Annotated in this window: 222 protein-coding genes, 2 tRNA genes and 5 pseudogenes (2 of these 229 cut by a window edge); 122 read left to right on the top strand and 107 right to left on the bottom strand. The window is 66.6% G+C overall.

Features of this window, described 5'->3' with window-relative positions; genetic code table 11:
* Positions 1-203, bottom strand: partial view of an FHA domain-containing protein gene (locus PU630_RS06180; RefSeq protein WP_275279459.1) — the 5' portion only. 292 nt of this gene lie to the left of the window's left edge; only the first 203 of its 495 coding nucleotides appear in the window; its start codon is at positions 201-203; its stop codon lies off the left edge, out of view.
* Positions 204-310: 107 nt separating this feature from the next.
* Between PU630_RS06180 and PU630_RS06175 the strand changes: the two genes are divergently transcribed.
* The 4 genes from PU630_RS06175 to PU630_RS06160 all read left to right on the top strand — a co-directional run bounded on the left by PU630_RS06175 (position 311) and on the right by PU630_RS06160 (position 3205).
* Complete coding sequence (locus PU630_RS06175; RefSeq protein ID WP_275279458.1) at positions 311-859, top strand: copper resistance CopC family protein; 549 nt, start codon at positions 311-313, stop codon at positions 857-859.
* Positions 860-868: 9 nt separating this feature from the next.
* On the top strand, positions 869-2266 hold the full coding sequence (gene lpdA, locus PU630_RS06170; RefSeq protein ID WP_275279457.1) for a dihydrolipoyl dehydrogenase: 1398 nt from the start codon (positions 869-871) through the stop codon (positions 2264-2266).
* 85 nt (positions 2267-2351) lie between these two features.
* A complete protein-coding gene (locus PU630_RS06165) occupies positions 2352-2579 on the top strand; it encodes a response regulator (RefSeq protein WP_275279456.1) in 228 nt (75 codons plus the stop codon).
* Positions 2576-3205, top strand: a complete 630-nt coding sequence (locus PU630_RS06160; RefSeq protein ID WP_275279455.1) for a CYTH domain-containing protein — start codon at positions 2576-2578, stop codon at positions 3203-3205. The genes PU630_RS06165 and PU630_RS06160 overlap by 4 nt, the downstream gene beginning before the upstream one ends.
* Here PU630_RS06160 and PU630_RS06155 read toward each other — a convergent pair.
* Complete coding sequence (locus PU630_RS06155; RefSeq protein ID WP_275279454.1) at positions 3180-4688, bottom strand: CoA-acylating methylmalonate-semialdehyde dehydrogenase; 1509 nt, start codon at positions 4686-4688, stop codon at positions 3180-3182. The genes PU630_RS06160 and PU630_RS06155 overlap by 26 nt on opposite strands.
* Positions 4689-4726: 38 nt before the next feature.
* Complete coding sequence (locus PU630_RS06150) at positions 4727-5653, bottom strand: NAD(P)-dependent oxidoreductase (protein ID WP_275279453.1); 927 nt, start codon at positions 5651-5653, stop codon at positions 4727-4729.
* Positions 5654-5792: 139 nt separating this feature from the next.
* On the opposite strand from PU630_RS06150, the gene PU630_RS06145 reads away from it, so the two are divergent.
* Positions 5793-6674, top strand: coding sequence for a LysR family transcriptional regulator (locus tag PU630_RS06145; RefSeq protein WP_275279452.1), 882 nt, complete (start codon positions 5793-5795; stop codon positions 6672-6674).
* On the opposite strand, the gene PU630_RS06140 is transcribed toward PU630_RS06145, so the two are convergent.
* Positions 6657-7700, bottom strand: coding sequence for a YihY/virulence factor BrkB family protein (locus PU630_RS06140; RefSeq protein WP_275279451.1), 1044 nt, complete (start codon positions 7698-7700; stop codon positions 6657-6659). The two genes, PU630_RS06145 and PU630_RS06140, sit on opposite strands and share 18 nt — an antisense overlap.
* 652 nt (positions 7701-8352) lie before the next feature.
* Between PU630_RS06140 and PU630_RS06135 the strand changes: the two genes are divergently transcribed.
* The 11 genes from PU630_RS06135 (at position 8353) to PU630_RS06085 (ending at position 20992) form a co-directional block, all read left to right on the top strand.
* A complete protein-coding gene (locus PU630_RS06135) occupies positions 8353-10245 on the top strand; it encodes a GspE/PulE family protein (protein ID WP_275279450.1) in 1893 nt (630 codons plus the stop codon).
* Positions 10246-10301: 56 nt separating this feature from the next.
* Positions 10302-11753, top strand: a complete 1452-nt coding sequence (locus PU630_RS06130) for a type IV pilus twitching motility protein PilT (RefSeq protein ID WP_275279449.1) — start codon at positions 10302-10304, stop codon at positions 11751-11753.
* Between the two features lie 2 nt (positions 11754-11755).
* A complete protein-coding gene (locus tag PU630_RS06125; protein WP_275279448.1) occupies positions 11756-13000 on the top strand; it encodes a type II secretion system F family protein in 1245 nt (414 codons plus the stop codon).
* Positions 13001-13152: 152 nt separating this feature from the next.
* Positions 13153-13635 (top strand): type IV pilin protein, encoded by a 483-nt coding sequence (locus tag PU630_RS06120; protein ID WP_275279447.1) that lies wholly within the window; start codon positions 13153-13155, stop codon positions 13633-13635.
* 136 nt (positions 13636-13771) lie between these two features.
* Entirely contained in the window at positions 13772-15082 is a 1311-nt protein-coding gene (locus tag PU630_RS06115; protein WP_275279446.1) for a carboxypeptidase-like regulatory domain-containing protein, read from the top strand.
* Between the two features lie 44 nt (positions 15083-15126).
* The gene (locus PU630_RS06110) at positions 15127-15777 is read left to right on the top strand and encodes a PilW family protein (RefSeq protein WP_275279445.1); all 651 of its coding nucleotides are present in this window, start codon (positions 15127-15129) and stop codon (positions 15775-15777) included.
* Between the two features lies 1 nt (position 15778).
* Positions 15779-17566: a hypothetical protein gene (locus tag PU630_RS06105; RefSeq protein WP_275279444.1), complete on the top strand. Its 1788-nt coding sequence runs from the start codon at positions 15779-15781 to the stop codon at positions 17564-17566.
* Entirely contained in the window at positions 17563-18372 is an 810-nt protein-coding gene (locus PU630_RS06100; RefSeq protein ID WP_275279443.1) for a prepilin peptidase, read from the top strand. The genes PU630_RS06105 and PU630_RS06100 overlap by 4 nt, the downstream gene beginning before the upstream one ends.
* A gap of 16 nt (positions 18373-18388) precedes the next feature.
* The gene (pilM, locus tag PU630_RS06095) at positions 18389-19522 is read left to right on the top strand and encodes a pilus assembly protein PilM (protein WP_275279441.1); all 1134 of its coding nucleotides are present in this window, start codon (positions 18389-18391) and stop codon (positions 19520-19522) included.
* Positions 19519-20421: a hypothetical protein gene (locus PU630_RS06090; protein WP_275279439.1), complete on the top strand. Its 903-nt coding sequence runs from the start codon at positions 19519-19521 to the stop codon at positions 20419-20421. Before pilM ends, PU630_RS06090 begins: the two co-directional genes overlap by 4 nt.
* A 4-nt stretch (positions 20422-20425) precedes the next feature.
* Complete coding sequence (locus tag PU630_RS06085; RefSeq protein WP_275279438.1) at positions 20426-20992, top strand: type 4a pilus biogenesis protein PilO; 567 nt, start codon at positions 20426-20428, stop codon at positions 20990-20992.
* 196 nt (positions 20993-21188) lie between these two features.
* On the opposite strand, the gene PU630_RS06080 is transcribed toward PU630_RS06085, so the two are convergent.
* The gene (locus tag PU630_RS06080; protein ID WP_275279437.1) at positions 21189-21935 is read right to left on the bottom strand and encodes a prepilin peptidase; all 747 of its coding nucleotides are present in this window, start codon (positions 21933-21935) and stop codon (positions 21189-21191) included.
* Between the two features lie 174 nt (positions 21936-22109).
* On the opposite strand from PU630_RS06080, the gene PU630_RS06075 reads away from it, so the two are divergent.
* Complete coding sequence (locus PU630_RS06075) at positions 22110-23237, top strand: serine hydrolase domain-containing protein (RefSeq protein WP_275279436.1); 1128 nt, start codon at positions 22110-22112, stop codon at positions 23235-23237.
* Positions 23238-23283: 46 nt separating this feature from the next.
* On the opposite strand, the gene PU630_RS06070 is transcribed toward PU630_RS06075, so the two are convergent.
* Entirely contained in the window at positions 23284-24243 is a 960-nt protein-coding gene (locus PU630_RS06070) for a quinone oxidoreductase family protein (RefSeq protein ID WP_275279435.1), read from the bottom strand.
* A 79-nt stretch (positions 24244-24322) separates the two neighbouring features.
* On the opposite strand from PU630_RS06070, the gene PU630_RS06065 reads away from it, so the two are divergent.
* Positions 24323-24928 carry a TetR family transcriptional regulator gene (locus PU630_RS06065; protein ID WP_275279434.1) on the top strand — a complete coding sequence of 202 codons (606 nt, stop codon included), beginning with the start codon at positions 24323-24325 and terminating at the stop codon, positions 24926-24928.
* Between the two features lie 61 nt (positions 24929-24989).
* Here the strand turns inward: PU630_RS06065 and PU630_RS06060 are convergent, their stop codons facing one another.
* Both PU630_RS06060 and PU630_RS17385 read right to left on the bottom strand, forming a co-directional pair.
* The gene (locus tag PU630_RS06060; protein WP_275279433.1) at positions 24990-25982 is read right to left on the bottom strand and encodes an aldo/keto reductase; all 993 of its coding nucleotides are present in this window, start codon (positions 25980-25982) and stop codon (positions 24990-24992) included.
* Between the two features lie 50 nt (positions 25983-26032).
* Positions 26033-27334, bottom strand: a complete 1302-nt coding sequence (locus PU630_RS17385) for a DUF2809 domain-containing protein (RefSeq protein ID WP_343075856.1) — start codon at positions 27332-27334, stop codon at positions 26033-26035.
* Positions 27335-27534: 200 nt separating this feature from the next.
* On the opposite strand from PU630_RS17385, the gene PU630_RS06045 reads away from it, so the two are divergent.
* Complete coding sequence (locus tag PU630_RS06045; protein ID WP_275279432.1) at positions 27535-28014, top strand: OsmC family peroxiredoxin; 480 nt, start codon at positions 27535-27537, stop codon at positions 28012-28014.
* A 7-nt stretch (positions 28015-28021) separates the two neighbouring features.
* Positions 28022-28489 (top strand): hemerythrin domain-containing protein, encoded by a 468-nt coding sequence (locus PU630_RS06040; RefSeq protein ID WP_275279431.1) that lies wholly within the window; start codon positions 28022-28024, stop codon positions 28487-28489.
* Here PU630_RS06040 and PU630_RS06035 read toward each other — a convergent pair.
* A complete protein-coding gene (locus tag PU630_RS06035; protein ID WP_275279430.1) occupies positions 28426-29700 on the bottom strand; it encodes an MFS transporter in 1275 nt (424 codons plus the stop codon). The two genes, PU630_RS06040 and PU630_RS06035, sit on opposite strands and share 64 nt — an antisense overlap.
* The gene (locus PU630_RS06030; protein ID WP_275279429.1) at positions 29697-30326 is read right to left on the bottom strand and encodes a helix-turn-helix transcriptional regulator; all 630 of its coding nucleotides are present in this window, start codon (positions 30324-30326) and stop codon (positions 29697-29699) included. Before PU630_RS06030 ends, PU630_RS06035 begins: the two co-directional genes overlap by 4 nt.
* A gap of 60 nt (positions 30327-30386) precedes the next feature.
* Between PU630_RS06030 and PU630_RS06025 the strand changes: the two genes are divergently transcribed.
* The 5 genes from PU630_RS06025 (at position 30387) to PU630_RS06005 (ending at position 33597) form a co-directional block, all read left to right on the top strand.
* Positions 30387-30926 (top strand): DUF488 domain-containing protein, encoded by a 540-nt coding sequence (locus tag PU630_RS06025; protein WP_275279428.1) that lies wholly within the window; start codon positions 30387-30389, stop codon positions 30924-30926.
* Entirely contained in the window at positions 30919-31413 is a 495-nt protein-coding gene (locus PU630_RS06020) for an O-acetyl-ADP-ribose deacetylase (protein ID WP_275279427.1), read from the top strand. Before PU630_RS06025 ends, PU630_RS06020 begins: the two co-directional genes overlap by 8 nt.
* A gap of 192 nt (positions 31414-31605) precedes the next feature.
* Positions 31606-32142, top strand: a complete 537-nt coding sequence (locus tag PU630_RS06015; RefSeq protein ID WP_275279426.1) for a hypothetical protein — start codon at positions 31606-31608, stop codon at positions 32140-32142.
* Between the two features lie 28 nt (positions 32143-32170).
* On the top strand, positions 32171-32740 hold the full coding sequence (locus PU630_RS06010) for a signal peptidase I (protein ID WP_275279425.1): 570 nt from the start codon (positions 32171-32173) through the stop codon (positions 32738-32740).
* Positions 32737-33597 (top strand): hypothetical protein, encoded by an 861-nt coding sequence (locus PU630_RS06005; RefSeq protein ID WP_275279424.1) that lies wholly within the window; start codon positions 32737-32739, stop codon positions 33595-33597. The genes PU630_RS06010 and PU630_RS06005 overlap by 4 nt, the downstream gene beginning before the upstream one ends.
* A 6-nt stretch (positions 33598-33603) precedes the next feature.
* Here PU630_RS06005 and PU630_RS06000 read toward each other — a convergent pair whose 3' ends face one another.
* From PU630_RS06000 to PU630_RS05975, 6 genes are read right to left on the bottom strand one after another with little or no spacing between them, the layout of a single operon-like run.
* Entirely contained in the window at positions 33604-34290 is a 687-nt protein-coding gene (locus PU630_RS06000; RefSeq protein WP_275279423.1) for a lipoate--protein ligase family protein, read from the bottom strand.
* On the bottom strand, positions 34287-35741 hold the full coding sequence (locus PU630_RS05995; RefSeq protein ID WP_275279422.1) for an MFS transporter: 1455 nt from the start codon (positions 35739-35741) through the stop codon (positions 34287-34289). The genes PU630_RS06000 and PU630_RS05995 overlap by 4 nt, the downstream gene beginning before the upstream one ends.
* Before the next feature lie 20 nt (positions 35742-35761).
* Positions 35762-36652, bottom strand: a complete 891-nt coding sequence (locus PU630_RS05990; RefSeq protein WP_275279421.1) for a L,D-transpeptidase — start codon at positions 36650-36652, stop codon at positions 35762-35764.
* A 37-nt stretch (positions 36653-36689) separates the two neighbouring features.
* Positions 36690-37670 carry an NAD-dependent epimerase/dehydratase family protein gene (locus tag PU630_RS05985; protein WP_275279420.1) on the bottom strand — a complete coding sequence of 327 codons (981 nt, stop codon included), beginning with the start codon at positions 37668-37670 and terminating at the stop codon, positions 36690-36692.
* Positions 37671-37696: 26 nt separating this feature from the next.
* Positions 37697-38761 (bottom strand): FUSC family protein, encoded by a 1065-nt coding sequence (locus tag PU630_RS05980; RefSeq protein ID WP_275279419.1) that lies wholly within the window; start codon positions 38759-38761, stop codon positions 37697-37699.
* On the bottom strand, positions 38758-39855 hold the full coding sequence (locus PU630_RS05975; RefSeq protein WP_275279418.1) for a glutamate--cysteine ligase: 1098 nt from the start codon (positions 39853-39855) through the stop codon (positions 38758-38760). The genes PU630_RS05980 and PU630_RS05975 overlap by 4 nt, the downstream gene beginning before the upstream one ends.
* 88 nt (positions 39856-39943) lie before the next feature.
* On the opposite strand from PU630_RS05975, the gene PU630_RS05970 reads away from it, so the two are divergent.
* On the top strand, positions 39944-40750 hold the full coding sequence (locus PU630_RS05970) for a class II glutamine amidotransferase (protein ID WP_275279417.1): 807 nt from the start codon (positions 39944-39946) through the stop codon (positions 40748-40750).
* Between the two features lie 54 nt (positions 40751-40804).
* Here PU630_RS05970 and PU630_RS05965 read toward each other — a convergent pair whose 3' ends face one another.
* The 4 genes from PU630_RS05965 to PU630_RS05950 all read right to left on the bottom strand — a co-directional run bounded on the left by PU630_RS05965 (position 40805) and on the right by PU630_RS05950 (position 44572).
* Positions 40805-41617: a Cof-type HAD-IIB family hydrolase gene (locus PU630_RS05965; RefSeq protein WP_275279416.1), complete on the bottom strand. Its 813-nt coding sequence runs from the start codon at positions 41615-41617 to the stop codon at positions 40805-40807.
* Positions 41614-42204 (bottom strand): cysteine hydrolase family protein, encoded by a 591-nt coding sequence (locus PU630_RS05960; RefSeq protein ID WP_275279415.1) that lies wholly within the window; start codon positions 42202-42204, stop codon positions 41614-41616. The genes PU630_RS05965 and PU630_RS05960 overlap by 4 nt, the downstream gene beginning before the upstream one ends.
* A gap of 284 nt (positions 42205-42488) precedes the next feature.
* Positions 42489-43268, bottom strand: coding sequence for an IclR family transcriptional regulator (locus PU630_RS05955; protein WP_275279414.1), 780 nt, complete (start codon positions 43266-43268; stop codon positions 42489-42491).
* A 110-nt stretch (positions 43269-43378) separates the two neighbouring features.
* Positions 43379-44572 (bottom strand): MFS transporter, encoded by a 1194-nt coding sequence (locus tag PU630_RS05950; protein WP_275279413.1) that lies wholly within the window; start codon positions 44570-44572, stop codon positions 43379-43381.
* A gap of 73 nt (positions 44573-44645) precedes the next feature.
* Here PU630_RS05950 and PU630_RS05945 point away from each other — a divergent pair, with 73 nt between their 5' ends.
* The 7 genes from PU630_RS05945 (at position 44646) to PU630_RS05915 (ending at position 50779) form a co-directional block, all read left to right on the top strand.
* On the top strand, positions 44646-45599 hold the full coding sequence (locus PU630_RS05945; RefSeq protein WP_275279412.1) for a beta-ketoacyl-ACP synthase 3: 954 nt from the start codon (positions 44646-44648) through the stop codon (positions 45597-45599).
* A gap of 64 nt (positions 45600-45663) precedes the next feature.
* Positions 45664-45939, top strand: a complete 276-nt coding sequence (locus PU630_RS05940; RefSeq protein WP_275279410.1) for a hypothetical protein — start codon at positions 45664-45666, stop codon at positions 45937-45939.
* Positions 45940-46120: 181 nt separating this feature from the next.
* Positions 46121-46327 carry a hypothetical protein gene (locus PU630_RS05935; protein ID WP_275279409.1) on the top strand — a complete coding sequence of 69 codons (207 nt, stop codon included), beginning with the start codon at positions 46121-46123 and terminating at the stop codon, positions 46325-46327.
* Between the two features lie 342 nt (positions 46328-46669).
* Complete coding sequence (locus PU630_RS05930) at positions 46670-47869, top strand: hypothetical protein (RefSeq protein WP_275279407.1); 1200 nt, start codon at positions 46670-46672, stop codon at positions 47867-47869.
* Between the two features lie 86 nt (positions 47870-47955).
* On the top strand, positions 47956-48591 hold the full coding sequence (locus tag PU630_RS05925) for a GNAT family N-acetyltransferase (RefSeq protein ID WP_275279406.1): 636 nt from the start codon (positions 47956-47958) through the stop codon (positions 48589-48591).
* Positions 48592-48689: 98 nt separating this feature from the next.
* Positions 48690-49523: a hypothetical protein gene (locus PU630_RS05920; protein ID WP_275279405.1), complete on the top strand. Its 834-nt coding sequence runs from the start codon at positions 48690-48692 to the stop codon at positions 49521-49523.
* An 89-nt stretch (positions 49524-49612) separates the two neighbouring features.
* Positions 49613-50779, top strand: a complete 1167-nt coding sequence (locus PU630_RS05915; RefSeq protein WP_275279404.1) for a tyrosine-type recombinase/integrase — start codon at positions 49613-49615, stop codon at positions 50777-50779.
* Between the two features lie 431 nt (positions 50780-51210).
* On the opposite strand, the gene PU630_RS05910 is transcribed toward PU630_RS05915, so the two are convergent.
* From PU630_RS05910 to PU630_RS05895, 4 genes are all read right to left on the bottom strand, one after another.
* Complete coding sequence (locus PU630_RS05910; protein WP_275279403.1) at positions 51211-51690, bottom strand: TIR domain-containing protein; 480 nt, start codon at positions 51688-51690, stop codon at positions 51211-51213.
* Between the two features lie 165 nt (positions 51691-51855).
* A complete protein-coding gene (locus PU630_RS05905) occupies positions 51856-53865 on the bottom strand; it encodes a tetratricopeptide repeat-containing protein (protein ID WP_275279402.1) in 2010 nt (669 codons plus the stop codon).
* On the bottom strand, positions 53855-54316 hold the full coding sequence (locus tag PU630_RS05900) for a TIR domain-containing protein (protein WP_275279401.1): 462 nt from the start codon (positions 54314-54316) through the stop codon (positions 53855-53857). The genes PU630_RS05905 and PU630_RS05900 overlap by 11 nt, the downstream gene beginning before the upstream one ends.
* Complete coding sequence (locus tag PU630_RS05895; protein ID WP_275279400.1) at positions 54313-55119, bottom strand: rubredoxin-like domain-containing protein; 807 nt, start codon at positions 55117-55119, stop codon at positions 54313-54315. The genes PU630_RS05900 and PU630_RS05895 overlap by 4 nt, the downstream gene beginning before the upstream one ends.
* A 68-nt stretch (positions 55120-55187) precedes the next feature.
* Between PU630_RS05895 and PU630_RS05890 the strand changes: the two genes are divergently transcribed.
* Positions 55188-55811, top strand: a complete 624-nt coding sequence (locus PU630_RS05890; protein WP_275279399.1) for a dTMP kinase — start codon at positions 55188-55190, stop codon at positions 55809-55811.
* An 8-nt stretch (positions 55812-55819) separates the two neighbouring features.
* Complete coding sequence (locus tag PU630_RS05885; protein ID WP_275279398.1) at positions 55820-56812, top strand: thymidylate synthase; 993 nt, start codon at positions 55820-55822, stop codon at positions 56810-56812.
* On the opposite strand, the gene PU630_RS05880 is transcribed toward PU630_RS05885, so the two are convergent.
* Both PU630_RS05880 and PU630_RS05875 read right to left on the bottom strand, forming a co-directional pair.
* Positions 56693-57796 carry a nucleotide kinase domain-containing protein gene (locus PU630_RS05880; protein ID WP_275279397.1) on the bottom strand — a complete coding sequence of 368 codons (1104 nt, stop codon included), beginning with the start codon at positions 57794-57796 and terminating at the stop codon, positions 56693-56695. The genes PU630_RS05885 and PU630_RS05880 overlap by 120 nt on opposite strands.
* Positions 57797-57959: 163 nt before the next feature.
* Positions 57960-58307: a sulfate permease gene (locus PU630_RS05875; RefSeq protein ID WP_275279396.1), complete on the bottom strand. Its 348-nt coding sequence runs from the start codon at positions 58305-58307 to the stop codon at positions 57960-57962.
* Between the two features lie 187 nt (positions 58308-58494).
* On the opposite strand from PU630_RS05875, the gene PU630_RS05870 reads away from it, so the two are divergent.
* Positions 58495-59502, top strand: coding sequence for a DNA-processing protein DprA (locus PU630_RS05870; protein ID WP_275279395.1), 1008 nt, complete (start codon positions 58495-58497; stop codon positions 59500-59502).
* 65 nt (positions 59503-59567) lie between these two features.
* Here PU630_RS05870 and mobF read toward each other — a convergent pair whose 3' ends face one another.
* The 11 genes from mobF to PU630_RS05815 form a co-directional block, all read right to left on the bottom strand.
* Positions 59568-63113, bottom strand: a complete 3546-nt coding sequence (gene mobF, locus PU630_RS05865) for a MobF family relaxase (RefSeq protein ID WP_487345451.1) — start codon at positions 63111-63113, stop codon at positions 59568-59570.
* Between the two features lie 135 nt (positions 63114-63248).
* Positions 63249-64517 (bottom strand): hypothetical protein, encoded by a 1269-nt coding sequence (locus tag PU630_RS05860; RefSeq protein WP_275279392.1) that lies wholly within the window; start codon positions 64515-64517, stop codon positions 63249-63251.
* Between the two features lie 8 nt (positions 64518-64525).
* Positions 64526-67606, bottom strand: a complete 3081-nt coding sequence (locus PU630_RS05855) for a type III restriction-modification system endonuclease (RefSeq protein ID WP_275279391.1) — start codon at positions 67604-67606, stop codon at positions 64526-64528.
* 5 nt (positions 67607-67611) lie between these two features.
* Positions 67612-69456, bottom strand: coding sequence for a site-specific DNA-methyltransferase (locus PU630_RS05850; RefSeq protein ID WP_275279390.1), 1845 nt, complete (start codon positions 69454-69456; stop codon positions 67612-67614).
* A gap of 33 nt (positions 69457-69489) precedes the next feature.
* Positions 69490-70155: a DUF4391 domain-containing protein gene (locus PU630_RS05845; protein ID WP_275279389.1), complete on the bottom strand. Its 666-nt coding sequence runs from the start codon at positions 70153-70155 to the stop codon at positions 69490-69492.
* Positions 70148-73441, bottom strand: a complete 3294-nt coding sequence (locus PU630_RS05840; RefSeq protein ID WP_275279388.1) for a helicase-related protein — start codon at positions 73439-73441, stop codon at positions 70148-70150. Before PU630_RS05840 ends, PU630_RS05845 begins: the two co-directional genes overlap by 8 nt.
* A gap of 3 nt (positions 73442-73444) precedes the next feature.
* Positions 73445-73645 carry a helix-turn-helix domain-containing protein gene (locus PU630_RS05835; RefSeq protein WP_275279387.1) on the bottom strand — a complete coding sequence of 67 codons (201 nt, stop codon included), beginning with the start codon at positions 73643-73645 and terminating at the stop codon, positions 73445-73447.
* 134 nt (positions 73646-73779) lie between these two features.
* Complete coding sequence (locus PU630_RS05830) at positions 73780-74922, bottom strand: alpha/beta hydrolase (protein WP_275279386.1); 1143 nt, start codon at positions 74920-74922, stop codon at positions 73780-73782.
* Complete coding sequence (locus PU630_RS05825; RefSeq protein ID WP_275279385.1) at positions 74919-75935, bottom strand: DUF6545 domain-containing protein; 1017 nt, start codon at positions 75933-75935, stop codon at positions 74919-74921. Before PU630_RS05825 ends, PU630_RS05830 begins: the two co-directional genes overlap by 4 nt.
* The gene (locus tag PU630_RS05820) at positions 75932-76396 is read right to left on the bottom strand and encodes a hypothetical protein (protein ID WP_275279384.1); all 465 of its coding nucleotides are present in this window, start codon (positions 76394-76396) and stop codon (positions 75932-75934) included. The genes PU630_RS05825 and PU630_RS05820 overlap by 4 nt, the downstream gene beginning before the upstream one ends.
* A 58-nt stretch (positions 76397-76454) precedes the next feature.
* Positions 76455-76886 (bottom strand): hypothetical protein, encoded by a 432-nt coding sequence (locus PU630_RS05815; protein WP_275279383.1) that lies wholly within the window; start codon positions 76884-76886, stop codon positions 76455-76457.
* Positions 76887-77273: 387 nt separating this feature from the next.
* Here PU630_RS05815 and PU630_RS05810 point away from each other — a divergent pair, with 387 nt between their 5' ends.
* The 14 genes and pseudogenes from PU630_RS05810 (at position 77274) to PU630_RS05750 (ending at position 90873) form a co-directional block, all read left to right on the top strand.
* Positions 77274-78365 (top strand): ArdC-like ssDNA-binding domain-containing protein, encoded by a 1092-nt coding sequence (locus PU630_RS05810; RefSeq protein ID WP_275279382.1) that lies wholly within the window; start codon positions 77274-77276, stop codon positions 78363-78365.
* The gene (locus PU630_RS05805) at positions 78362-79285 is read left to right on the top strand and encodes a bifunctional DNA primase/polymerase (protein ID WP_275279381.1); all 924 of its coding nucleotides are present in this window, start codon (positions 78362-78364) and stop codon (positions 79283-79285) included. The genes PU630_RS05810 and PU630_RS05805 overlap by 4 nt, the downstream gene beginning before the upstream one ends.
* Positions 79282-79896, top strand: a complete 615-nt coding sequence (locus PU630_RS05800) for a DUF2637 domain-containing protein (RefSeq protein ID WP_275279380.1) — start codon at positions 79282-79284, stop codon at positions 79894-79896. Before PU630_RS05805 ends, PU630_RS05800 begins: the two co-directional genes overlap by 4 nt.
* 461 nt (positions 79897-80357) lie before the next feature.
* On the top strand, positions 80358-81215 hold the full coding sequence (locus PU630_RS05795; protein ID WP_275279379.1) for a hypothetical protein: 858 nt from the start codon (positions 80358-80360) through the stop codon (positions 81213-81215).
* Positions 81212-81385, top strand: a pseudogene (locus PU630_RS17380) (ParB N-terminal domain-containing protein); the annotation flags it as partial. The gene PU630_RS05795 and the pseudogene PU630_RS17380, both read left to right, overlap by 4 nt.
* Before the next feature lie 51 nt (positions 81386-81436).
* Entirely contained in the window at positions 81437-82228 is a 792-nt protein-coding gene (locus PU630_RS05790; protein ID WP_343075865.1) for a chromosome partitioning protein ParB, read from the top strand.
* A gap of 33 nt (positions 82229-82261) precedes the next feature.
* On the top strand, positions 82262-82945 hold the full coding sequence (locus PU630_RS05785; protein WP_275279377.1) for a hypothetical protein: 684 nt from the start codon (positions 82262-82264) through the stop codon (positions 82943-82945).
* 12 nt (positions 82946-82957) lie between these two features.
* Positions 82958-84115, top strand: a pseudogene (locus tag PU630_RS05780) (M23 family metallopeptidase); the annotation flags it as partial.
* 23 nt (positions 84116-84138) lie between these two features.
* Entirely contained in the window at positions 84139-84405 is a 267-nt protein-coding gene (locus tag PU630_RS05775; protein WP_275279376.1) for a DUF6112 family protein, read from the top strand.
* A gap of 137 nt (positions 84406-84542) precedes the next feature.
* Positions 84543-84815: a DUF6112 family protein gene (locus PU630_RS05770; protein WP_129073445.1), complete on the top strand. Its 273-nt coding sequence runs from the start codon at positions 84543-84545 to the stop codon at positions 84813-84815.
* A 34-nt stretch (positions 84816-84849) separates the two neighbouring features.
* Positions 84850-86193 (top strand): type IV secretion system protein, encoded by a 1344-nt coding sequence (locus tag PU630_RS05765; protein WP_141880413.1) that lies wholly within the window; start codon positions 84850-84852, stop codon positions 86191-86193.
* A 6-nt stretch (positions 86194-86199) separates the two neighbouring features.
* Positions 86200-87666 carry an SCO6880 family protein gene (locus PU630_RS05760; protein WP_141880414.1) on the top strand — a complete coding sequence of 489 codons (1467 nt, stop codon included), beginning with the start codon at positions 86200-86202 and terminating at the stop codon, positions 87664-87666.
* A gap of 913 nt (positions 87667-88579) precedes the next feature.
* Entirely contained in the window at positions 88580-89362 is a 783-nt protein-coding gene (locus PU630_RS05755) for a hypothetical protein (protein ID WP_275279375.1), read from the top strand.
* Positions 89359-90873: an ATP-binding protein gene (locus PU630_RS05750; RefSeq protein WP_275279374.1), complete on the top strand. Its 1515-nt coding sequence runs from the start codon at positions 89359-89361 to the stop codon at positions 90871-90873. Before PU630_RS05755 ends, PU630_RS05750 begins: the two co-directional genes overlap by 4 nt.
* Before the next feature lie 113 nt (positions 90874-90986).
* Here the strand turns inward: PU630_RS05750 and PU630_RS05745 are convergent, their stop codons facing one another.
* Positions 90987-91352, bottom strand: a complete 366-nt coding sequence (locus tag PU630_RS05745) for a helix-turn-helix domain-containing protein (RefSeq protein ID WP_054687050.1) — start codon at positions 91350-91352, stop codon at positions 90987-90989.
* A 118-nt stretch (positions 91353-91470) separates the two neighbouring features.
* Between PU630_RS05745 and PU630_RS05740 the strand changes: the two genes are divergently transcribed.
* Entirely contained in the window at positions 91471-92976 is a 1506-nt protein-coding gene (locus PU630_RS05740; RefSeq protein ID WP_026937616.1) for a SulP family inorganic anion transporter, read from the top strand.
* A gap of 92 nt (positions 92977-93068) precedes the next feature.
* On the opposite strand, the gene PU630_RS05735 is transcribed toward PU630_RS05740, so the two are convergent.
* The 14 genes and pseudogenes from PU630_RS05735 to PU630_RS05670 all read right to left on the bottom strand — a co-directional run bounded on the left by PU630_RS05735 (position 93069) and on the right by PU630_RS05670 (position 104782).
* On the bottom strand, positions 93069-93488 hold the full coding sequence (locus PU630_RS05735; RefSeq protein ID WP_026937615.1) for an arsenate-mycothiol transferase ArsC: 420 nt from the start codon (positions 93486-93488) through the stop codon (positions 93069-93071).
* Positions 93485-93907, bottom strand: coding sequence for an arsenate reductase ArsC (locus PU630_RS05730; RefSeq protein WP_054683684.1), 423 nt, complete (start codon positions 93905-93907; stop codon positions 93485-93487). Before PU630_RS05730 ends, PU630_RS05735 begins: the two co-directional genes overlap by 4 nt.
* Positions 93908-93934: 27 nt before the next feature.
* The gene (gene chrA / locus PU630_RS05725; protein ID WP_054683686.1) at positions 93935-95149 is read right to left on the bottom strand and encodes a chromate efflux transporter; all 1215 of its coding nucleotides are present in this window, start codon (positions 95147-95149) and stop codon (positions 93935-93937) included.
* A complete protein-coding gene (locus tag PU630_RS05720; protein ID WP_054683691.1) occupies positions 95146-96150 on the bottom strand; it encodes a metalloregulator ArsR/SmtB family transcription factor in 1005 nt (334 codons plus the stop codon). Before PU630_RS05720 ends, chrA begins: the two co-directional genes overlap by 4 nt.
* Positions 96147-97250 (bottom strand): ACR3 family arsenite efflux transporter, encoded by a 1104-nt coding sequence (gene arsB / locus PU630_RS05715; RefSeq protein WP_082406260.1) that lies wholly within the window; start codon positions 97248-97250, stop codon positions 96147-96149. Before arsB ends, PU630_RS05720 begins: the two co-directional genes overlap by 4 nt.
* Positions 97247-97573 carry a thioredoxin gene (gene trxA, locus PU630_RS05710; protein WP_054683694.1) on the bottom strand — a complete coding sequence of 109 codons (327 nt, stop codon included), beginning with the start codon at positions 97571-97573 and terminating at the stop codon, positions 97247-97249. The genes arsB and trxA overlap by 4 nt, the downstream gene beginning before the upstream one ends.
* Positions 97570-98538: a thioredoxin-disulfide reductase gene (gene trxB / locus PU630_RS05705; protein WP_054683697.1), complete on the bottom strand. Its 969-nt coding sequence runs from the start codon at positions 98536-98538 to the stop codon at positions 97570-97572. The genes trxA and trxB overlap by 4 nt, the downstream gene beginning before the upstream one ends.
* Before the next feature lie 73 nt (positions 98539-98611).
* A complete protein-coding gene (locus PU630_RS05700; protein WP_054683699.1) occupies positions 98612-99982 on the bottom strand; it encodes a hypothetical protein in 1371 nt (456 codons plus the stop codon).
* A gap of 389 nt (positions 99983-100371) precedes the next feature.
* Positions 100372-100701: a helix-turn-helix domain-containing protein gene (locus tag PU630_RS05695; RefSeq protein WP_054683702.1), complete on the bottom strand. Its 330-nt coding sequence runs from the start codon at positions 100699-100701 to the stop codon at positions 100372-100374.
* 3 nt (positions 100702-100704) lie between these two features.
* On the bottom strand, positions 100705-101784 hold the full coding sequence (locus PU630_RS05690) for a tyrosine-type recombinase/integrase (protein WP_102209907.1): 1080 nt from the start codon (positions 101782-101784) through the stop codon (positions 100705-100707).
* Between the two features lie 311 nt (positions 101785-102095).
* Positions 102096-102398, bottom strand: a pseudogene (locus tag PU630_RS05685) (hypothetical protein); the annotation flags it as partial.
* A 259-nt stretch (positions 102399-102657) separates the two neighbouring features.
* Positions 102658-103497 (bottom strand): F510_1955 family glycosylhydrolase, encoded by an 840-nt coding sequence (locus tag PU630_RS05680; RefSeq protein ID WP_275279371.1) that lies wholly within the window; start codon positions 103495-103497, stop codon positions 102658-102660.
* Positions 103498-103626: 129 nt separating this feature from the next.
* Positions 103627-104232, bottom strand: a complete 606-nt coding sequence (locus PU630_RS05675; protein WP_036296875.1) for a DUF305 domain-containing protein — start codon at positions 104230-104232, stop codon at positions 103627-103629.
* Between the two features lie 97 nt (positions 104233-104329).
* A complete protein-coding gene (locus tag PU630_RS05670; RefSeq protein WP_036296872.1) occupies positions 104330-104782 on the bottom strand; it encodes a DUF6153 family protein in 453 nt (150 codons plus the stop codon).
* 356 nt (positions 104783-105138) lie between these two features.
* Here PU630_RS05670 and PU630_RS17375 point away from each other — a divergent pair, with 356 nt between their 5' ends.
* The 3 genes from PU630_RS17375 to PU630_RS05655 all read left to right on the top strand — a co-directional run bounded on the left by PU630_RS17375 (position 105139) and on the right by PU630_RS05655 (position 107626).
* Entirely contained in the window at positions 105139-105282 is a 144-nt protein-coding gene (locus PU630_RS17375) for a YHS domain-containing protein (RefSeq protein ID WP_306342084.1), read from the top strand.
* A 62-nt stretch (positions 105283-105344) separates the two neighbouring features.
* The gene (locus PU630_RS05660) at positions 105345-107477 is read left to right on the top strand and encodes a heavy metal translocating P-type ATPase (protein ID WP_373457221.1); all 2133 of its coding nucleotides are present in this window, start codon (positions 105345-105347) and stop codon (positions 107475-107477) included.
* Complete coding sequence (locus PU630_RS05655; RefSeq protein WP_158497520.1) at positions 107474-107626, top strand: hypothetical protein; 153 nt, start codon at positions 107474-107476, stop codon at positions 107624-107626. Before PU630_RS05660 ends, PU630_RS05655 begins: the two co-directional genes overlap by 4 nt.
* 44 nt (positions 107627-107670) lie before the next feature.
* On the opposite strand, the gene PU630_RS05650 is transcribed toward PU630_RS05655, so the two are convergent.
* Positions 107671-107832: a hypothetical protein gene (locus tag PU630_RS05650; protein ID WP_185740470.1), complete on the bottom strand. Its 162-nt coding sequence runs from the start codon at positions 107830-107832 to the stop codon at positions 107671-107673.
* 464 nt (positions 107833-108296) lie between these two features.
* Between PU630_RS05650 and PU630_RS05645 the strand changes: the two genes are divergently transcribed.
* The 8 genes from PU630_RS05645 (at position 108297) to PU630_RS05610 (ending at position 115002) form a co-directional block, all read left to right on the top strand.
* On the top strand, positions 108297-109034 hold the full coding sequence (locus tag PU630_RS05645) for an ABC transporter ATP-binding protein (RefSeq protein WP_036296862.1): 738 nt from the start codon (positions 108297-108299) through the stop codon (positions 109032-109034).
* A complete protein-coding gene (locus PU630_RS05640) occupies positions 109031-109930 on the top strand; it encodes an ABC transporter permease (RefSeq protein ID WP_036296859.1) in 900 nt (299 codons plus the stop codon). The genes PU630_RS05645 and PU630_RS05640 overlap by 4 nt, the downstream gene beginning before the upstream one ends.
* Positions 109923-110894, top strand: a complete 972-nt coding sequence (locus PU630_RS05635) for an ABC transporter permease (RefSeq protein WP_141880422.1) — start codon at positions 109923-109925, stop codon at positions 110892-110894. The genes PU630_RS05640 and PU630_RS05635 overlap by 8 nt, the downstream gene beginning before the upstream one ends.
* Entirely contained in the window at positions 110891-111466 is a 576-nt protein-coding gene (locus PU630_RS05630) for a hypothetical protein (protein WP_141880423.1), read from the top strand. The genes PU630_RS05635 and PU630_RS05630 overlap by 4 nt, the downstream gene beginning before the upstream one ends.
* A 33-nt stretch (positions 111467-111499) precedes the next feature.
* The gene (locus PU630_RS05625; protein WP_036294218.1) at positions 111500-112180 is read left to right on the top strand and encodes a response regulator transcription factor; all 681 of its coding nucleotides are present in this window, start codon (positions 111500-111502) and stop codon (positions 112178-112180) included.
* Positions 112177-113130 (top strand): sensor histidine kinase, encoded by a 954-nt coding sequence (locus PU630_RS05620; protein WP_036294215.1) that lies wholly within the window; start codon positions 112177-112179, stop codon positions 113128-113130. The genes PU630_RS05625 and PU630_RS05620 overlap by 4 nt, the downstream gene beginning before the upstream one ends.
* A gap of 159 nt (positions 113131-113289) precedes the next feature.
* Entirely contained in the window at positions 113290-113832 is a 543-nt protein-coding gene (locus PU630_RS05615) for a PepSY domain-containing protein (RefSeq protein ID WP_275279370.1), read from the top strand.
* Positions 113833-114240: 408 nt separating this feature from the next.
* Positions 114241-115002, top strand: coding sequence for a phosphatase PAP2 family protein (locus tag PU630_RS05610; RefSeq protein WP_246081368.1), 762 nt, complete (start codon positions 114241-114243; stop codon positions 115000-115002).
* Positions 115003-115204: 202 nt separating this feature from the next.
* Here the strand turns inward: PU630_RS05610 and PU630_RS05605 are convergent, their stop codons facing one another.
* Positions 115205-115405, bottom strand: coding sequence for a hypothetical protein (locus PU630_RS05605; protein ID WP_036299925.1), 201 nt, complete (start codon positions 115403-115405; stop codon positions 115205-115207).
* 47 nt (positions 115406-115452) lie between these two features.
* Here PU630_RS05605 and PU630_RS05600 point away from each other — a divergent pair, with 47 nt between their 5' ends.
* The 3 genes from PU630_RS05600 to PU630_RS05590 are packed head-to-tail and all read left to right on the top strand — an operon-like array spanning position 115453 to position 118254.
* Entirely contained in the window at positions 115453-115860 is a 408-nt protein-coding gene (locus tag PU630_RS05600) for an ArsR/SmtB family transcription factor (RefSeq protein WP_051513712.1), read from the top strand.
* Positions 115857-117755, top strand: coding sequence for a heavy metal translocating P-type ATPase (locus PU630_RS05595; RefSeq protein ID WP_051513710.1), 1899 nt, complete (start codon positions 115857-115859; stop codon positions 117753-117755). Before PU630_RS05600 ends, PU630_RS05595 begins: the two co-directional genes overlap by 4 nt.
* A gap of 40 nt (positions 117756-117795) precedes the next feature.
* Positions 117796-118254 carry a hypothetical protein gene (locus PU630_RS05590; RefSeq protein ID WP_051513709.1) on the top strand — a complete coding sequence of 153 codons (459 nt, stop codon included), beginning with the start codon at positions 117796-117798 and terminating at the stop codon, positions 118252-118254.
* An 89-nt stretch (positions 118255-118343) separates the two neighbouring features.
* On the opposite strand, the gene PU630_RS05585 is transcribed toward PU630_RS05590, so the two are convergent.
* The 4 genes and pseudogenes from PU630_RS05585 to lgt all read right to left on the bottom strand — a co-directional run bounded on the left by PU630_RS05585 (position 118344) and on the right by lgt (position 120975).
* On the bottom strand, positions 118344-118934 hold the full coding sequence (locus PU630_RS05585; protein ID WP_221625365.1) for a DUF305 domain-containing protein: 591 nt from the start codon (positions 118932-118934) through the stop codon (positions 118344-118346).
* A gap of 61 nt (positions 118935-118995) precedes the next feature.
* Complete coding sequence (locus PU630_RS05580; RefSeq protein ID WP_141880425.1) at positions 118996-119400, bottom strand: four-helix bundle copper-binding protein; 405 nt, start codon at positions 119398-119400, stop codon at positions 118996-118998.
* A 229-nt stretch (positions 119401-119629) separates the two neighbouring features.
* Positions 119630-119728 (bottom strand): annotated as a pseudogene (locus PU630_RS05575) (YkvA family protein); the annotation flags it as partial.
* A 236-nt stretch (positions 119729-119964) separates the two neighbouring features.
* On the bottom strand, positions 119965-120975 hold the full coding sequence (lgt, locus tag PU630_RS05570; RefSeq protein WP_246081369.1) for a prolipoprotein diacylglyceryl transferase: 1011 nt from the start codon (positions 120973-120975) through the stop codon (positions 119965-119967).
* Positions 120976-121113: 138 nt separating this feature from the next.
* Here lgt and PU630_RS05565 point away from each other — a divergent pair, with 138 nt between their 5' ends.
* Both PU630_RS05565 and PU630_RS05560 read left to right on the top strand, forming a co-directional pair.
* The gene (locus PU630_RS05565; RefSeq protein WP_275279369.1) at positions 121114-121458 is read left to right on the top strand and encodes an ArsR/SmtB family transcription factor; all 345 of its coding nucleotides are present in this window, start codon (positions 121114-121116) and stop codon (positions 121456-121458) included.
* Complete coding sequence (locus tag PU630_RS05560; RefSeq protein ID WP_051514050.1) at positions 121455-122696, top strand: MFS transporter; 1242 nt, start codon at positions 121455-121457, stop codon at positions 122694-122696. The genes PU630_RS05565 and PU630_RS05560 overlap by 4 nt, the downstream gene beginning before the upstream one ends.
* Before the next feature lie 283 nt (positions 122697-122979).
* Here the strand turns inward: PU630_RS05560 and PU630_RS05555 are convergent, their stop codons facing one another.
* The 3 genes from PU630_RS05555 to cmtR are packed head-to-tail and all read right to left on the bottom strand — an operon-like array spanning position 122980 to position 124315.
* Complete coding sequence (locus PU630_RS05555; RefSeq protein ID WP_036301234.1) at positions 122980-123297, bottom strand: hypothetical protein; 318 nt, start codon at positions 123295-123297, stop codon at positions 122980-122982.
* Positions 123294-123959, bottom strand: a complete 666-nt coding sequence (locus PU630_RS05550) for a cation efflux transmembrane domain-containing protein (RefSeq protein WP_036301243.1) — start codon at positions 123957-123959, stop codon at positions 123294-123296. The genes PU630_RS05555 and PU630_RS05550 overlap by 4 nt, the downstream gene beginning before the upstream one ends.
* A complete protein-coding gene (cmtR, locus tag PU630_RS05545; protein ID WP_081766446.1) occupies positions 123956-124315 on the bottom strand; it encodes a Cd(II)/Pb(II)-sensing metalloregulatory transcriptional regulator CmtR in 360 nt (119 codons plus the stop codon). Before cmtR ends, PU630_RS05550 begins: the two co-directional genes overlap by 4 nt.
* A gap of 53 nt (positions 124316-124368) precedes the next feature.
* On the opposite strand from cmtR, the gene PU630_RS05540 reads away from it, so the two are divergent.
* Positions 124369-125352, top strand: coding sequence for an arsenic resistance protein (locus tag PU630_RS05540; RefSeq protein WP_036301240.1), 984 nt, complete (start codon positions 124369-124371; stop codon positions 125350-125352).
* 298 nt (positions 125353-125650) lie between these two features.
* Here the strand turns inward: PU630_RS05540 and PU630_RS05535 are convergent.
* A pseudogene (locus tag PU630_RS05535) lies at positions 125651-125806 on the bottom strand (ATP-binding protein); the annotation flags it as partial.
* A 497-nt stretch (positions 125807-126303) separates the two neighbouring features.
* Between PU630_RS05535 and PU630_RS05530 the strand changes: the two are divergent.
* The 6 genes from PU630_RS05530 (at position 126304) to PU630_RS05505 (ending at position 130938) form a co-directional block, all read left to right on the top strand.
* Complete coding sequence (locus PU630_RS05530) at positions 126304-126603, top strand: hypothetical protein (RefSeq protein ID WP_243419913.1); 300 nt, start codon at positions 126304-126306, stop codon at positions 126601-126603.
* A 53-nt stretch (positions 126604-126656) separates the two neighbouring features.
* Positions 126657-128381 (top strand): type IV secretory system conjugative DNA transfer family protein, encoded by a 1725-nt coding sequence (locus PU630_RS05525; protein ID WP_425459824.1) that lies wholly within the window; start codon positions 126657-126659, stop codon positions 128379-128381.
* An 82-nt stretch (positions 128382-128463) separates the two neighbouring features.
* Positions 128464-128928, top strand: coding sequence for a single-stranded DNA-binding protein (locus tag PU630_RS05520; protein WP_036297570.1), 465 nt, complete (start codon positions 128464-128466; stop codon positions 128926-128928).
* 15 nt (positions 128929-128943) lie between these two features.
* The gene (locus tag PU630_RS05515; RefSeq protein ID WP_036297572.1) at positions 128944-129507 is read left to right on the top strand and encodes a hypothetical protein; all 564 of its coding nucleotides are present in this window, start codon (positions 128944-128946) and stop codon (positions 129505-129507) included.
* A complete protein-coding gene (locus tag PU630_RS05510) occupies positions 129504-129722 on the top strand; it encodes a helix-turn-helix transcriptional regulator (protein WP_036297574.1) in 219 nt (72 codons plus the stop codon). The genes PU630_RS05515 and PU630_RS05510 overlap by 4 nt, the downstream gene beginning before the upstream one ends.
* A 61-nt stretch (positions 129723-129783) precedes the next feature.
* Positions 129784-130938 (top strand): tyrosine-type recombinase/integrase, encoded by a 1155-nt coding sequence (locus PU630_RS05505; protein ID WP_246081370.1) that lies wholly within the window; start codon positions 129784-129786, stop codon positions 130936-130938.
* Positions 130939-131134: 196 nt separating this feature from the next.
* Here the strand turns inward: PU630_RS05505 and PU630_RS05500 are convergent.
* Positions 131135-131208, bottom strand: a tRNA-Pro gene (locus tag PU630_RS05500).
* A gap of 196 nt (positions 131209-131404) precedes the next feature.
* Between PU630_RS05500 and PU630_RS05495 the strand changes: the two genes are divergently transcribed.
* A complete protein-coding gene (locus PU630_RS05495; RefSeq protein WP_275279366.1) occupies positions 131405-131992 on the top strand; it encodes a GNAT family N-acetyltransferase in 588 nt (195 codons plus the stop codon).
* Here the strand turns inward: PU630_RS05495 and PU630_RS05490 are convergent.
* Positions 131983-133140, bottom strand: coding sequence for a low temperature requirement protein A (locus PU630_RS05490; RefSeq protein ID WP_275279365.1), 1158 nt, complete (start codon positions 133138-133140; stop codon positions 131983-131985). The genes PU630_RS05495 and PU630_RS05490 overlap by 10 nt on opposite strands.
* A 94-nt stretch (positions 133141-133234) precedes the next feature.
* Here PU630_RS05490 and PU630_RS05485 point away from each other — a divergent pair, with 94 nt between their 5' ends.
* Genes PU630_RS05485 through PU630_RS05470 form a run of 4 tightly spaced genes read left to right on the top strand, consistent with a single transcriptional unit; the run spans position 133235 to position 135109 of the window.
* The gene (locus PU630_RS05485) at positions 133235-133828 is read left to right on the top strand and encodes a lysoplasmalogenase (RefSeq protein WP_275279364.1); all 594 of its coding nucleotides are present in this window, start codon (positions 133235-133237) and stop codon (positions 133826-133828) included.
* Positions 133821-134177, top strand: a complete 357-nt coding sequence (locus PU630_RS05480) for an RNA-binding S4 domain-containing protein (RefSeq protein WP_275279363.1) — start codon at positions 133821-133823, stop codon at positions 134175-134177. The genes PU630_RS05485 and PU630_RS05480 overlap by 8 nt, the downstream gene beginning before the upstream one ends.
* A gap of 12 nt (positions 134178-134189) precedes the next feature.
* Positions 134190-134546: a DUF6176 family protein gene (locus PU630_RS05475; RefSeq protein WP_275279362.1), complete on the top strand. Its 357-nt coding sequence runs from the start codon at positions 134190-134192 to the stop codon at positions 134544-134546.
* 2 nt (positions 134547-134548) lie between these two features.
* Positions 134549-135109 carry a hypothetical protein gene (locus PU630_RS05470; protein ID WP_275279361.1) on the top strand — a complete coding sequence of 187 codons (561 nt, stop codon included), beginning with the start codon at positions 134549-134551 and terminating at the stop codon, positions 135107-135109.
* A gap of 101 nt (positions 135110-135210) precedes the next feature.
* Here the strand turns inward: PU630_RS05470 and PU630_RS05465 are convergent, their stop codons facing one another.
* Together PU630_RS05465 and metG are read right to left on the bottom strand one after the other, a co-directional pair.
* Positions 135211-136098 (bottom strand): TatD family hydrolase, encoded by an 888-nt coding sequence (locus tag PU630_RS05465; protein WP_275279360.1) that lies wholly within the window; start codon positions 136096-136098, stop codon positions 135211-135213.
* On the bottom strand, positions 136098-137672 hold the full coding sequence (gene metG, locus PU630_RS05460) for a methionine--tRNA ligase (RefSeq protein WP_275279359.1): 1575 nt from the start codon (positions 137670-137672) through the stop codon (positions 136098-136100). The genes PU630_RS05465 and metG overlap by 1 nt, the downstream gene beginning before the upstream one ends.
* A 120-nt stretch (positions 137673-137792) precedes the next feature.
* Here metG and PU630_RS05455 point away from each other — a divergent pair, with 120 nt between their 5' ends.
* From PU630_RS05455 to PU630_RS05445, 3 genes are read left to right on the top strand one after another with little or no spacing between them, the layout of a single operon-like run.
* A complete protein-coding gene (locus PU630_RS05455; protein ID WP_275279358.1) occupies positions 137793-138479 on the top strand; it encodes a FadR/GntR family transcriptional regulator in 687 nt (228 codons plus the stop codon).
* A complete protein-coding gene (locus PU630_RS05450) occupies positions 138476-138805 on the top strand; it encodes an L-rhamnose mutarotase (RefSeq protein ID WP_275279357.1) in 330 nt (109 codons plus the stop codon). Before PU630_RS05455 ends, PU630_RS05450 begins: the two co-directional genes overlap by 4 nt.
* Positions 138802-139872, top strand: coding sequence for an aldo/keto reductase (locus PU630_RS05445; protein WP_275279356.1), 1071 nt, complete (start codon positions 138802-138804; stop codon positions 139870-139872). The genes PU630_RS05450 and PU630_RS05445 overlap by 4 nt, the downstream gene beginning before the upstream one ends.
* On the opposite strand, the gene PU630_RS05440 is transcribed toward PU630_RS05445, so the two are convergent.
* The gene (locus tag PU630_RS05440; protein ID WP_343075855.1) at positions 139860-140582 is read right to left on the bottom strand and encodes an aldo/keto reductase; all 723 of its coding nucleotides are present in this window, start codon (positions 140580-140582) and stop codon (positions 139860-139862) included. The two genes, PU630_RS05445 and PU630_RS05440, sit on opposite strands and share 13 nt — an antisense overlap.
* Positions 140579-141868 (bottom strand): L-fuconate dehydratase, encoded by a 1290-nt coding sequence (locus tag PU630_RS05435; RefSeq protein ID WP_275279355.1) that lies wholly within the window; start codon positions 141866-141868, stop codon positions 140579-140581. The genes PU630_RS05440 and PU630_RS05435 overlap by 4 nt, the downstream gene beginning before the upstream one ends.
* A gap of 133 nt (positions 141869-142001) precedes the next feature.
* Here PU630_RS05435 and PU630_RS05430 point away from each other — a divergent pair, with 133 nt between their 5' ends.
* Positions 142002-142865 (top strand): fumarylacetoacetate hydrolase family protein, encoded by an 864-nt coding sequence (locus PU630_RS05430; protein WP_275279354.1) that lies wholly within the window; start codon positions 142002-142004, stop codon positions 142863-142865.
* Position 142866: 1 nt separating this feature from the next.
* A complete protein-coding gene (locus PU630_RS05425) occupies positions 142867-143625 on the top strand; it encodes an SDR family NAD(P)-dependent oxidoreductase (RefSeq protein ID WP_275279353.1) in 759 nt (252 codons plus the stop codon).
* Positions 143626-143688: 63 nt separating this feature from the next.
* Here the strand turns inward: PU630_RS05425 and PU630_RS05420 are convergent, their stop codons facing one another.
* Positions 143689-145074 (bottom strand): MFS transporter, encoded by a 1386-nt coding sequence (locus PU630_RS05420; protein ID WP_275279352.1) that lies wholly within the window; start codon positions 145072-145074, stop codon positions 143689-143691.
* A gap of 152 nt (positions 145075-145226) precedes the next feature.
* Entirely contained in the window at positions 145227-146048 is an 822-nt protein-coding gene (rsmI, locus tag PU630_RS05415; protein WP_275279350.1) for a 16S rRNA (cytidine(1402)-2'-O)-methyltransferase, read from the bottom strand.
* A 22-nt stretch (positions 146049-146070) separates the two neighbouring features.
* On the opposite strand from rsmI, the gene PU630_RS05410 reads away from it, so the two are divergent.
* The 3 genes from PU630_RS05410 to PU630_RS05400 are packed head-to-tail and all read left to right on the top strand — an operon-like array spanning position 146071 to position 149318.
* Positions 146071-147615, top strand: coding sequence for a dolichyl-phosphate-mannose--protein mannosyltransferase (locus PU630_RS05410; protein WP_275279349.1), 1545 nt, complete (start codon positions 146071-146073; stop codon positions 147613-147615).
* Between the two features lie 16 nt (positions 147616-147631).
* A complete protein-coding gene (locus PU630_RS05405) occupies positions 147632-148126 on the top strand; it encodes a cation:proton antiporter regulatory subunit (protein ID WP_275279348.1) in 495 nt (164 codons plus the stop codon).
* A gap of 16 nt (positions 148127-148142) precedes the next feature.
* On the top strand, positions 148143-149318 hold the full coding sequence (locus PU630_RS05400; RefSeq protein WP_275279347.1) for a cation:proton antiporter: 1176 nt from the start codon (positions 148143-148145) through the stop codon (positions 149316-149318).
* A gap of 48 nt (positions 149319-149366) precedes the next feature.
* On the opposite strand, the gene PU630_RS05395 is transcribed toward PU630_RS05400, so the two are convergent.
* From PU630_RS05395 to PU630_RS05385, 3 genes are read right to left on the bottom strand one after another with little or no spacing between them, the layout of a single operon-like run.
* The gene (locus PU630_RS05395; protein WP_275279346.1) at positions 149367-151241 is read right to left on the bottom strand and encodes a thioredoxin domain-containing protein; all 1875 of its coding nucleotides are present in this window, start codon (positions 151239-151241) and stop codon (positions 149367-149369) included.
* Position 151242: 1 nt separating this feature from the next.
* Positions 151243-152079 (bottom strand): aldo/keto reductase, encoded by an 837-nt coding sequence (locus PU630_RS05390; RefSeq protein WP_275279345.1) that lies wholly within the window; start codon positions 152077-152079, stop codon positions 151243-151245.
* 20 nt (positions 152080-152099) lie between these two features.
* Positions 152100-152546 (bottom strand): carboxymuconolactone decarboxylase family protein, encoded by a 447-nt coding sequence (locus PU630_RS05385; RefSeq protein WP_275279344.1) that lies wholly within the window; start codon positions 152544-152546, stop codon positions 152100-152102.
* A 282-nt stretch (positions 152547-152828) separates the two neighbouring features.
* On the opposite strand from PU630_RS05385, the gene hrpA reads away from it, so the two are divergent.
* The 6 genes from hrpA to PU630_RS05355 all read left to right on the top strand — a co-directional run bounded on the left by hrpA (position 152829) and on the right by PU630_RS05355 (position 162553).
* On the top strand, positions 152829-156890 hold the full coding sequence (hrpA, locus tag PU630_RS05380; protein WP_275279343.1) for an ATP-dependent RNA helicase HrpA: 4062 nt from the start codon (positions 152829-152831) through the stop codon (positions 156888-156890).
* Between the two features lie 125 nt (positions 156891-157015).
* Positions 157016-157285, top strand: a complete 270-nt coding sequence (locus PU630_RS05375; RefSeq protein WP_275279342.1) for a DUF3311 domain-containing protein — start codon at positions 157016-157018, stop codon at positions 157283-157285.
* The gene (gene mctP, locus PU630_RS05370) at positions 157285-158979 is read left to right on the top strand and encodes a monocarboxylate uptake permease MctP (protein ID WP_275279341.1); all 1695 of its coding nucleotides are present in this window, start codon (positions 157285-157287) and stop codon (positions 158977-158979) included. Before PU630_RS05375 ends, mctP begins: the two co-directional genes overlap by 1 nt.
* A gap of 13 nt (positions 158980-158992) precedes the next feature.
* The gene (locus tag PU630_RS05365) at positions 158993-159934 is read left to right on the top strand and encodes a quinone oxidoreductase family protein (protein WP_275279339.1); all 942 of its coding nucleotides are present in this window, start codon (positions 158993-158995) and stop codon (positions 159932-159934) included.
* Between the two features lie 57 nt (positions 159935-159991).
* Positions 159992-161314 carry an O-acetylhomoserine aminocarboxypropyltransferase/cysteine synthase family protein gene (locus PU630_RS05360; protein ID WP_275279338.1) on the top strand — a complete coding sequence of 441 codons (1323 nt, stop codon included), beginning with the start codon at positions 159992-159994 and terminating at the stop codon, positions 161312-161314.
* A 258-nt stretch (positions 161315-161572) separates the two neighbouring features.
* Positions 161573-162553 carry a Gfo/Idh/MocA family protein gene (locus PU630_RS05355; RefSeq protein ID WP_275279337.1) on the top strand — a complete coding sequence of 327 codons (981 nt, stop codon included), beginning with the start codon at positions 161573-161575 and terminating at the stop codon, positions 162551-162553.
* A 9-nt stretch (positions 162554-162562) separates the two neighbouring features.
* Here the strand turns inward: PU630_RS05355 and PU630_RS05350 are convergent, their stop codons facing one another.
* On the bottom strand, positions 162563-162949 hold the full coding sequence (locus tag PU630_RS05350; protein ID WP_275279336.1) for a PLD nuclease N-terminal domain-containing protein: 387 nt from the start codon (positions 162947-162949) through the stop codon (positions 162563-162565).
* 35 nt (positions 162950-162984) lie between these two features.
* Here PU630_RS05350 and PU630_RS05345 point away from each other — a divergent pair, with 35 nt between their 5' ends.
* From PU630_RS05345 to PU630_RS05330, 4 genes are read left to right on the top strand one after another with little or no spacing between them, the layout of a single operon-like run.
* Positions 162985-163863 (top strand): NYN domain-containing protein, encoded by an 879-nt coding sequence (locus PU630_RS05345; RefSeq protein ID WP_275279335.1) that lies wholly within the window; start codon positions 162985-162987, stop codon positions 163861-163863.
* 57 nt (positions 163864-163920) lie between these two features.
* Positions 163921-164937, top strand: coding sequence for a glutaminase A (gene glsA / locus PU630_RS05340; protein ID WP_275279334.1), 1017 nt, complete (start codon positions 163921-163923; stop codon positions 164935-164937).
* Positions 164934-166601 carry an MFS transporter gene (locus PU630_RS05335; protein ID WP_275279333.1) on the top strand — a complete coding sequence of 556 codons (1668 nt, stop codon included), beginning with the start codon at positions 164934-164936 and terminating at the stop codon, positions 166599-166601. Before glsA ends, PU630_RS05335 begins: the two co-directional genes overlap by 4 nt.
* Positions 166598-167875, top strand: coding sequence for a DUF4921 family protein (locus tag PU630_RS05330; protein ID WP_275279332.1), 1278 nt, complete (start codon positions 166598-166600; stop codon positions 167873-167875). The genes PU630_RS05335 and PU630_RS05330 overlap by 4 nt, the downstream gene beginning before the upstream one ends.
* A 62-nt stretch (positions 167876-167937) precedes the next feature.
* On the opposite strand, the gene PU630_RS05325 is transcribed toward PU630_RS05330, so the two are convergent.
* On the bottom strand, positions 167938-169464 hold the full coding sequence (locus PU630_RS05325) for an ATP-dependent DNA ligase (protein WP_275279331.1): 1527 nt from the start codon (positions 169462-169464) through the stop codon (positions 167938-167940).
* Positions 169465-169532: 68 nt separating this feature from the next.
* On the opposite strand from PU630_RS05325, the gene PU630_RS05320 reads away from it, so the two are divergent.
* Positions 169533-170942: an MFS transporter gene (locus PU630_RS05320; RefSeq protein ID WP_275279330.1), complete on the top strand. Its 1410-nt coding sequence runs from the start codon at positions 169533-169535 to the stop codon at positions 170940-170942.
* A 14-nt stretch (positions 170943-170956) separates the two neighbouring features.
* Here PU630_RS05320 and PU630_RS05315 read toward each other — a convergent pair whose 3' ends face one another.
* A complete protein-coding gene (locus tag PU630_RS05315; protein WP_275279329.1) occupies positions 170957-171811 on the bottom strand; it encodes an LLM class flavin-dependent oxidoreductase in 855 nt (284 codons plus the stop codon).
* 21 nt (positions 171812-171832) lie between these two features.
* Positions 171833-172597: an LLM class flavin-dependent oxidoreductase gene (locus PU630_RS05310; protein WP_275279327.1), complete on the bottom strand. Its 765-nt coding sequence runs from the start codon at positions 172595-172597 to the stop codon at positions 171833-171835.
* Between the two features lie 106 nt (positions 172598-172703).
* Between PU630_RS05310 and PU630_RS05305 the strand changes: the two genes are divergently transcribed.
* Positions 172704-174515 (top strand): SLC13 family permease, encoded by a 1812-nt coding sequence (locus PU630_RS05305; protein ID WP_275279326.1) that lies wholly within the window; start codon positions 172704-172706, stop codon positions 174513-174515.
* Between the two features lie 226 nt (positions 174516-174741).
* On the opposite strand, the gene PU630_RS05300 is transcribed toward PU630_RS05305, so the two are convergent.
* Entirely contained in the window at positions 174742-177297 is a 2556-nt protein-coding gene (locus PU630_RS05300; protein WP_275279325.1) for an ATP-dependent Clp protease ATP-binding subunit, read from the bottom strand.
* Positions 177298-177452: 155 nt separating this feature from the next.
* Here PU630_RS05300 and PU630_RS05295 point away from each other — a divergent pair, with 155 nt between their 5' ends.
* Positions 177453-177839 (top strand): VOC family protein, encoded by a 387-nt coding sequence (locus PU630_RS05295; RefSeq protein ID WP_275279324.1) that lies wholly within the window; start codon positions 177453-177455, stop codon positions 177837-177839.
* On the opposite strand, the gene PU630_RS05290 is transcribed toward PU630_RS05295, so the two are convergent.
* Positions 177822-178667: a hypothetical protein gene (locus tag PU630_RS05290; protein ID WP_275279323.1), complete on the bottom strand. Its 846-nt coding sequence runs from the start codon at positions 178665-178667 to the stop codon at positions 177822-177824. The two genes, PU630_RS05295 and PU630_RS05290, sit on opposite strands and share 18 nt — an antisense overlap.
* 52 nt (positions 178668-178719) lie before the next feature.
* Here PU630_RS05290 and PU630_RS05285 point away from each other — a divergent pair, with 52 nt between their 5' ends.
* A complete protein-coding gene (locus PU630_RS05285; RefSeq protein ID WP_275279321.1) occupies positions 178720-179802 on the top strand; it encodes a tellurite resistance/C4-dicarboxylate transporter family protein in 1083 nt (360 codons plus the stop codon).
* Here the strand turns inward: PU630_RS05285 and PU630_RS05280 are convergent.
* Positions 179795-180220, bottom strand: a complete 426-nt coding sequence (locus tag PU630_RS05280; protein WP_275279320.1) for a MarR family winged helix-turn-helix transcriptional regulator — start codon at positions 180218-180220, stop codon at positions 179795-179797. The two genes, PU630_RS05285 and PU630_RS05280, sit on opposite strands and share 8 nt — an antisense overlap.
* 155 nt (positions 180221-180375) lie before the next feature.
* Between PU630_RS05280 and PU630_RS05275 the strand changes: the two genes are divergently transcribed.
* A complete protein-coding gene (locus tag PU630_RS05275) occupies positions 180376-181491 on the top strand; it encodes a magnesium and cobalt transport protein CorA (RefSeq protein ID WP_275279319.1) in 1116 nt (371 codons plus the stop codon).
* A 15-nt stretch (positions 181492-181506) separates the two neighbouring features.
* Here PU630_RS05275 and PU630_RS05270 read toward each other — a convergent pair whose 3' ends face one another.
* Entirely contained in the window at positions 181507-183246 is a 1740-nt protein-coding gene (locus PU630_RS05270; protein ID WP_275279318.1) for a CocE/NonD family hydrolase, read from the bottom strand.
* A 133-nt stretch (positions 183247-183379) separates the two neighbouring features.
* Here PU630_RS05270 and PU630_RS05265 point away from each other — a divergent pair, with 133 nt between their 5' ends.
* Positions 183380-183991, top strand: a complete 612-nt coding sequence (locus tag PU630_RS05265; protein WP_275279317.1) for a TetR/AcrR family transcriptional regulator — start codon at positions 183380-183382, stop codon at positions 183989-183991.
* Between the two features lie 41 nt (positions 183992-184032).
* Here PU630_RS05265 and PU630_RS05260 read toward each other — a convergent pair whose 3' ends face one another.
* From PU630_RS05260 to PU630_RS05230, 7 genes are all read right to left on the bottom strand, one after another.
* Positions 184033-184761, bottom strand: coding sequence for a DsbA family protein (locus PU630_RS05260; protein WP_275279316.1), 729 nt, complete (start codon positions 184759-184761; stop codon positions 184033-184035).
* Positions 184762-184891: 130 nt separating this feature from the next.
* Positions 184892-185314: an NUDIX hydrolase gene (locus PU630_RS05255; protein WP_275279315.1), complete on the bottom strand. Its 423-nt coding sequence runs from the start codon at positions 185312-185314 to the stop codon at positions 184892-184894.
* 145 nt (positions 185315-185459) lie between these two features.
* On the bottom strand, positions 185460-186437 hold the full coding sequence (gene nrdF / locus PU630_RS05250) for a class 1b ribonucleoside-diphosphate reductase subunit beta (protein WP_275279314.1): 978 nt from the start codon (positions 186435-186437) through the stop codon (positions 185460-185462).
* A 76-nt stretch (positions 186438-186513) separates the two neighbouring features.
* Positions 186514-188673, bottom strand: a complete 2160-nt coding sequence (nrdE, locus tag PU630_RS05245; RefSeq protein ID WP_275279313.1) for a class 1b ribonucleoside-diphosphate reductase subunit alpha — start codon at positions 188671-188673, stop codon at positions 186514-186516.
* On the bottom strand, positions 188655-189098 hold the full coding sequence (gene nrdI, locus PU630_RS05240) for a class Ib ribonucleoside-diphosphate reductase assembly flavoprotein NrdI (RefSeq protein WP_275279312.1): 444 nt from the start codon (positions 189096-189098) through the stop codon (positions 188655-188657). Before nrdI ends, nrdE begins: the two co-directional genes overlap by 19 nt.
* Positions 189099-189100: 2 nt before the next feature.
* Complete coding sequence (nrdH, locus tag PU630_RS05235; protein WP_275280035.1) at positions 189101-189334, bottom strand: glutaredoxin-like protein NrdH; 234 nt, start codon at positions 189332-189334, stop codon at positions 189101-189103.
* Positions 189335-189598: 264 nt separating this feature from the next.
* Positions 189599-190288 carry a hypothetical protein gene (locus tag PU630_RS05230; protein ID WP_275279311.1) on the bottom strand — a complete coding sequence of 230 codons (690 nt, stop codon included), beginning with the start codon at positions 190286-190288 and terminating at the stop codon, positions 189599-189601.
* Positions 190289-190449: 161 nt separating this feature from the next.
* Between PU630_RS05230 and PU630_RS05225 the strand changes: the two genes are divergently transcribed.
* From PU630_RS05225 to PU630_RS05215, 3 genes are read left to right on the top strand one after another with little or no spacing between them, the layout of a single operon-like run.
* The gene (locus PU630_RS05225; protein WP_275279310.1) at positions 190450-191604 is read left to right on the top strand and encodes a sensor histidine kinase; all 1155 of its coding nucleotides are present in this window, start codon (positions 190450-190452) and stop codon (positions 191602-191604) included.
* Positions 191601-192257, top strand: a complete 657-nt coding sequence (locus PU630_RS05220) for a response regulator (protein WP_275279309.1) — start codon at positions 191601-191603, stop codon at positions 192255-192257. Before PU630_RS05225 ends, PU630_RS05220 begins: the two co-directional genes overlap by 4 nt.
* A 22-nt stretch (positions 192258-192279) precedes the next feature.
* Positions 192280-193488, top strand: a complete 1209-nt coding sequence (locus PU630_RS05215; protein WP_275279308.1) for an MFS transporter — start codon at positions 192280-192282, stop codon at positions 193486-193488.
* Between the two features lie 7 nt (positions 193489-193495).
* Here PU630_RS05215 and PU630_RS05210 read toward each other — a convergent pair whose 3' ends face one another.
* Positions 193496-193903 carry a pilus assembly protein CpaE gene (locus PU630_RS05210; RefSeq protein ID WP_275279307.1) on the bottom strand — a complete coding sequence of 136 codons (408 nt, stop codon included), beginning with the start codon at positions 193901-193903 and terminating at the stop codon, positions 193496-193498.
* On the bottom strand, positions 193903-194175 hold the full coding sequence (locus tag PU630_RS05205) for a metal-sensitive transcriptional regulator (protein ID WP_275279306.1): 273 nt from the start codon (positions 194173-194175) through the stop codon (positions 193903-193905). The genes PU630_RS05210 and PU630_RS05205 overlap by 1 nt, the downstream gene beginning before the upstream one ends.
* A 50-nt stretch (positions 194176-194225) precedes the next feature.
* Here PU630_RS05205 and PU630_RS05200 point away from each other — a divergent pair, with 50 nt between their 5' ends.
* From PU630_RS05200 to PU630_RS05190, 3 genes are read left to right on the top strand one after another with little or no spacing between them, the layout of a single operon-like run.
* On the top strand, positions 194226-195500 hold the full coding sequence (locus PU630_RS05200; protein WP_275279304.1) for a DUF445 domain-containing protein: 1275 nt from the start codon (positions 194226-194228) through the stop codon (positions 195498-195500).
* A gap of 19 nt (positions 195501-195519) precedes the next feature.
* Complete coding sequence (locus PU630_RS05195) at positions 195520-195864, top strand: gamma-glutamylcyclotransferase family protein (protein ID WP_275279303.1); 345 nt, start codon at positions 195520-195522, stop codon at positions 195862-195864.
* Positions 195861-196481, top strand: a complete 621-nt coding sequence (locus PU630_RS05190) for a hypothetical protein (protein ID WP_275279302.1) — start codon at positions 195861-195863, stop codon at positions 196479-196481. Before PU630_RS05195 ends, PU630_RS05190 begins: the two co-directional genes overlap by 4 nt.
* A gap of 80 nt (positions 196482-196561) precedes the next feature.
* Here the strand turns inward: PU630_RS05190 and hutI are convergent, their stop codons facing one another.
* The 7 genes from hutI to PU630_RS05155 form a co-directional block, all read right to left on the bottom strand.
* A complete protein-coding gene (gene hutI, locus PU630_RS05185; RefSeq protein ID WP_275279301.1) occupies positions 196562-197851 on the bottom strand; it encodes an imidazolonepropionase in 1290 nt (429 codons plus the stop codon).
* A gap of 13 nt (positions 197852-197864) precedes the next feature.
* Entirely contained in the window at positions 197865-199178 is a 1314-nt protein-coding gene (locus PU630_RS05180) for a formimidoylglutamate deiminase (RefSeq protein ID WP_275279300.1), read from the bottom strand.
* Positions 199175-200392 (bottom strand): allantoate amidohydrolase, encoded by a 1218-nt coding sequence (locus PU630_RS05175; protein ID WP_275279299.1) that lies wholly within the window; start codon positions 200390-200392, stop codon positions 199175-199177. Before PU630_RS05175 ends, PU630_RS05180 begins: the two co-directional genes overlap by 4 nt.
* Before the next feature lie 3 nt (positions 200393-200395).
* Entirely contained in the window at positions 200396-202054 is a 1659-nt protein-coding gene (gene hutU / locus PU630_RS05170; protein WP_275279298.1) for a urocanate hydratase, read from the bottom strand.
* A complete protein-coding gene (hutH, locus tag PU630_RS05165; RefSeq protein WP_275279297.1) occupies positions 202054-203589 on the bottom strand; it encodes a histidine ammonia-lyase in 1536 nt (511 codons plus the stop codon). Before hutH ends, hutU begins: the two co-directional genes overlap by 1 nt.
* Before the next feature lie 165 nt (positions 203590-203754).
* A complete protein-coding gene (locus PU630_RS05160; RefSeq protein WP_275279296.1) occupies positions 203755-204231 on the bottom strand; it encodes a YbaK/EbsC family protein in 477 nt (158 codons plus the stop codon).
* 119 nt (positions 204232-204350) lie between these two features.
* Complete coding sequence (locus tag PU630_RS05155; protein WP_275279295.1) at positions 204351-205193, bottom strand: type IV toxin-antitoxin system AbiEi family antitoxin domain-containing protein; 843 nt, start codon at positions 205191-205193, stop codon at positions 204351-204353.
* A gap of 284 nt (positions 205194-205477) precedes the next feature.
* Here PU630_RS05155 and PU630_RS05150 point away from each other — a divergent pair, with 284 nt between their 5' ends.
* A complete protein-coding gene (locus PU630_RS05150; RefSeq protein WP_275279294.1) occupies positions 205478-206545 on the top strand; it encodes a Glu/Leu/Phe/Val dehydrogenase family protein in 1068 nt (355 codons plus the stop codon).
* 130 nt (positions 206546-206675) lie between these two features.
* Entirely contained in the window at positions 206676-208268 is a 1593-nt protein-coding gene (locus PU630_RS05145; RefSeq protein WP_275280034.1) for an AMP-binding protein, read from the top strand.
* Between the two features lies 1 nt (position 208269).
* Here PU630_RS05145 and PU630_RS05140 read toward each other — a convergent pair whose 3' ends face one another.
* Positions 208270-209643 carry an APC family permease gene (locus PU630_RS05140; protein WP_275279293.1) on the bottom strand — a complete coding sequence of 458 codons (1374 nt, stop codon included), beginning with the start codon at positions 209641-209643 and terminating at the stop codon, positions 208270-208272.
* Positions 209644-210197: 554 nt separating this feature from the next.
* Here PU630_RS05140 and ectA point away from each other — a divergent pair.
* The 5 genes from ectA (at position 210198) to PU630_RS05115 (ending at position 214458) form a co-directional block, all read left to right on the top strand.
* Complete coding sequence (ectA, locus tag PU630_RS05135) at positions 210198-210746, top strand: diaminobutyrate acetyltransferase (RefSeq protein WP_275279292.1); 549 nt, start codon at positions 210198-210200, stop codon at positions 210744-210746.
* A 106-nt stretch (positions 210747-210852) separates the two neighbouring features.
* Positions 210853-212127, top strand: coding sequence for a diaminobutyrate--2-oxoglutarate transaminase (ectB, locus tag PU630_RS05130; RefSeq protein ID WP_275279291.1), 1275 nt, complete (start codon positions 210853-210855; stop codon positions 212125-212127).
* 20 nt (positions 212128-212147) lie between these two features.
* Positions 212148-212546: an ectoine synthase gene (locus tag PU630_RS05125; protein ID WP_275279290.1), complete on the top strand. Its 399-nt coding sequence runs from the start codon at positions 212148-212150 to the stop codon at positions 212544-212546.
* A gap of 42 nt (positions 212547-212588) precedes the next feature.
* Positions 212589-213485, top strand: coding sequence for an ectoine hydroxylase (thpD, locus tag PU630_RS05120; RefSeq protein ID WP_275279288.1), 897 nt, complete (start codon positions 212589-212591; stop codon positions 213483-213485).
* Positions 213486-213636: 151 nt separating this feature from the next.
* The gene (locus PU630_RS05115) at positions 213637-214458 is read left to right on the top strand and encodes a hydrolase (protein ID WP_275279287.1); all 822 of its coding nucleotides are present in this window, start codon (positions 213637-213639) and stop codon (positions 214456-214458) included.
* A gap of 156 nt (positions 214459-214614) precedes the next feature.
* Here PU630_RS05115 and PU630_RS05110 read toward each other — a convergent pair whose 3' ends face one another.
* Positions 214615-215010, bottom strand: a complete 396-nt coding sequence (locus PU630_RS05110; RefSeq protein WP_275279286.1) for a type II toxin-antitoxin system VapC family toxin — start codon at positions 215008-215010, stop codon at positions 214615-214617.
* Positions 215007-215282, bottom strand: coding sequence for a type II toxin-antitoxin system Phd/YefM family antitoxin (locus PU630_RS05105; RefSeq protein ID WP_275279285.1), 276 nt, complete (start codon positions 215280-215282; stop codon positions 215007-215009). The genes PU630_RS05110 and PU630_RS05105 overlap by 4 nt, the downstream gene beginning before the upstream one ends.
* Between PU630_RS05105 and PU630_RS05100 the strand changes: the two genes are divergently transcribed.
* Positions 215281-215586 (top strand): hypothetical protein, encoded by a 306-nt coding sequence (locus PU630_RS05100; RefSeq protein WP_275279284.1) that lies wholly within the window; start codon positions 215281-215283, stop codon positions 215584-215586. The genes PU630_RS05105 and PU630_RS05100 overlap by 2 nt on opposite strands.
* A gap of 12 nt (positions 215587-215598) precedes the next feature.
* Here PU630_RS05100 and PU630_RS05095 read toward each other — a convergent pair whose 3' ends face one another.
* From PU630_RS05095 to PU630_RS05085, 3 genes are all read right to left on the bottom strand, one after another.
* Complete coding sequence (locus PU630_RS05095; protein ID WP_275279283.1) at positions 215599-217044, bottom strand: MFS transporter; 1446 nt, start codon at positions 217042-217044, stop codon at positions 215599-215601.
* 161 nt (positions 217045-217205) lie between these two features.
* Positions 217206-217281, bottom strand: a tRNA-Ala gene (locus tag PU630_RS05090).
* A 59-nt stretch (positions 217282-217340) separates the two neighbouring features.
* Positions 217341-218189 (bottom strand): alanyl-tRNA editing protein, encoded by an 849-nt coding sequence (locus tag PU630_RS05085; protein ID WP_275279281.1) that lies wholly within the window; start codon positions 218187-218189, stop codon positions 217341-217343.
* 89 nt (positions 218190-218278) lie between these two features.
* Between PU630_RS05085 and PU630_RS05080 the strand changes: the two genes are divergently transcribed.
* Positions 218279-218707, top strand: coding sequence for a VOC family protein (locus tag PU630_RS05080; RefSeq protein ID WP_275279280.1), 429 nt, complete (start codon positions 218279-218281; stop codon positions 218705-218707).
* A 116-nt stretch (positions 218708-218823) separates the two neighbouring features.
* Here PU630_RS05080 and ispG read toward each other — a convergent pair whose 3' ends face one another.
* Positions 218824-219954, bottom strand: a complete 1131-nt coding sequence (gene ispG, locus PU630_RS05075) for a flavodoxin-dependent (E)-4-hydroxy-3-methylbut-2-enyl-diphosphate synthase (RefSeq protein WP_275280033.1) — start codon at positions 219952-219954, stop codon at positions 218824-218826.
* A 224-nt stretch (positions 219955-220178) separates the two neighbouring features.
* Here ispG and PU630_RS05070 point away from each other — a divergent pair, with 224 nt between their 5' ends.
* A complete protein-coding gene (locus PU630_RS05070; protein WP_275279278.1) occupies positions 220179-222077 on the top strand; it encodes an anthranilate synthase family protein in 1899 nt (632 codons plus the stop codon).
* 3 nt (positions 222078-222080) lie between these two features.
* On the opposite strand, the gene PU630_RS05065 is transcribed toward PU630_RS05070, so the two are convergent.
* Entirely contained in the window at positions 222081-223358 is a 1278-nt protein-coding gene (locus tag PU630_RS05065; RefSeq protein ID WP_275279277.1) for a M50 family metallopeptidase, read from the bottom strand.
* 57 nt (positions 223359-223415) lie between these two features.
* On the opposite strand from PU630_RS05065, the gene PU630_RS05060 reads away from it, so the two are divergent.
* From PU630_RS05060 to PU630_RS05050, 3 genes are all read left to right on the top strand, one after another.
* Positions 223416-223997: a hypothetical protein gene (locus PU630_RS05060; protein WP_275279276.1), complete on the top strand. Its 582-nt coding sequence runs from the start codon at positions 223416-223418 to the stop codon at positions 223995-223997.
* A gap of 100 nt (positions 223998-224097) precedes the next feature.
* Positions 224098-224766 carry a YcnI family copper-binding membrane protein gene (locus tag PU630_RS05055; protein ID WP_275279275.1) on the top strand — a complete coding sequence of 223 codons (669 nt, stop codon included), beginning with the start codon at positions 224098-224100 and terminating at the stop codon, positions 224764-224766.
* A 98-nt stretch (positions 224767-224864) separates the two neighbouring features.
* Positions 224865-226517 (top strand): Mur ligase family protein, encoded by a 1653-nt coding sequence (locus PU630_RS05050; protein WP_275279274.1) that lies wholly within the window; start codon positions 224865-224867, stop codon positions 226515-226517.
* Positions 226518-226690: 173 nt separating this feature from the next.
* Here PU630_RS05050 and PU630_RS05045 read toward each other — a convergent pair whose 3' ends face one another.
* Both PU630_RS05045 and dxr read right to left on the bottom strand, forming a co-directional pair.
* Entirely contained in the window at positions 226691-228007 is a 1317-nt protein-coding gene (locus PU630_RS05045) for an integrase core domain-containing protein (protein WP_428981970.1), read from the bottom strand.
* 270 nt (positions 228008-228277) lie between these two features.
* A protein-coding gene (gene dxr / locus PU630_RS05040; RefSeq protein ID WP_275279272.1) for a 1-deoxy-D-xylulose-5-phosphate reductoisomerase crosses the window boundary here: on the bottom strand, positions 228278-229230 show its 3' portion. Its footprint extends 136 nt past the window's final position; the window shows 953 of its 1089 coding nt (coding positions 137-1089); its start codon lies off the right edge, out of view; its stop codon occupies positions 228278-228280.

Raw genomic sequence — 229230 nt, 5'->3', positions numbered from 1 at the left:
CCGGAGCGCACGATGAGAAGCGCCGCTCCCGCGGGCAGTGCGTCGATGGCGTTCAGCTCTGCATCCGAGAGGTCGGCACCGAACGGGACGAACGACAGGTCGGAGTCATGACCGAACGTCTGCGTCGTGTCTGCCGACGCGCGTGCGGGCGTGCTCTGACCGCGGTGGATGTCACCGATGTCGTGACGGCGGTTCTCTTCCACGGCGTCCTCCCTTCCCCCAAGACTAACCGATTCGACCCTATTGAAGAGAGCCGACCGATGTCCACTTCTCCAGCCCCCTCCTCACCACGGCGGGTAGGCTCCGGCCCGTGAGAGTCTCCACCGCCATCGCCTCCGCCCTCCTGGCCGCCATCGCCGTGCTCGGCATCGCAGCCCCCGCCTCCGCCCACGACCAGCTGCTGTCGACGGACCCCGAGAACGGGTCCACGGTGGCGACCCTGCCCGACAAGGTGACGCTCACCTTCAACGACGTCGTGCAAGACGCCGGTGCCGAGGCGAATCAGGTGAAGGTGATGGATGCCTCGTGCACCGTCATCGACGACGGCGCCGTCGAGATCGCCGACAACGTGGTCACCCAGAAGATCTCGGGCACGGCCACCGGCCCGATCACGGTGCTGTGGCGGGTCGTCTCGCGCGACGGGCACCCCGTCTCGGGCGAGTTCTCGTTCACCGTCGGCGACGCGGCGGCCACGGCATCCCCCTCCCCCTGCGCGACCGGCGACATCACGTCGTCGACGTCGGCGACGGCACAGAGCTCGCCGGTGCCGTGGATCATCGGCGGCATCGTGCTCGTCGTCATCGTCGCGGGGGTCATCCTGCTCCTGGTGACCCGTTCACGCCGTCCCGACGACCAGTAGGCTGGAGACATGCCACACTATGACGTCGTCATCCTCGGCGCCGGTCCCGGCGGATACGTCGCGGCCGTTCGCAGCGCCCAGCTCGGCCTTAACACGGCCATCATCGAAGAGAAGTACTGGGGCGGTGTGTGCCTCAACGTCGGCTGCATCCCCTCCAAGGCGCTCCTGAAGAACGCCGATCTCGCCCACCAGGTGCTCCACAAGGCCGACCTGTTCGGGATCTCCGGCGATGTTCACTTCGACTTCGGAGTGGCCTGGGACCGCAGCCGCAAGGTTTCGGAGACCCATGTCAAGGGCATCCACTTCCTGATGAAGAAGAACAAGGTGACGGAGTACGAGGGTCGCGGCTCGTTCACCGGCCCGAACGCCATCACTGTGACGAAGTCCGATGGCTCGACCGAAGAGGTCACGTTCGACAACGCGATCATCTCGACCGGTTCCACCGTGCGCAGCCTGCCGGGCGTGACCATCGGCGGCAACATCGTGACGTACGAGGAGCAGATCCTCTCCCGCGAGCTGCCGAAGTCGATCGTCATCGTCGGTGCCGGCGCCATCGGCATGGAGTTCGCCTACGTGCTGCGCAACTACGGCGTGGACGTCACGATCGTCGAGTTCCTCGACCGTGCGCTGCCCAACGAAGACGTCGAGGTCTCGAAGGAGATCACCAAGCAGTACAAGGGCTACGGCATCGACATCCTCACCTCGACCAAGGTCGAGAAGGTCGAGGACTCGGGCGACAAGGTCACCGTCACCTACACCGGCAAAGACGGCGAGGCGGGCTCACTCGAGGCCGAGAAGGTGCTCATGTCGGTCGGCTTCGCACCGAACGTCGAGGGCTTCGACCTCGACAAGACGGGTGTGAAGCTCACCGAGCGCGGCGCCATCGACATCGACGACTACATGCGCACGAACGTGCCGCACATCTACGCGATCGGCGACGTCACCGCCAAGCTGCAGCTGGCCCACGTGGCCGAGGCGCAGGCGGTCGTGGCAGCCGAGACCATCGCCGGCGCCGAGACCATGACGCTGGGCGACTACCGTATGATGCCGCGTGCCACGTTCTGCTCGCCGCAGGTCGCCTCGTTCGGCCTCACCGAGCAGCAGGCGCGCGACGCCGGCTATGACGTGAAGGTCGCGAAGTTCCCGTTCTCGGCCAACGGCAAGGCGAACGGCCTCGGCGAGCCCATCGGGTTCGTCAAGCTCATCGCCGACGGCGAGCATCTCGAGCTGCTGGGCGGCCACATGGTCGGCCCCGACGTCTCCGAGCTGCTGCCCGAGCTGACCCTCGCGCAGAAGTGGGACCTCACCGCTCTCGAGGCCGCCCGCAACGTGCACACGCACCCGACGCTGTCGGAGGCGCTGCAGGAGGCCTTCCACGGCCTGGCGGGGCACATGATCAACCTCTAGACTGTCCGCCGTACGACGACGCCGCCCTGCTCGAAGCCGAGGGCGGCGTCGTTCTTTTCCGTGCCGAAGACAGTAACCTGAATGCATGGCCATCGCACGTCTTGCCGGAGGCCCGCTTGACGGGCAGATCATCCCGCTCGAACCGGGAGTGAGCGACTCGCTCATCATCCCCTACGGAGAGGGGCAGCTCATCTATCGCCGAGCCGGCGCCGAGGAGAACACCGGGGCCCATGACGGCCCCACCGAGACGCGGTTCGTCTACGACGAGGCGACCGAAGACATCAACCCCGACCCCGACAGCCGGGACGAGTGAGCGCCGACGCGAATCATTCACTCGAGGTCGAGCGCAAGTACGACGTCGACGAGGCGGCGCAGCTGCCGGATTGGACCGCGCTCCGGCTGGTGACGAGGGTGGATGCTGCAGAGCACCGTGCCCTCGACGCCCGGTATCTCGACACCGCCGACCTCGCGCTGAGCGCCGCCCGCGTGGCGGTGCGCCGACGCGAGGGCGGCCCCGATGCCGGCTGGCACATCAAGGCGTCCGCTCCCGAGGGCAAGCACGAGTGGCATTGGCCCCTGGGCGCCGATTCCAACGAGGACGTGCCTGTCGAGGTGGCCGCGGCTCTCGCGCGCTGGTCGACGGGGCCCTTCCTGCCGCTCGCGCGCATCCGCAACGAGCGCGTCGCGTATGCACTGCGCGACGACGCCGGCGGCCTGGTCGCCGAGGTGGTCGACGATCACGTGCGCGCCGTCGACGAGCGCAGCGGCGCATCGTCGAGCTGGCGTGAGTGGGAGGTCGAGCTGGGGCCGGCCGCCCCCGCGGACCCCGCGGCGTTCTTCACCGCGGTGGACGCGCTGGTGACCGCCGCGGGCGGCCGGGTCGCGGCATCCGACTCCAAACTGGCGCGGGCCGTCAGTGCGTCGGGAAGCCCAGACTGATCTGGCTCTCGCTCGGCTCGGGCCAGCGGCTCGTGACGACCTTGCGGCGCGTGTAGAAGTTGAAGGCCTCCGACCCGTACATGTGCGTGTCGCCGAACAGCGAGTTCTTCCAGCCGCCGAACGAGAACGATCCGACCGGCACCGGGATGGGCACATTGATGCCGACCATTCCGACCTGGATGTCGTACTCGAACTGACGGGCCGTCTTACCGTCGCGCGTGAAGATCGCCGTGCCGTTGCCGTACGGGTTGTCGTTGATCATCTGCACGGCTTCGTCGTAGCTGTCCACCCGCACGACCGAGAGCACGGGGCCGAAGACCTCTTCGTCGTACACGGCCATGCCGGGCTTGACCTCGTCGACAAGGGATGCCCCGAGGAAGAAGCCGTCGGAGTCGAACTGCTGCTCGCGCCCGTCGACGACGAGCCGGGCACCCTCAGGCTCGGCGCCCGCGACGAAGCCACGCACGCGCTCGCGGGCCGCGTCGGTGATGAGCGGTCCGATCTCGTTGTCGGGGTCGAAGCCGTCGCCGATCTTCAGGCCCTTCATGCGCTCGGCGACCTTGGCGACCAGCTCGTCGCCCACGTCGCCGACGGCGACGACCGCGGAGATCGCCATGCAGCGTTCGCCGGCCGAGCCGAACCCGGCTGAGACGGCGGCGTCGGCCGCGGCATCCAGATCCGCGTCGGGCATGACCACCATGTGGTTCTTCGCCCCGCCGAGTGCCTGTACCCGCTTGCCGTGGGCGGCGGCCTCGGTGTAGATGTACTTGGCGATGGGCGTCGACCCGACGAACGAGACGGCCTTGATCGTGGGGTCGGCGAGGATCGCGTCAACGGTGCCCTTGTCGCCGTGCACGACGTTGAGCACGCCGTCGGGCAGTCCCGCCTCGCGGAAAGCGTCGGCCAGCCACACCGCGGCAGAGGGGTCGCGCTCGCTGGGCTTGAGGATCACGGCGTTGCCGGCGGCGATCGCTGTGGGGACCATCCACAGCGGCAGCATCGCGGGGAAGTTGAACGGCGTGATGCACGCGACGACGCCCAGCGGCTGCCGCACCTGATGCACGTCGAGGCCGGTGGCGATCTGCTCGGAGTACTCGCCCTTCAGGTGATGCATGAGTCCGGTGCAGAACTCGACGTTCTCGAGCCCGCGCGCCACCTCGCCGAGCGCGTCGGCAACGGTCTTGCCGTGCTCGGCGGTGATGATGCGGGCCAGCTCTTCGGCGCGGGAGGTGATGATCTCGCGCACGCGGAACATCATCTGCGCACGCTTGACCAGCCCGACGTCGCGCCACTTCTTCTGCGCTTCGGCGGCGACCCGTGCGGCCTCGGCGACCAGGGCGGCGTCGGCCAGGCCGATCTCGCCGGTGGGCACGCCGTGCGACGGGTTGTAGACGGTGCCGCGGCGCTCGCCGGGGTCGACGCGCTGGCCGCCGATGACGTGCGGGATCTGCGTGAGGGTGGTGGTCTCGGTGACGGTGGTCATGGTGTTCCTTCTTCTTCGTTTCAACGCGCTTCGCTCGCTCAACGACCGTCGAGCGACGGGTCGTAGCCGCGCAGCGAGCCGTCGGCCGTGACGAGCTTGGTGATGAGCATGGTGTCTTTGGCGCCCAGGCCCTCGCCGACGAGCTGCTCGAACTGCGAGAGGGCGAGCTCGGCGGCCGGCAGGTGCAGGCCCGCAGCAGCGCCGGCCTGCAGGGCGAGCGAACAGTCTTTGCGGGCGAGGTCGAGCGAGAACGTGGCGTCGAAGTTCTTGTCGGCCGACCCGGTGGTCACCACGCCCGGCACCGGGTACCAGGTGCGCTGTGGCCACGACTGCCCCGATGCGGCGTTGGCGACGCTCCAGAACACCTTCGGGTCGAGCCCGAGCTGCTCGGCCAGCTGCGAGCCCTCGGCGACGCCGAGGGCCGAGACGAACAGCATCATGTTGTTGACGAGCTTCGAGGCGATGCCGGCGGTGGCCTCGCCGCACAGGATGACCGCGCCGGCCATCGGCTCGACGAACGCCTTCGCCCGCTCGAGGTCGGCGGGTGCGCCGCCGAGCATGAACGCGAGTGAGTGCGCCTCGGCGCCGGCGGTGCCGCCGGAGACGGGGCTGTCGACGAACGTGAAGCCCCGGGCCGTCGACTCGTCATGGCACCAGCGCGAAGTCTCGACGTCGACCGTCGATGTGTCCAGCAGCAGCGTGTCGGTCGAGGCGTGGGCCCAGATGCCGTCGGGCCCGTCGTAGACGCTGCGCACATGCGCGGGCATCGGCAGCGAGGTGAAGCAGGCGTCGGCGCCTTCCAGCGCCTCGGCGGCCGACGCGACCGCGGTCACGCCACGGGCGGCGGCGGCTTCGACGCACGCCGGCGAGATGTCGTAACCGCGCACGGTATGCCCCGCGGCGACGAGGTTTCCACTCATCGGGGCGCCCATGTGCCCCAGTCCGATCCAGGCGATCGTCGACATCCTGCCTCCTCGAAGGTGTCGCACGGCGTCCTCGACGACGACGTGTCGTGGCCAGGATAGGCACGTCCCACACTGCAGATCAACGCACATCTCGGCGGGATTGTTGCACGCTCCGTGTGCGTGGATGCACACTTGGGGAATGCCCCGTCCCCTGCAGCCCGAGGCCCTGATGACCTTTCTGGCAGTGGCCCGGCTCGGCCGGTACACGGCCGCCGCCGAGGTGCTGGGCCTGAATCACTCGACGGTGTCGCGCCGCATCGCGGCCCTCGAGGCGGCGATGGGTGGGCGCACGCTCGTGCGCACCTCGGGCGGGTGGGAGGTCACTCCCCTGGGCCGGCGGGCGATGGCCGCCGCCGAGAGCATCGAGGAGTCGCTGCGCGCCCTGGGCACCGACACCGGTGGCGACCCGGTGCAGGGCATGGTGCGCATCGCCGCACCCGAGGCGTTCACCTCGGCCTTCCTCGTGCCGGCGGTGTCACGGCTGCACCGCGACCACCCGACGCTGGCGGTCGAGCTGCTGGCCGCCACGCAGCGCGTGCGGCAGAACCGCTCGGGCGTCGACCTCGAGATCGTCGTGGGGCGACCCCAGGTGCACCGTGCGTACGCGACCCCGGTCTGCGACTATTCGCTGCGCCTGTACGCGAGCGCCGACTACCTCGAGCGCCGTGGCCTTCCCACTGCGATCGACGAGCTGTCGCGGCATCCCCTCATCTACTACGTCGAGTCGTCGCTGCAGGTCGACGATCTCGACCGCGCCGCGCAGCGGCTGCCGGCTTCTCCCCCGTCGATCCGCTCGACGAGCGTGTTCGCCCACGTCGAGGCCACGGCTGCCGGAGCCGGTGTCGGCGTGCTGCCCGACTTTCTCGCAGATCGCGACGAACGGCTCGTCCCCGTGCTGCGCGAGGCGTATGCGCATCCGCTGTCGTACTGGGCCGTGGTGCGCGATGGCCCGCGCACGACGGCGGTGGCGGCGACGCTCGAGGCGCTGCACGCGCACGTGCGCTCAGTCGGCGCCGCCTGAATCCTTCTCGTCGGACTTCTGGTCGTCGGACTTGTGCTCGTCTGACTTGTGCTCGGCGGCACGCGCCCGGTCGAGCTCGTCGATCGCGAGGGCGACGGCGTTCTCGGCCTGCTGCACCCGGCGATGCGCCATCGTCGGGGCACCATACCGGGCACGCACGCGATCCGCCTTCTCGGCGAGGGTGACGACGATGTACGACGACGCCAGCAGGAGCACCTGCGCGGAGAGGTTCATCCACAGCAGCAGCGCAATCAGGGACGCGAACGACGCGAGCAGGGGGTTGGATGACGCGCCCCGCACGAACAGCGATGACAGCTGCTGCAGCACCGTGAGGCCGATGCCGCCGAACACCGCTCCGCCGATCAGCGCGCCGGGCGTCGGCTTCACACCCGACAGCGCCAGGAAGACGACCACGACGATGACGGCATCGAACAGGAAGATCACGAGCACCGCCGCCGCCTGGGTGCCGAAGGCCGCAAGCGGTGCTATCGATTCGCCCACGGCATCCCGCACCAGATCGGCGATCATGCCGACGGCGAACGTCGCCGCGGCCGACAGGATGATGCCGACCGCGATCGCCAGGGCGACGCCGATGTTGCGCAACAGCACCCAGACGAAGAACACATCGTCGTGGGTGCGATCGGCGATCGTGCGCAATGCGGTGCGGGTCGAGGTGATGGCGCCGAGCGCGGCGCCCACCAAACCGATCACGGCGACGATGCCGGCGACGGTGAGGGCGCCGGGGGCGGTGATCGCGCTGGGTTTGATGAGTCCGTCGTCGCCGAGCAGCCCGGGGATGACGTCGCCGACGGTCTCGGTCAGGCGGTCCATCGCGTCAGGGTTGCCCGCCAACCAGGCGCCCGCGAGGCTGAAGCCGAGCAGAACGGCCGCGAACACGCTGAACAGAGCGCGATACGTGATCGCGTCGGCGAGCATCGGGCCGTGCCGCTCGCTGTAGTGCAGGTACGTTCGCACGAGCCTCAGCGACAGCGCCCAGGCGGTGATCTTTCTGACCAGTTCACGCACCTTTTTCACGATACCTGTCAGCTGGCGTCCCCACGCGAGATGTACCGAAGGCGCGAGTGCGGCACACCTTTCACACTCTCCACATTGACAACAACATGAGAACTCTCTCATGATAGGAGGAACGGAAGAATCAACCTGTTCCAGCGCCTCGAAACCCGCTCGGCGACACGCACCATCACGCGTTCGCATCGTGAGGCAGTGCTGCATCCCGCACGCCTGCTTCACATTCCGAGTGGGCGTACAAAAGTACGACATAACCGGCGCTCCGAGCAACCTGGGGACCGAGGGGAGAAGCATGGAGCAGTTTCGTCGCCCGACGCGGCGAGAGACACGGCTCGAGAACATGCTCGACTCGTCGGTCGGCATATCGCAGACACCGTCACGCGCATCCGGGATCGACCTGAGCGCGCCTGACGACAGTTCGGCCGGGGGGATGATCTGGCGGTCCCTGCTGCAAGACCGCCCCAGCCTGCTCGACGAAGACGTCTTCCGTCGTCCGGCGTCACGGACCGACAGCTCCCCCGTGCTACCCGGCACAGAGCTGCCAGTCCTGACGCCGGACTCACAGTCAGCACACGACCCTTCTGAGCCGGAGCGGGAGCCGGAGGCAGAGCCTGAGCCTGAGCCGGAGCCCGTCTCTGAGCTTGACACCTTGGAGCCCGCGGACGAAGAGAACGCCCCGACCATTGCCCTCCCGATCGCTACCCCGGTCATCGAGCTCGAAGGCACGGGAGGAAGCAAAGACCCGCTCTTCGAGATCGACCCACGTGGCAACGAGGGTGTCTCAGACGAGGTCATGACCGCCGCGGAGTCCGACCAGGTGGCTGCGCAGTCGCAGTACGACGACGACCCGTTCGGCTGGCTGGACGAGTACATCGGCAGCCCCGACCAGGCGAAGGATGAGCTCATCGCGAGCGCCACCGGGCCGCTCGACGACGATGAGTTCGGTGCCGATGACCTCGAAGACCCGACCGTGGCGGACCTTGAGCCCGCCCCAGAACCCCTGACACCGCGTGAGGCGGCCGTCGCGCTCGCGGGGCGGCTGGGCCTCGCCTACGTCGACCTCAGCGAGTTCTCCGTCGATCCGGCGGCCGTCGATCTCATTCCCGAGCAGATGTGCCGACGCCAGGCGGTTCTGCCGATCTCGAGGGTCGGCGAGCGGGTCATGGTCGCCGTCGCCGAGCCTGAGAACGTCATCGTCCTCGATGACATCGCCGCCGTCGTCGGCACATCCATCATCCCCGTGGTGGCGGAGCGCGACGCGATCATCGCCGCGATCGACCGCTACCGACGCGCCGACTCGGAGCTCCAGGAGCTCACCTCCGCATTCGAAGCAGGAGACGGCGAAAAGGACCTCTGGGCCCAGGACGTGGCGACCGCCGCGGACGACGAGGCGCCGATCATCCGATTCGTCAACCTGATCATCAGTCAGGCGATCCAGGATCGGGCGTCCGACATCCACATCGAACCGGGGCGCGACGACCTGAGGGTGCGGTACCGAATCGACGGCGTGCTCACGACCGTCCAGAACGTGCCGCGGTCAATGATCCCGGGAGTGATCAGTCGATTGAAGGTCATGGCAGACCTCGACATCGGCGAGCGGCGGAAGCCTCAGGACGGACGCATCTCGATCGTGCACGGCGGACGAAACGTCGATCTGCGCGTGGCCTCGCTGCCCACCGTGTGGGGCGAGAAGGTGGTGGCCCGCGTCCTCGATGCCCCGGTGGCGAGTCTCAAGCTCGAAGACCTCGGAATGCTCGACCGGAACATGCAGGTGTTCCAGTCCAGCTTCTCGAAGCCGTACGGCATGATCCTGGTGACGGGTCCGACCGGCTCGGGTAAATCCACGACCCTCTACACGACCCTGGCGGCCATCTCGACGCCCTCCGTGAACGTCATCACCGTTGAAGACCCGGTCGAATACCGCATGGCGGGCGTCAACCAGGTGCAGGTGAACCCGAAGGCGGGGCTGACGTTCGCCGCCGCACTGCGATCGATCCTGCGATCGGACCCCGATGTCATCCTGCTCGGCGAGATCCGCGACGAGGAGACAGCGAAGATCGCGATCGAGTCGTCGCTCACCGGACACCTCGTGCTCTCGACACTGCACACCAACGATGCTCCCAGCGCCGTCACCCGTCTCATCGAGATGGGCGTCGAACCGTTCTTGGTGGGGTCCGCGCTCGACGCCGTGGTCGCGCAGCGACTCGCACGGCGCCTGTGCCACCGCTGCAAGGCCGAATCGATCGTCACCGAGACGGAACTGCGCATCCTCGGCCTGCCGGTCGACGGGGATCCGCCCACGGCCTTCCGGCCGGTGGGCTGTCCGCAATGCTCCGGCACCGGCTACCGCGGGCGCATCGCGCTGCACGAGGTGATGGCGATCGACGACGAGATCGAACGCCTCGCCGTGACGAACGCGCCCACAGCCGAGATCACCGCGCACGCCGAGGCGTCGGGTATGACGCGGCTGCGGATGGACGGCTGGGCAAAAGTACTTCTGGGGGAGACATCCGTCGACGAGATCCTACGGGTCACGGTCTGAGGGTCGACGGCGATCGCCCCCACCGCCGGTGGGGCACACGATGAAAGGCGAAGACAGTGACAGCCGAGGATGGCTACGCCCCCACCCGGAGCGGTTCCCGCTTCGACGAGCTGCTGCACGGACACGAAGACGACACCGAGCTGCGTTCGCTGTTGAACGGTCTGCCCGGGGTGACCCTTCCGTCCTCTCCCCCACCGGGCGCTTCCCCCTCGACCGGAGTGCCAACCGGCCCGACGGCGGTGGGCGCAACCCAACCCGCGGGAGCCAGCCAACGCCGCGCACGGCGTGAGCCCGCGCAGCCCACGACGCCGGCTGCGCGGTCGGGAGAAATCCCCGCACTGCTCCGCGCTCAGAACCCCGAGGTCGACCCCGAGTTCATCGCGTCGATCAAGGCGGTGCTCGATCTGGGGGCCTCCGACCTCCATCTCGTGGCCGAGTCGACTCCCGTCGTGCGCATCGACGGGCATCTCCAGTCGGTCGCGGGAACGACCATCTGGAGCCGCGACCGCATCCGCCGGGTGATCAAGGGCTTCGTCCCGGCCGACCAGCTGCAGATCTTCGAGCGCGAGCTTGAGCTCGACCTCGCATACGCCGTCGGCGACATCGCGCGCTTCCGCGTCAACATCTTCCAGGACCAGCGCGGAATGGGGGCAGCGCTGCGCATCATCCCGACCGAGATCAAGTCGGTGGCACAGCTCGGCCTGCCTCCCGAGTTGGTCGATCTCGCGAATCTGCCGCGTGGACTCGTGCTGGTGTGCGGGCCCACCGGATCAGGTAAGTCGACCACCCTGGCCGCGATCATCGACAAGGCCAACGCGTCGCGCGCTTCGCACATTATTACCGTTGAAGACCCAATCGAGTTTCTGCATCATCACAAGCGCGGGATCATCAATCAGCGTGAGGTCGGTGCCGACACGCACGGCTTCGCAGACGCCCTCAAGCACGCCCTGCGGCAGGACCCCGATGTCATCCTCGTCGGCGAGATGCGCGACCTCGAGACCATCTCGACCGCGCTTACGGCCGCAGAGACCGGGCACCTGGTGTTCGCGACCCTGCACACGCAGGACGCCGGCCAGACCATCGACCGCGTCATCGACGTGTATCCCTCACATCAGCAGGCGCAGGTGCGCACGCAGCTTGCCGCCACGCTCAAGGCTGTGGTCGTGCAGACGCTGATCCGCCGTTCCAGCGGCAAGGGCCGCGCCGTCGCCACGGAGGTGATGTTCTCGACCCCCGCGATCCAGGCGATGATCCGCGCCGGTAAGACGCACCAGCTGCGCACGGCCCTGCAGTCCGGCAACGCCATCGGCATGCACACCCTCGATCAGGATCTCGCCCGGCTCGTGCTCGCGGGCGAGATCGAGTACGCCAAGGCTGCCGAACTCGCGCAGGACGTCACCGAGTTCGACCAGCTCGTGCGCAACCGCGGTCTGGCAGGCGATGCCGTCGACGCCGTCGTGCCCGAGGGCATGCGCCAGGTCGCCGGTGGCATGTCCGGAGGCCTGTGATCATGGCGACAGCGACGAAGACTCCCCAGTGGGCGTACAAGGGCAGCGATCTGCGTGGCAAGCGGGTGAAGGGGGTATTGGAGGCGCCGAGCGAGAGTCAGGCTGTCCAGCAGCTTCGAGCGCGCGGCATCGTTCCCGACTCCGTCACGCAGAAGGGTGCGGGCACCGGACTGCAGCAGGAGATCACGATTCCCGGGCTGGAGCGCGGCCCCTCGCTGAAAGACCTCGCCATCCTCACCCGGCAGCTTGCGACGATGGTGAGCGCCGGCGTTTCGATTCTGCGTGCGCTGACGATCGTGCAGTCGCAGACCGACAACGCGAAGCTGCGTCGCACCATCGAGGAGATCTCGGCCAAGGTCGAGGGCGGCACGGCGCTATCGGTGGCGCTGGAGGAGTTCCCCCGCATCATTCCGCCGATCATGGTGCACCTGGTGCGGGCCGGCGAGACGGGCGGCTTCCTCGATCGCTCGCTGGTGATGGTGGCCGACAACTTCGAGTCCGAGACCAAGCTGCGCAGCAAGGTGAAGTCGGCGCTGACCTACCCGGTCGTCGTGCTGATCATCGCCCTGCTGGCTGTCGCGGCCATGCTGATCTTCATCGTGCCTGTGTTCGACAAGATGTTCAAAGACCTCGGCGGCAAGCTGCCGGCGGTGACGCAGTTTCTCGTCGATCTCTCACATGCCATGCCCATCGCCGGGCCGATCATCGTGGTCATCGGCGTCGCGTTCGCTGTGTGGTGGGGCCGCAACAAGCACACCGAGGCGGTGCGGCGAGTTGTCGACCCGCTCAAGCTCAAGCTGCCGGTGTTCGGCAAGCTCAACACGAAGATCGCGCTCACGCGCTTCACGCGCAACTTCGCCACGATGTTGGCCTCAGGCGTACCGATTCTGCAGTCCCTTGCGATCGTGGGCGCCACCAGCGGTAACCAGGTGATTTCGTCATCCCTGCATGCCGTGCAGGAGGGCGTGCGTCAAGGCCGACCGATCGCCGAGTCGCTTGCCGAGGTCGGGCTGTTCCCCGAGATGCTCATCCAGATGGTGGGGATCGGCGAGGAGTCGGGCGCAATCGACAGCATGCTCGACAAGACGGCCGCCTTCTACGACGACGAGGTCGAGCAGATGAGTTCGCAACTAACTGCGATGCTCGAGCCTCTCATGATCGTTTTCATGGGCGGGCTGCTGGGCTTCATGATCGTCGCGCTCTACATGCCAATGTTCATGGTCTTCCAGACCATCCAGTCGATGTAACTCATGCAGCCCGGGCGGATTATGAGAATCGTTTCATATTCGTTACATGAGAGCCTTCTCATGTTTTCGGTGCGCTGATAGCTTCAGCTGAGCCGACGCTCGCGTCGCGCGAATCCACACCCGAAGTTCCCACCCCCAGTAAAGGAACAACAATGATCAAAGCTGTCTCTCAGGCGCTGACGAAGCGAAAGAACGGCGAACAGGGCTTCACCCTGATCGAGCTGCTCGTCGTCGTCATCATCATCGGCATCCTCGCCGCCGTCGCCATCCCCGTCTTCCTGAACATGCGCACGGGCGCATGGAAGTCGTCAGTCGAAAGCGACGTGACAAACGCCGCCCTGGCGATCGAATCTGCGATGACTGAGAACAACGGCTCGCTCACCGGGCTAACGCTGCCCTCGTCGGATGACTTCTCTGGTGCGACGCTCTCCATTACGAAGGGCAGCGACGACGCCACCGCCGCCACCGTCGGAACGATCACCGTGTCCGACGGCAACAAGCTGACGATCGCCGCCAAAACCGATGATCCAAACACGTACACGATCACCGGCAGCAACAAGAACATCAGTGAGGATTCGGTCACCTACGACAGTGCGACCGGTGGGCTGGGCGATTGGACGACTAAAAAGGACTAGTCGGCTGAGGTCCCCGGTGCATTTGCTCACGCACTTCGTGTGCGAGCAAAGCCCGCAAGCTCGCCGTAACTAAGAAGAAATTGCGCACGTGAACATGAACGATTCCGCCCTCGACGAGGGCTTCACCCTCGTCGAGGTGGTCGTCGCCATGCTCATCTTCGCGATCGTCATGACCGGCTTCCTCTACACGGTCACTGCGAGCCTGGTCACCACCCGCGACACTCGAGCGCGGGTGGTGGCCGCCAATCTCGCCGCGCAGCAGATCGACCTCGCTCGATCTGCTGCCAGCGTCTTCAGCGTGAACAACCACACGCTGGACCCGATTTCACTCAACGGCGACACGTTCCACGTCTCAGTGAAAACATCGTGGGTCACCGACAGCGGCAGCACCGCCAGTTGCGAAGCGGGCGAGGCATCGGGTTCCCTCTCGTACAAGCAGGTGACGGTCGAGGTGACCTGGGACAACATGCGCGACGGCGCGCAGCCGGTCCGAAGCGACACCGCCATCACTCCGAAGACCAAGATCAACAACCCCACCTTGGGCACCGTGCTCGTCGGTGTCGTAAATGCCGCTGGCACCGCGGTCAGCGGTGCGACCGTCAGCTTGTCGCCGTCCAACGGTGTCGCCTCCGTCGCGACTGACAGCGACGGTTGCGCCTACCTGCTCAAGGTCCCCGCCGACACGTACACGGTTACGGCCTCCAAGTCGGGGTATATCGCCTTCTCCAACGGCTTACAGACGGAATCGCCCACCGCCACGGTCCCCGTGACCGCGGGCAGTTCGTCCCGCATCAGCTTCGCGATGGACCAGGCTGCGACCTTCATGGCTTCATATGCTCCTGATGCGTCGAACGATCCGGACATCCCGAAGAACCTGACCACCACCTTCCTGTCGACGTACGGCAACTTCTCGTTGACGGCCACGTCCAGCAATACTCCGCAGTCATACCTGCTCTACCCCTTCTCTTCGGGCTACAGCGTGATCGCCGGCGCGTACGTCGAATCGGGCGCCGATTCTTCGGTACCCAGCTGCCTAGCCCCCGACCCAAGCCAATGGATCGCTGCAGACGGGACTGTCGGCGCCCGCCCCGCGCCGGTCGGGGGAATCCCCGGCAGCACGGTCGACGTCAGCGTGCCGATGGGCGTCGTCTCATTCTCATCTGCCAACAGCGGCGACCGGAGGGGCCGTGATAACTACTTGACCGCTGTATATGTCGGAACCGGTGACGGCGATCCTGGGTGTCAGAAGGGCATGGCCTACTCCTTCGAGGACGTCATAAGTTCGAACTCGGCCACCATCGCACTGCCCTACGGAACATGGGAGCTGTATCGAGGGAAGGCAGTTGGTTCGAAGGAGACGCTGATCAGAAGCGGCAACTTCACAGTCCGGACCGGCGGCAGCGCTGCGAACGGAGTCATCGTGCTGGACCCGCGGGCCACAGAATGATCCGCGCAGTGCGCCGCCGAGTCCCGGACCGCGGACAAGACGGGATGACGCTCATCGAGCTCGTCGTCGCCATGGGCGTGTTCGCCATCCTGCTCACGCTCGTCGTCTCCATGTTTGTGAACACGGCGCGCACGTTCAGCGATCAGCGTGGCGCGGTCGGCAACAGCCGCCTCGCCTCGACATCGATGAATGAAGTGACACGCATCATCCGCGCCGGCACGGAGATCCCGCAGTGGAGCAACCCGGTGAACGACCCCGTCTTCGTATACGCGGGGACCGAAAAGGCCACCGTGAACGCCTTCATCGACGCTGGGACTTCGGACGACCCGCCACCAGTCAAGGTCGAGTTCGCCCGAAACGCGAACAACGAGCTCGTCGAGACCCGCTGGGCCGCGTACCACGTGCACACCACCTATTGGGCGTTCCAAACCACGAGCGACTACCGCCGTCTCATCGCGCGGTCATTGCTGCCGCCCGACGCCGACAACCCGGTGTTCCGGTACTACACCGCCGCCGGAGACCAGCTCGTGCCGCCTTCGAACGGAAGCCTCACCACCGACCAGATCCGCAATATCGCCAGCGTGCAGGTCACCATGCGGGTGCAGGGCGACGGCAGCGGCCGCGTGGATCCCGTCGAGATCCAGAACATGGTCGGCCTGCCCAACCTGGGCGTCGCACGCGTGGAGGTCCACTGACATGGCCGTGATGCACGATCACAAGGGCGAAGATGGCGCGGCACTGCTCATCGTGCTGGCTGTGGCGGCCGTGCTCACCATGCTCATGACCCTGTTGGTCGGCCTCTCGATCAACGGCATGAGACAAGCCCACGCCGACTCCGACTGGAACGCCGCCCTGGCAGCGGCATACGCCGGTGTGGACGAGTACCAGAGCCGCCTCTCCGACGACACCAGCTACTACCGCTACGGCAATTCTGCGTCGGGCTTCAGCACCGGCAGCACGCTTTCTCCTCCACCGATTGCGAACCCCGCCTTCGGTGTCGGAGCCGGCGGGAGCTGGGCGACCGTGCCCGGCAGCGCCGGAGACGCGCAGTTCCGCTACGAAGTGGACAACTCGTTGTACCCCACGACCGGCCGCATCCGCATCCGGTCGACCGGGAAGGTCGGAAACGCCACCCGCACCGTTATCGCGGACCTCAAGCAGCAGGGGTTCATCGACTTTCTCTACTTCACCGACTACGAAGTGCAAGACCCGAGCATTGCAAGCAGAACCGATTCGAGCTGCTACAACAGCGCGGGCGCTCTGAAGTACGCCTGGGAAGGCCGCAGCGGCAACTGCAACGAAATCTCATTCGGAGGCAGCGACGAAAGCAACGGCCCCGTGCACTCGAACGACACCATCCGCGCCTGTGGCTCGGAGTTCAACGGCACGGTCACCACTGCCAAGCCCACCGCCCCCTACTACCTGAACAAAGACGCAAGCGGGTCGACCTGCGCCGCGGCCCACTTTGCTCTGGCGGGATACCCGACCTACAGCGGCGGGGTCATCGGAATGCCCGCCACCAACTCCCAGCTGAAGAAGGAGACTCGAACCGATCTGACAGAAGATGACGTGCCGCGCCCGGGGTGCCTGTACACAGGGCCCACGCAGTTCACGTTCTTCTCGAACGGAACGGTCAACATCAAGTCGCCGTTCACGAAATACACCCGCATCGGCAATGCAAATGCCACCACCGGCTCGACGCCGGCAGAATGCGGTGCGATCGCGGCTCTCCAATCGCCGGACGGCGCCACGATCACCGTGCCCGAAAACAACGTGATGTATGTGCAGAATGTGCCCGCTGTCGGCACCGACGTGAACTATTGGAATGCGAGCGCGAACCCCACCGATTTCACCTGCACGAGCAGCGGGTCGAGCAGCGGACGCGGTTGGACATTCGGCACGGGACGGTACCCGGCCGGATACCCGGTGAAAACGTCTTCCACCTCGACCACGGAAGCCGCTCCGACGAGCACTACCTATGACTGTCGTGCGGGCGATGTCTTTGTGAAAGGACAGTTCGACGGCGCCGCTACGATCGCCGCGGAGAACTACGTCTTCATCGTGGGCGACCTGACCTACGCCGATGAGCAGGACGACATCCTCGGACTCGTCGGCAACAACGCGGTATGGGTATATAACCCGGTCAACAGCTCCGGCAGGCTCCTCGACCGGAGTGACGACGGCCGCACGATCGAAGCGGCTATCCTCTCCGTTGCCCACACCTTCCAGGTGCAGAACTACGACAAAGACACGAAGCGTGGGACGTTGACTGTGAGAGGGGCGATCGCACAGCGGTACCGCGGCCCGGTCGGCACTGGCAACTCCTGGGGAATCGTCACCGGCTTCGCGAAGAACTACGTCTATGACGAGCGGTTCAAGTACAAGGCTCCCCCGAAGTTTCTCAACCCGGTGACCACGACCTACGGCGTCACCTCGTGGGTCGAGACCGCAGCCGTGTGGGCGGCCGATGGGTCGGCACGATGATGGGCGTTCCGGTCTGGTTCATCGTGATGGCGATGGGCATCTTCGGGGCGTTGATCGGCTCGTTCCTCAACGTCGTCATCTGGCGCGTGCCGCGCGGGCTCAGCATCGTGCGGCCCGCGAGCGCCTGCCCGCAGTGCGATCAGCCGATCGCCGCCTATGACAACGTGCCGGTCTTCTCCTACCTGCTGTTGCGCGGACGCTGCCGCGGATGCTCCGCGCCGATCTCGCTGCGATATCCGGCGGTGGAGCTCGCCACGGCCCTGGCCTTTGCAGCCGTCGCCTGGGCTGCCGCCCTCGGCGCCTATCCCGTCGCCATCGTGCCGCTCCTCCTTTACTGGGTCGCAATCAGCATCGCGCTCGCGCTGATCGACCTCGACCACCAGAAGCTGCCAGACGTCATCACCCTGGCCGCCTATCCGGTGACCGCAGTATTGCTGGCCGCGGCATCCGCTCTCACCGGCGACTTCGGCAGACTGCTCACTGCCGCTATCGGACTCGTCGCCCTCGGGGGTCTCTACATCCTGCTTGCGCTCGGCTATCGCGGCGGAATGGGTCTCGGCGACGTCAAACTCGCCGGCGCACTCGGAATGCTGCTGGGCTGGTTCGGCTGGTCGCAGTTGATCGTGGGCGGCTTCAGCGCGTTCGTCATCGGCGGGATCGTCGGCGTTGTGCTGATGCTCACCCGCCGGGCGGGGCGCCGCTCGCGCATTCCGTTCGGGCCGTTCATGCTGATCGGCTCGTGGGTCGGCATCCTGGCCGGGCCCACGCTGGCCAACGTCTACCTCACCGCGACCGGACTCGCATGACACACACGGAGGAACCATGGCAGCAGTAGTCGCTATCGACCTCAGCCGCGGCGGACTGCGCGGCGTACAGGTCGACTCGCCGTATACGTCCCGTCCGAAGATCAGCCGGTTCGCCTCGGTGGAGGTTCCCGACGGGACCGTTTTCGACGGTGAGATCCTCGATCAGCGTCGGGGCGCCGATGCGCTCAATCGACTGTGGAAAGCAGGCAAGTTCACCACCAAGAAGGTCGTGTTCGGCATCAGCAATCGCAAGATCGTCGTGCGCGAGGTCACGCTGCCGAAACCGAACGGCCCGCGCCGCAAGAGTGCGCTCCGGTTCGCCGTCGAGGGGCAGGTGCCGATCGACCTCGACGACGCGATTCTCGACTTCCTTCCACTGCGGGAGGTCAGCATCAAGGGCGAGCCGTACGAAGAAGGCCTTCTCGTGGCCACCGTGCGCAGCAGCCTAGAGTCCACCGTGAACGCCGTGGAGAGGTCGGGCCGCTATGTCGACGCCATCGACTTCTCGGGTTTCGCATTGCGGCGTCTGCTTCCGGCACCACAGCGCGGCGCGCAGGCGATCATCAACGTCGGAGCATCGACCACCACGGTCGTCATCTCGACGGGCACGACTCCGCAGTTCGCGCGCATCGTCGCCAGCGGCGGAGACGACGCTACCCGCAGCATCGGACGCGCTCTCGGCATCAGCTTCGCAGAGGCAGAGTCCGACAAGAAGGAGCGGGGCTTGCGAGGCGGTGCGGTCGCCGCCCGAGACGTCGAGGCTGAGGCGGTGTTGCGCGAGAGCGCAGCGAGCCTGATCGACAGCATCCGCAACACGTTGAACTTCTGGGGCCACGCTCACCCGGAGCATCCCGTCTCCAGCGCGGTGCTCACCGGTGGCGGAAGCCGGCTGAACGGTCTCGCCGCCGTGCTGACGCGTGCGCTGGGTGTCGCTGTCGAATACGGAGACACGATGTCGGCGTTCACGGTCGGTCGCGCGGTGCGCGGCGCAGACCTCGACCGGTGGGCTCTCGAACTCGCAGCGCCTTTGGGCGTCACGATCGGGGCGCGAGCCGCGGCGACGCCCGCGGCGAAGAGCGCGAAGGCCGGCGCGGCGAAGGGCCCGAAGAGCGGCGCGACGAAGAGCGCGAAGAAGGGGGGCAAGAAGTGACCGCCGAACTGACCGACAGGCGACAGCGACGCCGACGCGCAGCGGCCCAGCACGGGACGGAGCCCGAAGCAGTGGAGCGCGAAGTGGCGGAACGCGCAACGACGGCACCCGAAACCGAGATGACCCGGATCCTGGCGGCTCCAGCATCCCTCATCGCGCGCGTCGACCTGCTACCGCCCATCGTCGAGGTGCGACGCAGGCAGCGCAAGACGATCCGGCTGCTTGCACTGGGCCTCGTCGGCCTCGTCCTCATCTCAGCGGCCGTCGGCTTCGCGGTGTCGTTCTCCGCGTCGGATGCCGAGGCCGCGCTCACTGCGGAGCAGCAGCGCAGCCAGATGCTCAAGTTGGAACAGAGCAAGTACGCCGAGGTCTCGACCGTGAAGTCGAAGCTCCAAGACTACGAGAGCGCCGAGACCGCGGCCCTCTTCTCAGAGGCGGACTGGTCGCGCCTGATGACGGAGCTCGACGACGTCCTGCCAGGTGCAATCACCCTCACCAGTGAGCAGATCACGGTGAAGGGCGTGTCGGCGACAGGCGCAGACACATCAGACGCGGCCGGGCTGGACGCACCTGGCGTCATCGAGATCTCGTTCACAGCGACCGCCGACGCCTTCGACTCACCAACGCCTCTGCTGAACGCCTTGCAGAAGCTCACCGGCCACGTCAGCGCGACCGTCAACGCAGTAGCGGCAACCGATCAGGACGGTTACGTCATCAACGGAGTCGTGCAGCTGAACGCTGAGGCACTCGGAGGCACGGCACGCGCCAAGGCCCTCGACGCTGACACGCTCACCGAGCTGCACCAACAGCTCGAAGATGCGGCCACGGGCGCAGGCGCCGCCGCAGACGACACCAGCAGCAGTGACACCGCGGCCGACACGACCGAAACCGGAGAGTGACGACATGGACAAATTCCGCCTCAGTCTCATCGTCATCGCCGCGCTCGCTGTCGGCGTTCTCGCGGGCGGCTGGTTTCTCGGCGTGCAACCCCAGCTGGACCGGATTTCAACCGCCGAGGCACAGACGGCGTCGATCGCTCAGCTCAACGACGTGCAGCAGATCAAGAACGCAGCGTTGCGCGCAGACAACGAACACCTCGGCGACGACAAGCGTCAGCTCGCCGCTCTTGAGAAGGCGATTCCGGCCTCTCGCTCGCAGCAGGCGCTCATCAATCAGTTCGATGCCGCCGCCAAGGCAGCGGACGTCACCATCCGGACCCTGACGTTCTCCGATGCCTCGGCATACGCTGCCCCCACGGGTGTCACGGTCGGGCTGCCGTCCGCGGGCGCCCTCGTCGAAGTACCGCTCACCATGGCGGTGAATGGCTCGCGGGCCGACCTCGAGAAGTTCGTCGGCAACCTGCAGGATTCGCCACGGATCGTCACGATCAGCGAGAGCCGTTACACCGGACCCGATGACGCCTCGATGAACCTGACGGGACTGACCTGGGTGCTCGTTCCAGCACAATAGCGCTCAGCGCCTGTGAGTCAGAGCCTCACGGGCACACACGCGGGGCCCGATTGGGACGGGCCCCGCGTGATGCAGTCCCCACACATGAAGATTAGAACACACTCATATTTTGCGGCAAACGCTCAGGCAACGATCAGATAACAACGTCGCGACGATCCGCCAGGTGGCCCCGCAGAGGGCGTGACGCCACATGAATTCATGACGACGACAGGCCGAGATACCACTGTGCGATGACAGGGCCGACCGTCAGCCCCGCCCATGACCCGACGAGCATGAAGGGGCCGAACGCAATCGTCGTTCGCCGATGTGCACGCCCCGCCGCCATCAGCACAACGCTCACGAGCCCGCCGATCACGAATGCAGACAGCGCGCCGACGATGAGCGGCACCCATCCGACCCATCCCAAGTACATTCCGAGCACGCCGGCGAGCTTCACGTCGCCGCCGCCCATGCCTCTCGGCTGAATCAGGCGCAGCATCACGTAGAAGAGGTACAGCACGCCTCCGCCGATGAGCATGCGCGCCACGGCCGCACCGTCGCCGCGAAGGGCCGCCGCACCGCCGAGCAACGCAAGTCCGACGGGGTACGACGGCATCACGATCGCATTGGGCAGTCGATGCACATCGATATCAATCAGCACCAGCGCGATGCTCACGGCAGCGAGGTACAGAAACGCCACGAGGACGAGGGATGCCGCGGCCCAGTCACTCACCGCGAGATCCGTCGCCGGTCCGCCAGAGGCAACGTCGGTGAGGAGGACCCATGCCGTCACGCCGACAAAGACGACCGCGGTTGAGAGCTCGACGAGCCGGAACCGCACAGGGAAGGCCGGAGCCACAACCCCCGCGGGCACGCGCGTCACGACGACGTTGACGAGTGAACCGACCGCGAAGCCGAACAGCCCCACCAGCACCAGCGAGATGACGAGCGCGGGTGCGGGCATCAGGTGTCCTTCCGGGATCTCGGGAAGGCCAGACTACGCCGCACGAGAGCCGCGTTCAGTGCATCTCGCGCAGGACCCGGACATGGCTGTCGGGCCCCGCGCGGACACAGTCCCCACACAGGAAACATTAGAGGCATCTCATGTTCAGTGTCAAGCGCGTGGCAGAGTGGACACGTGCGTGAAACCGAACTCGACACCGCCGTCGACGCAGCCGTCGAGGCGGGCGCTCCCCTCGTCATCGCCGGCGTCACAGATGCCGCGGCGACGCAATACCTGCACGCCACCGGCGCCACCACCGACACGGTGATCGCGCTTTACTCGGCTACCAAGGCGTTCACCGCGACCGCTGCGCTGCAATGCGTCGAAGACGGACTGATCGACCTCGATGCGCCCGCGCGCGAGTACGTGCCGGAGATCGCCGCGCTGCAGGTGCTCGAAGACCTCGGCGACGACGGCACCGTGCGCACCCGGCCGCCGACGCGCGACATCACCCCGCGCATGCTGCTGTTGCACACCTCGGGGCTCGCCTACGACATGTTCGACAAGCGCTACGCCGTGCTCGGGCGGGAGCGGATGCGGCATCCCTCCTCCACTCCCCTCTGGGACTCGATCCAGACGCCGCTGCTGCACGACCCCGGCGAACGCTGGACGTACGGCACATCGATGGACTGGATGGGCCTGATCATCGCCGCCGTGCGCGGGCAGCGGCTCGAAGACGTCTTCGCCGAGCGGATCTATGCCCCCTGCGGTATGACGTCGACGTCGTTCGACGTCACCGCCGAGATGCGCTCGCGACTGTCACCGGTGTATCGCCACCAGCGCGATGGCTCGGTGGTCGCGACCAAGGTGTCACCGCCCGATACCCCCGAGCTCGACATGGGTGGACAAGGACTGTTCTCGACCGTGCCCGATCTGCTTGCGCTGCTGCGCGTGTGGCTCGGCGACGGCTCGGCGCCCGGAGGCCGCGTGCTGCACCCCGAAACCCTTGCCTGGGCGACGCAGGGCGCGCCCGGAGTCGTCGTCACTCCCCTGCCGTCGGCGATCCCCGCGCTCACGCGCGAGGCCGACTTCTTTCCGGGCGCACGCAAGAGCTGGGCATACTCGTTTCTGCGTAATGACGACGACGTGCCCGGCGGGCGCCGGGCGGGCTCGCTCACCTGGGCGGGGCTGGCGAACGTCTTCTACTGGATCGACCGCACCTCAGGCGTCGCCGCAGTGTGGGCGACGCAGCTGCTGCCCTTCTTCGACCCGATCGCCGAGGAGGGCGTGGCGGCGTTCGAGCGCGGGGTGTATTCGGAGTAGGGATGCTGCGGGTCGCGGCGTTTCGGCTCGCTCAACGGCCGGAAAGTCAGTCAGGCACGATCACGAGGCGTGAGCCGCGCAGGTCGGTGCGCTGCCAGGCCTCGGCGATTCGGCTCAGTGGCATGGTCGTGACATCTATGACGAGTTCGCCGCTGCGCACCCACTCCACGACCTGCGCGTACGCGTCGGCCATGCCCGCCATCAGGTTGCGCGCGGCTCCGTAGATCTCCAGCCCCGAAGTGCGCACCGCCCGCGCAGGCAGCTCGAACGCGTCACCGGCCGCTTCGCCCACCTGCACGAGCCGCACGGGCTTGCCGATAGCGAACGTCTCGGGGATGAGCGCCTCGCAGAGCATGCGCGTCGGACGCCCCCAGAGAAAGTCGACGACGACGTCGTAGCCGTCGCCCGCCGCATCGCGGTACGCGCGGACGAGATCATCGTCAGACACGCTCGTGTCGATGACCGCGTCGGCACCGAGGTCGGCGAGGGAAGCCAGGGCCGCGGCATCCCGCCCCGTCGCCACGATGCGCCCCGCGCCGAGAAGCCGTGCGATCTGCACGGCGAGGCGACCGGCGACGCCGGTGGCTCCCTGTACGAGCACCGTCTCACCCGGCTGCAGGCCGGCCGCGGTCTTCATGCTCATCCCGGTGATCGCGGTAGCGAGCGTTGCCGCCGTCGACGGCTCGATGCCGTCGGGAATCGGCGCCCAGTGCCCCTCGGGCACGACGACGTACTCGGCGAGTGCACCGTGCGGCGGCTCGATCCCACCGAAGCCGACGAGCGTGCCGTCGGCGGTACGCCCGACGCCGTCGAAACACGGCACGGCGGGCAACGCGGCCTGGAACGGTGCGGCCGTGTAGTGCGTGCCCGCGACGATCGCGCGGTCGACGTTCTCGACAGGCACCGCCTCGACGCGCAGCAGGGCCTGACCCTCGACCGGGTTCGGATCATCCACGTCGCGGTACTCGGGAACTCCCCCGCGGTGATCGACGACTGCTGCCTTCATGTCTGTCTCCTGTCCCTCTCGAACACCGTTCGAGAGATACAGTATCTCACACTGTTCGAGTGCGAAAGCGGGGGCCGACGTGGCACTGACGCGGGATGCCGTGGTGGACGCGGCTCTCGCGCTCCTCGACGCCGATGGGCTCGACGCGGTGACCATGCGCGCCCTGGCCCGGCGTGCGGGCGTGACGGCCTCCACGCTGTACTGGCATGTCCGCGACAAGGAGGATCTCCAGGTCGTGCTGGCCGACCGCATCATGGCGCCGGCGCTACGTGCCCTTCCCCAGATAGCACCGGCGACGAACGACCGGCAGTGGCTGTTCGCGGCATCCACCGCCCTTCGCGACGCCCTGCGCGCGCACCGCGACGGCGCGCGCGTCGTAGCCGGTTCGCGCGACTCGCTCGGTCGCGCCGAGTTCTCCGACGCGGCCATGGCCGCACTCGTCGCGCGTGGCGTGCCCCTCGCCGACGCCCGCATTCGCGTGCTCGCCGCCGAGCGCTTCACCGTGGGATACGTGCTAGACGAACAGGCTCCGACCCCGACCGCTGCGCCGCCCGACCTCGCCGAACTCGAACGGCGTATGCCGACAGCGACCCAGGCGATCCGCGAGTACTTCGCCGCCGGGCGCACCGCCGAAGATGTCTTCATCGATACGCTGCGCAGCGTGGTGGGAATGGATCGCGGCTGAGGGGCCGCTTCGACTCGCCGCCTGGCTCAGCGACCGGCAACGCGAGCGGGCGCGCCGAACGTCACCACAGCGGGTGGATGTCGGCGCGCAGGCGCCGGTCGTACACGTCGTGCACCACCGCGTCGAACGCATCGAGGTCGAGCCCGCCGTCGAGCAGCGCGCCGGCCTCGGCGTTCGCGGTCGCCTGCGCGACGTTGCGCGCGCCGGGGATCACCGTCGTCACTCCGGGGCGCGAGGCGATCCAGGCGAGGGATGCCGCCGGCAGACTCACCCCGTCGGGCAATGCCGCGGCGAGTTCGCGCGCGGCATCCAGCCCCGTCTCATAGTCGACGCCCGAGAACGTCTCGCCGCGGTCGAACGCCTCGCCGTGCCGGTTGAAGCTGCGGTGGTCGTCGGCGGCGAACGTCGTCTTCTCCGTGTACTTGCCGCTGAGCAAGCCCGAGGCCAGCGGCACCCGCGCGAAGATCGCGACGCCTGCTGCCTGCGCCGCGGGCAGCACCTCGTCGAGCGGCTTCAGACGGAACGGGTTGAAGATGATCTGCACGTTCGTCACACCGGGGTGCGCGATGACCGCGAGCGCCTGCGCGCAGGTCTCGACCGAGACGCCGTAGGCGGCGATGGCACCGTCGGCCACCAGCGCATCGAGCGCCTCATACGTCGCGTCGTTCTCGACGACCGCCGTGGGCGGGCAGTGCAGCTGCACGAGGTCGAGCGTGTCGACGCCGAGGTTGCGGCGGCTGCGGTCGGTCCATGCGCGGAAGTTCTCGGGCGTGTAGTTCTCGGGCACCTGGTCGACACGGCGGCCCATCTTCGTCGCGACCGTGAGGCCGTGGCCCGCTCGTGCGGCGAGGAACTGCCCGATGAGCGACTCCGAGCGCCCGTCGCCGTAGACGTCGGCCGTGTCGAACAGGGTCACGCCGTGGTCGACGGATGCCGACAGCACCGCGAGCGCGTCATCTTCGGCCACCGCTCCCCAGTCGGCACCCAGTTGCCAGGTGCCGAGCCCGATGGCGGAGACGTCACGGCCGGTGCGGGAAAGCGGGTTGTGTCGCATGGTTCAAGACTGGCACGGATGCGCCCGGCGTTGCGACTCGCTGCGCTCGCTCACCGGCCGGGAGCCACCGATGCCGCGCGCAGGGCGCGGGCGCTCCAGCGACCGTCGTGGTGCGCGACGCCGATGGGGTGCTCGAACGCGCGGCTCACGGTCTCGGTCGTGACGGTCTCGTGGATGGGGCCGGATGCCACGATCCGACCGCGTCCGATGAGCAGGGCGTGCGAGGTGCTCTCGGGCAGCTCCTCGAGGTGGTGCGTTACAAGCACCGAGGCGAGTTCGGGCAGTTCCACCGAGAGATGGTCGACGGTCTCGAGCAGCTGCTCGCGGGCCGCGACATCCAGCCCCGTCGTCGGCTCGTCGAGAAGCAGCAACCGTGGCTCGGGCGCGAGCGCCCGCGCGATGAGGGCCCGTCCGCGCTCGCCCTGCGACATCGTCGGCCACACCGCGTCGCGCCGCTCGGCCAGCCCCACCTGGGCGATGCGCGCGTGTGCCGCCTCGAGCTGGGCGGCCGTGGGCTCCCACCGCAGCGGCGTGTCGATCGTGCCGGTGAACCCGGTGAGCACGACCTCTTCGACGGTCATGGGCGAGCGGACGGGATGCCGCGGGTTCACGTGCCCGATGCGCCGTCGCAGCTCTTGCAGGTCGACGCGCCCGAGCCTGCTGCCGAGCACCTCGACGGCGCCGCTGGTCGGGTGCGCACTCGCGCCGCACATGCTGAGGATCGTGCTCTTGCCGGCGCCGTTCGGGCCCAGCAGCGCCCAGTGCTCGCCCGCGGCGACCTCGAACGAGATGTCGTCGAGAATGAGCCGCCCGTTGCGCCGGAAGGTCACATCGTGCAGCGACAGGACGGTCATGCGAGGTTCTCCGCGAGTTCGGCGAGATGGGAGCGGGTGCGGGATGCCGCGGCCGCGGCGTCGCGCGCGGCGACGGCCTCGACGATCCCGCCGGGAGTGGGAGCTCAGCCAGCGCGAGGCTAGCGCGTCGACCGCCGTGAGCACCGCGGCGGTGCCGACGTAGAGCGCGATATCGCGGGGGTCGAAGCCCGTGCCGAGCACGAGCATGATCGGTGGGAACACGGCGCCCGCGGCGAGGGGCACGCCGGTGAGCTGAAAGAGCTCGACGGCCACGCACCAACCTGCGGCGGTGGCTCCCACCGCGAGCGGGCGTAGGCGCGGTGCGACGATCACCACGGCCAGGTAGGCGACGACCGCGTAGAGCACGTCGCCGGAGATGTCGGAGAGCGTGCCGGGCGGCATCCCGTAGTGGATGCCGAGTCCCGCCGCGATCGCGCAGAGCAGGAGGATGAGCGCGGTGAGGCGTCGGCGCACGACGATCTGTGGGTGCGAAGTCACGGGGTGAGCGTAGCGATGGGGCCCGATCACGCGCCGGAAGGACGCGAGCCCGACCCAACGGTGAGGGTGCAGCGGGTCGCCGAGAGATAGGGAGGCAACCGCATCCTCGTCCACCCGGTGCACCCTCACCGATCTCGGGAGCGCCGAGCCCGGCATCCACCTCCCCTGCAGCGCCGTCCCGCGATAGAGTGTTTTCCACAGTGTTCACTGTGGAAAACTTCGACGATGGGAGCGATATGAGCATCGCGGTACGCAATGCGACGACGACGTGGGACGGGGCGCTCGCCTCGGGCACCGGAACGTTCGGTTCGACCAGCAGCGGCGCGCTCGACGACCAGGAGGTCACCTGGGTCTCGCGCACCGAGGCGCCCGGCGGAAAGACGAGCCCCGAAGAGCTGCTCGCCGCCGCCCACTCCTCCTGCTTCTCCATGGCCCTCGCGCTCACACTCGGCGAGCACAAGATCACGCCGACCCGCCTGGTCGTCAGCGCCGAGGTGCATCTCGACCCGGTCGAGGGCGTGCCGACCATCACGACCTCGAACATCAGCGTGCACGGAACCGTGCCGGGTGTGGATGCCGCAGCCTTCGCCGACCTCGTCGACGAAGCCGCGAAGCTCTGCCCCGTGTCGCGGCTGTTCGCCGGCGCGACGATCTCGGTCGACGCGCACCTCGACGAGTGATCGACCGATGAGCGACGGCACGGTACTGGCCGACGCGCTCACCAGGGAGCATCACGACATCGACACCGGAATCGAGGCCTACCTGACGGGCCTCGATTCCGGAGGCGACGCCGCTCCCCTGCACACGGCGATGCACGCCCTGCGGCGACACATCTACCTGGAGGAAACGTTCTTGTTCCCGCCGCTGCGTGCCGGCGGCCTGATGATGGCCATCATGGTCATGGAGCGGGAGCACGGCGAGCTGTGGCGCGCGATGGATGCGCTGGAGCACACCCTGGTCGCTCCCCGCGACCCGGAGGAGCTGCGCGATGCGTGCCGCAGTCTGCTCGCCCTGCTCGACGATCACAACAGCAAGGAAGAGCCGGTCGTCTACCCGCGCGCGGATGCAGACCTGACCGACCAGCAGCGCACTCAGCTCGCGGCGTTCCTCGAGTCGGGCACGTTCCCCGACGGCTGGGTCTGCGCCAAGACCTGAGCGGAGCGCGACAGCACCAGGTTCGCGACCCCGGCGGCCACGACGACCGCCGCGGAGACGATCGGCGCGATCAGCGCCGCCGGGGTCCCGAATCGCTGTGCGAGCTCGCCGGTGACCGCCGAGCTCAGCGACTGGCCCACGATGACAGCCGAGCCCAGGATCGCCATGACAGTCGATGAGCGGCCCACCGGGCTGCGCTCGGCTCCGATGCTGTACTGCGTGACGAGGGTCGGGCCGATGCCGAGCCCCATGATCGCGAGCACGACGGCCATGCCGCCGATGCCCGACACGAACGGCAGCGCCAGCGAGCCCACGAAGATCACCGCGCCGAAGCTCAGCCACCGCCACGCACGCGTGAAGCGCTCGGGGAACACGGCCACCCCCAGGGCGAGCGATGCCGACCCGATTCCCATCACACCGTAGAGCAGGCCCGCCTGCTCGCTGATGCCCCGGTCTTCCATGAACGCGGTCAGCGCGGTGAGCATCGCGCCGAAGAAGAACCCGACGCCGAGAATGCCGACCACGACCACCACGAGCGCGGGGCGGAACAGCTCGGAGACCGGACCGGCCGTCGTCCCGTGCGACCGCGTCTGCGCCGGCGGCGCCGTCGGGTGCAGGGCGAACGCGCTGACGAACACGACGGTCAGCACAGCGGCGCCGACGAGCGGTGCCCACGGCGACAGGAGTGAGGCGAGGATGCCGACGATGAACGGCCCGAACACGAACACCGTCTCGTCGGCCGCCGATTCGTACGCCATCGTCGAGTTGAACACTCGCTCGCGACGGCGGCGATCGATGCGCAGGGCGATGATCGTGACCAGGCGCGCCCGCGACAGCGGTGCGACCTGCGGAGCGGTCGCCCCGATGAGGAACGCTCCGACGAGCATCACCGCGTCGGGCACCGGGCTGTACACCAGCCAGGCGAAGCCGGCGAGCACGATGCCGTTCGCGATGCCGACGGTCAGCAGCACCGGTCGCTGGCCGAACCGATCAGAGGCCGCGCCCAGCAACGGCCCGAAGCAGGCGGTGCCCAGCCCCACGGCCGCGGAGTTCAGGCCGCCCAGAGAGAGCGATCCGCGTGCGGAGACCACGAGTGTGAGCACGCCGACGACCATCATCGCGAACGGGAGCCGTGCGATGAACGCGATCACGAAGTAGGGCAGACCGACCTGCCGCAGCAGACCCGGCGCCGGTGCGTCGGCGTCGCTCATGCGGTGTGCGCCGCCAGATGCGCGGTGCACACGTCGGGGTCTTCACGGCGTTCGAGACTCTCGACCGTCGTCTCGCCGCCCCAGGTCTGCAGGGCACCCTGCATGAGACCGAGGTGCACGGAGCACACCACGTCGGGGTGCTCGCGCGCGAGTTCGAAGAAGGGGCACCGGCACACGTCGACTCGACCGTCGGCCGTGCACGCCCGCGGCTGAAAGCCCACCCGTTCGAGCAGGTTCACCAAGCCCTCGACAGGTTCTTGCACGGGCGCGCGCTCGGCCTCGCGCCGCCCCCAGCGCCTGCCCGCCTCGAGCGCCGCGCGCTGCGGCTGCTCGGATTCGGCGAGCTCGTCCACGAGGATCTCGGCGAGCATCCGGTACCGGCCGGGACCGGCGTCGGGCTCTTGGCACGCGCGGCGGAACAGCTGCGCCGGCCGCCCCGGGCTGCCGCGCCCGTCGGTCGTGCGCTCGACCCGCCCCTCGGCGAGCAGCTTGTCGAGATGCAGCCGGACCGTGTTCGGATGCGTACCCAGGCGAGCGGCGAGCGTTGCTACTGTGAGCGGCTCGTCTGCTTCGTCGAGAAGGCGCAGCACGTCTTCTCGTCGGCTGGCCCGGATGCCGGTTGCCATGACCGCCATCCTACCGAGCGCAGAGCCCCCTGGCTCCGTTCGGGTCGTAGAGTCGGGACCATGGGCGACGCGACAGTGTGGACCATCGGCCACTCGACACGCACAGTCGACGAGTTCGTCGAGCTGCTGACCCAGCATGGCGCACACGGCATCGTCGACGTGCGCACCATGCCCCGCTCGCGGCACACCCCGCAGTTCAACGAGGACGTCTTCGGTCCCGAACTCGGCAGCCGAGGCATCCCGTACCGTCACCTGAGTGCGCTCGGAGGCCTGCGGCATACCCACAAGGACTCGATCAACACCGGGTGGCGCAATGCGAGCTTCCGCGGCTACGCCGACTACATGCAGACGCCCGAGTTCGCGGCCGGCATCGACGAGCTGCTCGAGATCGCCGCCGAGACGCCGACCGCGATCATGTGTGCCGAGGCGGTTCCGTGGCGCTGCCACCGCTCGCTCATCGGCGACGCGCTGCTGGTGCGGGGTGTGCGCGTGCTCGACATCATCGGCGCGGGCGAGGCGCGCGCCGAGACGGTCACGTCGTTCGCGCACGTCGACGGACTGACCATCACCTACCCGGGGACGGACGACAGCAATGCCTGAGCTCATCGCCGTGCAGGGCGACATCACCGCCCGAGAGGTCGACGCCGTCGTCAACGCGGCCAACAACGCCATGCGCGGCGGCGGCGGGGTCGACGGCGCCATCCATCGCGTCGGAGGGCCGGCCGTTCTCCGCGACTGCATCGCCCGCTTTCCCGCGGGACTCGCCACCGGCGACGCCGGATGGACCACGGCCGGCGACCTGCCCGCACGCTGGCTCATCCACACCGTCGGCCCGAACTTCACCGCCGGGCAGCGCGACCGCTCCCTGCTCGTCTCGTGCTACCGGCGCAGCCTCGAGGTCGCCGACGAGCTGGGCGCAGCATCCCTCGCCTTTCCGCTGATCAGCGCCGGCGTGTACGGATGGCCGAAACGGGATGCCGTGGCCGCCGCCGTCGACACCATCAGAGCCGCCGACACCGGCGTGGCGGAGGTGCGTCTCGTGGGCTTCGACGAGGCCGCATACGAGCTGATCTCGCACGCGCTCTGAACGCCCGCGCGGCGCCTCGCGGTCGATGACACCCACGAATTGTGGGTTGAATCCGTTCACTGGAAATTCTCTGGGAAAACTGTCGCGCGCTCTTTCGTGTGGTCTGACCACAGTCCTACACTGGGTCTCGCGCACACAAGTGCAATCCACAAGAGCTCCATAAGAGCTCCACGAGAACTGAAGAAGGACAGAATGAACACCACCAGTGATCAGAAGAAGCGGCGCAACAACACCCTCCGCATCGCGGCAGGCGCTCTCGCATTCCTCGGCATCGGGGCAGCCGTCACGACGGCAGCCTGGACCGACCAGGTCTGGTTCGCCGCCGACGCGGACGTCGCGACCTTCAACCTGCAAGCGTCTCTGTCGCCCGACGGCGACTGGGACGAATACCAGACGCAGGACGGCGCGCTGGAGATTCCGCTCCAGACGTCGCAGTTCGGCGAACTGCTGCCGGGCGAAGCCCCGCTGACGACCACGGTGTACATCAAGAACGCCTCATCGGTCCCCGTCACGCTCACCGCCGAGGGCACCCCCACCGGCGAACTGTTCACCGCCGCCGACGCCACCACGACAATCGACGAGAGCATCAACACTCCCGAGTTGGCCGCGGGTGACATCACCCCGGTGACGGTGACCCTCACCCCGGGTGACATCCCGCAGACACTGGCCGGCGCCACCGGCGCGTACGTCTTGCAGGTCTCGGCCAGCACCGAGACCATCGCCGAGTAATCCGCTGACCGACGCGGGGGGAATCGACATGGCTGAGGGCATCATGAGCGTTCTACGGCGGATCGGCGCGCTCGCGCTGTGGCTGCTGGCGATCGCAGGCGTCCTATGCGGCGGCCTGTGGGTCGCGCACGCGGCCGGCCTCGTGCAGCCGCTCGTCGTCGCGTCGGGGTCGATGACACCGGCGTTCGTGAGGGGCGATCTGCTGCTGGCCACCCCCACGTCGGCCACTGACCTGGCCGTCGGCGAGGTCACGTCGTTGCCCAACCCGCAGACCGGCGTGCTGGTGAGCCACCGCGTGATATCGGTGTCCACCAGCGGCGACACCGTCACGGTCGAGATGAAGGGCGACGCCAACCGCGTCGCAGACCCCGATCCGTATATCGTGCCCGCGGACGAGACCGTGTGGCAGCCCATCATCACGATCCCCGGCGCGGGCGCCGTCGTGACGTCGCTCATGCGGCCCAGCGTCGCCATCCCCCTCGCCGCAGGCATGGCCGGGCTGGTCATGCTCGCCCTGATTCCCCGGTCTGCGCGCGACGACGAGAAGTCCGCTCGTGCCACCGAAACACGCCGGCAGCCCGCGGCGGCGGCCCGATGATGATCGCGCGTCGCGTCATCGCCCTCGCGGTGTCGGTGGTCACGGCGGTCCTCACTGCCGGAAGCTTCCTGGCCACCGACGCCGCATGGACCGATTCCAGCTACGTCACGGTGCAGGCCACGGCGGCGGGATCAACCGACCCGACGCCCATCGGCCCGCTCACGCCGGGCGATGAGACGATCATCGGCATACCGGATTGGAATGTGCCCGACGAGAACAGCTGGGGCTTCTGCAGCACCTTCACCGTCTCCACCGAATCGAGCGAACCAGTGACCTGGTCGGTCATCATCGACATGACCCGAGCACCGTACGCCGGCGCCACCATGCAGGGCGACGCGAGCTACACAAAGCTGCGCGGAATGTGGCCCGCGAAGGTCGTCGCGGACCCAGACGACGATTCGCAGGCACTCCTGGTGGGCGAAAGCGGGCAGGAGACCGTCGTCGCGGGGCAGCCCCGCAGCGTCGGCATCTGCATCGACAATCCGCTCATCCGACCGCCTGGCGACTCGTCCTGGTACGACGTCTCCGTCGAACACGGCACGTCGTGGGGCGCCCCCGAGGCGTGTCTCGACGTGACCTTCACGGGCAAGCAGGACCTCGACACGTACCCCTTCTACTTCGGCTGGGAGACGACACTCGACCTGTCCGAGCCTCTCGCGCTGCTGGCAGATGCCGGTGTGACGCCAGACGGCATAGCGTGGTCGCCCGACCCATCGCAGGGATACAACTACAACGCCACGGCGCTCGACGACGGCCGCGTACCCACGAAGTATCGACTGACGAGCGGGTTGGCCGACTCCATTCGCGGCACGGAGTCCTTCACCCTCACCGCCTGTGTTCGCGGACACACCGGCTAGCCGCCATCACATCTGGCCGAGCGCACCGATCAAGGCGTCTTCGACGGCGGCGCGATCGAGAGGGGATGCCGCGGCCGGCACCTCGTCGCGCAGAGTGCCGAAGGTCGCGGCATCCCATTCCAATCCGAGAGCCGCATTCACCGCGACCAGCACGTCGACCAGGTGCGCGACGCTACCGAGGGCGACCATGCCCGACAGCAGGCGCGCCCCGCGCACGGCCCGCTGCGAGGTGCCGATGAGCTTGACGGCGCCCCGCGCGTTGACACTGAACTCGCCGGGGCAGTACTCCCCCGGCACCTCGCCGACACGGGCATCGGCGCCCAGCCGGTGCATGGCAGCCACCAGCGCTTCGCCGACGCGGAGGAAGAATGCCCGCTGATCGGCCAGCTCCGGTTCCCGCTCGATGACGTCGAACACGAGGCACGAGGAATCGTAGGCGACCGCGCGGCCGCCGGTCGGCCGGATCACCGGTGTGAAGCCCCGGTCGGCGGCGGCCTGCGAAGCGAGGTCGAACCCGGGCATCCGGCTCTCCCGCCTGCTCATCGCCACGGTCGGCAGCGGCGCGTACACGCGCACGACACGGTCGTCGCGCATGGTTCCGACGGCGACGGCGCGCAAGAGCTCGACAGACAGCTCGAGGTCGGCCGCGGCATCCCGCGCCTTCTCACCACGCAGGACGAGGGTGGATGTCACAGCCAGGCGTTCCCGTGCCGCTGGCGCAGGTCGCGGAACGCGACGCCGAGAGAGAGCAGGACCACGACGACGATCACGAGGAAGCCGACGATGAACGCGCCCGCCCACGTGGTGACCGCCAGCACCGCGTACACGACCGCCGTGATGATCGCGATGCCCATCGAGGTGCCGACGCGCTGACCCGTCTGCATGATGCCGCCCGAACTGCCCGCGTACTGCAGTGGCACTTCAGCGAGGGTGAGCGCCTGGTTGGGACTGATGACGGCGCCCTGCGCGATGCCGATGAACGACAGACTCAGCAGCAGCCACCACTCGCTCACCAGGTCCTGGGCGTGCAGCCACACGACGAGCACGCTCAGCACCAGGCCCAGCACCGCACTGAACAGACCCCCGATGACGACCTTGCGGCCGAGGCGGGCCACACTGCGACCGGCCCAGAGCGCGGCGAACGCCGAGAGCACCGAGCTGGGCAGGCTCACGAAGCCGGCCTCGAGCGCCGAGTGCCCCAGCCCCTCTTGCATGTACAGCGTGACGATGACCCACACGCTCGTCACACCGAGGAAGTACAGGCTGACCAGCAGCGTGCCGTTCGCAAAGCTCGTGACGCGGAAGATGTGCAGATCGACCATGGGGGCGCGGCCGCCGTCTTTGTAGCGGTTCTCCCACCAGATCCACACGAGCAGCAGCACGACGCCGAGGGGCAGCGCCATCCACACCAGCGGCGTCGCACCCGTCTCGAGGAACGGGAACATGACGGCCAGCACGGCCAGGCCCAACAGCGCCGAGCCGATCGGATCGAGGTCGCGCGCCGGTTCCAGCTCACCCTGCGCCTTCTCGCGATTGCGGTTCAGCAGCGGTTTGGGAATCCAGATGAACGCGGCGATGATCGCGAGGATGCCGATGGGCACGTTCACGAAGAAGATCAAGCGCCACCCGGCATCCCCTCCGCCCGCCTGGATGAGCAGCCCGCCCAGCAGCGGCCCGATCGACACGGAGACACCGACCACACTGCCGAAGATGCCGAACGCGCGCCCGCGCTCGGCACCGCGGAAGTACTGCTGGATCATGCCGACCGCCTGCGGGCTGATCAGCCCCGAGCCGATGCCCATGACCGCGCGCGCGATGTTCAGGTGCAGCGGGTCGGTGGCCAGCCCCGCCCAGATCGAGCACGCGGTGAAGATCGCGGTGCCGGCGATGAACAGCGGCCCTCGGCCGTAGATGTCACCGGCACGGCCGGCGGCGACCAGCCCGATGCCGAACGTCAGCGCATAGCCAGAGAGGACCCACTGCAGCTCGGACTGCGTCGCGTGCAGACTCTGCTGGATCGTCGGCAGGGCGACGTTGATGCTGCTCACGCTCATGAGTGACATGAACAGGACGACCACGAGGACCGCGAGCACCTGCCAGCGACGCGGGTCGGGGATGTACTGCTCATCGCGCGCCTCGGTCACCGCACCACCCTACGGGACGTTCACGGACGGATGGTCACGGGTGTGCCCGGGGGCAAGGCGGCCAGTGCCGTGATCGCTGATGCGCCCAGCCGCAGGCAACCGTTCGAGATGGCCCCGGAGTGGGCGTCGTGGTAGTGGAACGCTGTGACCGCGACATCCGCTCCCCCGAAGCCGTCCAGCGCCGGCGACTGCACCGACAGATACACGACCGGACGCCCGCGCGTATAAGCGAGGCTCGGTGCCGCGCGCACCATCATGATGAAGGCGCGGCCGTGCGGCGTCGGGGTCTCTTCTCGCCCCCAGGCGAAGTCTCCGGCGATGCGTTCGCGGTCGTCGCCCCGCACTATGTCGATCCGGTGCTTCGAGATGTCCACCTCGACCTGCGCGGGAAGAGTACGTGTGGTCACGTCATCGGCACGGAGCCATCCGGTCAGTTGCCCGGCGTCGCCGTGCGAGGGAACGTGCGCGCGCCCCACCAGCAGGACCTTCACCCATCCGTCGCGGCGTTCCACGACAGGCACCGTCGTACCGCCGTACGGGTCGGTGTGCGGCAGATACGCGACCGGTTCACCGCCCGGGGATGCGAACACCGGTGCCCGATCGGCCTTCGGCCGCACGACCTCGCCGCTCAGCTTCTGAGAGGGATGCGCGTCGGTGTGCAGAGCGGGGATCAACGCGAACACATCGACCTTGGGCACCCCCGCGAGATCGTAGGTCGGCGCGGGGGTCCGCGTGGGCGTTGGGGTCGGCGACGCGGACGGCGACGGCGCCGTCATCGTCGGGGCGGCCGACGCGGGAGTGCGGGCCGCCGGTGCAGACAAGCGGGTCATGAGCACGGCTCCGCCGGCAGCCAGCAGCACGGCGACCGCGGCCACCATCGCCCAGCGCCCGGTGCGTCGTGTGCTGCCCATTTCTCCATCGTGGGCGCATCCGCAGACACCCGCAAGCTCACCGCTCGGCGAGCAGCTCGCGCTCCTCGTCGTCGGTCAGCCCCGCGCCCTGGACGACCGGGCCCGGTTCGGCGAGCACGTCGGCCAGGGTATCGGCGAGCGGGCGCAGCATGAGGCCTGCTCGCCGGGCGCGGTCGGTCACGCGCGTCGCCAGGCTCCGCGCCTGATCGCGGTCGGCGATCCACAGCGGCAGGGACCGCGGACCCATCCACTGCCCCACCTCTCGTGCGAGCAGCCACTCCTCCGCCACCGGCGTGGGCACGACCCGGCCGCCCGCGACCGTGTGGGCGAGCGCCAGATGCTCGCTGAGCGGCACCGGCTCGCCGAGCGCGTTGAACGCGCCATAGCCCGCTCCGGCGGCCAGCGCGAGCACGAACGCGGCGAGATCGCGCACGTCGACGATCGCGGTCGGCAGGTCCGCGGCATCCGGCACCAGCACCCTCCCGCGCGGATTCGACGGGCGCGCGAACCGGCGCGGCCAGTACGTCGTGCGCCCCGTCCGATCGCCGGGGCCGCCGATGAGCCCGGGTCGCACGATCGCGTGGCGCTGCGCGGGGAATGCCGTGCGAACAAGTTGCTCGCAGGCGGCCTTGGCGGGCCCGAAGTCATCCATCGTGCGCATGGCGTCGGCGGCGAGCGGTGCGAACAGCGGCGCGGACTCGTCCGCGATGCCCGCAGTCTGATCGGCGTAGGCGCTCACCGACGAGACGTACACGTATCTCGCGGCGACCGGGGCGAGGTCGCGCACCGCGCGGCGCACGTGGACGGGCTGGGTCGCGACATCCACCACCGCATCCCACCGCTGGGCCGCCAGCGGTGCGAGGGCGTCGTCGAGCTCGCGGTCGGCGCGCACGAGCGCGGCGCCCGCCGGGGCGCTCCCGCCGCGGGCGACGCATGTGACATCGTGACCGGATGCCGCGGCCAGCGTCGCCACGGCACGGCCGAGCCAGCCCGTGCCCCCGAGGACGAGAAGTCTCATGCGGCCAGTGTCGCAGACGCCGACCACTACGCGTCGGCTTCGTCGGGCGCGACCCGGGCGTCGATGCTCTGCTGGATGGTGCGCAGCGCGAAGACGATGGTGCCGAGTCCCGATTCGGCCTCGGCCCGGTCGAAGGCCTGCTGTGCCACGCGGCCCGCGTCACGCGAGCGGGTGCGTGCCTCGTCGAGGTGCTCGCCCGAGTCCCAGGCCCGCAGGTAGTCGGCGACCGCCGCGAAAGCGTCGTGCAGCGGATCGACGGCCTCCGGAGGGATCTTCACCGAGACCGGGCGGTCCCAGATGGCTCCGCTCAGGGCATCGACGATGTCCGCAACGCGCGCGCCCACCTGTCGCAGCGCCTCGACATCCGCGTAGTCATTGCGGGCATCGGCGCGGCGCCAGAGCGTGCGGGGGTTCGCTCTGCCGCTCTCCCGCGCTTCGTCGACGAGATCACGCGTCGCATCGACGGCCATACGCAGCTGCCGGGAGTCGTCGAGCCAGTCGTCGCGATCGGGCGGCCATTCGGCGATCATCACGTCGGCGAGCCCGTCGATGCGATCGGCGACGTCGTGGCGCAGCCTGGAGATGCGGGCCCGTGCGGAGGCGAACGTCAGAGGCGGAACGAAGACGATGTTCACGATCGTTCCGACCGCCAGACCCAGCCCGAACTGCACGACGTACGACAGGCCGTACGACTCCGGATTGTCGGCCCCCAGGATGACGACGAACAGCCCGGCGACCGCCACGTATGCGCGGCCCTCGCCGAGCATGCGCGCACCGGCCACGATGACACCGATGCCGGCGGCGAGCGGCGCACGCACGAACCAGGGCAGCCCTATGGAGATGAGGCCCCACCCGATGAGCACGCCCAGCGCGATGCCGATCACCATCTCGACGCTGCTGCGGATCGATGCGAACACCGTCGGGGCGACCCCCAGCAGCGCGCCGAGGGGTGCGTAATAGGCGTAGTCGTCGAGCGTGCCGGGCAGGAGCACGCCCAGAAGCCACGCCGCCAGCACGGCGGCCGCCGCTTTGAGCCCGAGGAGCAGCCGAAGACCGGTGATCATCGCGCGCAGATCGGTGCGCGGGCTCATTCTTCCTGCTCGGCCGTCACCCGGGCCAGGTACGCCACGACGTCGCTGAGCTGCCCGGTCTTCTCGAACACGGCCCGCTGCCGGTCTGCCCCGGTGCCTCGCGCGAACAGGCGCTCCACGCCGGCGACGACGGTCTCGTGGTCACCGGAGGCCTGCAGCGCCGGTTCGATCCAGCCGAGGAAGGCGTCCACCACTTCTCGCGCCGGCCGCGGGCGCATATCGGGGTCGAGGAGGTTCTCCGACAGTCCGTACCGGCCGGCCTGCCAGGCGGCGAGCCGGATGAGGGATGTCGCGGGTGCGGCCGGCGGACCGCCGGACCGCCAGTCCCGCGCCGCGGTCTCGACCATGGCGCGGCACAGAGCTGCGATGAGCACGCTGTCGCGCACATCGGCGCAGACATCCGCGACCCGGATCTCGACGGTCGGGTACCGATGCGACAGGCGCGCGTCGAAATAGACCATGCCCTCGTCGAGCATCACGCCCGAGCGCAGCATCCCCTGCACCAGGTCGTCGTAGGCGTCCGCCGTGCCGAACACGTCTTGCGGGCCGGCGGTCGGCCAGCGCAGCATCGCCTGCGAGCGGTAGCTGGCGTAGCCGCTGTCGCGGCCCCGCCAGAAGGGCGAGTTGCCGCTGAGCGCGATGAGCAGGGGTGTGACGGCGCGGATCCGGTCCAGCACCGCCACCCCCTCTTCGTGCGAGTCGATCGACACGTGCACGTGGCACGCGCAGGTGAGCGCCTCGCTCGTGGTCAGTCCGAAGTGCTCGACCATGCGCTGGTAGCGGGAGTGCGGCACCACGCGGGGTTCGACCGGCAGCAACGAGGCGCCGGACGCGATCACCTTCACGCCGGCCCGACGCGCGGCGCCGATCGCCGTACGCCGCCACGACCGCAACTCTTCGGCGAGCGCCGACATGTCTGCGGTGGGGGCCGTGTCGGTCTCGATCATCTGCTGCTGAAGCTCGTGCTCGAGGGCTCCCTCGTCGGGAGCGCCGCTCGCATCGGCGCTCGCGATCGCCTGGGCCGCAACGCCGCGTGGCACCCCGGTCTCGGCGTCGACGAGCAGCAGCTCTTCTTCTACTCCGACAGTGCGCATGTCAATAGGGTGGCAGTCAAGGCCCTGTCCTGCCGCGGGGGTTGGCGCGAGGCTTCGGACACGATATAAGGACGGGAGATGCCACCCCATGTGCCGACTGTTCGGCTATGTGTCCGAGAAGCCCACCGCGGTCGTCGACGAGCTCGGGGCCGAAGCGTTCCAGGAGTTCACGGCCCTCACACGGGTGCACGGCGACGGCTGGGGCATGGCCTGGCGCGACGCCGACGGCACCACCAGATGTGCACGATCGCCGCTGTCGGCCGATGACGATCCCGATTACGCGCGACTCGCGGCCCAGCCGCTGGGTGCCGCCGGGTTCGTGCACCTCCGCTGGGCCACCGGCGACCTCGCGGTCACGCCCGAGAACACCCACCCGTTCGTGGACGGCGATTTCGCCTTCGCTCACAACGGGCACATCTCGCCGATCGACCGATTGGAAGGGATGCTGACGCCGGCCTCGCGCCGGCGGCTGAAGGGGTCGACCGACAGCGAGCGCTACTTCCAGCTCGTGGTGCAGTGCATCGAGCACGCCGGCGACGAAGCCGCCGGCGTCACCACGGCGTTGCGGCTTCTGATGGAGGAGTTCCCCAACAGCAGCCTCAATGCGCTTCTGCTGACGGCGACACGTCTGTTCGCCGTCCATGTGAACAGCCGCGCGGATTCGCCCCAGGCGGGCCTGCGCGCGCTCTTCGAGTCGCCGGGGGCCATTCCCTTCCGGCACGAGAACGAGTACTACGCGATGGATCGGCGGATCACGACGTCGTGCGTGCAGGTCATCTCGAGCGGTCTGGACACGACGGGGTGGACGGCGATCGACGGCGACACCGCCGCGTCGATCGATCTGCGTACCCGAGCCGTGACCCGGCTTGAGCTGGTACCCGGCTCTCGCGCGTGAGCGCGTTCATCTTGGGCGGGTACCGGGACAGGCACCGTAGCGGATATAGCGGGTTCACAGCGCGAGCAGGTGCCGCAGCACCGTGAGCACTCCCCCGTCTTCGTTCGAAGGCGCGAGGTAGCGCGCCGCTGCCCGGATGTCGGGGTGCGCGTTGGCCATAGCGAACGACAGCTCGCCCGCATCGAGCATCTCGAGGTCGTTCAGATAGTCGCCGAACACCGCGGTCTGCGCCGGCGAGATGCCGAAGGCCTCTTGCATGGCCCGCACCGCGCGGCCCTTGTTCGCCTCGGTGCTCATCACGTCGACCCAGTTCGTGTTCGATACGACCACCTGATGGTCGGCTTCGAACCTCGCGAAGACCTCGGGCGCCACGACGGCCGCATCGTCGAAGGTGTAGACCGCAAGCTTGAGCACCTCGTCGTCGACCGTGTGCAGATCGTCGAGCGTCTGCCGGGCGACGTAGTACTTCTCGACCTGCTCGACGAACGCGGCGTCGGTGCGCTCGATGTACGCGCTGTCGCGCCCGCAGACGACGAGTCCGAGATCGTGGTCGGTCTCGCGCACCGCGTCGATGACGCCGTCGACCGTCTTCTGATCCACGTCGATCGTGGAGACGACGCGGCCTTCGTGCACGACGATCGTGCCGTTCTCGGCGATGTAGGTGTCGGCGCCCGGGAACATCTTCGCCAACGTCGCATACTGGCGCCCGCTCGCCGGGGCGAAGTCCACGCTGCGGTCGTGCAACTGCCGCAGGAGCGGCCAGAATTCCGCGGGCACGTCGCCCGTGGCATCCAGCAGCGTGCCGTCCATGTCACAGACGACCAGCCGCACGTCGGCGTTGGTCGGGGCGTCGATCCAACCGGTCACGGCTTCTCCTCGCGCATGGAAGCCGCGACCACGTCGGCGGTGGCGGCCACCTGTGCGAAGCCGCCGCCGGCGAGGTTGACGGCGGTGATGCGGATGAGCGTCTCGGCGTCGGCGGACTCGCCCGCACCGGTGAGCGGGAACGTGGTCGTCGCGTCGAGCGGCACGACGACCCGGTAGCCGAGGTTGCCCCCCATGCGCGCGGTCGTCTCCACACACATATTGGTCTGGATGCCGCACACCACGATGGTGTCGATGCCACGCTCGCGCAGCCAACCGTCAAGGTCCGGCGTCCCGAGGAACGCGGAGTTGACCGTCTTCGTGATCAGCACCGCCGGGTCGACCGCGGCGATCTCGTCGAAGAAGGCGTTGCCCGCGGCATCCCTCCGCAACGGCGATGACGGCTTGTCGCTGTCGTGCCGCACGACCACGACCGGCCGCCGCGCGCTCTCGAACGCGTCGACCAGCGCACGCACCCGTGTGCGGCAGCCGTCGAGGTCGACAGGAACGCCCCACGACGGGTCGGTGAAGCCCTGCTGCATGTCGATGACGACGAGGGCGGTGGTCTCGGGCAGGTCCTGAAGAGGCATGGTCCCATCCTCGTCTGAACGACCGCGCCACCGCACATTCGCGCATTCGCGCCCGAGGCGCCGTACGGAGCTGGGGACTCCGGTCCGGCGCCTCGTGCGGATGGACGACCTCGGCGACGGCAACCCCCCGGGTGCCGTCTGCTGTCCAACGGGCGGGCGAGACGCAAAGCACTGGGGATGCTGGTCGCATCACGCCGCCTGCCGGACAGTTCACCGACGGTGTGCCACCACGATAGAAGGGCGCTCGCCGCGCCGACACCCGCAGGATTTCAGATGGTGAAGCGTTAGAGTGGCTGCCCGCTGAGGCCCTCGGCGCCCAGCCGCAGCGACAGACGGTTCGCGATCGCACGCAGCTGACTGGCGATCGCGGCGGTGTCGGGTGTCGGCCCGTCGGTCGGGAGCGAGACGGCGAGGGATGCCGTGATCCCGGGTGCCTGCACGGGAACCGCCAGGCACGTGTATCCGATCGCGTATTCCTGTTCATCGCGCACCGCGGGTGCCGGGCGCTCCAGCTGCTGCAGCAGCAGCCGGCGATCGCGGATCGTGTAGGGCGTGAGCTCTTCGAGCACGTGTCGCGACAGATAGTCACGGCGCTCTTCGGGGGTGAGCTCGGCGAGGATCTGCTTGCCGAGCGCCGTCGCGTGGGCGCTCGAGTGCAGACCGACCCACAGCTCGACCCGCGGGCTCGACTCGGCGTCGAGGATGTCGACGAGGTTCACCTCGCCGTCGGAGTACCGCGACAGGTACGCGGTGGCGCCCACGCCGTCGGCCACATCGTGCAGAGACTCGCGCACGCGCGCGAGGAAGACCCCGGACGCGCTGACGTTGCTCATCGCCGGGAACCTCTCGCCCAGCACGAGCCCGTCAGGCTCGGCAGCCAGATATTCCTCGCGCAGCAGGGTGCGCACCAGGTTGTACGTGGTGCCCAGCGTGAGCCCCGAATCCTGCGCGAGGGCCTTCGGGGTGACCGGTCGTGGCGCGTTCGCGACGATGTCGACCAGTCGCAGTGCGCGTTGGACCGATGCGATGAGCGTCTCGCCGCTCGCCTGGACCTCCGCGACCATCGTCGTTCCCTTCCTGAAGACAGAATAGGGCGACGACGGCCGAACAGCCGGGAGCGCGCGGTCGTGAGCGTCTGGGGTCGCTGGGCGTCGGCGGGTTCTGAGCCGCCCCGTCACCGACGCGGCGGGCGCCCCGTCAGCACGCCCGCGAACACGATCGCGACGATGCCCGCTATCGGCACGACGAGCAGCCCCGTGCGCAGCCCCGCGTGGTCGGCGATCAGCCCGACGAACGGCGGCGAGAGCAAGAAGCCGAGCCGCAGCAGCCACGACACGAGGGTCAGACCCGCGCCGTGTCGCAGCCCCGGCAGCGCGTCGGCGGCCTGCAGCGCGGCGGGGATCAGCGTCGCGGTGCCGAACCCGGCGATCGCGAAGCCGATGATCGTGCCCGGCACGGTCGGAAAGGCGAGTGCCTGCCCCATGCCTACGGCGATGAGCAAGCCGCCGACGCGGGCGACGGCGCGCTGGCCGAATCGGTCGACGAAGCGATCGCCGATCATGCGCCCCACGAACTGCGCGCCGACGAGAGCGATGTACCCGGTCGCGGCGAGCGCGGCGGGTGCCGCCAGCGAGGTGGAGAGGTAGAGGGTCGCCCACGACATCCCCGCGTCCTCGACCACGGCACCGGCGATCGCGATGAGGGTGAGCGCCGCGATCGCGACGATCGTGGTGATCGGGATGCCGCGGGCCGGCGCTTCTGCGGGCTCGACCCGGGCTGCGGCATCCCTCTCCCCTGTCTCATCGCGACCGGGCAGACAAAGCCTGCGGGCGACGAGTGCGACCACGCAGAAGAGCACCGCCGAGATGGAGAGGTGGATGCCGAGCGGCACGTGCAGCGCGATGGCACCGGCCGCCATCGACCCGCCGATCACGGCGCCGACCGACCAGATGGCATGGAACGAGTTGATGATCGAGCGGCCGTAGCCGCGCTGCACGCGCAGGCTGTGGGCGTTCTGGCCGACGTCGGTGATGGCGTCGGCCGCACCGCCGACGAACAGGCCGAGCGCGAACAGAATGCCGCTCGGCGCGATCCCCGCGCCGAGCAGACACAGGCTCGTGATGAGGGTGCCGATGACGGCGACCCGCGCTGACCCGAACCGGCGGATGAGTGCGGCGGCCGCGAGTCCCGCCGTGATGGCCCCTGCGGGGAAGGCGGCGACGGCGAGGCCGTAGGTCGTGGCATCCATCCCCAGCACCGATTTGATCTCGGGGTACCGCGGCAGGATGTTCGCGAACAGCGCGCCGTTGGTGAGGAACAGCATCGCCACCCCGACCCGGGCACGGCGAAGGGCGGGCGCGGGGGGCATGAGAACGAGCCTATGCGGCGTCACGGCGCGCGGATGCCCCCGCGGGCATGAACGGCGCAGTAGCGTGTGGCCCATGAAGGATCTTCAGCGCCGTGGATCGCGGCTTATCGGTTTCGGTCATTTTCAGCCCGAGCGGGTGCTGACCAACGACGAGCTCTCGACGATGGTCGAGACCAGCGACGAGTGGATCCGGGAACGGACCGGCATTCGCGAGAGGCACATCGCAGGCCCCGATGACAGCGTGTTCTCGATGGCCGCGGCGGCCGGTCGCGGCGCGCTGGATGACGCGACAGTGTCGCGCGTCGATCTCGTGGTGGTGGCATCCACCACCGCCACCGACCGCAGCCCGAACACTGCCGGTCGCGTGGTCGCCGAGCTCGGCCTCGACGGCGCCGCGGCGATCGATGTGAGTACGGCGTGCTCGGGGTTCGAGTACGCGCTCGGGGTGGCCGATCAGGCCGTGCGCGCGGGTTCTGCCGACGCGGCGCTCGTGATCGGGTCGGAGACGCTCAGCGCCATCACCGACTGGACCGACCGGTCGACGTGCGTGCTGACCGCGGACGGCGCGGGCGCCGTGGTCATCGAGGCCTCTGACGAGCCCGGGATCTCGCCGGTGGTATGGGGCACGGTGCCGGGGCTGACCGAGGCGGTGAAGGTGAGCGGCGATCCGCAGCGCTTCTCGCAGGACGGCCGGCAGATCCTGCGGTGGGCGCTGAAGGATGCCACGGGCATCGCCCAGCGGATCCTCGAGGTCGCGGGCGTCACGCTGGACGAGATCGACGTGTTCGCGTTCCATCAGGCGAACCTGCGCATCATCGAGCCGCTGGCCCGGTCGCTCGGGGTCACGGAGCGGCAGATCGTGATCCACGACGTCGAGGTGTCGGGCAACACGTCGGCGGCGTCGGTGCCGCTGGGGTTGTCGAAGGCGTGGCATCGCAGCGAGCTGCCGCGCGGCGGGCGCGCGCTGCTGTTCGGGTTCGGCGGCGGGTTCGCCTATGCCGGGCAGGTTGTGGAGCTGCCGCGGTAGAGGCTTCGGCGACGCACGAGGCCCTTGAGTAGCTCGGACATCACCACGCCCCATCGGGACCAGGTTGAGCACTCCTCTCGACACCCGCATCGACGCCGACACCACCGTCGACGAGTACCCGGACTTTCCCTCCGAGGGCATCCACGGCGTGCACGTGGAGTGCCAGCTCGACGCTCCGTTCAAGACCACCTGGTGCGGCATCGCCGTCGAAGACTCCGGGTACGCGGGCGACTCCGCGGGTGCCTCGGCGACCGCGTGCCCGGCCTGCAACGCGGCGAAGAAGTGCCCCGTGTGCGGGGTCGTGATGCTGTACACGGTCACGGAGCTGTTGCGCGCGTAGAGCGCTGCCGTCACTTGCTGTTCGGCCGCGGGCATCGGCGCTCAATGCGTCCGTATCGAACGCCTCATCGTCGAGGATCCCGTCGTCACTGGCATCGTTCGCCCCTACAAGTAGATCAACCCGATCTTCAAACGGCGATCCGGCGGGAACTCTTCCTGCAGAAGGCAGCATCACCAACAACGTGGTGATCGATGCCGACCCGAACTACTTCACCTTCATTCGCAAGAAAGAACTGGGCGACCTCGAAGGAATCGGCGTCCTTCGATTTGCGGGGCGACCTACAGACAGCGGCGCGGCCTTCGGGGTCGACTTCACCGTCACCTATGAGGACGCTAATGGTGACCGGTGCTCCGACCACGTGCCCGCCAAGTTCGGGTTCAGCTTCTAGGCGACCGAGTCCTCGTGAGCGTCGCTGCGACCGAACCGGGAGCCAGACCCTACCCTTGCCGGGTAAGGGCACGAGTTCATCGTTCAGTCCCTGCAGGAGAGCGGCTCCCCGCGCGATGCCTTTAGATCTTTCACAGCACTTGTCGTCGTGCTCCAAGCACGCCGAAGCGTGCTGGACTCGACGAATGGAAGCAGGCCGCAGGGGACCCAAAGACAACCCCGAGAATCGACGAGCTCTCGCCTTGTCTGCCCTGACTCGTATACAGCTCGACCGGAGAGCCCCGACAAAGAAGCATGGGGACGATTAGTGTTCGAGGTTAGATTGAAACTCTCCCGTCCAGCTGTGTACCTCGATCAATGGGTATGGATTCGACTCGCTCGCGCGAACGTCGGACGCCCCCAGCACAAAGAGGATCAGCGAGTACTGGAAGCGGTACGCGCCGCTGCCGCGAAGGGGATCCTCTTTCCGCTGTCAGCGACCCACTATGCGGAGACCGGGCGCATCTTGGACTGGCGACAGCGCAAGGACCTCACCGATGTGGTCGCGCCGATCTCGCTCATGCAAACGATCCGGGCGCAGCCCGTGCTCATGCGACATCAGTTCCTGGTTGCGCTTCACGAGACACTCGGACGCCCCGCATTCTGCCCACCGCGACCCGAGGTCCTCGGCGTTGGCGTCCATTGGGGGTTCAGCGGTGTGCAGGCCTTCTTCAAAGTCGTGAACAATGAAGGGCAGGTGATCGATGTCGACAGGAAGCGCCTACGGCATTTCAACGAGTACGCCGAGGCTGCAGTGTTCACCGGGCCTTTGCCCAACGATCTACCGGGTCTCTTTGATCTCGGATACGTCGCCCCTCGCGACCTCGAGAACCGTCCCGGTAGTCGCGTCGAGTACGAGCAGTGGCTCTCAGAGCAGCTCGGTGACCGCAGTCTCGACGCGGACGATCTGCGCGCCCTAGTGATGGCGCGCGAGATCCATCACGAGTACACCGACCTGCTCAACGGCATCTTTGCCGAGTACCGGCTTACGCTGTCGATGATCACGGGCAGCAGCACCGGCATGGCGAGCCGAGCGAAAGCTGTGGCGTTCATGGAACGTGTTCCTACAGCTCGGATCTCCGCGGACATGAAAGCATTGCTCTTCCGGAACAAGGGACGGAGCTGGTCTTGGAACATGCTTCGAGATATCGACGCGCTCAGCCTTGCCATCCCCTACTGTCATGTAATCGTCACAGACAAAGACGCAGCCGACCTCCTACGCCGCACTGGCGCTGGCATACGACACGACACGAACATTGTCGCAAAGCTCCACAGCATTCCTGAGCTCCTTGATGACCTCACGTCGAGTGTGGGCAATGTCGCGAGCAAGACAGGCTGGGACGAGATCGGCCCCAGTGACGGCGAATATCACCTCCAGATACCTGAGCCGCTGCCGTACGACGACCGATTAGCTGGCGCCTCGATGCGATTGGTCGATGCTTCGGGGCGGGCCCTCGTCATGCCGAACTCCGGTACCAAGTCTGTGCGTCAGAGGCATAACTAGCTAGCCAGGTAGTTCGATCCCGACACCACGACATTGCGCACTACGCTGACGTCAGCACGCCGTCATCACCGAACTGAGATCGAACCATGCCGAAGAGCAACGAATCAGCTTCCCCGCACCCCCGAATCGCAGTGAATCTCAACGACATCCAGATTCGCTACTCCAGCGAAGGAGTCCTTGCGGGTGCGCACGATGGAGACTACGAGAACACCGTCACGCCCTGGTGGGCCGAGCTAAGTCTCGCTGACTATCCAGATGATGGCGACGAACATACGGTGACTTCAATCGGCTCTATCCGCGGCTTCCTGGTAGATCTGGACTCCGATACCAGCGCATACGAAGCCCTCGACGCACTCGAGGCAGACCTCGGAGCCGTGGGTACTGCCTTGTTCCAGGATGACGGCATCGTTGAGCGAACGGAGATCTTCCCATCACACGCGATCATCATCGATCGCGTGTGGATCGATCCGAAGTATCGCGGACAACGGCTGGGACCACGAGCAGTGGCGACAGCCATTCGATTCCTCGGGCGGGGACGAATCACCGTCGCCGCTTTGATCGCGCAGCCAGACGGATGGCACAAGATGAGGGGCCGCGCACTACATGACAACCGTCAGAAGGTCCGCCAAGCGTGGGAAAGCATCGGGTTCGCACTATTTGACAACGAGGTGCTGTGGCTGGACGCCACCGACTATGACGAAGAGGACTACTTCACCGACTGATCTAACCCCCTACGACCGTCCGACCCATTCGCTGTAGGTATCGCGGCGCGACGAGGTGCCTGTAGCAACGCTTCGCCGTTGACGGGTAGTGTGTACCCATGACACATCACCCCACCCTCAAAGCAACCCTCACCCTGCGCCATGCCATCGAAGTGAAGAGCATCGATGAGGCCTCCACCCTTGCTGCCAGCGCGGATGCGGAAGACACGGACCACCTCTACGGATACATCTCCGAGCGCGGTCGAGTGCTCGCATGGACATCGCCCGCTGGTGAGCACCTTCTCTATGAGGGCGCGATCCGGGTGGCGGATGACTACGAGTGGACACCCATCGGCACACCGCGCATCTACCGCTTCGACACGACCGACAGGGCAGAGATCCATGGTGACGCTCTCCGCCTCTTCCTCTCACAGAGTCTCAACAATGGCGGTGTGAGGCGATCCGGCGGCTGGCGAGACCGGATCGTCGCGCTCGTCCCAGAGGAGGTAGGCGCCAAAGAGTCAAAGATCATCCGGACACTAGCAGATGGTGGAATCGAGGCAACCCACACCTACAACGTGCTCGACGCCTATACGAAATACGCCGAATGGGTGAACGCTCTCGCGGCCGAGTTCGGCGGTACCGACGAGAAGCTGGAAGCACACATCGAGACGCCGGACATCGCGCCGTTCTCCCCGATCGTTGCGGGCATTGCACAGGCATGGCTGTTGCGTGAGGCTGCGGACGCCGCTCTTGAGCAGACGCGCGCCTCTCTGAAGTTCAGTCTCGCGGGGTTCACTCGTCTACTCGAGCTCGCCGGAAACGATTCTCGTGGGTCCGTTGCCGAGCTCGCTCGCTCGCTGCAAACTGATCGCCCAAACCTCACACGCATGATCAAGACGGCCGAGAAGGATGCGCGGATTGCAGAGATCCTGGATTCTCTCCCCCGCTGACTTGCAGACGCTCAACCATCAGGACGATCGGGTGAGCGTGCGATACGCCCATCCGATCGCGTCTCCGCGGGAGCATTGAGTTCGCAGGGATGTGGGAGATCCTCAATCGGATGACTGTTCATCATCCTGCTTTTCCACCGCACGGAGTGCCCCTCCACCTCGACACCCTCCGCCGCGGTTCCCGGATCCGCGCTCGGGTCCGCTGGACCGACCCGTCCTCAAGACAGCGCAGAAGTCGCTCTGTCACGGTAGATGATGACGTCGCCGCCCAGGAGTTCTTCGAACTCATGCGCACAAGTTCGAGCCGAAGCATCGATCCGCTCCTCACTCTGAGCGACTACGCGCATTCGATCGGCGATCGATTCCTTCGCGGTGTCGATCCGACATCGACCGCAGACGGATACCGAGCCGGCCTCCGCCTCAGGGTTCTCCCCGCGCTCGGCCACATCCGCCTTCGCGACATCACCACGGGGCTGGTTGACCGAGCCATCGACAGCCGGGAGACGGTCCATTCCCGCTCCACGCTCAAGAACACGATCGCCGCGCCGACGCGGGTGCTCGATGAAGCGGTGCGCGATGATCTCATCGCTCGCAATCCTGTGCGTGACCGTGCTGACAGGCGCTACCGCACGAACCTGGAGCTTCCACGCACGAAGCTGATTCCAGGTCCCAATGATGTCGCGCGAATCGCTGAGGCCTGCGAACGGATCCACATAAGCTACGGCGACCACGTCATGCTCAGCGCGTTTCTGGCCGCACGCAGCTCGGAAGTGGGCGGGCTCCTCGTTGGCCACGTCGACTGGGCGAGCAATGTCGTCACGATCGAACGGCAGTGCTTCCCCGGGGCCGGCGGCCTGAGCATCAAACCCCCGAAAGGTCGTCGCGCCCGCCGCGTGCCGATCATCGAACCGCTCGAGCCCGTGCTGCGCGGGCTCACAACGCGACGGTCGCGCAACCTGCCACTGTTGCGAGGGCCGCGTGGCGGTGTCATCACCACGGCAGCATTACGTGACGCAACCGGCTGGGACGAGCTGGTTGCATCGTTGGGGTTGCCAGGCTTGCGCCGTCACGACCTCCGACACGCGGGTGCAACCTGGTTCGCGAACGCCGGCGTCCCGATTCACGTCGTGAGCGACATCCTCGGGCATGCATCGGTCGAGACGACGCGTGCGTACCTTCACACTGACAACACAGCGTTGCAAAATGCTGCGGCACGAATGAACGAGCACCTTCGGGAGTCCGCGATGAGCGCCTAGAAACGCCTGAACCCCTTGACCATGTCGAGTCAAGGGGTTCAGCGGCTATAATCTTGGGTACAAGACCGGCGCGAACGCCGATCTCACGACCTCTTGAAAATACCTTCTGATCGGGTATTTACTCTTCCGTCGGGATGACAGGATTTGAACCTGCGACCCCCTGACCCCCAGGCGTCCTAACTTCTCGATCTGGCATTGATCACGCATGATTCTGCGGCTCAGGTCATGCAGAGCACGTCACGAGATGCATGGTTTCCATGGGTGTGGTCCCCTTTTGGTCCCCTTACGAGGCCACACAATGATCTAGTCTGCTGACTTCGGATATCTCATGACGCCTGTCCCGAACACTGCTCGGGACGATCTGCCTTGACCAAGAGATACGCAGAGATACGCAGTTTGAATGACGATATGGGTCGCAGACACGCTTACACTCACCCCGGCTCGCATGTTGAGTTTCGTTCACGCAGCGCGCCGCCCAAGTTGAGCAGACCAAGGCGCGACGTTCGCCCCTCGAAGGCCTCCTGAATCCAGCTTCGCAGAGTGTTTTGGCTCCCGGGAGCAACGTAATAGTTGGCATACCCTTTCTCGTCTCCCTTGCCCAGATTGAGCGAGAGTCGCTCGGGAAGTTTGGGCCGAGATCCAGAAACGGACGGGAGTTGCACCGCCAGCAGGCCATTCGGAGTCGGGTCGGAGCGCAAACTCGTGTAAAGCTCCCAATCCACAAACTTGCGGGCCCAGGTGCACTCACCAACCGCCAAAAGCGTAACGGTGGAGTCCTTTAGGAACTTAGACCTTATCGTCTGACGAATATACGCGACATTCGTCGAGTCGATGATGTCAGATCCGTCCTCTTCCATGCCTATCGCCCGCGGTATGAACACGTCTGTGTTTGCGGCGATGAAATCCACCACCTCCACAGCGTCCGCGGCATGGTAGCTAACAAAAACCTTATGTCGAACCGGAGACGAGGCTGTCTTTCGGGCGCCTTCAGCTACGTCCTGATACTGCCGAGTTATTGCGGCCAGTTCCCGGATGGCATTCTGCGTGCGGGTGCTATACAAGACCATCGGATTCCCCTATCGAGCCTGATCTACGACTAGTTTTAGACGTTCAATTACGTCCGCCGGATCGCCATATTTGACCAAAAAACCTAGCTGATACTTGGTGGATCGAATCTGATCCGCGTTGCCGTGCCGGGCTGCCTCTGCATATTGTTCGGCCGCTTCGTCCACAGACAAGCTTTGGACGAGACGCTCGTGAAGGGTTAGTTCCGCACGTGTCGCGAGAGCCCAGTAGTCACTGGGATCATCCGCTATCGCGAGCCTGTTGAGGAACCGGGATACAGCCAGGACCTCATCGAACTCCTCTCGGAAAGATGAGTCGCGTTCTCGATCACTGAGTCGAATCGCCATTAGGAGATTTACTCCCGTGTAGTAGCTTGGATCGGCTTCAAAACCTGCCTTGTACTTTTCTGCCATCTCGCGGAAAAGACTCGTGGATACAGCCGGATCTCCATTGCCAAGCTGGAGCTCTAACTCGCGCTTAATAAGCCCTCCCCAACTACCGTAAGTCTCCGAATCGACGTATCCGGCAGCGTCGGCCTCCTCAAGGTGCCTACGTGCCTTTCGCCAAAGTTCTATCCTGATCGCGGGGTCCTGCGCATCCTCGCCAAGGCGCCGATAAACCATAATGCTCTTCTGGAGCCAGATCCTATGCAATGCATCATCGACACTCGGTTGTGCGAGGTCTAGGAGGACTCGAGCATCTTCATACGCTTCTTCTGCGTGCAACCCCAAAGCCAGTTCAATTCTCAGGCTCCGCCGTAGGCCCTCGTTCACGTTCGAAGTGGAGCTCACCCACTCCGCCGCAGCTTTCATCTCGGCCGCATCAGAAGACTTGATCGCTACCGCTATTCTGTCGCGCGCGTTGTTCTCTGCGATGAGCGCCTCTGCTACTTCTGCGAGCTGCGAGAACGGCCGTTTCACGGAGGCCAGATCGAACCAACTGTGTGCTGGACTGTCGACTTCAACCTCGCGAATCACCCGCCGAAGAACAGGTTGAAGTCCTCGAATGGCCTCCTCAGCCTGCAGATCTGACACTTTCTGTCCGCGCTCGAACGAATGAACACGGATCATGTTGATGTCAAAGGGAGGAGCGTATCGCGATTGTCCCTCAATTTGCGGGTTCACAAGGACAGTCGCCCGATCAGCGAATACGTGCCTTACCCCGAGTTCGTAAGCAACATTGAAGTTCGTAGCGGTGAGGTCTACCAGCACGACATCAGAATTCGCTAGGGCTGCGAGCATCCCGGAGTGGATAATCCCGCTGTCGGTCTCCAAGTCTGCTCTGCTCCAGCTGATGTCGGCGTCCTCCAGCAAAGGGCGATAAATCCTATGGAAGGCTGGATCGCAGTCCACATACTTTCCCGAACGCACATCCTTCTTCCGCCCGTACGGCATGACAATGAATGCCGACGTGCTCTCGTGAAAAGGAGCCAGGTCTAGCGTTAAATGACCTCTTTCTTCAGCTCGGAGCACAAGATCATCAGTCACCGTTGGCGCGCCTTCTGCGGGAGCCGGTCTGATTGTGAGCACCCACACACGCTCGTCCGTGTCTTCAGCCAACGTCCGTGCGTCATCGAGCATCGTGAGATTGTGTTCGTTGAAGGCCGCCGCGGTCTCCTCCACGGGTTGCGCACCTTCAACTAGTTCAACAGCTTTGTCGGCAACGATCCTGTCGAAATGTGAGGTCCAGGGCTCACCGCGTAACTCGACGCTAGTTCTTCTAAAGTCCTCTTTTGCGAACGGAAGCAGCACGCGCAAGGGGATCCCTTCTGAGAGCGCGGCGCGGGCAAAAAGAATATCTGCTCCCGAGGCGAGAGCACCGACCAGGAGACTCGGCTGAAGGGATTGGAGAAGGCCTTTGATTCTCGCCAAAAGGGCATCCTCAGCATCGGCTGGGAGCCGGGGAACCTCACGTTCGGGCTCGTCGGCCTGTACTCCCGCGTAAACAATGATCACTTTGCCGTCCCGACTGTCGATCGGCCCGCGATGCGAACCTGTTTTCGTACCAAGTTCATCGCCCACATGTCGTCGGCGTATTCATCGGCATGCTCTTGCCTCTGGAAGTCGCAGCGATGGCTCGCTCGATGGCGTCGTCGAACTGATCTACGTCTGAGGGTTCGTACCAGTTGAGAATCTCTGCGCCATACTCCGTTAGCCCGTCAGGGATAGGAGCATCGGGGTCGATCCGAATTCCAATAACGCCTTTCCCTTGTTCTTGGCTCCATTGGACTTCTTTCTCAACCCAGTCGCTCTGAGCCGTCTTCTTCCCGATGAGCACGATCATTGCCGATGAGCCTGTGATCTTTTCCCTGATCTTTCGGCTTATGTAGTCAGGGTCTTGGCTCTTAACAGGGTCGAGGAGGTGTCGACCGGTGAAGTCCACGTTGACATCCTTGTTGTACGTCATCAGATTGAGGCCTCGCGCCTTCATCTGATCATCGTGCTGGTAGCTGATGAAAACTCGACGAGTCATGCAACCTCCTCTTCTGGAGCGAGAGTGGCCATTTGCTTACAGAGGGGGCACTTCTTCAGCAGGGCGCCGCTCTTGATGAGGTATCCACACACCCGACAACGCCATTTGCGGCTCTTGGAGCTGTTTGGAACCTTGGAGAGTTCAGCGTCAGTCTGGTAATAATCGTCGGCATCGTCCCAAGTGAACCCGCCTTCTCTCGCCCATGACGGGTAGGCGTAGCCCGATCTTGCTCGGGCGAAGCTTTCGATTCGGGTCACCTCGCCGAGATACTCCTTCGTACGGTCGGGACGCTCGTCGCAGAGAGACCGAAGTGAAGCGACTGCCAACGCATCGATTGGCTTCATCGTGCGAAACGGCGCCGAGCAGAGTGTGGCCAGCGGTTCAGGCAGGTCGGTCGCAAGGATCGGGTCGATGAAGCGCACCGTATCGGCAGCGAGCGCGTAATCTCGGTTGACCGCTCCTTGAGTACCTTCGGTGTACCAGCCCAAGTGGTAATAGCCTGAAATGACTCGGCCCTGGTGTTTCTTACGTGTAGTGAGGAAAAACACAGTCGCTGCACCATCGTGGACAATTCGATTCCGCATCCCCGGCTCACATGTTGAGAACAGGCCGTATGTGCCAGTTTCGATGTTCGGGTCGCTCTTGTTGTCCGCAGGTCGTGTGATCTCACGAATCGGCCAGCGTGCAAGGGGCTCCGAGAAGTAGACCGACAGATAACCGCAGCCAACGTCATTGAGTTCACGCCACGGCTCGCCAGGGCGACGCGCCGCTGTGCCTCCCATGTCGATCCCATCATCTCGCATACCTTGATGCTAGGGGTGACCTCTGACACCACCTTGGAGCCACGCTGGGCAGAGCGAAGGAGTTGGCGATGTCTGCTGCTAGCATCATCATCCATCCCGGTGCCGTCATCGTCTTCGAGGGTCTCGACCAGACGGGAAAGTCGACACAGCTAAAGCGTCTTCAAGCCGCAGTGCCTGCGAACTCAACTGTGTTTGCCCACATGCCAAGGGGCTTCACCCCTTTCACCAAGCAGCTTTACACGGCGTTGGAGGGCGAGGCTGATACTGAGAGGCCTCGGTCGGGGCTCGCTCAACAACTTGCTCATCTTGCTTGTCATGCAGAGTCAATCTGCCACCTAGTAGAAGCGGCCAGGACGCAGTCCTTGATCCTCGACCGATGGTGGTGGTCAACCATTGCGTACGGATGGTACGGCGGATCAGTCGAGCAATCGGGGTTATCCGAATCGAGTTTTCGAGACCTCGTCCATACAATCTGGCACCCGATCGTCCCATCCATTGTGTTTGTTTTCCTAGAACCCCATTACGTCGACGACAACAACACGCATGGTGTGAAAGCGGGCTACCGAGCGCTTGTCGACGAGCATCCCGACCTCGCGGTCATCGTGCCGAGCGCTGGCGAGGACGCAACCTATGCGTTGATTGCTGATGCTCTACTCGCCCACGGGCTCGCGTCGATAGCAGTGGGTGCGTGAGACCTGCCATGACCGTGTACAGGGATGTTCAGACCGCCTTCATTGAGGAGCTGAGATGCGTCCTCGAATCCGGTGAAAACGTCGAAGTCCGTGGCAATTCAACACGCGAGTTACGGGCACGACTCATCGAGATCTCCGATATTCGCTCCCGTCAGGTCATCGCCACGAATCGCCACAACAATATCTTTGCGTCAATTGCGGAGAGCATGTGGGTGATCTGCGGACGAAACGACATGGAGTATCTCGGAGCGTATCTGAAGCGCGCCTCAGAATTCTCAGACGATGGAACTACGTGGAGAGCTGGCTACGGCCCGCGGATCCGGAATTGGAACGGCATCGATCAGCTTTCGGAAGTCGTAAGAATTCTTCGTGCTGATCCTCTATCGCGGCGTGCGGTCATCAGCATCTACGATCCCGATCGCGATTTTGTTGAAAGCCTCGACGTTCCGTGTAACAACTGGCTACACTTCCTGCTTCGGGATGGGAAGCTCCATCTCCATGTTGCGGCGCGCAGCACGGACATCTGGTGGGGATTTTCCGGGATCAACGCCTTCGAATGGACGCTGTTGCTAGAGATGATGTCTCGCTGGCTGGATTATGAGCCCGGACGCTTGGTGTTCTTCAGCTCCTCGATGCATCTGTACGAGCGACACTTCGACAGAGCTGAGAGCGTCGTGAACGCGAATCACGAAACAGTAGACCGACGCCCTGGTGGAGTCCGCGCCTTCTTCGATACGGAATGGAAGGAATCGGCCGGGGAGTTGCAGGAGTGGATGCGGTTGGAGAACAGATTGCGGTCAGGCGAACGCTTAGTCGATCTCGAACCGTCGCTTACTGATCCCCTCCTGCTCGCCTTTATTCGAATGATCGAGCTTTTTTGGTCAGCCCAGAACGGGGTGGAGCGCAGTGTGCTCAATCAGCTGGTCCAAGGAGTCGGGGACCATGATCTTGAGGCCGCTGCTGTCGAGTTTCTGGGACGCTCGCGCCACGGAGCTCATTGAGACGCGTTCATTGATACCCCATTTGGGCGGGAAAAATGGAAGCCTTGGGTTTCCCTGAGGAAGGAATTGCTGCTTGATGCGACTGCGGTTCCCGACTCCTCGTACGTCGGGGTGCATGACTCTTGCGTACTTGTCTGTTTCGCAGAAGAGATTCTGGCAGTCGATGAGGGTCAATGCACGACCAAACAGATCAGGGAACGCGATTCCGTTCTGCTCGAACTGATCCGCTTGAGTGTCGACCATCCAACGTATGACATCTTCTGCCGAGGCCTCGCCTAAGCCTGGGAAGCACTTCTTGATTCCACTGCGGGCGCCAGGCCCAGGAACTACAAAGTCGTTCTCATCGAAGTCGATGACGGTCGTGTAGTTGAAATCGATCGCAAGCTGGTACGACAAGAATGGGCCCAAGGAGGGGAATGACGAAACGGTTTCAAAGACCTCACGTAGCGATGTCGCCGCCGCTATCCGATCCGCGACCCCGGCGTGCAACATGTGATCGATGAGCAGCAAGTGATTGCGGTGTTTCCTGACTGCTCCAAACGGCGGCGGCGGGATGATATAGGCCGCTGAGTAGATCCGTTCGCCTTCTGAAAGTAGACGGTCCAGGACGCTATCGAAGGCATCGACGTCAAACGAATCAACCGATATCTCGCCAAACTGCGATTCCAACGCCGCCCATGTCGATGGTTTGTTGAAGAATCTGAACAACATGACACGAAACACGAGGTTCTCCGCATCCTGAGGCCCCTCGTATGCGACACGAATCAGGTCCTGCGAGACGCGGTCAGCTGCACGGTAGGCATTTGTGAAGCGGAATCGTGAGATAACCGGGTCATCCGTCCAGGGTCCAGGATCGCCAAGCAGCCGCGCGTGATAGACATTCTGCCGCTCAGCAGCGAAACGCCAATACGACGCCAGAACGTCTGAAGCTTCGACGGTATGGCGTCCGACCTTAACTCGCCGCATCCGAACCTCCTGTTTCACAGACTGATTTTAGAGTGTCATGAAGCAACCTGCCCGGCTCGTAGACGCGCCAGCAATACGCTAGGCAGCCCCGAGATCCCCTAACGGCCGCTGTTCTGCGCCATCAGCAATCACCGGATGCATGTGTCGGTGGTTGCCATCCTCTTGGTGCGTCCGTCGCCCTTCACGCCCATTGTGCACTGGTTGTGCGTGGCTGACGTCGCCTGTTCCGGCGCTCCGCATTCCGCACCCTAAGAAGGATCACGGCTGAGACCGGCCCGATCACGATGAACTTGAGCGCGTTCCAGATGCAGACAAGTGCCACGACGTAGAGCCAACGGGACGCTCCCCCGTCGATGAGCGCCGTGCAGACGCTCGTGGCGAGAAGGTACGGGATGGCGAGGAGCATCGCGGGCACGCCCCACTTGAGCCCGCGGCGGGTGCGAATCGCATCGAGCAGGATATTGGTCGGCATGTACCTGCGCATGACGTTGCGGAGGTGGATGCTGATAAACCAGATGATTCGAAGCATGACAACGGTCCTCTCATGGTTCGGCAACGTTGAACCTTGGAGGACTGCCCCGGGGCCGTCATGCCATCGCGCGGGCGATGGCGAACATTGAGTGTGTCGCCTGGTTCCAAGGGTACGCCGAACCCACGACGTAGGAAAGGGCGGTGCTGGGCACCTGCACGGTGATGACTGGCTGTGAAGGAGCCCGATGATGACTTCCCTCTCTTCCCTCGGACACGACGAGCGGAGCGCGCGTACCGTTCTCTCGCTCGTGGCCGCACCGAATGATCCGTCGACCGGTCGTCTCCTTGGCCAAGTCGGTGCCGTAGAGCTGCTCCGCCTCGCTGATGCTGACGGCGCAGTGCCCGGCCTCGACCAAATCGCAGCGGCCGTATGGCGCGAACGCTTGCACACTGTGAGCAGCGCCGACACCTTGGCCACACAGATGACAACCTTCGAGCGGCAAGGCCTCCAGGTCCTGATTCCGGGTGAGAAGGATTGGCCAGTTGCCCTCAACGATCTTGGATCACGCACACCATATGCGCTGTGGACGCGTGGCGAGACTGCGTTGCTGGCCAAGCCTCTCGCCGACCGCATCACGCTGACCGGTGCGCGCGCCTCCACGGCGTATGGGGACCACATGGCGATTGAACTCGCCAGTGACCTCGCGCTCAGCGGCCGTGTCGTCGTCGCAGGCGGTGCTTACGGTATCGAAGCAGTCGCACACCAGTCGGCACTGGCGTCCGGTGGAAGAACGATTGCAGTCCTCGCGGGTGGGGTCGATCGCGCGTACCCTGCTGGACACGCGGATCTGTTTGCGCGTATTGAGCAACAAGGTCTCCTCGTTTCTGAGGTTGCACCGGGTGTCGCACCAACACGGCAGCGCTTTCTCGATCGTGGCCGGATTATGGCCGCGCTCTCCTCGACGACGGTGATCGTTGAGGCGGGGGCGCGGTCGGGATCGCTGCGTGTCGCCGACGAAGCAGTGGAGCTTGGTCGCTCAGTCGGTGCGGTGCCTGGCCCCGTGACGAGTGCCGCCAGCTATGGCTCCAACATCCTTATTCAAGACAGACGCGCCCGTTTGCTCACAGGTTCCGAAGACGTTCTTCGACTCGCCGACGAGGACAAGAGCAACGACCCCAACATGGAGCTGTCACGAGCATTTCGCATCGCTGCAGCGTGTGATCGTCGCACACCCGATTCACGCGGCCTGTAATCGCTCATCCTCTTCAGCGCAGTTGACCGGAGAAAAGCGCGTGCACCGGCGCGACCGGGCAGCGGTCAGAGCACCCGCCCCTCCGAAGTCCGCTCAGACGGCTCACGATGGGACTGCGCAACCTTGGCCGCGGCGTTCAAACGGCGGATCTCGGTGAACGCTGCTTCTGCCCTCGCATGATCGATTCGCTGCGCCGTGGCCTCGGGTCGGCCCCCAAGCGGGCTCGGCGTCGTGACGGCGTATCGGTCGCGATACGCGGCGATCGTCCGCGCCGCCAACTGCCACCTTTCACGCCCCGATGCAGCAGCGGGAGCTTCACCGAGTGACGCGATCCATTGCGCATCATCAGCGATTGCTTTGCCGAGCACTGCGTCGGCTCGCTGCGTGATGAGGTCACGACGTTCATCGAGCGCCTGACGCATGTCATCAGCGACCGACCCCATCGCTTCGGGCACGAGCCCTGCAATGAGCCTGGCCGCTATCCGTGAACGCCCCGATCCCACGGGCCGAGCAGTGGCCGCAATCAGCCGGTGACGGATGACCGCAGCGATGTCGTCCGCATCCCCAAAACCGCGTGCCCCGACAAGACGCGGGAGCACGCTGGCCAGGTCATGATGGTTGGCTTCAGCTCGGCGCAGCTCTGCGGTCAGGGGGCCGAACGCATCCGAGCCAATGACCTCATTCACTTCTTCTGTAGTGAGGCCGGATATCCGCACCAGGGCGGCCCACCGGTCGCGTTGCGCTGCCGCGGCGATCGTCTCATATTCTGCGGCGAGCTGCGCGATCGTTCCCCAGGACTCTTGTTCGACGGCGATCGTTTCATGCGCAGAGAGCTCGGCGCCGACGTGTTGGAGGACGCTGATAAGCACGCTGCGGCCGGTGACTTCATCGTTCTGTCCCGGATGCGGGCCATCGTGGGATGGGTCGGGTTTATGCACAGCGACGTAGGCGACGTTGGCATCACGCCCCCGTGTCATAGCCACGTAGAAGGTCTCTCGGGTCATGGTCGAGTCGACGAGCGCGTAGGCAGTGTCGGTGGTGAGGCCTTGCGCCCGGAAGGAGGTGACCGCGTAGCCGAGTTCGACGTGCTCCGCGACGTACTCAGTTGGAAGGAGGACGCTGGATCCCCAGGAACCTCCGGTACGTCGAACCAGCATCGATCCGTCGCGTCGAACATCGACGACGCTCCAGCGGTCGCCGTTGCGCACCCAGCTGCGTCCGGCCAGCAGGCGGCGATCATTGCGGCGAGTGATGACGGTGTCACCGCACGCCGCATGGGTTCCATCGTGCAGCTCTGATTCGCGCGTCCCCCGGACAGTTCCGTCGAGGATGAGATCGGTCCGCGCGCGGTTATTGAGCGCGGTCACGGATTCGTTGGAGTCGGAGACGAGAACCGTTGCGCGCCCCGCGAGGAGGTCGGTGCGCCATGCGGTGTAGGCGGCATCGATCATGCTTTCGGTGTCCCCGTCAACGATGCGATTGTGCTCATCGTAGGTGTCGATGACATCGGTGTGGGCGTGGCGAAGATCGAGAGATGCGCGCTTCTCCCAGTTGTGGGTGAATCGGTGAACGTCGACGAGTTCGGGCACGTCATCGCGGTCGTGCGTGAGCAGCCCGAATGCGCCGCCCGCGTCGACGGCCTGGAGCTGTGCGTAGTCGCCGACGAGTAGCACTTTCGCTCCGACCTCAGCCGCGAGCTGGGTGATTCGGTCGAGCGAGAGCGTTCCCGCTAGCGACGCTTCATCAACGATCACGAGCTGACCCGGCTGGAAGCTCACGCCTGCTTGGAGATGGTTCTGCCACCATTTCGCCGTGTTCTCGGTCGCAATCCCAAGATCCTCAGCAAGTACCTGTGCCGCACTCGACGAAGGCGCAAGTCCAACGACAGCCCCTTTGCCGTGTTCCTTCTCCCACGCCCGTCGCAGCGCATTCATCGCAGTCGTTTTCCCGGCACCAGCCGGGCCGACAAGCAAATCGACGATACGTCCAGACACGGCGATCTCCATCAGTGCGGACGTTTGGTCCTCCCCCAGCACCAACCGCTCACGATCAGGCTTTCGCACGATCCGCTCGACCGTCTCCAACGAGACAGTCGGTCCCGTCGTTGTATGCGCGAGTTGAAGCAGGCGCTCCTCTGCGTCGAGCAGCTCACCCGACGAGAACACCGTGGAGTTCTTCGGCCGGAACACCGACGATTCATCATTCCTCCGAAAAACGGCGGGACTGGATGCTAGATCAGGCGGCGTGAGCCGAATCGACACAGCCTCAGCCGCGTCCACCACCATGCCGATGATCGCTTCGCGATCGCGTGTGTTGGCGAAACGGTACCTCATCGTTTGGCGTGCAGCTTCGGCAGTGAGATTCCAGCGCCGCCAGGTCGAACGTTTTTCTCCGACTGCGGTCACGACGCTCTGACCCAGCCCACGAACTACGTCAAGCGGCACATCATCAGCGCGCAGGAGCAACGGCACCTCATTCGCCGTGACCGAGCATGCCCAATGAGTGGCATCCACCCCAAGGATCTTGCCCGCTCGCCTCCTCCATTGAGTGGTGAGTTCGGCTAGAGAATGGATCTCTTTCTCCGGTCGTGTAGCGAGTGTCGCCTGGGCACGCAGCTTGATAATCGTCGTGCTGGAGGGTTGCCTGCCGTGCTTCTCCACGTACGCAGCGATGAGACGATCCTTCTCCTCGTCGATGTGCCGCGACCGCGACGAGAACTCGGACACAAGTTGTTCAGGGACCTTCGCGATCGCCCATGCCGCATTGCGGTCCCGTCCGCGCTCACGCGTTTCCCACTCAACTCCGAAGAGCCGCGTGAGGTGATCGGCGAACACGGCTTCGTGGATCTCGGAAAGCGCCACTGTCGCAGCGTGCAGGGGCCGCCCGTCCAAGCTTCGCCACTTGTTGTCGAGCACTGTCTGCACCTTGTTGCTGATCACGACGTGCGTGTGCAGATGGGGATCGCCTGAGCGTGAGTCGTAGTGGTCATACGCTGTTGCGATCAACCCACGCACGTCGACCTGTGCAACGGCACCATCCCCAGGGGTTGCACCGGCACGAGTAGCTGCAACCTCACGCTCCATGAACGCAACCACCTCTGCAACCGCCGCATGGTGTGCGTTGACGATGAGAGATTGCGTTCCTGCGTCAGCAACTGCCCACAGCACGGAGGCGGACTTCGGGACGGAGAAGGTGAAGTCATATCCGGCCACGGCTCGTCGCGTGCCACGCTCGGATTCCTCCGCTTCGATCGCCGCGACTGCTCGGGCCCGAGCGGTAGGACCCAGCTCGGGATCGAGCGCGCTGACTCGCTCACCAACCCGCTCAGGTGCCGATTTGTAAGCCGGGTACGCGCGCCCAAGCGGCTCCCCCGTGACAGGATCACGCCCCATGCCAATCAGCAGCTGGAGCTGGGCCTCGGTGACTCCATCGCCGTCGTGGAATTGCCCTCTTCCGAGCCCTGGGAGACCGCTGCCCATCCATCGTCCCGGCGGTGTGCCGTCTGCGTTGTAGTACCTCGTCAACGGGGTCGAAAGGTTGCGTTCGCCGTCACCGGCGGCCACTGTGCGCAGCAGGTACTTGTGGCCGTCGCCCGCCGACATCACCCGCATCGACACCGTCACCGCAGCTCACCTTCTCTCCATCAAGGAGAAGGTGAACGAGCAGGATCGGTAGCTTCAGGAATCACACGGGAGTTGCCGAAACCTCGATCTGCAAGACGCGTGGTGGTGCTGAAGTCAGCGATCTCAGGTGAAGATTTCAATGCCGCGATAGCGAACGCCGTGCCGTGTGCCGAGTCGTTCCGCAGCGCGGCCAATTGCCGGGTCTGGAACGTCCAAGTACTTCAGAATCACGAGAGTCAGCACGATCCAGTTGGCGTCCCGGATACCGCGCAGCAAGACGCCATTTTCCCAGATGTCGCTCGAAACCGCGTGAGCAATGGTATTTCGAGCCTTGAGAAATTGCTTCGTCCATTCTTCAATGGACGCCCGCGCCTGCTGCCAGACTTCGTCATCGACATGTCGGATGAGCTGCACCACTTTCGAACGGAATGTGGTCCTCCCAAGATCGCCCTTGAGCTGTGCCACCGCCTCCTTCTGCGCATGATTCAGGCCCGTCAGCGATTCCAGAGCTTCGAGAATCGGCCTAGATTCGTGGGAACTTAGTCGCGGAGCTTCGTGTTGTTGAAGCTCTGTGGCGACTGACTCAATTGCCGCGGAGCTGAGGATCACGTCTGCGTCGACATATCCAGGCTGGTACCGCAACCCCGCGAGGATCTGGAGGACTGGTTTCCATTCGCTGTATGCCACCCACCAGCGCTCGATCGTGTGTTGAATCCAGTCACCTGCGAATCTCAGCGTGTACTCAACCGGCTTGCGCGTCGGACGCTCAAACGGCGCGTACTTGTCTCGTCCAAAGATGTTCACGGTCTGCCCGGACCTGTCAGTTGCGACTAGCGTGAGTTGTCCGCACGGCAGGTCTGCCGCGAATGTGAGCATCGCCTGAAAGACGGCGAGTTGAGTCTCAAAGTCCTCCAACGGAACCGGCTCCGGCACAACCAACGTGATCGAGTTCTCTCCACTGCGTAGCGTCGCTTCCATTTGCGACGCTCCGCCACTCGCCGGGAACACCAATGGTTGCCCAGGGCTCCGAGCCGCTCCATCCTCGTGGCGGCAGGAAGAGACCGACGCCAGGTGCTCGAATGTCGCCGTCACAGTTGTGTATTGAGCATCATCCAGAGCTGATCCGACCCTGAGTTCATCGACTCGCAACCCTAGGTCACCGTCGATCGCGAAGACTGTTCCACGTATGAGCGTCGGTGTCCCGTCAAGAGATGCTGTGAGGACTCGTATGCCAGGCTGCCCTGTCGCATACGAGAAGCTACTCGGTGATTTGAGGATCCACCGCCCGCCACGTTCGACAACTTTGGCCGTGCCGTCGCGTGCGCCATCACCGATCGATTCAAATACGACCGAGCTCGATGGCCATTGAAAGTTCTCCGAGAAGAGCGCCACAGATCGACCTATGCCGTAACGAGCTGCATCAGCTCGGTGTAGTCGGTAACGACGTCGTAGGTGACGTCTTGGCCGTTCTTCTCACTAATGGACGTGAAGAATTTGCGGGCACACTCGATCTTGGCGTCCTCCATACCCTTGAGCTGGAGCGTCGAAAGAGAGCCCTTAGTTTCAGCAACGAAGTAGACGTGCTTGACGCTGCCCTCTGTGAACGCGATCGCCCAGTCGGGGTTGTAATCACCCACTGGAGTCGGGATGAAGAACCCGCGCGGGAGCTTCGCGTAGACAGCGACCTCCGTACTGGTGTCTAGCTCGGTGACGAAGGCGCGCTCAATCTTCGAGTCGGTCACTACGAAGTCGTAGACGTGTTTCTTGAGTTTGTCACCCGCCTTGCTGAAGTCCTGCGCGGTTTGATTTTCGGTGAAGATCGCCGAGTCGAACCGGTCTTCCAGCGTGTCGTACGCCAGATGCTCCACGATGACAGTCGCCTTCTGCTCGTTGATCAGCCTCGCAGCCTCGGTGATGAACTGCTCCGGGTTGAGCCGGAACTTCCCAAACGTGCCCGGTGCCACGCCTCGCAAGATCGCGGCAACCGTACGACGGGTGAGCTGGGTCTTCTCGGTGATTTCACCAAGCAAGTCATACTTCACTTGCGATCCCGCACTCACGGTCTCGGTGTGAGTCTGCGTGGACGACACCGCGAACCCCGAGCCGCCCGCGAGGTCGTCAGCCTCCAACTTCTCGCGCTGCTGCCCTGCTTGAACGACGTACTGCATCGCGGCGACGTTCAGGTGCTTATCGAGATGGTCGGCGGACTTGCGGATCAGCTCGGCCGAGTCGAACTCGACTTGGTAGACCGCCTTGTGGTTGATCCGGCCCCAGAGCGCCTGGAACTCCTTCTTGGCGAAGTTTGCCTCGTTGAGCGGAATCTTCTTCGGCTTGCGGTCGTCAGTGATCTCCGGCGCCGCGACGTGTAGAGCGTCAACTAATTCGGCAACCTGGTAAAAGTACGGCTGCAGCGAGGCTGGCAGCTCGGGCATCTCAGGTAATTCGGCCCGACCGAGCCACTTGTCGGTGAGGTGCTGCTCGTAGTCGATAAAGGCGTTAATCGTCAACCAGTGCTGGAGTTGTTTTGCCTCATCTAGCGTGATCGTGTGAAGGGTTCCGGTTGGAGCATCCTCAACAGTTTTGCCGACGAAGTACTCGGGGGTCGCCTTGCGCGGTCGGGCAGCTAAGGACTCCGAAATCTCCTTTTGAAGTCCGGCAACGAAATCGGTGTACGACTCGTCAGTAACCACCGTCAGCTCGTTGATGTCATGCACAGTGGCGGGGTTGTCCATGCGCTCGCCGTGCTGGTCGACGGCGAGGCGCAGGCCACGACCGATCTCTTGTCGACGGGAGACCGTGTTGTCGCTCTTCTTGAGCATCCCCATGACGAAAACGTTGGGGTTATCCCACCCCTCACGCAGCGCTGAATGCGAGAACAGGAACCGGACTGGCTCGTTGAACGAAAGCAGGCGTTCCTTGTCCTTGAGAATGAGGTCGTATGCATCGGTGTCGGTGGACTGACCCTTGTCGTCACCGCGGCCAGACACCGAGCCATCAATTTGATGCCTGGACTTCTTGTCGATCGAGAAGTACCCCTCATGCACTTGACGGACCTCGTCACGCTGCAAGTACTGCTGAAACGCCTCGGTCCCGTGGTCGATCGCGAGTTCACTGAGCACCTCGTCGCGGATCGCGGTGAATTCTTCCTCGAACATGCGGGCGTAGTCGCCAAGGGTGTCTTCACGGCCGTAGTCGCGATACTTGGCGACCTCGTCGATGAAAAATAGCGAGAGCACCTTAACGCCCTGGCTGAACAGCTCACGCTCCTTGTCCAGATGCGCACGGATCACTTCGCGAATCTGGATGCGGCGCTTTGTCTCCTCTGTGACGTCGCGGTCGGCGAGTTGACCAGCCGTGACGACGTCGCCGTTGCTCAGTTCGACTACATCTCGGTTCGCGTCAATCTCGGTGATGAACAAGCCTTTGTAGGCCTCGATACCGTTCGACACGTCGTGCAAGTTGGCACCAACATCAAGACGCTTGACCTGACGTTTGATGCCAGTCTGGGTCTGCACTTCGATCTCGATTCGAGCGCGCGGCTTTGCACCTTTGGCGATCTCAATCGCGTCCAGATACAGGTACGCGGTAGATCCGGCTAAGCCCTTCACTGTGATGCCGCGCACCGCGATCTTCTTGACTAACTTCTGGTTGTATGCGTCCAAGGCGTCGAGGCGGTGCACCTTCGTGTGATCCACTTTGTGTGTTGCCGAGTAGCGCAACATCATCAGTCCATGGAACCGCGACAGCGCGTCGAGGGACTTCGCCGCACCAATCTTCTGCGGCTCATCAATGATCACGATAGGCCGGTTCGCCGCGATCACATCGATTGGGCGCCTCGACTGGAAGTCGTCGAGTACGTCGTAGATGCGACGGTTGTCTTTCCCTGTCGCATTGAATGCCTGAATGTTGATGATCATCACCTGCACCCCGGCATTAGAGCTGAAACGCTCGATCTCGTGCAGTTGCGATGAGTTGTAGATAAACGATCGCGGCTTGGTCCCGTACTGCTGCTGGAAATGCTCGGCAGTAACGTCGAACGACTTCTTGACGCCCTCACGGATCGCAACCGAAGGAACCACGATGATGTACTTCGACCAGCCGTACCGTTTGTGAAGCTCCAGGATGGTCTTGATGTAGACATACGTCTTCCCGGTTCCGGTCTCCATCTCGATGTCGAGGTTCGGGGCACCGGGAGCAGCCTTGCTATCGACAAGCCTGGCCGACAGCGGCAGGTTGCGAGTCCGCTGGACCTTATGAACGTTTTCCAGCAACTGAGCAGAGGAGAGCACAATGTCGGCGTTTCGAAGACCCGAGTCAGGCGTCTCGCTCGTCTCGAACAACGTTGGGTTCGGAGCAGGTGCCACCCGTCCGGGGTCGATTCGATAGGAGATGCCGTCATGTTTCGGCTGGCCCTCAAAAATCTCCACGACCGAGTCGACAGCGTTGGTCTGATACTGCTGAACTTTGAACTGTAGTTTCATCCCGATCAGATTGCCTTTACATCAGTCGCCGGTGATATCTCACGGAAGACCTGCTCGGCGTTGATGCGGGCTGCATCTGAAGCGAAACCGGAGTCGCGGAACACTGCGCGAATGGGTTCGCGCTTTGCGATGTCGAGAATAACCTCAGCTGAAACCGAGTCATCAAAGCACGCGATCACCGCGCCGTCCTCGACCACGTGCACTTCGTGTTCGTGTATGCGCTCGACCGTGATCGGCATCGTCAGCTCCAAGCCCCAGTCAAGAAGAACTTGGAAGAGCAGGTCTTCGTTCGTTCGATCCGCTTTGACGCTACCTTCAAGTTCGTCGAGCAAAAGTTGAGCTGTGTCGTCAGGCTTTCGGAGAACATCAATCATGTTGGAGGAGTCGACCTTCAGCGCACGGAATCCGACATCATTTCCTCGGCCAGTAAGACCAGCGGCCTCCACGACAGCGTGCCCCGCGCTGCGAATGCGCTCACGAGCCACGTCAGGAATACCCTTCTTTCGGCCATCGCCATCGTCCGGGAGCTGCACCAAGATGAAACGGCGATTGCCCCCATCCTCCGCGTTTTGCTGTAGTACCGCATCGGCCGTTGTACCTGATCCCCCGAAGAAATCCATCACGATGTCTTCAGATGAAGCCGACGTCGCAAGCGCGAGCATCCGACGAACGAGCTGCGTAGGCTTCGGCGTGTCAAAGACGGTGTCATCCTCGGCGAAATCGACACGCGCTAGCAGTTCCTTTTTCGCATCCTGCGTGTGTCCCACCTCGCTGTATGGCCAGAACGTTTGCGCGACGCGACCTTGTTTAACTTCGGTGAGGAACCGTTTGATTGCCGGTCGACCGTTGCCGTCCGCACCGAACCACACGCGCCTATCCGCGAGCATCTCCTGGTATCGCGGCTCGGTGTAGAGCCAGGCGCGCCCCGGTGGCGGTGTGAAGCGATTCCCTGCCGGGGTAACCAACTCGTAGAACTGGCTTGGTGTCGCGTGCCCAGCAGCCGCAGTTGCATCCGCAGCCTTCCAGGAACCACGAGGGTCGTTATCAACGTTCTTATACGCGGCGTCCTGCTCAGCAGTTCTCGGAAGCAGATTAGAAGTCCAGTCAGACGCGTTCCGTGCGTAGACGTGGATGTAATCGTGAACCGAAGCAAACTGCGTCGCGCTGTTCATCGGCGAGTAGACCTTTTGCCAGATAACTGTCGCCACAAAGTTACTGGCACCCATGACTTCGTCGAGCACGTGCTTCAATGCAGCAGCCTCGGCATCACCGATGGAGACGAAAATCACACCATCCGACGCCAGCAGGTTTCGCGCGAGCGTGAGACGTGGGTACATCATGCTGAGCCAGTCAGAGTGAAAGCGGCCGCTCGACTCGATGTTCGCACGGACGCGCTCACCAAGATCGTTCAACTGGCCGGAACGCCGCAAATATTCGTCGGCCTCTTCGGCAAAATCATCTTCATAAACAAATCTGTCGGATCCCGTGTTGTATGGAGGATCGATATAGATGAGCTTTACCTTTCCCAGGTAGGACTCCTGGAGCAGTTTGAGCACATCGAGGTTGTCACCTTCGATAAAGAGGTTTTTGGTAGTGTCAAAGTCCACTGAAACTTCACGGACCGGACGCAGGGTCTTTGCTATTGGCGCGTTGGCAGTGAATGCCGCCGCACGCTTGCCCGGCCAATCGAGCCGGTAGCGTTCCTGCGGCCCCTCAACGAGATGGTCTGATAGTTCCTGGCGCAGCAGATCGAAGTCGACGGTCATCTTGACATTGCCGTCGTCGTCAACGGACTCTGTGATGACGGCAGGGAACAGCTCAGCGAGCTTCTCGATGTTGCCGTCGGTCAAGTCTGGCGACATCATTCGTAGTTTGTCCACGGGTTACCTCTGCTGTTCGAGTTCTTGTTGTCTGGTCTTGAGCGAGCGGCGTAGCTCGATCTTGCGGTTGAGCTGCGGCTCAGTCCGAAGCTTGCGTTCCAAGGCGGTGATCTCGCGTTCGAGTTTCCGCACCGTTGCCAGCCTGTCGGCAACCTCTGACATCTCCTCGCCGGGCCGTACCGTCACCGGCGTCAGCGGCTCCAGGATCGCTGCATAGAGGGTGGGCAAACCGATTGCTGTGGGGAGCGACTGCCGTTCTGCATCAGCAGGGAGCCAACCGGTCGAATAGTAGGCGCTGAGTTTCGATGCACCGGTGCTGAGCTGCTTGTGCGCTGCGACCATCCGAACCTGCGGTTCACCAGCCATTGTTCGGGTGATCTCGAAGATGATGGGGTACTGGATGGCCTTGTCGATCGCAGATAGCACCTGGTCGGCGACGTCGCCAGTCTTGGTGTTGATGTGAAAGACCTGGATCTCAGGCACGCTCGTGCTGCCGGGGAGGTTGATCGTGGATTCGGCAAGCTTGTAGGCCCAGGTAATGCGCTGGACCTCAGAAATAAACTTCTCACGCACAGCGGTGCTGACATTGCCGTACTCGTAGAACTTCTCCTTGGGCACACGGCTGCCGAACTTCGCTGCACCAGGCCACTTGTACAGCAGATCAACCATTGGTCCCAATCCCCGTGGACGGGTCCACAATGGCGACGAATGCGATCAGCTCGAAATCGTCGAGGCCTGCGATGGTCTGGGTCAGCGCGCTGGTTTGTCCACCAGTGAAGAGACTGTCGATGTCGCGTTCTTCTGTGACGTCGATCATCGAGTGAATCGCATCTGTCAGGAGCCCGGAGTACTTGCCCATCTGCGCACCCTCCTGCGTAGCTGCGTTGAACGCGTGCACGACCTCGGAGATTGGCTCGTCGTAGGGGCGACATCCGGCGCGGAGCAGGTCGAGTAGGTGCTTGGCCTCGGTGTGGTCGGCGATGACGTTGCCTTCATCGTCCAGGTAGACAAGATAATGCGGGTGTAGCCGGTTGCCACGGTTACCACTCTTCCCGGCGAGTTGAGCATCCTCTGCGTTTACGCTGCGCAGCGCAAAGATCACCCCCGGCTTCAGGCCCTTCGCAGGGTCCGCAGGAACGACGGCATGCAGGCCCTTGGGTACGCCTGCGAGGTCTCCGTTGTCCTTGATGTAGCCGAGCAGATCCATCCGGAAGTCATTGAGCCCGAGGTCAGTGATCGAGACACCGGTGCGCACGTCTTCAAGCTCGATGACCTCGTCCTGGAGCTTGCGGAGCTGTTCTTTGCGGAACGCCGCATCGGAGTTTTCCAGGCTGAGGACGTTGTCATCGGCGGTACCCGCCACGTCAGCGATGACCATGCGGTTCTCGACCCGCTCTTTGAGGTTGATGTACTCGTCGAGAGAAATGTCGGGCCAGAAGTTGACCAGCTGAATCTGAGCATTGGTGGATCCGATGCGGTCGATACGCCCAAACCGCTGGATGATCCGCACCGGATTCCAGTGGATGTCGTAGTTGATCAGAAAGTCGCAGTCCTGGAGGTTTTGCCCTTCGCTGATGACATCAGTGCCAATGAGGACGTCCAATTCGCGCGTCTCTTTCGGCATGGTGAGGTGCCGTTGCTTCGACTTTGGCGAGAACATCGCCATGACCTGTTGGAAGTCGAATCCGGTGCCGAGAGTGGCCTTGGCGCCGTGGCTGCCGCCGGTGATGACGGCCGTCTCCAGTCCGGCATTGGCGAGCACCGGGGCGAGCTCGCGGTAGAGGTAGTTCGCGGTGTCAGCGAACGCCGAAAAGACCAGCACCTTGCGGTTGCCAGGATTGATCGGACGTGCGACCTTCTCGGTGATGAGTTGCTTGATTTTCTGGAGCTTCAGGTCGTGGGCCGGAGTGACCTTGCGCATCTCATCAAGCAGTTCTCGAAGGGTCTCACGATCGTTCCAGAGGTCCCGCTGCCAAGACTCGATGTCAATGTCGTCGAGGTCGATCTTGATCTTCTCGCCGAACGAAATGGCCTCGATGTTTGCATCGTCTTCATCATCGAGATCGAAGTCAAGCCCCGTGAGGTCCGCGCTCAGATCAGCGAGCGCTCCTGCGTGAGAATCGAGGCGCCGCAAGGTGCGGTCCACTGACTCCTCGATCTTGCTTATGGTCAGGCGGAAGGCTTCGACTGAACTCTCCAGTCGTTTGAGAAGGTTCACCGTCATGAGCTTCTTCAGGCCTTGCTCGCGCCCGGCCTGGCCAAGGTTGGAGCGGGCGCTGCCTGTTGTGACGTTGTACAGATCCTCGTACTTACTCAACCGACTTGGAAATACGTAAGCCATCGGAGTGTAGACGGCGAGGGTAAGCGCTTGGAGTTGCTCGAAGATATCGTTGAAGTCCGGCACATCCGCTAGGTCAGTGAGCGGTGCGCGGATCGAGAGCGGTGGGAGGCGTTCGGGAAAGGCTCCGATCTCGGTGGTGTCGTAGAACGCCTGGATGTGCTTTCGCGAGCGGGCAATCGTCACCGCGTCGAGTAGCTCGAAGAAGTCGAAGTCGAGCATCTTGAGGATGCGATCGGTGGTGCGCTCTTGAGGGTCGAGTTTGGACCACTCATTGAAGACTCGCTGCGCGTCGCTGAAGACTTTCTCTACGGTGGTCGAGAGGTTCAGATGCTGGGCGAGGTTCTCCGACTCCCCTTCGTAGGCGAGTTGGAGCTGGTTCTTCAAGTCGTTGAAGCGGTTGTTGACCGGGGTCGCCGAGAGCATCAGCACCTTGGTCTTTACACCTTCTCGGATAACTTTCCGCATGAGCCGTTGGTAGCGAGATTCCTTTTCCTCGGCGTAGTCGGCGTTGCGAAAGTTGTGCGACTCATCGATGACAACCAAGTCGTAGTTGCCCCAGTTGATCCGATCCAGTCTCAGACCGAGCGACTCTCCGCGTGTGCGGGAGAGGTCGGTGTGGGCGAGGACGTCGTAGTTAAACCGATCAGACGCAAAAATATTCGTCGTGAGGTTTGCGTTGTAGTTTGTCCAGTTCTCGGAGAGCTTTTTCGGAGCCAGGACGAGCACCGATTTGTTGCGCAGCTCGTAGTACTTGATCACCGCCAGTGCCGTGAAGGTCTTACCCAGACCAACACTGTCGGCGAGGATGCAGCCGTTGTAGGTCTCCAGCTTGTTGATGATCCCGGTTGCCGCATCGCGCTGGAAATTGTAGAGACTCTGCCAAACCTTCGTGTCTTGATAGCCAGTGCGATCGTTCGGCAGGACATCCTCGTTGATGTCGTCCAAAAACTCCGCAAACAGCTTGTAAAGGACTAGGAAGTAGATGCGTGCTGGGGCATTTTCCGCATAGACGCTGGCAATGTGGTCATGGACCGTTTGAGTAACATCGTCCAGCTGATCGGGATTGTGCCAGATTTGGTCAAACAGCTGGAGGTACTGAGACGTCATCGGAGCCTCATCGACGCGTTGCACCATGTTCGATACCGCGTTGCCCCGCTCGTAGCCAAGGTCGGCCGTGGTGAAGCCTTGCAGAGACGTGTAAGCGGCGCTGTCGCCAACGACTGCGAACTGCTGCATTGGGTTGCTGGTTGCGTTCGAGCGGAACGTGACCTTGCGGCGTACCCAGTCGGCACATTCCTTCGCTACTGCGCGCTGGGTGAGTTGGTTGCGCAACCTAATCTCAAACTCCGACCCAGACAGGCTCGACTCGGCGTGCCCACCGGGGATGAAGAACTCGCGGCGCTCCTTGCGGAGCTTGTCCGTCATCTTCTCCGTCACGAACGCTGGCGTCGTAAAAATGAACTCCAGCTCAGAAACCTGCTCCAGCTCCTTACGGAGCGCCTCGAACGCGAAGATCGAAAACGTCGATGCAGCGATACGGACTTTGGAGCCCGGGGTGATCTCGTTCTTGAGATCATCTCCGAGGAGGTCTGTGACGTTATTGATGATGCGCAAGCGTTAGCCCTCCGCCCCGTCAGACACGTTTCCGGCCGCGCCGCCGCCTCGAACCCAGTCGTCAATCTCGCTGGCCTGGAACTTCCACAGTCGACCGATCTTGTGGGCGGGCATGCCCTTCTCAGCGATCCAGGTGTAGATGGTGTCCTTCGTGACGCCGAGATGAACGGCAATGTCGTCGGCTGACAGCCACGGCTCGGTCACGTAAGTCCTCCATCTCGACCCGCTCGGACCGACATTCCCGATGATATCGGAGTGACAGCCGGTTGAGTAGGGTTTTTCCCGGTGTGAACCGGCTTACTGCCCCTCGCGAGATCGCGGTCGCATCACGTTGCGGATTAAGAAACCAGGTGCTTCGCGAGCCAGGCGCTGACCGTAGAACGCCATCGCGCCGGGTCGGAGTTCCAAGCAAGCGTGTGCCCTGCGCCAAAGGATTCCAGTTGAACAAGGTCAGGACGTCGCGCGCGCAGTGCTTTCGACACGCTGATGGGAGCTGAGTCGTCCCTGGCGCCGTGAAGGATCAGCATGGGCACGGTGAGCTCCTCGGCACGCTGCACCCAATCAAACTCCGGAAGTGGGATTGCGCTCGGCAGCCCAACCATTCGAGCGAACGGGCCGAACGTCAACCACGGGGTGGCGAGATTGCCTGCGGCTGCGGGCAAACCGCTGCGCGCGCAGTTCGCTTTGATCACGTCGATCCAGTTGAGAACTGGAGAGTCCAAGACGAGTCCGGCGAAAACACCGCGCTCTCGTGCGCGGCTGGCAACTCGTAGCGCGATCGCGGCACCCATCGACCAACCAAACAGCACGATCCGTTCCGCGCCGTTCTGGATCGCGTACGCCACTGCGGCTTCGGCGTCCTCGCTCTCGGTGAGGCCAAGCGTTGAGCGTCCGGTATCAAGTCGGAGGCCTTCGCCGTCGTTGCGGTAGCTGACGATGACCGACGTGTAGCCCAACTCCGTGGCGACCTGCGCACCGCGCAAGGTTCCGGCCCGACTACTCCCAAGACCGTGGATGTGGATCGCCCAGGTCGAACAGTTCTCTTCGCCCTCAATGAGCCAGGCCGGGGCTACGCCCGCACCTGTGTCGATCGAGACGTCCGTGGCACTGAGGCCTGCATCAGCTGGGTTTGCGAAGTAGATCCCGCTCCATGAGAAGCGGTCGCAAGCGGAAGCTCGGAAGTCGTTTGCCATATCCGTCACAACCCGGGCGATCTGATCAGAGCCTCGGTCGAGCACTTCGTCGGATACTCGCACCCAATCGCCCGTCTCGAACCACAGGTTGTAGACACCACGCGCGGCAGTCTCGCGTGTGCGGTCGAGGACCAGTAGTCGCCGATCTCCATCAACTTCCACGTCGCGGATGGTCAGGTCGAAGTTCCTTGGGCCCACTGGTGCGGTCAGCCTCCGGGCGATAGTCCATCCGAGACTCAGACTTCCCGCGGTAAGTAGCGCCGCGCCCGCAGCGATGATCCGTCTCATACCTGTCCTCGTTCGCGTGCCGGGCGACCAGGCACAGGTTCACGTGCACCGCGCGCATCAGCCCCCAAGAGGTGAGCCTCGGCTCGCTCCAGCAATGCACGATCGGGTCCAGTGACTTCGAAAGAGACGCGTGGATCGATCATGGCGTCACGGATCTCGACGATCTCGCGGTGGAGGCGCACCTCTGGGTCATCCAGGCTCGACCCGAGCGAGTTCGTGCCGCTGAGCCCCGGCCGCACGAGCGTTGCTCGACGCCAGAGCGGCTCCAGCTCTCTCACCATCTCAGCTGTGTGCGCGCGTCGGGCGCGATCACGCAAGTATCGGACCATTGGTTGCCCTACGAATCCGGCGCACAGAAAGACAAACGCGAGTAGAGATAGCGGCCCATACGTTGCGCTGACCGCGCTCATGAGTTCGAGGTAGCCCGAGATGTGCGCAACATCCATAATTATCACCACCGCGCAGAGTGCGACACCTGAAGCGGAGCCGATAAACAGGAGCGCTGGCGGAATGCGCTGGATGCCATCACCAAGCCGGAACTCGCGTGTCGCCAGCGCGAGCATCGCGGCAACGACGATCCCGCAATACGTGAAGGCGATGATCGAGTACGTCGCGGCCCATGGTTGGGCGCCGAGATCAATCATGAAGTTGACCGTCGTTGACCCTCGATCGATGAACATGAAGGTCACTGAGGCGCCAAGGAGCGCAATGAACAGTGCCGACGGGCCAACGGCTGCGCGCACCAACCGAGGGCGATACTCCCCCGCTTTCATTGCTGCCCGGCCAAGGAAGAAGAGGCCGATCATGAGGAGGCCATCTGAGAGCAGCGTGGCCAGGTTGGTTGCACCAAGGACTCGATCGACGACGACGTAGATCGCATCGACGTTGAGTGTCATGGCGATAGCGATGGTGAGCGCAGAGTACGTGATATTGCGGTCCGTGCGCCCGCGCCGCAGGATCAGCAGGCTCGCCACCAGCGCCCACATGAGTGCCGCGACGAGCGTCTGGATCATGCGAATATCTCCGAGTAGCGAGACTCCGCGAAGGCCGAACCGCGGATGCCTGCGGCGAGCCGGTCGGCCAATGACTCTGCAGCGATCTCGGTGTCTGTGTCGAGGTCCTGACGCCTGAGCAAACGTCCCCGAGTGTGAGGTGGGATATCGGGCAGCAGGGCATCCACCTCGGAGCACTCGTCGCCGTCACAGTGCCCAAGAATCATGTGAGCGAACTCATGCAGAACGAACTGTTGGCGGTGTAGAACCGAGTCGCTGTGGGCATGAAGGATCAGATCCTCAGTATCGGTAGTCAGCCAGACGGCGCAGATGCCATCGTGGTCACCAAGCTCGGCAAGCTCAACGACGCGCAGCTTCCGTTGTCTGCGCTGCCGCACAGCGTCGAACAAGGCGTCGAAGGTGAAGGCTCCGCCCAGAGCAAGATCCGCGACAGCCGTAGACACGGTCATTTCGACATTCATGCTCTGCTCACCCTCCTTCGAGAGCATCTACCGGCGTTACTCCGCGCCGGGGGCACCGTCACTGCTCGATTGTGTGTGCCATTTCCTCGTCTAGGAACCTGCTGATGGCTTGGAGAGCTTTCGGTGAAATATCTCCAAGGGTGCGGGCTGCGTAGGACTTGACCTTCGCCGCCCGCATTGAGCGCACAAGATCAAGCTGTGCACTCACTCTCGCCGGGACCTCGGCCCCATCAGAACCGATAAGGAAGTCAGCGTCGACATCGAAGAACGATGCCAGCCCTTCGAATACCTCGGGATCTTGCACGTACCGGTGCCCGTTCACCATGTAGGTCCACCGCGATCTCGACAGATTGGTACCGCGTTCGCCTAGGTAAGCGGCGATCTGCGAATACGTCGGTTCGATACCGGACTCAGCGATCGCAACATCGAGCAGTAGGCGCAGGCGTTTCGCGAGATCCGCAGCGGCGGCTTTGCTCTCGTTCTCGGTCATTGGTGCTGACCCCTTCCGTCGGGACGGGTAGGTATCGGCGCCGGCCACCCCGGCGGGGTGTTGCGCATGCTCAATATAGCCGTTGAGCATGCACAAATCAAGGGTTGCGCATGCTCAATTGCCATGCTAGAACGGGAGACCTAAGCCATTTGAGCATGATCAACGAGTGCGGTTTGACGTGACCGCACCACTGCTCAAAGAGAGGTGAACCATGCCAAATTCGAGGCGATGATGCGCGTTCAGTCGATCGCGCGTGGTCGCAGCTTGCTCACGACACCTCGGCGATCATGCCTTTCCCCGCTATCGCGACTTGGGCATCCCCGCTCACCTCACAGGTGCATCGCCACACGCTTCCACGACGTGGCACGCCTGAGAGGAGGCCGACCGATGACTTCGATTGACGATCGCCGCGAAGCGCGCGAAGCGAAGCTCGATGAGTTGCACGAGAAGCTGACCGAGGCTGTCGATCAGCTGGTGTCTGGCGAAGACTGGGCCAAGGCACTTGCCTTCGCAGCCCAGTTCCGAAGCCGTTCGTTCAACAACACGCTTCTGATCTGGATGCAGCACACCGCCGCGCATGAGGCAGGCCTGGTGCCCGACCCGATGCCTTCGTACGTGGCCGGGTACAAACAGTGGCAGCAGCTCGGGCATCAGGTGGAGAAGGGCCAGCCGGGTTACCAAATCCTTGCTCCCGTTACTGGCCGCTTCGCCTCGTCGACCCCATCAGACCAGACTTCATGGCGACGACTCAACCGAAACGAGAAGCCTCGCCCCGGCGAGCAAGTTCGGTCGAAGATGGTCGGCGTCCGCCCCGCGTACGTCTGGGATGCCGCACAGACCTCGGGCGATCCGATCCCGGCACCGCCTACTCCGAAGCTGCTGCGTGGTGAGGCTCCTTCGGGACTCAGAGCTGGAATCACTCGGCAGATCGAAGCAGCCGGATTCCAGCTGCACGCCGTGGCCAATGCAGGCGCGATCTATGGTGCGAACGGCGTGACCAACTACGGGGAGAAAACCGTGAGCGTCCGCGATGACATGGACCCGGCCGCCCAGGTGAAGACGCTGGCTCACGAGCTCGCACATGTACTCATGCACGGCCCCGACCAGGGAGATGCACGTCAGCACCGGGGTATTGGTGAAGTCGAGGCTGAGTCGGTAGCGCTCATGGTGGGCGCGGCGCACGGCATGGACACCACCGGCTACACGATTCCCTATGTCTCGACGTGGGCGGCTCAAGTCGATGGGGAGGAACCGTCGAAAGTCGTTCGGGCAACGGGCGAGCGAGTCCGTGCGACGGCGATGAAGATTCTCGATCAGCTCGACACGCAAATGACCGGTGACGGCACACCTCCGGGGCTTGAGCGGGACTCGCCTCGTCAAGACTCCAAGGCAGTCGAACGCACGGGCGCCTCACCCTCAACCAGGACCACCGCGGCGTCACAACAGCTTGCGTTGGCGGACGTGCGAGGGCTGCGATGAGTGCGCCGGAATCATTCGTGACGACGCTGGATCATATTGGTCGCGGGGTCTCCCTCCGTCAGAGCGCGCTCGCGTTCGCAGCTTCCGGTGTCCCCGTGTTTCCCTGCACCGCGGGCGGGAAACGCCCTGCCGTTGCGGGAGGGTTTCATTCGGCCAGCAGTGAGCCCGAGGTGGTTCATCGCTGGTGGTCCGCGATGCCGTCAGCAAATATCGGGATGCCGACTGGCGCTGCCACGGGCCTTGTCGTGGTGGACGTCGACGTGCACAGCTCGGTCAACGGTTACGACGCACTCGATGGCGCCCAGCGTGCCGGACTGCTTGAAGGTTGGGAAGCCGCCGTCAGGACTCCGTCCGGCGGGCTGCACCTCTTCTTCCCAGCAGACAGGAATAGCGAGCAGCGCTCATGGCAATCCGCGCGGAACGGAATCGACTTCCGTGGCGACGGAGGCTATGTCATCGTCCCACCGTCTGAGCGCACCCTCGCCGGATCGACGCACCGATACGAGATCCTCCAGTTGGCGGGTGCACCAGGTCGTCCGCTCGACTCACAGCAGCTCCACGACTACCTCGATCCGCCGCAACGTAACGAGGCAGGTCGGAGTCCGCGGTCGGCGCAACAGCCCGTTGACGTGCAACGGCTGGCCGATTGGGTTGCGCGACTCCAAGAAGGCGAACGCAACCATGGGCTCTTCTGGGCCGCGTGCAAGATGGCGGAGCAGATGGTGCCGAACAGCGAGGCGCTCGACGCCCTCCGCGCTGCCGCCGAACAGGCCGGTCTCAGCCAGCGAGAAGCCGCGACTACCGTCCGGTCTGCATACCGGGCAGTGCAGGGTGCACTTCCGCAGCGATCGATACGCGCCAACACAAAAACGTCGTGTGATCGCCCACCACCCGCGTCACACCCACGGGCACTGGCATGAGTGATTTCAACGCGCGACGATGGGCTGTCATGACGGCCGTCGCGGGCACCGTCTTCATCGCCGCGGGAGCTTTCTGGCTGTCATTCACCTCGCTTGCGGACCTTGCCGCCCGTTCAGGGATTGGTGCCGGGCAAGCGTGGGCGTGGCCGCTCATTGTCGACGGCGTCATCGTCGTATCGACCGTCGCCGTCGTCGCGCTGGCCGGAGCCCGAGCGGCCTGGTACCCCTGGACTCTGCTGGCTGGCGCCGCGGCCGTGTCGGTGACAGCCAATTCGATTCACGCGGTTGTCACGGCGGACGCCGATGTGCCGAGCTTTCTCGCCGCGGCGGTGGCGGCGGTGCCACCGCTGGTCTTACTGGCGATCACTCACCTCACAGTGCTCCTCATCCGTATTCCCGAGCGACCCGAAGCTGCCCGCAAGACCATGACGCAGACCACGCCCCAGGAGTCTGCGATGGCTTTGCGCGCGGACGGGTGGTCGAACAGGAGGATCGCGCGTGAGCTGAGTGTGCACCCTTCGACTGTGGGCCGCTGGTTCGCAAACAACCCGCTCGATCAGGAGCGCAATGTGCCCGCATTCGCAACGCTGCACAAGGAGGAACTGAAATGAGCGAAGAAGAACAGGACGGCGCCGCTGTCGCTGCCAGCGAGAATTCCGCAAGGACGACGAGCGCTCCGGAAGCAGTTGAGGCAGCGAGCGTTCAAGGTCATAGTCGTAGAACTGGAATCGACCCCGCGTTCTACCGCGGTCGTGGAGTCGAGTGGGTGCGCCCGACTGATCTGATGGTGCGCGGTGGTTCGCGCGTTGCCGGGGCAGGGATCAATTTCCAGGCCGAGCTTCGACGTCGCACGTACCAGGCGACCGCGACCAGCGCCCGCGGCATCGCGGAGCGAGCCCGACACCTCCCGCCGTTGTCCGCGTTCGGACATGGCAGCTCGCGACGAAGGGCCGAACGCGGCGCGATCGGGACACCCTGATCGTCGGGCACGGCATCTCATGGGCACTTCGCTGACATCCAGGACCCCGCTAGGGAGCGGGCGTGCACCTGCTTGCCAGGAGGTGCCCACACCATGATCGATACCAACAGCTCGACCCGGCAACCACGTGAGGATTACACGACGAGCGAGGGGCTTCGCGCCTTACTTCATCGATTGCACCACGCAGGTGCTCGCGCGTGGGAGCACGACCGCGTCGCTGCCGAACTCGCAGCTTTCGCCGCGGAGAAATATGCGGCGTTGGCTCGCAAGCATGGCCTCGATCCATGGGAGGCAGCGTCGGCAGCATTCGACGTCATGAGGACTCGATCCGCTCGCGAGGCCATTGATCCTTGGGCTGTGGTCACCCGTGGTGTTCAGGTGACCTGCATCGCCGAGGAACGCGGGCAGGGGTTGCTCTGTGCGACGCATCAAGCACGTCGTCCGCACATATCTGCGTTCCACGACCCTGAGCGTTTTGCCGACCGGGAAAATCCACTGGCCGACTATCACCCGGCATTCCACGTCGTCGATCGGTATCCCATCATTGAAGACGACGACCCCAACACTGCGCGCGACACCGATACAGCCCGACGCGCGATCGACCGCGCGATCACCCTGTTCACGACCTTGGGGTGGCCTGAAAGCACCGCCCGCGAAGCGATCGAACATGTGTGCAGCGCGGTGGCACGAATCGGGTCTCGGCAAAGCGCTTACGAGCTGCTGCGTCGGGACAAGCACGCACGCGCGCTTCTCGACTTACCCGCCGCCTCCTGGTCGTCGCTTCTGCACGTGCTGCTTGGGCATCCGCACCCTGCCTACCGAGCGACAAGTACCGGTCGTGGCATCCTGCTCCGCCTACTCGTCGGCGAGACACTCCCGACGCTTCTCAGTGACGACGACCTGGTAATGGTTGTTGCGATGTCGGCGCCCACTCACGGGAACGCACGATGAATGCACGTGACGGCCATATCGAGCTGGACCGGGCAGTTGACTCGATCCAGGTCGGACGCCGTCACCGCACTGGGCTCGGCGACCTCGGATCGCTCTCCGCGTCGATCGAGCGCGATGGCCTGCTGCAACCGATCACGGTCACCCCTGACGGGATCCTGGTCTGCGGTGCGCGACGATTGGCTGCGATAAAGCAGCTCGGATGGCAGCACGTCAAGGTCTGGGTGCGGTCCGGCATCTCGGGGGATCTCGCGCACCTCCTTGCCGAGCAGGACGACAACGTGCTACACAAGCCGCTCACCCAGTTGGAGAGCGCCGCGCTCTATCGAGAGATCAAGACGCTGATGGCTGAGGATGCCGCTCGCCGTCAGGAAGCGTCACGGTTCAGCCGCGAAAATCAACCGGGAACTGACGGTGACGCAAATTTTGCGGCACCGTCAGAGTTGCTCGGAGATTCCCGTGCGCAGGCCGCCGCGATGATCCCGGATGGCGCGTCACACACCACGCTGGAGAAGATCAACTACCTGCAACAGCTCGCTGACGATGAGAACCAGACAGAGTCGGTGCGAGAGGGTGTCGCAGCTGAGCTTGAACTCATCGGGTCCGGCGCGCCCGTGCATCCCAGTTATGAACGCGCACGGCAGCTCGTGTTGGGGGCTCAGTCAGACGCACCGGCCGAGGACGTAGCGCAGCTGGCGGAGGCCGCGCTGGCGCGCATCAAGAGCATGCCGCGTCAGAAGCGTCGTCCCTCGCCGAGCCCCAGAACGGCGCCCATCGACGCCGACGAGCCCTGGCCAGTTCGGGCGTTCGTGGTGACGTGGAATGAACTCGATGGATGGTGGCGACACTTCGAGGTCGACGACCTCGTCCGCCAGCTCAGCGATGCAGAAGTCGAGATGTTCCTCCGTGTCGTTGACGCGACTTCACACTTTGCCGAACGACTCCGAAGTGTGCTCGATGCCGAGGATGCAAGTTCCGACTCATCAGCATCAATGGGCAACCTTCGCGCGATCTGATGATGACGGGCTGGCGCTGCGCACCTGGCCGACATGAAGCTCCCCACCGCGCTCCGCTCACGACGCACGCTCGTCGCTCTCATCGCTGCGTCGATAGCGGTGATTCTCGTCACAGGTGTTGGCATCTACGGGATCATCATCGGCTCCCGCGAAACCACGGCTCCAATCGCTCCGTCACCGTCGAGCACTGAACCAGCAGCGCAACCGTCGCGTGAGTCACCGTTCCGGCCGTCTCGGATTACGGCCATCCCTCACAGCACCGATGCGGAGGGCTTCTCGCGCAGCGTCGCGACGGCGCTGTTCACCTGGGACACCGGCAGCGGGTTCCTGCCGCTGGACTACACCGAAGTGATCCTCGATGTCGCCGACCCCACCGGCACCGAGCAGCCGGGGCTCGCAGCCGACATTGCAACATACTTGCCCACCCAGGGCGCGTGGGCACAGCTGCGACAGTACGCGACGAGCCAACGCTTGGAAATCACGTCTGCGCACGTGCCGGATACCTGGGCCAACGCGCTCGCTCAGGCTCGCCCTGGCCAGCTCCCCGCAGGCGCCACCGCATTCACGATCGCGGGAATCCGTCATCGCTCCGGTCTCTGGAACGGCGACCAAGTCAGCGCTGAGCAAGAGGTCGCGTTCACGGTCTTCATTGCCTGCCCACCCAAAGACAGTTGCTACGTCTTGCGGCTCTCACAGCTGAACAATCCGCTGCGTTAGGAAGACCAACCCATGATGAAGAAGCTCGCGATCGCAGTCGTCGCCCTGATGTTCTTGGCACCGACCCTTGGGCTCGTCACCGTCGGCCTCGTGATGAATCCCGCTGTCGTTGCGTGTCTGTCCTCTTCCGGACTCACCATCGGAAACGTGCCGGATTCTCTCGTTGTGACAACAGCGAACGGCGAGACGTTCACGCTCAATAAACGGCAGCTGACCCACGCGGCAACGATCATCACCGTGGGCTCACGCATCGAGGGCATCACCCGGGATGGCGTCCAGATCGCGATCATGGCCGCGCTCACCGAGTCGACACTGCGCCAGCTCGCAAACACGGGCACCTACCCGGAATCCGGGGGCTATCCGAACGATGGGAACGGGTCCGACCACGACTCGCTCGGCCTGTTTCAGATGCGCCCACAATCAGGCTGGGGATCCGTAGCTGAACTGATGGATCCCGAGTATCAAGCTGCTGCATTCTTCGGCGGACCGTCCGGCCCCAACTACCCCTCGCCCCGGGGCCTCCTCGACATTCCTGGATGGCAGAGCATGGGTAAAGGCGAAGCCGCTCAGGCGGTCGAGGTGTCTGCCTATCCTGACCGGTACAACAACTACGAGCCCGTCGCCGAGATGATCCTCACGACCCTCACGAGCGGCACATCGACTTCTTCGACGACTGCCCCGTCTCCGGCTGACGCGGTGGCCGGATCCTCGCACGTCGTGTTCCCGTTGCCGGAAGGCACCTGGGTGCTCACTGGTGACTTCGGGCCCCGCTTTGACCCCATCACCGGAGAGAGGGCCTTCCACTCGGGCACCGATCTTGCTGCCGCTGACGGAACACCCATCCTCGCAGCAGCGGATGGTGTCGTGACAGTCGCGGAGTTCTCTGGCGGCTATGGCGGACTCGTCGTGATTGAGCACCGCATCGATGGCGAGACCATCGCGACCGCCTACGCGCATATGTGGGAGAACGGCATCCACGCCACCGTCGGAGAACACGTCATCGCTGGTCAACACATCGGTGATGTCGGCTCGTCTGGACACTCCACCGGTCCGCACCTTCACTTCGAAGTCCGACCGGGTGGCACGAATGCTGAGGCAGTCGATGCGGCCAAGTGGCTCAACGATCACGATGCCGCTGACCTTCCGGAAGCCACCGTAGGAGCCGGATGCTCAGCGATGAGAGGTGGCCACTGATGAACGTGTTCCCAGACTTCGGCAGTCTGAGCGGCATCGGTGATCTCAAGGTTGTCATCGGAGCGATGCTCACGATCATCCTGATCGTTGCCGTCCTGATGATCATCGTGAGCGCAATCATCTGGGCCATCGCCACCTCCACTGGCAATCCTGGGGCCGTCGCGAAGGCACGCGCCGGGGTCTTCGTCGCGCTGGGTGCCGCGGTCCTCGCTGGCGGTGGCGTGACGTGGATGAACTGGCTCATTCAGTTGGGTGAGCAGCTGTAGCTCGCTTGGTCATTCTGGCCGAAGGGAACGGCCAGCGTACCTGGTTCTCGACCATGTACCGCCTACCGCTTCGGCGGTGTTCACGCCAAGGAGCCACTGTGTTTGAACTCGTCACGACCATCGCCTCAGCCCTGCCGATGGACATCGACATCACCCCGAATGATTCGGGGTTGCCGGGGATTGCGCAACTGCGCACCATCGTCGGCGCCGTCATGACGATCGGCTTGATTCTCTCCGTGCTCGCGCTCATCATCTCGGCGATCGTCTGGGGATTCGGATCGAACTCGTCCAACCCGCACCTCGCGTCTCGCGGCAAGCTCGGCGTACTCATCTCCTGTGGTGCCGCCGTCATTTGCGGCGCATCGGTGACCCTCATCAACTTCTTCTGGAACGTCGGACAGCAGGTCTGAGACCCACCCATCCATCACTTCCTGGAGGCCTGCGATGAGTGTCTGCGATATTCCTGTCATCTCCAACGTGTGTGATGCCGTCGGTGAGGGGGCCGCAACACTCGTGTCAGCGCCATTCGACTGGCTCGCCTCCACGATGGGGCAAGCTGCCGGATGGCTCATCGAAGCCATGTGGACCGTCTTCGACAGCACAACCCTCGTGGACGTCCAATCCCCGGGCTACCTGAACGTCTACAACCTGCTCTTCGGCATCGGTGTCTTCATCGTTCTCCTGTTCTTCTGCTTCCAGCTGATTCTCGGCCTGATCCGGCGCGAACCCGCCGCACTTTCCCGCGCGGCCCTCGGCGCAGCCAAGGCGGTCCTGGGATCGTTCGTCGTCATCACGTTGACGGCGACGGCCTTGGAGATCGTGGATCAGCTGTGCATCGGGGTTGTTCAGGCCGCGGGAGAAACCACCGCCACCATGGGCGACAAGATCGCGCTCCTGACCGCGGGACTCACGACAATCAATATCGCTGCTCCCGGGGTCGGTGCGATCGTCACAATCTTCCTCGCCGGGCTCATGATCTGTGCTGTCGCTATCGTGTGGTTCTCGCTCCTGATCCGCAAGGCGCTGCTGCTCGTCGCAATAGTGCTCGCGCCGATCGCATTCGGTGGAGCGGCATGGGATGTCACCCGCGGATGGATCGGCAAATGGGCCGCGTTCGTGGTCGCGCTCATCATCTCCAAGCTCGTACTCGTCGTCGTGTTCCTCATTGCGATCACGCAGGTCTCGACCCCGATCGAGGCTGACTTGTCGGCAGTGACTGAACCGATCTCAGGCATCGTGCTGCTGTTCATCGCAGCCTTTGCGCCGTACATGGTCTACCGGTTCATCTCTTTCCTCGGCTTCGATCTTTACCACGCGATGGGAAGCGAGCAGGAAGCGAAGAGCGCCGTGAACCGACCGGTGCCTGTGCCGTCGAAGCTTCAGAGCGACGGAGTGAAGAAAGTTCTCGACGGTGGCTCCGGTGGTGGCGGGACATCCAACGCCGCTCCAGCAGCAACCGCTTCACCCAGCGCGTCTGCTTCGGGTGGGGCGACGTCCGGCGGATCAGCTGCCGGAGCGGGGGCGGGAGCCAGTGCCGGTGCCGGTGGCGCTGCCGCAGCTGCCGGCCCCGCAGCGGCAGCGGTCATTGGCGCGAAGGTCATCAAAGCTGCCGCTACTGCCGGACCCCAGCTCGGAGGCGCTGTTGGCAGCACAGCCGAAACTGCGGCTGCCGGTGCAGGTGGTTCGGGTGCGGCTGCACCCGCTCCTCATTCCACGCCTCAGCCTCCTGCACCGCGATCAGATCCAGCACCACCCAGAACCCAGCAGCCACGATCTGGGAAGGAATAGCTGACCATGTCAAAGGACTACGACAATCAACGAGCCGGGGACCTCATTCCGGTGAAATTCTCCCGACTGACACGAAGGGGCATCCTGCTCGGTCTATCCCTCTCACAGCTGGTGGCGCTCGGAATTGGTGTGACCACGCTTGTGTGGGCCTTCTATGCCGGCGGCGGCATGCTCATCGCGTTGTCGGCACCCGTATGGCTCTGTGCCGCATCCGTGGTGTGGATCCGGATCGCTGGGCGTCCGATCGTCGAATGGATTCCCGTTGCCTTCTGGTGGATGTGGAAAACCACCGGTGGACAGCTGCTCTACCGGCGACGCGTTGTGAAGCCGCGGCCTGCGGGCTCGCTCGCACTACCCGGCGACATGGCACGGCTGCGCGAGTACGACGACCCGATCACTGGCGCCGGAATGGTTCATGACCCCACCGCCAGCACTCTCACGGCCATCATTGCAGTCTCGCACCCAGCATTCGCGCTCCTCGATCCCGGTGAGCAGGAACGGCGTGTCTCCTCCTGGGGGCGTGTGCTCGCGACCGTCTGCAGGTCCGGGCGCCTCTCAATGATGCAAGTGCTTGAGCGCACCCTCCCAGACTCCGGGACAGGACTCGCTGAATGGTGGGCATCGCACGGCAACGCAGATGACTCCTGGGCCTCGACGACGTACGCCGAACTCATCGACCGCGCAGCACCCGCTGGAGAACGCCACGCCACCACGCTCTCCCTCTCGCTCGACATGCAGACAGCGGCACGACAGATCCGCACTGCCGGTGGTGGCATCCGTGGCGCTGCTGCTGTCCTTCGCCAAGAGATGTCCACGCTCATCGCCGCGCTGCGCTCAGCCGACCTCGCACCCTCATCGTGGTTGACGTGCGGCGAGATCGCCGTCATCCTGCGTTCGGCATACGACCCGGCAGTCGCCGCGACACTTGAACGGCACGGCGAACTCGGCCAGTCGCTCGCCACCGCAGGTCCGGTCGCAGTGAACGAATCCTGGTCCCGGCTACGCACAGACTCGGCCTTCCACGCGGTGTTATGGATCTCAGAGTGGCCGCGGTCGATGGTCTACCCGGGCTTCTTGGCACCCGTGCTTCTGTCGACCGGGATACAGCGGTCCTTCTCGCTGCTCTGCACACCGATGCGGTCCGACCAGGCAGCACGTGACATCCGAAAAAAGAAGACGGAGTACATCTCAGACGCAGCTCAGCGTCAACGCATCGGCCAGATAGAGGATGCCTCGCAGACGGCTGAGTTTCAGGACGTTCTCCAGCAGGAAGCTGACCTCACGGCTGGGCACGGCGTCCTGCGCTACACCGGACTCATCTCGGTCTCAGCACGAACAGCCGAAGACCTCGACGCCGCCGTCGCCGCGATCGAGCAAGCCGCCATTCAAGCATCCTGCGAGACGCGCCTCCTCGTCGGACAGCAGGCCCAAGCATTCACCGCCGCGGCTCTGCCACTTTGTCGCGTGGTGTGAGCCATACACAGCGCGTGCACGGAGCCGGTCCACTACCGCGCCTGGCAACGATGAATCAGGTGTCTAGGCATCGATCGATATGGTGTGCCCGGCGATCCATGCTGCGTCACGACAGCGCCCTACGTCGCGAAATATGTCAACAGTTACGTTCCGATCTGGCGCCTCCTGTCCACCGAAAACGGTGGCAGTCTATTTCGGCGCTCCTACGTTTCGGCGGGAAGTTTCGGCGGGCACTTTACTGGCGCACCCCATGCGCCTTGCTCTGGGCGCGGAAGCCCGTCAAAAACGATCGTTTTCGGCGAGTCGCGCGGGCCGTTCTGATAGACGCGAACCGCCAGAAGCATTGCTGGCATTTGATCGCGAGAATCGGGAGAACGTCCAGCCTTCCGACCTTGGTTTATAGGCCGCAATGGCTGTCGCGCATCCCATGGGATGCACGACAGCTGCCTATCCGTGGGATCGGCTGACGCCACGAGTGTTGAGGGCTTCGGGCAGAAGTGCCGATGACTTGGGACATCGACACGCGCAGGTATCTGAGCTACTTGCCACGATCACGGAACTGGCTCAGACAAGCACGTTTAAGGATCTGAAGAGCCCGGCCCTCGTCGTCCAGGAGTCTCTAAAGAGTGGAAAGGTCATAGAACCTAGATCCTGTTCGCAAGCGACGATCCCCGGACAGAATGGCGAATCGTGGCGTCCTAGCGCGGCTCTGCCCGCACAGTGTTGCAGTGAGAGCCAAGTTGGCGAGCGAGCAACATCATGGTGACCCGTCGGCGCAAGCGCACGAATACATGCCCTCAGCCTCATGTTGCTTGTTCACGTGGCGTCCGATTGACCCACCACTGGGGCCTTCGACGTAGAGGATCGTTGCGTGCACCTCCTGGATGTCACGCAACTACCTTGGGAGGTCGCCATGCCCACGTTCTACGATCCCGGCGCTGACGCCGGGGAAGCATCCGAAGCGTTGCGCGGTCTCGCCCACGCGACACGAACGTTCGAGAGTCCTCAGAATCTCTACGGCGTTCTCGGTGACCTGCTTTCAGGCGTGCAATCGCTCAAGCAGATTCTCGATCAGCTCGCCTCCGCCCACGTCAAGAATCGCCCTCGCGCGTTCGACGACCAAGGTGACCACTCCATCGGATCCAAGGATGCCCTGGCAGCCGCCGACGAACTACACCAAGCCGCGACCCTGATCGACCAGGCCGAGGAACGACTCGACGCCGCAGCGGGTGCGGCGAGTCGCGTTGCTTGGCACGAAGTTCCAGCCAGCGAAGCACCGGCTGTCGCTCGTTGGATCAATGTCGTCTTCATGCAAGGTCAAGAGGCGGGAGAGGTGCTGGACATAATCGACGCCGACGGTGCTCTCGCCGGGCTCAACCATCTGAAGTACTGGGATTACGGCGACGAGACCACCAGCGCAGCGATGGAGAATGGATACGTCTACGACGCGCCGCCGAGCGGGCCGCTTGAGCATGAACTGCACGACGGTGATTACCACCTCGCCTACAGTCACGCGTTCGCGCACGTCGCGCTCTACCGAATCCACGCGGTGGACATGGTAGATCAACTGCCAGATGACGCTCGAAGCCTTGCTGCTCCGTCGGCACCGAGCCGGGCTCGCGAGTCTCAGAGAGTTTCTTGGTTTGAGCCCGCCAGCATCACGGCGGTCAGGCAGCAGCGAGGTCTGGGACTGTGAGCCGCAACAATGCCGAGCGCCTGCACACTGCGGTCCTCGTCGCTCCAGCATCCGAGAAGCGGCGCATACGCAAGCAGCGCAGGCAGGCTGCCGCGAAGTTGCAAGCGGAGCAACTGAGGGCTGAGCATCAGGCATCCCGCGCAAAGTACGCCGCGGATCTGGCTGAGCGTCGGGCAACCACATACATTTCGCCTACTGGTGAACCGGGACCAGCTCAGCTGCGTTCGCCCGGAAGGCTTCGTCTGCCACGGCATCAAGACACCTCGGCAACCCTTGCGGGTGCGTACCCATTCTTGGCTGAAGGTGGGCTCGGATCCGACGGGGTCTTCGTTGGTCAGGATCTGTACTCCGGGGGATCTTTCGTCTACGACCCCTGGGTGCTCTACGCGCGCGGCCTCATCACCGCCCCGAACCTCGTGCTCGCAGGCATTGTCGGCTCCGGAAAATCCAGCTTGGCTAAGAGCCTCTACACACGTTCGATCCCGTTCGGTCGTCGCGTCTACGTCCCCGGCGATCCGAAGGGCGAGCACACTGCGATCGCTGAAGCTGTGGGTGGGCGGGCGATCGTGCTCGGTCATGGGCTTGCCGCTCGGCTCAATCCTCTCGACGAAGGCTACCGACCCGCCGGAATGAGCGAGGAGACCTGGGCATCCACGGTCGCCGCTCGACGACGCGACTTGATCGGCGCACTCGCCGAAACGGTTCTGACGCGCCCCCTCACGCCTTTGGAACACACTGCGATCGACACTGCTCTGACCGGGGTCGTTCGCAGCAACGATGTACCGATCCTGCCAATGATTGTCGAACACATCCTCACCCCGACAGAGCAGGCCGATCCGGATGGGCGCCTCGCTGAAGACGGGCGTCTCGTCGGGCATGCACTTCGGCGTCTTGTCGCCGGTGACCTCGCCGGACTCTTCGATGGTCCGTCGACAGTGCGTTTCGATCCGTCACTACCGATGATCTCTCTTGACCTATCGAGAGTCACAGAGAACTCGACTCTGACCTCGGTCCTCATGACCTGTTCGTCGGCTTGGATGGAATCCGCCCTACTCGACCCCAACGGTGGTCAGCGCTGGTGCATCTACGACGAGGCATGGCGCCTCATGTCTCATCCGGCGTTGTTGCGTCGGATGGATGCGCACTGGCGGCTCGCCCGCCACTACGGGATCGCGAACATGTTGATCTTCCACAAGCTGACCGACTTGGAGAATGTCGGTGACCAGGGCTCCGCGATGCGAGCGCTGGCAAGCAGCCTTCTCGCTAACGCCGAGACGCGAATCATCTACCGGCAGGAATCCGATCAGCTCGGAGCCACTGCGAGAGCGCTCGGGCTTACCGGCACCGAGCAGAGGTTGCTGCCCGGGCTCGGCGTGGGCCAAGGACTCTGGCGCATCAAGGACCGTTCCTTCGTTTGCCAACACCAGTTACACCCCGGAGAGCTGGAACTTTTCGATACCACCAGCCGAATGACGAGCGAAACCCGCAAGTTCACGATTCCTGAAGACTAAATCGCCGGAAGAAGCGGGTTCAGGCCATGGTTTCTGAGGTGTGGGGTTGCATGTTCCGCGAACATGCAACCCCACCGGTGAACACTTGGGCCGGGCGTGCATCTGCCGCAGGCTTATACGTCGCGGAGGCGCGCGATGAGTTCGTCGGCGGCGTCCAGTTGTTTCGCGAGTTTCTCGCGACGCTCCTCTGCGTCGGTCACGAACGTATCCAGCGCTGCGCGCGCGGCGCTGTCTGACGGATCATCCGCCAGTGCGTCAGCAGCGGCGAGGACTTCGCCCATCTGGTCGAGGGAGAACCCGAGCGGCTTCATCCGGCGGATCAGGAGGAGCCGCTCGACGTCGGCGTCGGTGTAGAGGCGGAACCCGCCACTGGTGCGGTCGCTCGGGGAGACGAGCCCGATCTCGTCGTAGTGGCGGAGGGTGCGCAGCGACAGGCTGGTGCGCTCAGCGACCTCGCCGATATGGATCGTTCCTGCCATCGGGTACTCCTCTGCCTCGATTTGGCACCCAACCCTCACGTAACGGTAGAGTTGGGTTTGGCGGGCTCCGACCTCGACCGCCGTCACCCTATTTTCCCGCACCTCTCTGGGAGGCAGAATGAGCGCGCCCGCACGCGACAAGGAACGCTACTGGCCTCGGCCGACCGTGATGGATGTGTTCCGTTCGCCGAAGCTGTTGACGAAGGAAGTCCTCGCGGGTATGGTGGTCGGCCTCGCGCTCATCCCGGAGGCCATCGCGTTCGCGATCGCCGCAGGCGTGCCGGCCGAGGTGGGCTTGTTCTCCTCGATCGTGATGGCAATCTCGATCGCGTTCCTCGGTGGGCGGCCCGCGATGATTACCGCGGCGACCGCAGCGATCGCGCTCGTCATCCGGCCGGTCGCCGACGAGTACGGCCTCGACTACCTCATCGCGACCGTGATCCTCGGCGGCATCTTCCAGATCGTTCTCGGCCTGCTCGGTGTCGGCAAGCTCATGCGGTTCATCCCGCGCAGCGTGATGGTCGGGTTCGTCAACGCCCTCGCGATCCTCATCGCTGTCGCCCAATTGGAGCATTTCACCGGCGCGTCCTGGCTGATGTACCCGATGATCATCGTCAGCATCCTGATCCTATGGCTCTTCCCGAAGCTCACGAAGGCTGTGCCCGCGCCTCTGGTGGTCGTGATCGTGATGACCCTCGCGGTGTGGCTGCTGAACCTCGATGTGAAGACCGTCGGCGGTCTCGGCGAACTGCCCGGCGGCCCGCCGATGCCGTTCTTCCCCGATGTACCGCTCACCTTCGAGACACTGCAAATCATTGCCCCGTATGCCCTCGGCATGGCCGCGGTGGGGCTCATGGAGTCACTGATGACCGCGAAGCTCGTGGACGACATCACCGACACGCACTCGAACAAGACCCGCGAGGCGATGGGGCAAGGCGGCGCGAACATCCTCTCTGGCCTCTTCGGTGGCATGGGTGGCTGCGCGATGATCGGGCAGACCATGATCAACGTGCGCGCCTCCGGCGCCCGCACCCGCGTCTCCACGTTCGCCGCCGGCGTGTTCCTCCTGATCCTGGTGTGGTTCCTCGGCCCGATAATGAACCTGATCCCCATCGGGGCACTGGTGGCGATCATGTTCATGGTCGCGTTCCTCACCTTCGACTGGCACTCCATCGCACCCTCCACGCTGAAGCGGATGCCCAAGAGCGAGACGATCGTGATGCTCGTCACCGTCATCCCGGTGCTCATCACCCACAACCTCTCCGTCGGGGTCATCATCGGCGTGTTCGTCGCCGCGATCCTGTTCGTGCGCCGCGTCGCCCACTTCACCACCGTCACCCGCACCTTCAGCGCTAACGAAGACACGGCGCACTATGAGGTCGATGGCGAGCTGTTCTTCGCGTCCTCGAACGACCTGACCACCCAGTTCGAGTACGCCGACGACCCGAAGCGTGTCGTGATCGACATGTCGAAGTCGCACGTGTGGGACGCCTCGACCGTCGCAGCGCTCGATGGAATCGAGCAGAAGTACCGCGAACACGACATCGAGGTCGAGATCATCGGCTTGAACGAGGCGAGCGGAACCTTCCACGCACGATTGAGCGGGAACCTGCCCTCACACTGACCCGACTGCGTGCTCGGCTCATGCAAGGCTCATCGGCCGTCCGCCGCGCTGGACGGGAGGGCCAGCGACTACTCCTGCCCTCCCGTTCAGAGTTACGACATCGCGGCGCTGAGCTCGCTGGCGAGGCGCAGGACGCGTTCGGCGATCTGATCCCGGATCGCCCGCGTGCGGTCGCCGCCGCCGACGTCGGATGCAGCCTGGTCTTCGAAGGTCCAGGTCTCGATCGTTCCGGCCATGCCGTCGACCGGGGCGACCTTCGCCTCGTCGCCGAGCACGATGACCCGATCCACGCTGCGGAGGATCTCGGGATCGATGGGCTTCGGATACTCGCCCTCCATCGACGCACCGACCTCGACGATCGCTTCCTCGGCGAGGGCACTAAGCGTATCGCCCGGCGCAGTACCGGCCGAATAGACGGTGATGGCGTCGCCGGCGTGCTGCCGCATGAGCGCGGCGGCCATCTGCGATTTGCCGCCGTTCTTCTTGCAGACGAACAGCACCGACGCGCTCATGCGCTGGCCGCCTCGGTGCTCGCGGGCTCGAGGGAGGCGATGAGTTCCTGGATGCGGCGTTTGATGTCGTCGCGGATCGGACGGACAGCGTCGATGCCCTGGCCCGCGGGGTCATCGAGCTTCCAATCCTCGTAGCGCTTGCCGGGGAAGAACGGGCAGGCGTCGCCGCAGCCCATCGTGATGACGACATCGGAGTCCTGCACGGCGTCGGTGGTGAGGATCTTCGGGGCCTCGCCGCGGATGTCGATGCCCTCTTCGAGCATCGCCTCGACGGCGACGGGATTGATTTGGTCCGCGGGGATCGAGCCTGCCGAACGGACCTCGATGCGGTCGCCCGCGAGGTGGCGGAGGTAGCCTGCGGCCATCTGGGAACGGCCGGCGTTGTGGACGCAGACGAACAGGACGGTGGGAGTAGACATGAGGGTTCTCGTTTCCGATCGGGTCGGTCAGGTGAGGGTGGTGGCGAGGATGCCGCCTGCGGCTCCGATGATCACGACGATCCAGGGCGGGAGCTTCCACGCGACGAGCAGCACGAAGCAGACCAGCGCGAGTGCGAAGGCGGGCGGGGTGAGGATCGCGGTGGTGAACACGGGTGTGTAGAGGGCGGCGGCGAGGATGCCGACGACGGCCGCGTTCGCGCCCCGCATGATGGCCTGAACCCGCTCGTGGTGCTGCAGGCGGTTCCAGAACGGCAGCACGCCGATGAGGAGGAGGAAGCCGGGCAGGAAGATCCCGGCCAGCGCGATGCCCGCCCCCGCCGCCCCGCCCGGGCCGACGTCAGCGGCGCCGCCGAGGAAAGCGGCGAGGGTGAACAGCGGGCCAGGCACGGCCTGGGCTGCACCGTATCCGGCGAGGAAGTCCGCGTTCGTGACCCAGCCGGGATCGACGACGCCGGATTGCAGGAGCGGGAGCACGACGTGCCCGCCGCCGAATACGAGCGCTCCGGCCCGCGCGAACGCATCGAACAGGGCGACGCTGTCGTTGCCGGTGACGGCGGCGAGGATCGGCATCCCGGCCAGGATTGCGACGAACAGGGTGAGCGCGGCGATCCCCGCGGCCCGGGTCACCGGGAACCGCACCGCTGTCGCCGTGTTCGCGGCGGGTGCGCGGCAGACGAAGTATCCGGCGATCCCGCCGAGGACGATCGCCATGATTTGGCCGAGCGATCCGGCCAGCAGCAGCGCGGCGAGGGCTGCGACGGCTGCGATCGCGGCGCGCTGCCGGTCCGGGGTGAGTGTCTTCGCCATGCCGAGGACGGCCTGCGCGACGATCGCGACCGCCACGATCTTCAGCCCGGCGAGGATGCCTTCCCCGATGGTGCCGGTGAACAGGGCGGCGCCGGAGGCGAAGGCGAGCATGAGGGCCGCGGACGGGAGCGTGAAGGCGATGAATGCGGCCAGCGCGCCCCGGTATCCGGCGCGGTGCAGGCCGATGCCGAACCCGACCTGGCTCGAGGCCGGGCCGGGAAGGAACTGGCACAGCGCGACCAGGTCGGCGTAGGCGCGGTCGTCCATCCAGCGTCGGCGTTCCACGATCTCGGTGCGGAAGTAGCCCAGGTGCGCGATCGGCCCGCCGAACGAGGTCACCCCGAGGCGCAGGAACACCCGGAACACTTCCCACGCCGACCCGCGCACCGGCGCACGTCGCGTCTCGCTTGTCATGCGCCGTCACCGTCGACGGGAACGCACAGCTCGGCGAGCAGGCCACGGACGCGGGCCTCGATGTCAGCGGCGATCGCCGCAACGCCGTCTTCGGAGGCGAGGGCGGGGTCACCGACAGCCCAATCTTCGTAGCGGACGCCGGGGATGATCGGGCACACGTCCCCGCAGCCCATCGTGACCACGACGTCCGCGGCGCGGACGGCGTCGTCGGTGAGCGGCTTCGGGAACGCGGCCGCGGCGTCCTGCTCGCCTTCGATGTCGGCGAGGATCGAGCGCACGTGCGGGTGCACCTCGGCCGCTGGCGTCGACCCGGCCGACCGGGCAACAACCGCACCGCCGGAGAGCTGATTGACGAGGGCGGCGGCGAGCTGAGAACGGCCCGCGTTTGCGACGCACACGAACAGCACCTGCGGCATCCCCGTTTCGCGATCCCGTGTGAGGTCGGCGAGACGCTGACGGGCGAAACGTTCGGTGAGCGGGATCATATGCTGGGTGAGCTTCGCCGAGCGGACGAGACCCGCGAACGACTCGCGCACGATCGTGACGACGAGGTTGCGGTTCAGGTGCGTCATCTCGTCGGCGAGCTCGGCGGCGAGGTGCTCGACCTTCGCGTCGAGGGCGGCCAGTGCCGTCGCGCGGTCTTCCTGCTCGGCCTGCGCGTCGGCGATCGCGGCGGGCGCGAACGCGTCCAGCAGCGCGGTCACGGCCTGCTTCCGCGCCGGCAGGATGCTGTAGTACACCCAGGTGCCGCGCCGCTCGGAGGCCAGCAGCCCGGTGTCCTTGAGCTTCTTCAAGTGATGCGAGACGGTGGGCTGGGAGACGTCGGCGAGCTCGGCGAGGTCGCACACGCAGGCCTCGCCGCGCGGGTCCGTCGCGATCGCCGACAGCATCCGCAGCCGGAACGGATCGGCCAGCGCCTTGAGCGTTGAAGCGACAGCATCGGCGGCGTCTTCGCCGATGACGTGCGTCGGGGTCGGTGTGCAGAGCTCGGTGGTGGTCATGATGCCCTCGATTTGGTGACGGCGGGAACCGCATACGGGTCGGTGTGGAACCACGTGCGGGCGGCCCAGAGCGAGACATAGACCAGACCCACGAGCACGGGCACCTCGATGAGCGGGCCGACGACGCCTGCGAGGGCCTGGCCGCTGGTCGCGCCGAAGGTGCCGATCGCGACGGCGATGGCGAGCTCGAAGTTGTTGCCTGCCGCCGTGAACGCGAGGGTCGTCGAGCGGGCGTAGTTGAGGCCGATGCCCTTCCCGAGCAGGAGGCCTGCGAACCACATGATCGCGAAGTACGCCAACAGCGGCAGCGCGATCCGGGCGACGTCCCACGGCTGCGACGTGATCGCCTCACCCTGCAGCGCGAATAGCAGCACGATCGTGAACAGGAGGCCGTAGAGCGCGAACGGGCCGATAAAGGGGATGAACTTCGCCTCGTACCAGTCGCGGCCCTTCGCCTTCTCACCGAAGAAGCGAGTGAGGAACCCAGCCGCGAGCGGGACGCCAAGGAATACGAGCACGTTGATCGCGATCTGCCCGATCGAGACATCCAGGCCTTGGGAGTCGAGGCCGAGCCAGCCCGGCAGCACGGTGAGGTAGAACCAGCCGAGCAGCGAGAACGCGACGACCTGGAACACGGAGTTGATGAACACCAGCACCGCGGTCGCTTCACGGTCGCCGCAAGCGAGGTCGTTCCAGATCACCACCATCGCGATGCAACGCGCGAGCCCCACGATGATGAGACCGGTGCGGTACTCGGGCAGATCGGGCAGGAAGAGCCACGCGAGGGCGAACATCACGGCAGGCCCTGCGATCCAGTTCAGGATCAGCGATGAGACGAGGAGCTTTTTGTCTCCCGTGACAGCGGCGACCTTGTCGTAGCGGACCTTCGCCAGCACCGGATACATCATCACCAGCAGTCCGAGACCGATCGGCACCGAGATACCACCGACCTCCATATGCGCGAGCAGGTCGGACAGTGCGGGGATGAAGCGGCCGAGGAGGAGGCCCGCGACCATGGCGAGCCCGATCCACAGCGGCAGCCACCGGTCAAGGGTGGACAGCTTCGCCGGCATCGCGCGGGTCTGGGTTGCGGTGCTCATACGATCAGCTCGTCAATCTTGCCCGCGATGATCGGCTTCGGGTGTGCGCCGATGAGCACGTCGACGCGCTCACCGCCCCGGTAGAACCCGAGAGTCGGGATCGACGTGACATCAGCAGCCATCGCGGTCTGCGGGTTGGCATCCGCGTCGAGCTTCACGATCTTCACGCGGCCGTCGTACTCGCCGGCGAGATCGTCGAGGATCGGTGCGATCGCCTTGCACGGCCCGCACCAGGTCGCCCAGATGTCGACCACGACGGGGATGTCGGACTGCAGCACCTCGGCCTCGAACGTGGCATCGGTGACGGTGATGGTCGCGCTCATGCGGACACCTCCAGAAGTTCGGTCTCGGTCTCGTCGGCAGGCAGGCCGGCGAGGAAATGCTGCGCGTCAAGGGCCGCGGCACAGCCCGTGCCCGATGCCGTGATCGCCTGCCGGTAACGGCGGTCGACGAGATCACCCGCGGCGAACACGCCAGGCAGGTTCGTCGCGGTCGACGGATGGTCGACGAGCACGTAGCCGTCGTCGTCGAGATCGACCTGCCCGGTCAGCAGCTCCGAGCGCGGGTCGTGCCCGATCGCAACGAACACGCCAGAGATCGGAAGGGCACGCTCGTCACCGGTGACGGTGTCGCGCAGGCGGAGCGCTTCGACGGCGTTCTCACCGACGAGCTCGGCGACTTCACTGTTCCAGGCGACCTCGATCTTCGGATCGGCGCGCACCCGCTCGGCCATGATCTTCGACGCCCGGAAGTCATCACGCCGGTGCACGATCGTGACCTTCGACGCGAAGCGCGTGAGGAACAGTGCCTCTTCCATCGCGGAGTCCCCGCCGCCGACGACGGCGATCTCCTTCTCGCGGAAGAAGAAGCCGTCGCAGGTCGCGCACCATGACAGGCCGTGACCGGAGAGCCGAGCTTCCTCGGCGAGGCCGAGCTTGCGGTAAGCGGAACCGGTGGTGAGGATCACGCTACGCGCCTCGAACGTTTCGCCCGAGCCGGTCTCGATCGTCTTGACCTCGCCTGCGAGGTCGAGCCGGGTCGCGTCGTCGTAGACGATACGCGCCCCGAAGCGCTCGGCCTGCGCACGCATCGCGTCCATCAGGTCCGGGCCCTGCACCCCGTCGGTGAAGCCCGGGAAGTTCTCGACCTCGGTGGTCGTCATGAGCGAACCGCCGGCGGTCACCGAGCCAGCGACCACGACGGGAGAAAGTCCCGCCCTGGCCGCGTAGACCGCGGCCGTATACCCCGCCGGACCAGACCCGACGATCACCACCTGTTGCATCGACATGTCTCTATATTGACATTCATCGAACCAAGCGGCAAGTCGGGTAGGTGCGTTCGGGAGGTTGTTCGCCGAGTGTTCACCCGGCGGAGTCGCCGCCGTCATCTACAGGACGGTCGACTCGGGCGGGATGCGCATAGCGGAGGGCGGTGTCGATGCCGATGCCGAACAGGTCGCAGATGCGTCGCACATCGCCGCCGGTCTGTTCGACCTCGTAGAGGATGCGGTCAGTGCGCAGCGCCTGAGCGGTGACTCCGGCCTTCTTCCAGGGGAAGTTCCGGCCCGGTGGCGACAGGCGCGGCGCGGTCTGGATCGTGACGAGCAGGTACGGGTTCTTCGTCTCGGGCCAACGCGTGGCGCGATGGTCGAGCCAGGCGGCCAGGCGCACCCGCACGGGTTCGGCGAGCGGGATCGTACGGCCGTCGGGCATGCGGAGTCTGCCGTCGATGATATCGGTGAGCTGGACGTGCTGCACCTGTTGTGTGGTGAGGGCGTGGAAAGCGACGAGGGCGACGGCCAGAGCGATTGCGGGGTCAGGGCTGGTGAGCGCGTCACGGATCGCGGACTTCTCCATCGGGAGCGGGATCGTGCGTTTGGGGCCGCGCAGCGGAATCGGTTTCGTCGGGTCGGCGAAGACGATCTTGCGGCCGCGCAGGATCGTGAACAGGGTGCGGAAGCCGAGCATCATCGTGTGCTGGCGGCTCGGATCATCCGGGAGCGCGTCGAGGATGTCTTCAGTGCTGATCCCGGTCAGGCTGGTGCGGCCTTCCTCGACCCAGCGGGTGATCGCGGGGAGGATGCCGTACATCTGCCCTTTCACGGTCATCGTGTCGCGGGGTTGACGGCGCGGCGTGGTCTTCGATCCGTCGGCCATGATGTCGCGCCAGAGTTCGAGCTGGGAGCGCATCGGCTCGGGCAGATGCCTGGTCTTACGGTCGAAGAGCTGCTCGAACGTCGGCACTCGGTCGTCGATGAGGAGGTCGGCGTCGCCCAGGACTTCGATCGTGGAGCGGATGTTGCCGTCATCGTCGTAGCGGCGCATCGCGAGAATGTCGGAAGCACGGAAGTGCAGATTCGCGCCGGGGAACACGAGCTGGAGAATCTTCAACGTGCGCCGCACCTGGTTCGTCTGCCGTTTGCTCCACGCATACTCGGCGGCGCGGGCGTACAGGAAGTGATCGGTGCGGGAGGTGATGTCGCGCCGCCGGATCTCGTTCGAGCGCTGCCGCACCCGTTCCGGGTCGGGATCCAGATCGAACAGCACCGGCTGGGTGCTCTCGGCGACCGGCGGCGGCGCGGCGACGAGCCGGATCGCTTCGCGCAGGCTCATCGCCATCGGCCGGTGCTTCTCGGCAGGCCTGCGGGGATCGTTCATCACGGCGAAGAACAGTTGCGCCCCGAACTTTCGCGGTGCGTCGAGGTCGAGCGGTTCGCCGAGTACTTGCAGCATCCGGGCGGTCTCCAGGCAGAGGCGGCAGTAGCCCTGCTCACCGATGGTGACGTCGCGATGGCACGAGACGCATTCGCCTTGCGGGTAGTGCTTGAACCACCAGCGGCACTTCGGGCACCGCCAGTTGCGATTCCGGTAGACGCCCCAGGCCAGGCAATCACGACAGGACCCTATGAAGCCGGGACTTCCCGGATGGCAATGCGCGCACAATCCTTGGCTGTAGTACTCGCTCGATCCGCATCTGCGGCATAGCGGCGGAGCGAAGGGGCCGCCGGGGATGCAGTCGTAGCAGTAGTCGACGCGAGGCTGGAGCCACGCGGCCGGTTTCACGCCGCACCCCGTGCAGGGCAGCGGCGGGCTCAGCGGCCCGTTCGGACCGCGTGCCGGACTCATAGCGGCGGGGCGGGCCGGTCATCCTTCGCGCCCAACCGTGGCGTCACTCGCGGTGTCGAACCGTTGGCCTCGCTGTGCTGCTCGAGCCGTCGCGTGCGCGCGCTGACCTTTTCCGGTTCGGGCACGAGGAGGTCTGTCGGCTGGCAGTCCAGGACGTGGCAGATCACGTCGAGATCATCGAGGCGGATCGTCGTCGGAGTGCCCGTCCACAGCCCCGACATCTTGCCCTGGCTCATCTCCAACCCAGCGGCGGCGAGCATGCGCCGCAACTCCGCAGACTTCCAGATGCCGCGCTCAGCGGCCTGGACTCTCAGGTTCCACTTCATCAGTCACGCCATCCCTTCGAATCGTTCCTCAACGCTCTTGTTCGCGTGCGCCCACGCATCCTCGATGTGCTGGCTCGAGACGTGGATGTACTGCGTCGTCGTCGACAGCCACTGATGCCCGAGCAGTTCTTGGAGGGCTTTCAAGTCCATACCCGCCAGATACAGCGACGACGCGCAATAGTGCCGCAGCACGTGCGGAGTCAGATCACCCGACCACGCAGGCAGAAACCGCTCGGTCGCACGCACCAGCCCGCGCCGGAGCACATCGTCGCTGGCCCTCCCCGTGCGGCCGAGCTCATGATCGAACCGTTCCGACGGGATCAGCGGCGCATCCGGGTCATCCCAATCCGGGCCGAACCTGTGCCGCACGTCGCCGAGCCACCAATCCATGAGCTTGTCGGCACCGTTGATCGCGGGAACCAGGCGCTGCTTCGAGCCGCGCCCGCGCGAGCCTTTCCCAAATCGGACATGCAGTTTCCCGAGCGTGCCGAGATCGGGCCGCCAGTCGCGAAGATCGAGTTTCGTGCTCTCCGTGATCCGCAGCCCGACTCGCCGCCACAACGACGCCGCGAAGTAGTTCCGCGCCGCCGGGAGAAATCGCCGCTCATCCTGCAACGAAGCCGCCCAGCCGCCGAAGAGTCGGTCGACCTCCGCGTCCGAGGGCGGGACGCGGACTTTGCCGAGCGACGAACCCGATTGCCGGTTGTACTCATCGATGGGCTGCTCGATCACCCACCCGGTAAGCGCGTTGATGTCGGCCTGATACCGACTGATCGCAAAGTCGAAGAACTGGGCGATCACGCCCGCTTTGCCCGCACGCGTCGAAGCCGCAAGACCCGCTCGGCGAAGCCCGGCAAGAAACGCGTCCGCGTCGGCGGGCTTGACCTGCCACAGCGGGATATTCACGTGCGAACGGAGCTCGAAGATCGCTGTTCGTGAGTGCGAGATGTAAGCGTCGCTGAGCCCAGCTGCGGCCATCGCGAGCGCGTACTGGTCGATGATCTCCTGCTCAAAGTCCGCAGCATCTTCCTCGGACCGCCACCCGCGAGCGGTCCCGATACTCCGAACGACAGCGAGGCTCATCAGCCCGCTACTTCAGCAATCCTGACCATGCATCAAGAATACGCCCGAATCGTCAGGAATCGTGATGGTTTGTCAGGAATCTTGATCCGGCGTGGCTTCGTTGATACAGCGGGCAGGACGCACCTGAATCACATGGAAGCAACTCACGAAGACGCGGGAATAGAGACATGAATCATTTCTATTGCCATGTCGGCGGCAACTGTGCAGAACCGAACGATCCGTCGCACGATGACTCCACCGTCCGCAGACTGTGGCTTTGTCAACCTGAAGTGACCCTACCGCGACGGCCACATCTGGCCCCACCTCCGTTCTTAATTGTGCTCGCCAACGGCGCAAGCCAAGTGAGCGCTCGTTGGGGATGAACCTGAGCAGGATTGGTGCGCAGGTTCGCGTATCAGGCGTCCCGCAAGCCGAACGCCGTATGCGACGCCAACTTCGTCCAGACCTAGGGCTGCTTCGACAAGCCCAGCGAGGTAATGCTGCGCGTCGAGCGCAGCTCCGCAGCCGGTTCCTGCCGCGGTGGTGGGATGCTGCACACACACGTAACCGTCTTCGTTGAGTTCAACTTGGCCGCGCACGAGCTCGTTGCGTGGGTCGTGGCCGATGGCGACAAACGGGATCTGTAGCAGCTGTCCGAGTTGCACAAGCCTGCGATGTACGCGTTCATGCCGTGGAGTAGTCGCTCGTCCGGGGTGGGTGGGAAGGTGCCGGAGGTGATGCGGGTACGGCGCCTGATGCGCGTGCTTCACCGGAGGGCCCAGATGATGAGGAGTAGCTGACGATTGTGAGCAGGATGACGAAGATGGTCCCGGCGGCGATGAAGTCGGCGGGGCTTTGGAGCGATGTCTTGAATCTGTTCATGGTGAGTTCCGGCTATCGAGGTGGGCTGAGGATGGTGGTTCCGTCGGGGGTGATCTCGACGATGCCGCGATCATCGACGAGAACGATGCGGTTGGCGTCGATGACGCTGAAAGCTTGAACGGCACCTTCGAGTGCTTCCAGGCTCTGCCAGGTGTTGTCCGGGTTCTGTGTCCAGATCGCGCCGTCGGTACCTACGCCCAGGAGGGTGCCATCGGGGCGTGCGTCGAGCGTGTAGAGCAGTGGGGCGCTTTCGTCGCGGGAGAATGTCACGCCTTGGTCGGTGCTGTGAAGTAGTCCTTCTTCTGCTGCGGCGTAGAGGCCGTCGTCCGTGACGACGAGGTCCGCTGCGGCGATGGATGCTCCTCGGGTCCATTCGCCGCCGCTGTCGGTGCTGCGGAGGAGGTCGACCCCGCTGGAGGCGATCCCGTAGAGGGTGCCGTCGGGGCCGGCGGTGAGGACATGGAAGTCCGTGCTGCCGTTCAACGCAACCGGGGACCATGTCTGGCCGTAGTCATCGCTTTGGATGATTCCGAGGTTGGGCGCGCCGAGCTCTGCCGCGGTGTCGGGCCCGGGGTGCCCGGAGGCGAAGAGTGTGTTGTCGGTGACGGTGAATCCCATGGCGTCGAAGTCGTGGCCGCCGATGGGGCCGGAGACGTCACCGGTGGGGGTGACGGTGAAGATGCCGTTGTGGGTGGCGACGAGTAGGTCGCTCCCGCGTGGGTCTTCGGCGATGCCGTGGACATGCTCTATGCGCGGCGGGGCGATGTCTGTTGCGGTTGTCTGTGTGCTGGCACACCCGGTGATCGTGAGGGCCAGCGTGGTGAGAACGGTCAGGGGCAGGAGGCGGTTCATAGGGTCTCCGGTAGTAGTAAAAGGTTTCCGCACCGGGCGACAGATCGCGGGCGGGGGTGCGGGAGCTGGGGGTGTTGTGACCTGGTGAGGCCGGGCGGGCCGTTTCGGGTGTCGACCCGCCCGGAAGTTTCACAGCTCGTTGAGGAGGTCCTGCATGGTTGAGATTTCGGCGGTTTGGTCGTCGATCACCTGTTGGGCGAGGTCGAGGACGTCCTGGTTCTGACCGTCGTCGAGCGCGGTGCGCGCCATGTCCACGGCGCCCTCGTGGTGCATGATCATCTGTTCGAGGAAGAGGCGGCTCGCTTGCGTGGCGTCTGCCTCTTCCAGGGCCGTCATGTCTTCGTCGGACATCATGCCGTCGCCGGAGTCGTCCATTGATCCGTGGTCCATGCCGCCCATGGCGTCGGGGTCGTACTCGACGCCCCAGTTCTCGAGCCAGCCGAGCATCAGGTCCATCTCTGGGCCTTGGGCGTCCTTGATCTGTTGGGCGAGCTCCGCGACACGTGGGTCGAGTCCGTCCTTGGTGAGCACGATGTCGGCCATCTTGATGGCCTGCTGGTGGTGCGGGATCATCATGGTCACGAACATCTCGTCGGCGTCGTTCGCCGTGGCGGTGGACGAGGTATCGGACGATGTGGTGGTTTCGCCTGTCGGTGCTGATGCGTCAGCGCAGCCCGTGAGAACGAGAGCGAGGCTGAGCATGCCAGTGCCGAAGGCAAGGGGAAGCTTCTTCATGAGTAATTCCTTCGATGGGGTCGTGTGTGAGGGGTCGGGAGTAGCGCGCCACGCAGAGGGGACGCGATGATGCCGGCGAGATGCCGGTTGCGACCTATCAGGTACGACTGATCGAGAGGGCTAAGGGCGAGGGTGTGCGCGGCAGGATACTCACAGCCTGCAGGCGCACTGAGGACGCAACGATCTGCAGAGGCGGCCCGAGACGACGGGCCACGAGGATTGGGCGCAGTAGGAGGAGTAGTCCGGCAAGCAGCGCGAGGATGCAGGCCGTGGTCATGTCCGGATGGCCTTGCCCTGTCCCCGAGAGGCAGGCGTCATCACAGGGAACGGAGGCAGCCTCGGAGGCTGCCGGTGTCAGTGCGTCGTGGCCGGTATCCGCGGCCATCGTCGTCGCGGAGTGGTGTGCGGTGACGGTGCCGTGGCCGGCTGGATCCGCACTGAAGGTATGCATGCCAAGCAGGCCGACGATGATCAAGACAGCCGCACCGACGAGCGGGAGAAGGACGCGCAGCGACAGTTGCTGACGCTGAATGCGTGATGCGATCTGCATGCTTGTCTCTCCCCTCCCGCGACACACGCTAGCACCGTCGACTTTGCGCACCCTCGGGGAACTGATTCACCGCCCACAGCCGAGTGACGAGTTCCTGGACCAGTGCGCGAATCTGCTTCAGTAGACGTCTATTTGAGCGAGTTCATGCCGCTCCGCACACTCTACAGGAATACCCCCGGTGGGTATATGGTTGTCCGCGTCAGAGACGAACCACTCGAACGTGAAAGAGGAACACCCACATGTCCGATTCCCCCACTGGATCTTGCTGCAGCCATAACAATCACGGTGCGGTCGCCGCCGAAGGACGCACAGATCTCCTCGCCCCATCCGCGGAGGAACTCGCACAATGCCCCGTGATGGCCGGCAGTGTTGTCGTCAAGGCGGATGCCGAGTCCGCGGGACTGTTCCGCGACTACGAGGGCACCCGCTACTACTTCTGCTGCGCCGCATGCGGCCCCCGCTTCGACGCTGACCCCGCAAAATACGCGGCCGCAGCCTGACTACTTCACTCGCGGGGTCCGCCGCCCTGGCAGCCCCACAGGTTCATTACTCCGAGGAGGATATGACCATGAGCCACTCGCACAACGACGAGGTCGAACATACGCACGCGCATCCCGCTTCCCCCAGCCCGGCCGGGCACGAGACGCACAGTGCCCACGGCGTCCACGGAAACGAGGGCGCCAGTCACGACAGTCACGAGGGTCATGGTGGCCATGGGGATCACGTCGGACAGTTCCGGCGGTTGTTCTGGATCATGCTCATCCTGGCGGTCCCGACCGTTGCCCTGTCGGGCATGTTCTCGATGATCCTCGGCTACACCCTCCCCGACATCCCCGGGATCGCCTGGGTGTCGCCAGTGCTCGGAACGGTGATGTATGTCTGGGGCGGGAAACCGTTCCTCGTCGGCGCCGTCAGCGAAATCCGCTCCCGCAAGCCCGGGATGATGCTCCTGATTGGCCTCGCGATCACGGTCGCATTCCTCGCATCCTGGGGTGCGAGCGTGGGGCTGCTGCATCACGATCTGGACTTCTGGTGGGAGCTGGCACTCCTGATTGTGATCATGCTGCTCGGCCACTGGATCGAGATGCGCTCCCTCGCCCAGACCACCTCCGCCCTCGACTCCCTGGCCGCCCTTCTGCCGGATGAGGCGGAACGTGTCGAGAACGGCGAGGTCGTCGTCGTCTCACCCACTGAGCTCGTCGTTGGCGATGTTGTCGTCGTTCGGCCTGGTGGCAGCGTTCCCGCGGATGGGCGCATTATTGATGGTCGCGCGTCGATGGATGAATCCATGGTCACGGGCGAATCCCGTACGGTCACTCGCGGCACGGGCGACACGGTCACGGCGGGCACTGTCGCCACCGATTCCGGGTTGCGTGTCGAGATCACCGCGACCGGTGACGACACCACCCTCGCGGGCATTCAGCGGCTGGTGACCGAAGCGCAGAGCTCGTCCTCTCGCGCCCAGCGTCTCGCCGACACCGCCGCGGGGTGGCTGTTCTGGTTCGCGCTGGGATCTGCGGCCATCACCGCGATCGTGTGGATATTGGTGGGCTTCCCGGATGCCGCGGTCATCCGCACGATCACCGTCTTGGTGATTGCCTGCCCCCACGCGCTCGGTCTTGCCATCCCTCTGGTCGTGTCGATCGCGACCGAGCGCGCCGCGCGCGGCGGGGTGCTCGTCAAGGACCGTCTGGCGTTGGAGAGCATGCGCACCGTTGACACGGTGCTGTTCGACAAGACCGGGACCCTCACGAAGGGCGAGCCCCGCGTCTCCGAAGTGTCAGTCACCGACGGTCGTGACGCAGACCAGGTGCTCGCCCTCGCTGCCGCCGCCGAGGTAGACAGTGAGCACCCTCTGGCGAAGGCCATTGTCCGTGCCGCTGCCGACAAGAAGCTCACGGTGCCCGGAAGCCGTGACTTCACCTCGTCTCCCGCCGTTGGCGTCACCGCAACCGTGGACGGCACCACCGTCCGGGTGGGTGGACCGCACCTCCTCACCGAAGAGAACGCAGATGAGCTTCCCGTCGTAGACCAGTGGCGTGCCGATGGCGCGATCATCCTCCATGTCGTTCAGGATGGGGACGTCATCGGTGCGCTGAAGCTCGCCGACGAGGTGCGTTCGGAGTCGCGCGAAGCGGTCGACGCGCTGCACGTCTTGGGCGTGCAGGTGGTCATGATCACCGGAGACGCCGAGGCCGTCGCACATGCCGTCGCGCAGGATCTCGGCATCGACCGGGTCTTCGCCGGCGTGCGCCCCGAAGACAAGGCCGCGAAGGTCCAAGAGCTGCAGAAAGAGGGCCGGAAGGTCGCGATGGTCGGCGACGGCGTCAATGACGCCCCCGCCCTCGCGCAGGCCGACGTCGGGCTCGCCATCGGAGCGGGCACGGATGTGGCGATCGCCTCGGCTGGGGTCATCCTCGCCAGCGACGACCCCCGCTCTGTGCTCTCCGTGATCGAGCTGTCCCGTGCGGCGTATCGGAAGATGAAGCAGAACCTCTGGTGGGCCGCGGCCTACAACCTCATCTCCGTCCCCCTCGCCGCCGGCGTCCTCGCACCCATCGGGTTCATCCTGCCGATGTCGGTCGGCGCGATCCTAATGTCGCTGTCCACGATCGTCGTCGCCCTCAACGCCCAGCTGCTGCGACGCCTCGACCTCAGGCCGGAGACCACGACCCGGACCATCCTCGACCGATGACCATGACGAACCCGGAGGACGTGATGGCCGACGCCATTGAACCCGCAACGGCCTGCGACCACGGTGAAAACGGCTACAGCAGCGACAACGTCCGCTACCTCGCCCCCCTTATTCGTGAGGTCCTCCCTGACCTCTTCGCAAGACCCTAACAACTCGCATTCTGTTCGCCAACCGGTGAGGACTGGCGTGAGGACTACTTCATCTCGCCGTTCTGATCGGCGTGCTCTTCCGCACGGAGTCTCTCACGATCGTCCTTTAGACCATCGCGCACACCCTTGCGGACGGCACCGTAGACGGCGTAAGCCAACACCCCAATGGTGACGGCGGTCAGGGCGAGCAATGACAAGGGGTCCATAGGCTCTCCTCCAAATTTCGGTTCACTGTACGCCGTCGGCCGTCGCGGGCTGAGGCTCGTAGTCATGTCGTTCGGCCTCGTGGGCGGGCGTCACCAGAAGGCCGAAATGAACGCACAAGAGGCTGCAACTGTTGAGAGACAGAGGCGTTTGGTCGCGCCGCATCCGATACCCCGCCCGGACGGGTGACGGTCCGTCTGTATGCGGACGGATCTCGGGCATTCTCTTCGATGGAGGTCCCTGTCGAGCAGGCCAACGCCGATGATCAGATCAGCCCATATTCGATCCAAGGAGGCAGCTACTCATCCGCCGCCCCGCCGCGACGAATGCAGAGCACCACCATGCTGCGGACATCGCACCCATCGGCACGTCGCGGTCGGAGACGGCTCGTGGACGAAGCAGCTGACATCTGCTCGCCGATCGTCTCTCATTCTGGTCTCATGATCGGGGTTCTAACGTCACTGTCATGAGAGATTCAGCGATCGTCCTGACGCGGCTCAGCCGCAGGTTCGGGGCCACACCCGCGGTCACCGATGTGAGTGTCGAGATCCCGGCGGGCGAGATCTTCGGCCTGCTCGGCCACAACGGGGCGGGCAAGACGACGACGGTCAACATGCTGACCACCCTGCTTCCGCCGACGTCGGGAGACGCGGTGGTCGGAGGGAAGAGCATCATCGCGGATGCTGCGGCGGTGCGCAGTCTGATCGGCTATCTGCCGGAGAACGTGCAGTTCTACGACAATCTGACGCTGGTGGAGAATCTGCAGTTCTTCGGTCGACTGTCGGGGTTGCGCCGCCCGGATGCACGGATCGCGGATGTTCTGCGGTTCCTGGACTTCACGGGGCACGACAGCCAACGGCTGGGCACGTTCAGCAAGGGTATGCGTCAGCGGGTAGGGATCGCACAGGCGATCCTGCACGCCCCGGCCGTTCTCTTTCTGGACGAGCCGACGTCTGGCCTGGACCCGGAGGGCGTCCGAACCCTGCGCGAGACGATCGTGCGACTGAACAAGGAACTCGGGCTGACAGTGTTCATGAACACGCATCTGCTCTCAGAGGTCACCCGCACGTGCACCAGCATCGGCATCCTCAATCAAGGACGCCTGGTGCACCATGACACGGTCGCGAGCACTCTGGCGGCGTATCCCGAAGAGCAGTCGTTGGAGGAGATCTTCTTCCAGCTGGAGCGGGCCGGGACACCGTGAATGGCTTCTGGACGAGCGCCCGGCATGAGGTGCTCAGCATCACCCGCGCACGCATCGCACTATTGCTACTGATGGTGTTCGTCGGCATGGTGTCCGTGTCTGCGATTATCGGATGGATCACCACGCGTACCGTCACCTCCGTGTATGAGGGCATCCTCGCGGCGGGTCTGACCGCCGCGCCCAACCCGTTCACTGACGTGGCCCCGCTGTACTACGCACGTAACTCGGCGATCTACGTTGTCTTGATCGGGTGCCTCATGGCGATCGTCCTCGGCGCGCAGGCCACGCTCCGCGACCGCAAGCAGGGCACCTCCATCCTGGTGCTCACCCGCCCTCTCGCCATCCAGGCGCGTCTGCTCGGGCAGCTGGCCGGGATCGGGCTGGTCCTTGCCACGGTGTCACTGGTGAGCACCCTGATCAGCTGGGTCTCGATCGCGATCATCACCGGAACCCCCCTCGGCGGGGACCTCACCGCCCGGCTGGTGGGCTTCGCGGGCACGTCGTGGTTGCTGCTGATGGTCTTCGCGATCATCGGGATGATCTCCGGCCTGTTCGCCCGCCGCGAGAGCACCGCCTTCCTTGTGCCGTTCGTGGTGTGGAGCGGAATCACATTCGTGCTGCCCCAGTTGGGCTCCGCCGCCCGGCCTGTGGCACTGCTGAACCCCGTGCCGGCTGTTCCCGTCGCGGGGGACTCGTTCTCGGTCCTGTCCGCGTTGACCGGCCCGCTCGCGATCACTGAACAGTTCAAGACGACCGCGAGCGTGCTGCTCCAGAACGACCTGGTGGTCGGCAGCGCCGGGGCCGGTGTCCTCGTCCTGGCGATATTCCTGCTCGCGGGCCTGATCGCGATCACCGTGATCCCTCGACGAAAGATCCGGAGTGCCCTTCATGACTGACATCGCCACGGTGGCCCGCAAAGAGATCCTGGAACTGCGCCGCGACCGCCTTTTCCTCATCCTGATCGGCTTCCTCGCCGTCGTCACCGTGATCTCGGTCGCGGTGGGCGCCGCCGACTTCCGGGCGCAGCTGGACGCCTACACCCTGTACGTCGCAGACGTCACTGCCAGCGGCTCCGGTGTGACGCCCGCCGCCCCGCAGCTGTTCCCCCTGCAACTACTGCGAGGTGGGATGGAGTACCTCGAGATCCTCGGGGCGCTGTTCGCGATCGTGTTGGGTTACGCCACCATTGCGAAAGAGAAGCATCGCGGGACGTTGCCGCTGCTGCTCAGCCGCCCCGTGCAGCGCTTCGCGCTGGCCGGCGGCAAGATCGCAGCCCTTGCGACGATATGGGGACTGGTCGTGCTGGGCCTGGCGATCGTCTCCGCCATCGCGGTCACCACCATCGGCGGGGGAACCCTGACCGGAACCGACCTGGCCCGGCTCGCAGTCAGTTGCGGCTTCGCCTGGTTGTACCTGGTGTTCTGGTCGGCCATCGCGATCGCTGTCACTGTGCTCACTAGGCAGCTCAGCGCCGGACTGATCATCAGCCTGCTGGTCTGGCTGACCTTCGTGCTGCTCATACCCCAGATCGGCGACACGATGGACCCGGACAATCAGGTCCCGGGCGGGCTGTTCGCCGCGTTGCAGATTCAGAAACCGGATGAGCTGGCCGTGCTCGCCCAGTTCGCACGCTTCGACAGCATCCGCAACGGACTGGAAGTGTCCTCGGTTACCAAGCACTTCGAACGGATCGCGTTCGCGTTTCTGGGGATCAAGGGCCAGTACAACCAACAACCACTGCCCGTGGTGTGGATGGCGATGCTGCCCTACATCCTCACGCTCACCGCCGCGACCGTCGCCTCCATCACTATCGCCAGCGCCGTCACCACCCGGCGCGCTCTGCAAAGGAAACAATCATGAACACCAAAAACCTGATCCCTTTCGTCGCCGCAATGGTCCTGACCGCCGGCGTCCTCACCGGCTGCCAAGCTGCCACCGGCACCGCCCTGGCGACCCCCGGTGCCTCTGCCAGCGCGACACCGGGCTCCAACTCCGTGCTGCCGGTCGCGTCCAACCCGATCAGCAACACCAGCACGGCACCAGGTCTGAGTATCGCCTCGGCGGCCGTGGAGGACCTCGTCGACCCGGCCACCGGGAAGGCGATGGATGACCGGCTGCAGATCACGTTGACCAACAGCACCAGCACACCCTTGACCAACGTCGAGATCTACTATCAGATGACCGATGTCACCACCCAACAGTCTGAGGGGTACTACATGGCACTTGATGACGTGACAATTCCTGCCCAGGACGAGACGACCGTGTACTTCGACAACGGCACCGAGCCCGGGCACTTCCCCGAGAACACCTTCAGCCTGTACCGCACGTCCACCAACCAGGTCGATTTCGTCATCCAGGCCAGCGCCGACGGCGTTCAGGTCGCTACCGCGAACGCATCGAAAGGGGCCGGTACCGGTGAACAGCCCGACTGACCGACGCCCCGGCCTGCGGCAGGCGGGTGCCCGGTGAGGATTCTCGTCGTCGAGGATGACGTCGCGCTCGGCGACGTCATCCGCCGCGCCCTCGCTGAGACCGGGTATGCCGTCACCATCGCCGGAACCGCTCCGGGCGGGATCGAAGCATTCGAGATCGACACGTACGACCTGGTCGTCCTGGATCTGATGCTCCCCGGACTGCCGGACGGCGGCATGGGCGTCTGTCGGCGCATCCGCGAGATCAACCACGACACGCCGGTGCTGATGCTGACCGCGCTGGACTCGATGCGCTCCAAGGTCGCGGGGCTGGACGCGGGCGCCGATGATTACATCGTCAAACCGTTCCACCTGGTCGAGTTGTTGGCCCGTACCCGGGCGCTGCTGCGCCGCGCGCCGCGCGCACAGCCGCCGGTGCTCACCGCCCAGGGCGTCACCCTGATTCCCTCCACACAGACGGCGATCCGCGATGGGCGTACCATCGACCTCACCCCCAAGGAGTATGCGGTCCTGGAGTACCTGATGCGCAACGCAGGTACGATCATCAGTTCCACCGAACTGATCGACCATGCCTGGGACAGCAACTACGAGGGGTTCAGCAACGTCGTGCAAACGTACATCCGCTACCTTCGCCAAAAGCTGTCCACGCCCGGTGAATCCGACATCATCCAGACTCGCCGGGGCGCCGGTTATCTGATCGCGGCAGACGAATGATCTTCCGCCGTGCGACGATCCGCCTCACCGTCGCGTACACGGTCATCCAGCTGGCGATCTTCGCGATCTTCGCGATCGGCGTGTACACGTTCGTCACCGGAACGTTCGACTTCGACGCCGCCGAGAGCGATGGCGAAGGCGCAGTTAATGCCGCGGAGCAAGGATTCGCGTTGCTGCGCACTGCGCTGATCGTGTTCTATGCCTGCCTCCTCGTCGTCATCCCGCTGTTCAGCTGGCTGATGGCACGTTCGGCGCTGAAACCGATCCGGGTCAGCTTCGAACGACAACAGCAGTTCGTCGATGGTGCTTCCCACGAGATGCGCACCCCGCTCAGCGTCATCCAGGGGGAACTCGAACTGGCTCTGAGTCGCTCCCGTTCACCCGCCGAGTATCAGGAAGCGATCACTGTCGCACTTACGGCCACGGGTGGGCTCATCCGGCTTACCGAGGACCTGCTGAAACTGTCCCGCACGAGCAAGGCGGAACTCTCCGACAGCTTCACCCTGATCGATCTGAATGAGATCCTTCCGGAGCTGGTCGTCGCTGCTGCGGGCCGCCGCGACGATGTTCACATCGCCGTCGACACTGGGCCCCCGCTACCGGTGCGTGGATCAGCCGAACTCCTCTCGCGCGCGATCGGGAACGTCCTCGACAACGCAGTGAAGTTCAGCGGCCCGGGCGGCGCTGTCACCCTCAGTACCACCCGCGGCGACGGGGGTGCAGCCGTGATCCGGATTGACGACGACGGTATCGGAATGACTCCCGCAGAACTCGTCCATGCTTTCGACCGGTTCTGGCGTGCCGAAACATCACGAACCACCCCGGGGCACGGATTGGGGTTGGCGTTGACAAAGCAGATCATGCAGGCCCATGACGGCTCCATCGCTCTCGAATCCTGGCCCGGGCGCGGGAGCACGGTCACCTTCAAAATACCGACCGCCACGCGCTGACCGCGAACGGATGGTCCACCGACAGAGCCAACGGGCGACGGTCCGGAGGCAATTCTGGCGCTCTCACGTTCATCTCATCGCCTTCTTCTTAGCCTGTATTCACAGTCGAGAACTCACTCGATCTTCAACGAAAGGCAGTCCGCAACCGCCACTGCGGCGGTGAACGACACCGCGAAGGAGAACAGCATGAAGACAACAGCCAAGCGGGCGATCGCCACCGGCGCACTCGTCACCGCACTCGCCCTGGGCGGCACCGGAGTGGCCGTCGCCACTACCGGCGCGGCAAGCGCCCCGGCAAATACCACCAACAGCGAGCAGGACCCCGGCTACGTCGGAACCATCCCCGCTCCAAACGACGGCACAGCCGACACCGAGGAAGCCGACGGCGCCAAGGGCGCCGAAGGCGCAGAAGCTGCGGAAGGGACGGAAGGCGCAGAAGGGGCGGATGACTCCGCTGCCGAAGCTGCACAGTCGACCGCCCTGGAAAGCCTCGCGAAAGTCACGCCAGAGGAGGCCACTGCGGTCGCACTGAAGGCGGTCTCCGGGACGGCCGCCGCCGCACAGCTCGAGAACGAGAACGGGTTCGTCGTCTACGGCATCGAGGTCACCACCGCCGACGGCACCGTCATCGATGTCAAGATCGATGCCGGCGACGGAACAGTTCTCGCACAAGACACCGCAGACTCGGAGACCTCGGACTGATTGCGTCGCCTGCGACCGTGAGGGTCTGCGCCCGGCATTTGCGCCGGCGCAGACCCTCGAGTCGTTGACGCCGCCCGGCTGCATCTGGTCTGCGATCGCGCGGCACCTCCGTGAAGTCGTCATGTGATGGAGCGGCAGGACAGTGTTGCCAGAGAGCCGCCGTACCCGGTATACGATTGCCGATCCGGGAAGGTTGTCGGCCGGAGGTCGGAGGTTGGTCTGCGGGAGCCTCGCCGCAGGCTCTTGGCCGATCGTGAGAACGTATCACAGGATTAAGGCCCTTATCGATTGGAGCCCGGCATGATTCGAGCCGAAAAGCCTGATCACGGAGATCCCGGTGAGATCGCACACGATAGCCGGATCTCTCCACGGCGGAGTAACTCAGTGTGGCGTCGCCTCGCCCATGGTGTGCGCACGGTCAGCGAACGACTCGGACCGAACGGTGCATTGATCCTAATCCTGGCGTTTGGGCTGATTCTCGTTCTCGTGCTTAGCGTCGCTGCCGCCCAGGTGTACGACAACATCACCGACGCAGATGGGGTAGCCGGTCTCGACCGCCCCCTGCTCGACTTCGTTCTTTCCCTCCGATCGCCATTTCTCGACGTGATCCTCACCGGATACACCCATATCGCCGGTCCCGTTGGCATGCCCATCATCGCCATCGCTGCGATGGCGATTCTCTCGATCCATCGCCGATCCTGGACGCCAGTGATCCTGATCGTCGCCAGCGGCGGCGGGTCGCTCCTCATGACGGTCGTAGGAAAACAACTGTTCGGACGCGACCGGCCTCCTCTCGCCGATGCGGTGCCCCCGTATGAACACTCGGCATCCTTCCCGAGCGGGCACACATTGAACGCGGTGACAGTCATAGGGGTGATCGCCTACCTGCTCATCCTGCGTCAGACGACCTTCCGGGCCAAGACCGTCACGATCGCCACCGCCGCACTCTTCGCCTTCACCACAGGCATCGATCGGATCTACCTCGGACACCACTGGGCAACCGACGTCCTCGGTGCCTGGATGCTCGGCGCTGCCTGGCTCGCTCTGGTCATCACCGCACACCAGCTCTACCTCACCGCTCGCGTCCTGCACGAGCAACAAGATCCCGACGGGTCTCGTCCAAGCCCCTCCCTGGTTCCAGGCGCGCATCGGACGCAGCGGAGAAGGTGACGCCGACGGCACGATCGAAAAAACCACTGAGGACATCGCCCGCCTCATCGGCTCCAAACGGTCTCACATGCGATCTCGAGGCTCGTTCATCGTCTTCACGGACAGGATTCTCCACGTGCAACCGCTCGCGTTGCCTGGCGATAAGGCCACAGCCGGTTGAGGGACTCAGCTGACTACGGACCCTCGCGAAGGCCGAGGATCTTCAGCGCGGCTGCGCCGGTGTCTTCAGGTAGTCGAATGTGCCCGGTGCATTCTGTGTGTCGCTCAGGCGATAGATCACGCCCTCGTGATCGATAACGGGCTTGGGCATGCCGTCCGGCTGAAACGGGCACAGAACGGGCTGCCCCGCATCGGTGGGTGTCGGTCCATCGTGCAATACCGCAACGTACGTCTTGATGGTCATCCTTCGACGGTACCCCGTCGATCCAACGAAGATGTTATTATCTACGCATGAATGCAGATAGTAAGGTTTGTGGTCGGATGCCCGAGAGCGACTTCGTCGAGCTGGCGGTTGAGATCTTCGGGATGCTTGCCGATGCGACGCGCGTGCGGTTGATTCTGGCGTTGCGTGAGGCCGGGGAGCTGTCCGTGAACGACCTGGCGGAGATGGTGGATAAGGCCCCGCCGTCGGTGTCGCAGCATCTTGCCAAGCTCCGGCTGGCGCGTATCGTCTCGACCCGGCAGGACGGGACCCGGGTGTTTTACCGGCTGGAGAATGAGCACGCGTCGCAGCTGGTCCGAGATGCGATCTTCCAGGCCGAGCACTCCCTGGGCGGCACCCCCCGCCACCACCACCCGGAGGCGGCCACGGTAGAAACCGCCTCCGCAGAACCGCGCCTTCAGAGCGCGGACGTATGAGCATCCTCACCGAACCGGGGCTGCGCCCTGGGGGCCGGGCACTGCCGAAGCCACCATCGATCTTCGTCACCGGGGCACGTTTGCCCGAGGTGCGGTGGGCGGCTCTTGCTCTGTTGCTGTTTCTGGTCGCGTGGCCGCTGCAGGTGGCCGGTGCCCCGGAGCCGGTGTGGTGGACGCTGTATCTTGTCGGGTACGTTGCGGGCGGGTGGGAGCCGGCCTGGGCGGGTCTGACGGCGCTTCGGAACAAGGTTCTCGACGTGGATCTGTTGATGATCGTCGCCGCGATCGCCGCCGCCGCGATCGGACAGGTGTTCGATGGCGCGCTTCTGATCGTCATCTTCGCCACCAGCGGCGCCCTTGAAGCTCTCGTCACTCAGCGCACCGCGGACTCCGTGAGCAGCCTCTTGACGCTCGCACCAGAACACGCCACACGCCTCACCCGCCGCCGGGACCGTGAGGACCTGGCGGAGGTTCCGACATCCGCTCTGGAGGTCGGGGATCTGATCCTGGTGCGCCCCGGTGAGCGCATCGGCGCGGACGGGATCGTGGTCGACGGGGTCAGCGAAGTCGACCAGGCAGCGATGACCGGGGAGTCGATGCCGGTCCGACGCGGCGAAGGGCAGGACGTGCTCTCCGGAACCGTGAACGGCACCGGCGCTCTCACCGTCCGGGTCACCCGCCCCGCCAGCGAGTCCGTCATCGCCCGGGTGGTGACGATGGTGTCCGAGGCCTCGGAGACGAAGTCCCAACGGCAGATGTTCATCGAGAAGGTCGAGCAACGATATTCCCTCGGTGTGGTCGCGGCGACCCTGCTGGTGTTCTTCGTCCCGTTGATGTTCGGTACCGACTTCCGGGAGGCGCTGCTGCGCGCGATCACCTTCATGATCGTGGCATCTCCGTGTGCGGTGGTCCTCTCCACCATGCCGCCGTTGCTCGCGTCGATCGCGAACGCGGGACGGCACGGGGTGCTGGTCAAATCCGCGACCGTGATGGAACGCCTCGGCCGGACCTCGCTGGTCGCGTTCGATAAGACCGGAACGCTCACCCACGGCGCCCCCGTAGTGAGAGACGTCACCGCACGGCCCGGGCACACCCGCCAGTCGGTGCTGGCGTGGGCGGCCGCTGTAGAGCAGCACAGCGAGCACCCGATCGGGCGGGCCATCGTCCGCGCCGTCCCGGAGGGCACCACCCCTGCTACGAACTTTCGGGCGATCCCCGGCCACGGGGTCGAAGGGGTCGTCGACGGGCGCCTGGTCCGCGTCGTGCAGACGGTTGACGAATCGGGCACGGTCGGCACGATCGTGGACGTCCTGGTCGATAATGAACCTGTCGGAACGCTCACCCTCGATGACGCACTCCGCCCGGACGCAGCCTCCTCGGTCGCACGAACCGAAGCCCTCACCGCATCGCCGGTGCACCTGCTCACCGGGGACAACGACCGCACCGCCACAGACATCGCCGCACGCACCGGGATTCGTGTCGTCCACGCCCGGCTGCTCCCCGCTGACAAGGCTGACGCGGTGAAACGACTCGAGGATGACGGCGCCACCGTGATGGTCGTCGGCGACGGGGTCAACGACGCCCCCGCTCTGGCTGCGGCCAGTATCGGCGTCGCGATGGGTCGGCACGGCTCCGACCTGGCCCTGGATACTGCAGATGCGGTGATCATCCGCGACGAGCTGTCGGCGGTGCCGGCGGTGATCAACCTGTCTCGCAAAGCGCACCGGTATGTGGTGGCGAACCTGATCATCGCCGCGACCTTCATCACCGTGCTGGTGACATGGGACCTGATCGCCACATTACCGTTGCCGCTCGCGGTGGCCGGACACGAAGGATCTACCGTCATCGTCGCCCTCAATGGGCTGCGACTGCTACGTAAGAGCGCCTGGACATGAGAACCACTTGCCGCCCAGCCCTGTCTATCGGAGGCCGATCATGACACCCAAACGTCCCGCCGCGGCCGCGTCCGCGTTGGATTCCGAGAACGCGCTGGTCATCGTCTGTCGCGGCGGTGACTGTGGGAGCCGGCGAAAGCACCCCGCCGTCGATCATGCCGCGCAGCTCACGACCATCCGTACCCGCGTCGGCGGCGCGGCCGAGGTGTTGGTCAGCAAGTGTCTCGACGCGTGCGAGCACTCCAACGTCATCGTCGTCGTCCCAGGACAGGAAGATCGCACCCGGGGAGCCGAGCCGGTCTGGCTGGGCGAGGTCAATGACCCCGACGTCACCGCCGATCTGATCGACTGGGTCACCTCTCCCACACCTTGGTCAGTGCAGCCGCCCACGCTCGTCGACATCCACACCTTCACCCCCACCCGCCGCAGCCGCCACGAACTGGAAGATCCGGACACGGTGCCCGCAGCGCGCCCTACCCGTCGCGGCCGGAAGAGATAGGCCCGACAACTGGTCGTGACCCCGATCTTTCAAGGACGTCCGGTGAGGGGAGCGCAAAGGCGGGGTGCGTCGTGGTCCCATGGTGAGCGCTATTCAGTGGGGCATGCACGCTCCGCTGATTCCTCGAACACCGGCACGGGTCGGGTCTGTGCTTGCTCAGCTGTTGCCGCGACGCCATTGCGTTCGATGTCTTGGATGAGCCAGTCCATCTCGAGAATCTCGCGGCGTTGCGCTTCGCTGATCTCGACAGCGAGCTCGCAGACGCGGACGTCCTGGATTTGAGCGCGTTCGGCCCGGGTGATCGCCATGGAGTGGTGGGGAATCATGGCGCGCATGAAGGCCGTGTCGTCAACAGTGATCTGACTGCGGTCGAGGACGACGCCGCCTCCGATCAGCAGCACGCCCGCGGTGATGATGGCGATGTTGGCTTTGGTGTTCTTGTACATGCTCAGCATCCAGCCGAGCATGATGAGCACCATCGTGCCACCCATGGTGAGCGTCATGAACACCCGGCTTTCACTGAAACGGACGTGAGCCCATTCCCAGGAGCCAACGAACATCACCCAGTACATCACCACCATCGCGGTGAGTATCATCGCCGCGAATCGGATGTACATGTTCATCTGCTTGCGGGGCTTGTGCTGTCCCTGATCGGTGCCGGTTTTCTTGTCTGTCGGCATGAAGGTCGGCCCTCCTTTTCGTTTCGGTGTTTCGGCCGGGGCCGGAGGTGTCGAACCGTGGTCAGAGGGCTTGGAGCAGTTCGGTGCACGCTCGCTCGCAGCGTCGGCACGCTTCGGCACAGATGCGGCAGTGCTCGTGCATGTCTTCGTGTAGCTCGCATTCGCTGGCGCAGCTGGCGCATGCAGTGCGGCAGGCCTCGAGCGTTGCTCGGGTGAGGTTGGCGTCGTAGCCGGTATGGCGGGACAGTATGCGTGCTGTTGCATCGCACAGGTCGGCGCAGTCGAGGTTCGTGCGGATGCATTTGATGAGATCCGCGACCATGTCTTCGCTGAGGCAGGCGTCGGCGCATGCGGTGCAGGCCTGTGCGCACTCCACACACGCGTCAATGCAGGTGGAGAGCGCTTCTTGGTCGATACCGCCGAGATCCTTTGGATACGTTCGCAGCATTTCTGCGGTGGTGGACATGGCTGTTTCCTTCCGTCGTTGATCGTTCGACGATTACTACGGTTCGCGCGCCTCAGCGCGACTGCAAGGGGGTTGTATGCCGTATCCCCGTGGGGTAGCCGACCAATGCTGGCAGCGACGCCGACCTCCGCTGGCGCTACTCGCGCGTTTTGGCGATCGCGAGGAGCGCGGCAAGCCCGTCGGGTGTTCCTGGCCAGTTTCGCTCAAGGGCGTCCATGCCGGCGTGTGTGATGGCGAAGCGCAACCCGATCGCGACGAGGATCGCGTCGTCGAGGTATCCGAGTACCGGGATGAAGTCGGGGACCAGGTCGATCGGTAACAGCAGATAGACGAGAAGGCCACCCAGCCACCACCGGGTAGGGCGCGGCACACCCTTGTCGAAGGCCAGACGTTTGATGAGCCGGACGGCGTCGGGGGCCAGACGGGCCATTTCCCGCCAATCGATGGAGCGGTCAGCTCGCCGGTAGTGAACAAGCAGCGCAACAATCAACGCACCCCACAAAAGCGCGATACCACCGAGGACACTGAGAAGAATCTGCAACCAGAACGGCATGCGTGCGGACCTCAGCTCACCGGGGATCGCCCGCGACCCGGGACTCCCGGATCGGACACCCCTCCGCGAGGCGACACCGCACCCGTGCCATCCGTGTGTTCGTGCGACTGCTCGCGTGCGTGATCGTCGCCGCTGGAGTCCTCCCCGGCGGCGGAATCAGCAGGAGGGGGAGTCCTCCCGGGGCGGTAGGGCGAGAGTTCCGGATCGGAGTGGCGGATGCTCTGGATGACGAGCAGGCCGATGCCGACGAGGACGACGGCGAAGGATGCCCAGATGTTGGCGGGGATGCCGAGGGGCGCATCACTGGTGGGATCGATGCGGATCGCTTCCAGCCCGCTGCGACCGAGGCCGTACCAGACCAGGTAGAGCGCGAGGCTGCGCCCCCAGCCCCGAACGAAACGCCGCTCCAGCGCAACGATGAGGGCCGCACCGAGCAGGTTCCAGATCAGCTCGTACAAGAACAGTGGATGAAACAGGGTGCCCGCCGGTGCACCGTCGGGGAACATCGGTGCAGTCGGCAGGATCTCCAATCCCCAGGGCAGCGTGGTGGGGAGGCCGAAAAGTTCCTGGTTGAAATAGTTCCCGAGCCGGCCGATGGCCTGCGCAACGAGCAGAGCGGGAGCCAGCGCGTCAGCGAAGACCCAGAACCGGAGCCCGGCGCGACGGCACCCGATATAGACGCCGAGCGCACCGCCGAGAAGGGCCCCGTAGATCGCGTTGCCGCCGTCCCAGATCGCGAACACGTTCCACAGGTTCGCGTCGGGATAGAAATAGTCCGTGACATGGGTGAACACGTGATAGAAACGCGCGACGACGATCCCCAGCGGTACCGCCCACAACGCGACGTCGATGACGGTCCACGCGGCAACTCCGCGTGCGCGAAGCCGGCGGTCGGTGATCAGCACCGCGGTGATGATCCCGGCGATGATGCACAGCGCATAGACATGCACGGTGAGCGGGCCGATCTGGAAGCTCGCCCACGAGGGATCCGGGCTCGGGATACTTAGCGGTGCGACGATCACGGTGCCTCCTCCAACTCGACTTCGACTAGGAACCTTACGCAACGGCGTGCCCATGGCAACCGACTGGGTGACCCGGCATCGCTCCACCGCAATAGAGAACGGGGACATCCGAACCAAGACCTATCTTAGTATGTAAGCATGCATGCAGATACTAATATAGATCGGTTGCAGTCGGATGGCCCGTTCGTTGAGGTGGCGGTGGAGGTGTTCCGGTTGCTCGCAGATGCGACACGGATTCGCATCGTCCTCGCCCTCCAAGAGGGGGAACTGTCGGTGAGCGCTCTCGCCGAGCTCGTGGACCGCAGCCCTGCGGCCGTGTCGCAGCATCTCGCGAAGTTGCGGTGGGGGAAGATCGTGCGGGTTCGCCAGGACGGCAACCGGATGTTCTACCGGCTCACGGACGAGCACGCGCAGCGCCTGGTCACCGAAGCGATTCTGCAAGCGGAACATGCTGTCGAAGACACCCCTCGGCACCACTCATGATCCAGGTTCTTCGCAACCGGACGTACCGGTCGCTGTTTTCCGCGCAGGTGATCGCACTGGTCGGCACGGGGCTGCTCACCGTCGCACTTGGTTTGCTGGCGTTCGATCTGGCCGGCGCGGCAGCGGGATCGGTGTTGGGGACCGCGTTGACGATCAAGATGGTCGCGTACGTGGGCGTCGCACCGCTGATCGGCGCGGTCGTGGACCGGCTCCCGAAGAAGGCCGTCCTCGTCAGTGCCGACGCGATCCGGCTGTTGATCGCAGCGATGCTGCCGTTCGTGACAGAGACATGGCAGATCTATGTGCTGGTGTTCGTGCTGCAGTCCGCATCCGCGACATTCACGCCCGCGTTTCAGTCGCTGATCCCTTCAGTGCTCCCCGAACCACGCGACTACACTCGAGCGCTGGCCCTCTCCCGCCTCGCGTACGACCTCGAAGCATTGCTGAGCCCTCTCCTCGCCGCGGTCCTCTTGACCGTGATCAGCTACAACAACCTGTTCCTGGGCACTGCCGTCGGCTTCGCCGCATCAGCCGCGCTAGTAGTGACGACCAGACTCCCGGCGCTGTCACACGATCAGCCGGCATCCTCGTTCTGGCAGCGCCTATCGACCGGGATGCGGGTATTCGCCCGCTCGCCCAGCCTGCGGTTTCTGATGCTCACCAACATCGTCGTCGCGGCCGGCACCGCGCTCGTTCTGGTGAACTCCGTCGTCTACGCCAAGGGCGTGTTCGGTTTCGACGACGCAGCCCTCGCCGTCGCCCTCGGCGCTTACGGCGTCGGCTCACTGGTAGTGGCGTTGAACATACCCTGGGTCGTCGAGCGGATCGGAGTGACCCGCACCATGCTTACCGGCACGGCCGTGGTGGCAAGCGGGCTTGTTGCGGCGATCGGTGTCACGATCATCGCCGTCGACACAGGTACCGGGTGGTGGGCACTGCTGATCGTCTGGCTGATACTCGGCGCCGGAACCTCACTGATCAACACGCCCTCCTCAAGGCTGCTCGCGGAAGCCTCCACGCCAACGAACCGGAACCTCGTCTACACCGCCCAATTCGCGCTATCCCACGCCTGCTTCCTCATCACCTACCCGCTCGCCGGATGGCTGGGCGCCACAAGCCTTCCCGCCGCCGCCGAAGCCCTTGCGGGCGTCGGCGTCCTCGGCACAATCGCTGCGCTCCTCCTCCACCGCCGCCAAACCCCGCCCGCAGACATCGATCACCTCACGACAACGACCTGAAGAACCCACGAAACGCGCGATGGCCGCGGTGGCTTCCACTGAGATCTACCGCCGGCTTCCTCTCCGCCAAGGACGTAGGGCATCTACTGCGCAGCAGTCAAGGCGGTCATAGAAGAGTCGGCTGCCGACGGAATTGGCTAGAGAACCCGCCACATCGCTGGTGGGACGATCAGCGGGCGGCATATTCAGTGGTTGCGGACATGCACCAGAGACCGCGATTCGACCCAGATCGTGTACCCGCAAGCGCGGCGAGGGGTCACATACAGGAGCGTTTGGCGGTGCGTCAGCCGTGGCCGATGTTGAGCGCGGCGAGTTGGTCGGAGGTGCCGCGCGCGATTAGGCGCAATTCCTCATCGCTTTCCTCGGTGCTCCAATCCACGAACGCGCAGCAGCGCCGTTCGACCGCGACGAGGTCTCGCAGGCGCAAGATTGAGTCCTCGACTTTCGCGTAGTGAACGGTGAGTTGTGTGTCGGTGCGTTCGGAGGACTGCGCGTAGTCGGCGTCGAAGGCCTGCCACTTCTCAACCTGCGCCTTGGCCTCGGCGATGGTGGGCAGAGTGCACGCGATCGGAGCTTCGTTGAAGGGGCCGTTGTGTGTCATCGAACCGTCGCCTCTACCTCTTCGTTGTCGAGGTCCTCGAGGACTTCGAACGGGGACTCCACATCGCCGCGCCACGCCTCGATGCCTTCACGGATTGCGAGTACCGCCACGACGAGGGCGGCAACGGAGTCGGCCCACCACCAACCGAACAGGCTGTTGAGGGCGAGGCCGATGAAGACTGCCCCTGAGAGGTAGACGCAGAGGATGAGCTGCCTAGCGTCAGCCATGACGCTCTTGGAATCCAGCTCTCGACCGGTGCGCACCTCGAACCAGGCAAGCAGCGGCATGATGACCAGGCTGAGTGCCGTGATCCCGAGCCCGAATGGGCTGTGCGCGGGCCCCTCCACCCGAATAAGGCTCAGGACAGCATCGATTGAGACGTAGGCGGCGAGGGCGAAGAAAGCGAGGCCGATCACCCGCACCGTAACTTTCTCCCAGCGCTCCGGATCTTTCCGCGTGAACTGCCATGCGATCGCGGCCGCAGACAGCACTTCCACGATGGAATCAAGGCCAAACCCGATCAGGGCCGCGGAGGATGCGACAGTACCTGCCCACACCGCCACGATGGCTTCGATCACGTTGTACGTGATCGTAAACCCCACGATGAAACGGACGCGACGGTGCAGCCTAGAGCGACGTTCAGCGGTCAGGGATGTGCTCATGCGTTCACTGCCGTTCCGCAGCATCCAGGGACGCTGCACGATTCATCGACGCACGGGGCGTTCTCGTCAACAGATAGCGTCACATCCACGAGAGCGGTGAGAGCGGCCGCCAAGTGAGGGTCGGCGATTTCGTATCGCGTCTGCCGGCCCTCCGGCTCTGCCACGACAATCCCGCAGTCCCGCAGACAGGTCAGGTGGTTAGAGACATTCGACCGGGATAGATCCAACGATCGCGAGAGCACGGCCGGGTAGCTCGACCCGCCGAGCAGCGTCATCAGGATTCGAGAGCGGGTCGGATCGGCCATCGCTCGACCGAGACGGTTCATCACATCGATACGAGAAGCTATAGTCAGCATTTGATGACTATACAGTGAGCAATGACCAATTGGAAGCTTGGAGAATGAACGACATGCGCTCAAGGGTGGAATGGCTGGAACGATACCAGGTCGCGCTTTACCTCATCGCCCTTCTCGTCGGAGCGGGAGTCGGCCTGCTGGTCCCTGGTGTCGCGCACCCGGCCGAGGGCGCGATCAACCCTGTGCTCGGGCCACTGCTCTACGCGACATTCCTCGGAGTGCCGTTCGCAAAGATAGGCCAGGCTTTCCGCGACTGGCGCTTCCTGATCACGGTGCTCGTGGTGAACTTCGCCCTCGTTCCGGTGGTCGTGTTCCTCCTGTCGCGCATCGTCGCACACGATCAAGTCCTGCTGGTCGGTGTGCTGTTCGTGTTGCTGACACCATGCGTGGACTACGTCATCGTGTTCACCGGGGTCGCCGGTGGTGCCAGAGACCGGCTCCTCGCCGCAGCACCACTACTGATGCTCGTGCAGATGCTCCTACTCCCGGTCTACCTGTGGCTGTTCGTCGGCAATGAGTTCGTCCGCGCCGTCGACCTTGCCCCGTTCGTCGAAGCTTTCCTACTACTCATCGCGCTACCTCTCATCGCCGCCGGGCTGACCCAGTTTCTCGCAGTCCGCACCCGCGCTGGAAAGGTCCTGCAGGAGATCGTACTGGGGGCGATGGTGCCACTGATGATGCTGACCCTTGCGGTAGTTGTCGTCTCACAAATCGGCGGCGTCTGGCAACAACTCGCTTCGTTGCTCCGGGCCATCCCGGTTTTCTTTTTGTTCGCCGCGGCCATGATCCCCATTGGTGCTGCAGCAGGGAGGATCGCTCGACTTGACGTTGCAGGGCGTCGAGCGATCGTGTTCAGCGGCGCCACGCGCAACTCCCTGGTTGTCCTCCCGCTCGTCCTTGCGCTGCCGGCAATCTTCGACCTTGCCCCGCTCGTCGTCGTCACGCAGACGCTCGTCGAGCTCGTCGCCATGGTTCTCTTCGTCCGACTCATCCCGCGCCTACTCCCGGCCCATGCCTCGGAACGTGCGGACTCCTAACCGCGTTGGACCTGGACGCTCCGACACCTTCCACGACGTCAGCGACTATGCAGTTGCATCAGGCGATCATTACTTGGAAGCGCGTCTTTACCGAAGACTGCCAAGCACAGGCCACCGAGACTCGCAAGCTGGACGCCCACCGGGACTCCTGCCCCGGAATGACACACCGGTGCCGACGCGTGTGGTTCCGGCAGGCGGACATTCCCGTAAGACCCGCCCGAGAAAATGCCTGGTCAGGGGACGCTAAACGCTACAGCGGATCCGGTGATGAACTGCTCGCCGGGTCCGCTCAGTTTGCTTACTTTCCCGTGTCCCACGCGTGGGTGTTCTTCGTGTGGGCGAGGCGGCAGGAGTCGCTGCCGGTTTCGATGATGTTGCCGCCGAAGGTGAGACGGTCCACGATCGCAGCGCAAAGCCGCGGATCAGTGAGAGTCTTCGTCCAGCCGGAGAACGACGAGGCAGCCTTCGAGTCTAACCCCCAACGGGTTCCTCACGAAGCCGGTCGGACTAGCTCGACTCGTCACCGATCCACGGGCGGTGCTTGACTCCCTTGACGCGCAGCAATAGCACACGGTCCAGCCTGGGCACCCCCGACGAACGATCAAAGCAAATACGAGAATCCTCGGTCCGGAAGTTGTAGACCCGGCCGTCGACGGTCACGTCCAGCCCGTACCTGGAGTGCATTGTGCAATGGCGCGGGTACCCGCGCACCTCTGTGGCATGAGCAATAGCCCTGCAGGAACGCCACTCGGATCGCCCATCGCTTTCCCCCTCGCAGTCATCACGGTCAGCGAGCGCGGAGCCATAAACGTCAGCTGCAACGGAAACGACTTCCCGCCTCCAACGCCGGACGCGCCTTGGAGCCGCGCACGGTTTGGTGATCTTCTTGATGCGATATCCGAACACCGCTCCCACACCGTCCGAGTTGAGGTGCACGAGTTCGATGGCTCGGTGTTCACCGACATCGTCCATGCGGTGCGACGAGAGCAAGCCATCGCAGACGTTCAGTCACCCAGCACGATGCGGCGAGCGCGGCACCGCCCAACGGATCAGCTGATCGAGGTCACCGGGTCCGGATTCGTCCCTGGCGAGGACGTCACCGTCGCGCTGTCAGTCTCCAGTGCTGAAGGATCCGCTGACGGGAGCGCTCGTGCGGTCATCGATATGAGCCAACTCGTGGATCACCGATCGGAGATATTGCTCATCGGACGCGTCTCCGGCGTCATCGTCACCGAATCTTTGCCATCGTGAGTACCCCACACGGTCAGGGTCGGGGTTTCGGCGATGAGTTGACCAACTTCCTGATGATCGCGTTGATCGCAGTCTTCGGGGTCGCCGTCGTCTTGCGAGCTGCGGGTTCCGTTGCGGCATTCCTCGCTGGCACTGCGCAACCTCAGGTCGGGATTGCTGGCGGAGTCACCCTGCTGTTCAGCCCGACAAATCCGGCCGAGGTGCTGCAGGCGCCCGGTCTGAATGCAATTCTCTACTGGTCGATTGCAATACTGCTGCTCCTCATTCTCGGCAGCGCTATCGGGTGGGCTTGGGTCCGTTGGCGTCGGCACTCACACAACGTCGATACCGATCCACGGCGGCTCGCGGGAACTGCCAGCAGTCACGAGGTCGCAACCAGTGCGTCGGCGAAGGCACTCCTGCGCCGAGCTGCGACGCTTCGCCCTTCACTGGAACAGCCAGAACCCGCGGACGTGGGCTACCTGCTCGGGCGCTCGCACGGCAAGCAGGTGTGGGCCAGCGTCGAAGACTCGATCCTTCTCATCGGCCCGCCGCGTTCAGGTAAGGGCCTGCACATTGTGATCCCAGCGATTCTCGATGCGCCGGGTGCAGTGGTGACGACGTCGACCCGGCCCGACAACCTGACGGCAACGATGCGCGCACGCGAACGGTTCGGTCCGGTCGCCGTCTTTGATCCTCAGCATCTTGCTGAAGGCGTCTCCTCTGGGCTGCGGTGGTCGCCTATTCGGGGCTGCGAGGACCCGTTGACCGCGATGATTCGCGCGACTGGTCTTGCAGCGGCCACCGAGCTGTCCGCTGGCGGCGTCGAGGGTGGAGGGTTCTGGGAAGGAAAGACCCGCATCGCTCTGCAGGCGCTCCTACATGCGGCCGCGCTCGATCATCGAAGTCCGGCTGAGCTGTTCCGATGGACCCTCGACCCATCAGCCGCCGCGGAGGCAGTCGCCATCCTGACGGGCTCACCGCTGGCAGCCACGGGGTGGGCGGATTCGCTGGAGGCAACGCTCGACGCCGACCCGCGCACGCGCGACAGTATCTGGCAGGGTGTTTCGCTCGCATTGTCGGCGCTGGCCGACCCCAGAGTGCTAGATGCTGTCAGCCCGGCAGAAGGCGAGCAGTTCGATCCCGAGCGTTTCATCCGCGACCGTGGCACGCTGTATCTTCTGGCGACCGGCGTTGGGGCCGGGAACAGCGCAGCTCTCGTCGCAGCTCTCGTTGAAGACCTTGTCGAGACCGCCCGCCGAATGGCTGCTCGATCACCCGGCGCACGGCTCGATCCGCCGCTACTGTTTGCGCTCGACGAGATCGGAAACCTTGCGCCGCTACCCTCACTGCCCACACTCATGGCAGAAGGTGGCGGCACCGGGATCACAACGATGCCGGTGCTTCAATCCCTTGCCCAGGCGCGGGACAAGTGGTCTGAGAACAAGTCGGCAGCGATCTGGGACGCCAGTATCGCGAAGATCATCCTTGGAGGCGCCTCGAACTCACGAGACCTTCAAGACCTCTCCACGCTGATCGGCGAACGCGACGAGTTCACCGACTCCGTCACGCTCGGTGACCATGGCTCGCGTTCCAACCAGCGTTCCATCCGTCGCGTACCGATCCTGCCGCCCGACCGCATTCGCACGTTGCCGTTTGGCACCGGGGTCATCTTGCTCCGGTCGGCGCCCCCGATCGTCACTGACCTCCACCCCTGGCCCAAGCGCCCCGACGGTCAACAGCTCAAAGCGGATCGTGCAGCGGTTGAGTCGCTGTTGAGACGCCCTGCCACGCCATGATCCGCGCTGGGGCGCAGCGCGCACCTGTCTGTTGCAGCGGCCATCACATCCGATGGCCGCCCCAACAAATCAAGGAGTCGTCATGTCCATCGACACCCAGCAAGCCATCACAGGATTCATCGCGACCGAGCCCCGTCTGACCTACACCGAGGACGGCACCGCGCGGTTCTACGCGCGGATCGGCATAGAGCATTCTCAGCAGACCCCAGACGGAAGTTTCACGCAGCTCGACCCGTCCTTCCACGACATGAGCGCCTTCCGGCGCGCAGCCGAAGAAGGAGTCGCGCGATTCCACAAGGGCGACAAGTTCATCGCCACTGGACGCGTGCGCGAGTACAGCTACGAGAAGGACGGCCAGAGCGTCGCGGCCGAGGAGTTCATTGTCTCCCGCTTCGGTCACGACGTCGCACGCACCCAATACGAGGTCGATCGCGGACCCCATCGCGACAGCAACATGCGCGAGGCGACCGGTCGTGATGCGTCCCCTTTTGAAGCCCCCGCCCGAGCACGAGCGCAGTCAGATGCCGCTCCTGCGGTCAGCATCTGAGCAGGAGCGGTCATCATGAGTGACTTCGTTCCCACCGCTGAAGCACACGAAGGGCGCGACGAGGATGACGACGACGAATCGCTGGTCGCTGAACCACCGCATCCGATCAACTGGAATCTCCTCACCGCGAACGACGCGGAGGTTGAGTGGCTGGAGCTGAATCGCTGGGTCTACTGGCTCCGCCGCACTTACGGACTCCCCGCCGCAGTGATCCCGCCCTACTGGCATCGTCACCCCGAACTCGTGTGGGAGCTGTCAGCGCTGCACCTGCACTGGCTGTGCGCCTACGACCCCAACCAAAACGGATCCGCACCACTGGGGTGGCATCGCGATTTTGCGGATGCTCGCCTCCGCCTCCGGGACTGGGTAGCTACTTCCGGGACCCGACTCGATCGTGATCGCCCCACACGGCAAGCCACCTGGCCCGGGGAGGAGCCGCCTACTCCCTCTGAAGAGTCAATGATCACCGACCGGGAAGCCGACTTTGTCGAATTCGTCGTTGATGATGTTCAGCATCGTCAAACGGCTGAGGACGAGTTCTACCGTTCGCTCGGCGATCCTCCGCTGGAGGAGTCATGAGCAACGCGGTCGAGGCGACTGCGCCCGTCTCACCATTGCTGGATAGCCGAGAGGTCGCCTCGTACCTGAAGGTCTCCGAATCGACATTGTCTCGATGGCGCTCCGCGGAGACCGGGCCACCATTCATCAAGCTCGGCGGTATCGCCCGATACCGGCTCGAAGCCATCGACCAATGGCTACAGAACTTGGAGCCGCACCATGGCGCGCCCAGTTGAGCCGATGCCAGAGTCCTCACCCCGACCGGTGCCACCGATCGGGGTGAGGATCTCCACCGACATGGAACGACGCTCCTACGGAATTCGAGCGCGGGCACGCTGGACCGATCCGCTCACCAAGCAACGCGTGATCCGTACCGAAATCGTAAAAGACGAGGCAACCGCACGCGCATTCTTCGAAACGCTCCGGAACTCTTCGGTCAAGGGAATGGACGTCTCGATGACGCTCCTGGAGTTCTTTACCTCGATCGAGGATCGATGGGCACGCGGCCTCGATATGACCTCCACCGGAGACAACTACCGGTACGGTCTTCGGCTCCGAGTGCTCCCGGCGCTTGGCCATCTGCCCGTCACTCAGATCACCGCGGGAATGATCGACCGCACGATCGACGACTGGGAGAAGCAGTACGGCGCATCGACGATTAAGAACACCATCGCCCCACTCGTGCGGGTACTCGACGAAGCCGTTCGCGACGGCCTGATCACAATCAATCCCGCCAAACACCGGGCGAAGCGGAGTCTCCACAGAAACGCCTTCCGAATCCAACCCGCCGAAGATGCTGCCCCGCGCGCGCACGCGATCCCTGATCTGCAGAAACTGAACCAGCTCGCCTCCGCCTGCGGCACTGTCCATCAGTCCTATTCAGACTTCGTGATGCTCGCCGCTCTACTGGCAGCTCGTTCTTCCGAAGTCTCCGGGCTTCAAGTCGGAGACGTGGACTTCACAAAGAACCTCGTCATCATCAGACGACAGGTCTTTCCCGGCAGGGGCGGCCTCATCACCAAGCCAACCAAAAGCCGCAAAGAGCGTCGCGTGCCGATTCTCGACCCACTCCGGCCAGTCCTGAAACGACTCTGCGCGTTCAAGCAATCAGACGCACCACTCCTCGTCGGTCCGCGTGGCGGTTTCCTTACGACAGCCACCGTTCGCGACGCCACCAGCTGGGACCAGGTTGTTGCTGACCTCGGCCTGCCCAATCTCACACGACACGGTCTCCGACACACCGGCGCCACCTGGCTCGCCGACGCCGGAGTCCCCCTCCATGTCCTCCAAGAGATCCTCGGACACGCCTCAATCGAGACCACTCGCGGCTACCTCCACCCCGATGACCGCCACCTCGCCTCCGCCGCAGAACAAGCCAACGCCTTCCTCAGCAGAGACACTCCTCGGAACCCATCGCGACGACCGCGGCAGGGCACGGGACGCGGGCTGTGACCCGCTCCGTCGCCGGTATTCACCGTTCTGGTCCCCTTTTGGTCCCCTTATCCACAGACAGGGCATCGCGACGGATTCTGTCATCCACGGGTCGACCACGCCAACCTGTCCGGGGGGACCAGAGGGGGACCAGAGAAAACGACGTTCAGAAACAACAAATCCCTGATGAAAATTGCTTCTCATCAGGGATTTTCTGTCGGGCTGACAGGATTTGAACCTGCGACCCCTTGACCCCCAGTCAAGTGCGCTACCAAGCTGCGCCACAGCCCGTGGCATTGTTTTTCAGTTGTTCGGGCCGACCGAAGAGTGGTAAACCACTTAACCCCCAGTCAGGTGCGCTACCAAGCTGCGCCACATCCCGATGCCCACCGGAGCGGGCAACTCGTCCATCTTACCCGGTCCAAGCGAGCACCGCGAACCGCGGCATCCATTGCCGATGTCGGACCCCACCCCTACCGTGGACCGCATGTCGACGATCACCATCGAACCCGCAACGCAAAGTCGCTTCGCGGACACCGAGCATGCCCTGACCGGCGGGGGCGACGGCGCCTCATGCCAGTGCCAGTGGTGGCTGATGACGAGCCGCGAGTTCGACAGCACCAGCCGCGAAGAGAGAGAAGAGCGGCTGCGCATCGAACTCGGCACGACGCCCTCCCCCGCCCTCATCGCCTATGTCGACGGCGTCGCCGCCGGCTTCGTACGCGTGGGCCCGCGCATCAAGCAGCCGAGACTTGCGCGCACGCGCAATTTCCAAGGGTCGCCGAGCCCCTGGGACGAGCCCGATGTCTGGGCCGTCACCTGCTTCGTCGTGCGCCGCGAATACCGCAACCAAGGGTTGAACAGAAGGCTGTTGGATGCCGCCATCGTCCACGCCCGTGAGAACGGCGCCCGCGTGCTCGAGGCGTATCCGGGCGACACGAGCGCGAAGAAGATCCCGGCGAACGATCTGTTCGTCGGCGCTCTCTCGACGTTCGTCGCGGCGGGGTTCCACGAAGTCGCCGACCGACCGAAGCCGCACCGCACCATCGTGCAGCTCGACCTGACTCAGGGGTGACGTCGTGCATCCCACTCGACGGCCACGACGGCCAACGCGAGAAACACGGCCGTTGCGGCGAGGGATGCCGGCGGCACAAGCGCCGAGAAGAACACGAGCACCGCCAGGCCGATGACGATCACCGACGTCACGCGCGACACGTGAGGCCGCAACATCACGAACCACATCGCCAGCATGAAGGCCGCGACCGGAACGGTCAGCACGAAGGAGGCCATCGACGCCGACAATGCGGTGTGGCCGGTCGCGACATCCACTCCTGCTCCGATGCCGGCCGAGACGGCGCCCGCTGTCGCGAAGATGACGTAGTGCGCGTAGCCGAAGCCGAATCCGCTGTCGATCTCGGCCAGACGTGCACCCTGCTCACGCTCGAAGTAGAGCCACCACATGCCGGCGGCGATGACGAGTCCGGCAGCGGCCAGTCCCGCGAGGGCGAGCACGTGGGCGCCCTGCCCGCGTGCTTGGAAGATCGCCGTCGCCGACGCCAGCACGCTCTCACCCAGGACGATCAGGGTGAAGCAACCGTAGCGGTCGGCGATGTGGTGGGGATGCCACGCGGTCCTCCCCTGGCGCTCGGCGATGACCGGTACGACAACCTCGGCGATCATGAGGACGAAGAACGTGACGAGCTGCCACGTAGCGTCCAACAGGTAGAGGCGCGCGACCCAGAGCACCTGCACGATCGTGATGCCGACAGCGAAGAACAGTGCGGTGCGGCGCGAATCCGGGTCGGATATAGCGGCCCGCAGCCACTGCCCGACCATCGCCAATCGCATGATGACGTAGCCCCACGTCACGAGCGTGAAGTCGTACGTGGTCATGGCGTCATGCACGCCCGCAGCGAGCACGAGAACACCGCCCATCTGGGCGATCGTCATGATGCGATATGCCCAGTCGTCGGTGTCGAACGCGGAAGCGAACCAGGTGAAGTTCATCCACGCCCACCAGATCGCGAAGAACACCATGAGGTACGACAGAGCGCCTTGGGCGACGTGCCCCTCGCTCACGAGCTCGTGCAGGTTGTCGGCGGCTTGCGACACAGCGACGACGAACACGAGGTCGAACAGCAGCTCAAGGGGCGAAGCGGTCCGGAACGGCTGGGCGCGATCGCGCGCAACCATGCGGCGCAGACCCGCGTGCGATTCGCTCACGGAGTGAGCATACGATGGACGACATGCCGACGCGGACGTCCACCACCTCGAGCGTGGCGGGCTTCCTCCGTACGCGGTGGTCTCCGCTCTGCAGGTGGTCGCACTGTGGATCGGCGTTGACGGTCTCGCGGTCGTCACCAAGCTGCTGCTGATGCCACTGCTCGCGCTGGCTGTGCTGTGGGCACGACGCCTGCGCAGTGCGCCCCTCGTGCTGCTCCTCGTGGCGATCGGGTTCTCGTGGCTGGGTGACGGCACGGCACAGTTCTTCCCCTGGCTGCCCAACCTGCCGATGATGCTCCTGTTCTTCGGGATCGCGCACCTCGCCTACATCTGGCTGTTCCAGCGTCACCTCGCCGTCCAGCGCGTGCCGGCGTGGGCGCTCGTGTATGTCGCGTGGTGGGTCGGGATGCTGGTGGTGCTGTGGCCGCACCTCGGTGATCTGCGCTGGGCGGTCGCGGTCTATGGTCTCGTGCTCGGCGGGACCGCGGCATCCACCGCCCGCAGCGTGCCGATGGTGGCGCTGGGTGGCGCCTTCTTCCTATGCTCGGACACGGTGCTGGCCTTGCGACTGTTCCTTCCCGACGCGATGCCGTGGTGGACCAGCCCGCTGGTGATGCTGACCTACTGCCTCGGGCAGGGGCTGATCGCGGCCGGCGTCGTGAGCGAGAAGAAGGCGCGTCGTGGCTGAATCGGTGCGAGTGGATGCCTGGCTCTGGGCCGTCCGCGTGTACAAGACGCGGTCGGCGGCCACGACCGCCGTTCGGGCCGGGCATGTGCGGGTCAACGGCGAGCGGGTCAAGGCTGCGCAGCCTGTGCGGCCCGGCGACGAGCTGCGGGTACGGATCGCCGGGTTCGACCGGATTCTCGTGGTGCGGCAGCCGATCGCCAAGCGCGTCGGGGCCGCCGTCGCCGCGACCGCGATGGAGGACCGCACTCCCCCGCGCGAGCCGACACCGAAATTCGCGGAGCGTGACCGCGGAGCGGGCCGCCCGACCAAGCGCGAGCGGCGCGAGATCGATCGGCTGCGCGGGCGGTGAGAGACTGGTCGGATGCGTATCGAGCTGACCCGATTCCGCGTTCGTGCCGGTGCCGGTGAACGCGTCGACGAATGGCTGCGGTTCTTGAACGAGAACCGGGAGGCCGTGCGTGAGACGCTCGAGCCCGAGCAGATGTATGTCGAGACGATCTTCGCCGAGACCATCGACGGGATCGACTACATGTACTGGTACAGCGTGCAGGGCGACGACCCTGCGAGCGTGCACGACTCGACGCACTGGCTCGACGAGAAGCACCTCGCGTACTGGCGCGACTGCATCGACGACGCGTATCCGCCCGAAGAGCTCACGCCGCGGGTCATGATGATGCCCGAACGGGTCGAAGCGTCGATGCGGCCGCTGGGCAGCTGAGTATGCGCGAGGTCTTCCACGTTCGTACTCCTCTGGCCTCGGGGACTGATGCGTTGCTGCCGCTCGACGCGCTGCGCACGCTCGACCCGGCTGCGTATGCGCGCTCTGTCGCGAAGTACGACGACACCCCCGAGCGGCGGCGCCTGCGCGACACGATCGTGCCGCTCATCACGAAGCGCTGGACCGAGGTCGTCTTCCTCTTGCCCGTGCACCCGCACGCGACCTGGCGCGAGGTGAGCGGGCGCACGCTGCCTGCGGTCGAGTTCTGGGCGATTCCGGTGGACGACCTCCCCGGCGATGCGGTCGTCTTCGACCGGCAGCGCAGTCTGGTCGGCGATCCGATCGACGCGCGGGACGTGGCATCCCTCGATCCGGCACGCTATGAGACCGCGCTCGATGTGCCGCCGGCGAACCGTGAGTGGCTCGAGAACCTCGCCGCCGCAGGGCACTCCTGGGCGTGGTTCAACCTGATCCCGCACGTGTTGACCGCGGGGCCGGTGCCGCTCGCGAACGCGCGGGTGATCTCGTGGGACGACACCTCGGAGTTCAGCAGTCAGTTGTGACGGGGCATCCCGCCAACTGACTGCCGAAGCGGGCTGCTGAACGGCGGCGTGGGTACGACCTCGCGAAAATGGGTACGACCTCGCGGGGTGGCGGGGGCGCGTCAGGACGTGAAGGGGCCGTAGACGTGCTCGGTGTTCGACGCGAGCTGGGCGCAGAGGGCGTCGACGTCCATGCCGAGCTCGGCGGCCATGAAGCGCACGGTCACCGGCACCAGGTACGGCGCGTTCGGGCGGCCGCGCAGCGGCGTCGGCGTCAGGAACGGCGCGTCGGTCTCGACCATGATGCGATCGAGGGATGCCACAGCCAGCGCGTCACGCAGGTTCTGGGCGTTCTTGAACGTGACGTTTCCGGCGAACGACAGGTAGTAGCCGCGCTCGGTCGCGTACCGCGCCATGTCGGCATCGCCCGAGAAGCAGTGGAAGACGGTCTTGTCGGGCGCTCCCACCCGCTCGAGAGTGGAGAGCACCGCCTGGTGCGCATCGCGATCGTGGATCTGCATCGCGATGCCGTGCTTCTGCGCCAGCGCGATGTGCGCCTCGAAGGAGCGGAACTGCGCGTCGCGCCCGTCTTCGCCGGTGCGGAAGAAGTCCAGCCCGGTCTCGCCGATCGCCCGCACACGCGGCTGCGCGGCGAGCTCGTCGATCACGCCGATCGCCTCGTCGAGCCGGCCCGCGGCGTCGTACTCCGGCGCCTCGTTCGGGTGGATGGCGACGGCCGCGAGCACGCGGGGGTGGCGGGATGCCGCATCCGCCGACCAGCGGCTCGAATCGATGTCGCCGCCGGCCTGCACCACGCCCGCGATACCCACGGCCAGCGCACGGTCGAGCTGCTCGTCGAGCGAGAGCCCGCCCTCATCGCCGTCGGCGATCTCGAGGTGGCAGTGGTTGTCGTAGACGGGCACGGCCAGCGGCTCGGGAGCCGGCGGATACGAGACGTCACGCGAGCCCTTCTCGCGCTGCCGGACGTAGTTCGACGGATCGTCGGGCATCAGGCCTGCTCGACGCGCGGGAAGAGCGGCGCGAGTCCGTTCACCGAGGTTCCGGGCTTGAGGATGCTCCAGTTGCCGGCCTCGCGGATCGGCTGGTCCTGCAGTCGGCCCAGCGACTCCGCGGCACCCAGCGCCACCCACAGCTTCTCGGTCGCGATCGGCATCACCGGCGACAGCAGCACCGCGAGTGCGCGCAGCCCCTCGGCCGCCGTGTACAGCACGGTACCCAGGCGCTCGCGCTGCGCGTCGTCCTTCGCGAGCGCCCACGGCTCGTTGTCGGTGATGTAGCCGTTCAGCTCGTCGACGATCGTCCAGATCGCGGTGATCGCCTCGTCGATGCGGAAGCGCTCGATCGCCGCATCAGCGGCGGCCGCGGCATCCCGAACCGTCTTCTGCACGGCAAGGTCGCCCTCGGCATACTCTCCGGGCGCCGGCACGACGCCCTCGAAGTAGCGCTCGACCATCGCGATCGTGCGCGAGGCGAGGTTGCCGAAGCCGTTGGCGAGCTCGGCCTGGTAGCGGGCCGACAGGTCTTCCCACGAAAACGATCCGTCGTGGCCGAACGGGATCGCCGAGAGGAAGTAGAAGCGGTACGCGTCGGATCCGAACACGTCGGTGATCTCGGTGGGCGCGATGCCGGTGAGCTTCGACTTCGACATCTTCTCGCCGCCCACGAGCAGCCAGCCGTGCGCGAACACGCCGCGCGGCACCTCGAGGCCTGCCGCCATCAGAAGCGCCGGCCAGATGACGGCGTGGAAACGCAGGATGTCTTTGCCGACCACGTGGTAGGCGGGCCACCGGCGCTGGAAGTTCTCTTCGTCGGTGCCGTAGCCGATCGCCGTGACGTAGTTCAGCAGCGCGTCGACCCATACGTAGATGACGTGTGAGTCGTCCCACGGCACCTTGATGCCCCAGTCGAACGTCGACCGCGAGATCGACAGGTCTTTCAGGCCCTGCTTCACGAACGACACGACCTCGTTGCGCGCCGAGTCGGGGCGCACGAAATCGGGCTCGGTCTTGTAGAGCTCGAGCAGCTTGTCGCCGAATTCGCTGAGCTTGAAGAAGTAGTTCTTCTCCTGCAGCAGCTCAAGCGGCTTCGAGTGGATCGCGCAGACCTTCAGGCCCTCGAAGGGACCGGTACCGTCGACGATCTCGGACTCGGGCTTGAACTCCTCACAGCCCACGCAGTACAGCGCCTCGTACTCCCCCGCGTAGATGTAGCCGCGGTCGTACAGCGCCTGGAAGAACGCCTGCACGGCCTCTTCGTGGCGCGGCTGCGTCGTCCGGATGAAGTCGTCGTTGGCGACATCGAGCGTCTTCAGCAGCGGGAACCAGCTCTCGTCAACGAGCTTGTCGACCCACTGCTGCGGCGTCACGCCGTTGGCCGCTGCGGCCCGCAGCATCTTCTGGCCGTGCTCGTCGGTGCCCGTCAGCATCCAGGTGTCGTCACCGGCCTGTCGATGCCAGCGCGCGAGCGTATCGACGGCGACGCTCGTGTACCCATGCCCGATGTGCGGAAGGTCGCTCGGGTAGTAGATCGGCGTCGTGATGTAGAAGGAGCCCGCGGAAGTCACCAGCCAAGTCTAGATTGCGTGGATGCCGCGAACTGATCTGTGACCGCGAGGACGATGCACAGGTGCCGAAATCCCGGAATTGTCACAATCAGACATCCGATGTTTGGCTACGATGGCGTCATGGCGGTGACCGACGACGCGATTCTGCGCATCAAAGAGATGATCGTTTCGGGCGAGCTGCGCCCGGGTGACCGGCTGCCGCCGGAGAAGGAGCTCGGCGAGCGGCTCGGTGTCTCACGCAGTTCGCTGCGCGAGGCGGTCAAGGCGCTCGAAGTGATCCGGGTGCTCGACGTGCGCCGCGGCGACGGCACCTACGTGACGAGCCTCGAGCCACGTCTGCTGCTGGAGGCCATGAACTTCGTCGTCGATCTGCATTCCGACCAGTCGGTTCTGGAGATCTTCGCCGTCCGCCGTATCCTCGAGCCCGCCGCGACCGCCATGGCTGCAACGCGGCTCGACGACGAGCAGCTCGCCGGCCTCGAGGCGCTGCTGGCCGACACCCAGTCCACCGGCCCCATCGAAGCCCTCGTCGAGCATGACCTCGCTTTCCACCAGGCGATCGTCGAGGGCGCCGGCAACGAGTACCTCAGCCGGCTCGTCGAGGCGATGCAGTCGGGCACCCAGCGCGCGCGCGTGTGGCGCGGCCTCACACAGCACCACGCCGCCGAGCGCACTATCGCCGAGCATCGGGCGATCCTGGATGCGCTGCACGAGCACGACGCCGAACTCGCCGCGGCGCTCGCGCTGACCCACATCGCCGGCATCGAACGCTGGCTGCGCGAGGCATCGGAGGCCGCGCACTCATGAGGATCGCCCTGCACTCGATCCTTGTCGCCGGCGCGGTCGACGACTACCGCACGGAACACGCCCGCGTGCCCGACGAGCTCGCCGCCCTTTTCGAGCGGGCGGGCATCCACGACTGGACGATCTGGCGCAGCGGCGACCGTCTGTTCCATCTCGTCGACTGCGACGACTGGGACCAGGCGATGCAGATCGTCAAGGGCGACCCCGCCGACGACCGCTGGCAGGCGCACATCGGCCGCTTCGTGACCGGATTCCGCGGCCCCGACGGCGAAGACGCGTACGCGCCGCTCGACGAGGTCTGGTCGCTCGCCCGGCAGGTGGAGGGATGACCGCGCCCGGCCCGCTGCTCGACGCCCACGTGCACGTATGGGACACCGCAGTGCTCGACTACCCGTGGCTCTCCGCGGTGCCGGAGCTCCCCCGCCGCGCCCTGCCCGCTGACGTCGACCGTGCCGAAGGCCGCACCACCCGCACGATCTTTGTGGAAGCCGACCGTGCCCCCGACCAGGCGGTCGCCGAGGCGGAATGGGTGGATGCCGCGCCCTGGCCCGAACTGGCGGGGATCGTCGCGTTCGCCGACCTGACGGCATCCATCGGTCTCGACGATCTCGCCGCCATCGACCGCGTGGTCGGCATCCGCCACTCGCTGCAGGGCGTCCCTGTCGAGCGCTGGAACACAGCGGCTCTCGCCGACGGGCTGCGCGAGCTCGCCCGCCGCGGTCTGACGTTCGACGCCTGCGTGCGCCACACCCAGCTGCCCACGCTGGCCGCGCTGCTCGAACAGGCACCCGAGACACGGATCGTGCTCGACCATCTCGGCAAGCCGCCGGTCGATGCCGGACTCGACACCCCCGCGGGTCGCGCCTGGCATGACGCCGTGCGCCGCCTCGCGGCCCTGCCGCACGTGCACGTCAAGCTGTCGGGACTGGCGGCGGAGACGCGGGATGCCACGGCCTACGCCCGGCATGCCGACGCGTTCATCGCGGCCGCGGTCGACGCGTTCGGCCCCGCACGCGCAATGATCGGCAGCGACTGGCCGGTCTCGGCGCGACTCGGCGTGGGCACGACGATGGAGTGCGCGCGCCGCGGCACGCGGATCGTGGCGGCATCCCCCTTCAATTCCGGCCTGTTGGCCACGCGCCGGCCGGCGCCGGGTGCGCTGTACGACTACCGGCCGGCCCCGCCCGAGCTCATAGCGAAGGTCGAGCGGATGGCTGCGGTCTGCGAGAAGCACGGCGTCGAGCTGCCCACCGCGGCCCTGCACTTCCCGCTGCGGCTGCCGCAGGTGGTCTCGGTGGTCGTCGGCACCGCGCGGGCGTCGGCGGTGACGGAGAACCTCGCCCGCATCGCGGCGGACGTGCCCGAAGAGCTGTGGGCGGAGCTTCAGACGCCGTAGAACGTGGATGCCGTGCCGTGGGCGATCGCCGTCCACTCGGCGCCGGTCGCGCCGGTCGCCCGCTGCACCCGTTCCGCCCACGCCGCCGGGATCAGTGCGTCGAACCCGTGCGGCCGCAGCAGACTTGCGCGTCCCGCCACCATGACGATGTCGAGGTCGGCCTCGCGCACGGCGCGGGCGGCGACGTCGGCGTCGTTCACGCCCACGCCGATCTCGCGGATGAGGCCCTCGGACCGCAGCTGCTCCAGCGCCGGCAGCCCCTCGCCCAGCCCCCGCTCGAGGTCGTACGCGTCGGGATCGTGCAGATAGGCGATGTCGATGCGATCCAGACCCAACCGGGTCAGCGACTCCTCCACGCTGCGCCGAATGCCCGCCAGCGACGGGTCGAACCGGCGCACGAGGTCGTCGGGAACGTCGAAGTCGTGGGCGAGGTCGCGGCCGCCGGCGAAGGCGAGGTTGGGCACCAGGAGGCGCCCGACCTTCGTCGACAGCACGAACTCGTCACGCGGCTTGGTACGCAGGTAGGCACCCAGACGCCGCTCGCTGAGCCCGAGCCCGTAGTGCGGGGCGGTGTCGTAGTACCGGATGCCGCCGTGCCATGCGGCATCCACCGCCTCCGCCGCCTGCTCGTCCGAGACGACGCGGTGCAGATTGCCCAGGGATGCCGCACCGAACCCCAGCGGGTTCAGGCCGGTGTCGCCCGGAGTCACGCCGTCACCCCGCGCCAGACGAAGGGAGCGATCGAGTCCGCGTGCATCTCGGCACCCGTCCCGGGCGCCTCGGGCACCCGGTAGCGGCCGCGCTCGATGATGGTCGGCGTCACGAAGTGCTCGTGCAGGTGGTCGACGTATTCGATCATGCGCCCTTCCATCGTGCCCGAGACCGCCACGAAGTCGAACATCGACAGGTGCTGCACCCTCTCGCACAGTCCGACGCCGCCCGCGTGCGGGCACACCGGCACGCCGAACCGGGTGGCCAGCAGCAGGTGCGCGATGTTCTCGTTCACGCCGCCGACCCGCGCCGCGTCGATCTGCATGACATCGATCGCGTGCGCCTGCAGCAGCTGTTTGAAGATGACCCGGTTCTGCGCGTGCTCGCCGGTCGCGACGCGCACCGGCGCGACGCCGCGGGCGATCGCCGCGTGCCCGAGCACGTCGTCGGGGCTCGTGGGCTCTTCGATCCAGGCCGGGTCGAACTCGGCGAGTGCGGTGACCCAGGCCACGGCATCCGGAACATCCCAGCGCTGGTTCGCGTCGATCGCGATCGGGAAGTGCTCGCCCACGCACTGGCGGGCGATGCGCATGCGGCGCAGATCGTCGTCGAGGTCGGCGCCGACCTTGAGCTTGATCTGCGCGAAGCCGTCGGCCACCGCCTCCCGGCACAGGCGCGCGAGCTTCTCGTCGGAATAGCCGAGCCAGCCCGGCGAGGTCGTGTAGGCCGGGTAGCCCTCCTCGCGCAATTGGGCGATGCGCTCCGCACGCCCGGGCTCGGCGTCGCGCAGGATCTGCAGCGCCTCGTCGGGCGTGAGCGCATCGGTGAGGTAGCGGAAGTCGACGAGCGAGACGATCTCCTCCGGCGACAGGCTCGCCAGATGCAGCCACAGCGGCTGACCGGCACGCTTGGCGCGCAGGTCCCACAGCGCGTCGACCACGGCGCCGATGGCCATGTGCATGACGCCCTTCTCGGGGCCCAGCCAGCGCAGCTGCGAATCGCCGACCAAGCGCCGCGATGCGGCGCCCATGTCGGCCAGGAGCGCGTCGACATCCTGCCCGAGCAGGTAGGGCTTCAGCGCCTCGAGTGCAGCCGTCTGCACGTCGTTGCCGCGGCCGATCGTGAAGACGAAGCCGTGTCCTTCCAGACCGTCAGCGGCGTCTGTGCGCACGATGAGGTAGGCCGCGGAGTAGTCCGGGTCCGGGTTCATGGCGTCGGAGCCGTCGAGGCTCAGCGACGTGGGGAACCGGATGTCGAACGTGTCGACGGCGGTGATGGCGGCCATGTCTTCCCTTCGAGCAGGTGAAATCCGAGAATAAAGGTCGGATGTCTATTCGTCAAGATACCGTGGATATGCAAGAATCGTCCCCCGGAGCCGCTTCTGCGGCTTCAGAGTTCTGACCTGACGAAGGATGCTCATGCGTTTCGCCCGACTCGGCCCTCGCGGCCGCGAGCTGCCCGTCGTCGTCGACGGCGACCGATTCCTCGATCTCTCATCTGTGACCGCCGATCTCGACGGCGCCTTCTTCGAGAACGGGGGTGTCGAGCGGGCGCGCGAGGCCGCGGCATCCGGCTCCCTTCCCGTTCTGCCCGATGCCGGCGCACTCCGCGTCGGCCCGCCGGTGGCACGCCCGTCGGCGGTCTACTGCATCGGCATGAACTACGCCGCGCACGCGGCCGAGAGCGGCAGCGAGCCCCCGAAGCACATGGTGATGTTCATGAAGTCACCCAACACCGTGGTCGGCCCCGACGACGACGTCGAGATCCCGCTCGGCAGCACGAAGACCGACTGGGAGGTCGAACTGGCCATCGTCGTCGGTCGCCGCGCGCAGCGCCTGCACGCGCCCGAAGACGCCGCCGCACATATCGCCGGCTACGCGCTGGGCAACGATCTCTCCGAACGCGACTGGCAGATGGCGGTCTCAGGCGGACAGTGGTCGAAGGGTAAGTCGGCACCCGGGTTCCTGCCGCTGGGACCGTGGCTGGTCACCCCGGATGAAGTGGATGCCGCAGACCTGCGCCTGCGCTCGTGGGTCAACGGCGAGCCGCGCCAGGACTCGCGCACGTCCGACCTCATCTTCTCGATCGATCACATCGTGTGGGAGCTCAGCCAGTACCTCACGCTCGAGCCCGGCGATGTCATCCTCACCGGCACGCCCGAGGGCGTGGCGCTGTCGGGCCGCTTCCCCTACCTGTGGGCCGGCGATGTCGTCGAACTGGAGATCGAGGGGCTGGGTCGTCAACGCCAGCAGTACATCGCCGTGCGCGGGGAGGAGGACTGAGATGGCGGGGCCTTTGGACGGACTGGTCGCCGTGGTCACCGGCGGCGCTTCGGGCCTGGGTGCGGCCATCGCGTCGCGCTTGCGCCGTGACGGCGCCCGCGTCGTGGCGTTCGACGTGAACCCGGATGCCGCCACCGACGTCGATCTCGCCGTCGCCGTGGACGTCACCGACGACGCATCGGTGATCGCCGGAGTCGAGCGCGTGGCTGCGGAGCTGGGCGGCATCGACATCGTCGTCAACAACGCCGGCATCGGTGCCCAGGGCGACGTCACGGTCAACAGCGACGAGGAGTGGCACCGCGTGTGGGACATCAACGTGGTCGGCATGGCTCGCGTCATGCGGGCGGCCCTCCCCCACCTGCGCCGCTCGAGCGCGGCGGCCGTGTGCAACACCTCGTCGATCGCCGCGACCGCGGGGCTGCCGCAGCGTGTGCTGTACAGCGCGACCAAGGGCGCCGTGCTGTCGATGACCAAGGCGATGGCCGCCGACCACCTCGGCGAGGGCATCCGCGTCAACGCGGTCAACCCCGGTACCGCCGACACCCCGTGGATCGGGCGCCTTCTCGGTGCCGCCGACGACCCGGCGGCCGAACGGGCGGCGCTGGAAGCACGGCAGCCGCACGGTCGCCTGGTCGCACCCGAAGAGGTCGCCGACGCGGTGGCCTACCTCGTCGGGCCGCACGCCCGGTCGACGACCGGCATCGGCCTGGCCGTCGACGGGGGCATGCAAGAGCTGCGGTTGCGTCCGGCCGATCGTTGAGCGAGCGAAGCGAGTCGAAACGACCTGGCCTGCGTCGCTTCAACTCGTCGCTTCGCTCCTCGCTCAACGACCGGGGTCTGCCTCCACCACGGGCACCGCTCCGCTCTCGGCGCGCAGCCGCTCGCGGTCGATGCGGTCGATCTCGTGCAGCGACGCACCCCGCGTCTCGCGCAGCGACACCACGGCGATCAGCGTGATCGCCGCCGCGATCGCCAGATACACCGCGATGGGGATGTACGAGCCGAAGTGCGACAGCAGTGACGTCGCGATGATCGGCGCGATCGAGCCCGCCACGATGGAGGTGACCTGGTAGCCGACCGAGACGCCTGAGTAGCGCATCCGGGTCGGGAACATCTCCGACATGATCGCCGGCTGCGGTGCGTACATGAACGAGTGGATGACCAGGCCCAGCACGATGGCCAGGACGATCACGACCGGGTTCTGCGTGTTGAACATCGGGAATGCGACGAACCCCCACACCGCCGCGCCCACCGCGCCGATCGCGTAGACGGGCTTGCGTCCGATCCGGTCGGTGAGGCCGCCCACGAGCGGGATCACGATCATGTGCACGACGTGGCCGATGGCCACAAGCCCGAGGATCTCGGCGGTCTCCATCTTCAGGGCGACCGCCAGATAGGTGATGGAGAACGTCACGACGAGGTAGTACATGATGTTCTCGGCGAAGCGCAGGCCCATCGCCGTGATGACACCGCGCGGGTAGCGCTTGATGACCTCGACGACGCCGTAGCGCTGCTGTGCCGACTTCTCATCGCGTTCCCGTGCCTCGATGAAGATCGGGGCGTCGGTGATCCGGCTGCGGATGTAGTAGCCGATCGCGACGATGATGACCGAGAGCCAGAAGCCCACGCGCCACCCCCAGCTGAGGAACGCGTCGTCGGTCAGCGTGCCCGACAGCACGAGCAGGACGATCGTGGCGATGAGGTTGCCGATCGGGACGGCGGCCTGCGGCCACGACGCCCAGAAGCCGCGGGTCTTGTCGGGCGAGTGCTCGGCGACCAGCAGCACGCCGCCGCCCCACTCGCCGCCGACGGCGAAGCCCTGACCGAACCGCAGCAGCACCAGCAGCGTGGGTGCCAGGTAGCCGACCGTCTGATAGGTCGGCAGGCAGCCCATGAGGAACGTGGTGACGCCGACGAGGATGATCGCGAACTGCAGCAGCTTCTTGCGACCGTACTTGTCGCCGAAGTGGCCGAACACTATTCCGCCGAGCGGGCGGGCGATGAAACCGACGGCGTACGTCACGAACGCGGCGATGATGCCCGCGTACGGGTCATCGGACGGCGGGAACATGATCTTGTTGAACACCAGGGTCGCGGCGGTGGCGTAGAGGAAGAACTCGTACCACTCGACGACGGTGCCGGCCATCGCCGCGACGACGACCTTGCCCAGCCGCGAGGTCGCGGCGGGTGCGGGGGCTGATGATGCCATTGCGCAGATACCTCCTTGTTTCTGACGCTGATGCGACGGTGCATCGCGCCGACAGTACCTGAATTGGGCGTCATGTTTAAGCGCGAACGACGCACACCCGCGTGTGCATCCGCGCACAGCGCGGTTCAGGTTCGCGTGCGTCGCCGCGCGCGTCAGCCGTTCTTCACGGCGAGCGCGGCCTGGTACAGCTCGCGCCGGGAGTGACCGGTCGCCTCGGCGACCTCGGCCGCGGCATCCTTCATCCGCACCCCGGTGCGGGTCAACTCCAGCACCTCGGTGACGGCGTCGGCGAGCGCGATGCGCTGCGGAGCGGCACCGCCGACCACGACGACGATCTCGCCGCGCACGCCCTCGTCGGCCCAAACCGCGAGCTCACCGAGCGGAGCGCGCACGACCTCCTCGTGCAGTTTGGTGAGCTCGCGGCACACGGCCGCGGGCCGGTCGACGCCGAAGGCGTCGGCCATGTCGTGCAGTGTCTGCGCAATGCGCGACGGCGCCTCGAAGAAGACCATGGTCCGCGGCTCGGTCCACAGGGCCCGCAGCGATCGCTCGCGCTCGGCGGGTTTGCGGGCCACGAATCCCTCGAACGTGAACCGGTCGGTGGGCAGGCCGGCCACCGCCAGCGCGGTGATGACGGCGCTCGGGCCGGGGATGGCGGTCACGACCACACCCTGCGCGGCCGCCTCGGCGACCACGCCGTAGCCGGGATCGCTCACTGTGGGCATGCCGGCGTCGCTGAGCAGCAGCACGTCGTCGTCGCGTGCCATCGCGACGATCTCGGCGGCCCGATCCTTCTCGTTGTGGTCGTGCAGCGCGAGAAGACGCGGCCGGTTCTCGATGCCGAGCGCCGCCAGCAGCCGCTGGGCGGTGCGGGTGTCTTCGGCGGCGACGACGGTCGCGGCATCCAGCGCCTCCACCAGCCGTCGAGAGGCATCCCCCAGGTTTCCGATGGGCGTGGCCGCGAGGATGATCACGGCCCCAGCATAGGCTGGGACGGTGACTGCGACGGTCGACCCCCTGATCCCGGCGGTGGCCCCTTCGCGTCTGGACCGCTGGCGCGGCCGCGTGCGCACCTCGCCCCTCCTGCGCCGCCGCATCGACGTGCTCGCGCCTGTCGCCGTGACCCTGCTGGCCGCGGTGCTGCGCTTCTGGAACCTCGGCCACCCGCATGCGCTCGTGTTCGACGAGACGTACTACGTCAAGGATGCCTGGAGCCAGTGGATGCTCGGCTACCCGGCGAGCTGGCCCGACGACGCCGACGCGAAGTTCATCGCCGGACACACCGACATCTTCTCGGCGGCGGGCAGCTTCGTGGTCCATCCGCCGCTGGGCAAGTGGATCATCGGTCTGTTCATGTGGCTGTTCGGCCCCGATTCGTCGTTCGGCTGGCGCTTCGGCGCGGCGCTGTTCGGTACCGCGACGGTGCTGCTGGTCTACCTGCTGGGCAAGCGCCTCACCGGCTCGACGACGTTCGCGACAGTGGCGGGCCTGCTCATGGCGATCGACGGGCTGGGCATCGTGCTCAGCCGGGTGTCGCTGCTGGACATCTTCCTCACCTTCTTCAGCGTTCTGGCCGTGCTCTTCCTCGTGATCGACCGCGAGAAGCACCTGGCGAGGCTGGCCGTACGTCTGACACAGGCCGATCCGGCGCCCGAATGGGGCCCGTTGCTGTGGGGCCGCCCTTGGCTGTTCGCCGCCGGCGCCGCCGCCGGCGCGGCGACGGCCGTGAAGTGGTCGGGGCTGTACGTGCTCGCCGCGATCGGCATCTACGCCGTGGTCAGCGACGCCCTGGCCCGCCGCCGTGCCGGAGTGCGGTTCTGGCCGCAGGATGCGGTCCGGCAGGGTGTGGCATCCTTCGTCCTCCTCGTCCCCGTCGCATTCGTCGTCTACCTCGCATCCTGGACCGGGTGGCTGGTCACGGCGAACGGCTACGACCGGCAGTCGTCGCCCAATCCGTTCGTCGCGCTCTGGAACTACCACGAGGCGATCTACCAGTTTCATGTGGGGCTGACCACCCCGCACAGTTATGCGAGTCCGGCCTGGCAGTGGCCATTCCTCATCCGCCCCACGTCGATGTACTGGCACCAGGATGCATACGGGAAGGAGGGATGCCAGTGGCAGAGCAACTGCGTGCAGGCGATCTCGTCCATCCCGAACCCCCTCATCTGGTGGGGCGGCATGGCCGCGGCGGTGTTCCTGCTCATAGCGTTCGTGCTGCGCCGCGACGCACGCCACGCCATTGTGCTCACCGGTGTCGCGGCCACCTACCTGCCGTGGCTGCTGTTCCCCGAGCGCACGATCTTCCAGTTCTACACGATCGCGATCCTGCCGTTCAGCGTGCTCGCGCTGACCTTCGCGCTGCGCGAAATCGCGGGATACCGCTCCCGCGATCTGCGCCGCAGACTGGCCGGTCAGCGCACCGTGTGGGTGTTCCTCATCGTCGTCGTGGCGCTGTCTGCGTTCTGGTACCCGGTGTGGATCGCGATGAAGGTGCCGTACGCGTTCTGGCTCGTGCACAATTGGATCCCCAGCTGGATCTGAGCGCTAGTCTCGTGGGGTGACTGTTCACATCGAGAAGGTCGACCTCCCCGGCATCGGGGTGCGGCACGACCTCGTCACCGAAAGCGGCCGGCGACTGGCCGTCGTGCGCTACCGCGACGGCGACCGCGAACTCGGCCTGTACGACGCCGACGATCCCGACAGCTGCGTGGAGTCGCTGCACATCTCCGATGAGGAGGCCGAGGCGCTGTCCGACCTGTTCAGCGCCTCGCTGGCCGTGAGTCGGCTCACCAAGCTCACCGAAGAGACCGACGGGCTCTACACCGAGAAGATCACGCTGCCGTCCGACTCTCCGTTCATCGACCGCACGCTCGGCGACACGAAGACCCGCACGCGCACGCACGTGTCGATCGTCGCGATCATCCGCGACCGGCATGTCATCCCCTCTCCCACTCCCGGAGAGACCCTCCGCGAGGGGGACGTCATCGTCACCGTCGGCACGCGTGCCGGATTGGATGCCGCAGCCCGCCTGTTCGCAGACGGACCCGAATGATCCCCGGGCGCCGCCAGTGATCGACACCACGATCGTCCTCGTCGAGGTCGGCGCCCTGCTGCTGGGCATGAGCCTGCTCGGTCGGCTCGCCAACCGGTTCGGCCTCTCTCCCATTCCGCTGTACCTCGTCGCCGGTCTCGCCTTCGGCACCGGCGGCATCCTGCCGATGGATGCCAGCCAGTCGTTCTTCGAGATCGGCTCGGAGATCGGCGTGATCCTGCTGCTGGCTCTGCTCGGCCTCGAGTACTCGGCCGACGAGCTGCTGCACGGACTGCGCCGCTCGAAGATGGCGGGCCTGCTCGACATGGTGCTCAACGCGCTGCCGGGCGCGGCGTTCGCCCTGATCCTGGGCTGGGGCCCGGCTGCCGCCGTCGCCGTCGCCGGCATCTGCTGGGTGACCTCGTCGGGCGTCGCCGCGAAACTGCTGCGCGATCTCGGCCGCATCAGCAACCGTGAGACCCCCGTCATCCTGTCGATCCTGGTGATCGAAGACCTGGCGATGGCCTTCTTCCTGCCGACGGTGTCGGCGCTGGTCATCGGCGTCAGCCTCGCGCAGGGCGCCGTGCGGGTGGCGATCGCCGTCGCGGTGGTGCTGGTGATCCTGTTCGTCGCGTTGCGGTACGGACCCACGATCTCGCGGCTTTTCACGCCCGACCTCGCCGAACCACTCGTGCTGGGCGTGCTCGGGCTCACCATGCTCGTGGCGGGCCTGGCCGAAGAGGTCAGCGTGTCGGCGGCGGTCGGCGCGTTCCTCGTGGGCATCGCGCTGTCGGGCCGGGTCGCACAGTCGGCGCGCGAGGTGCTCACACCGTTGCGTGACGTGTTCGCGGCGGTGTTCTTCATCTTCTTCGGGCTGGCCACCGATGCCACCGAGCTGCCGCAGATGATCGTGCCGGGGCTGATTCTGGCGGCCGTCACGATGTCCACGAAGATCGTCACCGGCTATCTCGCCGCCCGCCGTGCCGGCATCGGGCGCCCCGGCCGCTGGCGTACCGGCATCGGCCTCACCCCGCGCGGCGAGTTCTCGATCGTCATCGCGGGCATCGCCGGCTCCACCGCACCGATGCTCGCCCCGTTGGCGGCGGTCTACGTGTTCATCACCGTGATCGGTGCCACGCTGCTGGCCCGCCTCAGCGACACCGCCTGGTTCCGGCGGGTCACGAAGCCGAAGAAGAAGGTCATAGCCGAGTGACGTCGGTGGCGCCTCGACGCGCTCGCCGCGCTCGCTGCGCTCGCTCGCTCAACGACCGAGTGCCTCCACGTCGGTGACCGGCAGGCGGCATGAGAAGTCGCGGCAGTCGTAGACGGTCGGCACGGTGCTGTCTGCACTGGCTGCGCTGTCTGCGAGAGGCGTGCCGGTCTTGCCGTCGAACAGCGTGAAGCCCGCGTCGGCGAGCAGAAGCGACTGCGCCGGGGTCACGAGCGCCGTCACGTCGGCGGGCAGTCTCCGGGCCGCGTCGACGAGGGCCGACGGTCCGTCCGACACCACGACGATCTGTCGGGGCGGCGCCGCCAACCGCGCGGCCACGCGCAGCAGGGCTCCGTGCGCGGTGGGCTCGGCGAGCGCCTGCTCGGCGCGGGAAGAGACGAGGGATGCCGCCACCTCGCGGTACCGCTCCCCCGCGCCCAGCAGCCACAGATCGAGCGCGGCGGCGGCGAGTGCAGACGGTCCGGACGGATGATCGCCATCGCCGGCCGACGCGCCTCCGGGCAGCGCGTGCGCGGTCAGAACCGGGTCGCCGCCGCCGGGAACGGCCGGGACACCACCATCGCTCAGGCAGTCGTCGACGAGCTCGCGCGCCCGTGCCGCGTAAGCCACCTCGCCGCTGGCGCCCGCGAGCGCCAGCAGGCCACCGGCGAGCAGCCCGTAGTCTTCGAGCGTCGCCGCAGCCGGCGAGACGATCTCGTCGAGTGACGCGCGGGCGAGGCGCCCGTCGGCGGTGATGTTCGTCTCGAGCACCGCGTCGGCGGCCCACCGTGCGGCATCCATCGCCCGTTCCTCGCCGAGCATCGCCCCGGCGCGCGCGAGGGCGCCGATGGCCATGCCGTTCCAGCCGGTGACGATCTTGCCGTCGAGCGCCGGGGGCTCCAGCGCGGCCCGGCCGTCGGTGTCGCGCGCGTAGTAGCCGCCCTCGCTGCGCTGCCCCTCGATCCACGACTCCGAATCCTGGGCGGCCGCGAACCCGCCGCTCGGCTGCTGCAGCACGTCGATGAGGAAGGCTGTGACACCGCGCGCCGTGTCGTGGTCACCGGCGTCGAGCGCGACCTCGAGCAACCCCGCGTTGTCGGTGAGCATGCGCTCGTAGTGCGGCACCGTCCAGTCGCGGCGAGTGGCGTAGCGGAAGAATCCGCCGTCGACCGTATCGCGCAGCGGCGAGGCGGCCATCGCGCGCAGCGCGCGGTCCGCGGCCGCGCGCGCCTCGGGCACGGACTCGGCCAGCGCGGGCGCCTGCAGAAAGCGCAGCAGCGGCACGGTCGGAAACTTCGGGGTCGCCATCGTCGCGCCCGGCGGGGCGAAACCGCCGTACTCGCGGTCCTCGCGGGCGAGGGCCCGGGCGGCCGCACCGGCGAGCGCGTCGACATCCGGAAGGTCGGAGCCGGTGGATGCGGCATCCTGCGCCGTCCGCAGCGCCTGCACGACGGCATCCGCCGTCTGCTGCACGTCGGTGCGGCGCTGCGTCCACGCGTCACGCACCGCCGCGAGGATCTGGCGGAACGCCGGGCTGCCGCCGCGCGGGGAGGGCGGGAAGTACGTACCGGCGAAGAACGCCCGGCCGTCGGGCGTCGCGAACACCGACAGCGGCCAGCCGAGATTGCGGGTGAAGGCGGATGCCGCGGCCATGTACGCGTCGTCGACGTCGGGATGCTCTTCGCGGTCGACCTTGATGGCGACGAACCCGTCGTTGAGCTCGGCGGCCGTGGCGGCATCCTGGAACGACTCACGTGCCATGACGTGGCACCAGTGGCAGGTCGAGTATCCGATCGAGATGAAGACGGGAACGTCCCGCCGCGCCGCCTCGGCGAACGCCTCGGCACCCCACGGGTACCAGGCGACGGGATTGTCGGCGTGAGCCCGCAGGTAGGGGCTCGCCGAGCCGGCGAGGCGGGACGTCACGTCAGTTGACCTCGTCGGGGTGCGCGCTCACCCGGCCCGAGCCGTCGCCCGGGTCGAGGGTGTCGATCGCCGCGACCTCAGCGTCGGTGAGCTCGAAGTCGAAGACGTCGAGGTTCTGCGCGAGACGCTCGCGGTGCACCGACTTCGGGAACAGGATGAAGCCGTGCTGCAGGTGCCAGCGGATCACGACCTGAGCCGGCGTCTTGCCGTGCGCCTGCGCGGCGGCGGCGACGGGCTCGGTGCCGAAGAGGTCGTACTTGCCCTGGCCGAGCGGGCCCCACGACTCGATGCGCACATCGTGGTCGGCCGCCCAGGCCGTGACGTCTTGCTGCTGGTGGGCGGGATGCAGTTCGATCTGGTCGACGACGGGCGTGACGCCCGTGGCCGTGACGATCTTCTCGAGGTGCGGCACGAGGAAGTTCGAGACGCCGATGCTGCGCGTGAGCCCTGCCTCGCGCAGCTTGATGAGCTGCTGCCACGCGTTCAGGTAGTTGTCGTTGGCCGGCGTCGGCCAGTGCACGAGGTACAGGTCGACCTGGTCGAGGCCGAGCTTGGCCAGGCTCTCCTGCAGCGCCTTGCGCGGCTCGTCGGCATCGTGCCGGTCGTTCCACAGCTTGGTCGTGATGAAAAGCTCGTCGCGCGAGATGCCGCTGTCGGCGATCGCCTGCCCCACTCCCTCCTCGTTGCCGTAGATCGCCGCGGTGTCGATGTGCCGGTAGCCGAGTTCGAGGGCTTCGGACACCGCGCGCTGCGTATCTGCCGGGGGCACTTTGAACGTGCCGTAGCCGAGCTGCGGAATGCTGTTGCCGTCGTTGAGCGTGATCTGGGGAACGGTCATGTCCCCAGCCTACGAGTCCCTCACTTCGGCGGCAGCACCGTCTGCGCGGTCACGTTCATGCGATTCCACACGTTGATCGCACAGGCGGCCATGAGCAGCGTCACCGTCTGCTTCTCGTCGAAGTGGGCGCGTACTCCCGCCCAGGTGTCGTCGCTCACGCCGTGCTCGCTCACGAGCGTCACCTCTTCGGCGAAAGCGAGGACGGCACGCTCGCGGTCATCGAACAGCGAACCGGCCTCGTTCCAGCCGGCGAGCACGTCGAGTTTGCGCTGATCCATCCCCGCGTCGCGCGCCTCGGTCAGGTGCATGTCCAGACACCACGCGCAACGGTTGATCTGCGACGCTCGGATCTTCACGAGCAGCAGCACAGACTCGTCGACGGTGCCCCCGTTGACGTACTTCTCCAGGGCCAGCACCGCCCGGTACGCGTCGGGGTCCACGTTCTGGATGGACATGCGCTCGGACATCGATCATCGCCTCCGTCGATCGGCGGCCGCACCGCGGCCTGCTTCCGTTCTACTCCTCCGGCGCGGCATCGGGACGAGGCCGAGGGAAAACGAAGGTCGGCGGCATTGCGGGAAGAGGCACCTCCGGCGAGATCGGAATCTCGTGAGCCACCGTCAGCACGCCGGAGGGGTGTGTGAGCGGGAAGTTCAATGCCGAAAAGGACTGTGCCACACCGGGTCCGGGACCCTCAAACCGCCCGCGCCACGCGACGAGCGACGAGCGACGCGATACGATCGAAGGCTGTGTCTGCGCCCGAACCCGTCATCGCCTATCCGCCCGAGCTGCCCGTCAGCGCGGCGCGGGACGAAATCGCGCGCGCGATCGCCGATCACCAGGTCGTGATCGTCGCCGGGGCGACCGGCTCGGGCAAGACCACGCAGCTGCCGAAGATCTGCCTCGAGCTCGGCCGCACGCGCATCGCGCACACGCAGCCGCGTCGCATCGCGGCGCGCAGCATCGCCGAGCGCGTCGCCGAAGAGCTGCAGGTGCCGCTGGGCAGCACGGTCGGGTACAAGGTGCGCTTCACCGACAAGGTGACGGACGACACGCGGATCACCCTGATGACCGACGGGATCCTCCTCAACGAGATCCACCGCGACCGGCAGCTCGGGCGTTACGACACGATCATCGTCGACGAGGCGCACGAGCGGTCGCTGAACGTCGACTTCCTCATCGGGTATCTGCGCCGCATCCTGCCCCGTCGCCCCGACCTGAAGGTGATCATCACCTCGGCGACCATCGATCCCGAGAGTTTCGCGAAGCACTTCGCCGAGCCCGACGGCACCCCCGCGCCGATCATCGAGGTGTCGGGACGCACGTACCCCGTCGAGATCCGCTACCGGCCCCCGGCCGCTGTGCGAGCGAAGCGCGACGAGACGCCGGACGACCTCGACGGGCTCACCGCCGCCCTGCGCGAGCTCGATCGCGAGCCCGCCGGCGACGTGCTCGTCTTCCTGCCCGGCGAGGCCGAGATCCGCGACGCGATGGACGCTGTGCGGGGCATGTACGCGAAGGACGCGGCCCCCACGGAGGTACTGCCCCTGTACGGGCGCCTGTCGGCGGCCGAGCAGCACCGGGTGTTCGAACGCTCGACCGTCGCGGGCGTGCGCCGCCGCGTCATCCTCTCCACCAACGTCGCCGAGACGAGCCTGACCGTTCCCGGGATCCGTTATGTGGTGGATGCCGGAACCGCTCGCATCTCGCGCTACAGCAACCGCAGCAAGATCCAGCGACTGCCGATCGAGCCCATCTCGCAGGCGTCGGCGATGCAGCGCTCGGGTCGTGCCGGCCGTACCGCGCCCGGTATCGCGATCCGCCTGTACGCCGAGGACGACTTTCAGACCCGCCCCGAGTTCACCCAGCCCGAGGTGCTGCGCACGAGCCTCGCGTCGGTCGTGCTGCAGATGCTCTCGCTCGGGTTCGGCGACATCGCCGACTTCCCGTTCCTCACCCCGCCCGACTCGCGCGGCGTCAAGGCGGCGTTCGACCTGCTCGTCGAGCTCGGAGCCGTCACCACCCGGCCGGCCCGCGAGCGCAGCGAGTCGAAACGCGCGCTCACCGACATCGGCCGCGAACTGGCCCGCCTTCCCATCGACCCGCGCTTCGCGCGCATGCTGCTGGAGGCGCGTCGCACCGGCGTGCTGCCCGAGGTGCGCGCCATCGTCGCGGGCATGTCGATCCCCGACGTGCGCGAGCGCCCCGAGGAGCGCCGCGAAGAGGCCGACCGGCTGCACGCGCGGTTTGCGGATCCCACGAGCGACTTCCTCAGCATCCTGAACCTCTGGAATCACCTGCAGCAGCTGCAGCACGACCTGGGCTCGAGCGCCTTCCGCCGCACGTGCCGCGCCGAGCACCTCAACTATGTGCGCGTGCGCGAGTGGTTCGACGTGCACCGGCAGCTGGGCTCGCTGCTGAAGCCTTCGTCCGTTGAGCGAGCGAGCGCAGCGAGCGAGTCGAAACGCACCGACAACGGACGGCGTCGTTTCGACTCGCTACGCTCGCTCAACGACCGGGCTGACCTCAACGACCAGGGCGCAGCCGACCCCGAGGCCGTGCACAAAGCGATCCTCTCGGGGCTGCTCTCGCAGATCGGTGTGCTCGACACCCGGTCGCTCAGCGCCCCATCCGACCGCAAGGCCAAGGGCGAGAAGCGCCGCAAACCACGCGCCGAGTACCTCGGGGCACGCGGCGCGCGATTCCAGATCTTCCCTGGATCGGCGTTACGCGGCAAAAGCCCCCAGGCGGTGATGGCCGCCGAACTCGTCGAGACCAGCCGGCTGTTCGCCCGCACCGTGGCGGTCATCGACCCCGAGTGGGCCGAACCGCTCGCCGGCGACCTCGCCCGCCGCCAGCTGTCAGACCCGCACTGGTCGAAGGATGCCGGCGCCGCTGTCGCCGCCCAGAAGGTGACGCTGTTCGGTGTCGAGATCATTCCCCGCCGCCGCGTGCAGCTGGCCCGGTTCGACCAGCCGCTGGCGCGCGAGCTTTTCGTGCGGCACGCGCTCGTCGAGGGCGAGTGGGACTCCTCCGGGCTCGACAAGCGGCTGACCGCGTTCGAACGCCGCAACCTCGAGCTGCGTCGTCGCCTCGAGAAGGTCGAAGAGCGCGAGCGCCGCCGCGACATCCTCGCGGGCGATGAGGCCGTCTTCGCCTTCTACGACGCGCGGCTGCCCCGCGACGTGTTCGACGCCCGCTCCTTCGAGAACTGGTGGCGCGAAGCGTCGGGCCGCACACCGCACCTGCTCGACCTGACCGAGGCCGACCTCGTCGACGACGCGTCGCGCGCCGACGCCCGCGACTTCCCCACCCGCTGGACGCAGGGCGACCAGGTGCTCTCGCTGGCTTACCGGTTCGAGCCCGGTGCGGCCGACGACGGCGTGACAGTGGTCGTGCCGCTCGCCCTGCTCGCGCAGCTGCGCCCCGACGGCTTTGACTGGCAGGTGCCGGGCATGCGCGACGAACTCATCACCGCGCTCATCCGCGCCCTTCCCAAGAGCATCCGGCGGCACGTGGTGCCCGCCGCCGACTGGGCGAGCCGCTTCGCGGAGGAACTCGCCGACCAGGGACCGGAATCCCACGACGGGATGCCGCGCAGCACGCTGCGCGAAGCGCTGGCCGACCGCATCCGGCGGGTGGCGAGCCAGCCGGTCACCGCCGCAGACTTCGACATGGAGCGCGTGCCCGGCCACCTGCTCGTCTCGTTCCGGGCGGTCGATGCGCGGGGCCGAGCGATCGGCTCGGACCGCGACCTCGGTGCGCTGCAGTCCCGACTGGCGGAGCGGTCGCGGAACGCGGTGAGCCGCTCGTTGAGCACGGACACCACGCGGTCGCCCCGCGAGGAGCGCAGCGACGAGTCGAAACGTCCGAGCGCGCGCGGGTCTGATCGTTTCGACTCGCTTCGCTCGCTCAACGACCGGCAATCCGCCTTCCCCGAGCGCGCCGGCATGACGACGTGGGACATCGACGAAATCCCCGAGGTCGTCGACACGAAGGTCGCCGGCGGCGTCGTCCGTGGCTACCCGGCCCTCGTCGACGACGGCACGTCGGTGTCGGCACGCATCGAGGCCACCCCCGAGCAGGCCGCCGCGTCGCTGCGGGCGGGCGTTCGGCGGCTGGTGTTGCTGTCGACGCCGAGCCCTGCCGACTACGTGCTCGATCACCTCACCTCGGCCGAGAAGCTGGCGCTCGCGGCATCCCCCTATCCGTCCGCCCGGGCCGCCGTCGAAGACTGCCGCGTCGCGGTGGCCGACGCCGTGATCGCCCGCACGCATCCGGGCGGCGTCGTGCGCACCCGCGCCGAGTTCGACACGGTGCGCGAGGCGTTCGCCGGCGCGGTGATGGACGAGCTGTTCGCCGCCGTCTCGTTGCTGGCGCGGATCCTCACCGCCGCTCGCGACGTCGAACGCACGGTCAAGCGCACGAACGCCTTCACGCTGCTGTCGGCACTGGGCGACATCAAGACGCAGCTGGCCGGCCTCGTCTTCTCGGGCTTCGTGTCGCGCACCGGGCTCGCGCAGCTCGCGCATCTGCCCCGCTACCTGCAGGGAGCCCTCATCCGCCTTCAGGCGCTGTCGGACAACCCCGGGCGCGATCGGCAGCGTCAGACCGAGCTCGAGCGCGCCCTGGCTCTGTACGAAGAGGCCGGCGGCGTCATCCCTCCCCCGTCCGATGCGCCTGGGGCCCTCATCGCCGTCCGCTGGATGCTCGAGGAGTACCGCGTGAGCCTGTTCGCACAGACGCTCGGCACCGCGCAGCCGGTGTCGCTGCCGCGGATCGTCAAGGCGCTGGGCGCGCGCGCTTCGTGAGACTTTCGACACGATCAGACTTCTGATCGCGCGCCCTCTTGACGTGAGGGCCCCGCCCAGAGAAAAGTGTTCTCGGGTTACTCCCAGGTAGCCCGACGAACAACTGAATCCGGAAGGGACTGACGATGACGTCACACGACACCCCCACGCGAGGACCGGCCAGACCAGGGCCGTACATCGTCGCCGGCATCCTCATCGCGATCGCGATCGTGATGCCACTGCTCGTGCCGATGTACGCGAGCTGGGAACCCACGCTGTGGGGCATCCCGTTCTTCTACTGGTACCAGATGCTGTGGGTGTTCATCGCCTCCGGCCTGCTCGCCATCGCCTACGTCGTCATGCGCAAGGAAGACCGCCGGCGCCGCGCCGAGGTACGTGAAGGGAAGGCCGCCTGATGCACGTTCTCACCGCAGATGTCGCCCCGCAGCGGGCGATCGAATGGGTCCCGCTGATCATCGTCGTCGTCCTGTTCGTCGTCGTCGCCGTGATCGGCTTCTGGGCGTCGCGCTGGCGCACCAAGCCGAGCGAGCGCGGCATGAACTCACTCGACGAGTGGGGCCTGGGCGGCCGCGGCTTCGGCACCTGGGTCACCTGGTTCCTCCTGGGCGGCGACCTCTACACCGCGTACACCTTCGTGGCCGTTCCGGCCGCGATGTGGGCGGCCGGCGCCGTCAGCGGCTTCTTCGCCGTGCCGTACACCATCGTGCTGTACCCGATCGTCTTCCTGCTGATGTCGCGCCTGTGGTCGGTTTCGCACCGGCACGGCTACGTCACCCCGGCCGACTTCGTCGGCGGACGGTACGGCAGCCGCACGCTGTCGCTCGCGGTGGCGCTGACCGGCATCATCGCCACGATGCCGTACATCGCTCTGCAGCTGGTCGGCATCAAATCGGTGCTCACGGTGCTGGGTCTGGGCTCGAACACGAACTGGTTCATGGCCGACCTGCCGCTGATCATCGCGTTCGTCGTCCTGGCCGCGTACACGTACACGGCCGGCCTGCGGGCGCCGGCACTGATCGCGGTGGTCAAAGACATCCTGATCTACGCCGCGATCATCGTCGCGATCATCTATCTGCCGAGCAAGGTCGGCGGCTGGGAGAGCATTTTCTCGGCGGCCGACGACAAGCTCAGCGCGGTCAACGACGTGACGGGCAAACCGTTCGGCGCGGTGATCCCGGGCGCCGGCTCGTTCAACGCGTACTGGACGCTCGCCCTCGGCTCGGCCATGGCGCTGTTCATGTACCCGCACTCGATCACCGGCGTCCTGGCGACCAAATCGCGCAACACCATCCGCCGCAACGCGATGATCCTGCCGCTCTACTCGCTCATGCTCGGCGGCCTCGCGCTGCTCGGCTATGTCGCGATCAAGGCCGGCACGAACCCCGTGGACGTCGACGGTGCGATCAACGCACAGCTGGTGATCCCGCAGCTGTTCACCGACCTGTTCCCGAAGTGGTTCGCCGGCGTCGCCCTGGCGGCAATCGCAATCGGCGCCCTGGTGCCCGCGGCGATCATGTCGATCGCGGCATCCAATCTGTTCACCCGCAACATCTACAAGGACTACTTCAAGAAGAACGCGACGCCGCAGCAGGAGGCGAAGGTCTCCAAGCTCGTCTCGCTGGTCGTGAAGCTCGGCGCCCTCGTCTTCGTGCTGGGGATGGACACGTCGGCGGCCATCAACCTGCAGCTGCTGGGCGGCATCTGGATCCTCCAGACGTTCCCGGCGATCGTTGCGGGGCTGTACACCCGCTGGTTCAACAAGTGGGCGCTGTTCGCCGGCTGGGCGGCTGGCATCCTTTACGGCACGATCTCGGCGTACAACGTGATCAAACCGGGCACCGGCAAGCACTTCGGCGGATCGATAGCGAACTTCCCGTTCACCGACGTCCCGGTGTACATCGGCGTCTCGGCCTTCGTCGTCAACGCGCTCGTGGCCGTCGTGGTCACGCTCATCCTCCGTGCGTTCAAGGTGACCGACACCGCCGACGCCACGAAGCGCAGCGACTACGGTGCCGACGAGAACGACCCGAAGGTCATCGAGATCGAGGCCGCCGCCGCGAAGGAGGAGGCCAACCCGCTCGCTCCGTGACAAGCTGGAGCACATGGCACAGGCGATCGAGTACGTCGAGTTCGGCGACCCCGAGGTCCTGACGCTGCAGGACGTGACCTCCTCGGCCCCCGCGGCCGGGGAGGTCACGGTGCGTCTGGCCGCGGTGGGCGTCAATCCCCTCGAGGCGAAGATCCGCTCGGGCAGACGGCCCAGCGGTCCCATCACCTCACCGCGTCGGCTCGGCGCCGACGCCGCGGGCACCATCAGCGCGGTCGGCCCCGACGTCGAGGGCTTCCGCGTCGGCGACCCGGTCATCGTGTTCGGGGCGGCCGGAGCGTACGCGACCGAGCTCACCGTGCCGTTCGCGCACGTGCAGCCACGACCGGTGCACGTGTCGGCCGCCGAAGGCGCCGCGCTCGGCATCCCGGCCGGCACGGCCTACCAGACTCTGCGCTCATTGGATGTGCGCCCCGGCGACACCCTGCTCGTGCACGGTGGATCCGGCGCCGTCGGGCAGGCCGTCGTGCAGTTCGCGGCTTTGTGGGGCGTTCCGGTCGTGGCGACCGCGTCGCCCCGGCGGCACGACCGCGTGCGCGCGCTGGGCGGCATTCCCGTCGCCTACGGCGACGGCCTCGAGCAGCGGGTGCGGGATGCCGCGCCCCAGGGGATCACGACGGTCATCGACATCGCGGGCACCGACGAGGCCGTCGACGTCTCGCTCCGTCTGGTCGCCGACCGCAGTCGCATCGTCACGCTGGTGCGGGGGAAGGATGCCGCAGACCTGGGCATCCGAGCCTTCCTCGGCGGCTCGCCCGAACCGCTGACAGCGCGCCAGCAGCAGCTGCGTGCCGAGGCGATGCCGGTCGTGCTGGCCCTCATGGCCGCGGGGCGCTTCAGCGTCGAGCTCGGGCCGTCGTTTCCGCTCGCCGACGCTGCCGAGGCGCACCGGGCGCTGGAGGCCGGCGTCGACGGCAAGATCACGCTCGTCCCGTAGCGCAACAGTTCGACACACGACCCGGGTGCTCACGGCCTCGGCGGCGAGAATGGACGCATGTCCGAGAGCGCCGACTGTCCCCCGTCGTCCTTCGCCACCGCACAGGTGCAGGCGGGGTATTCGTCGACCATGCCGGTAACGGCGGCGCTGCCCCCGATCTACCAGTCGAACGCCTTCGCGCTGCGCTCTCTCACGCACGCACGTGACCTGTTCGCGCACCGCGCGGAAGGCGACGTGTACGCCCGCACCGGCAACCCGACCGCGGCGGTGTTCGAGCAGCGCGTGGCCGCGCTCGAAGACGGCGTGGCCGCCGCCGGCGTCGCATCCGGCCAGGCCGCGGTAGCTCTGGCGATCCTCGCGCTGGCCGGCCGCGGCGGCCACGTCGTCGCCGCGAACCAGCTGTACGGCGGCACCGTCGATCTGCTCGTGGAGACGCTGCCCGACTGGGGTATCGAGACGACCTTCGTCGACCAGGACGACATCGCCGCATGGCGCGCGGCCGTACGCCCCGAGACGCGCCTGATCTTCGCCGAGAGCGTCGCCAACCCCATCGCTCAGGTGCTCGATGTGCGTGCGGTGGCCGATGTCGCGCACAACGCCGGCGTGCCCCTCGTCGTCGACAACACCGTCGCCACCCCGTACCTGCAGCGCCCGAAGGAGTTCGGCGCCGACATCAGCGTGCACTCGGCGACGAAGTTCCTCGGCGGCCACGGCTCGGTCATCGGCGGCGCGATCGTCGACCTCGGCACCTTCGACTTCTCCGCCGAACCCGAGAAGTGGCCAGCGCTGACCGACCCCTCTCGCCGCATCCCCAGCGGCGAGAGCTACGTCGAGCACTTCCGCGACTCCTCGCCGTTCATCGGGTTCATCAAGGCCAAGCACATGCACGACCTCGGTCCGACGCTGTCGGCGTCAACGGCGTTCGCGCTGCTGCAGGGCATGGAGACGCTCGACCTGCGCATGCAGCGGCACTCCGCTTCGGCCCAGCGCATCGCCGAGCATCTCGCCGCGCATCCCGCCGTCGCGCGGGTGCACCACCCGGGCCTGGCCGGCAACCCCTGGCACGACGCGGCCGCACGCTATCTGTCGAAGGGCGTGCCGTCGGTGTTCTCCATCGACCTGCATTCCGCAGGCGACGACGAGGCCGACTTCGCCCGTGCCGAGACGTTCATCGCGGGCCTGCGGGTTCTCCAGCTGCTTGCGAACATCGGTGACGCCCGCAGCATCGTCACCCACCCGGCATCCATGACTCACAGCCATCTGTCGCCGCAGCAGCTCGCCGACGGCGGCATCTCGTGGGCGACGGTGCGTCTGTCGATCGGACTCGAAGACGTCGACGATCTCATCGCCGACCTCGACCGCGCCCTCGCGCTGCTCTGACCCGCCCCTCCCCGTCGAGGTCGTACCCGCTTCCGCCAGGTCGTCGGTGTTTTCGCGAGGTCGTACCTGTTTTTGCGAGGTCGTAGCCGTTTCCGCGAGGTCGTACCTGTTTTCGCCAGGTCGTACCCGTTTCCACGAGGTCGTACCTGTTTTCGCGAGGTCGTTCACGGGGCCACCGTGCGACCTCGCGAGATCACGTACGACCTCGCGAGATCACCTACGACCTCGCGCGCGGGGGCGGCTCGATAGTCTGGAGCGATGACCGGACTTCGCTGGGGCATCCTCGCCACGGGCGGCATCGCCCACGCCTTCACTTCCGACCTGCGCACCGCGGGCCTCGACGTTCGCGCCGTGGGCTCACGCCGCCCCGAAGCCGCCGCCGCGTTCGCCGCCGAGTTCGACATCCCGCACGCACACGGGTCGTACGAAGAGCTCGCCGCCGACCCCGACGTCGACATCGTCTATGTCGCCACCCCGCACCCCATGCACGCCGAAGACGCGCTGCTGTGCCTCGCGGCCGGCAAGCACGTGCTCGTCGAGAAGTCGTTCACCGTCAACGCGCGCGAGGCACGTGAGGTGCGGGATGCCGCGGCCGCCGCGGGCCTCCTGGCGATGGAGGCGATGTGGACCCGGTATCTGCCGCACATGCGCCGCATCCGCGAGATCATCGCCGCCGGCACCCTCGGACAGGTGCGCTCGCTGGTCGCCGACCACACGCAGAAGCTGCCCACCGACCCCACGCATCGGCTCAACGACCTCGCCCTCGGCGGCGGTGCACTGCTGGACCTCGGCATCTACCCGGTGTCGTTCACGTGGGACGTGCTCGGCGAGCCCGAGACGGTCACCGCCCGCGCGACGCTGGCCGAAACCGGCGCCGACACCGAGGTCGCGACCATCTTCACGCATGCCGGCGGCGCAGTGTCGACGACCTTCTCGTCGTCGCGCACGGCCGGCCCCAACACCGCGCACGTGCTCGGCACCGACGCACGCATCGACATCGACCGGGTCTGGTACAGCCCCACGACCTTCCGCGTCACCGCGCCCGACGGCAGCGTGATCGAGGAGTACCGCTCCGAGGTGGAGGGACGCGGCATGCAGTACCAGGCACTCGAGGCGGAGAAGATCGTCGCCGCGGGACGCCGCGACAGCGACATCCTCCCGATCGACGAATCCGTCGCGATCATGGCGACCCTCGACGAGGTCCGCCGTCAGATCGGTGTCGCCTACTCGGCCGACTGACCGCGCAGGCTACTGACCGGACCGCTCGCCGCCCTGTTTGCGCCGGCGCAACTCGGCACGCAGCCGCTCCTCCTCGATCTCGCGCTCGAGGTCGGCCAGTTGCTGCTCTGTCGTGCGCCGGTCGTACCCGGGCCCCGGCGGCACGGGCGGCGCAGTGGGCGGCTCCGCCCGGCGGGGCGCCCGTGGCCGCGGCATCCGGACCACCGGTTCGGAACCGCCGACGTGCTCACGACCCAGCACGAACCACAGGATCACGCCCACCAGCGGCACGAGGATGACCAGAATCAGCCACAGCGCCTTGGGCATGAAGCGGATCTGCGCGTCGTCGCGCATGATGATGTCGACGACGGCGAAGATCATCGCCGCCAGCACCAAGAGCGGGAACACGTACGCCATGACACGAGCATAGGGTCACCTGTCACACTGGACACATGCCCCACACACAGGATGCCCGCGTCGCCGTCTACCTCGACTTCGACAACATCGTGATGTCGTGGTACGACCGGGTACACGGCCGCAACGCCTACTCGAAGGACCGGCAGCGCATCGTCGCCGACGCCACCGACCCCGAGATCGCGGCGCGCCTGGCCGAGGCCCGCATCGATGTCGGCGCGGTCATCGACTACGCCGCGTCGTTCGGCACCCTCGTCCTGACCCGCGCGTACGCCGACTGGTCCAATCCCGTCAACGCCGAGTACCGCTCGCAGCTGGTGGCCCGCGCCGTCGACCTGGTGCAGCTGTTCCCCGCAGCCGCGTACGCGAAGAACGGCGCCGACATCCGGCTCGCGGTCGACGCGGTGGAAGATATGTTCCGCCTCCCCGACCTCACGCATGTCGTAATCGTCGGCGGCGACAGCGACTACGTACCGCTCGCGCAGCGCTGCAAACGGCTGGGCCGGTTCGTGGTCGGCATCGGCGTGGCCGGGTCGACCGCGAAGTCGCTGGCCGCCGCATGCGACCAGTTCGACGACTACGACGAACTGCCGGGCATCACCAAGCCGCAGCCGGCCGTGAAGGCGACGAAGGATGCCGCGCCCGCCCGCACCCGCAAGAAGAAGGCGGAGCCCGCCCCCGACCCGTCGGGCGAGCTGCTCGAGCGCGCGCTGAAGCTCGAGCACGTGCGCACCGACGAGGAGTGGATGCACTTGTCGGCCGTGAAGAACCTCCTCAAGCGCATGGACCCGTCGTTCAGCGAGAAGGTGCTCGGCCACAAATCGTTCTCTGATTTCGTGAAGGCGCATCCTGACGTCGCCGAACTCGACGAGTCGACGAACATCGTCACCGTGCGACTGCAGCCCTCGCGCTCCTGACCGATATATCACTGAAACGTCCGGTGCCGCGGACATCCCCCGCGATAGCGTGGGCCCGTGCGCCACGATGAACTGGACCTCGGGGGTGTGGACCAGCGTGCCCGCACCGGAACACTCCCCCACCGCTCGCAGGTGGACACCGCGCTCGACGAGGCCTACCGCCGCGCGCTGAGCCACCACGAGGGCACCGTCGCCGACTACATCCCCGTTCTCGGCGCAGCGGACCCCGAGGCCTTCGGCCTGTGCATCGCCGACGTGTCGGGCGACGTGCACGAGGTGGGCGATACCCGCACCGCCTTCTCGATCCAGTCGATCTCGAAGGCGTTCGTCTACGCGCTGGTGTGCGAGGGCATCGGCCATCGCGAAGTGCGCGAGCTCGTCGGAGTCGACAACACCGGCCTTCCGTTTAATTCGGTGATGGCGATCGAGCTCGCCGGCGGGCATCCCCGCAACCCCATGGTCAACGCCGGCGCCATCGCCACCACGGCGCTGATGCCGGGGGCCACTCCCGAGCGCAAATGGCAACTCGTCATCGAAGGGCTCTCGCGCTTCGCCGGGCGGCAGTTGGAGCTCGACGATGAGGTGTACCGCTCGGAGAGCGACACCAACGACCGCAACCGCGCCATAGCGCGGCTGCTGTACAGCTACGGGCGCATGCGCGCCGATCCCGTCGAAACGGTCGACGTCTACACGAAGCAGTGCTCTCTGCTTGTGGACGCCCGTGACCTCGCCGTCATGGGTGCGACCCTCGCCGACGGCGGCGTCAACCCCCTCACCGGCGACCAGGTCGTCTCGCCCGAAGTCAGCCGCGACACACTCGCCGTGCTGGCATCCGCCGGACTCTACGAGCACAGCGGCGAGTGGCTGTACGAGATCGGCCTGCCCGGCAAATCAGGTGTCGCCGGGGGCCTGGTCACCGTCGCCCCCGGCAAGGGCGGGCTGGGCGCATGGGCACCGCCCCTCGACGGTGCCGGCAACAGCGTGCGCGGCCAGATCGCCACCGCGCACCTCTCCCGCACCCTCGGGCTCAACATCTTCGCCTCCGCCCCCGCCGATCGACAGGACACCCGATGACCGACACCACCACACCCGCCCGCGCCTCCTGGGCGCCGTTGGTCGCGCTGTTCCTCGCGCAGATCCTCATGTCGTACAACGTCTCGGCCCTCCCGGTCACCCTGGGCGGCATGGTCGAGACGTTCGGCGTGCCGCCCACCGACGTCTCCACCGCGATCGTCACCTACGGTCTCGTGGTGGCGGCCCTGGTCATGGTCGGCGCCAAGATCGGACAGCGGGTCGGCTGGGTGCTGATCTTCCGCATCGTGGTCGCGCTGTTCGCAGCATCCGGCGTCATCATGGTCTTCGCGCCGGGGGTCGGCTGGGTGATCTTCGCGCAGGCACTGGCCGGGGCCTCCGCCGCCATCATCGTGCCCTCTCTGGTCGCCCTCATCGCCGAGAACTACCACGGCAGCCAGCAGGCGACAGCGATCGGCTCGCTCGGCTCGGCACGCGCCCTCGCCGGTGTCACCGCGTTCCTGCTCGGCGGCACGCTGGCGACGCTCGTGGGCTGGCAGCCCGTGTTCATCGTCGTGATCGCCATCGCGGTGGTCGTCTTCTTCCTCAGCTTCCGCTTCGCGCCGGTCGGCGGAAACCCCGCCGTCAAGATCGACATCATCGCCGCCGTCATCATCGGCCTGGCCATCGTGGCGCTCACGCTCGGCGTCAACAACCTCAACGGGTGGGGTCTGCTGCAGGCCGGTCCCGGCGCACCGTTCGACATTCTGGGCATGTCTCCGGCGCCGGTGCTGATCGTCGTCGGTGTCGTGCTCGTGCAGCTGTTCTTCCTCTGGACGCGCCGCCGCACCCGTCAGGGCAAGGTGCCCCTGGTGAGCCTGTCGGTGTTCGGCTCGTCGCGCGAGCGCGCCGCCGTGTACGCCATGTTCATCGTCGTGGCGCTGGAGGCCGCGCTGAACTTCACCGTGCCGCTGTACATCCAGATCGTGCAGGGTCGCACGCCGTTCGACACGTCGCTGGCCATGCTGCCGTTCAACCTGACGGTCTTCGTCACCGCCATGGTCGTCGTGCGCTTCTACGGCCGGTTCTCGCCGCGCACCATCGGCGTCTTCAGCTTCTCGCTGACCACCATTGCCCTGGTCTGGCTGTCGTTCGTGGTCACGAACAACTGGGAGACGCTGCCGACCATCCTCGGCCTGTTCGTGTTCGGCGTCGGTCAGGGCGCGCTCGTCACGCTCGTGTTCAACGTGCTCGTGACCGCCTCGCCGAAAGAACTCGCCGGCGACGTCGGGTCGGTGCGCGGCACCACGCAGAACCTCGCCTCCGCCGTGGGCACGGCCGTCGCCGGGGCCCTGCTGGTGGGGCTGCTGGCGGGCAACATCACCGCCGCGCTGGCCGCGCACCCCGAACTGCCCGACGAAGCCGTCGCCCAGGTGCCGCTCGACAGCGTGAACTTCGTCAGCAACGACCGCCTGCGCGACGTTCTGGCGAACACGGATCTGAGTGACCAGCAGGTGGATGCCGCGGTGCAGGTCAATGAGGACTCCCGCCTGTCGGCACTCCGGCTGGGTCTGCTGATCCTCGCGGGTGTCAGCGCCATCGCCATCGTTCCGGCCAGCCGCCTGCCGAAGTACCGCGCCGGCGAGGTGCCCGAGTCGGTGGCCGCCGGCGACATGCCCGATGACCTCGCTCAGGCCGATCAGGCGCTCGCGGAAGAGGAGTCGTGAGTCTGCCACCACTGCGCCGGCTCGCCGACGGCACTGTCAAGCAGGCAGGCCCCCTCACCGGCACGCGCGTGTGGACGGTGCCGGGGCGGGCGAACCGACCGCTGGCCGCCGCACGGCCGGTACCGCGCGACCTCGCGCCGGACGAAGGCACGCGACTGTGCGCGTTCTGCCAGGACCGCTATCTGGAGACCACTCCCGAGAAGGCGCGACTGGTGGGCCCGTCGTTCGAAAGACGCGACCGCGTGCCGGCGTCTGCGCTGCACGATTCGGTGGCCGAGTTCCGTCGCTTCGGCAACCTCTTCGAGATCGTGTCGGCCGAGTACTGGCGGGTCAACCATGCCTTCGAGCCCGCCGCCGACGTCGTCGCCTGGGCCGATGCCTACCTGGGCGACCCGGTCGGCCGCGATCACATCGAGAAGCTCGCCGCGATTCGCGCGGCATCCACCGGGGCATCGCCTGACCTGCGCACGGCAGCTGTCGACCTGGTCGGCGGGTCGCACGACGTCATCGTTGCGCGCCGGCACGTGCGCGACGGCGCCGCGCGCGACGACGAGCTCGTCTCCAGCGGTGAGCTGACGCCCGACGAGCACGCCGCATATATGTCGTTCACCATCGATTCCATGTGCGAGATCGCCGCCGCACAGCCCTACGCCGCATACGTGTCGGTGTTCCAGAACTGGCTGCGGCCGGCCGGAGCCTCTTTCGAGCACCTGCACAAGCAGCTCGTCGCTATCGACGAGTACGGCCCGCAGACCGAGCGCGAACTCGCCATGCTCGAGATCGACCGTCGCCTGTACCAGTACGCGGTCGCGGACCTGTCAGTGCGCGAGGGGCTGGTCGTCGCGGCGACGGACGGCGCCGTCGCGTTCGCGGGCGTCGGGCATCGCTACCCGGCCTTCGAGGTGTACTCGACCGCGTCTGCGCATCACCCCGCCGATCACACGCCAGAGCAGCAGCGCGCCGTCTCCGACCTCGTGCACACGCTGCATCAGGCAACCGGGGTGCTCGTGCCCACCAACGAGGAATGGCATTATCGCCCCGCGCCGGCGGCAGCTCCGATGCCGTGGCGCATCGTGCTGAAGTGGCGCATCTCGAACCCCGCCGGGTTCGAGGGCGACACCAAGGTGTACGTCAACACTATCGACCCGTGGACGCTGCGGCAGCGCGCCGTCGACGAGCTGACCCGTCTGCGCGCCGAGGGCCGGCTGGCCGACGGCATTCGCATCGGCGACGAGTGCGCCCCCGGCGACGCGCGACTGCACTATGCCGATTGAGAGCGCAGAGCGCTACGCCGACTGAGAGCGCACAGCGCTACGTCGACGAGGAGCCCAGAGCGCTACGTCGACGAGGAGCCCAGTAGAGCCTGCAGCGTCTGGATCGTGTCCGCCTCGTCGGCGCGCTTGTCGGGCCGGTACCCCTTCACCCGCGCAAAGCGCAGGGCGATGCCCCCGGGGTAGCGCGGCGACCGCTGCACGCCGTCGATGGCGATCTCGACGACCGTGACCGGTGCGACGAAGACAGTGGATGCCGTGCGCCGCGTCTCGATGGCGGGAAACCGCTCGGTCTGCCACCGCAGAAGCTCATCGGTGAGCCCCTTGAACGTCTTGCCGACCATCACGAAGCCGCCCGGCTCGCCGAACCGGCCGTCGGGGTCGCGCGCGCCCAGATGCAAGTTCGACAGCAGTCCGCGGCGGCGGCCAGACCCCCACTCGCACGCCAGCACCACGAGGTCGTAGGTGAGCACCGGCTTGACCTTGATCCACGCCTTGCCCCGACGTCCGGCGGCATAAGGCGCGTCGATCGCCTTGACGAGAACGCCTTCGTGACCCGCGGCCAGCGCCTGCGCTGACAGCTGCTGTGCGGCATCCGGATCGTCCGTCACGATTCCCGGCATGCGCAGCGCACCGACGACCCGGGCGAGCTCGGCGCGGCGCTCGCGCAGCGGATCGTCGATGAGGTCACGGCCGTCCACATGCAGCACGTCGAAGAACCACGGCCGCAGCGCGACCTCGCGCGCCTGGTCGGCGCCGAACCGCGCCATCGTGTCTTGGAACGGCCGCGGCGCGCCGTCGTCGTCGAGCGACAACGTCTCGCCGTCGAGGATCACGTCGTGCACCGGCAGCGCCCGCACCGCATCGACGATCTCGGGCACCCGGTGCGTGATGTCGGCGAGGCTGCGGGTGAAGACGCGCACGTCGTCGCCATGCCGGTGCACCTGGATGCGCGCGCCGTCGAGCTTGTACTCGACCGACGCCTCGCCGGTCGTCGCCATGGCCTCGGCCACCGTCGCCGCCGTCGCGGCGAGCATCGGCATCACCGGGCGACCGACGCGCAGCCCCACCGCCGACAGGTCGCCGCCGCCGAGCGCGAGAGCGGCGGTCTCGCCCACATCGCCCCACAGCATGGCCGCCCGGCGCACCACCGCGGGGTCGGCGTCGGCCGCCCGCGCGACGGCGTCGAGCAGCACGCCCTGCAGCGCGCCCGTGCGCAGCTCGCCCAGCATCGCGCGCACGACGAGGTCCCACTCAGACGCGGTCGCACGCTCGGCGAGTTCGCGCAGCACGCGTTCTCGCCGCTGCCCGGAACCGGGGCCGGATGCCGCCGCCAGCTCTTCGAACGCGGCGTCGACGTCAGCGATCGTCAGGCTCGCGGCATCGGCATGCGTCACCTGCAGCGCCATGAGCCCGCGCCAGCCGACCCCGAGCCGGCCCTGCCGCGGGCTGCCCAGCAGCAATCCGGCCGCGGCGCGAATCTCGTCGGGTGCGAGCCCGCGCAGCAGTCCCGCGAGCGCGTCGATCTTCTGCAGACGCGACCGCGTCGCCGCGACGGCGGCGACGACCTCGACCAGCACGCTCAGCAACATGCTCGGATTCTCGCACTCTGCGCCGACATCGGGAATGCCGCGCGGCTGGTGCGTGGTTTGCTGTTCACATGGCGAACCAGGTCGGACTGCGATCGGAGCGCGGGCCGATCCTCCTGTCGCTCATGCTCTCGTCGTTCCTCATCGCGATCGACTCGACGATCCTCGCAACTGCGGTGCCGACGATCGTGGCCGACCTGGGCGGCTTCGCGCAGTTCCCCTGGCTGTTCTCGGTCTATCTGCTCGCGCAGGCCGCCTCGGTGCCCGTCTACGCCAAGCTGTGCGACACGTTCGGCCGCAAACCGATCATGGTGCTGGGCATTCTGCTCTTCCTCGCCGGCTCGATCGCCGCGGCGCTGGCCTGGAGCATGCCGGCGCTCATCGTCTTCCGTGCCGTGCAGGGGCTCGGCGCGGGCGCCATCACGCCGGTGAGCATGACCATCGCCGGCGACATCTACACGGTACGCGAGCGCGCGACGGCGCAGGCGTACCTCGCCAGCGTCTGGGCGATCTCGTCAGTGGCCGGCCCCACCCTCGGTGGCCTGTTCGCGCAGTTCCTGTCATGGCGGTGGATCTTCTGGGTCAATGTGCCGCTGAGCCTGCTGGCCCTGTTCATGCTGTGGCGCAGCTATCACGAGAGCTTTGAGCGGCATCGGCAGCGCATCGATGTGACGGGTGCGGCGCTGCTGACGGCATCCCTCGTCCTCCTCGTGCTCGGCGTGCTCGAGGGTGGCCAGGGCTGGGCGTGGAGCAGCTGGCAGAGCATCGGCTGCTTCGCCGTGGGGGCGGCGCTGCTCGTCATGTTCGCGCTGGTCGAACGGAGGGCGGCCGATCCGGTGCTGGCGCCGTGGGTGTTCTCCAGCCGCGTGGTGGTGACCACCTCGCTCGCGGCCCTCGGCGTGGGCGCCGTGCTCATCGGACTGACGTCGTTCGTGCCGACGTTCCTCGAGTCGACGGCGGGCGCCTCTCCCCTGCTCGCCGGTCTTGCCGTGGCTGCGCTCAGCCTCGGCTGGCCGATCAGCGGTTCGCTCGCGGGGCGCTTCTATCTGCGCATCGGCTTTCGCGCCACCGCCGTCATCGGCAGCGTGCTGGCCGTGGTCGGCGCCGTGCTGCTCACCGCGTTCGCAGCGTCGCCGTCGCTCGTGCTCACCGCCGCCGCGTGCTTCGTCGTCGGGCTCGGTCTGGGGCTCGTGGCCAACCCGTCACTGATCGCCGCACAGTCGTCGGTCGACCTGCGCCGGCGCGGGGTGGTATCGGGCACGAGCATGCTGGCCCGCTCGATCGGCAGCTCGGTGGGCGTGGCCGTCTACGGCGCCATAGCGAACGCCGTGATCGCCGACGGCGGCGGGTCGCAGCATCCCGCCGCCGTCCAAGCCGGGTCGACGGCGGTCTTCATCGGCGTCGCCATCTCGGCGGTGCTGCTCGTGGCGTGCACGGTGCTTATCCCGCGCGTGCCGATCAGCGACGAAGACCGCGCCTGATTCGGTCGCGCTGCTCAGCCGAGGGCCACGAGGCGCCCGACCTCGGCCGCGGCGGCGTAGTACGCGGGCAGCGCCTCGCCGTTCGGCGGCATGAGCACGACCTGGTCGACGCCCACGGCGGCGAACCGGCGCACGCCGGCCGCGACCTCGTCGACGGTGCCGACCAGCACCCGGTCGATGCCGTCGGCCGGCCCGTCGCCGAAGAAGGCGACGGCGCGGGATGCCGCATCCTCCCCGAACGCGGCCACGACGTAGGCGGCGACATGCGGGTCGCGGCCCGCCGCGCGGATGGTCTGCACGGCCTGCGCGACCTCGTCGACGGTGTGCTTCATATCCAGCAGCACGGCATCGGCGACCTCGCCGGCCAGCGCCAGCGTCTTCGGTCCCTCGGCCGCCGCGTACACGCGCGGAGGCTCGGCCGGGGGCCAGTCGAGGCGCACCTGCTCGAGGGTGACGTAGCGCCCGTCGACGGTGACCTGCTCTCCCGCCAGCAGCGACCGCAGCGCGGGCACGTATTCGCGCATGAGCGTGAGCGGCGATGCCGCACGTGCCCCGACCTGCACCATCCACGGCAGCACGCCGTGCCCGACGCCGGGCAGCACTCGCCCCGGGAACATGCGCTCGATCGACGCTATCTCCATCGCCGTGGCGGCGACGTTGCGCAGCGGCATGGGCGCGATGCCGATTCCTATCTGCAGGCGCTCGGTCCAGGCGAGGGCGGCGGATGCCACGGCGAACGCCGAGCTGCGAAAGCAGTCCTCCCACACCCAGAGGCTCTCGAGCCCGGCGTCCTCCGCCGCGCGCGCGGCGGCGTGGAACGACTCGGGCGGGTTCGGATATGGACTGAAGATGGCGCCGACGCTCGTCATGCCCCCATCCTGCCCCGCCGGTCACTCCACCGCGAGAGCCCCCGCACGCTCGACGAACCGCACATAGTCGTCGGTTTCGTCCGAGGCGGTCATGGCGCGCAGCACGACCTCGTCGACAGCCACACGGTAGGCGGCCAGCCCCTCGGCGCCGGGCGTGAGCACCGTGTCGTCGGGGGCGACGCCGAGCCGCGCGAAGTTGGCCGCGTACTTCGGAAAGCGGGCGTACCGCTCCCCCTCGGCGCGCAGCCGCGGCATCCCGCCATCGTCCAGCGCCGTCCGCACGTAGAGAGCGACGTTGACGCCCGGCGCCCCCTCATGCGCCTCGACGGTCTGCGCGGCCGCCTCACGCGCCGGCAGCCAGTTCAGCAGCATCCCGTCGGCCACCTCTGCGGCGAGGGCGCGCATCTTCGGCCCGAGGGCGCCCACCGCGATGCCGGCGGCGGTGCGCTCGCGCAGCGCGTCGACCGCGTTGCGCACGGCGGCCAGCACCGGGCCCGACGCCTGACCCGAGCCGATACCCAGAATGAGCCGGTCTTCGGGAAGCCCGGCGGCGTCGATGAGGATCTCGTCGGGCGTGCGCCGGTCGAGAGGCACCACACCGGTGCCGAGGACGAGCGTCTCGGTCGCCCGCGCCGCCTCGTGCAGCGCCGCCAGAGCGTCGCCGCCGGGGGTGTCGTTGACCCAGAGCGCGTAGAGGCCGGCCTGCTCGGCGGCCGCCGCGATCCGCGCGATCGCCGCGGGGCCGAGCACGCCTGCCACGCCGATCGAGACGGGTGCGATGCTCATGCACCCGAGTGTGCCACCTCTTGCGACGCCTGCGCGGCCTCTCGCGCGGCGCGGCCCGTCCTCGCTACTCTCGGAGAATCGCCGTGACGATCGTGGAGGAGGCCCGATGAGCGCCGACCTCGCGATGGTCCTCGTGCTTCTCGTCGCCGCGATAGCGATGTTCGCGGCGGGGCGTCCCCGTATGGACGTCGTCGCGCTCGTCATGATCGTCGCGCTGCCGCTGACGGGCATCCTCAGCGTGCCGGAGACGCTGGCCGGCTTCGCCGACCCGAACGTCGTGCTCATCGCCGCTCTGTTCGTCGTCGGTGAGGGACTCTCGCGCACCGGCGTCACCTATCGCCTCGGCGACCTGCTCTCACGGGTCGCCGGCACCAGCACCACTCGGCTGATAGTGCTGCTCATGCTCGCGGTCGCACTGTTGGGCGCGATCATGAGTTCGACCGGCGTCGTGGCGATCTTCATCCCGGTGGCGATGAGCATCGCCGCACGGACCGGCATATCGCCGCGCCAGCTGATGATGCCGCTGAGCTTCGCGGGACTGGTCAGTGGCATGCTCACGCTCATCGCCACGACGCCCAACCTCGTGATCGACGCCGAGCTGCGCCGGGCCGGGCACGGCGGCTTCGGATTCTTCGCTATCACGCCGTTCGGTCTCGTCTTCCTCGTTCTCGGCATCGGCTACATGCTGTTCGCGCGCCGGTTCCTGGGCGGGGATGCCGCGGGTCCGGGCCACCTCGCGCGCACAATCTCCGGCCTCATCGCCGACTACGGCGTCGATGCACGCACTCATCGCTACCGGGTCGGCGCCGGGTCGCCGATGATCGGTGAACGCCTGGCCGAGGCCGCGCTGGTCGACCAGCGCCGCCCGGGCGTGCTGATGATCGAGCGCACGCGGCTGCTGCGCGGCACCCAGCGCTTCACCGCCGACGAGGCCGTCGTCGCCAAGGGGGATGTGCTCTTCGCCGACACCGCGTTCTCGGCCGCCGACCGCGAGCGCCTGCGGCTGGAACGTCTCAAGATGACCGACGAGTTCTTCGACGCCTACTCGCGCCAGGTGGGCCTGGCCGAGGTGCTTATCGCGCCCGATTCGGCGGCTGCCGGCAAGACGGTGCGCACAGCGCGCCTGGCCGCGACGTACGGCGTGCACGTCGCGGGCATCCGCCACCGCGGCCACACGATCGACGACGGGCTCGCCGATGCCCGCCTCGCGGCCGGCGACACGCTTCTGGTCACCGGGTCGTGGTCGGCGATCCATCGGCTCGGCAGGTCACGGCGCGACTACATCCTCCTCGATCTGCCGGCCGAGGCCGCCGAGGTCGCGCCGGCCGCCAACCAGGCGCCGTTCGCGATAGCGATCGTCCTGCTCATGGTCGTGCTCATGGTCACCGGCGTCGTCCCCAACGTCATCGCGGCGCTCATCGCCTGCCTGCTGCTGGGCATCTTCCGCTGCATCGACATGTCCAGCGCCTACCGCAGCATCCACTGGCCGACGCTGCTGCTCATCGTCGGCATGCTGCCGTTCGCGCTGGCACTCGAGCGCACCGGCGGAGTCGACCTGGTCGTCGACGGTCTGCTGTCGGTGCTCGGCGGAGCGGGCCCGTCCGTGCTTCTGGGCGGTGTCTTCGTTCTGACCGCCGTGATCGGCCTGTTCGTCTCGAACACGGCCACCGCGGTGCTCATGGCCCCGATCGCTATCTCGATCGCCGCGCACCTGGGCGTCTCGCCGTACCCCTTCGCGATGATGGTCGCGCTCGCGGCATCCTCCGCGTTCATGACACCGGTCTCGTCGCCAGTGAACACGCTCGTCGTCGAGCCCGGTCGCTACCGGTTCGGAGACTTCGTGAAGATCGGCACGCCGTTCACGGTGATCGTGCTCATCGTCAGCGTGCTGCTGGTGCCGCTGCTGCTGCCGCTGTAGGTCGAAGCGCGCTCATACCACGCACCCCTGCGCCGCCCGTACACACGGTAGGGGAATGTCGCCGACACGCCGTCGGCCCGCGCGATTCGACGGCGCGTCGCCGGAAATCCCCGACGCCGTGCACAGTGAAGGCGGGATGCCGCGACCTTCGCCGCGGCATCCCGCCTCGGTCACACCGCCCGGTGCACGTGCGCTCGTTCACGCCGCCCGGTGGACGCGCGCTCGGTCACACCGCCTGGTGCACCGGCGTCGCCGTCACCGACAGCACGTCGCCTGCGGCATCCACCCGCACCGCCGCGCCATCGACCAGCTCGCCCGACACGAACAGGTCGGCGATGCGGTCGTCGACCTCGCGCTGGATGAGCCGGCGCAACGGGCGGGCACCGTACTCGGGCTCGTACCCGTGGTCGGCCAGCCACTGCACCGCGGCGTCCGTGACGTCGAAGCCCACCTCGCGCCACGCGAGCCGCGCCGAGGTCGCCCCCAGCAGCAGGCGCACTATTTCACGCAGCTGCTCGCGGTCGAGCTTGCGGAACAGCACGATCTCGTCGATGCGGTTGAGGAACTCGGGCCGCATCGCCTCGCGCAGCTTCGCGAAGACGCGGTCACGCAGGTCCTTCTCACTGCCGAACCCGGTGTCGCCTCCGCCGTCGGCGAGGAAGCCGATGGCTCCCCCGCGCGAGGCGAGGAACTCGCTGCCCAGGTTCGAGGTCATGACCACGACCGTGTTGCGGAAGTCGACGGTGCGCCCCTGGCCGTCCGTCAGGCGCCCGTCGTCGAGCACCTGCAGCAGCAGGTTGAACACGTCGGGGTGCGCCTTCTCGATCTCATCGAACAGCACCACGGCGTACGGGTTGCGACGCACGCGCTCGGTGAGCTGCCCGGCCTCGTCGTAGCCGACGTATCCCGGAGGGGCACCGACCAGGCGGGCGGCGGTGTGTCGCTCGCCGAACTCGCTCATATCGAAGCGGATCACGGCCGTGTCGTCGTCGAACAGCGACTGCGCCAGGGCCTTGGCCAGCTCGGTCTTGCCCACGCCCGTGGGGCCCAGGAACAGGAACGAGCCGATCGGCCGGTGCGCGTCGCCCATGCCGGTGCGGTTGCGCCGCACGGCCTTGGCGACGGCGGCGACAGCGTCGTCCTGACCGACCACGCGCGCGTGCAGCTCGTGCTCGAGCACGGCCAGCCTGTCGCGCTCGCTCTCGGTCAGACGCGAGACCGGGATGCCGGTGGCCCGGCTGATCACGTCGGCGATCTCCGGCTCGTCCACCACCGCGTCGGCCTTGCGCGCACCGGCGCCGTGCGAGACCTCGTCGAGCTTGCGCTCGACCTCGGCGATCTCGTCGCGCAGCTGCGAGGCGTCCTCGTAGCGCTCGGCCGAGACCGCCGCGTTCTTGTCGGCCTCCAGATCGGCCAGCTTCTGCATGAGCGTCGACACGTCGGCCTGCACGCCCAGACGCAGCCGCAGCCGCGCACCGGCCTGGTCGATGAGGTCGATGGCCTTGTCGGGAAGCACGCGCTCGGTGAGGTAGCGGTCGCTCAGCTCGACGGCCGAGCGCAGCGCGTCATCGGTGTACGTCACGGCGTGGTGCAGCTCGTACGCGTCCTTCAGGCCGTGCAGGATGCGCACGGCGTCTTCCACGCTGGGCTCGCCGACCTTGACGGGCTGGAAGCGGCGCTCCAGCGCGGCATCCTTCTCGATCCGGCGGTACTCGTCGAGCGTCGTCGCGCCCACCAGGTGCAGCTCGCCGCGCGCGAGACGCGGTTTGAGGATGTTGCCGGCATCCATGCCGCCGTCGCCATTGCCGCCGGCGCCCACGACGATGTGCAGCTCGTCGATGAACGCGATGATCTCGCCCTTGTGTGCGGAGATCTCGTCCATCGTTGTGGTGAGCCGCTCTTCGAAGTCGCCGCGGTAGCGGGTACCGGCGAGCATGCCGGGCAGGTCGAGCGCTATCACGCGCTTGCCGTGCAGCTGCTCGGGCACCGCGCCTTCGACGATCGCACGGGCCAGGCCCTCGACGATCGCGGTCTTGCCGACGCCCGCCTCGCCGATCAGCACCGGGTTGTTCTTCGTGCGCCGGGACAGGATCTCGATGGTCTGCTCGATCTCGTCGGCCCGACCGATCACGGGATCGAGCGAGCCCGCCTCGGCGAGCGCGGTGAGATCGGTGCCGTACTTCTCCAGCATCGGGGTGTCGGAGGTGCCCTCGGCCTGCTCGGTCGTGCCGCCCGCGGTCACCGTCTCGTTCGCGCTCTCGGTGAGGGCGTCGGCGGTCACACCCGCCTGGGCGAGCACCTGGCCGGCCGGGGTGTCTTGCGCGAGCACGAGCGCGAAGAACACATGCTCGGGCTCGATGTAGGTCGAGCCCGACGAACGGGCGACCTGGTATGCGTGAAAGAGCGTCCGCTGCAGCGACGGGGTGATCTCGGCACCGTCGGCCTGCGGGGCCGCGCGGTTCGGCGCCGGCAGCCGGCGCTCGGCGTCATGCGCGATGGCGACGGCATCAGCGCCGATGCGCCGCACCGCCTCTTGCGCGGGCGCGACCTCCATCAGCGCGTGCAGCACGTGCAAGGTGTCGACCTCACGCTGTCCGCGCTCGAGCGCATACTGCGCCGCCGCCTGCAGCATCTCCTGCGTGCGGGCCGTCATGAAGCGGCTGATGTCGACCGAGCGCTGTTGACGCGCGCGCTCACCGGCCAGGTAGCGCGCGAGAAAGTCGTCGAACGCGCTCGCGCCGTCGGGGGCGCCCGAGACCGGGGGTGTCACGTCATCGACCATGCGATTACTCCTTGAAACTTGAGTCCTTGTGCATCAAGTCTACGAACTTGAGCACGGCTGTATCAAGTTCAACGCAGAGCTCGGATGCGTATTCCCACCGGTTGAATGTCGGAGCCCCGGCGTAGCGTTATCCCAGGTGAACAAGGGAGAACACCATGGAATGGCGCATTGAGCTGATCTTCGTCCCCGTGACCGACGTCGATCGCGCGAAGGACTTCTACGAGCGGGTGGGCTTCCACCTCGACCACGACCAGACGCCGTTCGAGGGCCTCCGGTTCGTGCAGATGACACCGCCGGGCTCGGCGTGCTCGATCGCATTCGGCACGAACCTCGGCATCGACCTCGAGCCCGGGCGGCAGAACACCATTCAGATCGTCATCCCCGATGCCGAAGAGGCGCTGGCGCATCTGCGCGAGATCGGAGCCGATGCCGAGGGCGTCGATGAGCAGGCCTGGGGCCGGTTCGTGACCTTCCGTGACCCCGATGGCAACCGCTGGACGTTGCAGCAGCTGCCGGCGCGGCCGTCATCGGGCGACGAGTGACGGGTCGACCTCGTTCCACTTCTGCACGGTCTGGGCGACCCAGAACACCGCGAAGAACCCGATGACCCCGATCTCGCCGACCAGGGTCCACGGCTGCCCCGACAGGTCGACGCCGGTCAGGCGCACGATGCCGACGATCGCGAGATAGAGAAGGGATGCCGCCATCCCGACGGCGACGATGACGTACACCCGGCGCCAGGGGCGGCGGGATGCCGCGGCTGACACGACGGCGATCGCCACCATGATGCCGAAGAAGGCTGCGGTGACGACGAGGTGACCGATGTGCAGCAGCGCATCAGGCCAGACGAGAAGCCAGACCAGCATCACCACCGCCACGACGCCGGCCGCGATGACACCGATGAGCACGCCGGGCGAGAGCGTCTGCTGGACGCGCGCCAGGATGAGGGCGCACCCGGCACCGACGATCGCCATCACGGCGAACGTGATGATGCCCGTGGTGACCCCGGGGACGAATGCCTCGGGCACGCAGGGCACCGCGCCGGGGCATCCCGTCTCCCCCGGCAGATCGCCGAGAGCCACCGGTGTCGGGATCACGGCGATGAGCGGCGCGAACAGGGCCGCGACATCCAGCAGGATCTGCTCGACGCTGTGCCCCGACAGCGCGACCAACGCGAGCGCGACGGCGATGAGCGCTCCCGTGAAGGCGGTGCGACCCGACGTGTAGAACAGTCCGCTGAGCGAGGTCAGCGGCCCTTCGGTCGCCAGCACGATGACCAGCGCGACGCCGATACTCAGCACGGCGCCGAGGATCGCGAGCCGAACGTAGCGGTAGGTGCGCTGGGTCGTCGTGCTGGAGAGCCGCATCATATTCACGATCCTGCACCACACGGACGACACGGGCGGACGCTAGCCTGAGGGCGTGACCACGTCGCCCACACTGCCGTCAACGCTGCCGAGCCGCGCCGACGCGGGAATCTCTGCGCTGACCCCGGGTTATTTCGCGCTCGTGATGGCGACCGGCATCGTCTCGATCGCCATGCGCACCAATGAGTGGTTCACCGTCTCGGTCGCGCTGCTGATCATCGCCGCGATCTCGTACGTCGTCCTCGTCGTGCTGAACATCATCCGGGTCATCCGGCATCCCGAGCAGATGGCCGATGACTTCGCCGACCCCGGGCGGGCGTTCGGGTTCTTCACGTTCGTGGCCGCGACCGACGTGCTGGGCAGCCGGCTCAGCCAGGAGACCGGCTTCCACGGGATCGCGGTGAGCCTGCTGCTGGTCGCCTCGATCGCCTGGATCATCCTCGGCTATACCGTGCCGTGGACGGCCATACTCGGCAAGCGCAAGAAGGTGCCGATCTCGACGGCCAACGGCACCTGGTTCATCTGGGCCGTGGCCAGCCAATCGATCGCCGTGCTCGCGGCCACCCTCGAGGTCGAGTTCGACGCGTGGCGCCCCGGTCTGGCGTTGCTCGCGGTCTTCTCGTGGTCGGTGGGCATCTTCCTCTACTGCGCGGTCGGCGTGTTCGTCGCGGTGCGCATGCTGACCGTGCCGTTCCGCCCCGAAGACCTCACTCCCCCGTACTGGGTCGCGATGGGGGCGACGGCGATCACCGTGGTCGCGGGCGCGCGGATCGTCATGATGGCAAACGCGCCGATGGTGGATGCCACGCGCGGCCTCATCGCCGGCGCGTCGGTGTTCTTCTGGGCGTTCGGCACGTGGCTCATCCCACCGCTGGTCATGGCCGGGTGGTGGCGGCATGTGCGGCACCGCATCCCGTTCCGCTACGAGGCGACGCTGTGGAGCATCATCTTCCCACTGGGCATGTACGGCGTGGGATCGCAGTTTCTCGGCACCGTCGACAGCCTGCCGATCATGCACGCGATCGGGTATGTGGAGAGCTGGGTGGCCCTGGCCGCATGGGTCGGCACGTTCGTGTGGATGCTCGTGAACCTCTGGCGCACCGTCTTGCGCCCACCGCGGTCTGCCGTCGTCAGCTGAGGTGCTCGCCGAAGGGCTCTTCGTGGAGGCCCTTCAGCGCCGCGGTGAGCTGAGCGCCCGATGCCGCGAAGGCTGCGTCGAGGCGACCCAACCGCGCGTCGGCCTCGGCGAGGGCCGCCATGCCCTTCTCCGTGACGCGGAGGGTGGATGCAGCTCCCGCGTGGGCCGTGGCATCCTCCGCCAATCCATCATCGACGAGCGCATGGACGGCCGTGTGCGCAGTCTGCACCGTGATCTGCGAGCGACGCGCGAGCTCGGAGAACGAGATGCCGGGCGTCGCGCGGATGTGCGCGAGCAGCCCGTACTTGCGGGTCGTCAGGCCCAGGCCCTTCAGCTGCTTGTTGAGCTGACCGTCCCAGATGCTCCCGAGTGTCAGCAGGGAGAGCACGGGGCTGAACCGGCGGGGCTGCGAGGGCATGGGTCCATCGTAGCCACCGGGCCCGGTGCGGCCGGGGCAGCGGGCCGGATGTATTGGCCGCACGTGCTTGAGCTGCTTCAGGCTCGGGCACCCCGAGCACCGAGCAGCCGCACGACAGGGCAACCGTGCTGCATGCTGGATGCAGGGGGTCAGTCATGCCGCAACGAGACACAAGCAAAGCGGGCTCGCGCCGGGTCGGTCGGTTCCGTAGGCGGGGTTCTGCAGAGCAGTCGGCCCAGCCAGAGCTGCCGCACCTGACGCAGTACGTGGCGGACGGCGTGCCGACCCGGCAGCAGCCGGGCGCATCCGTCGCAGAGGCTCTCGAGTATTCGCAGGGCGGCCCCGACCGCATGGCGATGTTCTTCTACCCGGCCCCGACTATCGCCGAGATCACGGAGCTGGCCGATGCGTGGGAGCTGCATCCCCTGCTGCGCGAAGACCTGCTGAACGCCCGTCAGCGGCCCAAGCTCGATCGCTACGGCGAGGTGCTCTTTCTCGTCGCGCGTTCGGCACGGTACATCGACGAGGCAGAAGAGGTGGTCTTCGCCGAATTCCACATGCTCGTGAGGCCGAACGCCGTCGCCGTGCTCTGCCAAGACGAGCGGTGGATCGACGGAACGGACGGAACCGACGTCGAGGCCGGGCAGCCGACGAGGCCGGACCGGCGCGAGCGCGCACTGCTCGGCGACCGAGATCTTCTGAAGCTGGGGCCTGAGGCGGTCGTCTATCGGCTTCTCGACGCCATCGTGGACGGCTACGGCCCCGTGCTTCAGGGACTGTCGATCGACAAAGAGCAGATCGAACGACAGGTGTTCAGCGGCGATGCGGCGGTCGCCGAGCGCATCTATCGGTTGAGCCAAGAGGTCATCGACATGCAGCAGACCGTGTCGTCACTGCGCGAAGTCGTCGCCGCGCTGCAGGGCGGCTTCGACAAGTACGGGATTCCCGACGAGCTGCAGACCTACCTCGACGACGTCTCCGATCACCTGATGCGCGCCGACTCACGCGCAGCCGATCTGCGCGAGGCACTGTCGCAGATCTTGAACGTGAACGCGACTCTGGTCGCGCAGCGTCAGAACGAGGACATGAAGAAGATCTCAGGGTGGGCGGCGATCCTGTTCGCGCCCACCCTGATCGGCGCCATCTACGGGATGAACTTCGATGACATGCCCGAGCTGCACTGGGCGTTCGGGTACCCGATGGCAGTGGCGATGATGGTCGCCTTCGCCGTCCTTCTGTACGTGATCTTCAAGCGCAGCAAGTGGATGTGAACCCCGACCCCGCGGTCAGGAGTGCTGCACGGGAAGCTGCAGGTACGACGGATGCGTGCCGCCGGTGTGGATCACATGCTGTCCGCTGTTCGCGCCGACGTACTCCTGGATCGCGGGCATCAGCGTTCCGAGCAGGTTGCGCGAGCTGATGATGAACCGCAGCTGCTCTCCGCGGCGAAACGCGAGACCCACGGGGAGGATGTCGATCTCGATCTCGACGATCTCGCCGGGCGAGAGCTTCTCGACGCGGTCGAAGGTGTGGGCGGGCACGTCGTCGGTCGAGAGCGTCTCGTCGAGGTTGCGGGTCGAGACGCGCAGGCGACCGTCGGCGCCCTTGTACTTCAGGATGGTCGCTCCGTGATCGGTGACGTCGTGGATCATCGCGCTGTGATTGGGCACGGTGAAGGCCTCGAGGGGCGTGCCGTGCTCGTCGAGCTTCTGCACCAGCACGAACAGATCCATGTCGTCGGCGTCGCGGGCTTCGACCCAGAGGTGAGCCTTCGGGTAGCCCACGAGAACCGTCTCGGCATCGAACGTGCAGAGAAACGACACTGCGTCGGGGTTATCGTCCACGGCGTAAGCCACCGACACCTCACGTGAGGGCGCGTCAGTGGTCAGCGTTCGCGTCCGGCCGTCGAGGTAGAACTTCGTCGACGTCACGTCCCTCGGCGGAAACTGGTCTGCAGGGATGTCGACGACGTCTCCGCCGGCAAGATCGAGCACCGAGTACCGAACGCGTGGCGTCTGCTCCCAGCCGTTGTCCTCCCCCTTCAGATAGTGGTCGAAGAAGCGGCGCAGGTCCTCCACGTTCGCCTCGTCGTAGTAGTCGGGCCATTCCTGGCTGTTGTGGATGCGCAGCCACTTCTCGTCGGACGCGATGCGACGCCAGGCACGGAAGGTACCCGCCGTGTGCAGCGTGTTTGAGTAGCTGGCCACGATGTACGCGGGCACGGTGATCTGATCGAACGCGGGGATCTTGTTCTGCCACAGCTCGTTGATCAGTGGATATTCCTCGACCTCGGCGAGGATGTCTTCTTTGCGACTCTTGCCGAAGAAGCTGCCGGTCTGAAGCTGGCGGGCGAATCCGGTGTCGGGCATGCCGCCGCGCTTGACGAGATCGCGGTACACGTCGCTCACCCCTTCCCACGGGTTGATCGCCGCGAGGTGCGGCGGCCGCTCGGCGGCGGTGAACCACTGCGAGACGGCGAGGTAGGAGGTCCCACTCATTCCCACTTTGCCGCTGCACCATTCCTGCTCGGCGAGCCATTCGATCAGGTCGTAGGCGTCGCGGCCGTCCTGGCGATCCCACAGCACGCTGTCGCCGTCTGAGTCGACGACGCCGCGGATGTCGGGATTGCAGACCGCGTAGCCCTGGGCGACCCAGTACGCCGGATCGGCGCCTTCGAACTTCTCCAGGCCCGAGACCGTCGCGTTGTCGAGACCCACGAGCGCGAAGACCCCCATCACGCTGGCGGAGGTGCCCTGCCCCTTGCCGTAGGGACTCCATCCCACGATCACCGGCACCTTCTCGTCCACGGCCGGCCGGAGCACGTCGATGCAGATGGTCACGCCATCGCGCAGTGTGACGGCGACATCCTTCTCGAAGACCACGTCCACCGGAAGCGGTCGGAACTGCGGGGCGATCTGAAAACCCGCTTCGAGCGTGCGGGTGCCCGGCTCCCATGCGGTCAGCACGCCCGTCCGGGCGGCCGGCAGCGGGCTGGACGCGGTGTAGATCTTCGTGACATCGCTCATCTCGAGCTCCTTCTTGCAGCGAGGTTCATGACTGTCCGGGCGGCGGCCGCCCGCGGCACTCATCGAGAGTACGTCGAATGAGCGCTTAACTCCACACATGTTGATAAAATTCTGAGCACGATAGATTGCTGGCATGACCTTGCCCGCGAAAGACCGACCCGCGCGCCGCCGTGGCCGACGACCTGGCGGCGGAAGCACGCGTCAGCTGGTGCTCGAGGCAGCCCGCACTCGTTTCGCGAACGATGGCTTCGCCGGGACGACGATTCGAGCCGTCGCCGCGGATGCGGGGGTCGATGCGTCACTGGTCATCCAGTTCTTCCGCTCGAAGGATGATCTCTTCGTGGCGGCGATGGAGATCCCGCCGGTTGTGATCGAACGCTTCAACACGGCGTTCGAAGGACCAGACGAGCACCTCGGCGAGCGCGTGGTTCGCGCCTACCTGAGCGCGTGGGAGGGCACGCCCGAAGAGTCCGCACCGTTGACTGCGATGCTGCGCGGGGCGATCGTCAACGAGCTCGCAGCACAACAGCTGCGCGATTTCATCCAGTCACGGCTCCTCCACGGCACGGGTGGGCGCAACGAGAGCGACGCGGCACTGCGCGCGGGTCTGGCCGCTGCCATGCTGGTGGGCATCGTCACCGGCCGCGACATCATCCGGGTTCCTCTCATCGCGGGCGCCGACATCGATGAGATCGTGCGGGTGGTCGCTCCCGCCATCCAGGAGATCCTCGTCTCGTCGCGCTAGCGGTAATGTCTGGTTCGCCCGGCGGCGACCTCGCGTAGCCCCTATCCGTCGGCGAGCGCGGCGTCGACGGCGGCCTGCAACCGTTCGGCGTTGCCATCCGCGATGTCGAACACGGCGCCGTCGACCACGAGGACGGGCACGCCCTGCACGACCTGCGACGTGCCACCGATCGTCGCCCCGAGCCAATGGTCGTTCGACGCGCGCACCCAGTCGCCGTACTGTTGCGACGTGACCGCGGCGCTGACGTCGCTGGTCACACCGGCCTTCTGGGCCAGTGCGATGATGTCGTCGTCGCTCGCGGCACCCGCCTCAGTCGGCTGGTTCTTCTGCAGGAGCGCATAGAACGCCGGGATGGACGCGCCCTCCCCTGCGTCGGCCACCGCCGCGATCGCGCCGGCGGCGCGCGTCGACCAGTCCGTGGCGTCGCCGTGCTTCTCACTGACGAAGTTGAGCGGATGGATGCGCAGCGTGATGTCGCCGTTCGCGACCCACGTGGAGATGAGTTCCCCCGTCTCGGCTTCGAGTGCGGCACAGTACGGGCACGACAGGTCGGTCCACAGTGCGACCTCGACGGGCCCGTCGCCCACGGTGATGACGTGATCGCCGAGGGATGCCGGCACGTCAGCGCCCGTCGCCGGCGCACTGGCCGCGGGGGTCGATTCTGCGGGTGTCGACGCGGGCGATTCGGTCGCGGCAGCGCAGCCGCTGAGCGCGAGAGCACCGGCGACGATCGGCGCGAGCAGAAGAGCGGGGACGCGAGTCTTGGGCATGGTCATCCTTAGTGGTCTGACCACTAAACCTACCTGCTGCCCCTGCGAGAGCCCCGGGCAGTGGCCGTGACAAAGCCGCGATGCACCGGCTGCGGCACACTTGACCCGCTCGTGCTGATCGAACCGGCGGTCATGCTAAGGCTCGCATGCCGACGTCCACGATGCCGGCCCGGGGTTGAAGCGCGGGGACGTCCTTGACCGACACCCATCGCGCGAAGTCCGTGGTGCCGTCGCGCTCCACGGTGCCGAGCACTCCCCCGATGGCTGTTGCTTCGAACACGATACGGACCGACTTATAGGGGCGAGGCGGCCTCGGCCCTTCGTCCTCGGTGAAACTCCACGTCGTCAAAGGCTGTTCCACACGCACGTGAAGGCCAGTCTCCTCCAGGACCTCCCGAACGACGGCCTCCTCAAGTGACTCGTCGAACTCGACTCCGCCGCCCGGAAGTGTCCATTGGGGCTGCGAGCCGTTGTACCAGGTGAGGAGGACGTGATCACCGTCGACGATGACGGCATAGGCTGCGAGCCTCGTGTCGTAATCGGCGAAGTGCACGAGACCAGTTTGCAGGACTGTCGCGGCGCGGTGCAGCAGACAGCGGAGCGCAGAGACGAAGGGATGACAGAAGAGCCCCGGATTCGCAGCGGTCTGCAGATCCGGGGCTCTCTCGTCTTAGACGATCCTCACATGAAGAAGAACGTCAGAAGTCCCAGTCGTCGTCCTCGGTGGCCTCGGCCTTGCCCATGACGTACGACGAGCCCGAACCACTGAAGAAGTCGTGGTTCTCGTCGGCGTTCGGCGACAGCGCCGCGAGGATCGCGGGGTTCACGTCGGTGACGGTCGCCGGGAACATCGCCTCGTAGCCGAGGTTCATGAGCGCCTTGTTCGCGTTGTAGTGCAAGAACTTCTTGACGTCCTCGGTCAGCCCGACGCCGTCGTAGAGGTCCTGCGTGTACTGCACCTCGTTGTCGTAGAGCTCGAACAGCAGCGAGAACGTGTAGTCCTTCAACTCCTGGCGACGCTCCTCGGTCTCCTTCTCGAGTCCCTTCTGGAACTTGTAACCGATGTAGTAGCCGTGCACAGCCTCATCGCGGATGATGAGGCGGATGATGTCGGCCGTGTTCGTCAGCTTCGCCTTCGACGAGAAGTACATCGGCAGGTAGAAGCCCGAATAGAAGAGGAACGACTCGAGCAGCGTCGAGGCCACCTTGCGCTTGAGCGGGTCATCGCCGCGGTAGTAGTCGAGAACGATCTGTGCCTTGCGCTGCAGAGCAGGGTTCTCGGTCGACCAGCGGAAGGCCTCGTCGATGTCCTTCGTCGACGCCAGGGTCGAGAAGATCGACGAGTAGCTCTTGGCGTGCACCGACTCCATGAACGCGATGTTCGTGTAGACGGCCTCCTCGTGCGGCGTCACCGCGTCGGGGATCAGCGAGACGGCGCCGACCGTGCCCTGGATCGTGTCGAGCAACGTGAGCCCGGTGAACACCCGCATGGTGAGAAGCTGCTCGTCGGGCGTCAGCGTGTTCCACGACTGCACGTCGTTCGACAGCGGAACCTTCTCGGGCAGCCAGAAGTTGCCGGTCAAACGGTGCCAGACCTCGAGGTCCTTCTCGTCCTCAATGCGGTTCCAGTTGATCGCCTGGACGGATTCCAGAAGCTTGAGCGGTTCGGGGGTCATTTCTCTTTCTCTTTCACGGATGCTGGGGGCCGGTGTCGTTCGACTCGCTTCGCTCGCGAGGCGACGCGCGGGGGTGTCAAAGCATGCAGCTGACGCAACCATCCACCTCGGTGCCCTCAAGGGCCATCTGCCGCACGCGGATGTAGTAGAGCGTCTTGATGCCCTTGCGCCAGGCGTAGATCTGCGACCGGTTCACATCGCGGGTGGTCGCCGTGTCTTTGAAGAACAGCGTCAGACTCAGCCCCTGGTCGACGTGCTGCGTGGCCGCCGCGTAGGTGTCGATGATCTTCTCGGGGCCGATCTCGTACGCGTCCTGGTAGTAGTCCAGGTTCTCGTTCGTCATGAACGGCGCCGGGTAGTAGACGCGGCCGAGCTTGCCCTCCTTGCGGATCTCGATCTTCGAGACGATCGGGTGGATCGAGCTCGTCGAGTTGTTGATGTACGAGATCGAGCCCGTCGGCGGCACGGCCTGCAGGTTCTGGTTGTAGATGCCGTGCGCCATGACCGAGGCCTTCAGGTCTGCCCAGTCTTCACGGGTCGGCACGTGGTGGCCGGCGAACAGGTCCTTCACCTTGTCGGTCGCGGGCACCCAGTCGTTCTCGACGTACTTGTCGAAGAACGCACCCGTGGCGTAGGTCGAGTCCTCGAACCCGTCGAAGGTCTCACCGCGCTCGATCGCGATCTTGTTCGACGCGCGCAGCGCGTGGTACAGAACCGTCGCGAAGTAGATGTTCGTGAAGTCGAGCCCCTCGTCCGAGCCGTAGTGCACGTGCTCGCGCGCCAGGTACCCGTGCAGGTTCATCTGGCCGAGGCCGATAGCGTGCGAGCGGTCGTTGCCGTCTTCGATCGAGCGCACAGAGGCGATGTGGCTCTGGTTGCTCACCGCAGTCAGCCCCCGGATCGCCGTCTCGACGCTCTTGGCAAGGTCGCCGCCGTCCATCGCCAGCGCGATGTTCATCGAGCCGAGGTTGCACGAGATGTCTTTGCCGATCTCGTTGTACGACAGGTCGTCGTTGTACGTGGTCGGCGTGTTCACCTGCAGGATCTCGCTGCACAGGTTCGACATGTTGATCCGGCCCTTGATCGGGTTCGCCCGGTTCACCGTGTCTTCGAACATGATGTACGGGTAGCCCGACTCGAACTGGATCTCGGCGAGCGTCTGGAAGAACTCGCGCGCGTTGATCTTCGTCTTCTTGATGCGCGGGTCGTCGACCATCTCGCGGTACTTCTCGGTGACCGAGATGTCACCGAACGGCACGCCGTACACGCGCTCGACGTCGTACGGGCTGAACAGGTACATGTCTTCACCGGTCTTGGCCAGTTCGAACGTGATGTCGGGCACGACGACGCCCAGCGAGAGCGTCTTGATGCGGATCTTCTCGTCGGCGTTCTCGCGCTTGGTGTCGAGGAACCGCATGATGTCGGGGTGGTGCGCGTTGAGGTACACGGCGCCGGCACCCTGACGTGCGCCCAGCTGGTTCGCGTAGCTGAAGCTGTCTTCGAGCAGCTTCATGACCGGGATGATGCCGCTGGACTGGTTCTCGATCTGCTTGATCGGCGCCCCCGACTCGCGGATGTTGCTCAGCAGGAGGGCGACGCCGCCGCCGCGCTTCGACAGCTGCAGCGCCGAGTTGATGCCGCGGGCGATCGACTCCATGTTGTCTTCGATGCGCAGCAGGAAGCAGCTGACCAGCTCGCCGCGCTGCGCCTTGCCGGTGTTCAGGAACGTGGGCGTCGCCGGCTGGAAGCGCCCCGAGATGATCTCGTCGACGAGATCGCGCGCCGTCTGCTGGTCGCCGTCGGCCAATCCCAGCGCCGTCATGACGACGCGGTCTTCGAAGCGCTCGAGGTAGCGCTTGCCGTCGAACGTCTTCAGCGTGTAGCTCGTGTAGTACTTGAACGCGCCCAGGAACGTCTCGAAGCGGAACTTCGCGCCGTAGGCACGGTCGTTGAGCTCCTGGATGAACTCGAACGGGTACTTGTCGAGCACGCTCGCCTCGTAATACTGCTTCTCGACGAGGTAGTCGAGGCGCTCCTTGAGAGAGTGGAAGAACACGGTGTTCTGGTTCACGTGCTGCAGGAAGTACTCCCGCGCGGCACGCTTGTCGGCGTCGAACTGGATTTTGCCGTCGGCGTCGTACAGGTTGAGCATCGCGTTGAGGGCGTGGTAATCCATGCCGTCGAAACGCGCCTCGGTCTTGAAGGATGCCGTCTCGGTCACTGCAGCTTCCACCATTTTTCCAATCCATCGCCCACACGGGCGACGTCCTCGGGCGTGCCGAACAATTCGAGCCGATACAGGTGCGGCACGTTGCACTTGCGGCTGATGACTTCTCCGGCCAGGCAGTACGCCTGGCCGAAGTTGGTGTTGCCCGCGGAGATGACCCCGCGGATCCACCGGCGGTTGTCCTCGTCGTTGAGGAACTTGATGACCTGCTTGGGCACGGAGCCCTTCTCGACGCCGCGGCCCTGGCCGCCGCCGTACGTCGGGGTGACGAGTACGAACGGCTCATCGACGTGCAACGGCGGCTCAGCGGTGTGCGGCCCCATGTGCAACGGGATCCGGCGGGCCGGCAGTCCCAGCTTCTCGATGAATCGCGCCGTGTTGCCGGAGACGCTGGAGAAGTAGACCAGCAGCGGCGCGGCCACTGCGACGGGCATGATCAGGCCAAGCGGGAGGCGAGTTCGTCGATCTTGTCGGGGCGGAAGCCCGACCAGTGCCCCTCATCGGTGATGACGACAGGCGCCTGCAGGTACCCGAGGGCCTTCACCTGCTCGAGGGCCGTCGGGTCCTCGCTGAGGTCGTGCACTTCGTATTCGATGCCCTTCGCATCCAGTGCCCGGTAGGTCGCGTTGCACTGCACGCAAGACGGCTTCGTGTAGACGGTGATCGCCATTTCGACCGTGTCTCCCCTCGTCATTCGATCTGTCTTCTCCGGTGGTCCCCCCGCCGGTCACCCAATACTACATATGGGTACCGACACTGGGAAGCACCACAAGGGATAGTAGTTACATCCGTGTAGTTTTCCACCGCCCTCCCCATGTACAACACAGCTTGTCCACCGTTTCATCCACAGGCGGGCAGGTTTCCGCGAAGCTGGAAAAGGCCTGGATTCCGCGGCTTTCGCCGAGCCCTCCCGAAGTCCTCCACAGGCCGCACACTACGAGCGGGTTCCGACATCCGAATTCCTGTGGACAACCGCCGTCGGCGTGTCGCGGCGTGTCGCGCTCCCCCGCGCGACCAGCACCACCACCGGCGCCCACAGGGCGATCAGAGCGATCAGCTGCACGATGCCGGCGATCGGCCCCCCGAGCAGATTCGCCCCGGCGGTGATCACCGCCGCCAGCGGCACCCACACCCCTACCACGCGTCCCATCCGCAGTCCGACGGTGAGGACGATCGGCCCCAGCGAGTAGCCCACCAGGAAGACGAGCAGCAACACGTTGCCGATGGGCTCCGCGTCGCCGGCCCGCACCATGGCGTCCACGCCGTCGCCGGGCAGCGAAGCGGCGGCCACCGCACCGTACAGCGAGAAGTAAGCGGCGAGATGCCCGATGCCGGCCGCGAGCCCCAGCCCCGTCACGAGTGCGCCGATGCGTGTGACGAGCCGGCCGCGCGCGGCAGCCGGTGCGACGACGGCCGGGAGCCCGGCGAGCCAGATGAGCGGTCCGAAGACCGCGAGCAGCCCGATGACGATCCATGCTGTCGGGAACTGCTCGGCAGCGTCGACCGCCGTCGGCTGCGCGCCGGCCGGCTGCAGCATCCACTGCCAGACCGTCGTGATGACAAGGCTCAGCGGCCCTGCCACGAGGGCCGCCGTGGCGACGACCCGATCGAAGTGTGTGTTCATGGGATTCTCCTCTCGGCGCGGTGCGCGCCCTCGGTGGCATCGTGTCGCTCCGAGGCCGGCGCACGCGTCGTCGCCCAGGGTGATCGGTGTCGCCCGCCCGGATGATCGCTGTCGTCCGCACGGGGGACGCGCACGAGCCTCGGGGTCAATAGAGTGACCTCATGCGCCGGGCCTTCGCGCGATGGCGGCGTCGCACGCTGTGGGGTCTGCCCGCGCCCGACGTCCTGCTGGCGCTCGCCCTGTTCGCGGTCGCCGTCGCCAGCGTCGTCACCGGCAATCCCGACGAGGGGCCGCTCGCACTGACCCTGCCGGTGGCGGTCTCCTCGACGCTCGCGGTGGCCTGGCGGCGCCACGCCCCGCTGGTCCCGGTGGCGGTCGTCATCGTGGCCGGCCTGGTGCAGACGCTGCTGTCGACCTTCCCCGGCTCGCTGTGGTCGTTGGTGGTGGATGTCGTGGCCCTGTATTCCGCGGCGGCGTACCTGTCGGAGGGGGTCGCGGCGATCGCCGGCGCCGTGTTCGTCGCCGCGCTGCTCGCGCAGGAGCGGCTCGACAACGGCGTGGACTACGTGTTCATCCTGCTGCTGTTCGGCGGCGTCTGGCTGCTGGGCCGCGCCAGTGCACAGTGGCGCGGCCGTGTCACTGCGGCCGAGCGACGCCAGCGTGAGGCGGCCCGGCTCGCAGTCGCCGAGGAGCGGGTGCGGATCGCCCGCGACCTGCACGACGTCGTCGCGCACAGTCTGAGCGTCATCGCCGTGCAGTCCGACGCGGCAGAGGCGGCGCTCGGCACCGCCCCCGAGCGCGCGCTCGCGCCGGTGCGTGCCGTGCGCGCCACAGCGCGGGAGGCTCTGACAGACATCCGCCGCATGCTCGAGGTGCTGCGCACCGACGACGACGAACGGCCCGGAGTCGATTCCCCCGGCGTGTCAGCGATCTCGGGGCTGGTCGACGCCGCTCGCGGCGCGGGCACACCGGTCACGCTCGAGGTGCGCCTGACGACAGCGCCGGTGCCGCCCGGTGTCGACCTCGCCGCGTACCGGATCGTGCAGGAGAGCCTGACCAACGCCCGCCGGCACGTGCCGGGCGCCGCAGTGACCGTCGCGATCGTGCAGCGCGCGCGGGCGCTGGAGGTCACGGTGACGTCGGCTGCGGCATCCACTCCGCCCCCGGCGAGCACCGGAGACGGGTACGGGATCAGCGGCATGCGCGAGCGCGCGATCTCTCTCGGCGGGCGGCTGGACGCCGGACCGACAGCCGAGGGCGGGTTCGTCGTCCATGCGACGCTGCCGCTGTCGGGCGATGGCGGGGGCGCGCCGTGATCCGCGTGCTGATCGCCGACGACCAGGAGCTCGTGCGCACGGGGTTCCGTCTCATCCTCGATCTCGAGCCCGATATGGAGGTGGTGGGCGAGGCCGCGGATGGCGCCGATTGCGTGCGCCTCTCCGCGCGCGAGGACCCCGACGTCGTTCTCATGGACGTGCGGATGCCGCGGCTCGATGGGATCGCGGCGACCCGCGAGCTGACGGCGACGGGCAGCCGCGCGCGGGTGCTCGTGCTGACGACCTTCGACCTCGACGAGTACGTCTACGAGGCGCTGCGCGCGGGCGCCGCCGGATTCCTGCTGAAGGATGCGCCGCGCGAGCAGCTGGTCGGCGCGATCCGGCAGGCCGCGGCCGGCGATGCACTGCTGGCCCCGGCGGTCACGCGGCGGCTCGTCGAACGCTTCGTCGGCGCCGGTCCCGTCGATCAGGCGCTGCGGGCGCGGGTCGACGCGCTCAGCGCCCGCGAGCGCGAGGTGCTCGCGCTGGTCGCTCGTGGCATGTCGAACGCCGAGATCGCCCGCGCGCTGTTCATCGGCGACGCCACCGTGAAGACGCACATCGCGCGTATGCTCGCCAAGCTCGGCGTGCGCGACCGGGTGCAGGCGGTCGTGCTGGCCTACGAGAGCCGGTTCGTGGCACCGCGCGGGTGATGCGGACGGGTACCGTTGTTCCGTGGCGGGATATCGCGATCTGCTGCGCACACCAGGAGTCGGGCGCATCATCGCCGCGCAGCTGACGGCGCGGTTCCCTTCCGGCATGACCAGCCTGGCGATCCTGCTGCACATCCAGCACATCACCGGTTCGTATGGCGCCGCCGGACTCGTCCTGGCCGCGGCCTCGATCGGGCAGGCCGTCGCCGGCCCCATCACGAGCCGCTGGATGGGACTGTGGGGCATGCGCCAGGTGCTCACCCTGACGACGCTCATCTGCGCGGCATCCATCATCGGCATCGCCGTCCTCGAGGTGCCGCTGCCGGTCTTCATGACCCTGGGCATGATCGCGGGCCTGTCGACCCCGCCCGTACAGCCGGCCGTGCGCACGATCTATCCGAAGATGGTCAACTCTCGGCAGCTGACCCCGTTGTTCTCGCTGGACGCATCGCTGCAGGAGATCATCTGGATCCTCGCCCCGGTGGTGGTCACGTTCGTGTCGACCCAGATCTCGACGGTCGTCGGCCTGCTGCTGATCGTGGTGATCCTCATCGGTGGCGGAGCCTGGTTCATCGCCTCGCCCGAGCTCGGCCGCGTGCGCATCCCCCGCAGCAAGCGACGCTTCGGCAAGGTGCTCGCCCGCCCCGCCGTGCTCCTGGGCACGGTGATCGGCTTCCTCCTCGTGGGCGCGACCGCCGCCGTCGAGGCCGGCGTGGTCGCGACGTTCGGCAAGGGTGGCATCGAGGCCGGCGTCGTGCTGGCCGTGTTCTCGGTCGGCAGCCTCGTGGGCGGTCTCGTCTCGGGCGGCATCGCGGTCAGCCGCTGGGCGATGGCTCGGCGCATGGGCATCGTCACCATCGGCCTCGTGGTGACCACGATCTCGCTGAACGTGTGGTGGATCAGCGGATCGCTGCTGGTGGCCGGCATCGGCGTCGCACCCGTGTTCGCCGCGGTGTCGGCGATGACGACCGCGAGCGTGAAGTTCAGCGACACCGCCGAGGCGTTCGGCTGGGTCAACATGGGCCAGCTCATCGGCGCGGCGGCGGGGTCTGCCGTCGCCGGCTTCCTCATCGACGGGATGGGCCCGGGCGGCGCCTACTGGACGGCGGCGATCTTCGCGGCCGTCGGAGTGCTCGTCGCGGTCGTCTTCCGCGGCGGCTTTCCCGATCTGCGCGGACGTGACCCGAGCCCGCTGCCCGACACGACGACGATCCCGATCCAGACCGTGTGATCGGGCGTCAGCCGGTCACCCGATGCAACAGCTCCAGCAGCGCGAGTGCGTATGCGTCGGCCGGCTCGGGATGGGCGAACACCACCCTGCGCCCGGCGATCTCGACCTCTACCTCGTAGGTGTCGGACAGGCGCCGCAGTATGCGGAACGTGCCGCGCAGAAGCTCGCGCAGCTGCTCCTCGGATGGCAGCCACAGCGCGTCTTCCTGGGCGACGGAGTCGAGTGCCCACTCCGTCGTGCCGTTGAAGGCGAGGATGCCGCCGGTCGAGAAGTTGCGGGCCTCGATCGTCATGTCGCTGACGGTGAACACGTCGGCCTCGAACTCCGGCTCGTCGAGCTGGAATCTGTCGCCGGACTGCGGATGCCACACCAGGCCCGCCTCGCGCAGCTCGCGCGCACGCTCGGTCGAGATCATCAGCGGTTACCGACGTCGTAGGCCTTCAGCAGTTCGGCCACGGCCTGCTCGCGCTCGTCGCCGCCGTGCTCGAACATGTGCGTGACGTGGGTGCGCAGGTGGTTCTCGAGCAGCAGCTTGTCGAGCGACTCGAGTGCCTTCTGGATCGCGCGCGACTGCGCGATCATGTCCATGCAGTAGTCCTCGTTCTCGATCATCTTGGCAAGCCCGCGCACCTGGCCCTCGATGATCGCCGTTCGATGCAGCGCCCGCTTCTTGATGTCTTCGATCACGCCGCAAGGCTACCCGGGCGTGACCCGGAACAACATGGCAGGATGACGCCATGGCGCGCACCCCGACCGCACTGCTGAGTCCCGCAGACCGACAGCGACGCCGAGGACTGCGCCGCATGAAGGCGATAGCGCTGGGCGCGCTCGTCTTTCTCGCCGTCGTGTTCGCCGTCTCGTTCGCGCTCGAAGAGCAGGTTCCGGCGCTCTCGTATGTGCGCGCCGCCGCCGAGGGCGGCATGGTGGGCGCGCTGGCCGACTGGTTCGCGGTGACAGCGCTGTTCCGGCATCCCCTCGGCCTTCCCATCCCGCACACGGCGATCATCCCGACGCGCAAGGACGAGATCGGTCGCTCGCTCGGCGAGTTCGTCGAGACGAACTTCCTCTCCGCCGAGGTCGTGCGCACCAAGCTCGCGTCGGCCGCGATAGCGCGGCGCCTGGGAGCGTGGCTGGCCGAACCGGCGCACGCCGAGCGCGTCACCGAAGAGGCCGCCAGCATGGCATCGGCGGTGCTGCGCGCGCTCAGCGACGCCGATGTGCAAGACGTCATCGAGGACCTGGCGCGCGAGCACCTCGTCTCGCCCGAGTGGGGGCCGCCCGCCGGAGCGTGGCTGCAGAGGGTGACGGATGCCGGAGCCCACCACCCCGCGGTGGATCTGGCCATCGATTCGCTCGCGACGTGGCTCGAGGCGAACCGCCCGGCGTTCGAGGGCCTCGTCTCGCGTCGGCTGCCGGGTTGGGTGCCGCGCATCGCGCACCGCTTCGTCGACGACACCGTCTACCACGAGGCGATGAAGTTCGTGCAGGCCGTGCGGGCCGACCCGCAGCATCCCGCCCGCATCGCCGTCGACGGATACCTCGGCCGCCTCGCCGACCGCCTGCAGAACGACCCCGCCATGATCGGCCGCGTCGAAGACGCCAAATCGGCCGTGTTCGACAGCCCTCGCGTGCGGGAGCTGGCCGCACGCGCGTGGGAGACCGCGAAGTCCGGTCTGCTGGTGGCGCTGGCCGACCCCACGAGCGGACTGCGCGTGCGCGCTGCGGCGGCGCTGGCTGAAGTCGGCGAGCGCCTGCAGATCGAGCCCGCGCTGCAGCAGCGCGTGGATGGCTGGGTGACCGACGCCGCGGCGTTTCTCGTGGATCGCTACCGGCACGACATCGCGTCGATCATCACCGACACGATCGAGCGGTGGGATGCCGCGGAGACCACCGAGAAGATCGAGCTCATGGTGGGGCGCGACCTGCAGTACATCCGGTTGAACGGCACCGTGATCGGCGCTATCGCGGGAGCGGCCATTTTCACAGTCGCGCACCTCATCGCCGCACTGTGAGCGGCGATACGCTGGCGTCGTGTCTTCCAAAGATCAGCTTCTGTTCACGTATGGCACGCTGCGGTACGCCGACGTGCAGCTCGACACCTTCGGTCGCCTCGTCGACGGCGACGACGACGAGCTCGTGGGCTTCGTGCTCGGCGATGCCCCGATCGACGACCCGCGGGTGGTGGAGCTGTCGGGCTCGGCGCTGCACACCATCGCTATCGCGACGGGCGACGACACCGATCGGATTCCCGGCACGGTGCTGCGGATCAGCGAGGACGAGCTCGCCTCGGCCGACGACTACGAGGTCGCTATCTACCGCCGCGTGCAGGTGCCGCTGGCCAGCGGCCGCACCGCCTGGACATACGTGAGCGCATGAGCACCGCACCTGCCGATTCCGTCGCCGTCCTGGGCGCCGGTCGCGCCCCCGCCGAGTGGATGCCGTTCACCACCGCCCAGACGCGCCTGGGCGGGTCTGACGTCACGGTCGTGCAGGCCGTGCACGACGCCTGGGAGCTGCGCATCATCCGCGTGGACGTCGAGGGCATCTCCCCCGGCGTGCGCTTCACCGCGCCCGCGCTGCCCGCCGCCGACCCCGAAGCGCTCTGGGTGACCGAGCTGCACCAGGGCGTGGATCTGTGTGCGGGGCGCGGTACCGATGCCGAGGAGCACTCTGAGGTGCGCATGCTGGTGCCGTGGGACGGCGAGATGACCCTTGTGGACGCGCCCGACCAGCAGATGATGCCGCAGGTGACCGTGCACGACATCCCGGGCGGTTACCCGGTGATCATCGCGGTGCGCCGCGGACCCGAGCCGCCGCCGGTTCCCCAGGTGGACGAAGGTCAGATCGGCGACGACGGCAAGCCGATCCGCATCCGGCGCACCGGGTCTCTCATCCCTGAGATCGAGATCGCGCCCGACGGCGACGGCGGGCATGACATCTCTGTGCGCTGGCCCGACAAGGTGCGCGAGGTCATCGAGGTTCCCGGGCGCTGAGGCGCGAGGTGCGGTGCGGGTCAGGTGCGGCGGCAGGATGCCGCGGCCCCGTGCCTGCGCACAACGGGCGGGCAGCCTCCTCAGAGCCGCGCGCCGTCTTTGTACACGGCGTGCACGAGCGGCACACCGGGTCGGTAGGCCAGGTGCGTGCGGCTGGGCGCGTCGAGCACGACGAGGTCGGCCCGGGTACCGGGTGCGAGGCGGCCGATGTCGTCGCGACGCAGAGCGGCGGCGCCCCCGGCGGTGGCCGCCCAGACCGCCTCGGACACCGTCATCCCCATTTCACGCACCCCGAGCGCGATCATCAGCGGCATCGAGCTCGTGAAGCTCGTGCCGGGGTTGCAGTCGCTGGCCAGGGCCACCGTGACGCCGGCGTCGATGAGCCGCCGGGCGTCGGGATAGGGATGCCGGGTGGAGAACTCCACGCCGGGCAGCAGGGTCGCGACGGTGTCGGATCCGGCGAGCCCCGCGACGTCATCGTCGCCCAGATACGTGCAGTGGTCGACGGATGCCGCGCCCAGCGACACCGCGAGGCGCACACCCTCTCCCGGGCCGAGCTGATTGCCGTGCACGCGCGGGACGAGGCCGCGGGCCATGCCCGCTTCGAGCACCTGGCGTGACTCGTCGGCGGTGAAGGCCCCGGTCTCGCAGAACACGTCGACCCATTTCGCGTGCGGCGCGCACGCGGCGAGCATGGGGCCGGCGACCAGGTCGACGTACTCGTCACGCGCGTCGGCGTATTCGGCGGGTACGACGTGCGCGCCCAGGAACGTGACCTCGCTCGTGACCTCGGCGGCCAGCCGCGCCAGGCGTGCCTCGTCGTGCACGGTGAGCCCATAGCCGGTCTTGATCTCGAACGTGGTCGTGCCCTGCGCGTGCAACTCGGCCACGAGACGCGCGAGCCGTCGGCGCAGCTGGTCGTCGCCAGCCGCACGTGTCGCAGCGACTGTGGTGCGTATGCCGCCGGCGGCATACGGCTGCCCGGCCATGCGCGCGGCGAACTCGTCGGCGCGGTCGCCGCCGAACACGAGGTGCGTGTGGCTGTCGACGAATCCCGGGATGACGGCGCGACCCGCGGCATCCACCACGGCGACTTCCTCACGCTCGAGCGCCGCCGCCCCATTCGTGCGCGAGAGGACATCGGACGGACGAGGATGCGGGGAATAACCGTTCTCTCGGCCGCCCGTTGTTCTCTCGCGGAGATGGGCGGGGGCGGTGTGAGGGACGGGAGCGGATGCCGCGGGCCCCACCCACGCGATGCGGGTGCCCTCGATGAGCACGGCGGCATCGGTCAGCGTGCCGCACGGGTCACTGCCTGCGGCGACGTTGGTGGTCAGCTCGCCGATGTTCGTGATGAGCGTCGCGGTCATGCGTGCCCCCGAGTCATGTCGTCCTTCGCGTCACGGTACCGCCGACGATGGTCGCGACGACGTCCGCCGCGCGGGCCACGAGCGGCAGCTGCAAGAGGTCGGCGCCGCGGGTGCGGGCGGTCGCGGCATCCACCGCCACGGCATCGAACGGGTCGCCGACGCGCAGCCCCGGCGCCGACCCGGGCGCGCCCGACGGCGTCTCTGACCCGAGCCCGCGCACCGCCGCACCGCCGAGCCCGAGCGCCCGGGCGCCGCCGGCCGAGCCCGCGTGCCACAGCTGCGCGGGGGTGAACACGCCGCGCCGCTGGGCGCACAGCCGCTGGTCGAGCTCGAGGCGCGCGACCTCTTCGAACGGGTCGATGACGGCGTGCTGGTCCGACCCGATCGCGAGCGTCACCCCGGCGTCGCGCAGCTCGGGCGCGGGCCCGATGCCGTCGCCGAGGTCGGCCTCGGTCGTCGGGCACATCACGACCGACGCGCCGGCCGATCCCAGCAGCGCGATGTCGTCGGCGGTCAGGTGCGTCGCGTGTACGGTGGCCGTCGTCGCGCGCAGAAGGCCGTGCTCGGCCAGCAGCCGCGTCGGCGTCACCCCGTAGGCCTCGCGACAGGCGTCGTTCTCGGCGACCTGCTCCGAGACGTGCACGTGCAGCGGCACGTCGGCGGGCAGTTCGCGTCCGATCACCGCGAGGTCGGCGGGCGTCACCGCGCGCACGGAGTGCACGGCGGCACCCACGGTCACAAGACCCCCGGTGAGCGCCTCACGCAGGGCATGCCAGCGGTCGAGCCACGCGTGCGCGTCGGCATCGCCGAACCGCCGCTGCCGGTCGGTCAGCGGCTCGCCCACTCCCCCGCGCAGGTAGCAGGTGTCCAGCAGCACGAGCCGGATGCCGACGGCCACGGCGGCGTCGGCGAGCGCCCGCTCCATCGCGTGGTCGGGGTACGGCGTGCCGTCGGGCTGATGATGCACGTAGTGGAACTCGCCGACGGCGGTGTAGCCGGCGTCCCGCATCTCCCGGAAAACCTGCTCGGCGAGCGCGCGGTACGACGCGGGCGTCAGCGCCGCGGCCTCGTGGTACATCCGCTCGCGCCAGACCCAGAAGTCGCCGCCCCGATCGTGTGTGCGTCCACGCAGGAGCCGGTGGAATGCATGCGAGTGCGCGTTGACGAAGCCTGGTACCACGACATCGAGCGACAACTCACCGGGCTGCTCCGGCACGCCGGCCGTGATCTCAGCGATGACACCGTCGCGCGCGGCGATGCGCACGTCGGTGGCGAAAGCCCCGTCGATCAAAGCCGCACGGGCGTGCACGACGAACCGCGCGGTCATGCCCCACCCGCCAGTTCGCGCAGGGCCGCGGCGAGCGCCGTCGCCCCTGCCTCGCAGTCCTCGTCGCGGGCGCTCTCGCCGGGCGCGTGCGAGACACCGGTGGGGTTGCGCACGAACAGCATCGCGGTCGGCACGTGTGCCGCGAGGATGCCGGCATCGTGCCCCGCCCCGGTGGGAATCGCCGGCACCTCGCCGAACTCCGGCCGCAGGGCCGCGGCGACCCGTGCCGTCACCGCGGCGTCGAAATCGACGCGCGCGGTGAACGACTCCTCGTGCACGTCGAGCGTGCACCCTTCGGCCTCGACACCCTCACGCGCCGCGGCGAGCACGGCCTCGAACAGCGCGCGCACGTCGTCGTCGCGGTCGGCGCGCAGGTCGAGCCAGGCGACGACGCGCGAGGCTATGACGTTCGTGCCGCCGGGAATGACCTGCACCTTGCCGATAGTGCCGCGTGCGGGCGGGCGCGATAGCGCCTCCTGCTGTACTGCGAGCACGACGCGGGCGGCGGCCACGACCGGGTCGGCACGCTGGTCCATGGTCGTCGTGCCGGCGTGGTTGCCCGAACCTGTGACCTCCAGCCGCCACCGGCCGTGCGGGATGATCGCCGAGGCCGTTGAGATCGGGATGCCACGATCCTCGAGATCGCGTCCCTGTTCGACGTGCAGCTCGACGAAGGCCGCCAGCCGCGCAATGCGCTCGGGGTCGGCGCCGACAGCGGCCACGTCGCGCCCTGAGGCGCGCCACGCGTCGGCGAGGGTCGTGCCCGCGGCATCCACCCTCTCCAGGGCCGTCGCCGCATCAGTCGCACCGGTCAGCAGCCGCGTGCCCAGACACGGCAGGCCGAACCGCGACCCCTCTTCCTCGGCGAACGCGCACACCGCCACCGGCCGCGCGGGCGTGAATCCCTCCGCCTGCAGCTGCGCCACGGCCTCGAACGCCGCGGCGATGCCGAGCGGCCCATCGTAGGCGCCACCGCCGGGCACCGAGTCGATGTGGCTGCCGGTGGCCACGACCCCGGAACCGGCCTCGCCCCACCACGCCCAGAGGTTGGCGTCGCCGTCCTCCTCGACCGCCAGCCCGAGGGCCGAAGCACTGCGCCGGAACCAGTCGCGCAGCGGCGCGTCGGCCGCATCGAACAGGTGCCGTGAGTAGCCGCCGCGCTCGGCGTCGCGGCCCAGCTCGGCGATCTCGGCGAGGCGCGCCGTGACGGTCACCGGTCAGCCCTCCGGCAGCATCGGAATCTTCAGGCCCCGCTGAAGGGCTACGTCGCGCGCGTGCGCGTAGCCCGCATCGACGTGCCGCATGACGCCCGAACCGGGATCGTTGGTGAGCACGCGCTCGAGCTTCTCGGCGGCCAGCGCCGAGCCGTCGGCAACGGTGACCTGCCCGGCGTGGATCGAGCGGCCGATGCCCACGCCGCCGCCGTGGTGGATAGACACCCACGACGCGCCCGACGACGTGTTCAGCAGCGCGTTCAGCAGCGGCCAGTCGGCGATGGCGTCAGATCCGTCCTTCATCGACTCCGTCTCGCGATACGGCGAGGCGACCGAGCCCGAGTCGAGGTGGTCGCGGCCGATCACGATGGGCGCCGAAAGCTCGCCGGAGGCGACCATCTCGTTGAACTTCAGCCCCGCCAGGTGTCGTTCCTTGTATCCGAGCCAGCAGATGCGGGCCGGCAGCCCCTCGAAATGCACCTTGTCCGCCGCCTTGTCGAGCCAGCGGTGCAGCGGCTTGTCGTCGGGGAAGAGCTCGGCGATCGCCCGGTCGGTCTTGTAGATGTCTTCGGGATCGCCCGACAGCGCCGCCCAGCGGAACGGGCCACGCCCCTCTTGGAACTGCGGGCGGATGTAGGCCGGCACGAATCCGGGAAACGCGAACGCCCGCTCGCAGCCGCCGAGCTCCGCCTCGGCGCGGATCGAGTTGCCGTAGTCGAACACGGCGGCTCCGGCATCCAAGAATCCGACCATCGCACCCACGTGCGCGGCCATCGATGCGCGCGCCCGGTGCGTGAAGCCCTCGGGGTCGGCGGCTGCGGCCTCCCTCCACTCGTCGAACGCAACGCCCGTCGGCAGGTACGCGAGCGGATCGTGCGCGCTCGTCTGGTCGGTGACGATGTCGATCGGGATGCCTCGGGCCAGAAGCTCCGGAAAGACCTCGGCCGCGTTGCCGACGACGCCGACCGAGAGCGCCTCGCCGGCGTCTTTGGCGGCGACCACGCGTGCGATGGCCGCGTCGAGGTCGGTCGTGTACTCGTCGAGATAGCCGTGCGCGACGCGGCGTGCCAGCCGCGACTCGTCGACGTCGACGATGAGCACGGTGCCCTCGTTCATGGTGACGGCGAGCGGCTGCGCACCGCCCATGCCACCGCAGCCGGCGGTCAGCGTCAGCGTGCCGGCCAGCGAGTCGCGGCCGAGCACGCGGGCGACCGCGGCGAACGTCTCGTATGTACCCTGCAGAATGCCCTGCGTGCCGATGTAGATCCACGAGCCCGCGGTCATCTGCCCGTACATCGTCAGGCCCAGCGCCTCGAGCCGGCGGAACTCGGGCCACGTCGCCCAGTCGCCGACGAGGTTCGCGTTGGCGATGAGCACCCGCGGCGCCCACTCGTGCGTGCGGAACACGCCGACCGGCTTGCCCGACTGCACGAGCAGCGTCTCGTCGGGCTCGAGCTCGTCGAGCGTGCGCACTATTGCATCGAACGCCTCCCAGCTGCGCGCCGCACGGCCGCTGCCGCCGTAGACGACGAGGTCGTCGGGGTGCTCGGCCACTTCGGGGTCGAGGTTGTTCATGAGCATGCGCTTGGCGGCTTCGGCGCCCCAGCTCTTCGCGGTGCGCTCGGCGCCGCGCGGCGCCCGCACCTCTCGTGCTCCCTGCATCACTTGCCTCCTTCGAATGCGGCGGCGCGCACGGCGCCGCTGATCACCAGTTCGGTCGCGGTCTCGATGTCGGGGCTCACGAACCGGTCGTGTCCGGGGCCGGCGACGCCCTCCTGGCGCAGCAGATCGCGCACGGCGCCGGTTCCGGGTCCCGGCTGCAGCGGCGCGCGCAGGTCGAGGGCCCGGCTGCCGGTGATGACCTCGACCGCAAGCACCCGCGCCAGGCCGTCGATAGCGCGGCGCAGTTTTCGGGCCGCCGACCAGCCCATTGAGACGTGGTCCTCCTGCATGGCCGACGACGGGATCGAGTCGACCGAGGCGGGCACGGCCAGGCGCTTGAGCTCGGACACGATCCCGGCGGCCGCATACTGCGCGATCATCAGGCCCGAGTCGACGCCGGCCTCGTCGGCGAGGAACGGCGGCAGCTCGCGGTTGCGCGCGACGTCGAGCGCTCGGTCGGTGCGCCGCTCGGAGATGCTGGCGATGTCGGCCACAGCGATCGCGAGGAAATCGAGCACATACGCGACCGGTGCCCCGTGGAAGTTGCCGTTCGACTCGATGCGCCCGTCGAGCGTAACGACCGGGTTGTCGACGACGGCCTGCAGCTCGCGGGTGGCGATCAGCCGCGCGTGGTCGGCGGTATCGCGCGCGGCGCCGTGCACCTGGGGCGCGCAGCGAAGCGAGTAGGCGTCTTGCACACGCCCGTCCTCGGGCCCCCGATGGCTCTGCACGATCGGCGACGGCTCGAGCAGCGCGCGCAGGCGCGCGGCGCTGGTCGCCTGCCCGACTTGCGGGCGCAGCGCCATGAGGTCTTCGGCGAAGACGGCTGCGGTGCCCAGCTGGCTCTCGATCGAGAGAGCCGCGGCGATGTCGGCGGTGTCGAACAGCACGTCGAGATCGGCGAGGGCGAGCAGCAGCATCCCGAGCATGCCGTCGGTGCCGTTGATGAGGGCAAGGCCCTCCTTCTCTTCGAGCACGAGAGGAGCGAGGGATGCCGCGGCCAGGGCTGCGGCGGCATCCACTCTCTCTCCCGCGACACGCACCTCGCCCTCGCCCATCGCGGCCAGCGCGACGTGCGCGAGCGGGGCGAGATCGCCTGAGCAGCCGAGGGAGCCGTACTCGCGCACGATGGGGACGATGCCGGCATTCAAGAGTCCGGCGTAGGTCATGACGACCTCGGCGCGCACGCCCGTGCGGCCGCTGGCCAGCGTCTGCAGCCGCAGCACCTGCAGCGCGCGCACGACCTCGCCTTCGACCTCGGCGCCGGTGCCGGCGGCATGCGAGCGGATGAGGCTCGCCTGCAGCTGGCGCCGCCGCTCGGGCGCGATGAACGTGGTTGCCAGTGCCCCGAATCCGGTCGAGACGCCGTAATGCGGGGCCGGGTCGGAGGCGCGGCGCTCGATGAGGGCGCGGCTTTCCGCGACGCGCGCGAAGGCGGCCGGGGCGATCTCGACGCGCGCGCCGTCGCGGGCGACCGCGACGACCTCTGCGGGGGTGAGGGGCGCAGCCCCGACGGTGACGATGGTCGTGCTCATGTCTTGATTCCACACCGCGGCGGCGTCGCTGGGCAGTCTCCTGCGGCATCCTTTGTCTGTGATCTCAGACAAGCGTCCGGCCGTGCAGAGGGCGCAGGCGGTGGCCGAGGGAGCGGTTGCTTCCTCGGCGGCCTCGCTGCATCCTCACGCGGCGGCGGTGGCGGCTCAGTCCACCCGCTCGACGGTGCCGCGGGTCAGGTGCACGAGCTCGGCGAACGTCAGCGGAAACACCGTGTGCGGCGTGCCGGCCGCAGCCCAGATCTGGTCGTACGATGCCAGATCGCGGTCGACGACGGTGGTCACGGGCGCCGGGTGACCGGTCGGTGCGACGCCTCCGATGGTCTGGCCCGTGGCATCCCGCACCTGATCGGGCGTGGCCCGCTGGATCTTCTGCCGTCCCAGCCGGTGCGCGAGCGCCTTCGTGTCGACGCGGTGCGCGCCGCTGGTCATGACCAGAAGCGGCTCGTCGTCCGACCAGAACACGAGGCTGTTCGCGATCGCGCCGACCTCGACGCCGAGGGCCGCGGCCGCCAGCGGCGCGGTGGCCGCCGAGTCGGGCAGGACGACGATCTCGCCGGGGATGCCGGCATCGCGCAACGCGGCCTCCACGAGGCGCGCGCGGGTCGGGAGCGGGTCGGGCATGGTGTCAGCTTAGGGGCGGGCCCGACGTTGCCACTCAGACTGTGCCGTCAACATGCTCAAGCGTCGATACGTACCCTCAGCGAGGGTCGATCCGCGATCTGGCCATGTCGAACGAACCGTCAGCGCGATCGACGCAGCGCAAGGAGTCCGAGGACGGCCGCGCGCACCTCGTCCGGGTGCCACATGATGTCTTCGGCGATGGGCCGGAACGTCGCATACCCCTGTGCCGCGGCCGCGAGGTCTCGCCTTCTGTCCCGCCTCTGGTCCGCCCACGAGCTGTGGAACTCCTCGCTGTCGCATTCGATGATCAACCAGCCGTCCACGAGGAAATCGACGCGACCGACGCGGCGGATGCGGACTTGCACATCGAAAGCACAGCCGATCGACCGGAGGATGAGCCGCAACAACGTCTCAGGACCCGATTCAGCACGGCCGTCGAGCAGGCGGCGCAGCCGGCGGAACCGGCGCGGCAACGCCGCGAAGAGCTCATCCAACTCGTCCGTACGCAACAGTCCATGGTGCAATGCCGAATCTATCGACGCAATCGCCGCCCGCGGCTCCTGGCAGCAGACCGCATGCACCAGCGCATCAAAAAACTCGACGCTGAGAGAGTCAGGTACGGGCGTCCGCCTGAGCTCATCGCGGTGCACGCGATGGTTCTTCACCCCGACAGGCAGTCTCGAGGAACTGGGCGCCACGTGCAGGTGCAGACGATCAGGCCTGTGCAGGACGAACACCTTCCTGCGCTGCAACTCCGAAACACACGTAAGTCGCCCCAGACACCGAGCGGCATCGACGCAGTCAGTGGAGAGGTCCGTCGCGCCGAAGACGCCACGGCGAAGGCGGATGAGCCTGCCGTCGGCAACGGCTGCGGCGATCTGGCGGTGGGTGACACCTCGTTGACGGAGGTGCTGCGTCCGCACCATCCGGGGTGCGGGCCCGGTGTCGACCTTCGCCTCCATGGCCTCGATTCTGGCGCGGCAGAGAGGGTCGGCACGGTGAACCCCGCGATCTGTGGACAGTTAGTGCGCACGGCCCGGATGGGGAGGAATCGATGGGCGCGACGATCGCGTTCGCTCAACATGCTCACGTGCGCCTCGTGACGTCTAGGATGCCGCCGCGCGCGGGTTGAGCATGGAGAAGACACCGCGATGCGTGCGCGCGAGACCATGCACAATGGGGGTGGATGCCGTACAACTCCGGCACCGCAGAGCACAGCCCACAAGGCCAGCCGAAAGAGGTCGCAATGACGCACACCCTGCCCCTGCCCGATTTCACCCACGAGCGCGTGGAGGTGATCACGGGTCCGCGCAGCGGCCTCATGATCACGGTCGCCCTGCACTCATCCGCCCTCGGCTCCGCACTCGGCGGCGCGCGGCTGTGGACGTACCCCCAGTGGAGCGACGCACTCGGCGATGCGCTGCGGCTCTCCGCGGCGATGACCCTGAAGAACGCCACGGCCGGCCTCGACGCCGGCGGCGGCAAGTCGGTCCTCCGGCTCGCGCCGGGCGAGACGCTCGACGACGACCGGCGCCGGGCCGCCTTCCTGGACCTGGGCGACGCCGTCGAGGCGCTCGGAGGCCTGTACCGCACCGCCGAAGACGTCGGTTCGACGGCCGAAGACATGCTCACCGTGTCGGAGCGCACCCCGCACGTGGTCGGGCTGCCCGACACCGCGGGCGGCGAGGGCGAGCCGGCCGGCCCCACGAGCCTCGGGGTGTACGAGTCGCTGCGCGCGACGCTCGAGCGCGTCACCGGATCGAGCGACGTTGCGCAACGCCGCATCACGATCTCGGGACTCGGCCAGGTCGGCGGCCGGCTCGCCCAGCGCCTGTCGGCCGAGGGCGCGCTGCTCACCGTCACCGACGTGAACACCGCCAAGAAGGACCTCGCAGCGCGCCTGGGTGCAACCTGGGTCACGCCCGGGACCGAGCACCACGTGCCCGGCGATGTGTTCGTGCCCGCCGGCATCGGCGGCGTGCTCGACGACGACACTATCGACGCCCTTGCGGTGAAGGCGGTGTGCGGGCCGGCGAACAACCCTCTCGCCGATCGCAGCGGTGCCGCGCGTCTGGCCGGCCGCGGCATCCTGTACGCCCCCGACTTCGTCGTCAACGCGGGAGGTGTGATCTACCTCGACCTCGAAGCGAAGCACCATGGCACCCGCGACGAGATCTTGCAGCGCGTCAGCGGCATCGGCGACACGCTCCGCCACATCTTCGACGAGGCGGAGACGGCCGGCACGGCGCCCCTGGACGCCGCCGAGAAGCTCGCCGCACGGCGCCTGGAGAGCGCACCGGCAGCACGGGTCTGAGCGCACGCACTCGAGGACCGGGTCTCACGTCCGCTGAGACTCGGTCCTCATGGCATGATGGAGCCACCCGGCGACGATGCCGGATGCCGGAACCAGCACCGGCGTGCACGAAGATCAAGGGAGAAGCCTCGTGTTCCACAGCCCGTTCCCCGACGTCGAGATTCCCGACCTCAGCGTCTACGACTACCTGTTCGGCGATCTGACGGCTGATGACGCCGCGCGCGTCGCGCTCGTCGATCCGACCTCCGGGGCAGAGACCACCTACGGCGCGCTGAAGGCGCAGATCGACGCGTTCGCGGGGGCTCTGGCCGCCCGCGGCGTCGACACCGACACGGTGGTCGGGCTGCTGTGCCCTAACACGCCGGCGTTCGCGACCGTGTTCCATGGCGTCCTGCGCCTCGGCGCCACGGTCACGACGTTCAACTCCCTGTACACGGCGGGCGAGATACAGAAGCAGATCGAAGATGCCGGCGCCACCTGGCTCGTCACGGTCAGTCCGCTGCTCCCCCACGCCGCCGAGGCGGCCGCGGCCTGTGGCATCCCCGACGACCATCTCATCGTGATCGACGGCGCGGAGGGGCATCCTGACCTGCGCGGCCTCCTGGGTGAGCAGCAGGCGCCGCCGGCGGTGAGCTTCGATCCGGCCACACATCTGGCCGTGCTCCCCTATTCGTCGGGCACCACAGGCATTCCCAAGGGCGTCATGCTCAGCCACCGCAACCTCGTCGCCAACGTGGAGCAGTCGCGTGTGAACATCGACCTCCGCGAGACCGACCGTGTGCTGGCGGTGCTGCCGTTCTTCCACATCTACGGCATGACGGTGCTGCTGAACCTCGCTCTGCGTCAGCGCGCGAGCCTGGTGACCATGGCGCGGTTCGACCTGCCGGAGTTCCTCGGCAACATCCAGACCTATGGGTGCACCTACCTGTACATCGCCCCGCCCATCGCCGTGGCCCTGGCCAAGCACCCGATCGTCGACCAGTACGACATCTCCACCGTGCACAGCGTGTTCTCGGGCGCCGCGCCGCTCGACGGCGACACGGCAGAGCTCGCCGGCCGCCGCATCCACGCCCGCATGATGCAGGGGTACGGACTGACCGAGACCAGTCCGGTGACGCATGCGATGCCGTACACGCGCGACGACATCCCGGTCAGCTCGGTGGGCACTCCGCTGCCGAACACCATCTGCAAGATCGTCGACCCCGACACCGGTGAAGAGATCACCGAGTTCGGCGAAGACGGCGAAACCCGCCCGGGCGAGCTGTGGATCAAGGGTCCGCAGGTGATGATGGGCTACCTCAACAAGCCCGACGCCACCGCGAACGCGATCGATGCCGATGGCTTCTTCCACACCGGCGACGTCGCCACCGTCAACGAAGGCGGCTGGTATACCGTGGTCGACCGGGTCAAGGAACTCATCAAGTACCACGGCTACCAGGTGCCGCCCGCAGAGCTCGAGGCCCTGCTGCTGAGTCATCCGAAGGTGGCGGATGCCGCGGTCATCGGCGTCCTCGACGACGAGAAGCAGGAGATCCCCAAGGCGTTCATCGTGCCCGCCGCGGGCGTCGAGCTCACCGAGGACGAGGTGAAGTCCTTCGTCGCCGAACGCGTCGCCCCGTACAAGAAGGTGCGCCGGGTCGAGTTCATCGACGCGATTCCGAAGTCGAGCGCGGGCAAGATCCTGCGCAAGGATCTGCGCGCCCGCGAGAAGGCGCAGGCCTGATTCAGCGCTCCCGGGCGCTCTCGCGGAGGGCGGCCCGGGAGCGCCCCCACCGCGCCATGACATAGAGGACGGCGCCCACGGCGAGCAGGATCGCCGCGAACAGCCAGACCGCCGGCCGCTGCTGCGTCATCAGCAGCAGACACGAGGCGATTCCGAGGAACGGAACGAAGGTCCACACTCGGAAGTGCTTGTGCTCGACTTTGTCGCGCCGCAGCACGAGGACGGAGACATTCGCGCTCAGGAACACGATCAGGAGCAGGAGCACCACCGTCTCGGCCAGGGTCGCAAGGTCTCCGACCAGCGTGAGCAGCATCGCGACCAGCGTCGTCACCACGATGGCGACCCACGGGGTGCGCCGGTGCGGCAGAACGCGGGCGAGCACCTGCGGAAGCAGTCCCTGCTCGGCCATGCCGTACGTGAGGCGACTCGACATGATCATCGTCAGCAGTGCGCCGTTGGCCACGGCGATGAGCGCGATGAGACTGAACAGCCACGGCGGCACGTTCACGCCCGACGCTGCGACGACCGCGAGCAGCGGCCCGGACGACTTTCCGAGCTCGTGGGCCGGCAGCATGGCGGCGCTGGCGACCCCGACGAGCACGTACACGACCCCCGCCGTCAGCAGCGCGCCGAACAGCGCACGAGGGTACGTGCGGGTGGGATGCCGCACCTCCTCTACGACGTTGGCCGAGGTCTCGAAGCCGACGAACGAGTAGAACGCGATGATCGCGCCGGCAAGCACCGCCCCGGCGACGCCGGTGCCTTCGGGAAGCTGGAGGGCGCGGCCGAGTTCGCCACCGCCCCGTCCGAGCGCCACGGCCGCGACGACGATGACGATGACCAGGCCGCTCAGCTCGATCGCCGTCATCACCAGGTTGGCCGTCATCGACTCTCGGATTCCGCGGGCGTTAAGAGCGCCGACGACCGCGAGGAACACCACCGCCACGACCGTCGTCGGCAGATCGATGAAGGTCCGGAAATAGTCGCCGGCGAACGCGATCGACAGACCGGCCGCGCTCGTCACGCCCGCGGCGAGCATGCTGAACCCGACAAGGAATGACACGAGCGGGCTGCGGAAGGCGCGCTCGGCGAACACGGCTGCTCCGCCGGCGCGAGGATACTTCGTGACCAGCTCCGCGTACGAACCCGCCGTGAGCAACGCCATCAGCAGCGCGAGGATGAGGGGGGCCCAGAGCAGTCCACCCACCTTGCCGGCGAGCACGCCCATCAGCGCGTAGATGCCGGCGCCGAGCACATCGCCGAGGATGAACGCATACAACAGCGGGCCGGTGATGGCCCGGCGGAGTTTGGTCGGCGCTTCGCCGCGGTCGGTCGATGCATCCGGCGGCGATGCGGGAGCCTTCTCGTCTCTCATGCCGTGACGGTACCCGGCGATCCTCGCGCGCGTTACGGCCTTGACAAGCACAACCGCGCCCCATCCGCCGGCACCGGCCTATCCTGAGGAGTGAGTTCCACTCGTCGACGAGGAGGGCCTTGCGATGACCGAGAAGTACGTTCCGGAGGGCTCGCACGAGCGGCATCAGCCGCTGCGGCCCGACTACACCGGCGACCATCCGATCATCCCGACGGCCACCGACTGACCGCGCGCTGGGCGGCACCGATCCGGTCCCTGCGACGCCTGAGCGTCAATCGTCGTCGGAACGTCCATCGGTGTCGGGGCCCGGTCATCGGCGGGACGGTTCCCGCGTGTGCGACCGCGAACAGCCAGTCGAACGAGTGCATCACCCCGTCAAGTGCCGTCTGCGCGTCGTCGCTGATGCTCTGCGGCGAGAGGTCGGCGCGTCGGCCGGACCGGTCATCTGCGAAGCCCTCGCCGTCACGATAGCGCGCTCCCCCCGACCGGTGTCAGGACAGGCGACACGCCGTCGGGTTGGGTTGGCTGCCCATCTTCGTTAGCGTGGAGGAGGCATGTTGAGGTCTGTCGAAGCACCCCACTACCACGCCACCGGTGTGTCTGACCCGGGGTCTGACACCGAGGTGATCCGCCCGCCGCGCACCGCTGACGGCGCCGCGATGTGGCGCATCGCACGCGACTCGGGCACGCTCGATCTGAACTCGTCGTACGCCTACTTGCTGTGGGCGCGCGACTTCGCCGCCACCACGCGCGTGTTCGAGGTGGACGGCGAGATCGGCGGGTACGTCACCGGGTTCCGTCGCCCCGAGCAGCCGGACTGCCTGTTCGTGTGGCAGGTGGCGGTCGACGAGCGGCTCCGCGGCCGCGGCGCGGCCGGCCGGCTTCTCGACGCGGTCGTAACGGCCCAGGGCGAGCGCGTGCGCTGGGTGGAGACCACCATCACCGACGACAACACGGCGTCGCAGCGCCTGTTCCAGGCTTTCGCACGGCGCCACGGCGCCGTGCTGACCGTGGAGCCGTTGTTCACGGGTGACGGTTTTCCGGACGGTCACGATGCGGAGCCGTTGTACCGCATCGGTGAGTTCGACGCTTCGCGAGATTGACCGACATCGCCGAGTCTGGGGCCGAAGTCCTCAGCCGCGGCGCCCCGTAAGGGACGCGTCGCGTCGTCCCCGCATGAGCGGGGTCAATGTTCCAGGAGGAGCAGTCATGCCCACCACCGAGGAAGCGACCACGATCTTCACCGGTCTCGAGTCGCGCGTACGCAGCTATTCCCGCTCGTGGCCGGTCGTGTTCGACCGCGCCGTCGGCAGTACGATGACCACCGAAGACGGCGACGAGTACCTCGACTTCTTCTCCGGCGCCGGCGCACTCAACTACGGGCACAACAACCCGCGGTTGAAGCGGGTGCTGCTCGACTACATCGCCGACGACCGGGTGACGCACTCTCTCGACATGTTCACCAGCGCGCGTCGCGACTTTCTGCAGGAGTTCGAGCGCAGCATCCTCTCCCCTCGCGACCTCGACTACCGACTGGTCTTTCCCGGTCCCGGTGGGGCGAACGCGGTCGAGGCCGCGCTGAAGCTCGCGCGCAAGGTCACCGGCCGCGAGTCGGTCGTCAACTTCACCAACGCCTTCCACGGCATGACACTGGGCGCGCTCTCGGTGACCGGCAACTCGCTCAAGCGCAACGGCGCAGGCGTGCCGCTCGTGCATGCCACGCCGATGCCGTACGACGACTACTTCGACCACAGCTACCCCGACTTCTTCTACTTCGAGCGGCTGCTCTCCGACAGCGGCAGCGGGCTGAACGAGCCGGCGGCCGTGATCGTGGAGACCGTGCAGGGCGAGGGCGGCATGAACGCGGCGCGCGCCGAGTGGCTGCGGGGCCTGGCGGAGCTGTGCCGGACGCACGACATCCTGCTGATCGTCGATGACGTGCAGATGGGATGCGGCCGCACCGGCGGCTTCTTCAGCTTCGAGGAGGCCGGCATCGTGCCCGACATGGTGTGCCTGTCGAAGTCGATCAGCGGCTATGGGCTGCCGATGGCGCTCACGCTCATCAAGCCCGAGCTCGACGTGTGGGAGCCGGGCGAGCACAACGGCACGTTCCGCGGCATCTCGCCCGCGTTCGCGACGGCGTCCGAGGCGATCCGCACGTATTGGACCGACGACGCGCTCGAGAAGTCCACGATCACGAAGGGCACGCGCATCGAGAGCCGGTTCAACGGCATCGTGGCGCGGCATCCCGACGCCTCGCTCGTCGCGAAGGGACGCGGGCTCGCCCGGGGGCTGCAGTTCGCGACCGGTGAGCTGGCCGGTGCCGTGTGCCACGACGCTTTCGAGCGCGGGTTGCTGATGGAGACGAGCGGCCCCGAGGGCGAGGTCATGAAGCTGCTGCCCGCGCTGACGATCACCGACGCCGAACTCGACCGGGGCCTGGACATCATCGACGCGAGCGTCGACGCCGTCCTCGCCCGCTGACCGAACGAACAGGAGACGACATGCTGGTACGCACGATCGACGAGATCACCGACACCGACGCCGACATCAAGACCGAGAACTGGCGCAGCAAGCGCATAGTGCTCGCGCGCGAAGGTGTGGGCTTCTCGGTGCACGAGACGACACTGTACGCAGGAACCGTCAACGAGTTCTGGTACGCGAACCACATCGAGGCGGTGTTCATCACCGCCGGCGAGGGCGAGATCGAAGACCTCGCCACCGGTGAAGTGCATCAGCTGCGCCCGGGGTCGCTGTACCTGCTCAACGACCACGACAAGCACATCGTGCGCCCCCGCACCGAGATGCGCACGGTGTGTGTGTTCAATCCGCCGGTGACCGGCCGCGAGGTGCATGACGAGAACGGCGTGTACCCGCTGATCACCGAGCCTGAGCCGGTCTGAGAACAACACAACGAAGACCCTGATGAAGAAGGAGGAAGCACAATGACGACAGCAACGGTCACCGAGGACCTGTACCCGACCCGCCTGGCGCAGGCGCGGGAGCCGATCCGTCGGTCGCATCCGACAGTGTGGGGGGATGCCGCAGCCGGCCCCTTCACCGGCGAGGAGCTGAACGCGCACGAGGCGCGCGGCTTCACGATTCTGCAGGATTTCGTGACGGCCGATGAGGTCGCGGCCTTCACCGGAGAGCTCGATCGGCTCTCACAGGACGAGGCGCTCAAGGATGACCCGCGGGTCGTCACCGAGAAGGCGACCGGTCAGGTGCGGTCGATCTTCGAGGTGCCGGCGCTCAGCGAACAGCTCGATGCGCTCAGCCGCGATCCGCGCCTGCTCGATCGGGCGCGCCAACTGCTGGGCTCGGACGTGTATCTGCACCAGTCGCGCATCAACTACATGCCGGGGTTCAAGGGCACCGGCTTCTACTGGCACTCCGACTTCGAGACGTGGCACGCCGAAGACGGCATGCCCACGCCCCGTTCGGTGAGCTGCTCGATCGCGCTGACCCAGAACTACCCGTTCAACGGCGGGCTGATGGTCATGCCGGGTTCGCACACGGTGTTCGTGCCGTGCGTGGGCGAGACGCCGGAAGACAACTACAAGTCGTCGCTGAAGGCGCAGGAGATCGGCGTGCCCAGCGAGGCCGACATCACCGCGCTGGCCGACGAGTTCGGCATCGACCAGTTCACCGGGCCTGCAGGGTCGGCACTGTGGTTCGACTGCAACATCATGCACGGGTCGGGCAACAACATCACGCCGTTCCCGCGCTCGAACGTCTTCCTGGTGTTCAACAGCGTCGAGAACACGCTCGTCGAGCCGTTCGGCGCGTCGGCGCCGCGCCCCGAGCACGTGGCGCATCACGACTTCACGCCGTTGCGCTGAGTCGTACGTTTCGAAGCGGGCCGTGTGCGGTGTGGATGCCGCGCGCGGCCCGCGCGCTGCACAGACATTCGCCGCCGACGCGCCGTCCGGCGGCGGCGCTGTTCAGACGATCTGAGCCCGCGCGGCGCCGACGCGTGCCAGGATCGATCCCATGAGCACCGAACTCGTACAGTGCCCCACGTGCGGTGTCGAACGCGATGCCGCCGACCCGCCCGCCGTCTGCCCGATCTGCGCCGATGAGCGCCAATACGTCGCCCCCGACGGGCAGCGCTGGATCGTCCCCGACCGTGAATCGCCGATCACGCTGCGCGAGCTCGAGCCCGGTCTGTGGGGTCTCGAGGTCACCGACGGCGTCGGCATCGGTCAACTCGCGAAGCTCATCGTCACCGCCGACGGCTGCGTCATGTATGACGTACCGGCGGCGGTCACCCCCGACGCCGTCGAAGCCGTGCGGGCTCTGGGCCCGATGCGCGCGATCATCCCGTCGCACCCGCACATGTTCGGGCTGCAGTCGCTGTGGTCCGCGGCGCTCGACGACGCTCCCGTCTTCGTCTCCGAGGCCGACGCCGCGTGGCTAGGGCACCGACCGTCCGCACTCGTGCCGTGGAGCGGCATCCTGAACCCGATTCCGGGAGTCACGGCATCGCAACCGGGCGGGCACTTCCCGGGCAGCAGTGTCGTGCACTGGGAAGGCTCCGACGGCGCCGGCGTGCTGCTGGCCGGCGACACGATCATGGTGAACCCCGACCGCGCGACGGTGTCGTTCCTGCGCTCGTATCCCAATCGCCTGCCGCTGTCGGCCGACGTCGTGGAGCGGATCGCCGCGCACGTCGCGCGCTACGACTTCGACCGCATCTACAGCAACTTCTCGCTGCGCATCGATCGGGATGCCGCGGCCGCCGTCCAGCGCTCGGCGCAGCGCCATGCGAGCTGGGTGCGCGGCGAATTCGATCACCTCACCGGCCCCGGCTGACGCGGATCATCCTGCGGGACGGCGTAGAACGGCGCGACGCTGCCCCTCATCCTCATCCAACTGCCGGTCTTCATGGTCGGACTCGTGCTGATCTGCGCGTGGTATCCGCACTGACCCTCACGCGGTCCTGGTCTCACTCCTGACGTGCTCGCCGTTCTATGTCCAGTCCGCGCAGCTGACTTCGGGATACGCCAGGATCCGCTCGTCCTGGGTGACAAGCACAAGACCGTCGAGACGTGCCTGTGCCACAAGCATTCGGTCGAAGGGATCACGGTGTTCCCAGTCGAGCTCGCCGGCAACACGCATGTGCGCGGAGGTGAGCGGTAGCTCGACAGCAAAGAGCATGCTCATCAAGTGCGACCAACGGTCGAGCACACGAGCGCCGTGCGGCAGGCGTCCAAGCCGCGACTTCTGCGCGATTTCGAACGCGCTGGCCGGTGACACGAAGACGTCATCGGCTCGCACGAGCTCATCACGGACACTCCGCGGCACACGGTCCGGATCGGTAGCCAGCCAGAGCAGAACGTGCGTATCGAGCAGGTACGCGCTCACGCGGCACCGGGCTCGAGCGGATCGTCGGCTTCGCCGTCTTCCCACGCCGCCAGGTCGTCTTCTGGCATCGGCGTCAAGAGATCATCGGCCACGATCGCGGGGATCTCGGGGAGCAGCGGTCCGTCAAGCACCCGGCGCGGCGGCGTCGTCGCTTGAATTCGCGCGATAGGTCGCCCCGCCCGGGCGATGACGACCTCATCTCCCGACTCCACGCGCCGCAGCAACTCTGACAATCGAGTCTTGGCCTCTTGAACGTTGACCGTGATACTCATGTCGTCATTCTTTCACAGTCTGGTCAGCCTGACCAGACCAACCGGCGTTCGCGATCACATCGTGGCGATCGGATTTCGCGACGGTCCGGAGGCGGGCCTTTCTCAGCTGCAGCCGTTGCTCGCAGAGCCGGCGCTTGCGACGTACCACTACCTGAGTGCCGCGCGCGCTGACTTCCTCCGTCAGTTGCACCGGTGGTCGGAAGCGGCGGCCGCCTACGACGAGGCGCTCTCACTTACCGACAACGACGTCGAGCGCGCCTTTCTGACGGATCGCCTGAACCGGGTGCGCCGCCACCTCGGATGAGCGGGACCGACGCTACTGCGGGGCCGGAAGATCACGCTCTATCTCTTCGTTCAGCTCCGCCACAAGGTCACGCGCCTCCTGCCTGGAGGCGGCTGACGGAGTCGCTCCCCACAGTGGCCGGCCGTTGCTCTCGGGCACAACGTGCGTCGAGATGAGCCCGACGACACCCGCGGTCATGAGGTAGATCGCGGGCCACATCAGGAAGCCTGTCGCGCCGATCAGCGCCGTCATCACCGTCGAGGTGGTGCCGCCGAACAGCGAGATCGAGACGTTGAACGCGATAGCGAGCGCCCCGGCGCGGACCGCGGTCGGGAACAGCGATGGCAGCGTCGACGGCGCGGTCGCGCTGAAGCAGATCAGACTCAGACCCATGATGGCCAGGCCGGCGAACACCTCGAGGTCGTTGTGCCCCTGGATGAGGAGCAACGAGGGGATCGACAACACGATGAGCGCGAGGGAGCCCGTCCGAAGCACAGCCTTGCGGCCGACACGATCCGACAGTTTGCCGATGACCGGGATGAGCACGAGACAGAGCGTCATCACGAGGATCTGCAGAATCTGCGAGGTCAGCTCGGAGACCCCGTCGGATCCCTGCATCTCGGCGACCATCGGGAAATAGCTCGGCATGAACGACGTGAGCATGTAATTCGTGACGTTCCAGGCGATCACCAGGCCCGCGGCCGCCAGGAGGTTCGGCCACAACGTGAAGATTCGCTTGAACTCGCCCACGACATGGTGATTGTCATCCTCCTCGGAGAGTCGCTCCAACTCCTTGTACGCCGGAGTGTCGGCGAGCTTGGAGCGCAGGTAGACACCGACGAAACCGAGCGGCAGTGCGACGAAGAACGGGATGCGCCAGCCCCAGGAGGCGAGGAACTCGGGCGTCGAGGCGTGCTGGATGACCGTCGCGACGATCGCCCCGAGGATGTAGCCGGTGAACGTCCCCACCTCGAGGAGGCTGCCGAGGAAGCCACGGCGTCTGTCGGGCGCGTACTCCGCGATGAAGGTCATCGCGTTGCTGTACTCGCCGCCGGTCGAGAATCCCTGCAGCAGACGGCACCCGAGCAGCAGGAACGGCGCCCACAGCCCGATCGTGTTGTAGTCGGGGATGACACCGATGAGGAACGTGCCCGCAGCCATCAGGATCATCGTGAGCGCGAGGACCCGGTTACGCCCGACACGGTCGGCGAGAGGCCCGAAGAAGAGCCCTCCCAGCGGACGGACCAGGAAGGCGACGGCGAACAAGCCCGCGACGATGACGTGTCCGGCGAAGCCGGCGTCGTCAGGGAGGAAGACCCCCTCGATCGTGACGGCGAGATATCCGTAGACGCCGAAGTCGTACCACTCGGTGACGTTTCCGATGGCGGCGGCCCCGATCGCGCGCTTCGTCACGTCGGGCTTGGTGACCGTCACCTCGTCCGGTCGCCAGCGTCGGCGCACATTATCGGGTCCGAACATACCTGTCCTCCCGCAACTAGACGCAGTTCCACTGTATTGGCCTGCCCACGCGGCGCAAGGTGGGTCGACGCGCGCAGGTGCTGCGCCGCGGAGTCAACGGCGAAGGCCCCCGACACCAAGAGATGTCAGGGGCCTTCGCCGGCGTTCCTTATGGACTGAGATGGTGGACCTGAGGGGATTCGAACCCCTGACCTCTTCATTGCGAACGAAGCGCGCTACCAACTGCGCCACAGGCCCGTGAACCCCAGAAAGATTATCACGTCCGCCGACGTGCTCCTAACCGAGGTGCGCCGGTGTCAGGCGGGCGTGACGGTGGTCGTCATCACCAGCAGCTGCGGATCCGGAAGGGCCAGTGTCACCTGCACCGAAGCGAATTCGGACAGGGATGCCGCATGCGTGCCGCCGCACAGAAAACCCACCGTTCCCTCGGGCAGATCGCACTCCCATCGGCGGCGGCCGACGATCGTCGGGCCCTCGGTGACGACGCGGCTCGCGGCATCCATCGCCGTCCATTCGGCCAGCTGGGCGTTGATCTGCTCCTGCCGCGCGGCCAGCTGCGCGGCGAACGTCTCGGTATCGAAACCCGCCTTGCGCAGGCTCTTGCCGAGGCGGTACTCGTCGACGCTGCCGTCGGGGTGGATGCTGCTGGTCTGGTTCGCGCGTGCCTCGAAGTTCGGGTTCCCGAGCGGATCGGTGCCGGGGTCTTTACGCCACAGATCGGCGAGCGCTGCATCGAGCGCGAGCGAGGAGAGGTGGCACGCGGTGTGGCCGCGGCTGAGGGCGGCGCGGCGCGCAGCATCCACCTCCGCCGTCACGGTCGCCGATTCGGTGAGCCATGCCGGCGCAGGCTCGGCGAGCCGGTGGCCGACGAGCCAGGTCCAGCCCTCGGTGCCGCGTTTGACCGGGATGTCGCCGCCCGTGAACAGCGTGCCGTCGGCGTCTTCGGCGGCCATGACGGCTTCGACGACCTCGACCTCGTGATCTGCGGCGCGCAGGACGCCGGCGTCGCCGGGTTGATCGGGCCAGGTGTGGTCGACGGGGTGGAACGGCGTGGTGTCGAGGATCACGACGTCGCCGGCGACGTGGGTGACCGTCGCCTCCCCCGTGGTCGATCCGGACGGGAACGTGACGACGGTGTCGGGCATGGGACTCCTTGTGGGTGTGCGGATGTCAGGGTATCAAGCGATGTCGGACGCCCGGTCTACGGTGGGGGCACCGGTCTCGAGGAGGAAACATGGTCACACTCGGCAACATCGTGTTCTACGCGGAGGATCCGCCCGCGCTGGCGCGCTTCTGGTCGGATGTGTTCGGGTACCCGTACCAGGAGTTCGAGGGCGTGCTGAAGGAGCAGTTGCTGGCGTCGGGACTGACCGAGCCCGACCTGACGTCGCGCGGGCTGGCCGAGGATCCGCAGGGGGTCGGACCGCGCATGTTCTTCCACCACGCCGACGGGCCCAAGACCGGGCGCAACCGGATACACCTCGACATCACCGTGCCGCGTGACGGGCCGGGCAGCAGGCTCGAGCAGCTCGACGCCGAGAAGGAGAGACTCGTGGCGCTGGGCGCGTCGGTGGTGCGGCTCGTCGACCAGCAGTGGGGCCCGTGGCCCGAGCTCTACTACCAGCTGCGCGATCCCGAGGGGAATGAGTTCTGCCTGCAGTGAGGCGACGGGTTGCCGCGACCATCGCGTCGCGCCGTGCTGCCGGAAGCTCGCGAATAGCCGCCGCATACCTGCTCCCGCGCCTCGCCCGTTGATAACCTAGGCGAGCGCCGACCGGCTCAGGCGGTGACGACCTGCGCGGCGCCGATGCCGGCATCCGGCCCCATCTCGGCCGCGATGCGGTTCGCCTCAGCGATGAGGGTCTCGACGATCTCCGCCTCGGGCACCGTGCGGATCACCTCGCCCTTCACGAAGATCTGTCCCTTGCCGTTGCCGGATGCCACGCCCAGATCCGCCTCGCGGGCCTCGCCGGGTCCGTTCACGACGCATCCCATGACGGCCACGCGCAGCGGCACCGTCAAGTCTTTCAGCCCCTCGGTCACCGACTCGGCGAGCGTGTACACATCGACCTGTGCGCGTCCGCACGAGGGGCACGACACGATCTCGAGCGTCCGTTCCCGCAGTCCCAGCGACTGCAGAATCTGCAGGCCCACCTTGACCTCTTCGACCGGCGGCGCCGACAGCGACACCCGGATCGTGTCGCCGATACCCTCACCGAGCAGAATCCCGAATGCCGTCGCGGACTTCACCGTGCCCTGCAGGGCGGGACCTGCTTCGGTCACTCCGAGGTGCAGCGGCCAGTCGCCGCGCTCGGCCAGCAGGCGGTATGCCTTGACCATCATTACCGGGTCGTGGTGCTTGACCGAGATCTTGAAGTCGTGAAAGTCGTGCTCCTCGAACAACGAGGCCTCCCACACGGCACTCTCGACGAGTGCCTCAGGCGTTGCGGTGCCGTATTTCTCCAGCAGCCGCTTGTCGAGCGACCCGGCGTTCACGCCGATGCGCAGCGAGACGCCGGCATCTTTCGCCGCACGCGCGATCTCGCCCACCTTGTCGTCGAACTGGCGGATGTTGCCCGGGTTCACGCGCACCGCGCCGCACCCGGCATCGATGGCCTGGAACACGTATTTCGGCTGGAAGTGGATGTCGGCGATCACCGGAATGCGGCTCTTGCGCGCGATGATCGGCAGGGCGTCGGCGTCGTCTTGACTGGGCACCGCGACGCGCACGATGTCGCAGCCGGCGGCGGTCAGCTTAGCGATCTGCTGCAGCGTCGCGTTGATGTCGGTGGTGGGGGTGGTCGTCATCGACTGCACGGTCACCGGAGCGTCGCCCCCGACGAGCACGTCGCCCACGCGGATCTGCCTGCTCTTACGGCGGGGTGAGAGCACGGCCGGTACATGCGGCATCCCGAGATTCACAGCTGACACGCGCCCAGCCTACGCCGCGCCCCGCGCGACGCACTGTGACGTCACACGTGCGCACCGCCGCGCGCGCTGTGGTACGTTCGCCCCATGTTCGCGAACGCCTCCTGGTGGCCCACCCGCTGAGGCGGTGTGTTCGCGTACGATCCCACGACCGCCCCCGGGGCGGTCTTTTCGTTGGCCGTCCTACCCCTGATGAAAGGCCGGCGATGACACCGACCGACGTACCCGCCCTCCTCACCGCGCTGCGCGAGCGTCCATTCGCTCTTCTCGCGCGCGACGTCGACACCGTCGAGCTGCTCACCGGCGAGGTCGTCGACGTCGATCTGCTCGCCGACATTCCGCTGGTGGATGCCGCGGGCACGGCCCGCGAAGTGCTCGCGCTGGTTCCCTTCCGGCAGGTGCGCGAACGCGGTTTCGCCTGCCACGACGACGATGCGCCGCTGCGCTGCCTCGTCGTCACGCAGCACACGACGCTGCCGCGCGCCGATGTCGTCGTTGCACTGCCGACGACACCGGTGCCGCTGGGCGACGCCGGCTTCGACATCCCCGACGACGACTACGCCGAGACCGTGCGCACTGTCATCCGCGATGAGATCGGGCGCGGCGAGGGTGCGAACTTCGTCATCCGCCGCGACTTCACCGCCGACGTCGACACCGAGCCGCACATCGCGGCGCTCACGTGGTTCCGCGCACTGCTCGAACACGAACGCGGCGCGTACTGGACGTTCGTCATCTCCACGCCCGGCCACATCGCCGTCGGCGCGAGCCCCGAGGCACATGTCAGCGCGCAGGACGGCGTCGTGACGATGAACCCGATCTCGGGCACGTTCCGCCACCCCGCCGGTGGTGCCACGGTCGCGACCCTGCGGGAGTTCCTGAGTTCGACCAAGGAGACCGAAGAGCTCTTCATGGTCGTCGACGAAGAGCTCAAGATGATGAGCGCGGTCTGCTCCGACGGCGGGCGCATCACCGGTCCGCATCTCAAGGAGATGTCGCGGCTGACCCACACCGAATACGTGCTGCGCGGTCGCAGCCGGCTCGACCCCCGCGACATTCTGCGCGAGACGATGTTCGCGCCGACGGTGACCGGCTCGCCCATGCAGAATGCGTGCACGGTGATCGCGCGGCATGAAACGACGCCGCGCGGCTACTACTCGGGCGTGGCCGCCCTGTTCACCCCGCGTGAGACGCTCACTGTCGACGACGCGACGCACGACCTCGACGCGCCGATCCTCATCCGCACCGCGTATCTGAAGGACGGCCGGCTGCGCGTGCCGGTCGGCGCGACGCTGGTCCGCCACTCCGATCCGTACGGCGAGGTCAGCGAGACCCACGGAAAGGCCGCGGGCGTGCTCGGCGCGATCGGCGCGGTCGAGCGCGATCTGCAGGCCGAGGCCGCCGATGACGACCAGCCCGCCACCCCGCGTCGGCTGCTTGCCGACGACCCCGAGATCGCCGAGCTGCTGGCATCGCGCAATGCCCGCCTGGCACCGTTCTGGCTCACCCCGCAGGGCACCGACGCCGACGTGCCCTTCGCCGGACGCTCGGCGCTCGTCGTCGACGCCGAAGATCGCTTCACGACGATGCTCGCGCACCAGCTGCGCCACCTCGGGCTCGAGGTGCGGATAGCGGGATGGGATGCCGCGACCGACGCCGAGGTCGACGCCGCCGATCTGCTGGTCGCCGGCCCCGGCCCGGGCGACCCGCGCGACACGTCCAGCGCGCGCATCGCGCGCATGCGCGAGGTCGTGGCGCGACGCCGTGCGGCCGGCGCGCCGCTGCTGGCTGTGTGCCTGAGTCACCAGATCCTCGCCGACACGCTCGGCATCGATCTGTCCCCGCTGGCGCAGCCGCACCAGGGGTTGCAGAAGACCGTCGACGTGTTCGGCGAGCAGGCTTCGATCGGCTTCTACAACACCTTCACCGCGCGAGTGTCACCGGGCACGAGCGCCGTCGGCGACGTGGAAGTGGCGGCGGATGCCGCGGGTGACGTCCACGCGCTGCGCGGCGCACACACCGCTTCGGTGCAGGGGCACCTGGAGTCGATCCTCTCGCGCGACGGGATGCGCACGCTCGAGCGCCTCGTCGCGCACGCGCTCGGCTAGCCCCTACTGCCCGAGCAGCGAGATCGGGTTGACGAGGTCGGCGAGGATGAGGATGCCGCCCATCACCACCAGCGCGATCACGACGACGAATGTGACGGGTACCAGGCGGGTGGCATCCACCGGCTTCGGCGGCGGGCGCCGGAACAGCTTCGACCACGCGCGCTTGACGCCGTCCCACAACGCGACGACGACGTGACCGCCGTCCAACGGCAGCAGCGGCACGAGGTTGAACACGAACAGCGACACGTTCAGCGACGCCAGAAGCATCAGGAAGAACGACACCCGGTCCAGGATCGGCGCGCTCGACGACGCCGCTTCGCCCGCGAGTACACCCACGCCCACCGGCGACAGCGGACTGTTGGGATCGCGCTCGCCCCCGGTGACCATCGAGTGCACGACGCCGTAGAGCTTCTGCGGCAGCTGCACGATGATCTCGGCGACCGCCCCGACATTCTGCCCGGTCATCTGCACACCCGACCAGATCGGCTGATGCACGTAGGCGATCTGCGAGGTGATGCCCGCGAAGCCGACGGTCTGTCCGTTGACGTCGCGCGCGGCGGGCGTGAGGGTGAGCGTCTGCTCGGCGCCGCCCCGGCGCACGACGACCGGAATGCTCTCGCCCGCCGACTTCTGGATGAGCGCCGATGCCTCGGCGAACGTGTCGACAGCGGTGCCGTCGACCGACACGATCTCATCGCCGGGTTCGAAGCCCGCCTGGGTCGCGGGCGAGACGGGGTCGGATGCCGCGCACGACGTCGCCGTCGTGTCAGCGGGAAGGCACTGACTGACCTGCGCGATCGTGGTCGTCGCCGTCTGCACGCCGATGCCCGACAGCGCGATCGTGAACAGCACGGCCGCCAGCACGAGGTTCATGATCGGGCCGCCGAGCATCACGATCACACGCTTGTAGACGGGCAGCCGGTAGAACGTGCGGGCGTCGTCATCGCCCTCGAGCGTCTCATCGTTGGCGGCGCGGGCGTCCTGCACCATCGTCGCGAAGAAGCCGCCACCGGCACGTCCGCCGCGTGCGGCCTCCTTCGGCGAAGGAGGGTACATGCCCGCCATCGAGATGTAGCCCCCCAGCGGAATCGCCTTGAAGCCGTACTCGGTCTCGCCCTTGCGCTTCGACCAGATAGTGGGACCGAACCCGATCATGTACTGGCCGACGCGCACGCCGAACTTCTTCGCGGGCAGCAGATGGCCCATCTCGTGCAGGGCGATCGAGACGGCGAGACCCACGAGCATCAGGATGATGCCGATGACGAAGGCGAGGACGGTCACGATCCCCCACGCTACCGGGAGCGGCTTTGAGTCTGCCGTGACGTCTACGCTGGAGACGTGGACACTCCCCCCGACCGACGAGTGCGCGCGCTGCGCGGTGTCGTCGCGTCGGCGGTGACCGTGCTGCTGGCCGCCCTCGCCCACACCGTCGCCGGCGGCGACGCCCCCGCACCGCTGCTTCTCGGCGTCGCCGCAGTCTTGGCTGCGCCCCCGGCCGTGGCGCTGGTCGGCAAGCGGCCCTCGGTGATGCGCACGACGGCGGCCGTGCTCGTGGCGCAACTCGTGTTCCACGGTGCGTTCGCCCTGTTCGGCAGTGGTTCGACCGTGGTGTTCACCGGCGGCGACCACGCCCACATGGGCGGCCACATGATGACGACCGGCGCGCCGGTCATGGCCCATGACCCGATGTCGTTCGCGCACCTGACCGCGGCGATCGTGACGGTCATCATGCTGCATCGCGGCGAGTGGATGCTGCGCGCGGCCGGCCGCGGCATCCATCGCCTCCTCCCGCTGCGCATCATGCGCCTTCCGCACCCGGTGACCATGCGCTGCGTGCGGGCCACGTTCCGGGCCCCGCGCCCGCGCACCGTGCTGCTGGTCGCCGGCGTGGGGCGCCGCGGTCCCCCGCTGCCGGCCTGACCACTCCTCGCGGTTCCGCGCTTCGTGCGGTCGTCATCCGGCGACCCGTCGCGCGGCCGTACCTTCGCGCGCTCGCGCGCATCCATACGAAAGAGAACCCATGTCCCGTACCCATCTGTCCACCCGCATCGCCCTCGGCGTCGCCGCCGGCGCCGTGCTCGCCGTCGGCGTGCCGCTGGCCGCGTCCGCCCACGTCGAGGTCGACCCCACCGACGCCCCCGCCGGGGCGACGACGCCGCTGACGTTCGGCTTCCACCACGGTTGCGACGACTCGCCGACCCGCTCACTGACCATCACCATCCCGGATGGGGTCGGCAATGCGACCCCCGTCTACCAGGGCGGCTGGACGATCGACCGCACGCTCGGCGACGACGGCGTGCCCACCTCGATCACGTTCACGGCCGACTCCCCCATCGAGTCGGGCGTTGCGGCTTCGGTCGGCGTCGATGCGCTGTTCGACACCTCGGCGAAGGGCGAGACGATCGCCTTCCCCGTCGAGCAGAAGTGCGTCGTCGGCTCGACATCGTGGAGCCAGATCCCGAAGCAGGGGCAGACCCGCGACGACCTCGACAACCCGGCGCCGTCGGTGACGATCGGGGTTGCAACCCCCACCACTGACGGCGACGACGCGACCGGTACGGCCGCCACGACGACCGCCGCGAACAGCGACCCGGTCGCGCGCTGGTTGGCCGGCGGCGGACTCGTCGCGGGCGTCGTCGCCCTCGTGCTCGCGGGGATCGGCCTGCGCCGGCGGTCGAGCAAGAGCTGACCGGTGCGCCCGCCCCGTCGTGGCCATCGCTGCGACGGGGCGGGTTCGACCGATCAGCGCCGTCCACGGCTTCTCAGTAATGAGAAGATAGAGCGGCCATGATCGACGCGTCTTCCGCAGCATCCCATCTGCCTCCTGTGCTCCGCCCGGAGCACCCTCCCGTCCGTTCCCTCAGCGAGCTCGCCGATCGTGTCGACGGTGAGGTGCGCGGTGATGCGGCCGGTGTCACCCTCACCGGCGTCACGCTGGCCACCGCCGATCTGCGGCCGGGCGAGGCGTTCGTCGCTATCCGCGGGGTGAATCGACACGGCGCCGAGTTCGCGGCCGAGGCCGCCGCGAAGGGCGCCGTAGCCGTGATCACCGACGCCGCAGGAGCCGAGGCCGCCACCGACGCGGGACTGCCGATCGTCGTGGTCGACGACCCGCGCGCACGCCTCGGCGAGCTGTCGGCATGGGCGTACGGCACCGGCGCCGACGACAAGCTGCCGCTGCTGCTGGGCACCACCGGCACGAACGGCAAGACGAGCGTGTCGCACATCCTCGAGGGCATCCTCGACCAGCTGGGCGTCGTGACGGGGTTGTCGTCGACGGCGGAACGGCACATCGCGGGCGAGGTCATCGTGTCGCGGCTGACGACGCCCGAGGCGTCGGAGTTCCACGCGCTGCTGGCGCTCATGCGCGAGCGCGGCGTCGAAGCGGTCGCTGTCGAGGTGAGCGCGCAGGCGCTGAGCCGGCACCGCGTCGACGGGCTGATGTTCGACGTCGCCGCGTTCACGAACCTCAGTCACGATCATCTCGACGACTACGCCGACATGCAGGAGTACTTCGAGGCGAAGCTGCCGCTGTTCCGGCCCGACCGGTCGCGGCGCGCAGTGATCTGCCTCGATTCAGCGGCGGGGGCGGATGTCGCGGCGCGCTGCGAGGTGCCGTACGAGACGATCATCACCCCGGCGATCGCCGTGGCCCCCGACGCCGACGCCGACTGGCGCGTCGACATCGTCGAGGAGCGCCAGGACGGCACGCGTTTCACCCTGACCGCGCGCGACGGACGGTCGTTGACCACGGTCGTGCCGACGATCGGCCGACACATGGCTGCCAATGCGGGCCTTGCGATCGTGATGGCGCTGCAGGCGGGCTACACCTGGGAGCGCCTCGTCACAGCGCTCGACGGCGAGCGCATCGACGCCTATCTGCCGGGGCGCACGCAGCTCGTGTCGGGGCCGGAGGGCCCGGCGATCTACGTCGACTTCGGGCACTCCCCCGACGCGTTCGAGAAGACCCTCGCCGCCGTGCGACGGGTGACCCCCGGCACCGTCGTGATGCTGTTCGGCGCCGACGGCGACCGCGACGCCTCCAAGCGCTACGACATGGCACGCACCGCGGTAGAGGGCAGCGACATCCTCGTGGTGACCGACCACCACCCGCGCTTCGAAGACCCCGACGCGATCCGCGCGACGCTCGTCGCCGGGGCGCGCAAGGCCCGGCCCGACGCCGAGATCTACGAGTACACGCCGCCCGAGCGGGCGATCCGCGAGACGGTGAAGCTCGTCGGCGACGGCGACGCCGTGCTCTGGGCCGGTCCCGGACACCAGGACTACCGCGACATCCGTGGCCGCCGTGCGCCGTATTCGGCCCGCGAACTGGCCCGTCGCGCGCTGCGCGACGCGGGCTGGGCCGTGCCCGAACCGGTGTGGCCGGTGCCGTATCCCGAGCACGAGACCCCGGCGTCGGACCCCGAGCGTCCCGCCTGACGGGGCGAGGCGCGGGCGTCGCGACGGCCGGCGCGGCGCATTCAGTCGTCACACATGACCACTTCGCGGCGCGAAAACGGTAATCCGTGACGACCGAACGTCGCAACGGGATTTGTGATGTCTCAGGACATCGGTGACGGTTCTGTATCAGGAGATCGGTGACGCTTCATGTATCAGGACATCGGTGACGGTTCGTGTTGTGTGGGTTGGGTGAGGGGACGTCCGCGGCGGGCGCCGCTGCTCACGTAGCGGGTGCCGTGGGGTGGCCAGGGGTGCTCGGCGATGACTTCGCCGTGGCGGTCGGCGAAGACGACGCCGAGCGGGTCCCAGATGGCGTGGATCCTCTGTCCTGCCCTGCGGCTGCTGATGTTGAACAGGATCATCCGCACGCGCACGGCGCCGTTGGCGGGGACGATCACGTTGCTGTGACCGTGCTCCCCCGTCCGGATGACGCCGGCCCTGGGACGGTGTGGTGGGTGCCCGGCTAGGCCGTCAGGCTTGGCGCGGGCGACGGGCACGACCGGTTCGACGGGCGCGGGCTTGGGTCGGGGTGGCTCGGCGAGAGGGGTGGCATCCCATGCGTGCTGCGGGGTCACCCGTCCCGGCAGTCCTTGATGGGGGCGTTCGGTGTTGTAGATCACGTCGAACCGGTCGACCTGCTCCTGGAGCTGTTGAATCGACTCGACGATGGGCTGCTTGTCCAGCCAGCGGAACAGGGTCTGATGGAACCGTTCGTTCTTGCCTTGCGTGGTCGGCTTGTACGGCTTCCCGGTGATCGCTTCCACCCCGAGGGACGTGGCGAAGCTCACCAGCTGACCTTCCCAACCGCGTCGGGTCGGGTTCAGCGCTACCCCGTTGTCGGTGAGGAGCCGCTGCGGCACCCCGCGAGCGGCCACGCCCTTCTTGAACACGGCCAACGCGCCCTCGCTGGTCTCTCCGGGGGCGACGTGGGACGCGACCGCGACCCGGGAATGGTCGTCCTGAAGCTGGAAGATCACGCACGTACGGCCACCGGTGAGCACGTACTCGGTCGCATCCAGCTGCCAGCACGCGTTCGGTGCCGGATAAACAAACCGGCGGTACGCAGAACGGGGCTTCTTCTTCGGCTCGTGCCGGGCAGCACCCTTCTCCCGGAAGATCCGCGCCAGCGACGCCGTGGACGGTGCGTGCATGCCCAGCGCGGTCATCTTGTCGTGCACGCTGATCGGACCATGGTCCAGCCCCGATGCCTCCAGCGCGGCACGCACGCCCAGCGCCTGCTGCTTCACGTCCTCCCCAAACGCGGTCGGGGAGGACCGCGGCCGCCGCGACCGCGGCTCCAGCGCCGCGGCTTGTCCCTCCGCCCGGGCACGGGCACGGATCGCGTAGAACGTCTTCCGGGAAAGACCGTGCTCAGCACAGAACGAGGTCACCGACCCACGCGGGGCGTCCACTGGCCACTGGGCGATCGCGAGACGGACACGGGCATCGACAGGCTGATTGCTACTCACCCACCAATTCCAGGAGAAGTGTCACCACCAAACCCCCCGAAATGTCACCGATGTCCTGATACAGAACTGTCACCAATGTCCTGCGACATAACACGTCGCAACGGGATTCCGAGCCGTATTCAGTCGTCACACATGACGATTTCGCGGGGCGAAAACGGTAATCCGCGACGACCGAACGTCGCGGCGCGCCGGCCGCGCAGAGGCGGGTTGAGACGCCGTTCACCCGTCGCTTTCGACGTGCGGCCGACGCGAACGGAAGCAGAGCGCCGCTCACCGACCGATCGCGGCGATCGCGCGGTCTGCGGCATCCCGCGCCCACCGCTCCGCCTCGGCGAGACTGTCGCGGTCGACGACATTCGGCGCCTCGTGTGCATCGACGACCCGCTCGATCGTGTCGACGATGCCCAAGAACGGCAGCCGCCCCTCGTGGAACGCATTAACGGCCTGCTCGTTCGCGGCGTTGAACACCGCCGGATAGGTGCCGCCGGCGCGTCCCACGCGCCCCGCCAGCGCGACGGCCGGAAAGGCCTCGGCGTCGAGGGGTTCGAATGACCACGTGGATGCCGCGGTCCAGTCCAGCGGCCGGCCGACACCGCCCACGCGGTGCGGCCAGTCCAGCCCGAGCGAGATCGGCAGCCGCATGTCGGGCGGCGAGGCCTGCGCTATCGTCGACCCGTCGACGAACTCGACCATCGAGTGGACGACCGACTGCGGGTGCACGACCACGTCGATGCGCTCGTAGGGCACGTCGAACAGCAGGTGCGCCTCGATCACCTCGAGCCCCTTGTTCACGAGGGTCGCGGAGTTCGTTGTGACGACCCGGCCCATGTTCCAGGTGGGGTGCGCCAGCGCCTGCGCGGGCGTCACCGCGGCGAGCTGGTCCGGGGTCCGTCCGCGGAACGGGCCGCCCGACGCGGTGAGCACGAGGCGCCGCACCTCCGCGTGGGTGCCGGCGCGCAGCGCCTGCGCGATCGCGGAGTGCTCGGAATCGACGGGCACGATCTGCCCGGGCTCGGCCAGGTCGGTGACGAGCCGGCCGCCCACGATGAGCGACTCCTTGTTGGCGAGCGCCAGGGTCCGCCCCGCCTCCAGCGCGGCGAGGGTGGGACCGAGCCCTACCGACCCGGTGATCCCGTTGAGGACCACGTCGGCATCCACATCGCGCACCAGCTGCTCGGCCTCGGCTGCGCCCAGCGCAGTGTGCTCGACGCCGAACTGAGCGG

The organism is Microbacterium horticulturae, from assembly GCF_029094505.1.
Taxonomy (GTDB): Bacteria; Actinomycetota; Actinomycetes; order Actinomycetales; family Microbacteriaceae; genus Microbacterium; species Microbacterium horticulturae.
The sequence above is the reverse complement of the archived record's forward strand: the minus strand, read 5'-3'. Positions and strand labels throughout refer to the sequence as shown.

Coding starts and splice junctions, on each gene's coding strand:
- lpdA (WP_275279457.1), top strand. CDS start 869: ATGCCACACTATGACGTCGTCATCCTCGGCGCCGGTCCCGGCGGATAC.
- PU630_RS06165 (WP_275279456.1), top strand. CDS start 2,352: ATGGCCATCGCACGTCTTGCCGGAGGCCCGCTTGACGGGCAGATCATC.
- PU630_RS06155 (WP_275279454.1), bottom strand. CDS start 4,688: ATGACCACCGTCACCGAGACCACCACCCTCACGCAGATCCCGCACGTC.
- PU630_RS06150 (WP_275279453.1), bottom strand. CDS start 5,653: ATGTCGACGATCGCCTGGATCGGACTGGGGCACATGGGCGCCCCGATG.
- PU630_RS06145 (WP_275279452.1), top strand. CDS start 5,793: ATGCCCCGTCCCCTGCAGCCCGAGGCCCTGATGACCTTTCTGGCAGTG.
- PU630_RS06125 (WP_275279448.1), top strand. CDS start 11,756: ATGGCGACAGCGACGAAGACTCCCCAGTGGGCGTACAAGGGCAGCGAT.
- PU630_RS06120 (WP_275279447.1), top strand. CDS start 13,153: ATGATCAAAGCTGTCTCTCAGGCGCTGACGAAGCGAAAGAACGGCGAA.
- PU630_RS06110 (WP_275279445.1), top strand. CDS start 15,127: ATGACGCTCATCGAGCTCGTCGTCGCCATGGGCGTGTTCGCCATCCTG.
- PU630_RS06105 (WP_275279444.1), top strand. CDS start 15,779: ATGGCCGTGATGCACGATCACAAGGGCGAAGATGGCGCGGCACTGCTC.
- PU630_RS06100 (WP_275279443.1), top strand. CDS start 17,563: ATGATGGGCGTTCCGGTCTGGTTCATCGTGATGGCGATGGGCATCTTC.
- pilM (WP_275279441.1), top strand. CDS start 18,389: ATGGCAGCAGTAGTCGCTATCGACCTCAGCCGCGGCGGACTGCGCGGC.
- PU630_RS06085 (WP_275279438.1), top strand. CDS start 20,426: ATGGACAAATTCCGCCTCAGTCTCATCGTCATCGCCGCGCTCGCTGTC.
- PU630_RS06080 (WP_275279437.1), bottom strand. CDS start 21,935: ATGCCCGCACCCGCGCTCGTCATCTCGCTGGTGCTGGTGGGGCTGTTC.
- PU630_RS06070 (WP_275279435.1), bottom strand. CDS start 24,243: ATGAAGGCAGCAGTCGTCGATCACCGCGGGGGAGTTCCCGAGTACCGC.
- PU630_RS06060 (WP_275279433.1), bottom strand. CDS start 25,982: ATGCGACACAACCCGCTTTCCCGCACCGGCCGTGACGTCTCCGCCATC.
- PU630_RS06040 (WP_275279431.1), top strand. CDS start 28,022: ATGAGCGACGGCACGGTACTGGCCGACGCGCTCACCAGGGAGCATCAC.
- PU630_RS06035 (WP_275279430.1), bottom strand. CDS start 29,700: ATGAGCGACGCCGACGCACCGGCGCCGGGTCTGCTGCGGCAGGTCGGT.
- PU630_RS06030 (WP_275279429.1), bottom strand. CDS start 30,326: ATGGCAACCGGCATCCGGGCCAGCCGACGAGAAGACGTGCTGCGCCTT.
- PU630_RS06025 (WP_275279428.1), top strand. CDS start 30,387: ATGGGCGACGCGACAGTGTGGACCATCGGCCACTCGACACGCACAGTC.
- PU630_RS06020 (WP_275279427.1), top strand. CDS start 30,919: ATGCCTGAGCTCATCGCCGTGCAGGGCGACATCACCGCCCGAGAGGTC.
- PU630_RS06015 (WP_275279426.1), top strand. CDS start 31,606: ATGAACACCACCAGTGATCAGAAGAAGCGGCGCAACAACACCCTCCGC.
- PU630_RS06010 (WP_275279425.1), top strand. CDS start 32,171: ATGGCTGAGGGCATCATGAGCGTTCTACGGCGGATCGGCGCGCTCGCG.
- PU630_RS06005 (WP_275279424.1), top strand. CDS start 32,737: ATGATGATCGCGCGTCGCGTCATCGCCCTCGCGGTGTCGGTGGTCACG.
- PU630_RS05990 (WP_275279421.1), bottom strand. CDS start 36,652: ATGGGCAGCACACGACGCACCGGGCGCTGGGCGATGGTGGCCGCGGTC.
- PU630_RS05985 (WP_275279420.1), bottom strand. CDS start 37,670: ATGAGACTTCTCGTCCTCGGGGGCACGGGCTGGCTCGGCCGTGCCGTG.
- PU630_RS05980 (WP_275279419.1), bottom strand. CDS start 38,761: ATGAGCCCGCGCACCGATCTGCGCGCGATGATCACCGGTCTTCGGCTG.
- PU630_RS05975 (WP_275279418.1), bottom strand. CDS start 39,855: ATGCGCACTGTCGGAGTAGAAGAAGAGCTGCTGCTCGTCGACGCCGAG.
- PU630_RS05970 (WP_275279417.1), top strand. CDS start 39,944: ATGTGCCGACTGTTCGGCTATGTGTCCGAGAAGCCCACCGCGGTCGTC.
- PU630_RS05960 (WP_275279415.1), bottom strand. CDS start 42,204: ATGCCTCTTCAGGACCTGCCCGAGACCACCGCCCTCGTCGTCATCGAC.
- PU630_RS05955 (WP_275279414.1), bottom strand. CDS start 43,268: ATGGTCGCGGAGGTCCAGGCGAGCGGCGAGACGCTCATCGCATCGGTC.
- PU630_RS05950 (WP_275279413.1), bottom strand. CDS start 44,572: ATGCCCCCCGCGCCCGCCCTTCGCCGTGCCCGGGTCGGGGTGGCGATG.
- PU630_RS05945 (WP_275279412.1), top strand. CDS start 44,646: ATGAAGGATCTTCAGCGCCGTGGATCGCGGCTTATCGGTTTCGGTCAT.
- PU630_RS05925 (WP_275279406.1), top strand. CDS start 47,956: ATGCCGAAGAGCAACGAATCAGCTTCCCCGCACCCCCGAATCGCAGTG.
- PU630_RS05920 (WP_275279405.1), top strand. CDS start 48,690: ATGACACATCACCCCACCCTCAAAGCAACCCTCACCCTGCGCCATGCC.
- PU630_RS05915 (WP_275279404.1), top strand. CDS start 49,613: ATGTGGGAGATCCTCAATCGGATGACTGTTCATCATCCTGCTTTTCCA.
- PU630_RS05900 (WP_275279401.1), bottom strand. CDS start 54,316: ATGACTCGTCGAGTTTTCATCAGCTACCAGCACGATGATCAGATGAAG.
- PU630_RS05895 (WP_275279400.1), bottom strand. CDS start 55,119: ATGCGAGATGATGGGATCGACATGGGAGGCACAGCGGCGCGTCGCCCT.
- PU630_RS05890 (WP_275279399.1), top strand. CDS start 55,188: ATGTCTGCTGCTAGCATCATCATCCATCCCGGTGCCGTCATCGTCTTC.
- PU630_RS05885 (WP_275279398.1), top strand. CDS start 55,820: ATGACCGTGTACAGGGATGTTCAGACCGCCTTCATTGAGGAGCTGAGA.
- PU630_RS05875 (WP_275279396.1), bottom strand. CDS start 58,307: ATGCTTCGAATCATCTGGTTTATCAGCATCCACCTCCGCAACGTCATG.
- PU630_RS05870 (WP_275279395.1), top strand. CDS start 58,495: ATGATGACTTCCCTCTCTTCCCTCGGACACGACGAGCGGAGCGCGCGT.
- mobF (WP_487345451.1), bottom strand. CDS start 63,113: ATGCGGGTGATGTCGGCGGGCGACGGCCACAAGTACCTGCTGCGCACA.
- PU630_RS05855 (WP_275279391.1), bottom strand. CDS start 67,606: ATGAAACTACAGTTCAAAGTTCAGCAGTATCAGACCAACGCTGTCGAC.
- PU630_RS05845 (WP_275279389.1), bottom strand. CDS start 70,155: ATGGTTGATCTGCTGTACAAGTGGCCTGGTGCAGCGAAGTTCGGCAGC.
- PU630_RS05830 (WP_275279386.1), bottom strand. CDS start 74,922: ATGAGACGGATCATCGCTGCGGGCGCGGCGCTACTTACCGCGGGAAGT.
- PU630_RS05825 (WP_275279385.1), bottom strand. CDS start 75,935: ATGATCCAGACGCTCGTCGCGGCACTCATGTGGGCGCTGGTGGCGAGC.
- PU630_RS05820 (WP_275279384.1), bottom strand. CDS start 76,396: ATGAATGTCGAAATGACCGTGTCTACGGCTGTCGCGGATCTTGCTCTG.
- PU630_RS05815 (WP_275279383.1), bottom strand. CDS start 76,886: ATGACCGAGAACGAGAGCAAAGCCGCCGCTGCGGATCTCGCGAAACGC.
- PU630_RS05810 (WP_275279382.1), top strand. CDS start 77,274: ATGACTTCGATTGACGATCGCCGCGAAGCGCGCGAAGCGAAGCTCGAT.
- PU630_RS05805 (WP_275279381.1), top strand. CDS start 78,362: ATGAGTGCGCCGGAATCATTCGTGACGACGCTGGATCATATTGGTCGC.
- PU630_RS05800 (WP_275279380.1), top strand. CDS start 79,282: ATGAGTGATTTCAACGCGCGACGATGGGCTGTCATGACGGCCGTCGCG.
- PU630_RS05795 (WP_275279379.1), top strand. CDS start 80,358: ATGATCGATACCAACAGCTCGACCCGGCAACCACGTGAGGATTACACG.
- PU630_RS05785 (WP_275279377.1), top strand. CDS start 82,262: ATGAAGCTCCCCACCGCGCTCCGCTCACGACGCACGCTCGTCGCTCTC.
- PU630_RS05775 (WP_275279376.1), top strand. CDS start 84,139: ATGAACGTGTTCCCAGACTTCGGCAGTCTGAGCGGCATCGGTGATCTC.
- PU630_RS05770 (WP_129073445.1), top strand. CDS start 84,543: ATGGACATCGACATCACCCCGAATGATTCGGGGTTGCCGGGGATTGCG.
- PU630_RS05765 (WP_141880413.1), top strand. CDS start 84,850: ATGAGTGTCTGCGATATTCCTGTCATCTCCAACGTGTGTGATGCCGTC.
- PU630_RS05760 (WP_141880414.1), top strand. CDS start 86,200: ATGTCAAAGGACTACGACAATCAACGAGCCGGGGACCTCATTCCGGTG.
- PU630_RS05755 (WP_275279375.1), top strand. CDS start 88,580: ATGCCCACGTTCTACGATCCCGGCGCTGACGCCGGGGAAGCATCCGAA.
- PU630_RS05745 (WP_054687050.1), bottom strand. CDS start 91,352: ATGGCAGGAACGATCCATATCGGCGAGGTCGCTGAGCGCACCAGCCTG.
- PU630_RS05740 (WP_026937616.1), top strand. CDS start 91,471: ATGAGCGCGCCCGCACGCGACAAGGAACGCTACTGGCCTCGGCCGACC.
- PU630_RS05735 (WP_026937615.1), bottom strand. CDS start 93,488: ATGAGCGCGTCGGTGCTGTTCGTCTGCAAGAAGAACGGCGGCAAATCG.
- PU630_RS05730 (WP_054683684.1), bottom strand. CDS start 93,907: ATGTCTACTCCCACCGTCCTGTTCGTCTGCGTCCACAACGCCGGCCGT.
- chrA (WP_054683686.1), bottom strand. CDS start 95,149: ATGACAAGCGAGACGCGACGTGCGCCGGTGCGCGGGTCGGCGTGGGAA.
- PU630_RS05720 (WP_054683691.1), bottom strand. CDS start 96,150: ATGACCACCACCGAGCTCTGCACACCGACCCCGACGCACGTCATCGGC.
- arsB (WP_082406260.1), bottom strand. CDS start 97,250: ATGAGCACCGCAACCCAGACCCGCGCGATGCCGGCGAAGCTGTCCACC.
- trxA (WP_054683694.1), bottom strand. CDS start 97,573: ATGAGCGCGACCATCACCGTCACCGATGCCACGTTCGAGGCCGAGGTG.
- trxB (WP_054683697.1), bottom strand. CDS start 98,538: ATGTCGATGCAACAGGTGGTGATCGTCGGGTCTGGTCCGGCGGGGTAT.
- PU630_RS05700 (WP_054683699.1), bottom strand. CDS start 99,982: ATGCTGCAAGTACTCGGCGAACCGCTCGACCTCGACGCACCGCGAAAG.
- PU630_RS05695 (WP_054683702.1), bottom strand. CDS start 100,701: ATGAAGTGGAACCTGAGAGTCCAGGCCGCTGAGCGCGGCATCTGGAAG.
- PU630_RS05690 (WP_102209907.1), bottom strand. CDS start 101,784: ATGAGCCTCGCTGTCGTTCGGAGTATCGGGACCGCTCGCGGGTGGCGG.
- PU630_RS05680 (WP_275279371.1), bottom strand. CDS start 103,497: ATGAACCGCCTCCTGCCCCTGACCGTTCTCACCACGCTGGCCCTCACG.
- PU630_RS05675 (WP_036296875.1), bottom strand. CDS start 104,232: ATGAAGAAGCTTCCCCTTGCCTTCGGCACTGGCATGCTCAGCCTCGCT.
- PU630_RS05670 (WP_036296872.1), bottom strand. CDS start 104,782: ATGCAGATCGCATCACGCATTCAGCGTCAGCAACTGTCGCTGCGCGTC.
- PU630_RS17375 (WP_306342084.1), top strand. CDS start 105,139: ATGGCCGGCAGTGTTGTCGTCAAGGCGGATGCCGAGTCCGCGGGACTG.
- PU630_RS05660 (WP_373457221.1), top strand. CDS start 105,345: ATGACCATGAGCCACTCGCACAACGACGAGGTCGAACATACGCACGCG.
- PU630_RS05655 (WP_158497520.1), top strand. CDS start 107,474: ATGACCATGACGAACCCGGAGGACGTGATGGCCGACGCCATTGAACCC.
- PU630_RS05650 (WP_185740470.1), bottom strand. CDS start 107,832: ATGGACCCCTTGTCATTGCTCGCCCTGACCGCCGTCACCATTGGGGTG.
- PU630_RS05645 (WP_036296862.1), top strand. CDS start 108,297: ATGAGAGATTCAGCGATCGTCCTGACGCGGCTCAGCCGCAGGTTCGGG.
- PU630_RS05635 (WP_141880422.1), top strand. CDS start 109,923: ATGACTGACATCGCCACGGTGGCCCGCAAAGAGATCCTGGAACTGCGC.
- PU630_RS05630 (WP_141880423.1), top strand. CDS start 110,891: ATGAACACCAAAAACCTGATCCCTTTCGTCGCCGCAATGGTCCTGACC.
- PU630_RS05620 (WP_036294215.1), top strand. CDS start 112,177: ATGATCTTCCGCCGTGCGACGATCCGCCTCACCGTCGCGTACACGGTC.
- PU630_RS05605 (WP_036299925.1), bottom strand. CDS start 115,405: ATGACCATCAAGACGTACGTTGCGGTATTGCACGATGGACCGACACCC.
- PU630_RS05600 (WP_051513712.1), top strand. CDS start 115,453: ATGAATGCAGATAGTAAGGTTTGTGGTCGGATGCCCGAGAGCGACTTC.
- PU630_RS05595 (WP_051513710.1), top strand. CDS start 115,857: ATGAGCATCCTCACCGAACCGGGGCTGCGCCCTGGGGGCCGGGCACTG.
- PU630_RS05590 (WP_051513709.1), top strand. CDS start 117,796: ATGACACCCAAACGTCCCGCCGCGGCCGCGTCCGCGTTGGATTCCGAG.
- PU630_RS05585 (WP_221625365.1), bottom strand. CDS start 118,934: ATGCCGACAGACAAGAAAACCGGCACCGATCAGGGACAGCACAAGCCC.
- PU630_RS05580 (WP_141880425.1), bottom strand. CDS start 119,400: ATGTCCACCACCGCAGAAATGCTGCGAACGTATCCAAAGGATCTCGGC.
- PU630_RS05565 (WP_275279369.1), top strand. CDS start 121,114: ATGCATGCAGATACTAATATAGATCGGTTGCAGTCGGATGGCCCGTTC.
- PU630_RS05560 (WP_051514050.1), top strand. CDS start 121,455: ATGATCCAGGTTCTTCGCAACCGGACGTACCGGTCGCTGTTTTCCGCG.
- PU630_RS05555 (WP_036301234.1), bottom strand. CDS start 123,297: ATGACACACAACGGCCCCTTCAACGAAGCTCCGATCGCGTGCACTCTG.
- PU630_RS05550 (WP_036301243.1), bottom strand. CDS start 123,959: ATGAGCACATCCCTGACCGCTGAACGTCGCTCTAGGCTGCACCGTCGC.
- cmtR (WP_081766446.1), bottom strand. CDS start 124,315: ATGCTGACTATAGCTTCTCGTATCGATGTGATGAACCGTCTCGGTCGA.
- PU630_RS05540 (WP_036301240.1), top strand. CDS start 124,369: ATGCGCTCAAGGGTGGAATGGCTGGAACGATACCAGGTCGCGCTTTAC.
- PU630_RS05525 (WP_425459824.1), top strand. CDS start 126,657: ATGATCGCGTTGATCGCAGTCTTCGGGGTCGCCGTCGTCTTGCGAGCT.
- PU630_RS05520 (WP_036297570.1), top strand. CDS start 128,464: ATGTCCATCGACACCCAGCAAGCCATCACAGGATTCATCGCGACCGAG.
- PU630_RS05515 (WP_036297572.1), top strand. CDS start 128,944: ATGAGTGACTTCGTTCCCACCGCTGAAGCACACGAAGGGCGCGACGAG.
- PU630_RS05510 (WP_036297574.1), top strand. CDS start 129,504: ATGAGCAACGCGGTCGAGGCGACTGCGCCCGTCTCACCATTGCTGGAT.
- PU630_RS05505 (WP_246081370.1), top strand. CDS start 129,784: ATGGAACGACGCTCCTACGGAATTCGAGCGCGGGCACGCTGGACCGAT.
- PU630_RS05495 (WP_275279366.1), top strand. CDS start 131,405: ATGTCGACGATCACCATCGAACCCGCAACGCAAAGTCGCTTCGCGGAC.
- PU630_RS05475 (WP_275279362.1), top strand. CDS start 134,190: ATGCGTATCGAGCTGACCCGATTCCGCGTTCGTGCCGGTGCCGGTGAA.
- PU630_RS05470 (WP_275279361.1), top strand. CDS start 134,549: ATGCGCGAGGTCTTCCACGTTCGTACTCCTCTGGCCTCGGGGACTGAT.
- PU630_RS05465 (WP_275279360.1), bottom strand. CDS start 136,098: ATGCCCGACGATCCGTCGAACTACGTCCGGCAGCGCGAGAAGGGCTCG.
- PU630_RS05455 (WP_275279358.1), top strand. CDS start 137,793: ATGGCGGTGACCGACGACGCGATTCTGCGCATCAAAGAGATGATCGTT.
- PU630_RS05450 (WP_275279357.1), top strand. CDS start 138,476: ATGAGGATCGCCCTGCACTCGATCCTTGTCGCCGGCGCGGTCGACGAC.
- PU630_RS05445 (WP_275279356.1), top strand. CDS start 138,802: ATGACCGCGCCCGGCCCGCTGCTCGACGCCCACGTGCACGTATGGGAC.
- PU630_RS05435 (WP_275279355.1), bottom strand. CDS start 141,868: ATGGCCGCCATCACCGCCGTCGACACGTTCGACATCCGGTTCCCCACG.
- PU630_RS05430 (WP_275279354.1), top strand. CDS start 142,002: ATGCGTTTCGCCCGACTCGGCCCTCGCGGCCGCGAGCTGCCCGTCGTC.
- PU630_RS05425 (WP_275279353.1), top strand. CDS start 142,867: ATGGCGGGGCCTTTGGACGGACTGGTCGCCGTGGTCACCGGCGGCGCT.
- PU630_RS05420 (WP_275279352.1), bottom strand. CDS start 145,074: ATGGCATCATCAGCCCCCGCACCCGCCGCGACCTCGCGGCTGGGCAAG.
- PU630_RS05390 (WP_275279345.1), bottom strand. CDS start 152,079: ATGACCGTTCCCCAGATCACGCTCAACGACGGCAACAGCATTCCGCAG.
- PU630_RS05385 (WP_275279344.1), bottom strand. CDS start 152,546: ATGTCCGAGCGCATGTCCATCCAGAACGTGGACCCCGACGCGTACCGG.
- PU630_RS05375 (WP_275279342.1), top strand. CDS start 157,016: ATGACGTCACACGACACCCCCACGCGAGGACCGGCCAGACCAGGGCCG.
- mctP (WP_275279341.1), top strand. CDS start 157,285: ATGCACGTTCTCACCGCAGATGTCGCCCCGCAGCGGGCGATCGAATGG.
- PU630_RS05365 (WP_275279339.1), top strand. CDS start 158,993: ATGGCACAGGCGATCGAGTACGTCGAGTTCGGCGACCCCGAGGTCCTG.
- PU630_RS05360 (WP_275279338.1), top strand. CDS start 159,992: ATGTCCGAGAGCGCCGACTGTCCCCCGTCGTCCTTCGCCACCGCACAG.
- PU630_RS05355 (WP_275279337.1), top strand. CDS start 161,573: ATGACCGGACTTCGCTGGGGCATCCTCGCCACGGGCGGCATCGCCCAC.
- PU630_RS05350 (WP_275279336.1), bottom strand. CDS start 162,949: ATGGCGTACGTGTTCCCGCTCTTGGTGCTGGCGGCGATGATCTTCGCC.
- PU630_RS05345 (WP_275279335.1), top strand. CDS start 162,985: ATGCCCCACACACAGGATGCCCGCGTCGCCGTCTACCTCGACTTCGAC.
- PU630_RS05335 (WP_275279333.1), top strand. CDS start 164,934: ATGACCGACACCACCACACCCGCCCGCGCCTCCTGGGCGCCGTTGGTC.
- PU630_RS05325 (WP_275279331.1), bottom strand. CDS start 169,464: ATGTTGCTGAGCGTGCTGGTCGAGGTCGTCGCCGCCGTCGCGGCGACG.
- PU630_RS05320 (WP_275279330.1), top strand. CDS start 169,533: ATGGCGAACCAGGTCGGACTGCGATCGGAGCGCGGGCCGATCCTCCTG.
- PU630_RS05315 (WP_275279329.1), bottom strand. CDS start 171,811: ATGACGAGCGTCGGCGCCATCTTCAGTCCATATCCGAACCCGCCCGAG.
- PU630_RS05310 (WP_275279327.1), bottom strand. CDS start 172,597: ATGAGCATCGCACCCGTCTCGATCGGCGTGGCAGGCGTGCTCGGCCCC.
- PU630_RS05305 (WP_275279326.1), top strand. CDS start 172,704: ATGAGCGCCGACCTCGCGATGGTCCTCGTGCTTCTCGTCGCCGCGATA.
- PU630_RS05300 (WP_275279325.1), bottom strand. CDS start 177,297: ATGGTCGATGACGTGACACCCCCGGTCTCGGGCGCCCCCGACGGCGCG.
- PU630_RS05295 (WP_275279324.1), top strand. CDS start 177,453: ATGGAATGGCGCATTGAGCTGATCTTCGTCCCCGTGACCGACGTCGAT.
- PU630_RS05290 (WP_275279323.1), bottom strand. CDS start 178,667: ATGATGCGGCTCTCCAGCACGACGACCCAGCGCACCTACCGCTACGTT.
- PU630_RS05280 (WP_275279320.1), bottom strand. CDS start 180,220: ATGCCCTCGCAGCCCCGCCGGTTCAGCCCCGTGCTCTCCCTGCTGACA.
- PU630_RS05275 (WP_275279319.1), top strand. CDS start 180,376: ATGCCGCAACGAGACACAAGCAAAGCGGGCTCGCGCCGGGTCGGTCGG.
- PU630_RS05270 (WP_275279318.1), bottom strand. CDS start 183,246: ATGAGCGATGTCACGAAGATCTACACCGCGTCCAGCCCGCTGCCGGCC.
- PU630_RS05265 (WP_275279317.1), top strand. CDS start 183,380: ATGACCTTGCCCGCGAAAGACCGACCCGCGCGCCGCCGTGGCCGACGA.
- PU630_RS05260 (WP_275279316.1), bottom strand. CDS start 184,761: ATGCCCAAGACTCGCGTCCCCGCTCTTCTGCTCGCGCCGATCGTCGCC.
- nrdF (WP_275279314.1), bottom strand. CDS start 186,437: ATGACCCCCGAACCGCTCAAGCTTCTGGAATCCGTCCAGGCGATCAAC.
- nrdE (WP_275279313.1), bottom strand. CDS start 188,673: ATGGTGGAAGCTGCAGTGACCGAGACGGCATCCTTCAAGACCGAGGCG.
- nrdI (WP_275279312.1), bottom strand. CDS start 189,098: ATGCCCGTCGCAGTGGCCGCGCCGCTGCTGGTCTACTTCTCCAGCGTC.
- nrdH (WP_275280035.1), bottom strand. CDS start 189,334: ATGGCGATCACCGTCTACACGAAGCCGTCTTGCGTGCAGTGCAACGCG.
- PU630_RS05230 (WP_275279311.1), bottom strand. CDS start 190,288: ATGAACACACACTTCGATCGGGTCGTCGCCACGGCGGCCCTCGTGGCA.
- PU630_RS05225 (WP_275279310.1), top strand. CDS start 190,450: ATGCGCCGGGCCTTCGCGCGATGGCGGCGTCGCACGCTGTGGGGTCTG.
- PU630_RS05210 (WP_275279307.1), bottom strand. CDS start 193,903: ATGATCTCGACCGAGCGTGCGCGCGAGCTGCGCGAGGCGGGCCTGGTG.
- PU630_RS05200 (WP_275279304.1), top strand. CDS start 194,226: ATGGCGCGCACCCCGACCGCACTGCTGAGTCCCGCAGACCGACAGCGA.
- PU630_RS05190 (WP_275279302.1), top strand. CDS start 195,861: ATGAGCACCGCACCTGCCGATTCCGTCGCCGTCCTGGGCGCCGGTCGC.
- hutI (WP_275279301.1), bottom strand. CDS start 197,851: ATGACCGCGACGCTCATCACGAACATCGGCGAGCTGACCACCAACGTC.
- PU630_RS05180 (WP_275279300.1), bottom strand. CDS start 199,178: ATGACCGCGCGGTTCGTCGTGCACGCCCGTGCGGCTTTGATCGACGGG.
- hutU (WP_275279298.1), bottom strand. CDS start 202,054: ATGCAGGGAGCACGAGAGGTGCGGGCGCCGCGCGGCGCCGAGCGCACC.
- hutH (WP_275279297.1), bottom strand. CDS start 203,589: ATGAGCACGACCATCGTCACCGTCGGGGCTGCGCCCCTCACCCCCGCA.
- PU630_RS05160 (WP_275279296.1), bottom strand. CDS start 204,231: ATGCCCGACCCGCTCCCGACCCGCGCGCGCCTCGTGGAGGCCGCGTTG.
- PU630_RS05155 (WP_275279295.1), bottom strand. CDS start 205,193: ATGGAGGCGAAGGTCGACACCGGGCCCGCACCCCGGATGGTGCGGACG.
- PU630_RS05150 (WP_275279294.1), top strand. CDS start 205,478: ATGACGCACACCCTGCCCCTGCCCGATTTCACCCACGAGCGCGTGGAG.
- PU630_RS05140 (WP_275279293.1), bottom strand. CDS start 209,643: ATGAGAGACGAGAAGGCTCCCGCATCGCCGCCGGATGCATCGACCGAC.
- ectA (WP_275279292.1), top strand. CDS start 210,198: ATGTTGAGGTCTGTCGAAGCACCCCACTACCACGCCACCGGTGTGTCT.
- ectB (WP_275279291.1), top strand. CDS start 210,853: ATGCCCACCACCGAGGAAGCGACCACGATCTTCACCGGTCTCGAGTCG.
- PU630_RS05125 (WP_275279290.1), top strand. CDS start 212,148: ATGCTGGTACGCACGATCGACGAGATCACCGACACCGACGCCGACATC.
- thpD (WP_275279288.1), top strand. CDS start 212,589: ATGACGACAGCAACGGTCACCGAGGACCTGTACCCGACCCGCCTGGCG.
- PU630_RS05115 (WP_275279287.1), top strand. CDS start 213,637: ATGAGCACCGAACTCGTACAGTGCCCCACGTGCGGTGTCGAACGCGAT.
- PU630_RS05100 (WP_275279284.1), top strand. CDS start 215,281: ATGTCGTCATTCTTTCACAGTCTGGTCAGCCTGACCAGACCAACCGGC.
- PU630_RS05105 (WP_275279285.1), bottom strand. CDS start 215,282: ATGAGTATCACGGTCAACGTTCAAGAGGCCAAGACTCGATTGTCAGAG.
- PU630_RS05095 (WP_275279283.1), bottom strand. CDS start 217,044: ATGTTCGGACCCGATAATGTGCGCCGACGCTGGCGACCGGACGAGGTG.
- PU630_RS05085 (WP_275279281.1), bottom strand. CDS start 218,189: ATGCCCGACACCGTCGTCACGTTCCCGTCCGGATCGACCACGGGGGAG.
- PU630_RS05080 (WP_275279280.1), top strand. CDS start 218,279: ATGGTCACACTCGGCAACATCGTGTTCTACGCGGAGGATCCGCCCGCG.
- ispG (WP_275280033.1), bottom strand. CDS start 219,954: ATGCCGCATGTACCGGCCGTGCTCTCACCCCGCCGTAAGAGCAGGCAG.
- PU630_RS05070 (WP_275279278.1), top strand. CDS start 220,179: ATGACACCGACCGACGTACCCGCCCTCCTCACCGCGCTGCGCGAGCGT.
- PU630_RS05055 (WP_275279275.1), top strand. CDS start 224,098: ATGTCCCGTACCCATCTGTCCACCCGCATCGCCCTCGGCGTCGCCGCC.
- PU630_RS05050 (WP_275279274.1), top strand. CDS start 224,865: ATGATCGACGCGTCTTCCGCAGCATCCCATCTGCCTCCTGTGCTCCGC.